The sequence below is a fragment of the Fodinicurvata fenggangensis DSM 21160 genome, assembly GCF_000686045.1.
Taxonomy (GTDB): Bacteria; Pseudomonadota; Alphaproteobacteria; order Kiloniellales; family DSM-21159; genus Fodinicurvata; species Fodinicurvata fenggangensis.
The window spans coordinates 1-230,686 of record NZ_JMLV01000003.1 but is presented as its reverse complement, the minus strand read 5'-3'; the positions used below and the strand labels follow the sequence as shown (position 1 = coordinate 230,686).

At 59.0% G+C, this 230,686-nt stretch carries 205 protein-coding genes, 2 tRNA genes and 5 pseudogenes (1 of these 212 cut by a window edge); 84 read left to right on the top strand and 128 right to left on the bottom strand.

All coding sequences use genetic code 11. The features are described from left to right. The 5 genes in view from BP38_RS0106850 to BP38_RS0106830 are tightly spaced (at most 14 nt apart) and all read right to left on the bottom strand, a layout consistent with a single transcriptional unit that may run on beyond the window. Nucleotides 1-603: the 5' portion of an SDR family oxidoreductase gene (locus BP38_RS0106850; RefSeq protein ID WP_026987119.1), read on the bottom strand. It extends 177 nt beyond the left edge of the window; only the first 603 of its 780 coding nucleotides appear in the window; its start codon is at nt 601-603; its stop codon lies beyond the left edge, outside the window. Beyond that, the gene (locus BP38_RS19465; RefSeq protein WP_081816512.1) at nt 600-1,337 is read right to left on the bottom strand and encodes a P-loop NTPase family protein; all 738 of its coding nucleotides are present in this window, start codon (nt 1,335-1,337) and stop codon (nt 600-602) included. The genes BP38_RS0106850 and BP38_RS19465 overlap by 4 nt, the downstream gene beginning before the upstream one ends. Beyond that, a complete protein-coding gene (locus tag BP38_RS19460) occupies nt 1,334-2,416 on the bottom strand; it encodes an AI-2E family transporter (RefSeq protein WP_051609072.1) in 1,083 nt (360 codons plus the stop codon). The genes BP38_RS19465 and BP38_RS19460 overlap by 4 nt, the downstream gene beginning before the upstream one ends. Beyond that, nucleotides 2,413-2,982 carry a CDP-alcohol phosphatidyltransferase family protein gene (locus BP38_RS0106835; protein ID WP_026987118.1) on the bottom strand — a complete coding sequence of 190 codons (570 nt, stop codon included), beginning with the start codon at nt 2,980-2,982 and terminating at the stop codon, nt 2,413-2,415. Before BP38_RS0106835 ends, BP38_RS19460 begins: the two co-directional genes overlap by 4 nt. A 14-nt stretch (nt 2,983-2,996) precedes the next feature. Then, nucleotides 2,997-4,172, bottom strand: coding sequence for a DUF2066 domain-containing protein (locus BP38_RS0106830; RefSeq protein WP_026987117.1), 1,176 nt, complete (start codon nt 4,170-4,172; stop codon nt 2,997-2,999). Nucleotides 4,173-4,279: 107 nt separating this feature from the next. Between BP38_RS0106830 and purM the strand changes: the two genes are divergently transcribed. The 3 genes from purM to BP38_RS22150 all read left to right on the top strand — a co-directional run bounded on the left by purM (nt 4,280) and on the right by BP38_RS22150 (nt 6,201). Continuing rightward, complete coding sequence (gene purM / locus BP38_RS0106825; RefSeq protein WP_026987116.1) at nt 4,280-5,317, top strand: phosphoribosylformylglycinamidine cyclo-ligase; 1,038 nt, start codon at nt 4,280-4,282, stop codon at nt 5,315-5,317. A gap of 4 nt (nt 5,318-5,321) precedes the next feature. Beyond that, complete coding sequence (gene purN / locus BP38_RS0106820) at nt 5,322-5,993, top strand: phosphoribosylglycinamide formyltransferase (protein ID WP_026987115.1); 672 nt, start codon at nt 5,322-5,324, stop codon at nt 5,991-5,993. 85 nt (nt 5,994-6,078) lie between these two features. Further along, nucleotides 6,079-6,201 carry an aa3-type cytochrome c oxidase subunit IV gene (locus BP38_RS22150; RefSeq protein ID WP_081816510.1) on the top strand — a complete coding sequence of 41 codons (123 nt, stop codon included), beginning with the start codon at nt 6,079-6,081 and terminating at the stop codon, nt 6,199-6,201. A gap of 53 nt (nt 6,202-6,254) precedes the next feature. Here BP38_RS22150 and ndk read toward each other — a convergent pair whose 3' ends face one another. Then, nucleotides 6,255-6,677: a nucleoside-diphosphate kinase gene (ndk, locus tag BP38_RS0106810; protein ID WP_026987114.1), complete on the bottom strand. Its 423-nt coding sequence runs from the start codon at nt 6,675-6,677 to the stop codon at nt 6,255-6,257. 132 nt (nt 6,678-6,809) lie between these two features. On the opposite strand from ndk, the gene BP38_RS0106805 reads away from it, so the two are divergent. Further along, on the top strand, nt 6,810-8,696 hold the full coding sequence (locus tag BP38_RS0106805; protein ID WP_026987113.1) for an ABC-F family ATP-binding cassette domain-containing protein: 1,887 nt from the start codon (nt 6,810-6,812) through the stop codon (nt 8,694-8,696). A 31-nt stretch (nt 8,697-8,727) separates the two neighbouring features. On the opposite strand, the gene BP38_RS0106800 is transcribed toward BP38_RS0106805, so the two are convergent. Together BP38_RS0106800 and BP38_RS0106795 are read right to left on the bottom strand one after the other, a co-directional pair. Next, a complete protein-coding gene (locus BP38_RS0106800; protein ID WP_026987112.1) occupies nt 8,728-9,183 on the bottom strand; it encodes a DNA polymerase III subunit chi in 456 nt (151 codons plus the stop codon). 12 nt (nt 9,184-9,195) lie between these two features. Continuing rightward, nucleotides 9,196-10,698 (bottom strand): leucyl aminopeptidase, encoded by a 1,503-nt coding sequence (locus tag BP38_RS0106795; RefSeq protein WP_026987111.1) that lies wholly within the window; start codon nt 10,696-10,698, stop codon nt 9,196-9,198. Nucleotides 10,699-11,010: 312 nt separating this feature from the next. On the opposite strand from BP38_RS0106795, the gene BP38_RS19455 reads away from it, so the two are divergent. From BP38_RS19455 to rsmA, 4 genes are all read left to right on the top strand, one after another. Beyond that, nucleotides 11,011-13,263 carry an LPS-assembly protein LptD gene (locus BP38_RS19455; protein WP_051609071.1) on the top strand — a complete coding sequence of 751 codons (2,253 nt, stop codon included), beginning with the start codon at nt 11,011-11,013 and terminating at the stop codon, nt 13,261-13,263. 145 nt (nt 13,264-13,408) lie between these two features. Next, a complete protein-coding gene (locus BP38_RS19450; protein ID WP_035724039.1) occupies nt 13,409-14,962 on the top strand; it encodes a peptidylprolyl isomerase in 1,554 nt (517 codons plus the stop codon). Nucleotides 14,963-15,012: 50 nt separating this feature from the next. Continuing rightward, nucleotides 15,013-16,044 carry a 4-hydroxythreonine-4-phosphate dehydrogenase PdxA gene (gene pdxA, locus BP38_RS0106780; RefSeq protein ID WP_026987110.1) on the top strand — a complete coding sequence of 344 codons (1,032 nt, stop codon included), beginning with the start codon at nt 15,013-15,015 and terminating at the stop codon, nt 16,042-16,044. After that, nucleotides 16,037-16,882: a 16S rRNA (adenine(1518)-N(6)/adenine(1519)-N(6))-dimethyltransferase RsmA gene (gene rsmA, locus BP38_RS0106775; protein ID WP_026987109.1), complete on the top strand. Its 846-nt coding sequence runs from the start codon at nt 16,037-16,039 to the stop codon at nt 16,880-16,882. The genes pdxA and rsmA overlap by 8 nt, the downstream gene beginning before the upstream one ends. A gap of 1 nt (nt 16,883) precedes the next feature. Here rsmA and gmk read toward each other — a convergent pair whose 3' ends face one another. Together gmk and BP38_RS0106765 are read right to left on the bottom strand one after the other, a co-directional pair. After that, nucleotides 16,884-17,522, bottom strand: coding sequence for a guanylate kinase (gene gmk / locus BP38_RS0106770; protein ID WP_026987108.1), 639 nt, complete (start codon nt 17,520-17,522; stop codon nt 16,884-16,886). 11 nt (nt 17,523-17,533) lie between these two features. Next, on the bottom strand, nt 17,534-18,433 hold the full coding sequence (locus tag BP38_RS0106765; RefSeq protein WP_035724032.1) for a YicC/YloC family endoribonuclease: 900 nt from the start codon (nt 18,431-18,433) through the stop codon (nt 17,534-17,536). 90 nt (nt 18,434-18,523) lie between these two features. Between BP38_RS0106765 and BP38_RS0106760 the strand changes: the two genes are divergently transcribed. Next, nucleotides 18,524-19,303: an SDR family NAD(P)-dependent oxidoreductase gene (locus BP38_RS0106760; RefSeq protein WP_051609070.1), complete on the top strand. Its 780-nt coding sequence runs from the start codon at nt 18,524-18,526 to the stop codon at nt 19,301-19,303. A gap of 6 nt (nt 19,304-19,309) precedes the next feature. Here BP38_RS0106760 and mltG read toward each other — a convergent pair whose 3' ends face one another. The 5 genes from mltG to fabD form a co-directional block, all read right to left on the bottom strand. After that, the gene (mltG, locus tag BP38_RS0106755) at nt 19,310-20,293 is read right to left on the bottom strand and encodes an endolytic transglycosylase MltG (protein ID WP_026987105.1); all 984 of its coding nucleotides are present in this window, start codon (nt 20,291-20,293) and stop codon (nt 19,310-19,312) included. Nucleotides 20,294-20,302: 9 nt separating this feature from the next. Beyond that, nucleotides 20,303-21,568, bottom strand: a complete 1,266-nt coding sequence (gene fabF / locus BP38_RS0106750; protein WP_026987104.1) for a beta-ketoacyl-ACP synthase II — start codon at nt 21,566-21,568, stop codon at nt 20,303-20,305. A gap of 67 nt (nt 21,569-21,635) precedes the next feature. Continuing rightward, nucleotides 21,636-21,869: an acyl carrier protein gene (locus BP38_RS0106745; RefSeq protein WP_022727476.1), complete on the bottom strand. Its 234-nt coding sequence runs from the start codon at nt 21,867-21,869 to the stop codon at nt 21,636-21,638. A 210-nt stretch (nt 21,870-22,079) separates the two neighbouring features. Continuing rightward, nucleotides 22,080-22,817: a 3-oxoacyl-[acyl-carrier-protein] reductase gene (fabG, locus tag BP38_RS0106740; RefSeq protein ID WP_026987103.1), complete on the bottom strand. Its 738-nt coding sequence runs from the start codon at nt 22,815-22,817 to the stop codon at nt 22,080-22,082. A 30-nt stretch (nt 22,818-22,847) separates the two neighbouring features. After that, complete coding sequence (gene fabD / locus BP38_RS0106735) at nt 22,848-23,804, bottom strand: ACP S-malonyltransferase (RefSeq protein ID WP_026987102.1); 957 nt, start codon at nt 23,802-23,804, stop codon at nt 22,848-22,850. A gap of 355 nt (nt 23,805-24,159) precedes the next feature. Between fabD and rpsF the strand changes: the two genes are divergently transcribed. The 13 genes from rpsF to BP38_RS0106670 all read left to right on the top strand — a co-directional run bounded on the left by rpsF (nt 24,160) and on the right by BP38_RS0106670 (nt 36,038). Then, nucleotides 24,160-24,570, top strand: a complete 411-nt coding sequence (rpsF, locus tag BP38_RS0106730; RefSeq protein WP_026987101.1) for a 30S ribosomal protein S6 — start codon at nt 24,160-24,162, stop codon at nt 24,568-24,570. A 1-nt stretch (nt 24,571) separates the two neighbouring features. Beyond that, nucleotides 24,572-24,829, top strand: a complete 258-nt coding sequence (gene rpsR / locus BP38_RS0106725; protein ID WP_022727480.1) for a 30S ribosomal protein S18 — start codon at nt 24,572-24,574, stop codon at nt 24,827-24,829. A 20-nt stretch (nt 24,830-24,849) separates the two neighbouring features. Beyond that, nucleotides 24,850-25,482, top strand: coding sequence for a 50S ribosomal protein L9 (gene rplI, locus BP38_RS0106720; protein ID WP_026987100.1), 633 nt, complete (start codon nt 24,850-24,852; stop codon nt 25,480-25,482). A gap of 230 nt (nt 25,483-25,712) precedes the next feature. Further along, nucleotides 25,713-26,942, top strand: a complete 1,230-nt coding sequence (locus BP38_RS0106715) for a class I SAM-dependent methyltransferase (protein ID WP_026987099.1) — start codon at nt 25,713-25,715, stop codon at nt 26,940-26,942. A gap of 109 nt (nt 26,943-27,051) precedes the next feature. Further along, a complete protein-coding gene (locus BP38_RS19445; RefSeq protein WP_035724030.1) occupies nt 27,052-28,575 on the top strand; it encodes a replicative DNA helicase in 1,524 nt (507 codons plus the stop codon). Next, nucleotides 28,565-29,671: an alanine racemase gene (gene alr, locus BP38_RS0106705; protein ID WP_026987098.1), complete on the top strand. Its 1,107-nt coding sequence runs from the start codon at nt 28,565-28,567 to the stop codon at nt 29,669-29,671. Before BP38_RS19445 ends, alr begins: the two co-directional genes overlap by 11 nt. Continuing rightward, nucleotides 29,671-30,444, top strand: a complete 774-nt coding sequence (locus tag BP38_RS0106700; RefSeq protein ID WP_026987097.1) for an MlaE family ABC transporter permease — start codon at nt 29,671-29,673, stop codon at nt 30,442-30,444. The genes alr and BP38_RS0106700 overlap by 1 nt, the downstream gene beginning before the upstream one ends. Next, nucleotides 30,441-31,205, top strand: a complete 765-nt coding sequence (locus tag BP38_RS0106695; RefSeq protein ID WP_026987096.1) for an ABC transporter ATP-binding protein — start codon at nt 30,441-30,443, stop codon at nt 31,203-31,205. Before BP38_RS0106700 ends, BP38_RS0106695 begins: the two co-directional genes overlap by 4 nt. A gap of 6 nt (nt 31,206-31,211) precedes the next feature. Next, a complete protein-coding gene (gene radA / locus BP38_RS0106690) occupies nt 31,212-32,606 on the top strand; it encodes a DNA repair protein RadA (protein WP_026987095.1) in 1,395 nt (464 codons plus the stop codon). A gap of 9 nt (nt 32,607-32,615) precedes the next feature. Continuing rightward, nucleotides 32,616-33,266, top strand: coding sequence for a CvpA family protein (locus BP38_RS0106685; protein ID WP_026987094.1), 651 nt, complete (start codon nt 32,616-32,618; stop codon nt 33,264-33,266). Between the two features lie 17 nt (nt 33,267-33,283). After that, the gene (gene purF, locus BP38_RS0106680) at nt 33,284-34,741 is read left to right on the top strand and encodes an amidophosphoribosyltransferase (RefSeq protein ID WP_026987093.1); all 1,458 of its coding nucleotides are present in this window, start codon (nt 33,284-33,286) and stop codon (nt 34,739-34,741) included. A 24-nt stretch (nt 34,742-34,765) separates the two neighbouring features. After that, nucleotides 34,766-35,323 (top strand): DUF2937 family protein, encoded by a 558-nt coding sequence (locus tag BP38_RS0106675; protein WP_026987092.1) that lies wholly within the window; start codon nt 34,766-34,768, stop codon nt 35,321-35,323. After that, nucleotides 35,280-36,038, top strand: coding sequence for an SDR family NAD(P)-dependent oxidoreductase (locus tag BP38_RS0106670; RefSeq protein WP_035724028.1), 759 nt, complete (start codon nt 35,280-35,282; stop codon nt 36,036-36,038). The genes BP38_RS0106675 and BP38_RS0106670 overlap by 44 nt, the downstream gene beginning before the upstream one ends. Before the next feature lie 12 nt (nt 36,039-36,050). On the opposite strand, the gene der is transcribed toward BP38_RS0106670, so the two are convergent. From der to BP38_RS0106655, 3 genes are read right to left on the bottom strand one after another with little or no spacing between them, the layout of a single operon-like run. Next, nucleotides 36,051-37,406 (bottom strand): ribosome biogenesis GTPase Der, encoded by a 1,356-nt coding sequence (der, locus tag BP38_RS0106665; protein WP_026987090.1) that lies wholly within the window; start codon nt 37,404-37,406, stop codon nt 36,051-36,053. Nucleotides 37,407-37,415: 9 nt separating this feature from the next. After that, a complete protein-coding gene (locus tag BP38_RS0106660) occupies nt 37,416-38,747 on the bottom strand; it encodes a PQQ-like beta-propeller repeat protein (RefSeq protein ID WP_026987089.1) in 1,332 nt (443 codons plus the stop codon). 9 nt (nt 38,748-38,756) lie between these two features. After that, nucleotides 38,757-39,401: a tetratricopeptide repeat protein gene (locus BP38_RS0106655; protein ID WP_026987088.1), complete on the bottom strand. Its 645-nt coding sequence runs from the start codon at nt 39,399-39,401 to the stop codon at nt 38,757-38,759. Between the two features lie 281 nt (nt 39,402-39,682). Here BP38_RS0106655 and BP38_RS19440 point away from each other — a divergent pair, with 281 nt between their 5' ends. After that, nucleotides 39,683-40,027: a DUF2794 domain-containing protein gene (locus BP38_RS19440; protein WP_035724025.1), complete on the top strand. Its 345-nt coding sequence runs from the start codon at nt 39,683-39,685 to the stop codon at nt 40,025-40,027. A 13-nt stretch (nt 40,028-40,040) separates the two neighbouring features. Here BP38_RS19440 and BP38_RS19435 read toward each other — a convergent pair whose 3' ends face one another. The 7 genes from BP38_RS19435 to BP38_RS0106615 form a co-directional block, all read right to left on the bottom strand. Then, the gene (locus BP38_RS19435; RefSeq protein ID WP_437123991.1) at nt 40,041-40,589 is read right to left on the bottom strand and encodes a TSUP family transporter; all 549 of its coding nucleotides are present in this window, start codon (nt 40,587-40,589) and stop codon (nt 40,041-40,043) included. A 226-nt stretch (nt 40,590-40,815) separates the two neighbouring features. Further along, the gene (locus tag BP38_RS0106640) at nt 40,816-41,277 is read right to left on the bottom strand and encodes a DUF6691 family protein (protein WP_026987087.1); all 462 of its coding nucleotides are present in this window, start codon (nt 41,275-41,277) and stop codon (nt 40,816-40,818) included. Further along, nucleotides 41,274-41,690 (bottom strand): YeeE/YedE family protein, encoded by a 417-nt coding sequence (locus BP38_RS0106635; protein WP_026987086.1) that lies wholly within the window; start codon nt 41,688-41,690, stop codon nt 41,274-41,276. Before BP38_RS0106635 ends, BP38_RS0106640 begins: the two co-directional genes overlap by 4 nt. A gap of 36 nt (nt 41,691-41,726) precedes the next feature. After that, nucleotides 41,727-42,065 (bottom strand): ArsR/SmtB family transcription factor, encoded by a 339-nt coding sequence (locus BP38_RS0106630; RefSeq protein ID WP_035724022.1) that lies wholly within the window; start codon nt 42,063-42,065, stop codon nt 41,727-41,729. Beyond that, complete coding sequence (locus BP38_RS19430; RefSeq protein WP_051609069.1) at nt 42,053-42,964, bottom strand: MBL fold metallo-hydrolase; 912 nt, start codon at nt 42,962-42,964, stop codon at nt 42,053-42,055. Before BP38_RS19430 ends, BP38_RS0106630 begins: the two co-directional genes overlap by 13 nt. 107 nt (nt 42,965-43,071) lie before the next feature. Next, the gene (locus BP38_RS0106620) at nt 43,072-43,452 is read right to left on the bottom strand and encodes a hypothetical protein (RefSeq protein ID WP_026987084.1); all 381 of its coding nucleotides are present in this window, start codon (nt 43,450-43,452) and stop codon (nt 43,072-43,074) included. A 41-nt stretch (nt 43,453-43,493) separates the two neighbouring features. Continuing rightward, nucleotides 43,494-45,188 carry a hypothetical protein gene (locus tag BP38_RS0106615; protein ID WP_026987083.1) on the bottom strand — a complete coding sequence of 565 codons (1,695 nt, stop codon included), beginning with the start codon at nt 45,186-45,188 and terminating at the stop codon, nt 43,494-43,496. A gap of 201 nt (nt 45,189-45,389) precedes the next feature. Between BP38_RS0106615 and BP38_RS0106610 the strand changes: the two genes are divergently transcribed. After that, complete coding sequence (locus tag BP38_RS0106610) at nt 45,390-46,028, top strand: LysE family translocator (RefSeq protein WP_026987082.1); 639 nt, start codon at nt 45,390-45,392, stop codon at nt 46,026-46,028. A gap of 4 nt (nt 46,029-46,032) precedes the next feature. On the opposite strand, the gene BP38_RS0106605 is transcribed toward BP38_RS0106610, so the two are convergent. Further along, on the bottom strand, nt 46,033-47,109 hold the full coding sequence (locus BP38_RS0106605; protein ID WP_211250248.1) for a threonine aldolase family protein: 1,077 nt from the start codon (nt 47,107-47,109) through the stop codon (nt 46,033-46,035). A gap of 108 nt (nt 47,110-47,217) precedes the next feature. Here BP38_RS0106605 and BP38_RS0106600 point away from each other — a divergent pair, with 108 nt between their 5' ends. Next, the gene (locus tag BP38_RS0106600) at nt 47,218-47,472 is read left to right on the top strand and encodes a hypothetical protein (RefSeq protein ID WP_155992253.1); all 255 of its coding nucleotides are present in this window, start codon (nt 47,218-47,220) and stop codon (nt 47,470-47,472) included. A 177-nt stretch (nt 47,473-47,649) separates the two neighbouring features. On the opposite strand, the gene BP38_RS0106595 is transcribed toward BP38_RS0106600, so the two are convergent. Together BP38_RS0106595 and BP38_RS0106590 are read right to left on the bottom strand one after the other, a co-directional pair. Then, nucleotides 47,650-48,249 (bottom strand): 2'-5' RNA ligase family protein, encoded by a 600-nt coding sequence (locus BP38_RS0106595; RefSeq protein WP_026987079.1) that lies wholly within the window; start codon nt 48,247-48,249, stop codon nt 47,650-47,652. Nucleotides 48,250-48,420: 171 nt separating this feature from the next. Continuing rightward, entirely contained in the window at nt 48,421-49,014 is a 594-nt protein-coding gene (locus tag BP38_RS0106590; RefSeq protein ID WP_026987078.1) for a TetR/AcrR family transcriptional regulator, read from the bottom strand. 72 nt (nt 49,015-49,086) lie between these two features. Here BP38_RS0106590 and bdcA point away from each other — a divergent pair, with 72 nt between their 5' ends. From bdcA to BP38_RS19425, 3 genes and pseudogenes are all read left to right on the top strand, one after another. Further along, on the top strand, nt 49,087-49,800 hold the full coding sequence (gene bdcA, locus BP38_RS0106585; protein WP_026987077.1) for an SDR family oxidoreductase: 714 nt from the start codon (nt 49,087-49,089) through the stop codon (nt 49,798-49,800). A 158-nt stretch (nt 49,801-49,958) separates the two neighbouring features. Beyond that, nucleotides 49,959-50,618, top strand: a complete 660-nt coding sequence (locus BP38_RS0106580; protein ID WP_211250247.1) for an NADPH-dependent F420 reductase — start codon at nt 49,959-49,961, stop codon at nt 50,616-50,618. Between the two features lie 42 nt (nt 50,619-50,660). Beyond that, nucleotides 50,661-51,059, top strand: a pseudogene (locus tag BP38_RS19425) (RidA family protein). A 138-nt stretch (nt 51,060-51,197) separates the two neighbouring features. On the opposite strand, the gene BP38_RS0106570 reads toward BP38_RS19425, so the two are convergent. Continuing rightward, a complete protein-coding gene (locus tag BP38_RS0106570) occupies nt 51,198-51,836 on the bottom strand; it encodes a TetR/AcrR family transcriptional regulator (RefSeq protein ID WP_026987075.1) in 639 nt (212 codons plus the stop codon). A gap of 73 nt (nt 51,837-51,909) precedes the next feature. Between BP38_RS0106570 and BP38_RS0106565 the strand changes: the two genes are divergently transcribed. Then, entirely contained in the window at nt 51,910-52,638 is a 729-nt protein-coding gene (locus BP38_RS0106565; RefSeq protein WP_026987074.1) for an SDR family oxidoreductase, read from the top strand. 73 nt (nt 52,639-52,711) lie between these two features. Here BP38_RS0106565 and BP38_RS0106560 read toward each other — a convergent pair whose 3' ends face one another. Continuing rightward, on the bottom strand, nt 52,712-53,773 hold the full coding sequence (locus tag BP38_RS0106560) for a class I SAM-dependent methyltransferase (protein ID WP_026987073.1): 1,062 nt from the start codon (nt 53,771-53,773) through the stop codon (nt 52,712-52,714). Between the two features lie 172 nt (nt 53,774-53,945). Between BP38_RS0106560 and BP38_RS0106555 the strand changes: the two genes are divergently transcribed. Continuing rightward, nucleotides 53,946-54,956: a GlxA family transcriptional regulator gene (locus BP38_RS0106555; protein WP_026987072.1), complete on the top strand. Its 1,011-nt coding sequence runs from the start codon at nt 53,946-53,948 to the stop codon at nt 54,954-54,956. A 68-nt stretch (nt 54,957-55,024) separates the two neighbouring features. Here BP38_RS0106555 and BP38_RS0106550 read toward each other — a convergent pair whose 3' ends face one another. Next, entirely contained in the window at nt 55,025-56,575 is a 1,551-nt protein-coding gene (locus BP38_RS0106550) for a winged helix-turn-helix domain-containing tetratricopeptide repeat protein (RefSeq protein ID WP_026987071.1), read from the bottom strand. 252 nt (nt 56,576-56,827) lie between these two features. Between BP38_RS0106550 and BP38_RS19420 the strand changes: the two genes are divergently transcribed. From BP38_RS19420 to BP38_RS0106530, 4 genes are all read left to right on the top strand, one after another. Next, nucleotides 56,828-57,085, top strand: a complete 258-nt coding sequence (locus BP38_RS19420) for a cupin domain-containing protein (protein ID WP_211250246.1) — start codon at nt 56,828-56,830, stop codon at nt 57,083-57,085. Between the two features lie 137 nt (nt 57,086-57,222). Further along, nucleotides 57,223-58,308 carry a PLP-dependent cysteine synthase family protein gene (locus BP38_RS0106540; protein WP_026987070.1) on the top strand — a complete coding sequence of 362 codons (1,086 nt, stop codon included), beginning with the start codon at nt 57,223-57,225 and terminating at the stop codon, nt 58,306-58,308. Nucleotides 58,309-58,591: 283 nt separating this feature from the next. Continuing rightward, complete coding sequence (locus BP38_RS19415; protein WP_051609065.1) at nt 58,592-60,109, top strand: pyridoxal phosphate-dependent decarboxylase family protein; 1,518 nt, start codon at nt 58,592-58,594, stop codon at nt 60,107-60,109. A gap of 62 nt (nt 60,110-60,171) precedes the next feature. Then, nucleotides 60,172-61,104: a carbon-nitrogen hydrolase family protein gene (locus tag BP38_RS0106530; RefSeq protein WP_026987069.1), complete on the top strand. Its 933-nt coding sequence runs from the start codon at nt 60,172-60,174 to the stop codon at nt 61,102-61,104. A 41-nt stretch (nt 61,105-61,145) separates the two neighbouring features. Here BP38_RS0106530 and guaA read toward each other — a convergent pair whose 3' ends face one another. The 6 genes from guaA to BP38_RS19410 all read right to left on the bottom strand — a co-directional run bounded on the left by guaA (nt 61,146) and on the right by BP38_RS19410 (nt 68,144). Beyond that, nucleotides 61,146-62,693 (bottom strand): glutamine-hydrolyzing GMP synthase, encoded by a 1,548-nt coding sequence (guaA, locus tag BP38_RS0106525; protein ID WP_026987068.1) that lies wholly within the window; start codon nt 62,691-62,693, stop codon nt 61,146-61,148. An 87-nt stretch (nt 62,694-62,780) separates the two neighbouring features. Then, on the bottom strand, nt 62,781-63,326 hold the full coding sequence (locus BP38_RS0106520) for a GNAT family N-acetyltransferase (RefSeq protein ID WP_026987067.1): 546 nt from the start codon (nt 63,324-63,326) through the stop codon (nt 62,781-62,783). Beyond that, nucleotides 63,319-64,638 carry an RsmB/NOP family class I SAM-dependent RNA methyltransferase gene (locus tag BP38_RS0106515; RefSeq protein ID WP_026987066.1) on the bottom strand — a complete coding sequence of 440 codons (1,320 nt, stop codon included), beginning with the start codon at nt 64,636-64,638 and terminating at the stop codon, nt 63,319-63,321. The genes BP38_RS0106520 and BP38_RS0106515 overlap by 8 nt, the downstream gene beginning before the upstream one ends. Nucleotides 64,639-64,677: 39 nt before the next feature. After that, nucleotides 64,678-66,135 (bottom strand): IMP dehydrogenase, encoded by a 1,458-nt coding sequence (gene guaB / locus BP38_RS0106510; RefSeq protein WP_026987065.1) that lies wholly within the window; start codon nt 66,133-66,135, stop codon nt 64,678-64,680. A 153-nt stretch (nt 66,136-66,288) separates the two neighbouring features. Next, nucleotides 66,289-67,017, bottom strand: coding sequence for an RlmE family RNA methyltransferase (locus BP38_RS0106505; protein WP_026987064.1), 729 nt, complete (start codon nt 67,015-67,017; stop codon nt 66,289-66,291). Beyond that, nucleotides 67,014-68,144, bottom strand: a complete 1,131-nt coding sequence (locus BP38_RS19410) for a Ppx/GppA phosphatase family protein (protein ID WP_245602355.1) — start codon at nt 68,142-68,144, stop codon at nt 67,014-67,016. The genes BP38_RS0106505 and BP38_RS19410 overlap by 4 nt, the downstream gene beginning before the upstream one ends. A gap of 352 nt (nt 68,145-68,496) precedes the next feature. Between BP38_RS19410 and BP38_RS0106495 the strand changes: the two genes are divergently transcribed. Further along, nucleotides 68,497-68,570, top strand: a tRNA-Gln gene (locus BP38_RS0106495). A gap of 133 nt (nt 68,571-68,703) precedes the next feature. Continuing rightward, the gene (locus BP38_RS0106490; protein WP_162175129.1) at nt 68,704-70,587 is read left to right on the top strand and encodes a site-specific integrase; all 1,884 of its coding nucleotides are present in this window, start codon (nt 68,704-68,706) and stop codon (nt 70,585-70,587) included. A gap of 247 nt (nt 70,588-70,834) precedes the next feature. Here the strand turns inward: BP38_RS0106490 and BP38_RS0106485 are convergent, their stop codons facing one another. Together BP38_RS0106485 and BP38_RS19405 are read right to left on the bottom strand one after the other, a co-directional pair. After that, complete coding sequence (locus BP38_RS0106485; protein ID WP_026987062.1) at nt 70,835-71,311, bottom strand: Ros/MucR family transcriptional regulator; 477 nt, start codon at nt 71,309-71,311, stop codon at nt 70,835-70,837. A gap of 946 nt (nt 71,312-72,257) precedes the next feature. After that, nucleotides 72,258-72,437: pseudogene (locus BP38_RS19405) on the bottom strand (IS110 family transposase); the annotation flags it as partial. 857 nt (nt 72,438-73,294) lie between these two features. Between BP38_RS19405 and BP38_RS22535 the strand changes: the two are divergent. The 6 genes from BP38_RS22535 to BP38_RS0106455 all read left to right on the top strand — a co-directional run bounded on the left by BP38_RS22535 (nt 73,295) and on the right by BP38_RS0106455 (nt 80,339). After that, on the top strand, nt 73,295-73,939 hold the full coding sequence (locus tag BP38_RS22535) for a hypothetical protein (protein WP_155992251.1): 645 nt from the start codon (nt 73,295-73,297) through the stop codon (nt 73,937-73,939). Between the two features lie 139 nt (nt 73,940-74,078). Further along, nucleotides 74,079-74,285, top strand: coding sequence for a helix-turn-helix domain-containing protein (locus tag BP38_RS0106475; RefSeq protein ID WP_026987060.1), 207 nt, complete (start codon nt 74,079-74,081; stop codon nt 74,283-74,285). A gap of 507 nt (nt 74,286-74,792) precedes the next feature. Next, a complete protein-coding gene (locus BP38_RS0106470) occupies nt 74,793-76,256 on the top strand; it encodes a tyrosine-type recombinase/integrase (RefSeq protein ID WP_162175128.1) in 1,464 nt (487 codons plus the stop codon). A 12-nt stretch (nt 76,257-76,268) separates the two neighbouring features. Next, nucleotides 76,269-77,726 (top strand): tyrosine-type recombinase/integrase, encoded by a 1,458-nt coding sequence (locus BP38_RS0106465; RefSeq protein WP_026987058.1) that lies wholly within the window; start codon nt 76,269-76,271, stop codon nt 77,724-77,726. A gap of 859 nt (nt 77,727-78,585) precedes the next feature. Beyond that, nucleotides 78,586-79,593, top strand: coding sequence for a hypothetical protein (locus BP38_RS22530; RefSeq protein ID WP_026987057.1), 1,008 nt, complete (start codon nt 78,586-78,588; stop codon nt 79,591-79,593). A gap of 2 nt (nt 79,594-79,595) precedes the next feature. Beyond that, entirely contained in the window at nt 79,596-80,339 is a 744-nt protein-coding gene (locus BP38_RS0106455; RefSeq protein WP_026987056.1) for a hypothetical protein, read from the top strand. A gap of 411 nt (nt 80,340-80,750) precedes the next feature. On the opposite strand, the gene BP38_RS19390 is transcribed toward BP38_RS0106455, so the two are convergent. Genes BP38_RS19390 through BP38_RS0106440 form a run of 3 tightly spaced genes read right to left on the bottom strand, consistent with a single transcriptional unit; the run spans nt 80,751 to nt 86,141 of the window. Next, complete coding sequence (locus tag BP38_RS19390; RefSeq protein WP_245602361.1) at nt 80,751-83,939, bottom strand: error-prone DNA polymerase; 3,189 nt, start codon at nt 83,937-83,939, stop codon at nt 80,751-80,753. A gap of 23 nt (nt 83,940-83,962) precedes the next feature. Further along, nucleotides 83,963-85,474, bottom strand: a complete 1,512-nt coding sequence (locus BP38_RS0106445; RefSeq protein ID WP_026987055.1) for a Y-family DNA polymerase — start codon at nt 85,472-85,474, stop codon at nt 83,963-83,965. Further along, the gene (locus BP38_RS0106440) at nt 85,395-86,141 is read right to left on the bottom strand and encodes an ImuA family protein (protein WP_026987054.1); all 747 of its coding nucleotides are present in this window, start codon (nt 86,139-86,141) and stop codon (nt 85,395-85,397) included. The genes BP38_RS0106445 and BP38_RS0106440 overlap by 80 nt, the downstream gene beginning before the upstream one ends. 158 nt (nt 86,142-86,299) lie before the next feature. On the opposite strand from BP38_RS0106440, the gene BP38_RS0106435 reads away from it, so the two are divergent. Together BP38_RS0106435 and BP38_RS23375 are read left to right on the top strand one after the other, a co-directional pair. After that, nucleotides 86,300-86,956 (top strand): SOS response-associated peptidase, encoded by a 657-nt coding sequence (locus BP38_RS0106435; RefSeq protein ID WP_026987053.1) that lies wholly within the window; start codon nt 86,300-86,302, stop codon nt 86,954-86,956. Nucleotides 86,957-87,143: 187 nt separating this feature from the next. Continuing rightward, nucleotides 87,144-87,371, top strand: a complete 228-nt coding sequence (locus BP38_RS23375) for an integrase core domain-containing protein (protein WP_155992249.1) — start codon at nt 87,144-87,146, stop codon at nt 87,369-87,371. A 215-nt stretch (nt 87,372-87,586) separates the two neighbouring features. Here the strand turns inward: BP38_RS23375 and BP38_RS0106425 are convergent, their stop codons facing one another. From BP38_RS0106425 to BP38_RS0106415, 3 genes are read right to left on the bottom strand one after another with little or no spacing between them, the layout of a single operon-like run. Further along, entirely contained in the window at nt 87,587-88,114 is a 528-nt protein-coding gene (locus BP38_RS0106425) for a hypothetical protein (protein ID WP_026987052.1), read from the bottom strand. Continuing rightward, nucleotides 88,111-89,784 (bottom strand): DEAD/DEAH box helicase family protein, encoded by a 1,674-nt coding sequence (locus BP38_RS0106420; RefSeq protein WP_026987051.1) that lies wholly within the window; start codon nt 89,782-89,784, stop codon nt 88,111-88,113. Before BP38_RS0106420 ends, BP38_RS0106425 begins: the two co-directional genes overlap by 4 nt. Then, the gene (locus tag BP38_RS0106415) at nt 89,784-92,153 is read right to left on the bottom strand and encodes an ATP-binding protein (RefSeq protein ID WP_026987050.1); all 2,370 of its coding nucleotides are present in this window, start codon (nt 92,151-92,153) and stop codon (nt 89,784-89,786) included. Before BP38_RS0106415 ends, BP38_RS0106420 begins: the two co-directional genes overlap by 1 nt. A 183-nt stretch (nt 92,154-92,336) precedes the next feature. Between BP38_RS0106415 and BP38_RS0106410 the strand changes: the two genes are divergently transcribed. Together BP38_RS0106410 and BP38_RS0106405 are read left to right on the top strand one after the other, a co-directional pair. Next, the gene (locus tag BP38_RS0106410; RefSeq protein WP_026987049.1) at nt 92,337-93,113 is read left to right on the top strand and encodes a hypothetical protein; all 777 of its coding nucleotides are present in this window, start codon (nt 92,337-92,339) and stop codon (nt 93,111-93,113) included. Next, complete coding sequence (locus tag BP38_RS0106405) at nt 93,091-93,741, top strand: MT-A70 family methyltransferase (protein WP_026987048.1); 651 nt, start codon at nt 93,091-93,093, stop codon at nt 93,739-93,741. Before BP38_RS0106410 ends, BP38_RS0106405 begins: the two co-directional genes overlap by 23 nt. Nucleotides 93,742-93,769: 28 nt before the next feature. Here the strand turns inward: BP38_RS0106405 and BP38_RS0106400 are convergent, their stop codons facing one another. The 6 genes from BP38_RS0106400 to BP38_RS0106375 form a co-directional block, all read right to left on the bottom strand. Further along, nucleotides 93,770-94,948, bottom strand: coding sequence for a DNA cytosine methyltransferase (locus BP38_RS0106400; protein WP_035724015.1), 1,179 nt, complete (start codon nt 94,946-94,948; stop codon nt 93,770-93,772). Next, entirely contained in the window at nt 94,945-95,367 is a 423-nt protein-coding gene (locus tag BP38_RS0106395; protein WP_035724013.1) for a very short patch repair endonuclease, read from the bottom strand. The genes BP38_RS0106400 and BP38_RS0106395 overlap by 4 nt, the downstream gene beginning before the upstream one ends. Nucleotides 95,368-95,680: 313 nt before the next feature. After that, on the bottom strand, nt 95,681-98,392 hold the full coding sequence (locus BP38_RS0106390; RefSeq protein ID WP_026987046.1) for an AAA family ATPase: 2,712 nt from the start codon (nt 98,390-98,392) through the stop codon (nt 95,681-95,683). A gap of 69 nt (nt 98,393-98,461) precedes the next feature. Further along, the gene (locus BP38_RS0106385) at nt 98,462-101,173 is read right to left on the bottom strand and encodes an AAA family ATPase (RefSeq protein WP_026987045.1); all 2,712 of its coding nucleotides are present in this window, start codon (nt 101,171-101,173) and stop codon (nt 98,462-98,464) included. After that, nucleotides 101,170-102,312 (bottom strand): metallophosphoesterase family protein, encoded by a 1,143-nt coding sequence (locus BP38_RS0106380; protein ID WP_051609062.1) that lies wholly within the window; start codon nt 102,310-102,312, stop codon nt 101,170-101,172. The genes BP38_RS0106385 and BP38_RS0106380 overlap by 4 nt, the downstream gene beginning before the upstream one ends. Before the next feature lie 164 nt (nt 102,313-102,476). After that, entirely contained in the window at nt 102,477-102,857 is a 381-nt protein-coding gene (locus BP38_RS0106375; RefSeq protein WP_026987043.1) for a hypothetical protein, read from the bottom strand. Between the two features lie 203 nt (nt 102,858-103,060). Here BP38_RS0106375 and BP38_RS19380 point away from each other — a divergent pair, with 203 nt between their 5' ends. The 11 genes and pseudogenes from BP38_RS19380 (at nt 103,061) to BP38_RS0106315 (ending at nt 113,831) form a co-directional block, all read left to right on the top strand. After that, nucleotides 103,061-104,269, top strand: a complete 1,209-nt coding sequence (locus BP38_RS19380; RefSeq protein ID WP_162175127.1) for a sensor histidine kinase — start codon at nt 103,061-103,063, stop codon at nt 104,267-104,269. Between the two features lie 12 nt (nt 104,270-104,281). Beyond that, nucleotides 104,282-105,031: a response regulator transcription factor gene (locus BP38_RS22145; protein WP_081816508.1), complete on the top strand. Its 750-nt coding sequence runs from the start codon at nt 104,282-104,284 to the stop codon at nt 105,029-105,031. Nucleotides 105,032-105,197: 166 nt separating this feature from the next. Continuing rightward, nucleotides 105,198-105,395 (top strand): tautomerase family protein, encoded by a 198-nt coding sequence (locus tag BP38_RS0106355; protein ID WP_022727552.1) that lies wholly within the window; start codon nt 105,198-105,200, stop codon nt 105,393-105,395. Between the two features lie 2 nt (nt 105,396-105,397). After that, on the top strand, nt 105,398-106,282 hold the full coding sequence (locus BP38_RS19375; protein WP_022727553.1) for an SMP-30/gluconolactonase/LRE family protein: 885 nt from the start codon (nt 105,398-105,400) through the stop codon (nt 106,280-106,282). A 27-nt stretch (nt 106,283-106,309) separates the two neighbouring features. Further along, complete coding sequence (locus BP38_RS0106345; protein WP_081816506.1) at nt 106,310-107,506, top strand: ABC transporter substrate-binding protein; 1,197 nt, start codon at nt 106,310-106,312, stop codon at nt 107,504-107,506. 79 nt (nt 107,507-107,585) lie between these two features. Further along, a complete protein-coding gene (locus tag BP38_RS0106340) occupies nt 107,586-108,464 on the top strand; it encodes a branched-chain amino acid ABC transporter permease (RefSeq protein ID WP_026987040.1) in 879 nt (292 codons plus the stop codon). A gap of 1 nt (nt 108,465) precedes the next feature. Then, nucleotides 108,466-109,380 (top strand): branched-chain amino acid ABC transporter permease, encoded by a 915-nt coding sequence (locus BP38_RS0106335; protein WP_035724011.1) that lies wholly within the window; start codon nt 108,466-108,468, stop codon nt 109,378-109,380. Beyond that, a complete protein-coding gene (locus BP38_RS0106330) occupies nt 109,380-110,117 on the top strand; it encodes an ABC transporter ATP-binding protein (protein WP_026987038.1) in 738 nt (245 codons plus the stop codon). The genes BP38_RS0106335 and BP38_RS0106330 overlap by 1 nt, the downstream gene beginning before the upstream one ends. Then, nucleotides 110,098-110,808, top strand: coding sequence for an ABC transporter ATP-binding protein (locus BP38_RS0106325; RefSeq protein WP_245602353.1), 711 nt, complete (start codon nt 110,098-110,100; stop codon nt 110,806-110,808). The genes BP38_RS0106330 and BP38_RS0106325 overlap by 20 nt, the downstream gene beginning before the upstream one ends. Before the next feature lie 226 nt (nt 110,809-111,034). Continuing rightward, a pseudogene (locus BP38_RS19370) lies at nt 111,035-112,398 on the top strand (IS5 family transposase). A 308-nt stretch (nt 112,399-112,706) separates the two neighbouring features. Then, nucleotides 112,707-113,831 carry a zinc-dependent alcohol dehydrogenase family protein gene (locus BP38_RS0106315; RefSeq protein WP_026987036.1) on the top strand — a complete coding sequence of 375 codons (1,125 nt, stop codon included), beginning with the start codon at nt 112,707-112,709 and terminating at the stop codon, nt 113,829-113,831. 42 nt (nt 113,832-113,873) lie between these two features. Here BP38_RS0106315 and BP38_RS22140 read toward each other — a convergent pair whose 3' ends face one another. From BP38_RS22140 to leuC, 9 genes are all read right to left on the bottom strand, one after another. Beyond that, entirely contained in the window at nt 113,874-114,950 is a 1,077-nt protein-coding gene (locus tag BP38_RS22140) for a TauD/TfdA family dioxygenase (protein ID WP_162175126.1), read from the bottom strand. Nucleotides 114,951-114,973: 23 nt separating this feature from the next. After that, the gene (locus BP38_RS22525) at nt 114,974-115,975 is read right to left on the bottom strand and encodes a DUF6282 family protein (protein ID WP_155992245.1); all 1,002 of its coding nucleotides are present in this window, start codon (nt 115,973-115,975) and stop codon (nt 114,974-114,976) included. 2 nt (nt 115,976-115,977) lie between these two features. Then, complete coding sequence (locus BP38_RS0106305; RefSeq protein WP_026987034.1) at nt 115,978-116,847, bottom strand: isocitrate lyase/PEP mutase family protein; 870 nt, start codon at nt 116,845-116,847, stop codon at nt 115,978-115,980. A 5-nt stretch (nt 116,848-116,852) separates the two neighbouring features. After that, on the bottom strand, nt 116,853-117,629 hold the full coding sequence (locus BP38_RS22135) for an ABC transporter permease (RefSeq protein WP_155992243.1): 777 nt from the start codon (nt 117,627-117,629) through the stop codon (nt 116,853-116,855). Nucleotides 117,630-117,634: 5 nt separating this feature from the next. Next, nucleotides 117,635-118,444: an ABC transporter ATP-binding protein gene (locus tag BP38_RS0106300; protein ID WP_026987033.1), complete on the bottom strand. Its 810-nt coding sequence runs from the start codon at nt 118,442-118,444 to the stop codon at nt 117,635-117,637. Then, nucleotides 118,432-119,187 carry an ABC transporter permease gene (locus BP38_RS0106295; RefSeq protein WP_026987032.1) on the bottom strand — a complete coding sequence of 252 codons (756 nt, stop codon included), beginning with the start codon at nt 119,185-119,187 and terminating at the stop codon, nt 118,432-118,434. The genes BP38_RS0106300 and BP38_RS0106295 overlap by 13 nt, the downstream gene beginning before the upstream one ends. Nucleotides 119,188-119,193: 6 nt before the next feature. Continuing rightward, on the bottom strand, nt 119,194-120,162 hold the full coding sequence (locus BP38_RS0106290) for an ABC transporter substrate-binding protein (protein ID WP_026987031.1): 969 nt from the start codon (nt 120,160-120,162) through the stop codon (nt 119,194-119,196). A 231-nt stretch (nt 120,163-120,393) separates the two neighbouring features. Continuing rightward, nucleotides 120,394-121,023: a 3-isopropylmalate dehydratase small subunit gene (gene leuD, locus BP38_RS0106285; RefSeq protein WP_026987030.1), complete on the bottom strand. Its 630-nt coding sequence runs from the start codon at nt 121,021-121,023 to the stop codon at nt 120,394-120,396. 22 nt (nt 121,024-121,045) lie between these two features. Then, nucleotides 121,046-122,428: a 3-isopropylmalate dehydratase large subunit gene (gene leuC, locus BP38_RS22130; protein ID WP_081816503.1), complete on the bottom strand. Its 1,383-nt coding sequence runs from the start codon at nt 122,426-122,428 to the stop codon at nt 121,046-121,048. A gap of 137 nt (nt 122,429-122,565) precedes the next feature. Here leuC and BP38_RS22125 point away from each other — a divergent pair, with 137 nt between their 5' ends. After that, the gene (locus BP38_RS22125; RefSeq protein WP_162175125.1) at nt 122,566-123,234 is read left to right on the top strand and encodes a GntR family transcriptional regulator; all 669 of its coding nucleotides are present in this window, start codon (nt 122,566-122,568) and stop codon (nt 123,232-123,234) included. A gap of 13 nt (nt 123,235-123,247) precedes the next feature. On the opposite strand, the gene BP38_RS0106275 is transcribed toward BP38_RS22125, so the two are convergent. The 11 genes and pseudogenes from BP38_RS0106275 to BP38_RS19355 all read right to left on the bottom strand — a co-directional run. Next, nucleotides 123,248-124,528, bottom strand: coding sequence for a hydantoinase/carbamoylase family amidase (locus tag BP38_RS0106275; RefSeq protein WP_035724009.1), 1,281 nt, complete (start codon nt 124,526-124,528; stop codon nt 123,248-123,250). Nucleotides 124,529-124,575: 47 nt separating this feature from the next. Next, nucleotides 124,576-125,337 carry an SDR family NAD(P)-dependent oxidoreductase gene (locus BP38_RS22120; RefSeq protein WP_081816501.1) on the bottom strand — a complete coding sequence of 254 codons (762 nt, stop codon included), beginning with the start codon at nt 125,335-125,337 and terminating at the stop codon, nt 124,576-124,578. Then, complete coding sequence (gene hisD, locus BP38_RS0106265; protein WP_026987028.1) at nt 125,334-126,662, bottom strand: histidinol dehydrogenase; 1,329 nt, start codon at nt 126,660-126,662, stop codon at nt 125,334-125,336. Before hisD ends, BP38_RS22120 begins: the two co-directional genes overlap by 4 nt. A gap of 67 nt (nt 126,663-126,729) precedes the next feature. Continuing rightward, nucleotides 126,730-128,007, bottom strand: coding sequence for a TRAP transporter large permease (locus tag BP38_RS22115; RefSeq protein ID WP_026987027.1), 1,278 nt, complete (start codon nt 128,005-128,007; stop codon nt 126,730-126,732). Between the two features lie 9 nt (nt 128,008-128,016). Continuing rightward, nucleotides 128,017-128,517 (bottom strand): TRAP transporter small permease, encoded by a 501-nt coding sequence (locus BP38_RS21660; protein ID WP_162175124.1) that lies wholly within the window; start codon nt 128,515-128,517, stop codon nt 128,017-128,019. A gap of 44 nt (nt 128,518-128,561) precedes the next feature. Further along, nucleotides 128,562-129,548, bottom strand: coding sequence for a TRAP transporter substrate-binding protein DctP (gene dctP / locus BP38_RS0106250; RefSeq protein WP_026987026.1), 987 nt, complete (start codon nt 129,546-129,548; stop codon nt 128,562-128,564). A gap of 83 nt (nt 129,549-129,631) precedes the next feature. Then, nucleotides 129,632-130,372 (bottom strand): class II aldolase/adducin family protein, encoded by a 741-nt coding sequence (locus tag BP38_RS22110; protein ID WP_081816499.1) that lies wholly within the window; start codon nt 130,370-130,372, stop codon nt 129,632-129,634. A gap of 92 nt (nt 130,373-130,464) precedes the next feature. Next, entirely contained in the window at nt 130,465-132,609 is a 2,145-nt protein-coding gene (locus BP38_RS22105) for a N,N-dimethylformamidase beta subunit family domain-containing protein (RefSeq protein ID WP_081816498.1), read from the bottom strand. Between the two features lie 66 nt (nt 132,610-132,675). Continuing rightward, the gene (locus tag BP38_RS22100; RefSeq protein WP_081816497.1) at nt 132,676-134,004 is read right to left on the bottom strand and encodes an aminotransferase class III-fold pyridoxal phosphate-dependent enzyme; all 1,329 of its coding nucleotides are present in this window, start codon (nt 134,002-134,004) and stop codon (nt 132,676-132,678) included. Between the two features lie 74 nt (nt 134,005-134,078). Continuing rightward, entirely contained in the window at nt 134,079-135,083 is a 1,005-nt protein-coding gene (locus BP38_RS19360; protein WP_081816496.1) for a LacI family DNA-binding transcriptional regulator, read from the bottom strand. A gap of 112 nt (nt 135,084-135,195) precedes the next feature. Further along, nucleotides 135,196-135,510, bottom strand: a pseudogene (locus BP38_RS19355) (integrase core domain-containing protein); the annotation flags it as partial. Between the two features lie 270 nt (nt 135,511-135,780). Here BP38_RS19355 and BP38_RS0106205 point away from each other — a divergent pair. Beyond that, nucleotides 135,781-136,611, top strand: coding sequence for a Fic family protein (locus tag BP38_RS0106205; RefSeq protein WP_026987022.1), 831 nt, complete (start codon nt 135,781-135,783; stop codon nt 136,609-136,611). Nucleotides 136,612-136,912: 301 nt separating this feature from the next. Here BP38_RS0106205 and BP38_RS22945 read toward each other — a convergent pair whose 3' ends face one another. Continuing rightward, a complete protein-coding gene (locus tag BP38_RS22945) occupies nt 136,913-138,541 on the bottom strand; it encodes a response regulator (RefSeq protein ID WP_211250244.1) in 1,629 nt (542 codons plus the stop codon). Nucleotides 138,542-138,577: 36 nt separating this feature from the next. Continuing rightward, nucleotides 138,578-141,298: a chemotaxis protein CheB gene (locus tag BP38_RS22940; RefSeq protein ID WP_211250243.1), complete on the bottom strand. Its 2,721-nt coding sequence runs from the start codon at nt 141,296-141,298 to the stop codon at nt 138,578-138,580. Between the two features lie 325 nt (nt 141,299-141,623). Between BP38_RS22940 and BP38_RS22520 the strand changes: the two genes are divergently transcribed. From BP38_RS22520 to BP38_RS23310, 3 genes and pseudogenes are all read left to right on the top strand, one after another. Further along, nucleotides 141,624-141,761, top strand: a complete 138-nt coding sequence (locus tag BP38_RS22520; RefSeq protein ID WP_155992241.1) for a hypothetical protein — start codon at nt 141,624-141,626, stop codon at nt 141,759-141,761. Nucleotides 141,762-141,978: 217 nt separating this feature from the next. After that, on the top strand, nt 141,979-142,398 hold the full coding sequence (locus tag BP38_RS0106190; protein WP_245602360.1) for a DUF2147 domain-containing protein: 420 nt from the start codon (nt 141,979-141,981) through the stop codon (nt 142,396-142,398). A 479-nt stretch (nt 142,399-142,877) separates the two neighbouring features. Beyond that, a pseudogene (locus BP38_RS23310) lies at nt 142,878-143,309 on the top strand (CE1 family esterase); the annotation flags it as partial. Here the strand turns inward: BP38_RS23310 and BP38_RS23305 are convergent. Then, nucleotides 143,252-143,665 carry an FAD-dependent oxidoreductase gene (locus BP38_RS23305; protein ID WP_051609052.1) on the bottom strand — a complete coding sequence of 138 codons (414 nt, stop codon included), beginning with the start codon at nt 143,663-143,665 and terminating at the stop codon, nt 143,252-143,254. The pseudogene BP38_RS23310 and the gene BP38_RS23305 sit on opposite strands and share 58 nt — an antisense overlap. A 517-nt stretch (nt 143,666-144,182) precedes the next feature. Between BP38_RS23305 and BP38_RS0106175 the strand changes: the two genes are divergently transcribed. Then, nucleotides 144,183-145,031, top strand: coding sequence for an aldo/keto reductase (locus BP38_RS0106175; RefSeq protein WP_026987018.1), 849 nt, complete (start codon nt 144,183-144,185; stop codon nt 145,029-145,031). A gap of 40 nt (nt 145,032-145,071) precedes the next feature. Here BP38_RS0106175 and BP38_RS0106170 read toward each other — a convergent pair whose 3' ends face one another. From BP38_RS0106170 to BP38_RS0106160, 3 genes are all read right to left on the bottom strand, one after another. Then, entirely contained in the window at nt 145,072-146,346 is a 1,275-nt protein-coding gene (locus BP38_RS0106170; protein ID WP_026987017.1) for a TRAP transporter large permease, read from the bottom strand. Next, nucleotides 146,343-146,891, bottom strand: coding sequence for a TRAP transporter small permease (locus tag BP38_RS19340; protein WP_081816493.1), 549 nt, complete (start codon nt 146,889-146,891; stop codon nt 146,343-146,345). The genes BP38_RS0106170 and BP38_RS19340 overlap by 4 nt, the downstream gene beginning before the upstream one ends. Nucleotides 146,892-146,957: 66 nt before the next feature. Further along, a complete protein-coding gene (locus BP38_RS0106160) occupies nt 146,958-147,959 on the bottom strand; it encodes a TRAP transporter substrate-binding protein (RefSeq protein ID WP_026987016.1) in 1,002 nt (333 codons plus the stop codon). A gap of 244 nt (nt 147,960-148,203) precedes the next feature. Between BP38_RS0106160 and BP38_RS0106155 the strand changes: the two genes are divergently transcribed. After that, a complete protein-coding gene (locus BP38_RS0106155; RefSeq protein WP_026987015.1) occupies nt 148,204-148,695 on the top strand; it encodes a methyltransferase family protein in 492 nt (163 codons plus the stop codon). A 14-nt stretch (nt 148,696-148,709) separates the two neighbouring features. On the opposite strand, the gene BP38_RS0106150 is transcribed toward BP38_RS0106155, so the two are convergent. Next, nucleotides 148,710-149,753, bottom strand: a complete 1,044-nt coding sequence (locus BP38_RS0106150) for a sodium:calcium antiporter (RefSeq protein ID WP_026987014.1) — start codon at nt 149,751-149,753, stop codon at nt 148,710-148,712. A gap of 79 nt (nt 149,754-149,832) precedes the next feature. Next, a complete protein-coding gene (locus tag BP38_RS19335) occupies nt 149,833-150,327 on the bottom strand; it encodes a MarR family winged helix-turn-helix transcriptional regulator (protein WP_035724007.1) in 495 nt (164 codons plus the stop codon). Nucleotides 150,328-150,593: 266 nt separating this feature from the next. Between BP38_RS19335 and ectA the strand changes: the two genes are divergently transcribed. The 4 genes from ectA (at nt 150,594) to BP38_RS0106125 (ending at nt 154,365) form a co-directional block, all read left to right on the top strand. Then, nucleotides 150,594-151,124: a diaminobutyrate acetyltransferase gene (ectA, locus tag BP38_RS0106140; RefSeq protein ID WP_245602351.1), complete on the top strand. Its 531-nt coding sequence runs from the start codon at nt 150,594-150,596 to the stop codon at nt 151,122-151,124. A 64-nt stretch (nt 151,125-151,188) separates the two neighbouring features. Further along, nucleotides 151,189-152,478 carry a diaminobutyrate--2-oxoglutarate transaminase gene (gene ectB, locus BP38_RS0106135; protein WP_026987012.1) on the top strand — a complete coding sequence of 430 codons (1,290 nt, stop codon included), beginning with the start codon at nt 151,189-151,191 and terminating at the stop codon, nt 152,476-152,478. A gap of 5 nt (nt 152,479-152,483) precedes the next feature. Next, nucleotides 152,484-152,870, top strand: a complete 387-nt coding sequence (locus tag BP38_RS0106130; protein ID WP_026987011.1) for an ectoine synthase — start codon at nt 152,484-152,486, stop codon at nt 152,868-152,870. A gap of 31 nt (nt 152,871-152,901) precedes the next feature. After that, nucleotides 152,902-154,365 carry an aspartate kinase gene (locus tag BP38_RS0106125; protein ID WP_051609050.1) on the top strand — a complete coding sequence of 488 codons (1,464 nt, stop codon included), beginning with the start codon at nt 152,902-152,904 and terminating at the stop codon, nt 154,363-154,365. A gap of 73 nt (nt 154,366-154,438) precedes the next feature. On the opposite strand, the gene BP38_RS0106120 is transcribed toward BP38_RS0106125, so the two are convergent. From BP38_RS0106120 to BP38_RS0106105, 4 genes are all read right to left on the bottom strand, one after another. Then, a complete protein-coding gene (locus BP38_RS0106120; protein ID WP_026987009.1) occupies nt 154,439-155,947 on the bottom strand; it encodes a M81 family metallopeptidase in 1,509 nt (502 codons plus the stop codon). 174 nt (nt 155,948-156,121) lie between these two features. After that, on the bottom strand, nt 156,122-157,720 hold the full coding sequence (locus BP38_RS19330) for a ShlB/FhaC/HecB family hemolysin secretion/activation protein (protein ID WP_035724005.1): 1,599 nt from the start codon (nt 157,718-157,720) through the stop codon (nt 156,122-156,124). Nucleotides 157,721-157,850: 130 nt separating this feature from the next. Then, nucleotides 157,851-159,380 carry a serine hydrolase gene (locus BP38_RS0106110; protein ID WP_211250242.1) on the bottom strand — a complete coding sequence of 510 codons (1,530 nt, stop codon included), beginning with the start codon at nt 159,378-159,380 and terminating at the stop codon, nt 157,851-157,853. 458 nt (nt 159,381-159,838) lie between these two features. Beyond that, the gene (locus BP38_RS0106105) at nt 159,839-162,253 is read right to left on the bottom strand and encodes a GcvT family protein (protein WP_026987007.1); all 2,415 of its coding nucleotides are present in this window, start codon (nt 162,251-162,253) and stop codon (nt 159,839-159,841) included. Between the two features lie 124 nt (nt 162,254-162,377). Here BP38_RS0106105 and BP38_RS0106100 point away from each other — a divergent pair, with 124 nt between their 5' ends. Beyond that, the gene (locus BP38_RS0106100; RefSeq protein WP_026987006.1) at nt 162,378-163,019 is read left to right on the top strand and encodes a TetR/AcrR family transcriptional regulator; all 642 of its coding nucleotides are present in this window, start codon (nt 162,378-162,380) and stop codon (nt 163,017-163,019) included. Here BP38_RS0106100 and BP38_RS0106095 read toward each other — a convergent pair. Genes BP38_RS0106095 through dctP (BP38_RS0106085) form a run of 3 tightly spaced genes read right to left on the bottom strand, consistent with a single transcriptional unit; the run spans nt 163,013 to nt 165,819 of the window. Then, nucleotides 163,013-164,299: a TRAP transporter large permease gene (locus BP38_RS0106095; RefSeq protein WP_026987005.1), complete on the bottom strand. Its 1,287-nt coding sequence runs from the start codon at nt 164,297-164,299 to the stop codon at nt 163,013-163,015. The genes BP38_RS0106100 and BP38_RS0106095 overlap by 7 nt on opposite strands. Next, on the bottom strand, nt 164,300-164,800 hold the full coding sequence (locus BP38_RS19325) for a TRAP transporter small permease (protein ID WP_211250241.1): 501 nt from the start codon (nt 164,798-164,800) through the stop codon (nt 164,300-164,302). It lies immediately after the preceding gene. A gap of 20 nt (nt 164,801-164,820) precedes the next feature. Next, the gene (gene dctP, locus BP38_RS0106085; RefSeq protein ID WP_051609048.1) at nt 164,821-165,819 is read right to left on the bottom strand and encodes a TRAP transporter substrate-binding protein DctP; all 999 of its coding nucleotides are present in this window, start codon (nt 165,817-165,819) and stop codon (nt 164,821-164,823) included. Nucleotides 165,820-165,945: 126 nt separating this feature from the next. Here dctP (BP38_RS0106085) and BP38_RS0106080 point away from each other — a divergent pair, with 126 nt between their 5' ends. Genes BP38_RS0106080 through BP38_RS0106065 form a run of 4 tightly spaced genes read left to right on the top strand, consistent with a single transcriptional unit; the run spans nt 165,946 to nt 170,847 of the window. After that, nucleotides 165,946-167,199: a sarcosine oxidase subunit beta family protein gene (locus tag BP38_RS0106080; RefSeq protein WP_026987003.1), complete on the top strand. Its 1,254-nt coding sequence runs from the start codon at nt 165,946-165,948 to the stop codon at nt 167,197-167,199. A gap of 6 nt (nt 167,200-167,205) precedes the next feature. Next, nucleotides 167,206-167,475 (top strand): sarcosine oxidase subunit delta, encoded by a 270-nt coding sequence (locus tag BP38_RS0106075; RefSeq protein WP_211250240.1) that lies wholly within the window; start codon nt 167,206-167,208, stop codon nt 167,473-167,475. Continuing rightward, entirely contained in the window at nt 167,472-170,330 is a 2,859-nt protein-coding gene (locus BP38_RS0106070) for a sarcosine oxidase subunit alpha family protein (protein WP_026987001.1), read from the top strand. The genes BP38_RS0106075 and BP38_RS0106070 overlap by 4 nt, the downstream gene beginning before the upstream one ends. Continuing rightward, entirely contained in the window at nt 170,323-170,847 is a 525-nt protein-coding gene (locus tag BP38_RS0106065) for a hypothetical protein (RefSeq protein ID WP_026987000.1), read from the top strand. The genes BP38_RS0106070 and BP38_RS0106065 overlap by 8 nt, the downstream gene beginning before the upstream one ends. A 42-nt stretch (nt 170,848-170,889) precedes the next feature. Here the strand turns inward: BP38_RS0106065 and BP38_RS0106060 are convergent, their stop codons facing one another. From BP38_RS0106060 to BP38_RS0106020, 9 genes are all read right to left on the bottom strand, one after another. Further along, nucleotides 170,890-171,990, bottom strand: coding sequence for an NADH:flavin oxidoreductase/NADH oxidase (locus BP38_RS0106060; protein ID WP_026986999.1), 1,101 nt, complete (start codon nt 171,988-171,990; stop codon nt 170,890-170,892). Between the two features lie 115 nt (nt 171,991-172,105). Then, on the bottom strand, nt 172,106-176,062 hold the full coding sequence (locus BP38_RS21655) for a PAS domain S-box protein (RefSeq protein ID WP_051609047.1): 3,957 nt from the start codon (nt 176,060-176,062) through the stop codon (nt 172,106-172,108). A gap of 113 nt (nt 176,063-176,175) precedes the next feature. After that, nucleotides 176,176-177,591, bottom strand: coding sequence for an amidase (locus tag BP38_RS0106050; RefSeq protein ID WP_035724002.1), 1,416 nt, complete (start codon nt 177,589-177,591; stop codon nt 176,176-176,178). Nucleotides 177,592-177,612: 21 nt separating this feature from the next. Further along, nucleotides 177,613-178,782, bottom strand: a complete 1,170-nt coding sequence (locus tag BP38_RS0106045; RefSeq protein WP_026986997.1) for a M20 aminoacylase family protein — start codon at nt 178,780-178,782, stop codon at nt 177,613-177,615. Nucleotides 178,783-178,822: 40 nt separating this feature from the next. Further along, entirely contained in the window at nt 178,823-180,487 is a 1,665-nt protein-coding gene (locus BP38_RS0106040) for an ABC transporter ATP-binding protein (RefSeq protein WP_026986996.1), read from the bottom strand. Between the two features lie 3 nt (nt 180,488-180,490). Continuing rightward, nucleotides 180,491-181,375, bottom strand: coding sequence for an ABC transporter permease (locus BP38_RS0106035; RefSeq protein WP_026986995.1), 885 nt, complete (start codon nt 181,373-181,375; stop codon nt 180,491-180,493). Further along, complete coding sequence (locus tag BP38_RS0106030) at nt 181,375-182,316, bottom strand: ABC transporter permease (protein ID WP_026986994.1); 942 nt, start codon at nt 182,314-182,316, stop codon at nt 181,375-181,377. Before BP38_RS0106030 ends, BP38_RS0106035 begins: the two co-directional genes overlap by 1 nt. Nucleotides 182,317-182,409: 93 nt before the next feature. Continuing rightward, entirely contained in the window at nt 182,410-184,026 is a 1,617-nt protein-coding gene (locus BP38_RS0106025; RefSeq protein ID WP_211250239.1) for an ABC transporter substrate-binding protein, read from the bottom strand. An 82-nt stretch (nt 184,027-184,108) separates the two neighbouring features. Beyond that, the gene (locus tag BP38_RS0106020) at nt 184,109-185,635 is read right to left on the bottom strand and encodes a M81 family metallopeptidase (RefSeq protein ID WP_026986992.1); all 1,527 of its coding nucleotides are present in this window, start codon (nt 185,633-185,635) and stop codon (nt 184,109-184,111) included. A gap of 154 nt (nt 185,636-185,789) precedes the next feature. On the opposite strand from BP38_RS0106020, the gene BP38_RS0106015 reads away from it, so the two are divergent. The 3 genes from BP38_RS0106015 (at nt 185,790) to BP38_RS19315 (ending at nt 189,938) form a co-directional block, all read left to right on the top strand. Then, nucleotides 185,790-186,599, top strand: coding sequence for an IclR family transcriptional regulator (locus BP38_RS0106015; RefSeq protein ID WP_026986991.1), 810 nt, complete (start codon nt 185,790-185,792; stop codon nt 186,597-186,599). A gap of 65 nt (nt 186,600-186,664) precedes the next feature. After that, nucleotides 186,665-188,233, top strand: coding sequence for a gamma-glutamyltransferase family protein (locus BP38_RS0106010; protein WP_035723999.1), 1,569 nt, complete (start codon nt 186,665-186,667; stop codon nt 188,231-188,233). 82 nt (nt 188,234-188,315) lie between these two features. Then, nucleotides 188,316-189,938 (top strand): adenosine deaminase family protein, encoded by a 1,623-nt coding sequence (locus tag BP38_RS19315; RefSeq protein ID WP_051609046.1) that lies wholly within the window; start codon nt 188,316-188,318, stop codon nt 189,936-189,938. A 15-nt stretch (nt 189,939-189,953) separates the two neighbouring features. Here BP38_RS19315 and ccoS read toward each other — a convergent pair whose 3' ends face one another. From ccoS to BP38_RS19300, 10 genes are all read right to left on the bottom strand, one after another. Next, on the bottom strand, nt 189,954-190,100 hold the full coding sequence (gene ccoS / locus BP38_RS22090) for a cbb3-type cytochrome oxidase assembly protein CcoS (RefSeq protein WP_322098942.1): 147 nt from the start codon (nt 190,098-190,100) through the stop codon (nt 189,954-189,956). 5 nt (nt 190,101-190,105) lie between these two features. Beyond that, nucleotides 190,106-192,430 (bottom strand): cation-translocating P-type ATPase, encoded by a 2,325-nt coding sequence (locus BP38_RS0105995; protein WP_026986989.1) that lies wholly within the window; start codon nt 192,428-192,430, stop codon nt 190,106-190,108. Continuing rightward, entirely contained in the window at nt 192,427-193,278 is an 852-nt protein-coding gene (locus BP38_RS19310; protein ID WP_081816490.1) for a DUF2189 domain-containing protein, read from the bottom strand. Before BP38_RS19310 ends, BP38_RS0105995 begins: the two co-directional genes overlap by 4 nt. Nucleotides 193,279-193,326: 48 nt before the next feature. Continuing rightward, nucleotides 193,327-193,545 (bottom strand): hypothetical protein, encoded by a 219-nt coding sequence (locus BP38_RS19305; RefSeq protein ID WP_035723996.1) that lies wholly within the window; start codon nt 193,543-193,545, stop codon nt 193,327-193,329. Next, complete coding sequence (gene ccoP / locus BP38_RS0105980) at nt 193,542-194,423, bottom strand: cytochrome-c oxidase, cbb3-type subunit III (RefSeq protein ID WP_026986988.1); 882 nt, start codon at nt 194,421-194,423, stop codon at nt 193,542-193,544. Before ccoP ends, BP38_RS19305 begins: the two co-directional genes overlap by 4 nt. Next, nucleotides 194,414-194,584, bottom strand: coding sequence for a cbb3-type cytochrome c oxidase subunit 3 (locus BP38_RS22085; protein ID WP_081816489.1), 171 nt, complete (start codon nt 194,582-194,584; stop codon nt 194,414-194,416). Before BP38_RS22085 ends, ccoP begins: the two co-directional genes overlap by 10 nt. Before the next feature lie 5 nt (nt 194,585-194,589). Next, nucleotides 194,590-195,336: a cytochrome-c oxidase, cbb3-type subunit II gene (gene ccoO / locus BP38_RS0105970; protein ID WP_026986987.1), complete on the bottom strand. Its 747-nt coding sequence runs from the start codon at nt 195,334-195,336 to the stop codon at nt 194,590-194,592. 1 nt (nt 195,337) lies between these two features. Beyond that, the gene (gene ccoN / locus BP38_RS0105965; protein WP_026986986.1) at nt 195,338-196,999 is read right to left on the bottom strand and encodes a cytochrome-c oxidase, cbb3-type subunit I; all 1,662 of its coding nucleotides are present in this window, start codon (nt 196,997-196,999) and stop codon (nt 195,338-195,340) included. Between the two features lie 252 nt (nt 197,000-197,251). Beyond that, a complete protein-coding gene (locus tag BP38_RS0105960; protein WP_026986985.1) occupies nt 197,252-197,947 on the bottom strand; it encodes an MOSC domain-containing protein in 696 nt (231 codons plus the stop codon). After that, nucleotides 197,944-198,444 carry a group III truncated hemoglobin gene (locus BP38_RS19300; protein WP_051609045.1) on the bottom strand — a complete coding sequence of 167 codons (501 nt, stop codon included), beginning with the start codon at nt 198,442-198,444 and terminating at the stop codon, nt 197,944-197,946. Before BP38_RS19300 ends, BP38_RS0105960 begins: the two co-directional genes overlap by 4 nt. A gap of 212 nt (nt 198,445-198,656) precedes the next feature. Between BP38_RS19300 and goxA the strand changes: the two genes are divergently transcribed. Beyond that, nucleotides 198,657-200,690 (top strand): CTQ-dependent glycine oxidase GoxA, encoded by a 2,034-nt coding sequence (goxA, locus tag BP38_RS0105950; RefSeq protein WP_026986984.1) that lies wholly within the window; start codon nt 198,657-198,659, stop codon nt 200,688-200,690. Further along, complete coding sequence (gene goxB, locus BP38_RS0105945) at nt 200,687-201,793, top strand: glycine oxidase maturase GoxB (RefSeq protein WP_026986983.1); 1,107 nt, start codon at nt 200,687-200,689, stop codon at nt 201,791-201,793. Before goxA ends, goxB begins: the two co-directional genes overlap by 4 nt. A 32-nt stretch (nt 201,794-201,825) precedes the next feature. Here goxB and BP38_RS19295 read toward each other — a convergent pair whose 3' ends face one another. From BP38_RS19295 to BP38_RS0105915, 6 genes are all read right to left on the bottom strand, one after another. Further along, the gene (locus BP38_RS19295; RefSeq protein ID WP_035723992.1) at nt 201,826-203,484 is read right to left on the bottom strand and encodes a GMC oxidoreductase; all 1,659 of its coding nucleotides are present in this window, start codon (nt 203,482-203,484) and stop codon (nt 201,826-201,828) included. 22 nt (nt 203,485-203,506) lie between these two features. Further along, nucleotides 203,507-203,788: a hypothetical protein gene (locus BP38_RS22510; protein ID WP_026986982.1), complete on the bottom strand. Its 282-nt coding sequence runs from the start codon at nt 203,786-203,788 to the stop codon at nt 203,507-203,509. 77 nt (nt 203,789-203,865) lie between these two features. Continuing rightward, nucleotides 203,866-205,068, bottom strand: coding sequence for a D-alanyl-D-alanine-carboxypeptidase/endopeptidase AmpH (ampH, locus tag BP38_RS0105930; RefSeq protein WP_211250237.1), 1,203 nt, complete (start codon nt 205,066-205,068; stop codon nt 203,866-203,868). Then, nucleotides 205,065-206,429: a sugar porter family MFS transporter gene (locus BP38_RS19290; protein ID WP_051609044.1), complete on the bottom strand. Its 1,365-nt coding sequence runs from the start codon at nt 206,427-206,429 to the stop codon at nt 205,065-205,067. Before BP38_RS19290 ends, ampH begins: the two co-directional genes overlap by 4 nt. Next, entirely contained in the window at nt 206,426-207,766 is a 1,341-nt protein-coding gene (locus BP38_RS0105920) for a sugar porter family MFS transporter (protein WP_026986980.1), read from the bottom strand. Before BP38_RS0105920 ends, BP38_RS19290 begins: the two co-directional genes overlap by 4 nt. Nucleotides 207,767-207,805: 39 nt before the next feature. Continuing rightward, nucleotides 207,806-209,131 (bottom strand): DegT/DnrJ/EryC1/StrS family aminotransferase, encoded by a 1,326-nt coding sequence (locus BP38_RS0105915; protein ID WP_081816521.1) that lies wholly within the window; start codon nt 209,129-209,131, stop codon nt 207,806-207,808. Between the two features lie 233 nt (nt 209,132-209,364). Here BP38_RS0105915 and BP38_RS0105910 point away from each other — a divergent pair, with 233 nt between their 5' ends. Further along, nucleotides 209,365-210,336 (top strand): hypothetical protein, encoded by a 972-nt coding sequence (locus BP38_RS0105910; RefSeq protein ID WP_026986978.1) that lies wholly within the window; start codon nt 209,365-209,367, stop codon nt 210,334-210,336. Between the two features lie 363 nt (nt 210,337-210,699). Here BP38_RS0105910 and BP38_RS21650 read toward each other — a convergent pair whose 3' ends face one another. The 3 genes from BP38_RS21650 to can all read right to left on the bottom strand — a co-directional run bounded on the left by BP38_RS21650 (nt 210,700) and on the right by can (nt 212,133). Continuing rightward, the gene (locus BP38_RS21650) at nt 210,700-211,152 is read right to left on the bottom strand and encodes a type II toxin-antitoxin system ParD family antitoxin (RefSeq protein WP_051609043.1); all 453 of its coding nucleotides are present in this window, start codon (nt 211,150-211,152) and stop codon (nt 210,700-210,702) included. A gap of 142 nt (nt 211,153-211,294) precedes the next feature. After that, nucleotides 211,295-211,370 (bottom strand) — tRNA-Lys (locus BP38_RS0105900). Nucleotides 211,371-211,476: 106 nt separating this feature from the next. Next, nucleotides 211,477-212,133: a carbonate dehydratase gene (gene can, locus BP38_RS0105895; protein WP_245602348.1), complete on the bottom strand. Its 657-nt coding sequence runs from the start codon at nt 212,131-212,133 to the stop codon at nt 211,477-211,479. Nucleotides 212,134-212,221: 88 nt separating this feature from the next. Between can and BP38_RS0105890 the strand changes: the two genes are divergently transcribed. The 3 genes from BP38_RS0105890 to BP38_RS0105880 all read left to right on the top strand — a co-directional run bounded on the left by BP38_RS0105890 (nt 212,222) and on the right by BP38_RS0105880 (nt 215,276). Further along, a complete protein-coding gene (locus BP38_RS0105890; protein ID WP_026986975.1) occupies nt 212,222-212,935 on the top strand; it encodes an extensin-like domain-containing protein in 714 nt (237 codons plus the stop codon). A gap of 75 nt (nt 212,936-213,010) precedes the next feature. Beyond that, nucleotides 213,011-214,321 carry an NTP/NDP exchange transporter gene (locus BP38_RS0105885; RefSeq protein WP_026986974.1) on the top strand — a complete coding sequence of 437 codons (1,311 nt, stop codon included), beginning with the start codon at nt 213,011-213,013 and terminating at the stop codon, nt 214,319-214,321. After that, nucleotides 214,272-215,276 carry an aldo/keto reductase gene (locus BP38_RS0105880; protein WP_211250236.1) on the top strand — a complete coding sequence of 335 codons (1,005 nt, stop codon included), beginning with the start codon at nt 214,272-214,274 and terminating at the stop codon, nt 215,274-215,276. Before BP38_RS0105885 ends, BP38_RS0105880 begins: the two co-directional genes overlap by 50 nt. Nucleotides 215,277-215,279: 3 nt before the next feature. On the opposite strand, the gene BP38_RS0105875 is transcribed toward BP38_RS0105880, so the two are convergent. Further along, entirely contained in the window at nt 215,280-217,724 is a 2,445-nt protein-coding gene (locus BP38_RS0105875) for a GcvT family protein (protein WP_026986972.1), read from the bottom strand. Nucleotides 217,725-217,766: 42 nt separating this feature from the next. Then, nucleotides 217,767-218,345, bottom strand: a complete 579-nt coding sequence (locus BP38_RS0105870) for a helix-turn-helix domain-containing protein (RefSeq protein WP_051609042.1) — start codon at nt 218,343-218,345, stop codon at nt 217,767-217,769. 221 nt (nt 218,346-218,566) lie between these two features. Between BP38_RS0105870 and BP38_RS0105865 the strand changes: the two genes are divergently transcribed. Then, nucleotides 218,567-219,028, top strand: a complete 462-nt coding sequence (locus BP38_RS0105865) for a thioesterase family protein (protein WP_162175123.1) — start codon at nt 218,567-218,569, stop codon at nt 219,026-219,028. 4 nt (nt 219,029-219,032) lie between these two features. Here BP38_RS0105865 and BP38_RS0105860 read toward each other — a convergent pair whose 3' ends face one another. The 11 genes from BP38_RS0105860 to BP38_RS0105810 form a co-directional block, all read right to left on the bottom strand. Next, nucleotides 219,033-219,641 (bottom strand): glutathione S-transferase family protein, encoded by a 609-nt coding sequence (locus BP38_RS0105860; RefSeq protein WP_026986969.1) that lies wholly within the window; start codon nt 219,639-219,641, stop codon nt 219,033-219,035. Nucleotides 219,642-219,698: 57 nt separating this feature from the next. Further along, entirely contained in the window at nt 219,699-219,941 is a 243-nt protein-coding gene (locus BP38_RS19285; protein ID WP_051609040.1) for a hypothetical protein, read from the bottom strand. A gap of 47 nt (nt 219,942-219,988) precedes the next feature. Further along, complete coding sequence (locus BP38_RS0105850; protein WP_026986968.1) at nt 219,989-220,333, bottom strand: RidA family protein; 345 nt, start codon at nt 220,331-220,333, stop codon at nt 219,989-219,991. Nucleotides 220,334-220,355: 22 nt separating this feature from the next. Continuing rightward, nucleotides 220,356-221,492, bottom strand: coding sequence for an NAD(P)/FAD-dependent oxidoreductase (locus tag BP38_RS0105845; protein WP_026986967.1), 1,137 nt, complete (start codon nt 221,490-221,492; stop codon nt 220,356-220,358). A 16-nt stretch (nt 221,493-221,508) separates the two neighbouring features. Then, nucleotides 221,509-222,540: a histone deacetylase family protein gene (locus tag BP38_RS0105840; RefSeq protein ID WP_026986966.1), complete on the bottom strand. Its 1,032-nt coding sequence runs from the start codon at nt 222,538-222,540 to the stop codon at nt 221,509-221,511. Between the two features lie 39 nt (nt 222,541-222,579). Then, nucleotides 222,580-223,509, bottom strand: coding sequence for a 3,5-dioxohexanoate:acetyl-CoA acetone transferase (gene kce, locus BP38_RS0105835; protein WP_026986965.1), 930 nt, complete (start codon nt 223,507-223,509; stop codon nt 222,580-222,582). An 18-nt stretch (nt 223,510-223,527) separates the two neighbouring features. Beyond that, the gene (locus BP38_RS0105830; protein ID WP_026986964.1) at nt 223,528-224,907 is read right to left on the bottom strand and encodes an aminotransferase family protein; all 1,380 of its coding nucleotides are present in this window, start codon (nt 224,905-224,907) and stop codon (nt 223,528-223,530) included. Nucleotides 224,908-224,949: 42 nt separating this feature from the next. Next, nucleotides 224,950-226,083 carry an ABC transporter ATP-binding protein gene (locus tag BP38_RS0105825; protein ID WP_026986963.1) on the bottom strand — a complete coding sequence of 378 codons (1,134 nt, stop codon included), beginning with the start codon at nt 226,081-226,083 and terminating at the stop codon, nt 224,950-224,952. A 71-nt stretch (nt 226,084-226,154) separates the two neighbouring features. Next, nucleotides 226,155-227,309, bottom strand: a complete 1,155-nt coding sequence (locus BP38_RS0105820) for an ABC transporter substrate-binding protein (protein WP_026986962.1) — start codon at nt 227,307-227,309, stop codon at nt 226,155-226,157. A 95-nt stretch (nt 227,310-227,404) separates the two neighbouring features. Further along, nucleotides 227,405-228,190 (bottom strand): ABC transporter permease, encoded by a 786-nt coding sequence (locus BP38_RS0105815; RefSeq protein ID WP_026986961.1) that lies wholly within the window; start codon nt 228,188-228,190, stop codon nt 227,405-227,407. Nucleotides 228,191-228,248: 58 nt separating this feature from the next. After that, complete coding sequence (locus BP38_RS0105810; RefSeq protein WP_035723989.1) at nt 228,249-229,124, bottom strand: ABC transporter permease; 876 nt, start codon at nt 229,122-229,124, stop codon at nt 228,249-228,251. 200 nt (nt 229,125-229,324) lie between these two features. Between BP38_RS0105810 and BP38_RS0105805 the strand changes: the two genes are divergently transcribed. Continuing rightward, nucleotides 229,325-230,350 carry a LysR family transcriptional regulator gene (locus BP38_RS0105805; RefSeq protein ID WP_081816488.1) on the top strand — a complete coding sequence of 342 codons (1,026 nt, stop codon included), beginning with the start codon at nt 229,325-229,327 and terminating at the stop codon, nt 230,348-230,350. 190 nt (nt 230,351-230,540) lie between these two features. Here BP38_RS0105805 and BP38_RS23300 read toward each other — a convergent pair whose 3' ends face one another. After that, nucleotides 230,541-230,684 carry a transposase gene (locus tag BP38_RS23300; protein WP_081816487.1) on the bottom strand — a complete coding sequence of 48 codons (144 nt, stop codon included), beginning with the start codon at nt 230,682-230,684 and terminating at the stop codon, nt 230,541-230,543. Nucleotides 230,685-230,686: the final 2 nt, after the last annotated feature.

Genomic DNA, 230,686 nt, shown 5'->3' with positions numbered 1-230,686 from the left:
TCGCTCGGCAGCGGCCTCGAAGTTCGAGCGCAGTCTGTCTGTCTCGAAAGGCCCGGGCAGAAGGTTGTTGATTGTGACATTGCGATGCGCGACCTGCCGCGCCAGCCCGGCGACAAAACCGGTCAGCCCCGCGCGCGCGCCATTGGACAGACCCAGGGCCTGGATGGGGGCTTTCACCGCGGCCGAGGTAATGTTGACAATTCGCCCGAAGCCATTGTCCATCATTGGATCAATGGTCGCCTTGATCATCTCGATGGGCGCCAGCATGTTGGCATCAAGCGCAGCAATCCAGTCATCCCGGGACCAGTCACGAAAATCTCCCGGAGGCGGCCCTCCCGCATTGTTCACCAGAATATCCGGCTTTGCGCAGGCATTGAGCGCCTTCCGCCTGCCTTCTTCGGTCGTGATGTCGCAAGCGACAGTCTGAACGTCCACGCCATGGTTAGTGCGTAACGCGGCTGCCGTCGCCTCAAGGGGCTCTGAAGTGCGTGCGACAATTGTCAGGGACACACCTTCCGCCGCCAGCGATTCAGCGCAGGCGCGTCCCAGCCCTCGACTGGCTGCGCAAACAAGTGCCCTGCGTCCTGAAATACCAAGATTCATCCTTCTGTCTCCTCAGTTCGCTCAAATTCCAGATGGGGTTCAGCCACGGATCGTTCCTGACGGTCCAGGTCATGCAATACCGCACGCGCCAAGGGAAGACGAACCTCGCGTCTTTCCTCAAGCGCACGCGTGTCCATTTCGGAAACGATTCGGCTGGCGGCTGCGTAGGAACGCTCCATACGCATAATCAGAAACTCGATAACCCCCTTACCAGGCAAGAGCTGGCGGTCGGAAAAGAGCTTGACCAGAAGCGCTTGCATCAGGGCATCGTCCGGCATGGCCAGTTCCACGGGAACGGCTGTTGCCAGACGAGAGCGCAGGTCGGGCATTTCCAGGGGCCATCGCATCGGCAGGCTGCGCCCCACCAGCAACAGGTGTCCAGCTTGCTGATTGAGGCGATTGTAGATGTGGAAGAGATTCTCCTCGCCCACTGGATCCCCCGCCAGCCTGTCGGCTTCATCAATCAGGCAATGCTGGGTATTGTTGTCCGGCAGAGACGGCAAGGTCTGCAGGAGTTCCGCGCCCTGCAATGCAACTGCGCAGCTACGTGCACGCCAGACCTGGGCCAGATGGCTCTTGCCGCTGCCAGCGGGCCCTGCCAGGGCCAAGCTTGGCGCCGGCCATTCCGGCCAGCGGTCAATCCATTCCACAGCCGCCCGGTTTCCCTTTGACACCAGGAAGTCTTCGCGCCCCAGTGCCGGGCGTGGCTCTATCTCCAGTGTCAATTGCCTCATGATCTGTCCTCGATGGACTCCGGATCGCTTTCCTGCGGCAGTTTTCGATAGAGCGAGCTGTCGAGATAGCGTTTAAGGCCATAGCGTATGAGTACGCCCAGAACCGCAGCCACCGGCAGTGCCAACATGACGCCGGTAAAACCGAACAGGGCACCACCCGCCAGGAAGGCGAAAATTGCCAGAACCGGGTGCAGGCCGACGCGGTCCCCCACCAGCATGGGCGTCAGGAAGTTCCCTTCCGCAACCTGGCCAATGCCGTAAACAGCCGCAACCATGAGCACCGGCAGCAAAGAATCGAACTGCAGGAGGGCCACCCCCACCGACAGCACAAAGCCGGTCAAGGCGCCGACGAAAGGAATGAATGACAGGAATCCCGATATTATCCCGACCACGAGGCCACTCTGCAGACCGATCAATGTCAGTGCGATCGAGTAGAATGTCGCAAGGATAACGCAGACCATCAGCACGCCGCGAACCCAGGCTGCCAGGATATCGTCCGCTTCCCCGGCAAGCTGGCGTATGGTCGGCGCTTGCCTGCGCGGCAACCAGCTGTCGATACGCTGGACGAGCTTGTCCCAGTCACGCAGCAGGAAGAACGAGACGATGGGTGTCAGGAACAGCAGGCTCAGCAGATTGATCAAGGCCATGCCACCAGACCAGATTCCGCTGAGTGTGGTCCACAGCATGTCGGTCAGTTGACCGGACGATTCACGCGCTCGCTGGATCATGTCTTCCCAGAAGGAGTCGTCCAGGCGTTCGCTTAGGACCTTGACCATTTCCTGAAGGCTGGAGAGATATTTAGGTACCTGTGCGATGAAATCCGACAGCTGAATGACAGCCGTTGGTACGATCAACCCCAGCAGCAGCAGCACGACCAGCGAAAAGCATATGGCAACGATGGTGGTCGCAAGCGTGCGCGAACAGCCCCGCTCTTCCAGGCGATCACAAAAGGGGTCCAGGAAATAGGCTATGGCCATTCCGGCCACGAACGGCAGCAGAATGGCACTGAGGTAATAGATCAGGACCAGGGTGAGGAGAAGGGCACCCCCCCAGAACAGCAAGGCCTTCTGATTCTTCACCGCAATCCCTCCTGTCCCATGACCTTGCGCCCCCAGATCACGATATAGGCAACGCCAGAAACGAAACTTGTAAGCCCAACTATGGCAACCAGAACGTCCTCAACGATATTGCCTACTTCCAGTGACAATCCCAGCTTGGCCATGACCAGCGCTACCAGAAGAATCTGGACCACAGTATTGAGCTTGCTGACAAACAAGGGGCGCATTTTCAGATCATTCGTCAGGTGATGATACAGAAAAGCGCCCCCCATGATTAGAATATCACGCGACACCACCAGGATGACGAGCCAGATTGCAACCTGCCCCAGGAAGCCAAGCGTGACAAAGATGGCAACCAGCAAGACCTTGTCGGCCAGGGGATCCAGATAGGCACCCAGTCGGGTTGTCAGCTGCCACCGCCTGGCTATGAAACCGTCCAGGGCGTCGGAGACCCCGGCGGCGACGAACAGCCAGAAAGCGGGAGTATAGGCCCCTTCAAGCATGAGCAGAACAATGACCGGTACAGCGAATAGCCGGACCAGCGAGATAAGGTTGGGCAGCCAGACAAGCCGTTTACGCCGGTCCAATGCGACACTCTGCCTTACTCTCCATCGAAGGAGGCGCTATCCCTGGAGGCACCTTCGTTGTTCACGATCCGCCATTGCGGCTGCTGCAGGCGACGCATCGCTTCCCGCCCCGATGGCGCGGTCTGTTCGTCTTCCAGCTGTTGGGCGTTCTTGGGCTCAAGCCTCAGGTTCTCGCGTCCCAGCGCCCGGGAAAGCTGTTCCGTCCCACCGAAAAAGACGACGCGAACGACCCCCCCATTGCGGGAAATGCGCTCCACATCATACTGCAGCACCGCAGAGGTCGACCCCAGGCTGCGCTGCATGCGCGCCCAATCATCAAGACTGTTCACGGAAACCTCAGCAAGCAGGGATTCCTGCTCATCGAACCTGAGAATGTTCTCTTCCTTCCAGATATCATTCATAGCGGACGAAATCTGTTCGGCTGCGCGACCAAGCGCTTGTTCCAGTCCCTCGCCTTCGCGCCGTGAAACGGAATCTACGGGAATGTCACGCGTCTCGCCTTGCTCGTACCACTGTGCATTCAACTGGATCAGCGAGCCGCTTTCCCGTGCCACGGCAACAAGCACGCTATCTGTGCCGTTGTTCTGGGCAATCCTGTCCAGGGCCTCGCGGTTTCCGGAACGTGCCTCCTGGGCGGAAATCGTGGACATGGCCGAGGCATCGCCAAGCGGCGTATTGAAGGGAACGAGTCCGCGACCGCTGTGGTTCGCCCAAGCCTGAAGCCAGGGATTGTCGTCACGCCAAAGCGTTACATCCTGCCCACGTTCAAAGACCGGAAGAACAATGATCGCTTCACTTCGCTGCTCCGCAAAAGGCACCTGCTTCTCGCGAAGCAACTGACGGACTGCCTGGGGACGAAAGCTGACGGTCAGGCTGGCAATATAACTGTTGCTGGTTGTCTTCTCGTCGGAGACCCTCAGGTCCTCGACAAGGCTCGAGACTTCCGACGCACCAAGCGAGGGCACCTGGTTACGCGCCGAACTGGGAACCAGGCGATCCCAGAGCCGCGAAAGCGCACGGCTTTCCCCCAACGCGATGGCCGCTTCACGGGCCTCCACGGCATTTGAAGCCTCGACGTCAACGTCTATGCCACTAATCCTGTAAAGATCGTTGGCTTTTGGCTGACCGGCAAGCGCAATCCCCATGACGAGGACGGCACTCAGAGCGACTGTTAGAGAGCGAAACGACATTGCATGGCCCTTTGGAATGCTTATGCTCGCCCCGTCCGTTGATGGCCGTCGGGACATGATGAAAGTCATACTTCAAGACGGCGTCCGATACAAATGCGGGGACAGGAATGACAGGGCGTAGTTACAAGGCCGCAGGCGTGGATATTGATGCGGGTAACAGGCTGGTGGATTCCATCAAGCCGCTTGCGGCCAGGACTTCCAGGCCCGGTGCACTTGGCGGCCTTGGCGGCTTTGGCGCGGTCTTTGACCTGAAGGCAGCTGGCTTCACAGACCCCTTGCTGGTTTCCACAACGGACGGTGTCGGTACAAAGCTGAAAGTGGCCATTGCCGCGGGCAAGCATGGCACCATCGGCATCGACCTGGTTGCCATGTGCGTCAACGACCTGGTCGTACAGGGTGCCGAACCGCTTTTCTTTCTGGACTATTACGCAACCGGTCATCTGGACCCTGAAACGGGCCGGCAGATTATTGCAGGAATTGCGGAGGGGTGCCATCAGGCCGGCTGCTCCCTGGTTGGTGGCGAGACGGCTGAAATGCCGGGCATGTATGCCGATGGCGATTATGATCTCGCCGGGTTTTGCGTGGGGGGCGTGGAGCGTTCCGCACTGATTACCGGCGACACCGTTCAGGAAGGTGACCTCCTGCTGGGTTTTTCGTCCAGCGGCTTGCACTCGAACGGTTTTTCGCTTGTCCGCAAGATCGTTTCAGACCTGGGGCTCGACTACGAGAGCGCAGCACCTTTTGACACAGACAGGACACTGGCCGACGCCCTGCTGTCCCCCACCCGGATCTATGTCCAGAGCTGCCTGGCCACCCTTGCAACCGGTGGCGTTAAGGCAATGGCCCACATTACGGGCGGGGGACTGGTCGACAACCTGCCGAGAGTCATGCCGGCCGGCCTAGCCGCCCGGATCGATACCGCATCCTGGAAACGCCCGCCTGAGTTCGACTGGCTTTCCCGAGAGGGCCAGGTCGAGGAAGCGGACCTCTATCGCACCTTCAACTGCGGCATTGGCATGGTTGTTTTGGCTGACCCTGGCTTGGCTGACGTTGTTGCCGAAGTCGCCCGCCAGAAAGGAGAAGAGGTCACCCTGCTGGGTTCCGTCACTGCGCGAGGTGATGGCCCGGCGGTGCGGCTGGACTGACACAATGACCTCAGCATCTCGAAAAAAGCTGCGGGCTGCCGTGATGGTTTCCGGACGCGGTAGCAATCTGCAGGCCTTACTGGACGCAGCAAGTGCACCGGACTACCCGGCCTCGATAGATCTGGTTGTCTCGAATGTCCCCAACGTCCAGGCATTGGAACGCGCCGAAAAGGCAGGCATCCGGACCGAAGTCGTTCCTCATCGCGATTTCGACAGCCGGGAAACCTTTGAACGGGAGATTTCCGCCGTTCTCGAAAGCGCATCACCAGATCTTATCTGCCAGGCAGGCTTCATGCGCATCCTGACTCCCTGGTTCATCGAACGCTGGGATGCACAGCTGATCAACATACACCCCTCCCTGCTGCCCGCATTTCCAGGCTTGAAGACGCATGAGCGAGCCCTGGAAGCAGGCGTCCGTCTTCATGGCTGCACCGTGCACCTTGTTCATACCGAGGTGGACAGCGGCCCCATCCTTGGTCAGGCCGCCGTTCCGGTCATGCCCGATGACGATGCAAACAGCCTGGCAGAGCGTGTGCTTCAGGCGGAACACCTGCTCTATCCGACCTGCCTGAAGCTGATTGGCGAGGGGAAGATCCAGATCGGATCAGACGACGCACGTCTGGCCGCCAATCTTTGCGACGGCACCCAGGTTCTGCTCAATCCGGACGCGGTTTAGCTTGTATGGTGCTGTGTTTTTTCCTAGATAGTCGCGCGGAAAGAAACAGTCATCAGCGCCGAACCACTCTGTCAGGGGGAAGAAGATGAACGAAGACCGCATGTTGCAGGACCACAAGTCGACTTATTCAGGTTTTCTCAAGTTTGCCTCTGTTGGCTCTGCCATCGTGGCCATCGTGCTGATCCTGATGGGATTATTCCTGGCCTAAGACAAGAAAGGCGGGACCCAGTCCCGCCTTTTTTTTGCAGCTGCCTGAGCAGCTCAGCCGACAATTTCCTCATCCTTGAAGAAGAAGGAAATCTCCTGCTTGGCCGTCTCCGGGGAATCGGAACCATGAACCGAATTTGCTTCGATGTTTTCGGCAAAGTCGGCACGAATGGTTCCTTCCGCCGCCTCGGCAGGGTTGGTCGCCCCCATGACTTCCCGGTTCTTGGCGATGGCATCATCGCCTTCCAGAACCTGGACAACGACAGGCCCTGAGGTCATGAAGGAAACAAGGTCATTGAAGAAAGGGCGTTCCTTGTGCACTGCATAGAAGCCCTCGGCCTGATCCTTGCTCAACTTGATGCGCTTTTGAGCCACCACGCGCAGACCTGCCGATTCCAGACGGTCGATGATCTTCCCGGTGATGTTGCGCTGGGTCGCATCCGGCTTGATGATTGAAAGAGTGCGTTCCTTGGCCATGATCGTGTAAATCTCCTGCTGGCGTGAATGTCGCGCGCCTTATACTGGCCCAAAGCGGTAACGACAACCACGCCGGCCTGACCTTTGTAAAAGACCGCCATACCTGACAGTAAGTTGCGAACAATCTGAAACATGCTCCATATCAACAATCTTGAGTACAACGTCGAAGGGCGCGCGCTCTTTGCGAAAGCCTCCGCCACGCTTTCCGAGAAGTGGCGCGTTGGAATCGTTGGGCGTAACGGAACCGGCAAAACCACCCTGTTCCGCCTGATCGACGGAAGTCTGTCTCCCGACCGGGGAGAGATCACACTGGCGGGGCGGCGCCGCATAGGACAGGTCGCACAGGAGGCACCAGGCGGCGAAACCAGCCTGATCGACACGGTCCTGAAAGCTGATCGGGAACGCACGGCCCTCCTGAAGGAAGCAGAAAGCGCGGCCGACCCCATGCGTATTGCAGAAATCCACGAGCGCCTGACCACAATACGCGCCGACAGTGCCCCGGCGCGCGCAAGTCGCATCCTGGCTGGCCTCGGGTTTGACGAGGCGGCCCAGAATCGCCCCTGCTCCAGTTATTCAGGCGGCTGGAGGATGCGTGTGGCCCTGGCTGCCCTGCTCTTTTCAGAACCAGATCTGCTGCTGCTCGACGAGCCGACCAACCATCTGGACCTGGAAGCAACACTGTGGCTCGAGAACTACCTGGCCAATTACCCGGGCACACTCCTGCTGATCAGTCACGACCGTCAGCTGCTCAACAACATTCCCGATCACGTCCTTCACCTGGAAGGCGGAAAGCTCACGCTCTATAACGGCAACTACGATACCTTCGCACGTACACGTCAGGAAAAGCTCGAACACGAAGCCGCCTATAACGCGAAGGTCGTAGCACAGCGCAAGCACATCCAGGCCTTCGTGGACCGCTTCCGGGCCAAGGCCAACAAGGCCAAGCAGGCTCAATCCCGGATCAAGATGCTGGAGCGGCTCCAGACCGTTACAACGGTTGTGGATGACCATAAGGTTTCCCTGAACTTTCCGAAACCTGAACCTCTGGCACCCCCCATCATCACACTCGAGAATGCCGAGGTTGGCTACCCTCCGGACCCCCCGGTACTGCGCAACCTGAACCTGCGCGTTGACCTGGATGACCGCATTGCCCTGCTTGGTGCGAATGGCAACGGCAAATCGACCCTGGCCAGACTGCTGGCCGGGCGGCTTTCTCCATTGGCTGGAAATAAGCACAACTCGGGCAAACTGCGTGTGGGTTATTTTGCCCAGGATCAAAGTGAGGAACTGGATTACAGCGCGACTCCCATCGAGAATCTTGCGCGCCTGATGCCGGAAGCCAAGCCCCAGGCCATCAGGAACCATCTGGGGCGCTTCGGGTTTTCCGGAAATCATGCGGAAACACCCGTGAATAAGTTGAGTGGGGGGGAGAAGGCCCGCCTGCTCTTTGCCCTGATCAGTCGTGAGAACCCACACCTGCTGATACTGGACGAGCCTACCAACCACCTGGACATCGATGCACGCGATGCCCTGATGGAAGCGCTCAATGACTTCGAAGGCGCGATAATCCTGGTCAGTCACGATGCCTATCTGGTCGAAACGGTCGCCGAACGGCTCTGGTTGGTTCAGAACGGGTCCGTTGAAAGCTATCAGGGCGACATGGAGGAATACCGGCAGCTTCTGCTGGACCAGCGCCGCGAGGAGCGTCGGCGCTCGCAAGAAGACAAGGCGCGCACACCCTCTGGTCAGTCGCGCAAGGAACAACGCCGTGAAGCTGCGCAGAACCGCGCGGCACTGGCAGAACTCCGAAAGTCTGCCAAGGCCATGGAGCGCAAACTGGCCAAGCTAGGGGAGCAGAAGCAGAAGGTGGAAGACGAAATGGCGGACTCAGCCCTTTACACGAACGATCCGCAACGCGCCGCCCTTTTGCAGAAGCAGCATGCGGAACTGGTGCAGGATATTTCCCAACTGGAAGAAGACTGGCTGAAGACGCAGGAAAGGCTGGAAACGGCAGGTTGAAACAGCGCGCTCCAGCCGTGCGCAGTCCAGATCAGCCCGTTTGTTTCTTTTGCCACTGCCCCTGCTCGTCCTGCTGCCAGTAGGTCAGTTCCAATGGCAAATCCTTGCAGCGTTTCCATTCTGCGCGCGCGGCCTGCAGCGCCTCTGCATCCCTGCCATCGAAAAGCAGGGCACAAAGCTCGAACGCTTCCATCTGTTCACTGACCGCGCCATCCGTCAGAAAGAGGTATTGGGCGCCATTCGGATTCTCATCGCGTTCACTAAGCCAGATCGGTTGTTGCTCGGCAAAGCCGTCCCGGCGCGTGCCATGGGGCAGGAACGAACGGTCATTGTAGCTCCACAGATGCGAACAGAGCGCTTCGACGCGCTCTTCTGAACGCGCCAGGACAACCGCCCGCTTGCCTCGTTCCAGCGTTTTTTCCAGAAGTTTGGGCAGGGCGGACTCGAGGGTCGTCGCTGTCAGGTGATAGAAACGAACCTCAGCCACCCTTCACGTCCATCAGTTTTCCAGGTTGTCCGCCACATAGCGATCCAGAAGACGCACGCCGTGAGCCGTCGCGCCCTTTGGTACAGTCGGCTTATCCTTCTCGGACCAGGTGACACCGGCAATATCCAGATGAGCCCAGGAGACACCGTCCTGAATGAAGCGCTTCAGGAACTGGGCCGCCGTAATGGAACCGCCCCATCTGTTGCCTGTGTTCTTCATGTCGGCGGCATCAGTGTTGAGTAGTTGATCGAACTCCTCACTCATCGGCATGTGCCAGACAGCTTCCGAGGTGGCCTCTCCGGCCTTCTCGAGGCTGGCCACCAAATCCTCGTTATTGGAAAAAAGTCCGGCCTGCGACTTGCCCAAAGCCACCAGGATCGCCCCGGTCAAGGTTGCCAGGTCGATGACCGTCTTGGGCTTGTAGCGCTCCTGTACGTACCAGAGCGCGTCTGCCAGAACCAAACGTCCCTCGGCATCCGTATTGATGATCTCGATGGTCTGTCCGGACATGGAGGTGACGATATCGCCCGGCCGCTGGGCCCGCCCGTCCGGCATGTTCTCGACAAGACCGCAAACACCGACCGCGTTCACCTTTGCCTTGCGGGAAGCGAGGACATGCATCAGGCCCAGGACCACCCCGGCCCCGCCCATATCCCATTTCATGTCCTCCATGCCAGCCGCCGGCTTGATGGAAATGCCACCGGTATCGAAACAGACCCCCTTGCCAACGAAGGCAACCGGGAAATCATCTTTCTTCGTTCCGGCGCCTTGCCAGGTCATGACCAGGAGCTGCGAATCTCTTTGCGAGCCCTCTCCGACCCCCAACAGAGCATGCATGCCCCGTTCACGCATCTCGTCCTCGCCCAGCACTTCGATCTTGACGCCCAGTTTTTCAAGCTGGCGGGCCCTTTCGACGAAGCTCTCCGGATAGATGATGTTGGCGGGCTCGGATATGACGTCTCGCGCCAGAAAAACACCCGGAACCCGTTTCTCCAGATCCTGGTAATTTTTTTCAGCTGCCTTGTGTTCCTTCAAACCCAGGGTCAGTGCTTCCAGGGTCGGCTTCTTGTCTTCCTTTTCCCGCGTGCGGTAGCGGTCGAAACGATAATTGCGCAGGCTTGCACCGTATCCCGCATGGGCTGCCTGCTGTTCCTGGGCAACCTTTCCCCCATTCTGAGATTCCAGCAACAGCACCGCCTTGGAGACCCCGGCCTGGTTCAAATGGGCCAGCAGGTTTCCGCCAAGTGCTTCCCAGTCCAGCACACCATTCTCAGATGGCTTGCCGATGCCGGCGAGAACGATTCGATCCAGCTCAAGCCCCTGAGGGGCCAGGACATCGAGAAACTCGCTTTTCTTGCCCTGAAAGCGTCTGCTTGCCCCCAAGGCACGGGTCAGGCTTCCATTGGACGTCCGATCCAGTTCTGCACCGATCTCGCCGAGCTGCCCGTCTTCCTGGACGGTCACGACAACTGTCCCCTTGCCCGGTACGTCGGGTGCTGAAAAACCGATCTTCATCTATTCTTCCTCGCTTTTCTTGGCGGATGGACATGAAGATAGGACGAGCGCCCGACAAGCTAAACCCCTAACTTTTCAGGCAGCCCAACCGGGTAGTGCCCCCGGACAAACCATGCCGGAATTCAGTGCCCCTGATGGACGCCTTATTCCATGCAATCGCGCATTTTCTCAATTCCAGTGGACAAGGTTGGTTGACGCTGGCGTCACTTTGCGCTTCAAGCGACAGTACAGGTCTGCTTGGATAGGGAACCAGGCGGGCCTAGGTGGCCATGTTGGTCTTGCCGTGAGCTCAGGGGGGACATCAGAGTCACAATGAACTCTGGAACGCTTAAGAACATTCTTTATTCCGGGGGCGCCATTCTGGCACTGCTGACGCCATTCCTGGTCGAATCGACCAGTCCGGTTGCCGCGCAAACCACACCGGCCGCAAGCAATTCCGAAGAACAGGATGAACGCGCCCTTCTGCGCGCCGACACAGTCAGCAACGACGAGGATACGGGCATCCTGACTGCCTCGGGAAATGTCGAGCTCTCCCAGGGTGACCGTGTACTGTTGGCCGATACCGTTACCTACAACACCAACACGGATGTCGCGTCGGCGACGGGTAATGTTGCCCTGGTCGAGCCTGGCGGTGAGGTCATCTTCGGCGAATATGTCGAGATCACCAGTGACATGAAGGAAGCATTCGTGCGGGACGTCCGCATCCTGCTGACGGACAACACCCGGATTGCCGCGGACAATGCGGTGCGCACCAACGACAACAGGACCGTCTTCCGTCAAGGTGTCTTCAGCCCGTGCCTGCCCTGCAAGGAAGACCCCGAAGCCGCCCCGCTGTGGCAAATCAAGGCCGATCGCGCGATTCACGACAAGGAAGACCAGGAGATGCGCTACCGCAACGCGCGCCTGGAATTCTTCGGCATGCCGGCTTTCTACACCCCCTATTTCTCGCATGCCGACTGGACCGTTGACCGCAAGAGCGGAATTCTGGCAGCGGAATATGGCAGTGATGAGTTTTTGGGGTATTATGGAAGGGTTCCCTACTATTGGGTAACCGGCCCGACCAGTGATGTCACCATCACGCCCATGTATACGGCAAACCAGGGGCTGCAACTCTCAACGGAGTTCAGGAAAATATTCGAGAATGGTATTCTCGAAACAACTGTCTCCGGCACACAAGCCGATCTGGTCGACTCCAGGGGTGAGCTGAAGGAAGACGAGTTCCGGGGCCATATCGATGCCATGGGACGTTTTGACCTGTCGGACACCTGGCGGGCCGGGTTCGATATTCGTCGCGCCACTGACGAAAGTTATCCCAAGGTCTACAATGTCAACCTGGATGACGAAGAACAACTCTATGAAAGTCATCTGTTCGCGGAAAGGTTGGAAGGTCGGGATTATTTCGCGGCCAATGCGCTTGCCTTCCAGTCACTGACCGATCTGGTGTCCACGTCACGGCAACCCATCGTGGCTCCGATGCTGGACTGGAATCATGTCAGTGAGCCTGTTTGGGGCAGTGGATTCTATGAACTGGATGCCAACTTTCTCTCGCTTGTGCGCGAAAGGGGGCGTGAAGTTCGGCGGCTATCTCTGGGTACCGCATGGAACCAGTCGTTCATGGGCGCAATCGGTGATGTCTACAACATCCGGGCAAGCCTGCGTACAGACGGTTACTGGACGAACGATCATTATCCCGGCTCCACTTCCTTTGACCCTCAACCCACTGAGGGCTCGGATTTTGCCGGCCGCGTCTTCCCTCAGTTGTCCATGGAATGGCGCTACCCCTGGGTTGCACAATCCGAGGCTTTCCAGCAGACCTTCGAACCTATCGTCCAGGCTGTAGCAGCCCCGAACTTCGGCAACTATGACGGAATTCCCAACGAAGACAGCCTGGATGTCGAATTCGACGACACCAATCTATTTGCCCTCAATCGCTTTGCCGGCCTGGACCGCGTGGACAAGGGAAGCCGTATCGATTACGGCATGAAATACAGTTTTTCCACATACTCCCAGTTCTACAGTGAAGCGTTCATCGGCCAGAGCTATCGCTTTCAGGAGAATGAGGACTTCTCCGAAGGCAGCGGCTTGCGATCCAACAGCTCCGACTATGTGGGGCGTGTCCGCATTCAGCCTTTCCGTGAACTTGACTTGCTCTATCGCTTCCGTCTGGACCAGGACACACTGGAGTTCAAGCAACAGGAAGCACGCTTCAGGGCCGGTATCCCGGAGTTCCGCGTTAGCGGCAGCTACATGAACTTCAAGGAAACATCGGAGAGCAGCCGTTATGGCCCACGTGAACAGGTCAGGTTGGCTTTAACCAGCCGCTTGTCCGACCATTGGCGCGTTCGCCTTTTTACACAGCATGACTTCGTGAATGACTATTTTCCGCGCACGGGAGCCAATCTCATCTACGAGGACGAATGCTTTACACTGTTTGCAGGGTTTGAACGCCGCCGCTTCCGGAATCGTGAAATTGAACCCGAAGACACATTTGGGATCCGCATCAGCCTCAAATACCTTGGCGCATTTGGCACTGATCACAGCAGTGGGGGAGACCGCCCTCAATGATCAGTAAAGTTCATGCTACAAGTCAGGGGACACGTCTGATTGTTCCTGCTGCGGATGCCATTTATACTTACGTACGAACCTGTTTGGACAGGATAGCTTAATTGCCGCAGACTGTGCCGCCTGTATGGCTGGAGATGGATAGCTTATGAGAAAGATTTTTGCCCTCGCGCTCAGTGCATTCTTGATGGTGGCTCATGGCACCACACAAGAGGCTGAAGCACAGAACACCCTGAGCGCAGCGGCTGTCGTGAATGATCAGGTCATTTCCCAGCTGGACCTTGATCAGCGCCTGAAGCTGTCCCTGCTTTCCAGCGGCCTTCCAAACAACGAGGAAACGCGGCAGAACCTGGCCCCGCAGGTCTTGCGCCAGTTGATCGACGAGCGCCTGCAGAGGCAGGAAGCAGAAAGATTGGCTCTGGAAGTCCCCGAAGCCGAAGTCGAAGCGGCCGTCGAGGAGATCGCGCAGCGCAATGGCAGCACGGTCGAGGAATTCGACCGCATGCTTGAGCAGAACGGCATTGCGCCATCCACCCTCCGTCAGCAAGTGCGCACCACAATTGCCTGGAATCGTGTCCTATCGGCCCGTGTTGTTCCTGAGGTACAAATCACCCAGGAGGAAATCGAGTTCGCTCTGGAGCAGTTCCAGCAAACCAGTAACCAGTCTCAGGTGCGTGTGGCCGAAATCTTCCTCCCGTTCGACAGCCCCTCCGAGCGGGGCGAGGTTCGAGAACTGGCCGAGCAGATATTCCGGGAAGTCAGGCGCGGAGCAGACTTCAGAAGCCTGGCCCGCCAGTTTTCACAATCCCCGACAGCCGCCCGCGGTGGCGATCTTGGCTGGGTCCTGCCCACCGAATTGGATCCGGATGTTGCCCGTGAAGTGGAGGACATGGGGCGCAATGATCTGGCGGGACCCATAGAGGCCGTCAATGGCTATTACATCATTGCTGTCATCGACAGGCGGCGGATCAATGCCCAGGGAGAAGTTGAACGTGTCGCGCCACGAGAGCCGGAACAACCGCGCCGCACAGAGCCTCAAGGGCCGACGGTCGAACAACTGCGCAATGCGCGACTGCGTTTGACCCAGATCATCGTGGAGGCCCCAGAAGGCGAAGAGGAACAGGCCGCCGAGAACCTGTCTGAGCGCGTCCAGGGCCTCCAGGGATGCGAACAGGCAAACCAGCTTGCCGAGGAAATCGGCATGCCCGGCTCCGGTGACATGGGACGGGTCGTAGCCTCTGAGATGCCCGAGCAACTCCAGAACCTTCTGCTCCGCCTGCCGGTCGGACAACCCAGCCCGCCGCTGGGGATGAGCGGTGCGGTCAGTGTGCTGTTTGTCTGTGAACGCGTTGATTCCAATGGAAACCCCGTAACTGCCATAAGCCCGCAGCAGCGACAGGCCCCTCCCGCACCCGACGTTGCTGCACAGTTCCAGAGCAACATCGATCCACGCCCAATGGCCGACGATGAAGCGGAAGCTCCTGAGGTCGAGGAAGAGCAGGAGAGCGCCGAAAACTCCGCCGCTGAAGACCTGATGTCCGAGGATATGGAGCCGATCACCGAACAGCCCGAAATGCAGGAGGAACGCAGCGAGTTGGAGCAGCAGGTGGCGGAAAGCCTGAGGCGCGAGCAGATCAATCGCAAGTCCGACCGTTACCTGCGCGACCTGCGGCGCTCAGCCAATATCGATATCAGGATGTGACTCCCCTTGAAACCGGACTGCCGGTGCACGGGAACAGCAAGGATAAATCGATGCAGACAGCGCCAGCCCCAATCGCACTGACCATGGGCGATCCGGCTGGCATTGGACCTGAAATCGCCTTGAAATGCTGGGCCCATCACCGGCAGTCACTCTGCCCGGGATTTGTCTTTTTCGGATCTGCCGAGCTTCTGGAACAAGAGGCGAACCGGCTGAATTGCAAAATCCCGATAGAACGAATCCAGGACCTTTCGAGGGCACGGAACATCTTTCCGGAGGCCCTGCCCGTCCTGGATATTCCGCTGCATTCGCCATCCCTTCCCGGTACCCCTGACAGCCGCAACGGCACCGCCGTTATAGCTGCCATAGAGCAGGCACATGCAGCGGTGACCGCCGGCCAGGCGTCAGCTCTGGTCACCAATCCGATCCACAAGGACAGTCTCTACGCCTGTGGCTTTGCCTACCCCGGACACACAGAGTACCTGGCGGCCCTTTCCTCAAGCGAGCATCCGCCGGTCATGATGCTGGCCTCCGAGCGGTTGCGTGTGGTGCCGGTGACCATCCATATTCCTTTGAGAGAGGTTCCCGGAAAGCTGTCCAGGGCAGCGATACTTCATGCAGCCGAAGTGACGCACCAAGCGCTTCTATCGGACTTTTCCATAAAATCGCCACGTCTGGCCGTTGCCGGGCTCAACCCACATGCGGGTGAAAGTGGCGCCATGGGAACCGAGGAAATCGAAACACTCCTGCCAGCCGTCAAGACCTTGCGGGAACGCGGCCTTTGCATTGAAGAGCCACAGTCGGCAGACAGCCTGTTCCATGAACAGGCACGCAGCACCTACGATGCCGTTATCTGCATGTATCATGACCAAGCCCTCATCCCCATCAAGACCCTGGACTTTGATAAAGCTGTAAACGTGACACTGGGACTGTCCATCGTGCGTACCTCACCCGACCATGGAACGGCCTTCAACATTGCTGGACAAGGCAAGGCCAACCCCTCGAGCCTGCTGGCCGCACTGGAGATGGCAACCAGCATGGCATACGCACGTTCCCAGTCATCTGTGCCACCCCATCATGACTGAACTGGAGGACCTGCCTCCTCTGCGCGAAGTGATCGCCCGCCATGGCCTGGCCGCGCGCAAGAGCCTGGGGCAGAATTTCCTGCTCGACCTCAATCTTACCGGGCGCATAGCTCGTGCGGCTGGCGACTTGAGTGCTGGAAGTGTGATCGAGATCGGACCTGGGCCTGGGGGATTGACCCGATCCTTGCTACAGGCGGGAGCCCGCCAGGTCCTTGCCGTGGAGAAGGATTCACGATGCCTGGAAGCACTGGAGGATACACGCAGTGCCAGCAAGGGACGGCTTGAACTTCTCAACGGCGACGCTTTGGAAGTCCCCATAGACACATTGGGACAGGTGCCGCGGAAGATTGTTGCCAACCTTCCCTATAACATTGCCACGCCGCTGTTGATCAGTTGGCTCCACGCCATTCACCGCAGTCCGGACTGTGTGGAATGCATGGTCCTGATGTTCCAGAAAGAAGTGGCGCAACGCATCACCGCATCACCGGGTAACAAGGCATACGGACGACTTGCCATCCTTACACAATGGCTCTGCGAAGCGGAGTTGCTGTTCGACATTGCCCCGGGAGCCTTCACCCCACCGCCAAAGGTGACTTCCTCGGTTGTTCGCCTGATTCCCCGCGCCAGGCCACGTGCCGACTGTCGACTTGAGGCGCTGGAGCAGGTGACCGCGGCAGCTTTTGGCCAGAGGCGCAAGATGCTGCGCCAATCCCTGAAAGGCCTGTTTCCCCAGGCTGCAGAGGTGCTGGGAGAGCTTGGCCTCCAGGAAACGGCGCGAGCAGAGGAACTGGAAATAGAGGATTTCTGCGCGCTGGCCCGGCGCCTTTCTAACAGCTGATTCAACCTGTCGTACGCAGACGGTGCACGAAATCCTCAAGCCCGAGCAGGCGGTCACGCCTCAGGCGTTCCGCCGTCAGGATGGAGCGCACCTGCTCCACCGAACGTTCCAGCTGCTCATTCACGATGATATAGTCATAGGCATCCCAATGACTCATCTCGTCTGCCGCTTTCTCCATCCGCGACTTCACGACGTCTGGGCTGTCCTGTGCACGCGTATGCAAACGTCGCTCGAGTTCGTCCTGTGAAGGTGGCAGGATGAAAATCCTGACGAGATCCTTGGACATTTTGCCGCTGAGTTGCTGGGTTCCCTGCCAATCGATGTCGAACAGGACATCGCGACCAGCAGAAAGGGCGTCTTCCACAGGCTTGCGAGGTGTTCCGTAATATCGATCGAAGACCTGCGCGTGCTCCAACAGCTCTCCGCTATCCGCCATGTTTCGAAAGGCCGATTCATCGACAAAGTGATAGTCCACACCATCACGCTCACCCGGTCGCTTCGGTCGGGTCGTTGCGGAAACCGACAGGATCAGGTTGCCGTCCTCCTTCAGGATCTCGCGTGAAATGGTCGTCTTCCCCGCACCTGAAGGGGAAGATAGCACCAGCATGAGGCCGCGCCGTCTGATTCCGCTCTCGTCCATCCTTGCCTCATTCACTCGATGTTCTGCACAAGCTCACGCAGTTGGTCGACTGTTGCCTTCAGGTCCAGCCCCAAGGTCGTCAGTTCGGGGTCGGGAGACTTAGAACACAGGGTGTTAGCTTCCCGATTGAATTCCTGACAGAGAAAATCCAGCCTTCGCCCCACAGCGCCGCCACTTTCCAAAAGCTCCCGACTTGCCGAAACATGCGCTTTCAGCCGATCAAGCTCTTCGCGCACATCCGCCTTGCTGACCAGCAAGGCTGCTTCCTGGCTTAAGCGATCCTCAGGCAGCTCTCCGCCCGAAGCGTCCAGCAGTTGATGCATGAGCTGGCTCAGTCGTGCGCGCATGGCCTCGGGACGCGTCACTTCCAGCTGTTCGGCCGCGCTGACCGACTGGGAAATCCGCTCAAGGTGTCCTTTCAGAAGTTCCCCCATCTGCTGGCCTTCAGCCAGGCGTGCCTGTTCCAGATTGTCCAGGGCCTGGTCGAAGTCATCCATCAGGGCTCTTTCCATAGCCTGACGAATCGCCTCGTCCTCATTCTCCTCCTGAACCTCAAGGACCCCGCGCAAGGCAAGAAGCCCATCCGCCCTGGGCGGCGCTACATCATAATCCTGGCAAAGACGATCACAGAGGCCGGCCAGCCGCTCCAACAAGGCCTCATCGACGCTAACCCGGGATTGAGGAGTCAGCTTCTTGAGAGACAGCGAAATATTCACATTTCCCCGCTGAAGCCGCGTCTTGAGCCGTTTCCTCAAGTCCGGCTCCAGGCTGTCGAAGCCTTGGGGGCCGCGAAAGCGAATCTCGAGACCGCGGCCGTTCACACTCTTGACCTCCCAAATCCAGGAGTAGAGGTCGTTTCCTCCCTGAACGCGGGCAAATCCGGTCATGGAGGCAATGGCTGAAGAGGTCATGAGGTGATACCAACCTGTGAGTTACTTTGGAAAAGGCGCCACTTAATAACCGTCTGAAGGGGTAACGGCAACCTGCAGAGGAGTCCCACCATGCTGTTCCGCGACAAGCACCCAGTTCCAGGCCATGTGATGATCACCGGAGCCTCCAGCGGCCTGGGGGCGGCCCTGGCCGAGTACTATGCCGAGCGCGGCAGCCACTTGAGCCTGTCCGGACGCAGCAAGGCGCGATTGGACGGGGTCGCGCAGTCTTGCCGGAACAAGGGAGCAGATGTTCGGGCGACTCCACTGGACATCTGCTCCAGGGAAGATTGCGAAGACTGGGTGCGACAAGCCGACGACTGGAAGCCGCTGGAGCTGATGATTGCCAACGCGGGCATCTCTGCCGGAACAGGCAATGGGGGAGAAACCGAAGAGCAGACCCACCAGATTCTCGAGACAAACTGCAGGGGTCTTGTGAACAGCGTAATGCCCGCCCTCGAGCGGATGAAGTCCAGAGGCAAAGGCCAGATCGCCCTGATGTCTTCACTGGCCGCTTTCAGGGGATTCCCGGGCGCGCCCGCCTATTGTGGGTCGAAGGCGATGGTGCGCATCTGGGGCGAAGCCCTGCGCGGCGAATTGGCACCGCAGGGACTCGCGGTCAATGTCATCTGTCCAGGATATGTGAGAACGCCAATGACGGACGTGAACGACTTCCCAATGCCATTCCTGATGTCGGCCGAGAAAGCTGCCGGTATCATAGCACGCGGCCTGGCTGGAAACCGCGCCCGCATTGCCTTCCCCTTCCCTACCTATTTTGCAGCCTGGATGCTGGGCGTGCTGCCGGTCGGCTTGACAGACAGTCTGCTTGCGCGCTTGCCGCGGAAGGCATGAAGCCGGCTACTCGTCCTCACCGTCGCGAATGCGACGCCAGTTTCGGACATTCCTGTTATGCTCATCCAGGGACTGGGCGAAGGCGTGTCCGCCCGTTCCATCGGCAACGAAATAGATATAGTCCGTTTCGGCTGGATCCAGGACGGCTTCCAGGGACTCCCGGCCGGGATTGGCAATCGGGCCGGGGGGCAGTCCATTGACGTAATAGGTGTTGTAGGGGTCTTCGACTTCCCAGTCCTTGCGCGTCAACTCCCGATCCAAGGGCCCTTTTCCATCGGTCAGGGAATAGATGACCGTCGGGTCCGACTGAAGCGGCATGTCCCGGCGCAAGCGATTGATGAAAACGCTGGCCACCATCGGGCGCTCGCTGGCCACTGCCGTTTCCTTTTCGACAATCGATGCCAGGGTGATAGCCTCCTCCGGCGTTTCCAGCGGCAATCCATCGATACGTTCGGGCCAGAGTTCCTGGACAAGCGCCTGCATGTCCTGCTGCATGCGTTCAATCAAGGCCTGACGGGTGTCACCCCACTGGTAGTGGTAGGTTTCAGGCAGGAGAGAACCCTCAGGCGGCAGTTCAGGAATATCGCCCTCAAGGACCTCGATCCCCTCAAGCAAGGCCACGACTTCATAAGACGTGCGTCCTTCGGGAATCGTGACCTGCCGCACGACAAAATCACCACTTTCCAGTTTATCCAGGACTTCTCTCAAAGATGTCCCTGGGGGAAATTCATACTCCCCTGCCTGAAGACGTCCTGCCTTGCCGGTAAGGCGGGCCGCCACCTGGAAGACCAGGGCATCATCAATGACCTGTTGCTCCTTGAGTTCGGCGGCAATGCTGCGCACGCCACTGCCGCGATCAATAAGCACAACGGTTTCTTCTTTGACCGGGCCTTCGCCTTCATAGGCCTGATAGGCAAGCAGTCCGGCAACGGCGAGCAGGAGCGCGCCGGTTACAATGAGGACCAGGAAAAAGCGAAGCGCACCTCGCATAATGAAGCGCTAGCTGGCCGAGGAAAGAATGAGGCTGGCGTTCGTTCCGCCAAACCCGAAGGAGTTCGAAAGCGCATAGCGCACTTTCCATTCCTTTGGTTCGTGCGGAACAAGGTCCACCCCCTCGGCCTCAGGTGCTGGATCATCCAGGTTGAGGGTTGGAGGCACCACGCCGTCTCGTAACGCGAGAATACAGAAGATAGCCTCGACAGCCCCCGCAGCCCCCAGCAGATGCCCGATCGCGGACTTGGTTGACGACATCTTCACGCGATTCACGGACTCACCGAACAGCTGCTTGACTGCCCCCAGTTCGATGATATCGCCCAATGGGGTCGAGGTGCCATGTGCATTGATATAGTCGATATCCTCCGCGGAAATGCCTGCACGTTTCAGGGCGGCACGCATGGCCCTGTAACCGCCATTTCCATCCTCGGGGGGCGCCGTGACATGGTAGGCATCACCCGAAAGTCCATAGCCAACGACTTCACCATAGATCTTGGCGCCGCGCTTCTTGGCGTGTTCGTACTCCTCGAGCACCAGAACCCCGGAGCCCTCGCCCATGACAAAACCATCCCGGCCCTTGTCCCAGGGACGTGACGCCTTGTTGGGTGTATCGTTATATCCGGTGCTCAACGCACGAGATGCGCAAAATCCAGCCAGTCCGATTCTCGAGATTGCCGCTTCCGCACCGCCGGCAATCATGACGTCCGCATCGTCCATCATGATCAGGCGCGCTGCGTCGCCAATGGCGTGAGCTCCGGTCGAGCAGGCCGTCACAACGGAGTGGTTGGGCCCCTTGAATCCGTATTTTATGGAAACCTGCCCGGAAACGAGATTGATCAGCACGGCTGGAATGAAGAAGGGTGACAGCTTGCGTGGCCCACGCTCCTTTACAGTCAACGCGCCTTCATAAATCGTTTCCAGACCGCCAATTCCGGACCCGATCATCACACCCGTACGTTCCAGGCTGTCCTCATCCTGAGGCGCCCAGCCGGCGTCCATGATGGCCTGATCTGCCGCTGCCATGCCATAGACGATGAAGCGGTCGTTCTTCCGCTGGTCCTTGGGCGCCATCCACTCGTCAGCATTGAATCCGCCCTCGGCAGCATTGCCGACTGGTGGACTGCCGGCGATTTTGGATGGAAGATCGGAAATGTCGAAGCCTTCAACCGGCCCTATTCCCGACTTGCCTTCAAGCAGTTGCTTCCAGACATATTCAACCCCGGTCCCAACCGGTGTGACCAGTCCGAGGCCCGTTATGACAACTCTTCTCATACTGAAAAGACACTCAGCACCCGAGAGGGATTGAAGCGTCCAGACCAGCCGGACGCTTCAATCATGCTCAGGTGTTCTCCTGGATGAAATTGATCGCGTCCTTGACGGTCACGATCTTCTCAGCGGCATCATCGGGGATTTCGCAGCCGAACTCCTCCTCAAACGCCATGACCAACTCAACCGTGTCGAGGCTGTCGGCACCGAGATCATCAATGAAGCTGGCATCCTCCGTGACCTTGGATTCCTCCACACCGAGGTGCTCAACAACGATTTTCTTCACGCGTTCCGCGACATCGCTCATGATTGTCTAATCCCCAAAAAGCTAAAGCTGAAGTGTCTTTCGTATTCTGTTCGGTCCCCTGCACGGCATTTTCGGCTCTTTTGCCTCTGATACCGCTGCTCTGCCGATACTGGCGGCGCCTATTAGCACAGGTATAAACTTCTTGCCAACGCTCCTGACCATTCGCAGCACGACTTTGTACCCTGCCCGGGCAACAGGGGTCCTAGGCGGCTATATCATGGCCATCCCGCCATTAACATGCAAGGTTTGGCCCGTCATGTAACCGGCCTCGTCACTGGCTAGGTAGACACAGGCCGCCGCGACATCCTGGGGAGACCCCAGTCTTCCCGCAGGAATGGAAGCCAGCATTCTCTCTTTCTGCTCGTCATTCAGGACATCGGTCATGGCGGTCTCTATGAACCCTGGCGCCACGCAATTGACCGTGATCCCGCGCGTGGCCACTTCTCCGGCCAGGGACTTGGAGAACCCGATCATGCCGGCCTTCGAGGCGGCGTAGTTGGTTTGTCCCGGATTGCCTGTCACCCCGACAATGGAAGTGATCCCGATAATCCGTCCCCAGCGATTCTTCATCAGCGGCTTCAGGGCGGCGCGGCTCAACCGGAAGGCCGCCGTCAGGTTGACAGCCATCACCTGGTCCCAATCCTCGTCCTTCATGCGCATGGCCAAATTGTCACGTGTCAGGCCCGCATTGTTCACAAGAATGTCAAAACCGCCGAGGGCTTCGCTTACCTGCCCCGGCAGAGCCGCCACAGCCTTTGCGTCATCCAGGGCACAGGGCAGGACCGCCGTCCCCTCGCCCATCTCGGCGGCAAGCGAATCAAGTGCTTCACGCCGGGTACCGGACAGGGCCACCTTGGCGCCTCGTTGATGAAGCGCACGTGCGATAGCTCCGCCAATTCCGCCGGAAGCGCCCGTGACCAATGCCACGCGTCCTGTCAGGTCAAACATGTTCCGCGCCTTTCTTGCTGTTGCATGGTGTTAGAGGCTTTTCAGGAAGGCCTCAATATCCTCTGGGGCTCCAACCGCCGTTCCCTTGAGCTCGCGGTCGATGCGCCTTGTAAGTCCAGTCAGGACCTTCCCTGCGCCCAGCTCTACAATGGACTCCACGCCCGCCTCTTTCATGGCCAACACACTTTCGCGCCAGCGGACCATTCCAGTGACCTGCTCGACCAGCAGGCGCCGCAAGGTCTCGGGCTCCTGCACAGGCTCTGCTGAAACATTGGCAATAAGCGGAACGGGGGGAACCGCAAAAACCACCTCGGCCAGCGCCTCCGCCATTACATCGGCTGCCGGCGCCATCAACGGGCAGTGGAAGGGTGCGGACACCGGCAAGAGCACACTGCGCTTCGCGCCGGCATCGGCCGCCAGTTTGACAGCGCGTTCCACGGCCTCCTTGTGGCCGCTGACCACAATCTGTCCTGGCGCATTGTCGTTTGCCGGGGTGCACACTTGGCGATTGCCGTCCTCGTCCTCTGCAGCCTTCTCTGCGATATCCTGCACGGTCGCCATCTCGAGTCCCAGCAAGGCCGCCATGGCACCGGTGCCAACGGGCACGGCTTCCTGCATGGCCTGCCCGCGCTTCTTGAGCAGGCGGGCCGTCTCCGCCAGACTGAGCGTGCGCACGGCAGCCAGGGCGGAATATTCCCCAAGCGAATGGCCCGCGACATAGTTGGCCTTGTCGAAAAGCGGGCCGCCAATTTCTTCCTCGATCACGCGCACCACCGCCAGGCTCGCCGCCATCAGTGCGGGCTGGGCGTTCTCGGTCAGGGTCAGCTCATCGGCTGGCCCCTCGAACATCAGGCGCGAGAGGTTCTGGGAAAGCGCGTCATCCACTTCCTCGAAAACCATGCGCGCCATGGGAAAGGCCTCGGCAAGCTCCCGCCCCATTCCGACACTCTGGCTGCCCTGACCGGGAAAAACAAAGGCGCGCTGCATGGGATACCCCGTTTCTGTCTGTTCAGAATTATTGCCCTCTTCCAGGACAATGTTAGCTACTGATAACGTCGCACATGTGACTGTCAAGCCAACCAGCGGACCGGCACGAGGCCAGCCTTTCCAGCCTCCCGGCCCGTAGCAGCATCGTGCCACGCTTCAATATGTTTCCAGTGCTTGCAGACAGCCGCAAGAAATGTATAGTGCGCGCCTTCAGACTCAGACGTGAAAATCTGAATCTCCTTGCCGGTTCCCTCTCTTTGTCGCAAACGCATAAATGACGGGATCGGCTAGGGCCGGAACGCCGCCGAAAGCAGTTCGGGGCACCGGGCCGTTAACAGCCGCAAGGAGCACCTCAATGCCGTATTATGAAAGCGTGTTCATTGCACGCCAGGATATCTCTGCGGCCCAGGTGGAATCGCTGACTGACGAATTCGCACAGCTGATCAAGGATCAGGGCGGCGAAATCGCCAAGCGTGAATACTGGGGCCTCAAGAACCTCTCCTTCAAGATCAAGAAGAACCGCAAGGGGCACTACGTCCTCTTCAGCCTTGATGCACCTTCGCCCGCCATCCATGAGTTCGAGCGCGTCATGCGCTATAATGAGGATGTGCTTCGCTACATGACCGTGAAGGTCAAGGAACTGGATCCCGAGCCGTCACCGATGATGCAGTCGCGCGATGAACGTGGCCGTGGCGGACGTCGCGATGAACGCGGCCGTGACGATCGCGGTCGTGGCGGTGGACGCCCACGCCGGGAGGAGAACTGATATGAGTGTACAAGTCGTAAGCCGTGGTGGCGCACCGCGCCGTCCCTTTTTCCGTCGCCGCAAGTCCTGCCCCTTCTCCGGCCCCAACGCGCCGAAGATCGACTACAAGGACGTGCGTTTGCTGCAGCGGTTCATATCAGAACGCGGCAAGATCGTCCCGAGCCGCATCACCGCCGTTTCCAGCAAGAAGCAGCGTGAGCTTGCACGCGCCATCAAGCGCGCGCGTTACCTCGGGCTTCTGCCCTACACCATCAGCTGATTGCTGAGCGGGAGAGAACAATGGAAGTTATTCTTCTGGAACGCATTGAAAATCTGGGTCAGATGGGCGACGTCGTGAAGGTTCGCCATGGTTTTGCCCGGAATTTCCTGCTTCCTCAGAGCAAGGCCCTGCGGGCCAACGAGAAAAACCTTGAGGTTTTCCGCCAGCGGCGTGCCCAGCTGGAAGCCGAGAACCTCAAGCGCCGTCAGGAGGCTGAAGATGTCTCCAAGAAGCTTGACGGCCTGCAGATCATCATCATCCGTCAGGCAGGCGATTCCGGTCAGCTCTACGGCTCTGTCTCTTCGAAGGACATTGCCGAAGCCATTACGGAAGCCGGTGCAACGGTCACACGCAATCAGGTCATCCAGGACCGTCCCATCAAGTCCCTTGGCCTGCACGACATACGGGTGCGCCTGCATCCGGAAGTGTCTGTCGTCGTGACCATCAATGTTGCCCGCTCTCAGAGTGAAGCCGAGTTGCAGCAGAAGGCCGGCAAGTTTGTCAGCTTCGAGGAGCAGCAGGCTCAGGAAGAAGCTGCGGAAGCGGAAGCACTCGAGCGTGCAGCCGAAGCCGAAGTGCTGGAAGCGGAAGCGGAAACCGAGGTTTCACAGGAACAGGACGACGAGGGCGAAGAGCAGAAAGAGCTCGGCTGAGCCCTTCTCCGTCTTAGAGCAGACGTTCCAAGCACGAAAATGGCGGCCGGAAACGGCCGCCATTTTCGTTTCTCGGGCCCACTGGATCCCCTCCTCTTGCGTTTCCCTTCCTAAAAGGCAAATAATTATAGCAGCGTGACGACGCGAGTCGTTGAAGGATAGGAATGCTGACGGACAAGCACGTGAGGGGCATCACCAGTCTGTCCGCATCGAGATCGTGGAGCCTGAAAATGCTATTCAAGAGCATGCTGGCAAAGATGGTGCATAAAGGTACCATCCGCCTTGTCGACGCAGAGGGGAAAACGGAAACCTACGGTTCGGGCGAGGAGCCCAGTTGCACCATCCGACTACACCGGAAGTCGTTGGAATGGTCGCTGGCATTGAACCCGGCCTTGTATGTACCGGAAGCTTACATGGACGGCACCTTGACGATGGATGAGGACATTCGTCATGTGTTCCATGTCGTTTTCTCAAACTACAAGACCCTGGAATCCCAAGCCCTGTTCCAGGCCACCAACCAGCTATTTCGTCAAACCAGACGCCTGAAACAGTTCAATCCAATTGGCAAGGCTCAGAAGAACGTCGCCCATCACTACGACCTGTCCGGCGAACTCTATGACCTGTTCCTGGACAGTGACCGGCAGTACTCCTGTGCCTATTTCACTGACCCGGGGAACTCACTCGAGAAAGCGCAAGAGGACAAGAAACGGCATATCGCGGCCAAGCTGCTGCTCGACCAGCCGGACTTGAAGGTTCTCGACATCGGTTCCGGCTGGGGGGGAATGGGCCTCTATCTGTCAAAGGTCGCGGATTGTGATGTGACCGGCGTGACCCTGAGTGTCGAGCAGCACAATCTCAGTGAAAAGCGTGCCGCCGACGCAGGTCTTAAAAGCCGATGCCGCTTCCAACTGGAAGATTACAGGAACGTGACGGGACCCTTTGATCGAATCGTCTCTGTCGGCATGTTCGAGCATGTAGGCAAGGGAAACTACCCGGAGTTCTTTGCAAAGGTCCGTGACCTTCTGGATGACAACGGTGTCTGCCTATTGCACACTATTGGCCGGCTGGACGAGCCAGCTCCCGTCAACCCTTTCATCCGCAAGTATATCTTCCCGGGGGCTGACCTGCCCTCGCTCTCGGAAGTCACCGGTGTCATAGAGCAAAGTGGCCTGATAACGACCGATATTGAGGTCCTGCGTCTGCATTACGCGGAAACGCTGCGGAATTGGTATGAGCGCTTCCAGGAAAACCGCAAGGAAGTCGCCCGTATTTACGACGAACGCTTCTGCCGCATGTGGGAGACGTATTTGGCCGGGAGCGAAATGGGCTTCCGCTACGAGGGGCTCTGTGTATTCCAGATCCAGCTTACCAAGAACCTTGAAGCCGTCCCCCTGACACGCGACTACATGTACGAGTGGGAAAACAAGGCACAGAACCTGGAAGTCAGGGCTGCCGAATAATGAGCTTCTCCCCGCGGGGATATCAGGACAGAGTTATCCCCGCTAATTTATATTATCCACAGGCCTGAAAGCCACGCCAAGGCTGGACGGACCTGTTACAGTCAGGATCATGGAAGCACAGAGCAGCCCACATCTCAGTGCCGTTTCCGGTACGGACTCCGCGTTTCCGGAACGGATGCCGCCCAGCAACTTAGAAGCGGAACAGGCCTTACTGGCAGCAATACTGGCCAACAATCATGCCTACGAGAAGGTTGCCGGTTTCCTGCAGCCGGACCACTTCACCGATCCAGCACATGCACGTCTTTTCGAAGCTTGCCGTACCCTGATCGAACGTGGCCAGTTGGCGACAGCCATCACGCTCAAGAATCACTTCGAGCAGGATGGCGCCCTGGCTGATGTCGGCGGTGCTAAATATCTGGCCGAACTGCAGGCCTCATACGTCAACATCGTCGATGTGAAGCATTACGGCCGCATCATCCACGACCTGTACCTGCGTCGCGAACTGATCGAACTGGGCGAGGATATCGTCAACAAAGCTTACGAGCATTCCCTGGATTCCGATGCCTTGCAACAGATCGAAGGTTCCGAAGAAAGGCTCTACAGGCTGGCTGAAACCGGGCTGTCCGAAGGTGGACTGCAGGGATTCGGAAATGCACTCAGCGAGGCCGTGGGCCTGATCGAGGCCGCCTACCGGCGAGACGGTGACCTGGCCGGTGTATCGACAGGCTTCACCGACCTGGACAAGCTTCTGGGCGGACTACACAAGTCGGACCTGCTGATCCTTGCGGGCCGTCCCTCCATGGGCAAGACCGCACTTGCCACCAACATCGCCTTCAACGTTGCCCGCTCCAAGCGGGTGGAGCGCGACGAGAACGGACAGGCCTATGAAGTTCCCGAAAGCGTGGCCTTTTTCTCGCTGGAAATGTCGGCAGATCAGTTGGCCTCCCGCATCCTGTCGGAACAGTCTGGCGTGCGCTCGGATTCCCTGCGCAAGGGCGAGATCAATCAGGAAGAATTCGAAAGCATCTTCGAAGCAAGCCGGAACCTGCAGAACCTGCGCCTGTTCATTGACGATACACCGGCCATCAATATCCCGGCTCTGCGGACTCGTGCCCGTCGCCTGAAGCGCCAGCATGGACTGAGCCTTATTGTCGTGGACTACCTGCAGCTCATGTCCGTTCCAGCAGGAACCCGTTCGGACAATCGCGTGCAAGAGATTTCAGACATCACACGTGGCCTCAAAGCCCTGGCCAAGGATCTGGATGTGCCGGTCATTGCACTGTCCCAGTTGAGCCGCGCTGTGGAGCAACGCGAGGACAAGCGACCGCAGCTCGCGGACTTGAGGGAATCCGGGTCGATCGAACAGGACGCCGACGTGGTCATGTTCGTCTACCGAGAGCAATATTATCTGGAGCGTGCCGAACCTGTGCATCGTGAGAACGAGGCCGAAGACAAGTACCAGGAACGCTATCAGCGCTGGCAACAGCGTTGTGAAGCCGCCTATGGCCTGGCCGAAGTCATCGTCGCAAAACAGCGTCATGGCCCCATCGGCATTCGGACCCTGGCCTTCGAAGGGGACACCACACGCTTCAGCGACTTCATACCCGACGATCATCTGCCCGATGCACGCTGATGTCCCGGCCCGCGCGGGCGCCCTGCTCACAATAGACCTGACGGCCCTGCAACAGAACTATCGCCGCCTGGCCGAACAGGCTGCACCAGCGCGTTGTGCAGCGGTCGTAAAGGCGGATGCGTACGGTCTGGGACTGGACCAGGTGGGTCCTGCACTGGCGGAAGCTGGCGCGAACACCTTCTTCGTGGCCCTGCCCGAGGAAGGGATGAGGCTGCGCAGTGTCTTGCCCGATGTGACCGTCTATGTGCTCAGCGGCTATTTCCCGGGTGCAGAGGCCGACTACGCCGAGTATCAGTTGCGCCCCGTGCTCAACAGCCTCGGCGATATTGAACGGTACAGGCAAGCCGTTGAAAATCATCCGGTGCCTGCGGGCCTGCATCTGGACACCGGCATGAGTCGGCTGGGGCTTTCACGCACGGAATGGCTCGCGCTCCAGGAGCGGCCCGAATTGATTCAAGGTCTGGACCTGCGTTTGCATATGAGCCATCTGGCCTGTGCGGAAGACCAGGATCACCCGATGAACAATGAGCAGTTGGAACGTTATCGCCAAATCCAGGCGTTTCTGCCGGAAATCCCTGCCAGCCTGGCCAATTCCTCGGGCCTCTTTCTGGGACCTGACTACAGTTTTCAGCTTGCAAGGCCAGGAGTAGCGCTCTACGGCGCCAACCCGACCCCGGGCCAGCCCACTCCCATGCAGCCGGTTGTTCGCCTTAGCGCTTGGATCCTTCAGGTGCGCGAGATTGATTCAGGCGAAAGCGTTGGCTATGGTGCCACCTACACGGCCGATACGCCCCGGCGTGTCGCCACAATTGCGGCAGGCTACGCCGATGGATTACACCGCGCGCTGTCCAATACGGGTCGGGCCTGGATGGAAGGATATGAATTGCCGTTTCTGGGCCGCGTCTCCATGGATCTCATCACATTGGACGCCAGCAATCTTCCGCCTGCACTTGCCCAGGCAGGCCGGAGCGTGGACCTGCTAGGCCCTGATCAGAATGTTGACAGCCTGGCCGAGCAGGCTGGAACCATTCCCTATGAAATCCTGACAAACCTCGGCCTCCGTTATCACAGACAGTACCTGGACCACACGACGTGATTCCCATCCTGACGCCGCTGGGTCGGACCTTCCTTTCCTTTCTTCAGATTACCGGCCGCCTGGTTATCTTTACAGGGCGCGCACTCTCCCATTGCGTTCGCCCGCCCTTCTATCCCCGGCTCATCGCACGGCAAATGATCGAGATCGGGTATTACTCGCTGCCTGTGGTTGGCTTGACCGCCATATTCACAGGCATGGTCCTCGCCCTGCAAAGCTACACCGGCTTTGCCCGTTTCTCGGCCGAAAGCGCCATACCCAACGTTGTTGTCGTCTCAATCACCCGTGAACTCGGTCCGGTTCTGGCCGGCCTGATGGTTGCTGGGCGTATCGGCGCGGCCATCGCTGCCGAAATCGGGACCATGCGGGTTACAGAACAGATCGATGCGCTCAAGACACTGGCCACCAATCCCTTCAAGTACCTGATTGCCCCCAGGTTGATTGCGGGTATGACGATGCTGCCGATACTGGTGCTTATTGCGGACATCATTGGCGTCTTTGGCGGTTACCTGGTCTCCATCTACAGCCTGGGCTTCAATCCCAGCAGCTATATCAACAACACCATGGACTTCCTGCATGCCCAGGACGTCATTTCGGGGCTGGTGAAGGCGGCCGTTTTCGGCATGCTTGTCACCTTGATGGGCTGCTATCACGGCTATCACTCTCGAGGTGGCGCGCAGGGCGTTGGCCGCGCAACCACGAACGCCGTTGTGTCTGCCTCAATCCTGATTCTCTGCGCGAATTACATTGTCACCGGGCTATTCTTCGATCGATGAGCAGCACAGCAATAGAAATCCGGGATCTCCATATCTCATTCGGCAGCAATCATGTGCTGCGAGGCGTGAATCTGGATGTCCCGAGCGGCAGTTCGCTTGTTGTGATTGGAGGCTCCGGCAGCGGCAAGTCCGTTCTCTTGAAATGCATTCTCGGCATTCTCCAGCCGGACTCCGGGACCATCCATATCAATGGTGAAGAGATTACGGGTCTTTATGGTCGACACCTGGACAATTTCCGTACTCGTTTTGGAATGCTCTTCCAGGGCTCGGCCCTGTTCGATTCCCTGCCGGTGTGGGAGAACGTTGCCTTCTATCCCCTGCACAACCAGGGAATGTCGCGCAAGAAGGCGCACGAACTCTCCTTGCGATATCTTGCCAACGTTGGCCTTGATGCGGACATAGCCGAATTCTATCCAGCGGAACTCTCCGGTGGCATGCGAAAACGCGTCGGGCTGGCCCGAGCCATCGCGACAGAGCCCGATATCATCTTCTTCGACGAACCGACAACGGGCCTGGACCCGATCATGGGCGACATGATCGACCAGTTGATCCGCAAATGCATCATCGAGTATGGCTTCACCGGCCTGACGATCACCCATGACATGGCGAGTGTGCGGCGCATCTCCGACGAGGTGGCCCTGCTGTACGAAGGACGCATCGTGTGGAAGGGTGCTACGGACAAGCTCGACCACCCCGACAACCCCTACGTGGAACAGTTCGTGACCGGACACACGGAAGGCCCCATCCAGGTTCAGTTCTGACAGATCATGGCAAAGCGCCAAACCCAGTATGTCTGCCAATCCTGTGGAAGCGTCCATCCCAAATGGAGCGGACGCTGTGACAGCTGCGGTGAGTGGAACACTCTGGCCGAGGAAGTGGTCCAGCAGGGAACCCCCGGTGGCTTGAAGGCCTCGGGAAATACAAAGGGGCGTGAAGTCGAGTTCGTCGCCTTGAAGGGTATGGGCGCAACACCGCCCCGTTTCGTCTCTGGCATTGGCGAGTTCGACCGTGTCTGTGGAGGCGGCCTTGTACCGGGATCCGCTGTCCTGGTCGGCGGCGATCCCGGAATCGGGAAATCGACCCTGTTGCTACAGGTCACGGCGGCCCTGACAGGCGAGAACGAATCTCAGGTCTGTGCCTATGTCTCGGGCGAGGAGGCGATAGACCAGATCAGGCTGCGTGCTTCCCGCTTGGGGCTGACAGACTCCCGGGTGCAGTTGGCGGCCGAGACCTCTGTGCGCGACCTGATAGCCACGCTTGACCGCCCCGACCCACCGCGCATCGTTGTCATCGACTCCATCCAGACCATGCATGTGGACAATATGGAATCCGCTCCTGGGACGGTCGGACAGGTGCGCGCGGCATCCCAGGAACTAATTCGCCTGGCCAAGAAACGCGGCTTCTGTCTGCTACTGGTCGGCCATGTAACCAAGGACGGCATGATCGCCGGACCCAAGGTCCTGGAACACATGGTCGATTGCGTCCTGACCTTCGAGGGCGAACGCGGTCACCAGTTCCGTGTGCTGCGCTCGGTGAAGAATCGCTATGGTGCCACCGACGAGATCGGTGTCTTCGAGATGGTGGACGAAGGCTTGAGTGAGGTTACCAACCCCTCGGAGCTGTTCCTGGCCGAACGCCGTGGAAATATTTCGGGAGCATCGGTCTTTGCCGGGCTCGAAGGAACACGGCCGGTGCTGGTCGAAATCCAGGCCCTGGTCAGCCCCTCGCCCCTGGGGACACCTCGAAGGACGGTCGTCGGATGGGACAGCGGACGCCTGGCGATGGTGCTGGCTGTCCTGGAAGCACGCTGCGGGCTTGTGATGGCGGGTAAGGATGTATATCTGAATGTTGCAGGTGGATTGCGGATCAACGAACCGGCAGCAGACCTTGCCGTGGCCGCTGCACTGGTGTCCGCAGCCAGCGATACCGCCGTGCCCGAAGAATTCGTGGTTTTCGGGGAAATTGGCTTGTCCGGAGAAATACGGGCGGTCAGCCAGACCGAAGTCAGATTGAAGGAAGCTGCAAAGCTGGGCTTCACACGCGCGCTGTTGCCGCCACGTCGAGGACGCAAGCTGACACCGCCATCCGGCATAGTGATACAGGAAGTTGCACACCTCCAGGACCTTGTCGCACATATTGCTGCCGGTTCGGGAAAAGACTAGAGAAGGCTCATGGACAACCTGCCGATCAATGCCGTCGACCTCGCAATTCTGATCGTGGTCCTGCTCTCTGGCCTGCTGGCCTTCAGCCGTGGCTTTGTCCATGAATTCCTGGGCCTTATCGCCTGGGTCGGCGCTGCCCTGGTCACCCTTCATTTCTTTCTGCCCGCACAGCAGATCGCACGTGATATCATAGCGATCGAAATATTGGCGGACATAGCTGCCGGGCTGGCGCTTTTCCTCGTGGCGCTGTTCTTCTTCTCGATCATTTCACGAACCATCGGGAAGCGCGTTCGGGAGAGCAGTATAGGCTTCCTGGATCGCTCGCTGGGGCTTTTGTTCGGCATTGCGCGCGGTGCGCTTATCGTTTGCCTTCTTTGGCTGGTCTTTGCCTGGCTGATGCCGCCGGCAGACCGGCCGCAATGGGTCCAGGAAGCACGGGCCGTCCCCATGCTGCAAAACGGTGCCGACCTGATCCGAGAGGTTGTCCCCAAGGAACTGATGTTACCCGGCGACGAAACAGAGCAGCAGCAGCAGACAGTCAATCCGGTCCCCCCGCTACAACCGGAAACCAGTGACAATGGCAGCGCCGAAGACGAATCGGGCGGGTATAGCGACGATACGCGGCGTGAATTGAATCGGCTGATGGAGCAGCAGCAATAAATATGGAAGACACCACGATGAGCAGGCACCCCTTTGACGATGACCGTCTGAACGAGGAGTGTGCGGTCTTCGGCATTCATGGTCCCTCCGACGATGCAGCAGCGCATACCGCCCTGGGACTGCATGCCATGCAGCATCGAGGCCAGGAGGCCTCAGGCATGGTTTCCTTCGACGGCAGCCAGTTCAACGCCCACAGGGACATCGGCCTGGTCGGAGACATCTTTGGCAGCGAGCATGTCATGTCCCGACTGAAGGGACATGCGGCCATCGGGCACAACCGCTATTCCACATCCGGTGGCACGATCATGCGCAATGTCCAGCCACTGTTCGCGGATCTGGAGTTCGGCGGCTTTGCCCTGGCACACAATGGCAACCTGACGAATGCCAACAGCCTGCGCCGCGAACTGGTGCGGCGTGGCTCGCTGTTCCAGTCAACGTCCGATACCGAAGTCATTATCCACCTGATCGCGACCGCCAAGGGCGAGAGTATCATCGAGCGGATGGCGGAGGCCTTGATAGAAGTCGAGGGCGCCTATTCGCTGGTGGCCTTGACGGCGGATGGCGTTATCGGCGTGCGCGATCCGCTGGGTGTGCGCCCTCTGGTGCTGGGCCGTATTGGAGACTCCTACCTGCTGGCCAGTGAAACCTGTGCCTTCGACATCATCGGCGCCGACTTCGTTCGTGAAATCGAACCGGGTGAAATGGTGATCCTGGACGGAGGCGAACCCCGCTCACTGCGCATCTTTCCCAAGCAGGCACAACGCTTCTGTGTCTTCGAATATATCTACTTTGCCCGCCCGGATTCGGTCTTGGAGGGCAAATCCGTCTATGACGCACGCAAGTACATCGGCCACGAACTGGCACGGGAAAGCCCCATTCCCGCCGATCTTGTAGTTCCGGTACCCGATTCCGGCGTTCCCGCGGCACTGGGCTTTTCCGAGGAGAGCGGCCTGCCCTTCGAGTTCGGCATCATCCGCAATCACTACGTGGGAAGGACCTTCATCGAGCCAGGGCAGGAGATCCGTAATCTGGGCGTACGCCTGAAGCACAATGCAAACAGGGCAAAGCTGAAGGGCAAGCGGGTCATCCTTGTAGACGATTCCATTGTCAGAGGCACCACGTCCCGCAAGATTGTGCAGATGGTTCGTGCAGCCGGTGCAACCGAGGTGCACATGCGTATTGCCTCCCCGCCCATCGCCCACTCCTGCTTCTATGGTGTCGACACCCCGGAGCGTGAGCAACTCATGGCACACAAGATGACCGTCGATGAGATGGCCGCCCACCTCGACGTCGACAGCTTGGCCTTCATCTCCATGGATGGTCTCTACCGGGCCATGGGAGAGGCGAAGCGAGACGGGCAGCTCCCCCAGTTCTGCGACGCCTGTTTCACTGGCGATTACCCCACCCCCTTGACGGATCGAGATTCGAGCGATGCGCCCCAACTGTCACTGCTTACGGAACTGCAGAAGGGCTGACAGCCGCGCAGGGAGTTGCCAGGGATGCTTGGGCGTCTGACCAACGCCCTGCTGGCAACCTCGGGAGCCGCTGCAGCAGGGCAGGCTCCTGCCTTTCAGGCCCAGTACCGGCAACAGCTTGCCGGCCGCTTGGATCAGGCCCGACAGGATCTCGCACAGCTGCTCAAGGAAGCCGACGCAAAGGGATTGACGCCGGAACAGTTCCTGCAGCGCGCTGAGAAGGAGGCTGGCGCCTACACCAGAAGTCTGGTTGCAGATGCGCACAGCACCCTGGATACCTATCGGAACCTCCAGGAAGCCTATAACGCTCTGTCCCAAAGCACCCTCGTCAGCCGACCCTTCATCCTGATCCAGCATTTGGATCCACAGATTACCGGTTCCGTGGTTTCCCATTTCCAGCCTGCCCTGCCATTGAACATGGAAGGCCTTGCCTACGCCGGAATCGGACTCCTGATCGGCGTTGCTTTCGCTGCCCTGCTGGAATATGCCGGGCGACGCATCCTGCACAGCCTGAGACGAATGAAAGGAAAGCCTCATCATGGCGGACAACACGGAAGCACCCTCCGCCAACAAGGCCGATGACAGAGGCCGCATGTCCGCACGTGTAGCACTGGTGACCGGAGCCACACGCGGCATCGGGCGCGCCGTTGCAAAGCTTCTGGCTGCCGAGGGTGCTCAGACCATACTGGTGGCACGCACCGTCGGTGCTCTTGAAGAGGTTGACGACGAGATTTGCAAGGCAGGTGGATTGAAACCCACCCTGGTTCCACTGGACCTGAGCGAACTGGATCGAATAGACGGAATCGGCGCGGCGCTTTACGAACGGTACGGAAAGCTGGACGCTCTGGTTGGCAATGCCGGAACTCTCGGCGTGCTGTCGCCGATTGCTCACATCTCTCCGAAAACCTGGGAAGATGCCTTCACGGTCAACGTTCATGCCAACTATCGCTTGTTGCGCAGCCTGGACCCCCTGTTGCGGCTGTCAGATGCGGGCCGTGCACTGTTCGTTACATCGGGCCAGGCCGAAAAGGCCAATGCCTACTGGTCCGTCTACGCAGCAACCAAGGCGGCGTTGAATGCGCTCGTGAAAAGTTATGCCGAAGAGGTGGCGAAATTCGGGATCAAGGCCAACCTGGTCTCTCCCGGCCCGATACGAACGGCCATGCGTGCCCAGGCCTTTCCAGGCGAAGACCCCGAGAAGCTGCGCACGCCTGAACAGATTGCACCTGCTTTCCTGCCCGCCCTCTTGCCCGATTATGAAACAACCGGCGGCATCATCGACATTCCCCGTGACTGAACTGGACTCGTTTCAGGAGGCGTAGGGGTTCTTCGATTTCTTGAGGTGGATGCGGATGGGGGTGCCGGGCATGTCGAAATCCTCGCGCAGGGCATTCTCCAGGTATCGAAGATAGGAGTCCGGCAAATCCGAGGGATTTGAACAGGAGATCGCAAAGGTAGGAGGTCGGGTCCGCGCCTGCGTGATGTACTTCATGCGAATCCTGCGGCCACCCGGCGCCGGCGGCGGATGCGCTGCCGTGACATTCTCCAGCCAGCGATTGAGAAGCCCGGTGGAAAGACGCTTGTTCCAGATTTCATAGGCCGCCATGACGGCATCGAGCAGACGTGGCAGGCCGCGCCCTTCCCGTGCCGAGATTGTCACCAACGGAATGCCCCGGGTCTGGGGAAAGGAGCGTTCCAGGCGGTCACGTATGGCCCGCATGGTGCCCTGACGATCCGCACAGGCATCCCACTTGTTGACTGCGATGACCAGCGCACGCCCCTCATCCACCACCTGGCGTGCGATCGTCAGGTCCTGCTTCTCCAGGCCGAGCCCCGCATCCAGAACGAGGATCACCACCTGCGCATAATCGATGGAGCGTTTGGTCTCCGCAACAGACAGCCGTTCAACCTTGTCATCCACGCGCGCGCGTCGACGCAATCCGGCTGTATCGACAAGTCGTATCGGACGGCCCTTGAAATCCCAGTCCACCGAAATGGAATCGCGCGTGATCCCGGCCTCGGGGCCGGTCAAAAGGCGCTCCTCACCCAACAACTTGTTGACCAACGTCGATTTTCCGACATTGGGGCGTCCAACCACAGCCAGTTGCAAAGGCCCGCGATCTTCCCCCAGGTCCTCGACCTCGTTCGCGTCTTCGTCGGATACCTCTTCCGATTTGAACAACGACGACAGGAAGTCATAGAGTTCATCCAGCCCCAGGCCATGCTCGGCCGACAAGGCGATGGGCTCACCCAGCCCCAGGCTGTATGCCTCCAGGCGCCCTGCTTCGCCGGCCGCGCCTTCGGACTTGTTGGCTGCCAACAGGACCGGCGTTTCCTCGCGTCGCAACCAGTTTGCAAAGTGTTGGTCCAGCGGCGTCACACCCGAACGGGCATCGATCAGCATCAAGACGGCATCCGCGTCCCGTACAGCCTGTTCGGTTTGCCGCCGCATACGGGCTTCGAGGCTGTCATCGTCCACATCCTCCAGCCCGGCCGTATCGATGACCTTGAAGGCAAGGTCGAACAGATGGCCTTCCCCTTCTCGCCGGTCGCGGGTCACACCAGGACGGTCGTCAACCAGCGCGACCCTGCGACCTACCAGTCTGTTGAACAGGGTCGACTTGCCGACATTGGGCCGGCCGATAATCGCAAGGGTAAAAGCCATCTGACTGCTTCAGCGCAAGGCCAGGAGTTGCCCGTCATCGGTCACGACATACAGCGTCTCACGGGCAATCACCGGGCTAATAGCGGCCCCTGCAGGCAGGTTTATCTGGCTTCTCAGTTCCCCGCTGCGCGCATCGTAAAGGCGCAGATCTCCATTGCTGCCAGCGATCACCAGATTGCCACCGCCCATGACCGGACCGTACCAGATGATGGGATCTTCCCGGTCCTCCGGGTCCTCGAAACGCGGCAGTTGTGCCACCCAGCGAATGGTGCCCTCTTCGCGCAACAAGGCCACCAATTCATTGTTGTTGGACAAGACATAGACCATGTTGCCGGATGACCAGGGCATCTCGATGCCACCGACCGACGCTTCCCAGACACGCAGGCCGCGACGCTGGTCGATCGCCACCATGCGCCCTGCATTGCTGATCGCGGTCAGCAACCCGCGATCCAGCACGGGCATGCCGCGGATGTGCGCCAGGCCACGGCTGCGGTCCATCCGGCGGAAACCGGCCAGGCTGTCATCCCACAGGGCGCGGCCATTCCGGGACATGACCGAGACGATTTCACCGGATGAAAAGGCCGCCACGACAGAATCGTCATTTGCTACAGGAGCCGCAGCCCCGATGAAGGCTGTCTCCTCCTCGATGCCGGGAAAGTCCCAGACACGTTCACCACTGTCGGCATCAAAGGCGTAGAGACGATTGTCCAGGGAGATCACGTAAACCTGGTTGTTGGCGACTGTGGGGGCCGCGCGCACAGGCAGGAGTGTCGTATTCTCCCACTTGACCTGACCGCTGGCGGGATCAAGCGCGAAAACTTCGCCGAAGCCCGTAGTAACGAACAGTGTCCCGTCCTTGTAGGCCAAGCCGCCACCGAACCGTCCATCGCTGTCGCGATCTCCGGACAGGTCGACACGCCATTTCTGACCCCCGTTTCCGGAGCTCAGCGCCGAGACACGGCTGCGAGAATCCATGGCATAGATCGTATCCCCGACGACAATCGGCTGTGCCAACAGGCGATTGCCCTCGCTGTTACCGCTTCCGATGCTGCTGCTCCAGGCCCTGTTCAGGGATGAGCTCAAGGTCAGGTTCTGCAAGTCGTTGCGGGCATTTCCCCCACTTTGCGCCCAATCATTGTTACGCACGGCTGTCGGGATCGTAATCCTGCTGTCCCGTGCCTCGGCGTCGGCCTCGAGTGTACGATCGCTATCCAGGACGGAAATGCGCTTGCCGGGGAGCGGGGGCGCTTCGGGTTCGCCGAACCAGCCGTCGACAGTTCCACAGCCGCCAAGCAAAAGCGCGCCCGAAAGGGCAAGGGTCGTCAGCAGTTTGTTGGACATCACTTGGAGTTACTCCGCAATCGTGGCTAGCATTTGAGTGGCGCGCTGGCGAAGCGGTCCCGGTGCCCCGGAATCGTCAACGATGGCTTGTAGCTGTTCGCGTGCCTGTTCTTCCTCGCCCTGCTCAATGGCAGCCAGGGCCGAGACTTCCAGCGCCAGGGGGCGATAGGCCCCATTGCCTTGTACCTGCTCGGTCAGCATGTCTTCCACGCTCTGATAGTCGCCCAGATCCAGCCGGTACTGTGCTGCCTGGACCAAGGCGGCATCGCGCCAAAGCTGCGGGGCCGAGCTTCCGGCAACGCCTTCCAGGGTTGCAGCGGCCTGTTCGGGATTTCCATTCTCCGCCTGCAGTCCTGCCTGCTGAAAGGCGGCCAGAATACTGTAGCCGCCCTCTCCTCCGGCCGCGATCTCTTCGAAAGCCTCGATTGCGGCCGTTGGATTCTCTTCAGACTCGACCTGCTGGCTGGCCATGAAATAGCGCTGGGAAGATTCGGTTCTTTGCTGTTGCTGCCAGTACTTCCAGCCTTCTGTCCCAGCCACGGCCAGAACGACAACGGCGACGGCAAGGCCTATATAGATGCCGTACTTTTTGAAGAACGTCATCCATTGGTCGCGACGGACCTCTTCATCAACTTCGCGGAAAATATCGCTCACGACAGCCCCTCGGCTTCAATAGTCATTATAACAGAAGCACGGTTCATTCCTCCGTGCACCCCTGCCCTGCACTCGTTCTAACATCTGCCGGTCCAAAGCCTGCCGGCAACCGGGCTGCAACATAGCTTGCCTGCCCCGGCTTGATAAGGAAAATTGCGCATGAAATATAAGTCCGTACAAGCCCGTTGGCCAAAAGGTCCCTAGGTTTCCCCTGTGGACGCCCGGAGGTAAATACGAGAGACTTGATCCGCTGATCATTTGCAAGAGAAGGCAGGCAGTTCATGGCAAAGGTGGTGCGGCTCGAAGATATTCGGATCGACCGCAAGCAACGCGCCACACCGCTCTATTTCAACAGGACCGAGCTTGATGCCCTGTTGTCCCTCTACAGTCATCAAGTGGCCGATGGCGTATGGCGGGATTACGCCATAGACCATCGCCCGGGAATTGCGCTTTTCTCGATCTTCCGGCACAGCTTCGATCGTCCGCTCTACACGATTGCCAAGCGCATGCAGACCACGGGAAACCAGCCTGAATACATGTTGTTCGATAGCCAGAAGATGCTGGCCCGCAAGGGACGACTCCAGGACCTGCTCACCTATTTCCGGAAGAAGCTGGAAGCCGTCTGAGACCAGAGTGACATCAGGACAGCAGCGCTCCTCCGTTGCGATAGAGCATATAGCAGGCGACGACAATGATGATCCCGGCGAACAGCCTGTTCAGGACATTCTTGTACCCCGACAGGCGATTGGCCAGCAGGGTCCCCAGCAGCCCGCCAAGAATGCCCCCGGCCAGAAATTCAGCAGCCACACGCCAGTCAATCAGACCCGACAGGGAATAGTTGATCGCGGTTGCCAGACCAAAGGCTCCAACTGCCAACAGAGATGACCCTATCGCTTCTATGATCGGCATGCGTGTTGCCAGGATCAAGGCAGGCACGATCAGGAACCCGCCCCCAATGCCGAAGAAACCGGACGCGAGCCCTGCAAGAAGCGCCAGGAAAGCCGCAAGGACACAGTTCCTCAGCGTAACGACAGGCCCCTTCACGATCGAAGGCTTTCCAGGCTTCAGCATCAGGACGGCAACCAACAGCATCAGTCCCGCAAACAGGGCAATCAGGCTTTCTCCATCCGTTGCCTTGCCCAGGCTGTTGCCTCCAATGGCACCCAGGGTGCCGATCGTCCCAAACACCAGGGCACAGGGCTAACTGACATTCCCGCTGCGCAGGTGAAAACCGAAGTTGATGAAGGCATTGACCGAAACCGCCAGGGCGCTGGTGCCAATCGCCACGTGAGGCGGGCTTACCCCACGAAATAGAGCAGCAGGGGCGTGGCAAGGATGGAACCGCCCCCGCCAATTAATCCAAGCGTCAACCCGACCAGCAGGCCGGAGCCAACGGACGGCAATGCTTCCAGGATCATCGTGCGCCCGCGCGTCCACCAGGCGCCCGCGCTTGCCGAGGCTGGAAGAAACGATCATGGACGAACATGCCGAGCAGCATGGCGACAACGAAGAAAAGTATGTCCGTATAGCCAGCGCCCAGATTGGCTATGGCCGGGCCGGGGCAGAGACCGCCAATTCCCCAACCGATCCCGAAGATGGCGGAGCCAAGGAGCAAGCGCCTGTCGACCCGTCCCCGGCCGGGAAGATGATAACTGTCATCCAGTAAGGGTTCAGGCAACCAGCGCGACAGCAGGACTCCTAAGGCAGACACCGAAACGGCACCCCCCAGTACAAATGCCAGGCTGGGGTCCCAGTCTCCCGAAATATCCAGGAACCCGCGCACTCGCACGGGATCCATCATTCCGGACAGGGCCAGACCGAAACCGAACAGCGTTCCCGCCCCAAGAGCAGCCAGAATGCGATAGATATTCATCATAGCAGGCCTCCAAGGCGCAGGAACAGGACAGTCAGAACGGCTGTCGTCATGAAGGTTGCAACAGCGGCAATGGAACGACGGGACAGACGCGCCAAGCCAACAACACCATGACCGCTGGTACAGCCCGAGCCCATGCGTGTTCCAAAACCAACCAGCAAGCCGGCTACCAGAAGCATCGGTAGAGGGTTTTCAAGACGCACCTCTGGCCAGCCGCCAAAGATGGCCAGATAGCCCAGGGGACCGATGACCAGTCCCGCCACGAAAGCGATGTTCAGGGCCAGACCCGGTTGTGGGGATACCAGGCGCCCCACGATCCCGCTGATGCCGGCAATACGGCCGTTCAGGATCAATAACAATGCAGCCGACAGGCCGATCAGCAGACCGCCAGCCAGGGAAACGAGATAGGGATGCATGCGTTTTCCTTTCCGTTAAGCATCGGTTGTCCTGCTTCAGGAAACCTCTGCTGTCTGATCACTGCAGAAGATCCGGTAGAGCGCTTCGATCACCTGCGCGGTTTTGTCGTCTTTCAGGCGATAATAGATATGCCGGGATTCCCGCCGTGTCTGGACAAGGCCTGCCTCGCGAAGCGCAGTCAATTGCTGGGACAGCGTTGGCTGATGAATACCAAGTTCGTTTTCCAGCTCTGCGACGGAGCGTTCCCCTTCCAGCAGTGTACAGACAATCATCAAGCGGTTCGGATTGGCCAGGCTTTTCAGCAATTGGCTGACCTCCTGAGCACGCGCTTCCAGCTCCTGCCTGTCGAAGGTCTCGCGCATCAGCTTTCCCATGGCATATCCGTGAACTGGTCCAGTGGTACTTTCAGATAACGCACTGCGTTGTCTTCAGGGTCCGGCAGGCGTCCGCCCCTGATGTTCACCTGCAGCGATTGCAGGATCAGCTTGGGCATGGTCAGCGTGCGATCCCGTTCCTCGCGGAGCTGGACGTAATCCTCGGCCGTCTTTCCGGCCACATGCTTGTTCTCGCGCTTCTGCTCCGCGACGGTGCTTTCCCATCGCGGTTCCCGGCCATTCGGCTGATAGTCATGGCCCGTGAACAATCGGGTGTCATCGGGCAGGGCCAGTATCTTCTGGATGGACTCCCATAGCACCCAAGCATCGCCGCCAGGGAAATCGGCGCGTGCGGACCCACCATCGGGCATGAAAAGCGTATCATGCACAAAGGCCGTATCTCCGATCACATAGGTGATGGAGGCCGGCGTATGGCCAGGGCACAACATGACTCGTGCTTCCAGGTTGCCGATGGAAAAACTTTCCCCGTCCGCGAACAGCCTGTCCCATTGAGAGCCATCGGCAGGGACATCCTGAAGATTGTAGATCTTCTTCCAGAGCTTCTGGACTTCGACCACCTTCTCACCGATGGCGATCGGCACACCCGTCTTCTGCTTCAGGTACCCGGCCGCCGAAAAGTGATCGGCATGAGGATGGGTATCCAGGATCCATTCCAGATCCAAGCCATTGTCCTGCACATAGCCGAGGATGGCGTCTGCGTTTTCCGTTGAGGTGCTGCCAGCCTTTTCCTCAAAATCCAGGACAGGATCGATAACCGCAGCCTTCATGGTTTCGGGATCGTGGACGACATACTGGACACTCGATGTCCGCGTGTCGAAGAAGGCCTTGACCACGGGGCGTACATGTCCGGCCGCTATCTGGCTTTCATTCACAGTCATATCTCTCTCCTCATGATAATATATATTTATGTATATTATATATTATCAAATTCAAGAGCGCAAAAGCGCTACTTCATAGGTAAAGGGAGAAAGCCAGACCTGTGCTATCAGTCGTTCTGCGTTTCGAAGCTGAAGCGTTCCTGCACCTGTTCATGTGCCAGGCCACTATGCAGGGTAAGAATAATGATCCGGACCTCCAGGGCCTCGGGATTATCCGGTGCCGCCTGGCAAACCCGGTCCAGTTCGGCCAGGGCCTGAGCGCCATGATACTCGGCATACTCCGAGGACCCCAGCAGACAATAGGCAAGGATGTGGGCTGCGCGGGCACAATTCTCTTCGCCTGTGCCGCCCTCCTCCTTGAGAAGCCTCAGGATCGTCAGCTTGACGGCATCCGGTATAGCCGCGGCCACCAACCCGGCATTGTTCAGGGCATCGTCCAGCCGACGATATTCCCTGGAGCGTCCGAAAAACGTGAAAAGACCGAACATGGGGCGGCAATAAAGCAAAGCTGAGCTCGCAGCAAGGCGGATCACTCGATACGCTGGTATTCCCAAGTGACCGCCGGCGCGCCGGGAAGAATCTCCTCCATGGAGAGACTGTTGCCCTCACAGGTGTAGCGGCGTGTGCGCAGCAGGGCAGCCCCGCCCTTGTCCCGGCTTTCCCGGATGCGCGAGACGTCGCCATCCGGTTCGATGATATCCAGGTTCAGTTCCACCGCGGACTCCGCTTCGCAGAGCCGGAGCTCCTCTCCCTCGACGGACCAGCGGCCCGTCGCCCTCATCGCCAGCGAAGCCAGGCCCTGCCACAGCTCACCCTCCTCGCTAAGAACGGAACTCATGCCTTCGCTGGGCGTAGGGCTCTGCTCGTAACGGCCATCGGCCTGCAGGATCAGGTAGCGTTGAAGATCCGGGTACTGCAGGTCCTCGAAGACACCCGTGTCGCGCAACTTGCGTTCGATCACCTTGCCATAGCCGCCCGAAACCAGCTCCCAGCCGCCGATCAGGCAGCGGTCGGCCGTTTCATCCCGTGCCGCCAGAATGCATCCGCGGCAAGGGTCCTTGCGCCCGTCCAGCACAAGCCGGAATCCCTCCGCCTCCGCGATGCCGTATCCGGCCAGGCGGAACCTTTTCCTGCTGCCCTCCTCCACCGTGATCTCCTCGGGCAGCTCACCCCAGTCTCGCGACGAAGTCTCCCTGACCTTCCAGGTTCCCTTTTCCGTTGCGCGCCGCAGTGTCCAGTGCCCGCAGTCGAACTCCAGCTGCGCGCGCGCCAATACAAGGCGATCGAAGGTGATGCTGTGCTCACGGCTGCGATTCCAGACATGGATATCACCGGGAAAGGGTGTGGAGGCCACACCCCCACCTCCAGGCTGGCGCAAGTCCTGATCCAGATAGGCCTGGGCAAAATGCTGCCAGTCATCCGGCGCCAGGAAATGCGCGAGCGCATCCTGCTGGGCGGACTGCCCCTCCTCGGCGGGCATGGCTGCCATCAGGTCGGCCACGGCCCCCGCACCGAAGGTCTCGGACAGCCAGAAGAAGAAAACCACGCTGTCGGTTCCCAGCGCCGTCAGCGGCACATGATCCGAGAGGGCGTCAAAGCCCGCAATGAACCCTTGGCTATGGGAGGTTCCCGGAACCACAAGATTGGCGAACCATTCGGCTGTGCCCTCGACCCACCAGTCGCTGGCCAAAAGGTTCGCCTTCACCGGCATCTCCGCCTTCTGCACACAATGAAAGAATTCGTGGGCCATCGTGAAGGTCATCCCGCGCGCTCCGGTCACGCCCGGATAGACCGCAACCAGGCAGCCGTCGGAAACCTCGATGGTCACACCATGTGAATCGTGGGCGTAACCCTCTCCATCCTCCGCTTCCATGGGCAGCAGATGGGAAAGCCAGATGGTCAGGTCGTCGGGCGCCAGCCGGCCGAGTTCAAACAAAGCCGCCGCTGAGTGCTCCACACCGCGACGGACATCTCTTCGCATAACCCTCAGGTCAGCTGCCGGATAATCGTAGCCGGAAACCAGGCGCACCGCTCGCGGTCCGCGCGGTGTCTCGATGGTAAAGCGTTCGACCTCGTCACAGGGCTGGCTCGCCCCGGCCACGCGCGGATCGACCTCGGCCAGGTAGTCTCCCGCTGCACAGTCGTCGAAGGCCCCGGCCGCCATCGGCCAGAAAAACACCAGCAGCAGAAAGACCAGCCCTGACCCGGGCTTCGGGTGCCGCATATCCTCTTCACCCTGTCATTGGATGCGCTCTTGGCATCCGGGCTTCCGGACAAACTTCAGGGTATCCTAGCAGGAATCCCCCCGGTCTCTACACTTTCCTTCTCGTGTCCGGAAAAGCCGCGACTCTTCTCACGGGAAATCCTCTTGTCAGGAGCGCTTTCGTATGGATTTCTGAAGCGAACCTATGAGGGAACTGACGCAATGACCCTGGAACACTGGCTGGCGTTCGTGGCCGCCTCGACCATCCTGCTCATGATCCCGGGACCGACGATCCTGCTCGTTATCTCCCATGCCCTCAGCCGGGGGCGCCATGCCGCCGGCGCCAGCGTGGCCGGCGTCGTTTTGGGCGACTTCACGGCCATGACCGCCTCCCTTCTGGGGCTGGGTGCACTCCTGGCCGCGTCGGCCAGCGCCTTCATGGTCCTGAAGTGGATCGGCGCGGCCTATCTCGTCTATCTGGGCATCCGGCTCTGGCGCTCTCCGGTCGCGCAGGAGCAGACTGAGACGCCGGACAATCCTTCCCCCAAGCGCGGCAGTTTCCCCGTGTTCCTCCACACCTATACGGTGACCGCGCTCAATCCCAAGAGCATCGTCTTCTTCATCGCCTTCCTGCCCCAGTTTCTCGTCTCCGGACAGCCGCTGCTGGCGCAGATGGCGATCCTCGAGGCGACCTTCCTCGTCCTGGCGGCCATAAACGCGGCGGCTTTCGCCCTGCTGGCCGCCGCCGCCCGAGAGAAAATCAAGCGCCCACGCACCCAGCGCCTGTTCAATCGCACCGGCGGTTCTCTGCTGATCGGGGCCGGTCTGCTGGCCGCCGGATGGAAGCGGGTGACGGAATAAGGCCTCAAACGAGTGCCTTGAGACTCTCCTTGATGGTCGAGAGGGCCTCGTCCACCTGCCGCGCCTGGATATCGAGATAAAAGACCACGCGCACACCGTCGCGCCCGGACGGCAGCATGTGCACGCCGCGGCGATAGGCCTCCTCGACGAAGTCTCCGGCATCGATGCCGGTCAGCTGGAAGCGGACGATGTTCGTCTCGACCGAGGCCGGATCGATCTCGATCTGCGGCAGCTGGGCCAATCCCTCGGCGAAACGCCTGGCGTTATCGTGGGTTTCCTGCAGGCGCGGACGGTGGTGTTCCAGCGCATGCAGGGCACCGGCCGCAATGATACCGGCCTGGCGGAAGCCGCCGCCGAACTGCTGCTTGAACCGGCGCGCCCGGACCATCAGCTCCTTCGAGCCCACAAGGCAGGACCCGACGGGGGCCCCCAGTCCCTTGGAAAAACAGACACTGATCGTATCAAAAGAGGCCGCATACTCGGCCTCCGTAATGCCTGTCGCCGTTGTCGCATGCCAGAGACGCGCGCCATCTAAGTGCAGCGCCGTTTCATGAAACCTGGTCACTTGCGCCACAGCCTGAATGTCCTCGAGTGGCCAAACGGCCCCACCGCCCACATTGTGCGTGTTTTCCAGACACACCATGCGTACCGGACCGCTCATGGGGGACGGCGCAAAACGATGGCCCGGGGTCAAGCAGGCCTCCACATCTCCGGACGCAAAGATTCCGCGCGAGCCCGGCAGAAACTTCGGCAGGATTCCGGACAGAACGGATGATGCCGCACCCTCAGTTTCGTGAATATGTGCCTGTTCATGCAGCAGGATGACATCTCCGGGCTCCGTCTGGCACCGCAAGGCAACCTGGTTGGTCATGGTGCCGGTGGGCACGTAGACCGCATCCTCCTTGCCCAACAGCTCGGCGGTCCGAACCTCCAGCGCCTTGACCGTCGGATCGTCACCATAGACGTCGTCCCCCACCTCGGCCTCGGCCATGGCCGTTCGCATTTCAGCCGTAGGACGGCTGCAGGTGTCGCTTCTCAGGTCGATCATTCGCTCCATCACTTGTGCTTGCAGTGCTTTCATAGGGCAGTCTTCTGCCGGTCACTCGACTGTCCCCTGAAGTGCTAGCACCAGAATGATCGAATTTCCAAGCTCAGAGAGCATATTCTGATTCTGTCCGAGCAAGCCCCAATGATCTCAAGGCACGGGCTCTTACGAGGCAATATCCACCTCGACGAAGGCACCTTTTCGATCGATCTTCTGGAGGAAGCCTTGGGATATTTCGGCCTCGGACTGAGCCCGGCCTCCAAGATCATACAAAAGCTTGTAACAGTAACGGCAACCTGGCGGGATGTCGCCAAGGAAGTCGGTGCCCGCACCGAAGAAATCACACGAATGGCCGGCGCCTTTGGACATCATGACTTGAAACGGGCGCGGACGCTGTGATCAGGTCTCTCGTCAATGATTTTGGGTCTCCCAGCACCGCACTGGATCGTGGGTTGGGCTAAGCTGATGGCCGCGATTTAGGAAAAGCGTAGCAGATTGCTGTGACAATCATGAGCAGGCCGCATCACGATCATGCGGCTACTTGCTGATTTCAGATGAAAATTTGAGCATTAAGTCTCAGCCCTTCAGTGACCAACGACCAAGTACATTATATCGCCCGAGCCCCAGCTCGCTGTGTATGAGGACGAATTCGTGCACCATGAAGCGGATCGGCTCGATGGATTGCACGGGAATCGCCTTTGGCCCGTAGGACAGGGTCATGTGGGGCGTAAATTGAGTCGCTGCTCTCAGCCCATTCTCCACCATGGCGGCACCGAGGTCGCCGTGGAGATCGAACATCGCATCTCCCTCGCCGAGCAACACCAGTGGCCGTCTGTGCGGCCTGCCACCCTCAAAACTCGTGATGAAACGGAAAGCCACCTCAAAGGGACGCATCGAAACGGCTTCCGCAGCTTTCTTCGCCGCATAGGCAAACTTGGTGCGCAGGCATCTGTCATCTCGAACGTGATGGAGCGAGATGTGCAATCGCTCCGGCCTGATCTGTGTCCCCGTCAGATGATTCTGGCAAGCGAACCACTGGCCGAACCGTTCAATATGGACGGATGTCTCAGCATTCGGGAAAAGCATGAAGACGAGCCGCTCAGGCCGCTTGGGTCTGACAGGCAGCTCCTGAAAAAATTCGAACGTTCCTTGCGTGGGGGTATTTGCATGCTCCATGGCGTCTCTCGTTCTGAGCGAGAGAGAATAGAACAAAAAGAGAACATTCTGCAAGACTGCTGAACACGCGATCGGCAATACCCGGAAACACGACAGCTGATCAGACTTCCACCCTCCTGAGCCACTTACTCCCTGCGGGACCTCGTACGTAGAGCTGGCTCTTACGGCGCTTCAATCAAGAAGGACCTCAGCAATTGCCAAGCTGGCAAGGCCAGCGGTGGCCAAGAGACGATCCAGGCCGTGGCCGTTGCGCGCCTTGGACGACAGGCCAATCATGGTGGTGCTGACGAAGTCTGTTAGACGGTCCGCCTCCGCCGGATAGCGTGCCGCAATATAGCGGTGGATCGTGTCTTCGGCAGCAGCGTGGAAGGCACAGGCAGCCTCGCGCGCCTCCCCGTCGTTGCAGCGGGTGCTCTCCAGCACGAGACAGCCGGAAGCCACGGGATCGGCCGCGTAGCGGCGCGCCGCGTCCTCCAGCACGGCCGCAAGCGATTCGGCCACGGGACGGTCAGTGTGCAAGAGCTGGGAAAGCGGGATGGCGCTGGTCTCGGCGTAGCGGTCGAGAACACGCCTGTAGAGGCCGCCCTTGTTCCCGAAGGCAGCGTAGAAGCTCGGTGGGTTGATGCCCAGAGCATCGGTGACGTCGGCAACGCTGACCGCATCATAACCCCGCGCGTGGAAAAGGCGCTGTGCCGCGGCGACTGCCTGCTCGGGATCGAACCGGCGCGGGCGACCACGGGGGCGGAGATTATTTGTATCGGACATTACAAAATACCTTGACGGAAGCTTCTGGGTATTTATGTAATGCCTCCTACATTAATTCACAAGGAGGGCCCGATGGCCACGTTTGAAGGAAAGTCCGTTCTCGTTCTCGGTGGAAGCCGGGGGATTGGTGCAGCGATCGTGCGGCGTGTGGCGGCCGAGGGTGCAAAGGTAACCTTTACCTATGCCGGGTCCCATGAGGCGGCGGAGCAGTTGGCGGCCGAGACGGACAGCACCGCAGTTCTGACAGACAGTGCGGACCGCGATGCGGTGATCGCGCGGGTGCGCGAGAGCGGGCCGCTCGACCTCCTCGTGGTGAATGCCGGAATCGGCTTGTTCGGTGATGCGCTGGAGTTGGACCCTGACGAAGTGGACCGGCTCGTCCGGATCAACGTCCACGCCCCCTATCATGCAGCGGTGGAAGCCGCTCGGCGGATGCCGGAGGGCGGGCGGATCATCGTAATCGGCTCGGTGAACGCAGACCGCATGCCTTTCGCGGGCGGCGCCGCCTACGCACTGAGCAAGTCTGCCCTCCAGGGAATGGCGCGCGGGTTGGCACGCGATTTCGGGCCGCGCAGGATCACCATCAACGTGGTCCAGCCCGGGTCGATCGACACCGACGCGAACCCGGCCGATGGCCCGAACAAGGATCTGATGCACAGTTTCATGGGCATCAAGCGCCACGGGCGGCCGGAAGAGGTCGCCGGCATGGTGGCCTGGCTGGCGGGTCCCGAAGCGAGCTTCGTGACCGGGGCGATGCACACGATCGACGGCGCGTTTGGCGCCTGATCAGGCAGGAAGCGGGGCTGACCGGAGCGTCGGCGGCCCCGCGCCAGTTCGTTATCCATAGCCCAGTCCCCAATCCATGTATCGCATCTGGCATCGAAGAGGTTCTCGAACATGCTGATCAACAAAGTGCCCGGGCCCTGGCACATGGCCGCTCGATCATGCCGATGAGCACCATCGGTATCATTGGTGCCGGAGAGGTCGGGAGCCAGATCGGGCGTGCGGCCGTTGCTTCCGGCTACGAAGTCGTCATCGCCAATTCACGTGGGCCGGAGACCTTAAAAGGTTTGATCGTCGAGCTGGGTCCGTCCGCCCGCGCCGCCACCGCAGCCGAGACTGCCGAGGCTGGGGACTTCGTCGTCGTGGCCGTCCCCCTCAAGCTGGGCAACGACATGCCTGTGAAGCAACTCGCAGGCAAGATCGTGCTCGACACGAACAATTACATGCCCTGGCGTGACGGCCACTTCCCCGTCATCGACACCGGTGAGAAGACGGTTCACGAACTGCGCCAGGAACAGCTTCCCACTTCCAAGGTGGCGAAAGCCTTCACGCACATCCAAGCGCCGCGCCTGTTCATCTCGGCCAGACCGGCCGGCACTGCCGACCGTCATGCGCTATCAGTCTCGAGCAACTATCCCAAAGCTGTGGAACGCGTGACACAGCTGTACGACCAATTCGGCTTCGACACTGTCGACAATAGCCCGCTTAGCGAGTCCTGGCGCAGCGGTCCCGGCCAACCGGCATGGATGGCGCACGCGCACCAGACCAAAACAGAGCTCATTGCCAACCTCGCTAAGGCGGAACTTCCCAACCCTGTGTAAGTCTGCTTCAAGTGGGATATCTTTTGGGAAAGGAACCACAACATGACTCAGCGCGATGCCATCTTCCCCGCAAACCGCCACGCTCTCTATGAGGAGCATGGCTATTCCGCCGCGATCCGCTCCGGGAATCTGTTGTTCGTTTCCGGACAGGTCGGCAGCCGTCCCGACGGCACCCCCGAGCCCGACTTTGCCGCCTAGGTCCGGCTTGCCTTCGCCAATCTGAAGGCAGTCCTGGAAGCAGGAGGCTGCACTTTTGACGATATTGCTGATTTAACAAGCTTCCATACCGACCCCGAGAACCAGTTCCCCGCGATCATGGAGATAAAGAGCGAAGTGTTCTCTGAGCCGCCTTATCCGAATTGGACAGCTGTCGGCGTCAACTGGCTTGCCGGCTTCGACTTCGAGATCAAGGTGATTGCCCGTATCCCCGGCGACAGCTGATCATCCTCGACCTCGGCGTCTGTCCAGGCGCCTTCGCGATATCACCCACACAAGGACCTATCGGATGCGCGCAGCGCCGTTAGAGAGCGTTATCTGTCGTGATCTGGAAGGAAGCCGCCTGTCCGCTTCGCGAACCGCTTAAGGGTTCGGGACCTTGGCCGCCGCCATGTAGGAAACGCACATCTTCACCAGTTGCCTGCGAATGTCGGACTCCACCGCGGGCGGCAGATTTCGCTCGAACACGTTGCGCACAGTTCCGAAAATCACGGCGAGCAAGGTTGTGTTGAGAAGGACTTGGTCGCCGTCGATAGCGTCTGTCGCGCTTGTGAACATCGCACTCGTCGCAGCGTCCACTCGCTGGCTGAAGGCTTCGATCAGCGCCTCGTTGTCCAGCTCGACCGCAGACTGATAAAGGGCGCGAGTGACATCTCTCCGCTCGGTTTTCGCTTCCCAATACGCGTTTACGAGTGCTTCAACCATCTCCGAGATGGGGGCACCATGATGTTCGGCGCAAGCTTTCTCCACCCTCTCGGCCACGATATCGAGGTAACGCTCGTTCAGAGCATAAAGCAGCGCCTGCTTGTGAGGGAAGTATTGGTACATCGTACCAACAGAAACCCCGGCCCGCTCCGAAACGCGTGTAGTGGTCAGCCGATGCAGTCCTTCGGCAAGCAAAACCTGAATAGTCGCTTCGAATATGGCCTCCAGAGTCACGGTGGCGCGCGCCTGACGCGGCGTTTTTCGGGGGCTTAAGTGGCGGGGCGGTGTTGCAGCCATAAGCGAATCCTCAAAGCGAAGAATTCTTCATATATTACCAGCAGCCTCATAGCAAACTTTGAAAGGATGTGTCATGGCAGATACCCGCATCGCCCTCGTTACCGGAGCCAACAAGGGTATTGGACGCGAAATTGCCCGGCAACTCGCAGAATCCGGGGTCACCGTCATTGTCAGTGCGCGCGACCCGGAACGCGGCAAGGAAGCTGCAGGCGAGCTAACATTGCGCGGACTGTCCAGCGAAAGCATCGAGATCGATCTGAACGATGAAGCGACCATTGCCGCTGCCGCAGAACAGATCGCCGCCAAGCATGGGCGGTTGGACATTCTGGTCAATAATGCTGGCATCGTCGATGCTGCCGACGGTCCCCCAACCGCGGCTTCAACTGCCGCTGTGCGCCGGATCATGGAAACGAACTTCATTGGTACGTTGGCGGTGACGCAGGCCATGCTGCCCCTGCTGCGCAAGTCACAGGCTGGCCGCATCGTCAATCTTGCCACCACGCTCGGGTCGCTCGCGATTAATGGTGACCCATCCTCGCCTTACTATTCAGCACGCTTGATCGGCTACAATGCCTCCAAGACGGCGCTCAACATGTTGACTGTGCAACTGGCCGCTGAGTTGCATGGCACACCCATTGTGGTGAACTCGGTGTGCCCGGGATACGTCAAAACCGATCTGACCGGACATGCAGGCTTCATGACGCCCGAGGAAGGTGCGCGATTGCCAGCCAAGTATGCGTTGCTGGGCGAAGACGCGGTTTCTGGGCGCTTTGTGGAGCCAGATGGTGACACGCCCTGGTGAGGCTGAGAAACGAGCGCTCCCGCCTTTCGGGCCTTTTAGAAGCTTGCAAAAGCACAGTAATACACACGTAAATCTAGAGCTTTACCTCGAAAACGAGATTGAAAGGATTCTCGGCCACGCGGCGGAACGAATTGAATCCGGCTTCCTCGAATATCCGTGCCAGGCGAGTCTCGCCGGCCTGGTTGCCAAGCGCCATACCGACTTCCTCGGACAGTGAATGCGGGCAGCAGATCGTTGTCGAACCGCTATAGAAGAGCCGGCCGATGGTATTGAGATTGTCCTCCAGGCGATCATTGGCGAAGGGCTCCACGAGCATGACCGTTCCATCCTCTGCCAGCGTCTCTGCGGCATGGCGAGCCCCACCAACCGGATCACCCATGTCGTGCAGGCAGTCGAAAAAGCACACAAGGTCATAGTCTTTTCCAGGGAAGGTCTTCGCACTGGAAATTTCGTAGTGGACCCGGTCTTCCACTCCTGCCTTACCGGCGTTGTCCCGGGCGGCTGTAACCGAGTCGGCATGGGCGTCGAAACCGACAAAACGGGAGTTGGGAAAGGCCTCGGCCATGATGATGGTGGAATGACCATGGCCACACCCGACATCGGCCACGCGCGCACCTGCAGACAGCTTTTCGACGACGCCACCAAGGGCCGGCAGCCAGTTCGAGACGAGATTGGCCTGATAGGGCGCCTTGAAGAAGGCGGCGTTGCCGCAGAACAGCCGATGGTGATGCTCACCCCAGGCCACCCCCTCGCCTGTTCGAAAGGCTCGCAGCAACTTGTCCTCGTCGAACCAGATCGAGGCAGGAACCTCCCAGGCATGCGGGATGAAGACCGGGCTATCCTCATCGGCCAGCACCATCGCCTGTTCCGGTGTCAGTTCATAGGTATCCTTTGCTGCATCATACTCCACATAGCCCCCGGCCGCCTGACTATTGAGCCATTCGCGCACATAGCGCTCGGCACAACCGGCGCGTTCTGCCAACTGGCCGGCAGTTATCGGACCGGCATCATGCATCCCCTTATAGAGACCGCACTTGTGGCCGAGACTGACCATCACGCCGCCAAAGCCTGCTGCGAGATCACCGATAGCCTGCTGGATAAAGACATTGAGTTTATTCTCGTCGATCGCTCCCATCGTTCTCTCCCTCTTCTTTCGCGTGGTATTCGCTTCTCGATGGTCGTAACCAAACGCCGAGATGCCTGGAGGCCCGCAAGCCCAGGCTGACTGAATCCTCTTTGTTGAGGCATTGCATCGGAAGTGCGAAACTCGCCGCTATCGGTCCATTTCCGTCGCGAGAGTCAATAAAATGGCCGAGTATCCGACGTTTCACGTTTGCCTGGTCGCGGTCCCTGGCACGCTCTGCATGCCGATTGCCGGACTTTACGAGGTGCTGACGGCGTTTCCAGTGGTGGCGGAGTTTTATGACGGCGTCCCGGCAACGCCGCCCTTCCAGGTCGAGATTGTCGGCGCCGAACGGGCAAACATGGCGGCCGCCAGCGGCCTGCCCATTGCCATCCAGCGCCCCTTCCGCGAGGTCGCGCAAACCGACATCGTCATCGTCCCCACCATGGCAGTCCAGGAGGGATGGCAAACAGGCCAGCATCCCGAACTCGTGGCCTGGCTGGAAGCAATGCATGAGCGCGGTGCACTTCTCTGCTCGGCTTGCACCGGGCTTCTGCTACTTGCGGAGACGGGGCTGCTCGAAGGGCGTCATGCAACGACGCACTGGGCCCTCGCACCATCCTTCCAGCAACGCTTCCCAAGGATCGAACTGTGCCTGAACGAAGTGCTTATCACGGCGGGTGATCGGGAAGAGTTCGTCATGTCGGGCGGCGCTGCGTCCTGGCAGGATCTCGTTCTCTACCTGATCGGACGCTTTGTCAGTCCGGCCGCTTCGCAAGCGATCGCCAAGTTCGAGTTGCTGGAACGTCATGCGGAAGGCCAGGCCCCCTACCTGCCGTTCCTCCCACGCACACAACACAGCGACTCACTGGTGCTCGGCCTGCAGCAATGGCTCGAGCAAAACTTCGCAGTTGGCAGTCCGGTTGCCGAAATGACAGGCAGGTCAGGTCTTTCAGCCCGTGCTTTCGAACGCCGCTTCAAGCGGGCAACCGGTTTCTCGCCGATCAGTTATGTACAGCACGTCCGTATCGAGGAAGCGAAACGACGGCTCGAAAACAGTGAGGTCCCCATCGACCAGATTAGCTGGGAAGTTGGCTATGAGGATGCGGCTGCGTTTCGGCGTCTCTTCAAGCGCATTGCCCGCGTCACGCCGGGTGTCTATCGCCGCAAGTTCATGATCACGGATTATGCATGAGCCCAAACGACATGAAGTAGCGGACGGTTCGTGTCCGACTATGCCACTCCTGATGGCTTATATCGCGATCAGAAGCCGTGCCGACGCAGTTCCATCGCGATACGCGCGCGGGACGCGGTGTCGCGTGTCGGAAAGGCGGCAAAATAGTCCGCCACCGTGGCGTCGGGTTTGCGCCGGTGCACCTGGCGCCGCCATCGAGCCGCCTGGTCGTGTCGGCCAGCCAGACCATTGGCAGCAAGCGCGATCATTGCGATCAGATAATGTGCTCCGGGTGTGGTGGCTGCGCGATCGGCCCAGCTGGCGGCGGCCTCATGATCCTCCTGCTGGATCAGCATCTGCGCACGAACGCCGTGAATGCCATAGAGCAGCGGGTCGAGTGGGCTTAGATGCAGCGAGGTGTCCAGCGCGGTGAACGAAGCAGCCGCCTTTCCGTTCAGCATATCGGTGAAGGCCGCAGCGTAGAAGCCTTGTGCATAGTTAGGGTTCAGCGCCGTCGCCCGTGCCAACCAGTCAGCAGCGACTTCGGGCTCATCCGTCAACCAGAATGTGCGACCCATTGTGAAGTTCGCAAAGGGGTCGAGAGCATCCAGTTCCAGACTGCGCTCGGCATGGCGCCGTGCTTCGCGAGTGGCCAATGCTGGATCAGGCGTCAGACGCAAGAACGCGTCGAGAAAGCTGGTAAAAGACAGTCCCGCATGAGCACGCGCGAAGTGCGGATCCAACTTGACCGCCCGTTCGAAACAGACCTGCGCCAATGCCGTGTCGTCAGTCGTGAAACGGTACAGATGACCGAGGCCGATGTGATAATTCGCCCAAGCATCCAGCCCCGTCGGGTCGCTCAGCCGCGCGATGCGCGCTTCGTTGAAGGGTATGTGGGCCTCAAGCGCCGATACGAGGTGCGCCACAATCCGCGCCCTCAGGTCACCGATGTCTTCAACAGGAGCCACGAGCCGATCGGCCCAGAGCATCTCGCGGGAGCTGGTGTCGGTCAGTTCGAGCGTCACAGCAATGATACGATTGTGGCTCTCGATAATTCCAGAAAGGACGTAGCGCGCGGTAAGTGCTGCAGACACCAAATCCAGATCGGCTGCAACTTGCCGGAAGCGGAAGGATGACCCTCGCGCGATCACCGCAAGCCATCGCAGTCGCGATAAAGCCTCGATGATCTCGTGCGGAATCGCATCACCCAGAATGGCGAGCTCCGGCAACATGCCGAGCTGTTGCAAGGGGAGTACGGCGATAGAGGGGCGCCCGCCGGGGCGGTCAAGCGGTTGGTGAACGATACCCTCAACAGACGCGTGCTCGAGTGGCAGTGTGGATACCTCGGGGATGAAGCGGAATCCCCGGCCATGAACCGTGCGGATTACTGCCTGTCGCACACCATTGTCGCCGACCGCCTGACGGGCTGAGCGGATACGGCTGGAAATGCTGGCATCCGAGACCGCCTGACCTTGCCAGACCGCAGCGACGATCTCGTCCTTCGAGACCATGTGATCGCGATTTCGGACCAGATGGATCAGCAGGGTAAGCACTTGGGGTTCCAGCCGCACCGGTCTTTCGCAGTGGCTGAGTTGAAAGCGCTCCGGGTCGAGACGAAAATCACCGAATGCCCAAGTCATGTGAGAGCATATGGTATAATCGCCGACTTCTACAGGAATTCTTCAGAACTCCGTCAAGCTTGCCCGACGCGGATGCCTTAAGATCAACAACTACAATGGCGCGGGCCTTCCGAAGGCCCAAAAAGGGAACGGAGAGAGCAATGCAAGAAAATTCAATAGAAATAAGACGGTTTGAGAAACCAGATCAACTCCTGGACATGAAAGATCGAGGGGGCATCTCCCATCGTCAACATGGTCGATGGCAGCACAGGAATGCGTGCAATCTTTGAACCCGGCTGGACCTGGGAGGCTGACGAGAAACCGCTGCTCGGCTCGCCCGACTCCTGCCCCATGCGGCACACCGGCTACTGCATGTCGGGCAAGCTTGTGGTTCGCATGATCGACACGGGCATCGAGACACATCTGAGCACGGGCGACTTCTTCGAAATTCCGCCCGGGCACGATGCCTATGTCGAAGGCGCCGAGCGGGTCGAACTGATCTTGTTTGCGCCACCCGAACACCAGCACTGACCATTTCCCGCTCATGCTGGTTCGCTCGGAAGACCGGATATTTGCACCCGGCCGAACACGGACACAGTGGTCCCGAAGCAAATTTCATGTGTCGACCAGGATTGTCCCGGTTGATGAAGAAAGGACGGAGAAAATCGATGGACGCAATGACGATGCGCACAACACAGGGGCGCGGCAGGCTTTTCGCCAGCGTCCTCGAAACCGTGGGGGACACCCCTGCGATCCGGATCAATTCGCTCGCGCCGGACGGTGTGGAGGTCTACGTGAAGGCCGAGGCCTTCAACCCGGCCGGATCGGTAAAGGACCGGCTGGCACTCAGCATCATTGAGGAGGCCGAACGCGACGGAAGACTGAGCCCGGGACAGACCGTGGTCGAGGCGACGTCGGGCAACACCGGAATCGGACTGGCCATGGTTTGTGCAGCCAAGGGCTATCCGCTGGTGGTTACAATGGCCGACAGCTTTTCGGTCGAGCGTCGCAAACTGATGAGGATGATGGGTGCAAAGGTCGTGCTTACGCCGCGCGCGGAAAAGGGCTTCGGCATGTACCGCAAGGCAGTGGAACTGGCCGAAGCGAATGGCTGGTTCCTTGCCCGCCAGTTTGAAACCGAGGCGAACGCCCGTATCCACGAGAACACGACTGCCCGCGAGATTCTCACCGACTTCGACGGCAAGCAGCTGGATTACTGGATCACAGGCTACGGCACCGGCGGCACGGTGACGGGGGTGGGGCGTGCTCTGCGCCGCGAACGGCCGGAAACAAAGATCGTGCTGTCGGAACCCGCCAATGCGCAGCTTCTGGGCAGCGGTCACGCGCAGGCGCGCAACCCGGATCATTCGCCCGCCGAAAGCCACCCTGCTTTCCAACCACATCCAATCCAGGGCTGGACCCCCGACTTCATTCCCCACATCCTGCAGGAAGCGCTGGATGACGGGCTTTATGACGAACTGATCCCTGTTGCCGGCCCCGACGGCATTGCCTGGGCTCAGAAACTCGCGCAGCGGGAAGGCATTCTGACGGGTATCTCTGGAGGCTCGACCTTTGCCGTCGCCATGCAGGTCGCCGAACGGGTCGAGCCTGGGGCCGTCATCCTCTGCATGCTGCCGGACACAGGCGAACGCTACATGTCAACGCCGCTGTTCGAAACGATCCCTGAGGACATGACCGAGGAAGAAACGGCACTGTCGCGTTCGACGCCCGGTTATCAGATGGCCGCAGAATAGCCGCCGCAACCCACGGAAAAAATGATACGACTCTGCACGATCCGTCTCTGCAGTGCCCTGGGCCAATCAAGTCGGGTAGGGAAAACCGCAGCGGTCCCGCGGCTCGAATCAGCAACCAAAAAAGTCCGACAAGCTGCAGCCGGAGCCGCTACCAAGTCATCAGTCGGCCTGACGGGCATTTTCGGTTACCTGCAGTATCCATGAACGCGCAGGGCAACTGCGAGTCTGAAGCGCCCTGACGTTCATCCGCGCGAGCGAACATCACATCTTGGGAAAGCCAACCATGACTGCAGTCGCAAATGAAGCGAAGACCGCCCGGGAGGAAAACCTCGACCCTGAGGATTGGGAAACGCTTCGCATTCTTGCCCGACGCATTGTCGACGACGCGGTCGATTATACCCGCGACGTTCGCGAACGCCCTCTTTGGCAGGTCATGACACCCGAGGTACGCACGCAATTCCGCCGCCCAGTACCGCAGGAGGGCCGGCCGCTAGCTGAAGTCTACGACGATCTCGTCACGAACATGTTGCCGTACCCGATGGGAAACATCCATCCACGCTTCTGGATGTGGTACATGGGAGCGAGCAATTTCACGGGCGCTCTGGGAGACTTCCTTGCAGCCGTTCTTGGCTCGAATCTCGCCGGCGGCGACCATGCTGCAGCTGAGATCGACAAGCAGGTCGTTTCCTGGATGAAGGAAATGATAGGCTATCCCGCAACGGCCAGCGGTACGCTGGTCTCAGGCGGATCAATGGCCAATCTGATCGGCCTGACCGTCGCACGCAACCAGATGTCTGGCATCGACATGCGTGAACTGGGCATAGGCGCCCTGAAGGCACCCCTGAGGTTCTACGGCTCGGATCAGATCCATTCATGTCACCAGATCGCATTGGAAGCGATGGGGCTGGGCAACCAGGCCCTTTGCCGTGTGCCATCCGACACGGCTTGCCGGATGGATGTTGCAGCCCTGCGCAGGGCAGTGGACCGTGACAGAGCGGCAGGGCACCAGCCCGCCTGTGTGATTGCAACTGCCGGCACGGTCAATACGGGCGCCATCGACGATCTGCAGGCGATCGCTGATTTCTGCGTCGATGAAGGGCTGTGGCTGCATGTAGATGGGTGCATCGGTGCACTCCTCGCAATAGCACCCGAAGGACAGGCGCTGATACAAGGGATGAAGCGCGCCGATTCCATTGCACTGGACCCGCACAAATGGCTGCACGCCCCCTTCGAGGTTGGCTGCGCTCTTGTCCGCGATGCGGATGCACATTTTGGCAGCTTCACGCTGACGCCAGAGTATCTTGAAAACGCACCGCGCGGCATCGCGTCGGGAACCTGGCTGCACGACTTCGGACTTCAAACTTCACGCGGATTCCGTGCCCTCAAGGTCTGGATGGCGCTGGAGGAGCAGGGCGTGGCCAAATTTGGCCGCCTCATCGATCAGGACCTTGCTCATGCCCGCTACCTATCGGAACGAATAGAAGCCACCCCTGATCTGAGCATGTGTTTTCCGACCGCAATCAACATCGTCTGCTTCCGCTATGATCCGGAAGGACTGCCCGAGCCGTCGCTCAAGAGGCTGAATACCGAAATCATGGTGCGAATGCAGGAAGCCGGCATCGCCGCAGTCTCCGACACCACAGTCCAAGGTCGCCATTGCCTGCGCGCCGCAATCACCAACCATCGCACGACACGCGCCGATCTGGATATCCTGATCGACGAGGTTTTACGCCGGGGAGAAACGCTGATGGGGGAGGCCGGTTTTTTGACAGCCACGGAGCTTCACATGCAGCGTGCCTAGAGGACAAGTGCGGCTCAAGCTTGCAAATCTGCGCTTTGAGCTGCCCCACAAAAGGAAAGAAGATGAAGGTCTCGATCGTACAAAAACCACCGATCTATCTCGATCTCGAAAAATCCATGGTTTGCGCGGTAGAAATTGTTCAGGAATCCGCAGCCATGGGCTGCGACATGGTGGTTTTTCCAGAAGTCTGGCTGCCTGGCTACCCCACTTTCGTCTGGCGGCTACCGCCAGGGGCCGGTATGGGCAAGACGGATGCGCTTTATGCCCTTTCACAGGCCAACTCGGTGGATCTGGGCAAGAATGGATTGAGGCCGCTACAGGAAGCGGCACAAGACTGTGCTGTCGTAGTGGTGATCGGCTATCAGGAGATTGACGGTTCTGTCAGTGGCAGCACACTTTTCAACAGCTGCGCGATCATCGATGCGGATGGCAGGCTGGTCAACAATCACCGCAAGCTCATGCCGACAAACCCGGAACGGATGGTTTGGGGTTTCGGTGACGGCGCCGGCTTGAACGTGGTTGATACCGCCATCGGCCGTGTCGGTGCATTGATCTGCTGGGAAAACTACATGCCGCTCGCACGCTATGCGCTCTATGCCCAGAACATCGATATCTATGTTGCTCCAACATGGGACAGCGGCGACACATGGTTCGCAACAATGCAGCACATCTCACGTGAGGGCGGTTGCTGGGTGATTGGTTGTGCGACGGCACTGGAAGCATCCGACATTCCCGAAAACATTCCTTTTCGCGACGAGCTTTTCCCGAACAAGGACGAATGGATTAACGCGGGCGACGCCGTCGTCTACAAGCCCTTCGGTGGAATCATGGCCGGCCCGATGCATCAGGAAAAGGGCCTCCTGACCGCCGAGATCGATGTCGCTGCGGCACGGGCGTCTCGACGAAAATTCGACGCCAGTGGGCATTATGCGCGACCCGACGTTTTTTCTCTCACCGTGAACAGAAAGAAACAACGCCCGGTACTTTTCGAATAAACCTCCACCGAAACTTTGAAAGCACCAGCTATTCTACTTCTCTACTCCCACTCGATCGTACCGGGCGGTTTGCTGGTCACGTCATAGACCACGCGGTTGATGCCGCGCACCTCGTTGATGATACGCGTGGCCGCACCGGACAGGAAACCGTGATCGAAGGGATAGCTTTCGGCCGTCATGCCGTCTGTGGAGGTCACGGCCCGCAGGGCGCAGACATAGTCATAGGACCGGGCATCGCCCATTACGCCCACGGTGCGGACCGGCAGCAGGACAGCGAAGGCCTGCCAGATCGCATCATAGAGGCCGGCCTTGGCGATCTCGTCCAGATAGATGGCGTCGGCCTTGCGCAGAATGTCCGCCTTCTCGCGCGATACCGGTCCGGGAATGCGGATGGCCAGGCCGGGTCCCGGGAAGGGATGGCGGCCGACCAGGCTTTCCGGCAGGCCGAGTTCACGGCCCAGCACGCGGACCTCGTCCTTGAACAGCTCGCGCAGGGGCTCGACCAGCTGCATCTGCATGCGCTCGGGCAAGCCGCCCACGTTGTGGTGGCTCTTGATGGTCACCGACGGCCCGCCGGTGAAGGAGACGGACTCGATTACGTCGGGATAGAGCGTGCCCTGGGCCAGGAAGTCCGCGCCGCCCACCTTGGCCGCCTCCTCGTCAAAGACGTCGATGAAGGTGTTGCCTATGATCTTGCGTTTCTGCTCCGGGTCCTCGACCCCTTCCAGCTTGCCAAGGAACAGTTCGCTAGCATCGCGAGCCACAAGCGGGATGTTGTAGTGGTGGCGGAAGACCTCGACCACCTGCTCCGCCTCGCCCTGGCGCAGCAGGCCGTGGTCGACGAAGATGCAGGTCAGCTGCTCGCCAATGGCCTCGTGGATCAGCACGGCCGCTACGGAGGAATCGACGCCGCCGGACAGTCCGCAGATCACGCGGCCGTCGCCCACCTGGTGCCGAATGGCCGCCACCGCCTGTTCGCGGAAAGCGGCCATGGTCCAGTCGCCGCGGCAACCGGCAATCCTGTGCGTGAAGTTGGCCAGTAGCCGGCCGCCGTCCGGTGTGTGCACCACCTCGGGATGGAATTGCACACCGTAATAGCGGCGCTGCTCGTCGGCCACAGCGGCACAGGGAGCGCCCTCTGAAGTCCCGATCACTTCGAAGCCCGATGGCAAGGCAGCCACCCGGTCGCCGTGGCTCATCCAGACCTGATGGCGCTCGCCCACCTCCCAGAGATCTTCGAAGAGTGGGCTGGCCTTGCGGATCTCCAGGAAGGCCTTGCCGAACTCCTGATGGTCCGAGCCCTCGACCTGCCCGTCCAACTGGGCGGCCATGGACTGCTGGCCATAGCAGATGCCCAGCAGCGGAACCCCCATCTCGAAGATCAGTTCCGGCACACGTGGGCTGCCCTCGGTGGTGGTGGAGGCTGGTCCACCCGAGAGAATCACGCCCTTGGGCGCGAAGCTGCGGATGCGCTCTTCCTCGGCATTGAAGGGCATGATCTCGCAATAGACGCCGCTTTCGCGAACACGGCGGGCGATCAACTGGGTCACCTGGGATCCGAAGTCGAGAATCAGGATGCGGTCGGTCATGGCTGTGTCTTTAAATCCTTCTCGCCTGGAACGCCGCCGCAACGGCATGAAGATCTTGCGTCCTTTTAGCCTTTTGCCGCCGGCAGGTCAGCCCTTTACGCTCTTCAGCCAGCCGATCAGGTCCGGCCAGGCATAGGCGGTTTCCTCCAGCCGGGTCCCGGCAAAGCTTTCAAGCCGCTGTCCGATGGACTGGCCCCCCATGGCCTCGTAGAAATAGCGGCTGTTGTTGCCGGACAGCACCCAGAGACAGGCGTTGAAATGGCCGGCCGCAGCCATTTCCTCGAACGCTGCTGTCATCAGGGCACGCCCCGCGCCCCGGTTCTGCCAATCGGGGTGCACGTAAAGCGCATAGATTTCAGAGCGAAAGGGCAGTTGCCCGGCACGGGTTCGCCCCCAGGCGGCAAACCCGACGAGGGTGCGCTCTTCGCTTTCGGCCACCAGGACCTGCATCTCCTTGCGCCGGGCCGCCAGTTCCCGCCAATAATGGGTGCGTTCCTCGACGGAGAGGGCAATCAGGTGTTCGTCCGGCACAAGTCCCGCATAGGCTGCGCGCCAGGTCTCGACATGTATTTCCGCCAAAGACCGCCCATCCATGGCCGTGGCGTCACGCACGCGAAAAACCATGTCAGTCATCCGACACCTCCTGCCGCTCCAGGACGGCCGCGAAGAAGCCATCGGTGCCATGCGCGGCCGGGAACAGGCGCAAGTGATCCTCGACGCCCTCGGGAAGCTCTGTGCCGAGCAGGTCGGGCCATAGCTCCTTGACCGGCCTCAGCACAAAATCACCATGGTCCTTGAGGAAGCTGTCCACACGCTCTTCGTTCTCCTCACGCAGCAGGGAACAGGTGGCGTAGATCAGTCGGCCCCCCGGCTTCACAAGGCGCGCAGCGCTGTCCAGGATTCGCCCCTGTAACTCCAGCAAGGCGTTGAGGTCCTCCGGCGACAGGCGCCACTTGCCCTCGGGATTGCGCCGCCAGGTGCCGCTGCCCGAACAGGGGGCATCGACCAGGACCCGGTCAAAGGACTTTTTCTGCCGCTTCAGCCAGGGATCGCGTTCGCTGGACAGCGCCCGGCGGGTGACGTTGTGGACACCGGCGCGGCGCAGCCGCACCGAAGAACGCGCAAGGCGCTTTTCCAGGACATCGCAAGCCAGCAACTGGCCCTTGTTCTCCATGGCTGCGGCCAAAGCCAGGGTCTTGCCACCGGCCCCGGCACAGAAGTCACAGATACGCTGTCCGGGGCGGGCGTCGGCCAGGAGGGCCACCAGCTGGGAGCCCTCGTCCTGCACTTCCAGCAGGCCGTCGCGAAAGGCCTTCGTTGCCGCCACAGGCCGCCGTCCGTCAATCCGCAACCCTAGGGGCGACCAGGGACAGACTTCTGTCTCGATGCCCTCGTCGTGCAGGGCCTGTTTCACCCTATCCACATCCGCCTTCAAGCTGTTGACCCGCAGGTCCACCGCTGCCGCCTGGCGCAGGGCTGCCAGTTCGACCTCGAGCCTGTCTCCCAGCGCCCGCTGCAGCGGGTCCATCAGCCATTCCGGCATTTCAAGGGCCACAGAAGGCGGCTGGTCGGGATGATCCAGGGTGTGCGTGGCAAGCGCCTGCAACAGGGCCCGTTCCTCCGCGTCGGACGCATGAGGGGCGTACTTGCCGCTGCCCAGGCATGCCAGAAGGCTGTCCAGGCTTTCGCCATTGGCCAGCAGATGCCAGGCCAGGATCTGGCGCCGCGGCGTCGCCGTCCCGCCCCAGCGCGCAATCCACCAGTTGATGCGAGCGTGGCCGCGCAGCGCCCCATAGCACTGCAGGGTGATGTTGCGCCTGTCCTTGGCGCCGATGTAGCGGCGCTGTCGAAAGTAGTCGGCAGCCACCCGGTCCGAGGGTCGCTGTGTTCCTGACATGCTTTCGTATAGCTCGATCGCCGCCTGCATGCGGGCCGCAGGCGTCATGTCACTCTCCTGAAATGACTCCTGGCAAGAGCAGTCACCCTAGTTGCGATAATTCGGCGCTTCACGAGTCACCACCACATCGTGAACGTGGCTTTCCTTCAGACCGGCATTGGTCAGGCGCAGGAAGCGGCAGTTCGTCTGCATATCCTTGATGGTGGCATTGCCGGTATAGCCCATGGCGGCGCGCAGACCGCCGACCAGCTGGTGAATGACGGTCCCGGCGGTCCCCTTGTAGGGCACCTGCCCCTCCACGCCTTCCGGCACCAGCTTCAGGTTGTCGGCAACCTCCTGCTGGAAATAGCGATCGGCGGAACCGCGCGCCATGGCGCCCAGAGAGCCCATGCCGCGATAGGTCTTGTAGGTCCGTCCCTGGTACAGGAAAACTTCACCCGGGCTCTCGTCCGTACCGGCCAGCAATGAGCCGATCATGGCGCAGTCGGCGCCCGCAGCAATGGCCTTGGCCAGGTCGCCGGAGAACTTGACCCCACCGTCTGCAATCACCGGCACGTTCTGGCTGTGGCAAACCTCCACGGTATCGAACAGCGCCGTCAGCTGCGGCACCCCGACACCGGCCACCACGCGTGTCGTGCAGATCGAGCCCGGTCCAATACCGACCTTGATGGCATCGGCACCAGCATCCACGAGGGCCCGGGCGCCATCTCCAGTGGCCACGTTGCCGGCGATCACCTGCACTTCGTTGGACAGCTTCTTCACCCGGTCCACGGCGTCCAGCACACCGCGTGAATGACCATGCGCGGTATCGACCACCAGCACGTCCACATCGGCATCCACCAAGGCCTCGCCCCGGCGCAGACCGTCCTCGCCCACGCCGATGGCCGCGGCGGTCCGCAGGCGCCCCTGGGGGTCCTTGCAGGCATTGGGGTGGGCCTGGGCCTTCTCGATGTCCTTCACGGTGATCAGGCCGGTACAGCGGAAGCTGTCATCGACCACCAAAAGCTTCTCGATGCGGTACTGGTGCAGCAGACGGCGGGCTTCATCCCGGCTGACCCCATCCTTGACGGTGACCAGGTTTTCCTGGGTCATCAATTCAGAGACCGGCTGCTGCCGGTTCTCGGCAAAGCGCACGTCGCGGTTGGTGACAATGCCCACCAGGCGGCCCGTTTTGCGCTCGACCACAGGAATGCCCGAGATCCCGTTGGTGTCCATCAAGGCCAGCGCATTGGCCAGGGGCTCGTCGGGATGGATCGTCACGGGATTGACGACCATGCCGCTTTCGAACTTCTTGACCTTGCGGACCTCGTCGGCCTGCTCCTCGATGGTCATGTTCTTGTGGATCACGCCCAGACCGCCGACCTGCGCCATGGCAATCGCCATACGGCTTTCCGTCACGGTGTCCATGGCCGAGGACAGCAGCGGAATGCCCAGTTCGATGGTGGAGGTCAGGGAGGTGCGCGTGTCTGCTGTGCCGGGAAGAACAGATGACTCCGCCGGCTCCAGAAGCACGTCGTCAAAGGTGAATGCGTCGCGAATCTGCATGCCAACCGCCTTGATTTTGGATTGGCGGCGCATCTTACACGAGGTCCCTGCCCTCACAAGAGCAAAGCCTGGCTTGGCAAGGGATTCTACGCGACTGTCACAGTGCCGGTTCCGGCTGTCCCTTTCTGGTTGCTCCAGGCCGGACAACGAGGGTCAGTTGGGCCCACTGCTGCGTCCGCTGCCGCGAAATCCCTGGGCCACGACATAGAGTTCGGATGAATCGCTGCGGCTTGCCGGCGGCTTGATGTGCCGGACCCGCTCGAAATTCAGTTTCAGGCGATCCAGCAATTCCTTCTCGGTGCCGCCCTGGAGCACCTTGGCCACAAAGCTGCCGCGCGGGCTCAGCACCTCCTCGGCGAATTCCAGGGCGGCCTCAGCCAGCCCCATGATCCGCAGGTGATCCGTCTGGGAATGTCCGGTGTTGGCGGGCGCCATGTCGGAGAGCACGACGTCGGCTCCACCACCCAGCAGGTCGCGCAGCTTCTGCGGGGCTTCGTCGGCCATGAAATCCATTTCCAGAAGCTCGGCGCCCGGAATCGGATCCATTTCCAGCAGGTCGATGCCGATGACGCGGCCGCCGTTGCCCACACGTTCCACAGCCACCTGGGCCCAGCCGCCGGGGGCCGCGCCCAGGTCGACCACCACCTGGCCCTTGCGGAAAAGGCGCACCTTTTCGTCGATCTGCAGTATCTTGAAGGCCGCACGCGAACGATACCCGCGCGCCCGGGCTTCGGCCACATAGGGGTCGTTCAACTGCCGCTGCAACCAGCGTGTCGAAGAGGCCCGCCGCCCCTTGGCCGTACGCACCGGCGTATGCAGCCGGCGCGATGCGGCACCGCCGCCGCGCTGCCCCTTGCCCTGTCCTCGCTTGCTGTTGCTCATTCGGCAGCCTTCGCGGCTGACAGGAGATCCTGGGACACGGCCACACCCTGTCCCTGAGCAATCAGGCCCGCCAGGATTCCTTCGCGCACCCCGCGGTCGGCCACGCGCAGGCGCTCGACAGGCCAGGTGCGCAGGAAGGCATCCAGGATGGCGCAGCCCGCAATCACGAGATCGGCGCGCTGCACGCCGATGCAGGGGTGCGCCACCCGGGCCTGGTAAGGCATGCGGCAAATAGCGCGAATCACGGCACGGGCCGTATCGGCACTCATGTAGAGGCCGTCCACCTTGTGCCGCTGATAGCGATGGAGGTCGAGATAGACGCCTGCCATGGTCGTGACAGTCCCTGAGGTTCCGAGAAACTGGAGATTGCCCTGGTCTGCAAGGGACTGCAGGCCGGCGATGGCTTCAAATCCGTGCAGGGCTTCCAGAGCTTCCGCCACCATAGCTTCGTAGACCGGGCTTTCAATGTCCTTGCCGCCATATTTTTCGGCCAGGGTGACCACGCCCATGGGCAGAGAATGCCAGGCGCGCAGGTTGCCCGTCGCCAGGGCACCGTTCTTGACCAGCGTATTCCCGCAGCAGGTCAGCCAACTCAGTTCCGTCGAACCGCCGCCGATGTCGAAAACCAGCGCATCCGGGCAGTCCGACGCCAACAGGGGGGCGCAGCCCTGCAGGGCCAGGCAGGCCTCCTCCTCCGAGGTGATGATCTCCAAGTCCAGGCCGGTTTCCTGCTGCACGCGCTTGAGGAAAGCATCGCAATTCCCGGCACGGCGACAGGCCTCGGTCGCGACCGCTCGAAGGTGACGTACACCCCGGTATTTCAACTTCTCGGCACAGACCTGCAGGGCCGAGATGGTGCGCGCCATGGCCGCCTCGCTCAGGCGCCCGTTGCGCCCCAGCCCCTCGCCCAAGCGCACGATGCGTGAGAAGGTATCCACCACGCGATAGCCATCCTCGCAGGCGCGCACGATCAGGAGGCGACAGTTGTTGGTCCCCAGGTCCAGGGCGGCATAGAGCGGCGCCGTCGATGCGGTGCGCCCGTCGCGCGGGGCCATGGAAGCAGAGCTGTGCTGCTGACCGGAGCTGTCAGTGGCAGCATGCTTGCTGGCTTCCTTCTGCACTGGCACCCGGATCCCTCCGACTCGATGATTGACCTTGCCCGCAGCCCTTGTCGACGCCCGACCGGTTGCCGATGGATCCCCGAACCGACCAGCGGCAGGTCCCACAGGGCAATCAATGACTTTAAGACCTTTACCCGGATGATGGCCAGAGCACAGCGCGGTTTTTTTGCCTTGAAGCCGCTGTCGCAAGCTTCAGGGCACCAACAAATACCCGTGGTCCGCCTGATGGAAACAGGCGCGCACGGCCAATTCCCCAGACAAATTTTCGCCACCCCGGGGCTTGCATTCCCCCACCCGCTTCGACTACATAGGGCCTCGACGCTGACGGGGCCACGCCCCGTTACGCCAAGCCCTCTGCTGGGGGATAGTTTAATGGTAGAACGGCGGACTCTGACTCCGCTAGTCCAGGTTCGAGTCCTGGTCCCCCAGCCAACGTTTTCAGTTTTTCCCTTGAAAACAAATAGATAGCAGGCCGCTCAGGAACCTGCGGTTCCGGGTGTGACACAGAGCTATGACACCGAGCTGTGACACACAGACCCGGCACCGCCCAGTCCAGGAGGCGGTCATGTCCACGCTCGCCATGCATCTGCAGCGCCGCGGCGCACGTTATTACTTTCGCAAGCGCCTGCCATGGTTGTATGCTAGAATCCTTCATCGCAGCCATGTCGTCAGATCCCTGAGGACCAGTTGCCCGCGCCAGGCCCGACGGCAGGCAAGCCGTCTCTCGGCGCGTCTCGAGGACGCTTTCGAATCAACGGAGATCATGAGCGAAGAAGAAAACCGGGAGCCGAGCCGCGCCGAACTCGACCAGATTCTCATGGATATCTTTACCGAGATCCTGGAAGTCGGCGAACTCAATCGCGCATCCCGCAGCACAGGATATCGCGCCGAGCCCATCGAGGAAGAGCACACGATTCCGCATCAGTTGCTCGGCATGACCAATACCGAATGGCACAAAGCCCGCGCGGAACTGAAGCTTGAGCTCAACGATCTGGAGAGCGCTGAAGAAACCGTAGAGTCAAAGCTCCAGCAATACCGCCTGCGGCTTCCCGAGGACCAAGTCGAGCGCAAGCTCTTCCTGCGTCAGGTGCTTGCTACGGAAACAGCTGCGCACAAGGTCGAGATAGATCGCGAGCAAGGCCTCTATTATCGCCCTGAACACCCCTTCATCGCAACAGCCGTTCCAGCTGGTAAGCATGCATCACCGGTTTCCGTATCGGCCTCACGGGAAACGCTATCTCAAGCTTATGAGACCTTTGTTCAGGCAAAGGAAAAACTGCGCGATTACACCGACAAGACCGCCAATCAAGCGCGCTATGCCATCTCTTTATGGCTTGATCTGATGGGAGACAGGCCGTTCGCGGAAGTGCAACGTGCTGATGCCGCTACATTTCAAACGGAGTTGGCCGGCATTCCTTCCCTCTCCGGTCGGTCCATCTATAAAAACAAGACACCATCGGAAGCAGCGCGGATACGTCAAGCACTTGCCGATAAGCTTGAAGAGGATATCGATACCATCACTATTGAAGGCAAATCTCTATTCCGCGAGAAGGCTGAAGAGTACGCTGAACCGCTGAGCCCAAAGACAATCAATCGTCACCTTGGCTTCTTGTCGGAATTTTATAGTTGGAAGATTGATCGTGGTGCTTACAGTTTTCAGAATCCCTTTCAAGGTATCCGCTACTCAAAATCTCAGGTTCGCAAGCACACGAACGCGCGTCAAACGTGGCAGCTTGAGGAACTCCAGACGCTATTTCAATTTCCGATTTGGACAGGATATAAGAACCATCGCAATCGCATAACGCCTGGGAATATCCTGCCTCAGGACATCCGCTTTTGGGCACCGCTGATCTCGTTGCATTCAGGAATGCGTGAGCATGAAATCTGCGGACTTGAATGTGATCACGTCATATTCAGTGCGGAAGCCAATAACTGGCTGTTCTACGTCTATAAGGGCAAGACGGAGAATGCCCAACGCTACGTTCCAATCCACCCTAACCTTCTAGAACTCGGCCTACTTGATTTCATCGAGTGGTCTAAGCAGCAAGGGCAACGTCGTCTGTTCTACAAAGATGCCCCGTATTTCACCGCCACGCACGAAGCAGAGCGCGTAAGTGATTGGTTTACAAATTATCGCAAAAGCCTTGGCATTTATACCAAGCGAGTAGACTTCCACTCATTAAGACACAATTTTAAGACGACGTTCCAGCAGCAGTTCCGCGGTGACAACAGTATCGTCGATTCAGTGATGGGACACTCTGGGGGAAATGATGTCCATACAGCTTACTTCCATGGCTATCGCGCCAAAGACGTCTCGGATGCTGTTAAGTCACTGGATTTCGAACTCGACTTCACACCGATAAAAGAAAGTCAAGCCACTCGTATCCCGATGCTTGAAGCTCCCCAAAAACCCCCCCCAAATAAAAAGAAAGGCAAAGACAGCTCTTGACTTAGTACGGCTTCGACCACATCGATCGTGCCCGCGATGCGCCGCCGGGAATCACTGTTATCTGGTTCCCCGTGAACACCGATTCCAACTGAGGTGATCTGGCAATTTCGAGGGATTATATAATACCAATGGCTCTGATTTATGGCTCCCCGGCGTATGACATCTTAACTCCCGCGATAGCAGGTCCGTTCAACCCCCATTCTCAAACGGTCTCTAAGAACCATAAGCAGGGATAGCGAACATCTGCTCACTTCTTCTCAGCAGCCTTGCGTCCCTTCTTAGCGGTTTTCTTTTTCGTTTCCTGTGCCACTTCCTCTTTTCCTCTACGAATCCTGCCCAGGCCGATGTTCTTAGCAAGCTCAGAACGCTTGGCCGCATAGCTGGGAGCGACCATCGGATAATCCGGAGAGAGATTCCATTTTTGCCGGTATTCTTCGGGTGTCATCCCGTACGCGGTTTTCAGGTGACGCTTCAGCATCTTGAGCTTCTTACCGTCCTCGAGGCAGACAATATAATCGCCCTGAACAGACTTCTTGATGGGAACAGCCGGTTTTTGCTCTGGTTCTTCAGGAATAGGCTGCCCGGATTGCACCAGTGCTTCGTGAACGGACCGTATAAACTCTGGAAGATTACCAGGAGCGACCGAATTTCGGCTCACATGGGAAGAAACGATCTGCGATGTAAGAGTCAGCAGTTCAAGGTTTGTCGGTTCGTTATCAGACATCAGTATTTCCTAACATAACCAGCATAAATTTTCCCCAAATCACCAGCCGGGTACTTATGAAATCGGGGAATCGCATGACATAGGGGCGCTATGTATGTCTTTGAATAGCGCAGAATAATACTCATGAAAAGCACTGAACTGATCCCTACATTTCCTGCACGCGTATCAAGTGCGCCCCTATACTCAGTGATTATTGCTCTCCCCTGGAATTAAAAAAGAGCGGCTTAAAACTTTTGTCCATTCCGGTTCAACATACCATACTATAAATTGATTCTATTATTGGGCGTAAAATTGGCCAGAACTTAATCTAGCGCCAATGACCGTGAAGGGAGGGACAGTAAGTTGACCCGTGATGTCGAGGATAACCCCTTACACTGTTAATCCATTCTGTAAGAAGATGAGTGCTCATCGCACTCTTCAACCGAACGGTTGGCCAAACAGGGAGATCGGAAGAACCCCGAGCAATACAAGATTCAGCAATGACTGGACGCCCCCACGGTGCGAAGAACACCAGCAGGAACGTAGTAAACATCTCGAGTTCGGAGACGCTGGATCCAATCCCCCACATCGATCGCACAAAACCCAACTCGAAAGGCCATGTGTGGACGACCTCCGGAAAGCAAGGGCGATTTTGACGGTGAGACGTTCGGTCGAGTGCAGTCACGTGTGCGGCCTATAAATGCAGCACTTCTGGCTGGCTGACCCTGATGAAGTCCGCGGAGCGGCTCCCTGATCACGTGAACGTGCTCGAAGCGCTCTGACCCCTTAGGTTTGTCCCATCCCCGGCTGCGGCCGGTCCGTCATCACGTCTCATCACTCCTGCTCCTGGCCGAGATCATCTGGCCAAGCTTTGCGGCGGGATGGCCATGTAGTCTTCGCGTCTCGACATCAACGCCCAGGCGGTCCGCGCCATCTTGCAGCATAAGCACTGCCTGCTGAACCTCGGTCTTACAGCAACGAAACGCATCGTAGGCCGGGTCACCGCCTCGGCATCGGCCGCGTCAGTCTTGCCGCGCTTCACATACGGCTTCGCATAGGCGGGTGGCATCAGCCGCACCTGGTGGCCCATCGCTCTCAGCGACCGTGCCCAATTGTGAGCCGAGGCGCAGGCCTCCATGCCAATCAGGAGGAGGTCGTCCACAGCATCACGTCAAGGCGAACAGCGCGCTCGCGGAAACTCCGAGGAATGGTTCGTCGGGTGTCGTCCCATAATAGCTCCTACTTTTAATAAGTCGGAGCTTCCGGAGAACCCGGTACGGTTCATTCAGAATCATAGGACCAGCTGTTGGTGAGCTCTGGCTGCGCGTCGCCTTTAATGCACGCGCAGCCAGAGCTCACCAACAGCTTAAAAAAGCGTGTGCAATCTCAACCAAAACCAGGAGTGCGCACACGATGACGTTTACATCATTACCACCGCTATTTAGCTGCTCATCAGCACCGAAATCTCTTACATACTCGACACCGCTGAGTATCAAATCAAAGGGTTCAACTTTACTGAGACCATGGCTCTCAGCCCTCGAGAACTCAAACCATGTGCAGCAAGTTCATCTTGTGGCCCAGCGACCCGCAACAGCCAGAACGCGAGAGAAAACGCGTCTCAACCTACGGGAGTTTCAATACTCAATAGAACGCGCCCTTGAAGTCATTGCGAGACCGATCCCGAATGATCAACGCCGTCTCTTCGAAACTTCACTCTTTCTAAGTCTTCACGACGAACAACTCACTATACGATGCCGCGTGCGCCCAAAGACCGCCACGACAGCCCGTATCAAGCTTTTGCATGCCCTCGATTTTTCGGAGAGCCGACGTATAGCCACTAGCTCGCTAATGGCTTTCTGGTCTTCTCAGAAAGCCTGGCTCTGCGAAAGCGGCATTCAGAAGCTTGAACTGCGCTGCGATGTCGAGACGACTAAGTCCACCTCCCAAACCCACGAAGCTGCCTGAACAGCTCCCCACTTCCCGAGACGGTATGGAAATCAAATTATGAACGAGCCAAATCCGATTCTAAGTTTCAATCACTACCTACCTGAAGGTCACTATCGTTACCACCCAACTGAAGGGGCAAGATTCAAAGTCAACAATGACCGCAATACAAAGCCTGAGAACATCTATGAAGATGTTTCCGCGCTTGGTGAACAGCTACAGCATCACTTTGCAACAGCCAGCATTTTAATGAGCGGACGCATAACATCCGACTCACCTGAACAACTTCTTTGTCACAATGCTTTTGACGATACACTTGAACTGGTCCTCGGAACCGCGACTAATGGCATTACGCCAGCTCACAGAAGAGAAGCGTTCATTAAGGTGCGCGTTGAACGAGGCTCATATTCAAGCACACATCCAACATACTCGGTATCTGCATCTCTCTCTGGTCTAGCTGAAGATGACAGAGCACTAGATATCATTTCACGAAAAGGGCAAGAGCGGCTCGTTGCACGATGCTTACAAACTTACGTGACACGCAATATTCACTGGTTTGATGCTTCTGGCTTAGATTTGCTGATTCTCTGCTATAGCCTGAAGTTTCCTGCTATGCGGTATCCAGATTTGGAACGGACATTTTTAGAGTTCAGGAAAACAGAGCATGGACGCAATGTCATAAAAGACCTGATACATACAATGTAAATTATTGAACAATATAGGAACAATATCTCCGGGGGTCATATGTATGACCCCCGGTTTTTTTACAAAACGCCCCTGTATAGATCTCACAAGAAAAAATTTATAATCAATAACGGACACATAATAATAAAAAGGAAAAAGAATGTCCGAAAAACTTTCCTCTGCGTCGATATATCTAACCATCCGTGAAACGGCCGACCTTTTGCAAGTCAGCGAGCGAACAATTCATCGCTGGACAAAAGCTGGCTTGAGGGTCGTCAAGATCGGTCAAATTACCCGGATCTACTATCAGGACCTGGAAAATTTCCTGAACAGCCAGAAAGAAAATTCCCAACAAAATCAAGGGTAAAATCGGATGCGGGAAAAAAATCCGACATCATCCGCACGGGGTGACACCGCCGCCTCTTCCCGCGTTTCCGGCGTTGTCACCCGCTGTCCGCCCGTGACCATCCATGCCGCTCCCACAGCCTCCCGCAGTTCCTGAAAATGGAGTTTTCCAATGCCCTTTGATGCCCCGAGCTTCAATGAGACATCACCCACCTTCGCCCATGTCCTCCTTGTCCTGGAGACGGCGAGCCTGGACGGAATCGCCGATATACCGGAAACCACGCGCCGGCGCCTGATCCGGGATGTACACCAATTCTGTCGCTGGGCCGGACGAAACCCGGACAACCTGTCCACGCACCCGAGAACCATCCAGTCCCTGACCCGGGATTGGACTGGCGCCACGTTCGGGGTCTCAGACAAGAGATATGCCAACGTGCTTTCGTCACTTCGCAGGGCTCTGGCTCTGGCCAGGGATATATTTTTCGATCGCAAACCGGCGCAGCAGCTGGAGGGACCCTGGGCTGATCTGATGTCCGGTCTACAGAGCAGTTGGGCAAAGCCGGTGCTCTCCCCCTTCGTACGCTGGTGCGCCGCTCAGGGCATCACGCCAGATGCTATGACTACCCAAATCGCCGAGAACTATCTGTCCTATCGAGAGAACCGCGATGTCAGGCACAATCGCCAGAAGCTCACCAAGCAGTTACGCAATGCCTGGGCACGTGCCCAACGCGACGTCACCGATTGGCCGCGTGTGCCGCTGGAGATCGGGGAATCAACACAGGGTTACATGCTGCCCTGGGAAGTTTTTCCGAAGTCCCTCAGAGACGAAGTCGAGAACTATCGGAAATCCCGGGGTGTCCAGACCGGTGTTGGTTCCAGCCAAGATGTCTCACTTCGGGATGTGCTGATGAAAGCAAACCCAGAGCTTGCAGAGAGCAATACGGTACTCTCCATCGAGGATCCCTTAGGGCAGCGCACTCTGGACGAACAGACCCATACACTTCGCTTAGCGGCGAGCACCGCTGTGCGCGCGGACGGCTGTTCACCAGACGATTTGATCTGTATCGCAGACATCACAACACCAGCCAGCGCCGCCGCAACGGCCGAAGAAGCTCTCACTCGAAATGGCAAAAACAGCTCTTACGCTGGCAATCTTATCAAGAATCTCCGTTCCGTTCGCGCGCGCTGGACCGGACTCTCGGAAGAGGAAAAGCACCTGTTCAAGAGTCTACGGAAAAAGGCCGAAGAAGGAGTTGATCTGCGTGCCATGCGTCCCCAGAACCGGGAGAAGTTGGCGCAATTCGATGATCCAGCACGTCTGCGGCGACTCATTACCTGGCCGCGCCGGCGCATGATGGTACTCGAGCAGGAGCGCAAACACTCAGGGCGGGTGACACAGAACATGGCCCTCGATGCGCAGGCCTGTGTAATGGGGCTTCTCCTCATGAGCCTGCCCGTACGCCGGGGCACACTGACCATAACTCGAATTGAGGAAAACTTCCGCTGGCCCACGCTCAGAAAAGGCGGAACGGCAACGCTTTCGTATAGCTCCCAGGAAACAAAGACAGAGCGTCCCGCAGCCGTGGTACTCTCGGAATGGAAGGTGGACCTCCTTCGAACCTATCTGAGGGATTACCGACCACGGCTGTTGTCCCAAAATGATCGAAGCAATCCCTTCCTCTTTCCAGGGCAGAAGCCTGGACAACCGAAGAGCTATTCCAGGATAGCCAAGACCATGACACAAGCCGTCCGGAAACAAGTGGGTGTGCACGTAAACATGCACTTCTTCCGGCACCTGATGGCGTCTCTACTTTTGCGGCAGTCTCGCAACCTGGACATGGCCCGCGCGCTGCTGGGGCACTCTGACGGCAGCGCCGTCACTAAACTCTATGCAGAAATGCAGCAGCGGTGGTCCGCCGAGGACTTGGACCGCATCACGACGCGCATGTCCAAAGAACACGGCCGCTTGCAGCGATCAGGAAATGCAAAATAGGGAGAGCAAACAATGCCCGAACAGGTAATAAAAACCCCACGCAAAAGACCAACCAGCAGACTGGCCAGTCTTCCCATCAGCTCCTGGCCCGATACCCTACAGCAAAGGTTCCAGTCATCTGCCCAGATCATGGGTTGGGGCGATTCTTATAAAACTCGGGTCGCAGGTGCCTTGGGGAAGCTCTTTCAGCTTATGTGCTCTCAAAATGGTAAAGATACATGGTTTTCTGGACCACCGACCTGGCAATCTTGGAAGGCCTATATCGCAACCCTTGAGAAGCATTATTCAGCCACGACCGCACTCACCTATCGAGAGCTCGCAGCGCACGGCCTGTGCGCCTTATATCAGGATGAAATCCTCCAGGACATCATCGATGACAACCGCATGGAACGGCAGCGCCTAACCAGGAAACCGTACAAACCAAAATCATACTCATCTGCAGAGAACCGCAAGTCACTTAAAATCGGGGACTGGCCGGAGAGTTGGCAGAAGAACTGGCATAAAGCCTTCGAAACCAAAACCTGCTCATCTCTGCGCGGATTGCTCGAGCAGGATGAAACTGCTGTTCAGGGAAATGGAAAGCCGCCTCGGGAATGGTCCATTGCATACAGGAACCGCGTCGCGCGTGGTCTCGGGCTTCTTGCGGGCTGGATGAAGTCCAGGCATGTGACTGAGGTGACTCAGGCCGGCATTCAGGACTGTATCGCGGAGTTCGCACATCAAGCTCCGAAATCTGTCCTGACCTATCTTCAAGAAATTCACCGAGGGCTGCTCATACTCGAGCTTCATCCTGATCCCGAGTGGCTGGCGGATGAAATTATGTGGCTGAAACGCCGTGCCCATCCGAGAAGTCGTCAGGAAAAGCTGCTCCCGCTGGGTCAGCTACGTGCCGGCGCCATGGCCCACCTTGAAAAAATGGAGCGTCTGCCGGTCAGCCGGCAGACCGCTTCCAGATACCGTGACGCTCTGATCCTAGCACTTCTAACCTACCGACCCGATCGAGTTGCGGATTTCCATACACTGGCACTCGGTGAGACCGTGCAAGTGAATGAGGAAAGTGCACAGCTTTATGTCATGCAAGCCAAAACTCATCAGGGAAAGAGCTCTGACTGGCCTACCGAACTCCAGGTGCCGCTGCAGAGATACCTGGATGTGTACAGGCCGATTCTATCGTGGGGGCACACTGAAGATGCCCTGTGGCTTTCGGGCAAAACCGGCAGTCCCTTATCGCAGTCGCGGCTCGCATCTGTCGTGACACAACTCACCAATGCGATCTTTGGGAAAAGCCTCTCGCCACATTTCATCCGCAATGTCTATGCAACTAGCTTCGCTGAAGAGAACCCGGACCGCCTACCTGACGTATCAATGATGCTTGGGCATCGTGATGAACGTTCAATTGACGCCTACACAACACATGCATGCTCGGTGGGAGCTGGTCGAGCTCTGGAAATTGCTCTTGAAAGTCTGTGAAGTATTTATAAGGCCCGCAGAATGTGCAGGTTACTTGGCCGGCTTGAAACTTTTTCTCAACTACCCCAGGATTTCCGCCAGCACCAGCATCGGCAATGTGAGGATTAGCCTCAGCTAGGCGTGCACCAGATCACGCTTCTCGCCAGGTAGAATGGGTGGCTTCGCCATTCAACGAGCGCTGTACCTCATCCGCCTTCTGTCGCTCTACTCTTTTATGCGCGCCTTGATCGCCGACTGATACACGCCATCCTCAATGGAGTGCGATGCCAACTTTGGTGTACTCATGCTTGCCGAATGCCTTGCGATCAACCTTGGCGTGAACGCGCCTGCTCGAGGTTAAGGCGGTTCATCAACTGAGCATGGGTCTACACCCTCTCAGCGATGGCCTTGGCCGAAACCAACCGATCATGGCGGTCAGACGATATGAATGCCTCGATTCTGACGCGCAGGATGGTCTGTTTGTTGTCGGAAGTACCAACCCGATATTGGTTGAGGCAGCTAAACCAGTCGCCCACGAGGAGGCCTACAGCCGTGCGGTCGAGCTTTGAGACGCCTGCAGTCGTACTTTGTGCACACCCCGACTCCGGTCACAGTTGCTGCAACGAGTGCAGCGATCGCCAATTGAGGGACTTTGGGCGCGCCAGAAACCTCCGCGCCATCGTAAAGCTGCGTGGGAGTCGTGGCTGCCGCCGTTACTCACAGTAACATCCTCAGTGTGATGTAGAACTAAATCGAGTTAGCCCATTTGCTCAGTTTCCCATCAGTTTGGGTTGTGATAGCGCTACTAATAGTGGTTAAAACATATTCTGCAGTCTGACACCCAGTATTTTTGTGGCGATTTCAACGGGGAAGAATAACAATGCTTCGTTATACTGTTATTTTCTTGGTCCTCTCTTCCCCTGCTCTGGCCGAGGTTTGCGACCGCTCTTTGTACCCTCTAGAAGAGTCAATAGAGAGTGAGCCAATCCAAGAACCCAGGATCAATTTTACATACGAATCCGGTGTTTTTTCCCATGCCGACGGTGCTCGCGTAACCGCGTATTGTATCCGCAACGATGCATACAGGTCCATTCGTGTAAAATGGCATGGTCCCTATCCCCCTGTATTGTTTGAAGACTATGCGACGGGCGGCGGAAGGTCTGCGGACCATCACAAGAAACGCTACACGAGAACCGAACGCGGTGATCAAAGGATCGAATATGGACCAACAAAAAATTATGGAAGAGAGACACAAGGTAGGACGATTAAGTTTGAGGCCCTCTTGGAGACGCCGCAGCCAATCCCAGAGCAGGCAACTTCCCGTGATATCTTGAACCAGTCCATGCCGGAGGTGCTGGCCGACGCCAACTTGCTAGACACCTATCTCGACGCCTATCGCAGTTCGCCGGAAGGCGGCAACGAGCTAGTAATCTGGACCTACTCAAGAAACTGGGTTCCGGCGGACAGCCAGGCCCTTGCGCAGCTTGCTGCGGGGGAAGAGATAGAAGGTTACGAAGGGCCTTACATCCCGGTGTCCTATGGGCTTAGGTCGGCAATCGATATCGACAACCAAATGGCGACGTCTTCAATTCGATTTTGGTTTGGCCATTTTACCACCAACGACGAGGCGGTCGAACTCGCACGGGAGTTTGAGATTGGCGCCCGCCTCTCTGTTGTGACCGCTGCTGGGCCTTTTCCAGGTCTGGCCGATCTCGAATTCGAAGAGCTCTATCCCTTGTCCGAAGAGGATCAAGGCTTTCTGAGCCAGGACATACTTAATGCCGAGGTCGGCGGCGGTGCGGCCGTCCAGATCGCACCCTGGACCGTCGGGTTGGCCTTTGACGGCACTCCGATTTCGGCAATGCAGGCTGAGTTGTTCGCGAATTGACCATGCGGATCGTCTATGACCGCAACGAACTTCGCCTGCAGGTTGATGCCGGGGACCCGCTGCACCCCGAGGCACTGGACACTTGGCGCGAAGCCAGCGCGCTAAACCAAACATGCATCGACGCGCTGCCGACCGACGAGGCCGAGGCCATGTGCCTGTTGTTGGCAGAAACCGCTACGCATGCCTTGATCGCCGGCCGCGACGACCAAGTTCTTGCCGATTTCCGAAAAGTGGAGCGAAGAATTCGCGACGCGGACGAAAACCTACGCAGCAGAATCATCAACGACGTTCTTGCAATATTTTTAATATGCCTCGCATGCGGATCGGTTGCTGGTATTACTTGGGAATTGGTTAAGCCGTACTATCCATGGAATTTATTGCCAAGTGGGTTAAACCTTGCTGCCAACGATATTCTTTTTGTCCTAGGTTGGACGGGCTTCACCTTGGTCGGCTTCAGCATCGGCTGGTTATTCCTAATGGCTGGCATGGTGCGCTTTCAGGACAGAGTGGATGTTTTGAAACGGGCATCCTCCCTCCGGCAACGCACAGCACATGTAACATTTAATGCTTCGGTTTGCCTGATCATCGTGATCATCCTGGTCTTTTTTGATGGCTTCGATCTAATCGGCGAGAAATGGTCAATCCTGCTGGAATCGGCACCTTGGGCGATTCTGCTCGGTCTTGCTGCAGGCGTCGCTGAGCCGGCACTGTTTGAGCGGTTACGCGGCTTTCTCAAGCTCTCCTGAGGATGCGCAGAACTCTAGTCGCCCTCGGCTCAGCATAGGACGACCGATTGGAACAATGTACTCATCTTGCGCTCATCCGTGCACTTGGGTTTCCCTTCAACTGCCGCCTTGCACCGAAGCAGATATTCATTGTTGCGCATCAGGAAGAAGATTCTGCCCTCCGCACGTGACTTCAACGGGGATGTACATACCAACCGTACGGTTCGGCTTCCTGACCCAAGCGTAGCCGCGTCGGAAAATCCGAGAAAATAAACCGCACTCCTTTGTGAATTCTCATCAGAAACGACAGTCGCGTATCCCGATTGCGACCAATGCACCCGATATTCCCGGCTTTCCAACGTGCATAGGTCCGCTCAAATACTCCCAGAGTCCCGCTTGGTGCTCACTTCGTATCCAGGGAATATGGTCACCTCAGTGAAAGTTCCGGGACCTCACTCTCAAACGGACCCGCCCCTTCCGGGGATACTGCGCTACGTGCGATTCATCCACGGTTCCGCCAGCCCTGTCGCTATCCTGCTCGTGCCTGCAACGGGGCAGTTGCTCCAGCAGGTCGGAGTGATTCTCTACACTGCGCGCGATCAGATGCACCACCTCACCTTCTCTCTGGATCGCTCCGCGCACGCACAGCAGGCTCGCCGAGAGAATGCAGGCCCGTTCGCGCTTCAGCAGGTCGGGCCAGACGACGCAGTTCACGGTGCCTGTTTCATCCTCCAGCGTCACGAAGACCACCCCCCTGGCCGAGCCCGGGCGCTGGCGCACAAGGACCAGGCCGGCCGTCTCGGCCCGTGCGCCGTCGCGCAGGGCCAGCACCTCCGAACAGCAGCTGACCTGCCTCTTCCGCAGGTCATCACGCAGGAAGGCCAGCGGATGCGCCCGGAGACTCAGCCCCAGCTGAAGGTAATCCTGGACCACCGCGTCGCCGGCGGTCATGGGCCTGAGGGCGACGGCCGGCTCCTCCGCGTCTGCTGATCGCGAGTCCCCGCGTTCATCCGCCGCAGCAAAGAGCGGCAGGGGCGTATCACCCAGGGCCCTGATGGCCCAGAGCGCCTCGCGGCGCTCCAGCCCGAATGCAGGCAAGAAGGCATCGGCCCGGGCCAACGTCTCGAGGCTGGTCATCGGCAAGCGCGTGCGCCGGCGCAGGTCCTCGACAGAGACGAAGGGCCGCTCGCCACGCGCCGCCACCAGCTCCGCCGCCCCGGCATTCCCGAGGCCTTTCACCAGCCTGAAGCCCAGGCGCACGGCGAAACGACTTTGTCCCGGGACCGGCTCCAGGGTGCAGTCCCAGCGCGAGGCGTTGATACAGACCGGACGCACCTCGACGCCGTGTTCGCAGGCATCGCGCACGATCTGCGCCGGGGCGTAGAATCCCATGGGCTGGGCATTGAGCAGTGCGGCACAGAAGACGTCCGGGTGCCAGCACTTGAGCCAGGAACTGGCATAGGCGATGAGCGCGAAGGACGCCGCATGGCTCTCCGGGAAACCATAGCTGCCGAAGCCCTCCAATTGCTTGAAGGTCCGCTCGGCGTAGTCCCGGCCGTAGCCATTGGCCACCATGCCCTCAATCAGCTTCTCCTCCAGGTGGACGACCCCGCCGGTGTGCTTGAAGGTGGCCATGCCCTTGCGCAGCTGGTCGGCCTCGGCCGGCGTGAAGCCCGCGCATTCGATGGCCACCCGCATGGCCTGCTCCTGGAACAGGGGCACGCCCAGGGTCTTACCCAGCACGCGTTTCAGAGCCGGTGTGGGATAGCTGACGGGCTCCAGCCCCTCACGTAGCTGCAGATAAGGGTGCACCATGTCGCCCTGGATCGGCCCCGGGCGCACGATGGCGACTTCGATGACCAGGTCATAGAAAGTGCGCGGCTTGAGCCGCGGCAACATGTTCATCTGCGCGCGGCTCTCGATCTGGAAGACCCCGACGGTATCGGCCCGGCGGATCATGGCGTAGGTGGCCGGATCCTCCTGCGGGATGCTCGCCAGACTTAGATCGACCCCCTTGTGATCGGCCAGCAGGTCGAAGGCGCGCTTCATGCAGGAGAGCATGCCCAGCGCCAGGCAATCCACCTTCATGAAGCCCAGTACGGCGATATCCTCCTTGTCCCACTCGATCACCTGGCGCAGCTCCATGGCCGCCGGCTCGACGGGCACCAGCTCGTCCAGGCGCTCCCGGGTCAGCACGAAGCCCCCCGGATGCTGGCTCAGATGCCGCGGGGTTCCCATCAGTTGGCCGGCCAGCTCGAGGGTGAGGCGCACCCGGCGATCCATGCCGCCGGTTCCCTCCGGGGCCGCCGGCTCGGAAAGGCTACCGTCATCCTGGATCTGCTCAGCCAGCCTCTCGATGAGATCGACCGGCAGGCCAAGCGCCTTGCCCACATCTCTCAATGCACCTTTGGCGCGATAGCGGATGACCGTGGCACAGAGCGCGGCGCGTTCGCGTCCGTAGGTCTCGTAGACCCACTGGATCACCTCCTCGCGGCGCTGGTGCTCGAAATCCACGTCGATGTCCGGCGGCTCGCGCCGAGCCTCGGAGACGAAACGCTCGAACAGTAGGTCGTGCTTCTCGGGATCGATCGCCGTGATACCGAGCAGGTAACAGACGACCGAGTTCGCCGCGGAGCCCCGCCCCTGGCAGAGGATGCCCCGGGATCGCGCAAAGCGCACGATGGCGTTCACCGTCAGGAAATAGGGCGCGTAGTCGAGCCTACCGATGAGCGCCAGTTCGTGCTCCAGACTCGCCTGCACTTTCTCCGGCACGCCATCGGGGTAGCGATCGGCGGCGGCCTCCCGGCTCAGGCGCTCCAAGGCCTGCTGGGGGGTCTCGTCCCTGTATTCGCGCTCGTCTGGATACTGATAGGCCAGTTCATCCAGGCTGAAGCGGCAGCGGTCAGCGATCTCCAGCCCGCGTGCCAGTGCCTCCGGATAGCGGGCGTAGAGCCGGTGCATCTCGGCCGGGGCCTTCAGGTGACGGTCGGCGCAGCGCTCCCGGCGGTAACCCAGATCGTCGATGGTGCAGCCGTGACGCACGCAGGTCATCACGTCCTGCAGTGGGCGCCGGTCGGGGGTGTGGTAGAGCACGTCCCCGGTCACCACCGTGGCCACGCCCGCCCGGGCGGCCAGGTTGGAGAGCTCGTGCAGCCGCAGTTGGTCGTCCGGACGCCGGCGCAGGGTGAGTGCCAGATAGGCCCGGTCGGCGAAGACCGCGCGTAGCCGGGCCAATTGTGCGGCGCAGTCTGCGTCGGGCTCATCGGGCAGGAGGATACCGATCAGGCCCGCGCAGTCGGCTGCCAGGTCGGCCCATGCCAGGTGACATTCGCCCTTGCCGGCGCGCTGCTTGCCCAGTGTCAGCAGCCGACAGAGCCGCCCGTAGCCCACACGGTCCATGGGGTAGACCAGGATCGAGGGCCCGTCGGTCAGGTCCAGGCGGCAGCCGGCCACCAGCCGCACACCGGTGTCCCGCGCCGCCACATGGGCCCGCACGAGGCCGGCCAGGCTGTTGCGGTCGACCAGGCCCAGGGCCTCGATGCCAAGCTCCGCGGCACGGCTGAAGAGCTCTTCGCAGGACGAAGCCCCGTGCAGGAAGCTGAAGTGGCTGGTTACCTGCAGCTAGGCGTAACGCGGGGTGTCGGTCATCCGAAGAACCCTTGCAGGAACCAGCGATGCGTGCCGCTCGCCCCGTCGACACTGTCGCTTGAGCGGAAGATCCAGTACCTGCCACCCGAGTCATCCTCGACCCGGAAGTAGTCCCGCACGGCCCGGGTCTCCGCATCGCGCTTCCACCACTCGCCGTGGATGCGCTCCGGCCCGTCGGCAGCCACCACGCGGTGACGGCTTCCGCGCCAGACGAAAGCCGCCGGCGGATAGTCGGGCAGCAGGGCCAGGGCATCGATGGGCTCGGGGCGCCGGAGCAGCCGCACGGGGCGCGGCCAGCGGGCCGGCCAGTCCGTCCCGTCGGGTGCGGCCAGGGGATCCACCCGGCGGACCGAGCGCTCCGGCACGTCGCTTTCCACCGGCGCCTGGCGATAGAGACGGGTCGCACCGATGCGGTTGGTCAGGCGGTCGACCAGATCAACGGGATCGGCCGCCTGCGCCGCGCCCAGCTCGTTCAGCCTCTGGGCTGGTTGCAATGCCTCGGCCCGGGCGGCGCGCAGGACCAGGGTTTCGATGCCGAAGCCCGGGTCGATCGTCTCGATGCGATCACACAGCAGATCCGCCAGGCGATCGGGGGCACGGGACGGGCGGGCGAGGCGCACCATGACGGCCTGATCCTGGCGGTCGACGCGCCGGCAGATCAGGTCCAGCCGGCGCACCCCCTGCCCTTGCCTTTCCAGCTTGCGGCAGAGGTCCCGTGCCAGGTCGCCCAGGAAACGCGCGATGGTCTCGGCCGCGGCGATTGGCTCGGCGAAGACCTGCTCGACCTCGAGGACCCCGGCCGGGCGCAGGGGGGTGAGGGGCTCGTAGCGATCTCCCAGGGCCTCATCCAGGCGCTGCAGCAGCTGCGGGCCGAACCGCCGAGCCAGCGGCGCGCGCGGCTGGTCCAACAGGTCGCCGATCCGCTCGAAACCGAGTGTCTCCAGCCGGTCGACCTGGTCCGGGTCAAGACGCAGGGCCGCCAGCGGCAAGGGCGCGAGCGCCCCGCGGTGGTCGCCGGGCGCCACCCGGGTGCAGGGATCACCGCCATACCGTGCCAGCGCATGCGCGGCCCCCGGCGTGTCGGCCAGCGCCATGCGGGCGGCAACACTGGCCCCCGCCAGGCGATCGCGCAGGGCCTGCAGCATGGCGAGCTCGCCGCCGTGGAGATGGTCCGCGCCCGTGGTGTCGACCAGCAGGCCGTCCGGCGGATCCGGCGCGACAAGGGGGGCATAATGGCGATAGACCCAGTCGGCCAGGCGCCGCAAGCCTCGGGCATCTTCTTCCGGGGTGCCGGGCCGTGTCTCCAGCTCGGGCACCAGGCTGCGCGCCAGGCTGAGCGCCTGGCCGGCCCGCAGGCCGCGGCGCCGGGCCGGCACATCCGCGTCCAGCAGCGCCCGGCCCGTTGTATCCAGCAGCGCCAACGGCCGGTCAGGAGGCAAGCTCCCGTCGGCCTTCCGCGCCCGATCCGTCGGCCAGGCCGGCAGGTAGATCGAGACGACCCGTCGCATCGCATGCCTCCAGTGTCAGTTCCGTACCCGTGCCGCCGCGCACCCGCAGCAGCTCGACCCGCCAGCGCGCCCGCCCCACGCCGGGCACCGGCAGGGGTACCGAGGGACAGGCGGCGATGCGCCAGCGGGTGGTCGCCGCCGACGGCGGCCCCTGCCCTGCCGCCCCCGACGGCCGTGGGGTGCGGTGCAGGGCCAGCGCCAGGGTGTCCCGACCCTCGGCGGCCAGCTGCAGCCGGCGCGAGGCCTTCATGGAGAGCTTTGGCACCTCTCCCACCACGGCGCCCAGGCCGCCGTGCCGCAGGCCCTCCTCCAGGCAGTTCAGTAGGGCGGCCTCGTCGGGTGCCTCCACATGAATGACGCGCTCCGGCGCCAGGCCGGCCTGGGCCAGGGCGGGGGCGAAAAGATCAGGCTGGCGCAGGCACCAGAGCACCGGTCCCCGGGTGCGCGCGGCAATGCCGGCGGTGAAGAGCGTGGCCGCAGCCTCGTCGGGCGGGCCCCTTTCGCCGCCCAGCACCTCGTGCAGGGCGCCCAGCGCCAGCCCGCCCCCGGGCAACTGCGCGTCCAGCGCCGGCACCTCGAAAGGCAGGACGGCGCCGCTGCAGCGCTGTCCCGGCTCCAGGTGCCGGATCTCCGCGCGCAGGCGCGCTATGGTGGATGTCCCGGACACGGCCCTCGCTCGCTCCCATGATCGTAGATGAATGTTCTTTATTTGTTCTTATTTGCCTGGGAAGAGTCAAGACGGGAGTCGAAGGACACTCGATCCGGCAACGGGGATGGGGCTAGACTGGACGCAATCGGGTCCATCGTCGCGAGGGAAACGCCACCATGTGCGGCCGCTTTACACAGCATTTCACATGGAAGGAGCTTGTCGAGCTCTACAACCTCACGCGTCTCGACAACGCCCCCAACCTGCAGCCGCGCTCGGACATCCGGCCGACCACCGACATCGTGATCGTCCGCGAGAAGGACGAAGATCGGGAGGCCGCAACGGTGCGCTGGTGGCTAGTTCCGCCCTGGGCGAAGGAGCTTTCCCAGAAGTACGCCATGTTCAACGCGCGCGCGGAGACGTTGACCCAGCGCAAGGCCTTTGCCGGGCCTTTCAAGAAACGGCGCTGCTTAATCCCAGCGAGCGGCTTCTACGAGTGGAAGGACGAGGGTGGCCCGCGCAAGACACGCTACTACATCACCTCGAAATCAGGGCAGCCACTGACCTTTGCCGGCCTGTGGGAGCACAACCCGCATCTGGAGCTGGACAGCTGCACCATCATTGTTACCGAGCCCAATGCGCTGATGGCCGAAATCCATGATCGGATGCCGGTGATCTTGCCTCCGGAAGCACATGATGTCTGGCTGACTGAACCGCGGGAGGACCTGCTCCAGCCCGCACCCGATGGGGACCTCATCGCTTATCCTGTTGCCCCCGATATCCAGGACGATGATACCGTATCGCGCCTGCAACCGCCAAAAGGGCAGGCATCATAACGTACTGATGGCCCTTGCCCCTCCTGCGCACAAGCGCAAACATCAACCAACGATTCCAGTAACACCTGGATGATTTTTAAGGAGTCACGTCACCGGCAACATACAGACAACGATTGCCGGACCGAATGGCATGCCTTTAATTTCTGTCGTTCAGGTGAAAAGGGGATATATGGAACAGGAAAGCCACTTGCTGACACTTCCGACGCAGACTCATTCACGTTATACTACATTGCTCACCAACAATGGGGTGCAGTTAACCCTACGCGCCCAGGACATCCATGACAGCGGCCATATCTTCGGAGGGGTCTGTGCCGAGAATGGCATTGAGCACCGCCTGACCCGGATAGGTCATCCCTGGACGAACGGACAGGTAGAGCGCATGAACCGCACTATCAAGGAAGTCACCGCCAGCTGAGTGACCATTTCGAGGACTCCTTGAAAGCCTACAACTTTGCACGAAGGCTGAAGACACTGGGCGGTCTCAGGCCGTCCGAATTCATCTGCAAACCTACGACGTCACAGCCACAAAGATTCAAACTGAACCCGATGCACCACGGGCCGGGACTGAACATCTAAACAAAATGTCATCCGGGAAAACCAGTACACTTCATATCTTCAGCCTCCAAGGCATCACTCAACCCATCGCAGCTGTTGGATCTCCAGGCGAGCGGCAATATCTTCCACCATCATGCGCGTTCTAAGATTTGGAAATTGATCAGCGGCATGGAAAAGGACCGCGCCATGGGGAGAGGCTTCTGAGATCCAATAAGCGCGTTCATAGACCGCTAGAAGTGTAGGTTTCCAGTAGGAAGCAAGGCTCCAACACACTACCCTTCCGTCGGTGAGACGGCAACCATTGGGCTTGATAAAGCTCTCGAAGCATACCGCGTCTTCGGGGATGCCAAGTATCCGGAAGGCGGCGCGTGGATCGGCCATCCGCTCGCGCGTATAGCTCTTCAGAAGAGTGTCTTTAATGTATACTCGGACTTTGCGCGGATCCATGAAGGCACCGAGCCGTCCGCCGATGTTCGGATCCTCGGTCCATTGGCTGTATTGTCGAGACTTTTCGGCATCGGATAAGCGGGTCCACTCAAGCTGATCAGCGTCTGCCCAGAGACGTTGCCGAACTTCCTCCCTTATGTCGTTGAAAATGGTCATTCGACACTTCCGGGCTGTGGCGCTTCTGGGTAATCCAGGCGTGGCAGCTCAAGGGTTGGGTCGCCCTCCCGCAGCATCAGGTCGGCCTGGTCCTTCATCCATTCGAGCATGAAGCTTCCAGCCGACTGGTCGCTAAAATTAATGACGTGGTCGCCGAGGGGCAGTTCCTCGGTTGGTCCTTCGGCCGCCTTTTCGAGCTCGATAACCTCGGCAATGCGCCGAATATCCGTCACGAAGTCCAATACTATGACTTTGTCCTTGTTCGGGCTTGTGCGTAGTCCACGGCCGATTTGCTGAACGAAAATCCGCCTCGAGTGGGTGGACCTCATGAAGACGATAAGGTCCACGTCGGGAACATCCACTCCTTCATTGAAGAGATCCACACTCGTGATGATGTCAATCTGCCCCTTTCTGAAGGACGCCATTAACTTGTCCCGCTCACGGGGCTTAAGCTGAGCGGAAATGGGCTGGGCACTAAGACCAAAGGCGCGGATCGTCGCAGCGAAGGATTCGGCGTGCTCAACCGTCGAGCAGAACACAATGCCACTACGCCGACCTTCATTACGGAAGGTCTCGTATATGTGCTTGGCCGCCTCCTCATCGCGTGTCGGTATGATTAGCTTCTTGTTTAGGTGCGAGATGGAATAATTGTAATAGGAACGCTTTTGGACGAGTTCCCATCGGATGTTGTCAGCCATCAGCCGATAATCCGTCTCGCAGAGGAAGTGATTCTTAAGACCGTCCGCGATGCCGTACTGAACAAGTGGATGTCCGAGAACCGTGTCCAACTCGTAGCCGTCTCCTCTCCACGGCGTTGCTGTTACCCCTCCGAGCATCGGGGGATCCAACTCGTCGATCGCTTTCAAAAACGTTGGCGACCCGATGTGATGCGCCTCGTCGACGAGAACGAGGCCAAATGAAGGAAGGCTCTCGATTTGTCCAGCCACTGACTGCACCGTGGCGAATGTAATACCATCCCAAAAGGCCGGTCGCTCCTCACTCGTGAGGGCGTGCGTCGGCACCCATTTTGGAAGCTGAGCCCAGAAGCCCTGCTGAAGCTGCCGGATCAGCTCGCGCTTATCTGCGAGGACTAAGACGCGATTGCCTGGAATGGCGGAATCGCGGAACAGATCCGCCACCACTTCCGCCATCACGATCGTCTTACCCAAACCTGTTGCGAGGATTATCTGACCGCGCCCGGTATCGGTCAGACCTTCGCGGAATTTCTCGGAGGCATCTTGTTGATAGGGATACAGCTCTTTTCTGGCCTTTGGATATTCCCCGACCTTAGCCAGTAGCCCTTTCAGCTGAGACGGGTCGAGGGTTTCAACTTTAACACCAACCTTGTGATAGCGCTTAATCTCCTCGCGAAACGACGCACCTGGTGGCCGCGACATAGCCACAACCATCCGGTCTGCCTCGTAGTATCGCCCAGCTTCGACGACCTCTGAAACTGCCGCCTTTGGTGGAGAGGAAGTGGTGGTATGCTTGCACTGCACCACCCAGATCTGGCCGTTCTTAACTCCAAGGATGTCAGCACCGCGGTCGTTCGCTCCACCCACGACTCGTACGTCGTGAAACCCGGCGCAAATCAGGAGCCTCGCGACATCGCGTTCAAAGGCTTGCCAGGGCCCATAAAGAAGCCTCCGATCATCCAGGAACGGAACCATCACTGTACCTCGGCGTCAGGCCACAGAAGCCTGAGGGACATCAGGCTTCGCACCAGTTCCTCCCGGCGGATATCGCTAAAATCGTTACCCTCTTGTCTCGCGAGCCAGATGACGTCCCGCAGCAGGGCCTTGTATCGCTCACGCGTGGCTTCCCGAGCCGAATTCGTGATGCTGGCGTCCCCGTAGTCCAAGGTCTCGTATGCGTCGTCCCAAACCTTCCCGTCGAAACAATATTCTGGGTAACTGTCAATTATGCTCTCGAGGGTCTCGTAGGGAGCGTATTCCAGGAACGAGCCATCATTCGTCACCTGGTCGGGCTGAACCTTCCGAGCTGCTAGGTTTCGCATAAGTTTCTGCTTCTCGTCGCTCGATATCTCGTTGAACAGCCGACTGCGCTCATCCTCCGGACAATTTTGGGCGAAGCCCCGAGCAAACAAGGAGAGCATTTCAGCGGATTGAAGTTGCATTTCCTTCGGGTTCAGATTGCTGTCACCACCATAGGTTTCTCGAAGTTCGGTGAGCGTTGCGGGCAGCGTGTAGCGGTTATTCGTAAAGTCTACCGTCTGTATCGCCAGCTGCAGTAAGAGCGCGTCGAGCGGCGTGAGCGTAAGCGATCTAAAGGCTTTGTGCTCCTGGTAATAAAGAAAGTGGTAGGTTCGAGTCGCCGGATCACCCATAACGAGCGTCCAAGGCGCCTCCCAGGGCAACTCTGGATCCAGCGAGTCGACAGTGAAGGCTTTTACGGTCCACTGCACCCCCGACGAAGCATGAATGTATTTGCGCGAAAGGCTTGGAACCTCGGTGCGAGGCTTGGCTTGGGGTACCTCTTCTTCGCCTGACTGCTCGGGCGCCGGTTGCTCGTCCTCACCAGAATCGTCGAGGATTCCCTCGGGAAAGTCGGGGTCGTCCGTCTCTCCATTATCTCCTCGCTGCTCTCCCTTACCCTTTTGCCGGGCATCATACAGCTGCCGCCGGTCTTCCTCCTCGATAAGCTCCCACCACTTGGCGTCGTCCTGGTAATCAGGGTGGCCATCGTGGAAATAGCGTGCCATCTCCTTGGCCCGCTCATTGTCTTTGACCACCATGATGCGCTGCCAAGCGCCCGCGACCTTGGACTGTGGGCTGGTTCTCCGGAAAGCTTTGAAAAGCTTGAAGAGAGGCGAGTCATTCGGCCCATATCCGAGGCTCTTGGCCTTTTCGGGGCGAAGCGGTCCATCTCCCCGTATTAGCCGCACCATCTCGTTCCATGACTGGTCGGCGCGGTCGAACCGATCCTTAGCGTAACTGACGCGGCAGTGGTCGATGTGGATCTCCCCGACTAAACGTCCACGTCCACGTTGGTCGTCAATGGGATACTCCGATTCCTCGCCTTCTTCGCCTTGCCAAACGAAAAGATCCTTGTTGTTGATCTCGATCTTCCGACCATTGCGGATAAGGTCAAAACCGAATTCCGTCTTGTCTAAGTAACGCTGGATTCCGATCCATCCGTGGACCCGCCGTCTACGATGGGTCAGCTTTTCGTGGGATGAACAAATGGGGCAGACCTTCTCTTCGGACTCGTCCAGCGAGACCCAATTCATGCAATTGATGCAGTAGGGGCGGTCAGTCAGAGTATGATCAAAATGAATGACGGCTGGAACTTCACCCACATCGGGAAGTGTCACCGATCGATTCTCATCCCACACACAATGGCTGTACGGGTGGATGATCTTGTTGCTCACAAAGAGCTTGAAGGTGATTGGTACGCCGTTCCGGCGAAGCATCGACGAATAGACTTGCGACAAACGCTTTCGCAGCTGTGAGTGATTTGTGGATTTTGCCAGCCACGTTCGTTGCTCGGGTTTGAGATGCTTCACCATGACAACAGTGCCGTGTTGCTTGGGCTCTTGTTTGGGATGCCGCAGATGAGCCGTTCGGAAATGCCGTTGCTTGCGGAGTTTTTGAAAGTCGATTTCCAGGCCATGCCATTCCGACTCGCCGTTGGTCGTGGTCCATACCTGCGTGACTGTGCCGAGCCTGGCAGTAGCGATATTGAAGCCCATGCCGAACAATCCGAGATTGTCGATCGGGTTATTTCCGGACCAGCCCGCACTCACCGCACGCTGCAATGTTTCTGGGGTCATGCCTGGGCCGTTGTCGCGAATCTGGATCACGGCGTCCGACTTATCCGCCTTGGGCAAGTCTACGTAAACTTCCGGCGTCTCGACAGTTTCACCCTCTCGCGCGGAATTCAAAAATCCGTCTATCGAATTGTCGACAAGCTCCGCGATACATCTCCAGTGATCGAGGTTAATCTCCCCCAGCATGGGAAGGATTCTTGGATCGGGCTGAAGATCAAACTCATCGGCTACTTTGACATCATCTACCATGGTTGAGATTCTTCCTTTAACGCTTCGCGCTTCAACCCACACGTGACCTTGAACGACACCCGTTTGTTTGATCGCCTAAGTTCCGTATTATAGAGACCTTGACGCGTCCGTCCATGCGTCACTGCACGCTAGGCGCGCAACTTGTTCTTGACAGCATGAGTGTTGGCCGTGTCTGTGAGTATAATGAGCATTCAGGGCACTCGTATCGAGCGGCGCATTCTAGAAGGCGAGGTACACAGCGTGTCGAGTTGGGCCGACATCGCAAACAGTTGTTCAGACTCTCCTGCGGGGGACGCTTTAGACGCCTATTTTGAACGGGTGCGCCCAATCGTCGACGATACCATCGACAAGCTTTCGCAATCCACTTTCCGTCAAGACCCGATAGCCGGCCGTAAGTATTCGCGGGCTACCAGTATTATTAGCTCCGCATACAAGCGACATGGGCAACTTCTAGGCACTGCGATCATTGAGCGGCTGCACGATTCCGAACGCTTGAGTGTCTGGGAGGAAGAGGCGTTCAAGCTCTCTCACGAGTCACTGAAACAACTTCAAGTTCACGACCGTATCGAGAAGTGCCTCAAGATCTCGCTTCCGTATGGAGACGAGGAACGCGCGATTCCTCTCGACTGTGTGGTCTTCGACCGGGATTCCAAGACACTGCGATCCTACAATATCAAACGTGGAAACGGCTCGTACGACGCGGGAAAGAAGCGGATCATCACTGGCGAACTTTTGCGAACCAACATGCTTCTCAAAAGCTATGGCGAGACGCTTGGATTGGACCCGGACTTTGCGGAAGCGAAGATCGTCTTCTACTACGGCGTTCGGTCGATCCCCAAACCACTCTCCCTCGTTGGTGAAGACCTCAATGATCACTTCGAGTTTTCCGTGGTCGACGCGGTAGAAAGAGTAAACTTGTATTTCCAGGAGCGGCTCTATGACATCATCGAACACGGCTAGGTATCGTGTCATCCACGCGGACCCGCCCTGGTATTTCAAGAATTTCAGTGAGAAAGGAGAGGGCCGGAACGCGGTCTCACATTACGATTGCATGGAAATCGATGACATATGCAAGATGCGGGTGTCGGAATTCGCGGACGACGATTGCATTTTGTTCATCTGGGTGACGGATCCCTTTCTCCCCCGAGCACTGGACGTGATCAAAAGCTGGGGCTTCACGTTCAAAACCGTTGGATTCTATTGGGCCAAACTGAACCAATCGGCCGATCGAAATTGCGTAAGCGAGAAAGACTTCTTCTGCGGCCTTGGCTACTGGACCCGGGCGAATGTTGAGCAGTGCCTACTGGCCACTCGTGGAAAGCCGCCTCGAAAAGCGAGGGATGTGCGTCGATTGATCGTCGATCATCGGCGCGAACATAGTCGAAAACCAGAGGAAGCGTATCAACGTATCGAGCGGCTGACGGATGGGCCTTACCTCGAACTATTCGGGCGCCAGAGCCGGCCAGGCTGGGATGTTCTTGGAGATCAAGCGGCGCTCTTTGACAATGGGCCTCGAGACACGCGACGTCGATCAAGCAACCTAGCCCAATACGAGATGCAGAACCTGCTGCCGCTAGGCGACGAGTAAACCAGTGAGGGCGCGCAGGTCGACGTCCTTAGTGATCGTTATTGGCTGCGCAGGAAGCTATGTGGTCGCCAATGTCACGCCCCAGGAACTCGGCAAGAGTGACAGGCACGGCATTCCCAAGTTGGCGCATGGTCTCCGACCAGGAGCCATGAAACCGGAAGTCGTCCGGAAAGGTCTGTAGCCGGGCGCTCTCACGCACAGTGAAGTAGCGCACGCTTCCATCGTGGCGCAGCAGCATATTCTCACCGCCCGGAACGCCGTGGACGCCAGCCTTCAGGGTCTTAGCGGGTAGGTCGTAGGGGCTTCCAGTGTGTCCGACGTACGTGCGGGCACCCGGCTGGAATTTGTGGTTATGGAAAGCCTCTGCGGCCTCTGGATCGGTCTCGGCATCGGGTAGACCAACTAGGGCATCGCGAACCGTTCGCCAAGGCTTGTGCGCCGGCACTTCATCAAGTTTCTCCGCACGCCTTTTGGCTCGCTCGGAGATCCATCTCTCGCGCTTAGGAACCTCGTGATGTTCCCAATAGTTGCCTTCCTTTACCTGGTCCCAAAGCAAGGCGTTGTACGAGTGAGTGGACTCGGGAAACGCCCATTCCACGTCCAGATCGGCCCGGAAACCAACAAAGAAGACACGTTCGCGCCTCTGGGGAACGCCGTAGTTGGCCGCGTTGAGAACGCGCGTCACGACACGATAGTGAAGCTCATTCGGCCGCCCATGCGTGTGGTAGCGCTCCAAGCGTGTCAGATGGTCCGACCACTCCTCGTCCGGCTGTGGGGTGATCTCGGGATACATCATCTGCAGGCGGATGTATTCGAAGTAGCTCGTGAAGGTGGATCGCGTGAGTCCCTTCACGTTCTCGAAGAGAAAGGCCTTCGGCTGGAGTTCGCGTACCGCCCGCACCGCCTCCGGAAACATGTCCCGTGCGTCTGCCTCGGCCTTGTGGCGCCCACCGATCGAGAATGGCTGACAAGGCGGCCCGCCGGTAACCATCTCGATCTTCCCGGCTAGAGGCGAGTAGTCGAATTCCCGCACATCGCCCTCGGTCAGGGGCCAGTCCGCCACCAGGTCGACACCGCGCTCGCGGTTGTCGCGGATCGTGTCGCAGGAATACTTGTCGCACTCGATGACCGCGATTGGTTTAAAGCCCGCGCGCGAGACCCCCATGCCGAGACCACCGGCGCCGACGAAGAGCTCCACCGTGTTCATGGTACCCCGTCGAGAAATTTTCTTACTCGTTTCTTCAGCGCTGCAGTGTCTCGTGTCTGGCATTCCCAGATGACGAGAACACGCCAACCTGTGGCCTCAAGCTTGGCGATATTTGCCTCGTCCCTTTCAAGGTTGCCCTTGAGCTTCGTTTCCCAGAACTCCTGTCGGGATTTCGGTAGCCTGGCGAGTTTACATTCGGGGTCTGGGTGCCTGTGCCAGAAGCACCCGTGCACGAAGATCACCTTGCGGCGGCTGGGAAAAACCAGATCGGGTTTGCCCGGCAAATTCTTGTCGTGAAGCCGATACCGATATCCCATGCTATGCGTGGGCCGTCGCACGGCCCACTCGGGATTCGTATCACGGCCGCGCACGCGCCGCATGCGCTCGCTACGCTGCTGAGGTGTCAGGGTATCAGTCATCTAGCTTTTGTGGTTTGTCGTACTTCTCGCCACCACTTCTAGCCTCTAAGAACCGGATTGTGAACAAGTAATGCAACAGCCCGCAAGAGCGGAGATGACCTTTGTCCCGCCTGCGCATAAGTACAATCATCAATCAATGGTTACACTCGCTAATGGATGAAGCTTTTGGGCCAAGTCACTTGTGATAGAATGCCTTTAAGGCGTTCAGCTCATACCATTTCATGAAAATTGAAACTATACGGAGGCTGAAGCTCGCTGCCGCAGCTCGCGCGAGGGAGTCCGCCGGACGCCAGGACTGCTCAGTCGAGAGGCATCAAAGCAGGATTGGCTCGACACCGGCCTCGTAGTCCCTCAACACCTGTTCAAGCCTTTTCTTGCGCTCACGTGCGTACTGGATAAAGTCACGCAATTCGGTGATATCCCGCTCAATATCAGCGACGGAAGGCAGCTCGCGCGGCAGATCTTCAGCAAGATCATGCCCGGAAAAATGCGAAGTCCGCTTCATTCCTTCGAAAATCACCGGATAATCCTTCTCGGCATCGAAGCATGCGCCCCGCAGACTCTGGGTCAAAATCTCGGGCCGGAACCGCTGGACAACCTTGTTAAAAAGGACTTCCTCAACGGTACGTTCCCACGTCGTCCGCATCTTGGTGTAGAGGTCGGTTACGGCGACACGGAAAGTTTCCTCCGTTTGATCATAACCAGCCGCGTCGAGACTCTGTCTGGCTCGGTCGATCTCGCCCAGTCGCTCCGTCACCGGTTTGATATGCCATGGTTTCCGGTCATTATCGATAATCCCGAACCGGTCGTTGCCAAGGCTGGTCATCCATTCTTCATGACAGGCAACGCCAATACGCCGTGCTTCGGTGCTCACTATGTGGTGAAAGAGAATGTTGTGCGTGAAGATAACAACTTGGCGTCCGCCAGCCGCTTCCACCGCCAGCCGACGCGCCACGGCCTCCATCCGGGAATAATCGAGGGACGAGACAGGATCATCCACGATAATTCCATGGTCCCTGCCTATTTCCTTTAGCTCCGCCAGAAAACATGCCAACGCGAGACCGCGCTGCTCACCTTCGCTCAGGATTTCGCTGTTGGCGCGAATGCGCTGTTGCGCTGTCAACGCCACTTCGACGACGCTGGCGCCTAGATCGCCGCGATCACTGAGATCAAGCGGAAGATGGGTCAGCTGCAAGGCTCGTAGCTCGTCTTCAAGCGCTTCCCTGAGAGAGGGCGTAAGAATTTCCCGGCGACGCCTGGTAATTTGACCTGTGATGGCGTTCAGGCGGCATTGAGCGCGACATGCTGTAACACGGCAGAGTTCCTCAAGCTTACTGCGTCGATCAAAAACAAGGCCAATCTCCTCGCTCAGCTTTTTGCGATCATTCAGATCATTGAGACGTCTGGCACGTTCTTGGATAGCTTCGTCACCACGGGCCAGACGTTCAAATTCCTCGATCTCACCATTCAATGCGGTAATCTCGTCTTTGATTATCTGAGTGGGAGCCTCAGGCAGCCCATCGAGCGTCGCCCACTGATCGAAAGCTTCCTCGGTGAGAATGGCTTTTATTGCATTAAGTCTGGCACCGGCTTGCTCGAAGAAAGCCGTGATCGCGCCGGCGTGACCCTTTCTTTGCTCAGATAGGGCACTGTAGCCGGCAAGCAGTGCCGTAACGTCTGTCTTGGGCCTGTTTTGAAAAGACTGAAGACCGGAAACGGCATTCTCGAACGCGCCTCTGGCAGCCGCCGCGTCTTCGGCAGCTCTTTGATCGAGATAGCTATCGAAAGACTTCAATCGACTGGCGGCATCCGCATCCAGTTCCTGCTGGCATAGGACGCATCGTTCGGCTGCAGCGATCTGTGGCGGTTCACGATCGGGGAATGTTTCGGCCGCAAACTCGCGGGCGTATTTCAGCATTTGACGCCAGATATCGGAGCCGACATCCGGAATCGGTTCATCGCTGAACAGGTCGCGGGCGGAGGCCTCCGCGGCCCGGTTCTTTTCCGCTGCGTCCCGTTGTTTCCGGGAAAGATCCTGTATCGCCGTATCACCGACCTTGTCGGTTATGTCGGAAATCTCGCGTAAAAGGGTCTGAAGAGCCTGCTGCGCCTCTCTGCGTTGACGAGCCATGGTCGCCGGATCGTTCCGCGACTCAGCGGTAAGCCTGTCAAGCTCGGCCTGGAACTCTTCGGACCATTCGGCGCAAGTACGTAATTGCTCCGTTGTGGGCAACTCCGCCAGCGAGCTATCGGGAACCAGCTTAGCGATAAGCTGCTGGGCAGTGGTGCCCTGCGTGTAGCCGGTTGGGAGGGGCGCCTGAACGGCACGCTTTAGGTCATCTTCACGCTGTTTGAAGCCGGCATCCAGGTTCCGGACCACGAAGCCGAGCTTATTGAGCAGATCCAGTTCATACGGAAGAAACTCGATCGTCCGTTCCTTGTCTACATAGAGCCTGGCCGATGCAGTATCGAATACCGAAATGCGCGCCAGTTCCGCGGGCGGGTCCTCATTGCTTGCCCAGGTTAGTTCCGTTTTCGAATCCTGGTTTTCGCCAACACGATACGCCACAGCAACTTCGGCTGGCGGTGCCGGTTCTTCGTCAAAGACATTTCCTCGCAATTGGGTGGGGCTCACTGAATCGCTAAGCGAACGGCACAGCTGCTTCGTAATACGGCAATAGCCGCTCTTGCCCGAGGCATTGGGGCCATAAATTAACGTGATCCCGTTAACGGCGAAACGTATCGGGGGCTGATTCGGTTCAAGCCGGTCGACATTCCTTACCGGACCGAGGGATGCGAGGACAGTCTTTGGTGCGTTGCTGGCCGCTTCGGAAAGATGGTCGCTCGCAAGTGGGACGGTGGCCGGTGGCTCATCCGTAATGAGCCCTTCAGAAAATTCGATGTGTTGCCGCAAGGAGGCCTCATCATCCTCGGACAACTTTCCCTGCTGGGCGAGACGCCGCAAAGCATCCTGTTGCCACGCAGGTCGGCCACCGGACCAGGCAAGGAGCTCTTCAAACGGCATCGGCGGCCTCCTTCAACACGATTTTCTTTCGGGCGTTAGTAGACGTCCTTATGAATTCCGGTCGCGTAATCATGCAGACACCAACTCCTCAGAACTCGCCGCCTCCAATGACAGGCTTTGACCGCCAAGCTCCTCGAACAGCTTTTCACGGCAGGTCAGGATAAGGATCTGTGTGTTCCTTGCCGCATGGTTGAGGATGTCGAACATCCGGCCAATCCTGCTGTCATCCGAAAAGACAAGTGCGTCATCCAGGATGACGGTTGCCGGATGGCCCTGCTCGCTCAGCATCTCGGCAAAGGCGAGGCGGACCAGAATGGCAATCTGCTCCTGGGTGCCCATGCTGAGCACATGGAAAGGCTCTTCATATCCATCTGCTCGGACCACTTCGGTGATCTGCAGGTTTTCGTCGATGCGGATATCAGCGCCGGGAAACAGGAGTTGCAGATAAGGTCGTACACGGTTCAAGACCGGAGAGAGGTATCGCTCCTTGGCCTCCTGCTCTGCATCGCGCAGAGTCTTGAGCAGCAGGCTCAGCACGTCCACTTCACGCTTCATGCGACTTACATCCGCTTCACATAGCTCGTGCTCCCGCGCCTTCTTCTCGATCTCCTCATCCAGGCCGACACCCTCGGCCGCTTCGACCCGTGATTTGAGCCCGCTGATCTGGACCTTTACGGCCTCCCGCTTCTCACGCCGTTCCTGCAGCGCTTTTTCCAATCGCTCGACCCGAGCCTCCAACTGAGGCAAGGTTTCCTCCGTGCGCTGTCCCTTTAGCTCCTCAAGGACTTCTTCCTGCCTTGCAATCTCGTTCCGGGCGGTCTGAACGTCTGCCTGAAGCGCCTCAACCGAGCGCGCGTCCTCGGCTTCCTTGAGCTGCTTGTGCAGGTTCTCAAGTCGCTCCCTGGACTCGTTGCACCGACTCTTCGCTGCTCCCAGTTCGGACTGTGACCAGTTCAAGGCCTCTTCAGGGCCGGCGAGTCCAGCGCGCACTGTTTCCAGTTCCTCCCTGGCGCTTACGGCCTGTTCCTCTGCCTGCCTGAGTGCTTCTTCCGCCTCCTTGCGATCGGGAAGCTCCTCGAGCTCCAGATCCTCCAATTGACGTTGGAGACGTTGTTTCAATCCCTCGATATGATCCACGAGCGCCTGCGCACCAGCATCCCTTTCGTCATCTGCCGGTGCATTGAGCTCGGCTTCCTGTCTGGCCAACTCCGCATTCTGTATCAGGTTCCGGCGCCTGTGGTACTGATCCTCTGCATCCTTGAGTGATCTCGCACCTGCCTCCTCCAGAAACTTCTGGAGCGCTTTTCGGGCGTCTCGTTGATCCTGCAGCAGTTTGTCCCGATCCTTGATCGCCGGCTCGATGCTCACGCGCCCATAGTCGGGTATGGAAAGGCTGGCAGGCTCGATAACTTCAATCGTTGTCTGCTCCGGCGCACGTTCGGCACCCTCAATTTCAATCCGGCTCAAGTGCTCGGAGGACATATCAAAGCTGATGCGTGTTGCGGCAGCACTAAGACGACCTTCCATCGTGTCCAAGTCTTTGGCTGCCTTGCGGATCGCTGAGATCACTTCATCCGTAACCAGGATGGCCGCTGCTGCCTGCAGTGCCTCTCGCTGGCGAGCCTCGGCCTCCTGGGCTTTCTCCAGACGCTTATCGAGATCGGCGATCTGTTCCTTGTACCCCACTGCGGTCAGCAGGCGTCTGTTTCTCGTTACCTCTTCATCTGCCTTCGCAACAGCCTGCTCAGCACTGCGAATGGCGGCTCGAAGGCCCTCCAGCTTCTTGCGCGCCTGCTCTTCCTGAGCTTGTGCGTCCTCAAGGCTCTTCTGGCTTTGCTGAAGCGCTTTCTGTTCCAGGTCTATCTTCTCTTTCAACTGGCCGCGCTCTGACAGGATTCGCTGTGCCTGCTCCAGCTTGCCCTTTCTGAGTTCGAATTCGCTTTCAGCCGCCTCGATACGCGCTTCCAATTCTGCCAGCTGGGTCTGGCGCTTGCGGGCCGCCTCAAGCTCTTCCTTGTCGGCTTTGTCCTGTTCGCCGGATGAAAGCCGCGTCAGTTTCTCCTGCGCCTCTTCCAGCTCCTCCAGGGCACGAGATAAATCCGTTCGCCGGCGGCGCAGTTCTTCGAGCTCGTTCTCGAGCGCGGACTGCCGCTCTATCTGGGCCTTGTAGTCTCCCTTCGGCCTATTCGTGCTCGGCGTAACCAATTCGGAGAGCTGCTGTTCAATCCGCTGGGGCAGTTTCTGGCCTCGACTGCCCCCCAGAACCCTGCCGACCTCGGCTTCGAGGGCATTGTGCAGATTCGAGCGCGCCGCATCGGGTATCTCCAGTGCGCCGAAGGACTGTCCCTGCTGCACCCAGAGGACGTTCCACATCCCCAGGGTTTCGGGTTTTGCGCCTTGTTTACCAGGCTCGGTGAAGTTCAGAAGTTCGCGCAGGGCTTCCTCGGCCGCGTCCCCTTCAAGGCGCCTGCCATCCGGGCAATCCAGCTGCGCATAGGCCTTCTTCAGGAACCTTTTCCGGATGCGATAGACGCCGGCGTCCAGTTCGAAGGCCAGTTCGACCACGGGCGCTGCCTGATTGCGAACGTTCTGCAAGGCGCGGATAGGCTGTGCACTCGAATTGTGCCGTTCAAAGAGGGCGGCGCGGAGCGCGTCCAGCAGTGTCGATTTCCCCATCTCATTCGGGCCTACAACGACATTGAGCCCATCCTGTAGCCCATCAAGTCGAACGGGCTCGGCAAACTTCTTGAACTGGTGGACGGCCAGGGAGCGCAGTTTCACTGGGTGCCTCCCTGCATCTTCATGTGCTCGATATACAGCCGCTGGAGCGCTTCTGCCGCAATACTGCGCGTCTCCTCATCACTCTCCTCGGACAGACGCTTCAGCTCATCCGCTGCCGAGCGCACAAAGCCACTTCGGTCTATGCGATCCATATCTTCTTCGGAGGCGTGCGGAAAAAGGCCATCCGTGTTCACCCGCAGGTAACAGAAGGCGGCGGAAACGCCTTCGACAACCTGGTCTTCGAAGTATTGAAGATCATCGAGCGCCAAGGTGCCTTCGACATCCAGGCGGACCAATACGCGCTCAGGCTCGTCCGCCAATCCCCTCAGCTTCTCTGCCAAGACATCGACAGCATCGCGATCCGTGATCCTTTCGGAAAGGGAAATCCAGTTGTAGTGCCCCGTCGACAGTGGCGTCACGGAAGGCACGGCATCCCGGCCCTCGATCTCGACGAGCAGGGCCTCCCCTGTCCCGCTGGAATTGAAGGCATCTGTTTCGGGTGTGCCGCTATACCAGCAGCGGTCATTGAGCTTCATCTGACCATGCCAATCGCCCAGGGCCAGATAGGACAAGCCGGCCCGCTCAGGCCGATCGGGAGCTATATAGTTGGTGACGTTCCGGTCGTCGCGTCCAAATCCACGCACGCTTCCATGCGCCATCCCGATGCGGATCACCCCCTCGTCCACCTCGACGTCATCCATGTAAGCCGTCAGATCATTCAGTTGTCTTCGATGATGCAAGGGGGCGGGCAACAATACGACCCGGCCGTCCTCCAGGCTGTCGGGCTCAGGTTTCACGTGGACCCGCACATTCTCCGGCAAACCCTTGTGGAGAAGCTGGTCCCACAATCCGTTTGGCTGGTAATAGTCATGGTTGCCCGGCATCAGATGCCACTGCACCTGAGGAAACTTCCGCATGCGCTCTAACGGCTGGTTCAGAGATCGCGGGGACAATGCCAGCTTGTCGTAAACGTCACCGGCCACCAGGACATGCTGGACGTCATGCTGCTGGGCCAGCTCTCCCAATCTGGTGATCGCTTTGAGCCGCGCCTCCTGCAGCAGCCCCATGGTGGACTGATCGACAAAGCGAAAGACCTTTCCGATCTGCCAATCGGACGTGTGTATGAAGCGGATGGTCATGCTCCCCCGATGCACCTAAACTGATGAGCGCCCCTGATTCCGTACCGCCCTGCCCCTCAGAACAATACACCAACTGCGCGCATACGAAATAATTTTCGCTTAATTATCCTGGCGCGGCTCAGGCTATTGCCGCTCTGGAGTTGCCTTCGAGGCAACCGGTGGGCTCACTTGATAAGGCTGTCCAGCCGCGTCATGGCTTCGGAGCGCTCCTGGAGGTCTGCACCCTGTACGGGATGCCTACAACCAATCACCGGAATTCCGTCGAAGGTCCCTTCGTTCAACCGTCCTTTGGACTTCGAACCTCCTGTCAGTACCATGTAGATAGGCGCTCCATAGGGCAGGTTCAGTTGCCGGCCCATGCGCGCGGCCAGCCAACCGCCCATGGAGGTTCCTACCAACAGGGTAATGCCATGCCGCACCACCGCGGCCCGGACTTGTTCCGCCAATTCGTGGCTGAAGCGGCTGTAATCCAGCTCAATGCCATGGACGGTGCCCGGTTTCTCAAGGCAGCGCACCCTGTAGAAGGAGAAGTTCTCCTCGAACACACTTCGCCTCGCCTCTAACTTCAGGCGGGTGTCCCGCCTGGCTCGTGCCGAGCGTCGCTCCGGATCAATGCACCTGGCCGCATGCGCATGGTTGGGCGACGGGGCGGGCCATACGATTCTGGACACTACCTTGACACTCTTCCTTACGCCCGATCATGATTAGCTCGTTCTCCCGAAAAATGCCCGGGGAAGAGGGGGCTGCCATGCACCTAGATCTGCCACTGGAGCGGTTGATCCAACTACCACAAGTCGTTGCAGGTGAATGCAGTTACGGAGGAGTGCTCAGCGCGCTTGCTGGCGAGCTCAGATCCATATCGCCCTTCGACCATCTCGACATGGTGATACTGGTGGATGATGGCCGGGATCACCTCTGTTTCGAAACGCCGGTCAGTACCGTTTGGAGCAGCTTTGCCAAGGAGCCCAAGCCGACGGGTGTCAGTCCGGCACGTTCGGTATTGAAGGGACATGTACCGCATATTCTCACCGGTGACGCCTTCAAAGATAAACGCTTCCACTTCAGCGGTGCGATCAATCAACCCATCTATGACGCCACTCTTCGCAGCCGTATAATCGTTCCATTGCGGGTACGGGGGGCAATCTTCGGTTCGATTAGCATCAGCCGCCATTCCGTGATGTCCTACACAGTACGCGATTTGATAATCGGACAACACTGTGCCGATCTGATAGCACCCTATCTTTTTGCATTGAAGACTGAACATGGGCGAGCGCTGCAGTATGCAAACGAAGCGGACGCGCTGAGGGGAAGTCTGCTGAAACTTGCTGGACACCTAGAGGGTGAAAGAAAACGCCTTGGCATGGACCTCCACGATCAGACAATCGCGGACCTTTCGCGCATCGCCCATAAGCTTTCAACGGGAATAGACGCCAAGGTTGATCTAAAGCCGGTGCTTGCCGAACTTCATGCGGACGTTATTTCCTGCCTAAACGAACTTCGGCGAATCGTGGACGATGCGAGACCAGCGATGCTCGAGTTGTTTGGTTTCGCCGAAGCAGTTGAGCAGTGCATGATTCGCGCGCGAAGCGGCATGGCAAGACCCATACGGCTGCGCTTTGAAGAAGACACCAAGGCTGCCTTCGATCAGATGAACGATGGAGAGCGGACGTTGATTTACCGCATCGTTCAAGAGGGAATTAACAATGCACTCCAGCACAGCCGCGGCCAGACCTTGATTGTGCGCATGTGGCTGGAGAACGATAGTGGTTGTATCGATATTGAGGATGACGGTATTGGCGGCCTCGACTGGCATTCGCCGCGAGGGGTGAGCCACATGCGGATAAGAGCTGCAATTGTGGGAGCAAGGATCACAGTGACATCAAATAAGAATGGCGGAGGAACGCGACTGCGCCTGGTCGTTCCGCTACCGGATTCCTCAATTGAGATAATTGCGTAGCTTGGTTCTGCCGTGACCACAGCCCTACTCCTGATCGCGGACGACGACCCCGTATATCGCTCATTTATACGTGATGCGGTAAGTGAATGCGGTCTCGGCCTGGTTAATATCCTGGAAGCCACCGATGGCGAGGCTGCGGTAACGCTGGCATTGGAGCATCGACCGGGCTGCATAGTTCTTGACCTGCAGATGCCGCATCTATCAGGTGTGGAAGCGGCGCGCAGGATCTGGGCTGAGCAACCTGCCACCCGTGTTCTGTTCTGGTCCAATTTTGCCGACGAGGCTTATGTGCGCAGTCTTGCGCGCATTGTGCCATCTGAAGCGAGTTACGGCTATCTGCTGAAATCCACATCACGTGAGCGACTGCGAGTGGCGATCGAAGGAGTGTTCCTTGATGGGCAGTGCATCGTCGATCGCATGATCCGGGACGTACAGGCTCGCACAGAGCATTGGCTGGATGCCCTCACCGATGACGAATATGACACGCTCATTGATATTGCTCTGGGCTTGACCGACCAGGCGATTGCCCACCGCCAAGGGCTATCGACACGAGGTGTCCAAAGCCGTCTCCAGAGACTTTACGCAAAGCTTGGCGTCAGCACTGGCGAGCCCGGCTGGATGGGTGAGAGCGCAGGATTCAATCCGCGCACACGCGCCATTTGTGTTGCAATGCTGCGGGGATTGGTAAACCCGGACCTCTTGCGGCGAGCCAACCAGAAACTGAGCGAACCGGGAGAGACATCCGTCACACCAGGGGCTTGAGCCACTCTGAATCTTGTAGCTCAGACTGAATCCGTGAATCCCTCAAAGTGCGGATTCCCGCACTTCCGAACCGTATCAGCACGCTTCCGCGCGAACCCTCCCTCTCTTTATCATGGCGCCCAGTACCATTCGCGGTGCTTTCGTCCTAACTGCGGGAGGATTTCCAATGCCGTTCGTCAATGTTGATTGGGTAAAAGGGCAAAGTGCGGAAAAGCGAAACGAAGTCGCCAACCGTATTACAGAAGCCGTTAGCGAAGTCACGGATATTCCCCGGGACGCCATTTGGGTGGTCTTCCATGAAGTAGAGGCCGATGCTTGGTTTGTCGGCGAGAAATCCGTCGCGAAGATCTGGTCCGGAGGCTAGGCATGACCGTCGAAGTTCGCGACCCCCGCATGCGGAACATCGTCGCTCCTGGTGCCAATTTAGAAGTAATTGGATCGGGCTTTCTTTTTACGGAAGGACCGTTGTGGCATCCCGTCGAGCACTTCTTGTTGTTCTCGGATATACCGGGGAATGTGATCCGACGCTGGGACCAGAAGGATGGCGTGCAGCCATTCCGGCAGCCGAGCGCAATGGCCAACGGCCTGACTTATGATCGACAGGGACGCCTTGTTGCCTGTCACCATCAGACCTCCAGCGTCACTCGGACTGAGCTGGACGGCACGATCGTCACCCTGGCAACCCACTACGATGGCAAAGAATTGAACAGCCCCAATGATATCGTGGTGAAGAGTGACGGCAGCATATACTTCACCGACCCCACCTACGGTCGGAAGGAATTTTTCGGCGTTGCCCGGGAGACCGAACTCCGGCATCGGGGCGTCTACCGGCTGTCGCCCGATGGCGTACTTACATTGTTGGTGGACGATTTTGCTCAGCCGAATGGTCTGTGCTTCTCGACCGATGAAGACCTTCTCTTCGTGAACGATACGGAACAAGGCCATGTGCGTGTCTTTGACGTGCACGATGATGGGTCGCTGGGGCTGGGCAGAGTATTCGCCGAGCCAGTTGGTACAGGCCAGGGGGCGCCGGATGGCATGAAGCTGGACCGCGATGGCAACCTTTACACAACCGGACCGGGAGGCGTGCACGTGTTTGATGCCGAGGGTGCAATTCTCGGCGTTATCCAGGTTCCGGAGGTGTGCGCCAACTTCACCTGGGGAGGTCAGGACCTGGACATCATGTTCCTGGCGGCCTCGACATCCCTTTATACCATAAAAGTAGAGATACCGGGAAAACCGGCGTTCTAACCATAAACTTATCAGGGAGGATGAGCCATGAGCATGAAATCTAAACTGTCCTTACTTGGCATGACGGCCATCGCGCTCGTCATGGCAACCGGTGCACATGCACAGGAAGGAGAGCCAATTCGGATCGGTGCCGCTTACCCCTTGACCGGGCCAGCTGCAACGAATGGCCTTCTGGCCGCCCTTGGCCACGAAATGATTATCGACAAGATAAACGCGGAAGGTGGCATTCTCGGCCGGCCAGTGGAATCCTTTACGCGCGATTCCAAGGGAACTCCGGCTGACGCAACCAGTGCAGCGCGTGATCTCATCACCCTCGACAATGCCGACTTCATTGTGGGTGGCTTCACTTCGGGCGAGGGACTGGCGATTTCGGAAGTCGCGCTACAAGAGGAAGTCATATATATAGCCGCTAGTCCAAAGACAATCCAAATGTCTGAGGATAACTTCCACAAATACATGTTCCGGACAGCAGCCAACACCAACACGGAAGGCGGATCCGCGGCGATCATTATGAATGATCTGGGCGTGAAGCGGATCTGCACGATGCTTCTTGATTATTCCTACGGTCACGACCTACTGAAGGGCTTCAAGGCGCACCTTGAAGAGCTTGATCCAGAAGCGGAGATTGTCACAGAAGTATGGCCGGCGCTTAACGTTTCGGATTACACGCCGTACATCACCGAAGTGATGAATTCAGATTGTACAGGCGTGTTCTCCGGCATCTGGGGTGGGCTTTTCGTTCCCTTCGCCAAGCAAGCAGCCTCCTTTGGTTTTTTCGACCAGAAGGAACATTTTGTTGCCGCGGGTGAACCCGGCTCTCAGGAAATTATTGAAGAGCTGGGTGACGATATGCCAACCGGCATCTGGGCCAACTCATACGAGGTTTGGTACTATCCGGACACCGAGGCTCACAACAAGTATTTGGAAGAGCTTCGGCAGCGGCTGGATAACCCCTATCCCCCCTCTTGGCCGATCACCGGCTATATGGCTGTGCAGGCGCTGGCTGCAGGCATCGAGGCAGCGGGCAACACCGATACGGACGCCGTGATTGATGCACTTGAGGGCCTGACATACGAGTCTGCAATCGGTCCGCAAACCATCAGGGAAAGCGACCACCAAGCCAATCGTGGCCAATACTGGGGACAGATTGCTGAAAGCGACGAATACAACTTCAAGATCCTCGACCCGGTTCGCTATATCGAAGCCGACGACATCATGGATTAAGCTCCAGTAGAGCGTTCACCCCGCAGCAGCCAATGGCTGCTGCGGGTCTCTATTCATCTCACCTTTTGGTCCCTGCACCATGATGTATGCCACGATCCAGTTTCTGAACGGCCTTTCCTATGGGCTCAGCCTCTTCCTGGTGGCCGCCGGGCTTAGCATCATATTCGGCGTACTGAGGGTGCTAAATTTCGCCCATGGTACTTTCTACATGCTGGGCGGCTATATCGCCTATGAAGCGGTGTCGCATATTGGCTTGTCGGATGGCGGCTTTTGGATAGCGGTCGCCCTCAGCGGCCTGGTCCTAGCTGTTCTCGCGGCCATTATAGAACGCTTGATGTTGCGAAAACTTTACGGACGAGACGAGGTATACCAACTCCTATTCACCTTTGCACTGGTTTTACTATTCAGCGATGTTATTCGCGGCCTTTGGGGTACGCAAGTTCTCTCCATTTCATTCCCACCGGAGCTCAGCGGAGCGCAGGACCTGGGCCTCGCGTACTATCCGCGCTACAGACTGTTCCTGTGCCTCGTCGGAATCGTGGTGGCGATCGGGGTCTGGTTTGTGTTCCAGCGAACCCGCTGGGGTCGTATCATCCGAGCTGCGACGCAGGACAGGGAGATATTGGGGGCGCTCGGCATCAATGTGCCGCTGGTCTATCTTGTCGTTTTTTCCGCAGGCGCCGCACTCGCCGGAATAGGTGGCGCGCTCGCAGCGCCTGCTCTCGCGCTCAAGCCGGGAATGGATACCGAGATTATAGTGGAGTGCTTTATCGTAGTGATTATTGGAGGTCTTGGAAGCCTTTGGGGCGCATTTATAGGAGCCATACTTATAGGACAGCTTCGTTCAATCGGCTTATATTTCGTGCCCGAGTGGGAAATAGTCCTGGTTTATCTTCTCATGATCGCGGTTCTGGCGTTCAGGCCTTGGGGCCTGCTTGGCAAGCGTGAAGGTGAATAAGATGCCGCACTCTCGTCTCTTGCTCGGCGCCGGGATTGTCGGGCTTCTCGCACTTCTGCCCCTGAGTGGCAGCACATACCTGATGTACCTCTCCACCCAAGTGCTTATCTTCGTTTTGTTCGCAACCAGTTTGAACATTCTGATCGGCTACGCGGGCTTGGTCTCTTTCGGCCATGCCGCCTTTTTCGCGATTGGCGGCTACGGCTGCGCAATCCTGTTGCGCACCTACGAGATCCCGTTGCTTCTAGCCATGCCCGCGGCCCTGGTGATGACCGCAATTTTGTCCGCCCTGATCGGCTCGCTGTGTGTTCGCCTCACGTCCTACTACTTTTCAATGCTTACCCTGGCTTTTGGACAGCTCATTTGGGCGGTTGTTTTCAAGTGGCGAAGCATGACGGGGGGCGACGATGGGCTATTGCGGGTCGACTCCCCCTCCTGGATCGATACACCTGCATCCTTCTTCATCTTTACGCTTCTGGTGGTCACCCTTGCTATGCTGGCGCTTTGGATTGTGGCACATTCACCCTTGGGGCGTACGCTTATGGCCATCAGGGAGAATCAGGTCCGGGCCGGCTTTCTCGGCGTTCACACTCGGCGCGTTCAATTGGTCGCTTTCACCATCGCGGGGACGTTTGCCGGTCTCGCGGGGGCGCTCTTCGCTCTCTTCAATCGGTCGATCTTTCCCGATTCAGCCTGGTGGCTGCAATCGGCTGAGGTGCTGATCATGGTCGTGCTTGGCGGCATGAACAGTTTCTTTGGCCCGATGGTTGGCGCCTTGACACTGATTGTTCTCAGCCGCTTCACACTCGAGGTCACCGACTATTGGCCGGGGCTTTTGGCGATCATTCTTCTCGCTACCTTGTTCTTCTTCCCCAATGGGATTGCCGGCCTACTGAAGGCCAAAGGAAAGCGTTGATGCTAGAAATTAAGGGGCTGACCAAGACCTTTTCCGGATTCACGGCGGTAGACAATGCATCCCTGATAGTCAAGAAGGGCGATATTCACGGCGTTATCGGCCCAAACGGCGCAGGAAAATCCACCCTGTTCAACCTGATTACGGGTCATCTCATTGCCGATACAGGGGAAGTTAGGCTTCACGACAAAAGGCTCACAGGTTTGGCGCCTCATGCTGTGGTCAGACGAGGCTTGGGGCGTTCCTTTCAACGCATCAGTGTCTTTCCACGCATGACAGTCTGGGAAAACGTGCAGATCGCTTTGGTTGCGAAGGATCAGCAGGAATTCTGCTTCTGGAAGCCCCTGGTCAGTCAGAATGAGCAAATTGCCCGGCTTCTTGAAACCGTCAGACTGGAGGATGAAGCACAGGTTGTGGCTGGAGAGCTTTCCTATGGAAGACAGAAGCAGTTGGAGCTTGCGCTGGCTCTTGCCGGAGAGCCTCACGTCCTGCTGCTGGACGAGCCGACAGCAGGAATGTCCCCACGCGAGACTGAGGACAGCATCCTTCTCATAACCAGAATCGTGAAGGACCGCGGTGTGACTCTGCTTTTTACCGAGCACGATATGAACATGGTGTTCGGTATCGCTAACCGCATCACAGTGCTACATCACGGCGCGGTCATCGCTTCGGATTCCCCCGATGCTGTTCGAGAGAACAGCTCAGTCCAGGAGGTCTATCTTGGCAGACCTACCCATTGATCTCAGTGTCGAGTCGATCTCCACTTTCTATGGTCTCAGCCAAATCCTGTTCGATGTATCTTTCACCCTCGGGCGTGGAGAGGTGCTTGCGCTTGTGGGACGTAATGGCGTTGGTAAATCTACTACGATGCGCTCCATCGCCGGCCTTACTCCCCCAAAGAAAGGACGAATCAAATGGCGAGGCCAGGACATCACGGGCCTCGCAAGTCACCGGGTTTGTCGCTCCGGGATTGGCTTTGTACCGGAAGACCGTCGGGTGTTTCCTGAGCTCACCGTCTGGGAGAATCTTGACGTCGTCTGGCGGCCTGAGAACTCCGAGTGGACCGAAGAACGTATCTTCGACATATTCCCGGACCTTGCAGAACTGCGCCATCGAAACGGCGGGCATCTCTCCGGCGGCCAGCAGCAGATGTTGACGATCGCTCGTACCCTGATGACAAGCCCAAAACTGCTGCTGCTCGATGAGCCTTCGGAGGGTTTGGCGCCGCTGGCTATTGAGCGCATGGTTAACCGCATCGCCGTGCTCAAAGCTGAAGGACTTTCGATTGTTCTCGCGGAGCAAAACACCGAAATGGTGCTCGCGCTCTGTGAACGGATGCACGTGATGGAGAAAGGCGTGATTCGCGCAACCCTGACACCAGAGGAGGTGCAGGCCGACGAGTCGCGCCTTACGCATTTCTTGATGCTGTAGCATTGAGCCCTCTTGCTACCCCACCCCCTACCGGAATATATCTACCTTCGTCTCTAAACAGTTCCCTGTGAACAACGCTCTCCGGCCAGGTGATCTGCGGGCTCTGGGGCTTTTCCAAGTAATCGAATTTGCAGGATAGCGCGGTTTTGAGGCGCGCAACCTTGCGATTTTGATTCCGTTTTCAGGACGGTCGTGATTCCCTTCTGGTGAGGCCAACGGGAGGGTTTTGGTACGCCTTGAACAGCAGGAGAAAGACGGCCCGGATGACCTGTTCCGGGCGCGGCTGGATCAGATCATCAACCTGCACCATGAGCTGGTGCAGCTTGCCGATCGTATCGACTGGGACTGGATCGATGGCGAGTTGGCGGATCTCTATCATACAGACGGCCGTCCGGCGGTGCCGACGCGCTACATGATCGGGCTGTTGCTGCTCAAACAGATCTACGCCCTGTCCGACGAGGCGGTCTGCGAGCGCTGGGTCAACCGATCCCTATTTCCAGTATTTCACCGGTGAGCGCTTCTTCCAGCACGCGCTGCGGCACAAGCGCTTAGGCCTGAGCCACTGGCGCAAGCGCCTGGGCGAGCGCCTGGAACTGCTGCTGGCCGAGAGCCTGCGGGTGGCCCACGACAGCGGCGCGCTCAAGAAGAATGATCTGACGCGCATTTCAGGGGACACCACCGTGCAGCCGGCCAACATCACCCACCCCAGTGACGCCAAGCTGCTGCATACCGCTATCCGGCAGCTGGTTCGTCAGGCCAGGGCCGAGGGCGTGGAGCTGCGGCAGTCCTATCTCAGGGTGGCCAAGCGGGCCGCCCTGATGGCCGGGCGCTATGCCCACGCCAAGCACGTTCAAGCGCTGCAATCGCGAACTGCGCTTCCTGCGCAGCCGCCTGGGCCGCCTGATCCGCGACATCCAGCGCAAGCTGGAGAACCGCCCGGAACTAAAGGCGGCTTTTGCACCATCACTCTCCAAGGCCATCCGCATCCGTCACCAGAAACAGCAGCAGCGCGGGCCCAAGCTCTATTCCTGGCACGCGCCCGAGGTGGTCTGCATCGGCAAGGGCAAAGCCCACAAACCCTACGAGTTCGGCTGCAAGGTCTCCATCGCCACCACCAACCACCGGGCCAAGGGCGGCCAGTTCGTGCTGTATGCCACAGCCTTTCCCGGTCTGGCTTATGACGGCCATACCCTGCGGCGTGTGGTGGAGGAGACCGAGGCCCTGACAGGACGGCCGGTGGAGCGGGCCTATGTGGACAAGGGCTATCGCGGCCATGAGGTGGCCAATCCCCGGCGGGTGTTCCGCTCCGGCCAGAAGCGCGGTGTACACGGTCAGATCAAGCGCGAACTGCGACGGCGCTCGGCCATCGAGGCCGTCATCGGCCACATGGAGGTCGATGGTCACTTGGGCCGCAACTATCTGAAGGGACCACTCGGAACCCGGGTCAACGCCCTGCTCAGCGCCGTCGGCTACAACTTCCGCCTCATCCTCAGATGGCTGAGGGTCTTTTTGCGCCAGATCTACAGGGCGATCATCAATGCCTTGCTGGCCGCAACCGAGCCTCTATCGCCTATGCGGACAGCTTTTTAACGGTCGACTACTTGGAGAAGCCCTCAAACGCGCAGGTCGGCTGGCCGGCGAACGTTGTTCACGGGGAACTATCGATATTATCGAAGATTTCAGCAATAAGGCTGCTGCTTAACGTTACTCAATGCAGGCATGACCAGGGAGCTTGCAACCCTTTTTAGTTCAATTTCCACGGCACTAGGACGCCCTTCGAGCTATTAAGGAAAAAATCTGGTTTAGCCCAGTTGTAAAGAAAAAGATGGCCTTATATTCCATAATAACCTATTGTAAACACTAAAGAACTTGGCAATTTTTTGTTGCAGGAAACAGCCATGAAGACACGCGCCGCGGTTTTGAATGAATCGCCTGTCGAACGCCCCTATGCCGAAACACGGCCCCTGAGGATCGAGGAGGTGGAGCTTGATGAACCGGGACACGAGGAGGTGCGTGTTCGTATTCGTGCTGCAGGCCTCTGCCATTCAGACCTCTCGGTGATCAATGGTGACCGGCCGCGCCCGGTGCCCATGGCGCTGGGTCATGAAGCTGCCGGCGAGGTCGAGGCGGTGGGCCCTGGTGTTAAGGACCTGGAGCCGGGCGATCATGTGGTGATGATCTTCATGCCATCCTGCGGCCACTGCATGCCCTGTGCCGAGGGCCGGCCCGCGCTGTGCGAACCCGGGGCGGCAGCCAACGGTGCCGGCACCCTGTTGGGTGGAGCCATGCGGATCCAGCGTGAGGGCCACCCCGTCTATCACCATGTGGGTGTCTCAGCTTTCGCGGAGCGAGCCGTGATCTCGCGCCACTCCATGGTGAAGATCGACCGCGAGCTGCCGTTCGACCATGCCGCGCTGTTTGGCTGTGCCGTGCTGACAGGCGTCGGAGCCGTGGTGAACACCGCGGCCGTCAAGGCGGGCCAGACCGTGGCTGTCATCGGCCTGGGCGGCGTCGGCCTGGCGGCCATTCTGGGGGCTCAGGCAGCCGGTGCTTCGCGCATCGTTGCCGTGGACCTGTTGCAGGAAAAGCGCGACTTCGCCCGCCAGCTCGGCGCAACGCACGCCATCGACCCGCGCGATGAAGAAGCCGTGGCGCAGGTGAAGGCGTGGACCAACGGCGGCGTCGATGCCGCCGTGGAATTGGCTGGTTCGGTTCCAGCCCTGGACTTCGCTTATCGCATCACGCGGCGCGGCGGCACCACGGTGACCGGCGGACTGGCGAACCCGGAGAAGAAGCTGGAGATCCAGCAGGTCTCGCTGGTGGCCGAGGAGCGCACGCTCAAGGGCAGCTACATCGGCAGCTGCATCCCCTCACGCGACATTCCGCGCTACATCGAACTTTTCCGGACCGGGCGCCTGCCGGTGGATCGCCTGATGACCGGCCACGGGACGCTGGAGGACATCAACGAAGCCTTCGACCGCCTGGCCGACGGCACCGCCGTACGCCACGTCATCACGCCCTGAGACGCCTTGTGTCCCCCCCTCCTCAGAAGGAGCGAGTAAAAATCAGGAATAACAAAGCATGCCCATTTCTTCAGCTCGGCGCTGATCAAAAGCCCTCTCTGTGGGACCATAGTTCTCGCCGAACACCCCGCCTCGTACAGCACCTGCTCGAACATCACGATAGAAACATGCCCATTCAACCGGAAGCTCTGGAGAATCTGGCGTAGATAGCCATAAACGGTAAAGTAAACGCTTACGTTCTGGCTCAACATGGTCAGTAAATTCGCCACGCGAGTGGAGAGATTTAAAATTATTTAATAACTGAAGGTCGCCTGGCTCGAGCCACATAGAATATACGTTGTCATCCGAAGAAATTATTTTATCGAAGCAATCCAGTGCTTCTTTTTGCCCTTCAGAAAGTCGTGGTACACCTAAAAATTCTTGGGCCGTAGTGATGTTTTTTCGAACATATCGTACAAATAATTCCGATTTATGAGTAGAAAAAACAGAACAGGGGTAAGTGGGACTTTCGTCGTAAGCTAATTCCCATTGTCGGCTATACCAAAATGGTTCGAAGAGCTCTTTTGCTAAATTAGGCGCATCTTCACAGAGTAATCGATAGCAACGGTAAGAACTAACTACCTTACTCTCACCCCCTTCTTTTGCTGTACGCAAACAACTCAATGCAACTACATCGGAAAAATCCGTATGAAAGTCAAGTTTTGACCGGGTATTGTAGCCACGCCCTTTTCCGGTTTTATACTCAAACCCTGCATCCCGTACAGGAGTTAAATAATTACTGGCTTTATTCTGTGGCCGGGCTACACCGAGGTGCAAACCAATTCCCCACGTAAGAAGTGAGAAATCATCTTCTTCCAAGTCTGTTGGCAAGCCTTTCACCAAGGCTATGCCCCGCCCATTATTAACCTCACGCATAGCACTGGAAAATTTTGAAAGAGCCTTATCTATAGGAAAATCTGTGAAACAGAGCTCCAAATAGTCCTTTCCAGTACGTTTTCCGCTAGATAAAGCAGCTAATAATTCATCACGATCCGTACGATCAAGTTCAATTATCCAACTATCATCACTAGCTAGTTCATCTGGAGACCAGTCTTCAGCCCCCCTAACATCACGAATCATAGAATCCTCCATATTATGGATTATTAATCGTTATCCGAAGATTGGAGTATTTCCGATCGTGTCTTTTCTATTTCGTTAAGTTTATTATCATCCCATCCCAGCATTTTAGCCGGATTATTTCTCACCATTAAACGTATGTCCTCTTCCGACATACCAAGGTCTAGAAAGGTCCCGATCAGCATTCTAAGCGTCTCCGAAGCTGGAGGAGCCCATTCAAAGAAGTAATCAGTTGTAAGAATTGCGCGCTCGGGGCGAATTTCTTCGATAATCTCTAAGGCTTCGCTTGGCTTCAAACGCTGAAAAGCTGGGAGCGTTCCTAACGCGCAAAATTCACAGTAACCATCAAGCTGAACCATGTCGCGAATTTCTTCCCTAGTCGCACCCACAGAGTGGCTATCGGGATGAGAGAAAACTATAGAATCAACGCCATAATCCTTGGAATCTTGCGCCAATGCTATTGCTTCTTGTGGAGAAACATGGCCAGAGCAAACAGTCATGTTATACTCACTGGCTATAGAGACACATTCTCGCACCTCCGCCTTTACTTTTCCTTTTTCATTAGTTAAGCGCAGGCCTTTTTCAGGATTAAGATCACTAGCTTTCTTAATGTATTTTCGAAGGTACTTGCTCATGCCACCTCGCTCCATATCATGAGCTGCGCTCCAGGTGGGCATGAACATTACCTTAGCGCCTTGCCGGGCAGCCGATTCAACTGCAATTGGATTAAATCCTCCAACTGAGTGATTGAGCACAATTGAAGGAATCACTTCTATGCCAGGCACTTGATTTTTTAAGTGATATGCTCGTCCGACTGTTGGCCACATGTGCGACTTAAGCACAATGCCAGCCATTCCCGCTCCTCGGGCGACAGCTAGTTCATCATTATCTTCCATCCGTGTAAGCATCTCGAAGCTAACTTCTGGATAACCATGGTGATGGAAATCGATCGCACCTTCTAACAAACGGTCAGTTGTCGTAGGCCCCCCGGGAGGATACGGCAGTCCATGTCCATGCATGCAAACCATGTTCAAATCTCCTTTGTAACCATCTCATCAAACTCAAGTAGGTCGTTTATTCCCATGGTTCTGTTTGTTTCGTCGAGCGTAGCCATTTGATTCACGTACGCGCGCGAATCACCATTCTCCCGAAGACCTTCAAGAAAATCCTTAGAGCACTTAAGGTTCAATCGCGCCAGGCTGCTAGGAAACAAAACAACACTAAAGCCCATCCCTGAAAGTTCTTCAGCAGAAAAGAGGGGGGTCTTGCCGCTTTCCGACATGTTTGCAATAAGTGGACCGGGAAGGTTTGCTCCAATTTTCTCTAGTTCTTCGGCTGATTCAGGGCCATCTACAAATAAAACATCAGCACCTTCCGCCTTAAAGAGATGACAGCGCTCTAATGCCTCCTCCAGACCATGAGGGCCGCGCGCATCACTACGCGCAACAATCACTGTATCGGTATTCTGTCTCGCGGCCACCGCTGCGCGAACCTTCGTCACGGCAGTATCACGATCCTCAACCAACTTCCCATCCATGTGACCGCAACGCTTTGGCCATAATTGGTCTTCGATTTGGATTGCTGCGACGCCAAGCGCTTCTAGTCGGCGTATTGTCTGACGTACATTAGCGGTACCGCCATATCCAGTATCACAATCAACAATCAAAGGTATATTGCTGACAGCTCTACTAGACTTCACCATGTCTTCTATTTCAGCATAAGCAATTAACCCCACATCAGGGACACCAAACCGCTGCGCTGCTGTGGCATAGCCGCTTACATACGCAGCCTCGAATCCTTTCTGTTCTATCAGCCGCACATCTAGCGGGCTTCCTGCACCCGGAACCACCAGCACATTTGGTTGCTGCAATCTTTGACGAAGCGTCGATGCTGGGCTCATTAGCTTTAAGTCTCCTTAGGGTACCAATTTGTGAAACACCGCTCCATTAGGCGGATAAACATATCAAGAAGTCCTGTTAATATAAGCACAAGAAATATTCCAAAGTATACTTCAGCTGTATTAAACATAGTTCTATTTTGAGTAATTAAAAAACCTATTCCACCAGTTGCCGCCATCATTTCAGCAACAACCACCCCAATAGCCGTCATTGCTCCACCTATTCTTAATCCCGAAAGAATAGATGGCACGGAAGCTGGAAGCATAATTTGAAATAGAATCTGCGAAGTACGTGCGCCCATACTTCTAGCTGCAAGAATATATTGCCTATCCACAGTCTGAACTCCTGCAGCTACTGAAAGTGCCATTGGGAAAAACCCATAAAGAGCACCAAATATGACTTTTGATTCTGGACCGATACCCACCCATGCAGTTAATAATGGGTACACTATCACCAATGGAACCGCGTATATCGAAGAAACAATGGGGAGCAATGTTTCGCGTAGAAAATACACACTTCCCAGTAGTAATCCGGCCAGGGCACCAATTCCGTACGCAAAGATTAAAGCCGATGCGAGCTGCCCAAAAGTAATCCCCAAAGCCCTAGCAAAAGTCCCGAAATCTTGGAAACCAGCGATCATGGCTTCTGAAGCAGGAGCAAGCATCACGGATGGCACAAGACCCAAGCGAGGCACCAACTCCCAGACAACTACTATAACTGCCAAAAACAGCCACCGAAGTGTTGCAGGGCTAATAAAAGGGGCCTCGCAGGAATCTCTACCCATCCTGTTCACTCCGAACCACGAATCAGGCGCCAAATTCGGTCCCGAAGTCGACCGAAGTCCGCTGTCGCCATCGTTTCATACGTCCGCGGCCTTGGAAGGTCGATTTCGATACGCTCCAGAATACGACCTGGTTGCGCACTCATGACGATTACATCATCACAGAGGTAGACAGCTTCAGTAAGGCTGTGTGTAACGAACACAACAGTCTTCCTGTGACCCTCCCAAATTCGCAGCAACTCATCACCGAGTGTCATACGGGTTTGCTCATCGAGAGCAGCAAAGGGCTCGTCCATAAGAAGGATTCTGGGATCCTGGCAGAAACCACGAGCTATTGAGACTCTTTGTTTCATACCACCAGAAAGTTCAAAGGGATGACGATCCTCAAAACCGGACAACCCGACCAACTTGAGCATATCGGTCGCTAACTGTTTCCTCTCAGCTTTATCCACTCCACGTAATGCTAAGGGAAACTCAACGTTTTCAGACGCCGTCTTCCAGGGCAGTAAGCTAGATTCCTGGAAAATAACGCCTACGTCTTGCGGTCTAGGGCCAGTCAGGGGCTCACCCTCGACTATAATATCCCCAAACGTCGCCTTTTGCAGACCTGCCATCATTAAAAGCAGGGACGACTTCCCACATCCACTTGGACCAACCAAGCCAACAAAGCGACCAGTCTCGACGCCGAACGACACCTCATCAACCGCCTTTAGCACGCCATTCGGCGTTTCAAAATGCAATGAGACTTGCTCAACAGACAGGTCAAACTTTTCCGAGGATATCGGCGCATGAGCCATGGAATCTGTCACTTCCGCCATTTATCAACTCGCCTTTCGTACCAACGTAAGACTTCATTTACTGCAATACTTAAAAATGCTGTCAGAAATATCCCGGCAAAGAGCTGCGGCATTTGAAAACTCATGCCCCAAGTTGCAATCATGTGACCGATTCCAGCTCTGGCAACATACATTTCGGCAAAAACAACACCTGTAATGTTGAAGATCATACCCAATCGCATGCCCTCAATTACAACTGGCATCATGGCGGGTAGAAAAATTTGCGAATACAGTTGCCAGCGATTAGCTCCGTACGAACGCGCAACCTTAATCAGCGTTGGTGACACTGAACCAACAGCCGCAATTGCGCTGATGACCAAGACAAATATTGCCTGGAAAATTCCGAACGCTACTTTTTGGGTAAAACCAATGCCAAACGTCAATATGAAGACAGGCAGAAAAACCGACTTTGGGACACCCGCTAGAAAATAAAAGAAAGGTCGAAATGCACGTCCGATATATTCGTGCTCCCCAAGCAGCAACCCAATAGCCACGCCAACCGGGGCGACGATCAAGAAGGCAAGACCAACCTGTGCACTTGTAATCCACAAATTGTACAGAACATCTTGATCCCCCAGTAGAGCAACAATATGAATTGCAATTTCACTGGGGGGCGGAAGTGTCCGGGTGTCAGCCAAACCAGAAAACACCGCCGCCTCCCAGAGTCCAAGCAGGATTAGGACAATTCCTGCTTGGACTAATACACGATAGCTGCTCGAAAGCATGACGATTTACTGATCCAGATGCTCTACAGGAATAAAACTATCGTCATACATCTCCTCGGGTGCAGGGAGATCATCAAGCCCAGCAAGTTCCCCAAGTTGCAAGGAAGCCGCTACCCAGTCATGTTCAAAGTAGCCGTCATCTGAAAGCCCGAGAATAGTATTTTCGTATTCGGCCTCGGCGACTGACTGATCCATCCCAGTTTGCTCCTGAATAAAGCCAATCGTCCACTCGGGGTTTTCTTGCATATAGGCAATGGCGCTATACAAACCTTGCAATGCCTTACCTAGCGCCTCTGGGTCACGATCAATTATTTCCTGAGAGGCCGCCCAAACATCAGGAAGATTTGGCTCCATCGCCTCCCCAAAATGGACCAAGCTCTCACCGTCCTCATCTTGCAATACTTTATAACTAAGCGGTGGATAAGCTACGATCGCATCAACATTCCCAGAAATGAGATTTGGTATCAAACCAGACCCACCAACTGGAATTCGATTGATTTCAGCACCGCCTTCGTTGGCTGCCCACAATGCAAAAAAATCAGTCGTAGAACCGTTCGAGGTGATGCCTACCTGCTTACCGTCCAGATCAGAGAGCTCATCTATGTCTGAGTCCAGAGGAACAATTACATGCCAACCTCGGGGCGTTAAAGTTCCTGCCCCAACGATCTTAGCATTTACTCCCTCTCTTTTGGCCAAAGCTAAACCAGGAGGAAAATAGTTAATCAGATCTGCTTCACCGGCAGCTAACCCCTCCATTGACGCTGATCCACCACTGTAGTTGGTGAACTCAACTTCAACGCCCGCTTCTTCAAAGAGACCAAGCTCCTGAGCCACCAAAACCGGTATAACTGGTCCATAGTTTGCAACACCGCCAATACGAACCTCTGACTGAGCCAAAGCAGTAGAGGCGGCACCCCCTACAGCAAGTCCCAGGCCCAGGACAGTCGTCAACGCTGCCTTTTGAATTTTTCTCATGAGTTCCTCCCATTATGAGCCATCTCACCAAGCCGTGAGAAACAGACATATATTCCGACCATTCTTGTTTATCATTCGCCGAAACATCGCATGGCACGCATTGTATCCATTATCGTATGCAATGTCATCAATTTTTCGCAAGGATTAGGGTATAAAAGGTTAATTAGTCTATTCGTTGTATACATTTTAGCACGAGTTACCATCATGCATACATAGGACGAGATGCTTTAGTTATTCCTCTGTGCCTTTTGGCAAGTTTTGCAGCCAAGGTGCGTGATTCGCGTGCTTAGCTTCGAATGCCCGTATCTCATTCTCAAGCTGCATAGTCAGAGCAGTTTCGGAAAGCCCCTCTATAAGGGCATATTTCCAAAAGGAATCTATATTAAATTCAATTTTTGATCTTTCGAATTCAATAATTTGCGTCGGCAGATCAACATTAATAATTAAATCTTTTTGAGATTTTGCTTCGCTGAATAATTTTTCAGTAAATTTTTCTGATACTTTAATTGCGAGCAATCCATTTTTTAGTGCATTACCAAAAAATATATCACCAAAACTCGGAGCAATTACCACTTGAAATCCGGCATCCATTAATGCCCAAACAGCATGCTCGCGCGATGAACCACATCCAAAGTTTTCGCCAGTTACGAGGATCGTAGCATTAGAATAAACTTCTTCACCTTGACTGTCATCAATACCAACCTGAATTGACTCTTTGAAACTCATATCGGCGAAAAGTACATCACCGAAACCTTGCTCTCGAGGCCTGTGAAGATACCTCGCTGGAATGATTTGGTCAGTGTCCACGTTTGCCAAGGGCATTGCTGCTACAAGCCCACGGTGTTTGTGAAAGCGCTGCATGCTAGTTCACCTCGAACTGTGATCAGAGATACCGCACGTCTGTTAAATGACCCGTTACAGCGGCGGCAGCAGCCATCGCGGGATTCATAAGGTGAGTTCGGGCACCAGGCCCTTGACGTCCTTCAAAATTTCGATTGGAAGTCGACGCACAGCGCTCCCCTTCCGGAACAGCATCACCATTCATGGCTACACACATCGAACAGCCAGGGTCACTCCAAAGGAACCCAGCCTCTTTGAAGATCTTGTGCAATCCTTCTGCCTCCGCAGCAGCCTTTACGCTGGCGGACCCAGGCACAACAAAGGAAGGAACTCTAACCTTACGCCCTTGTGCCACAGCTGCAGCTTCCCTCAGATCTTCCAGTCTGCTGTTGGTACAGGAACCGATGAAAACTCGATCTATGGTAATTTCCTCGAGCGGCGTGCCAGGTGATAGACCCATATACTCAAGCGCTCGGCGTCCTGCATGACACCTCTGAGAATCCCCCAGTGTATCAGGATCAGGGACTTGTGCTGTAATTGGCAATGCATCCTGAGGCGAGGTTCCCCAAGTGACCATTGGTTCTATATCTGGACTGTCCAAGATAATCTCGGAATCAAACTGTGCGTCTGGATCACTTGGCAGCTTGCGCCATTGATCAATCGCAGCAGCCCAGTCTTTACCAGTTGGGGCGAATGGCCTTCCATAGAGCCATTCGAAAACCTTATTGTCAGGAGCCACCATACCTGCTCGGGCTCCTGCTTCTATTGACATATTACAGAGTGTCATACGCCCCTCCACCGAAAGATTGCGTATGGCACCACCTGAATATTCAATCACATGACCAGTTCCGCCTCCCGCACCAATTGTCGTAATTATACGAAGGATAAGGTCTTTGGCAGTCACACCAAACGGAAGCTCCCCTTCCACTGTGATTCGCATCTGCTTTGGGCGGTTTTGCCAGAGCGATTGAGTCGCGAGGACATGCATGACTTCACTCTGCCCTACACCAAATGCAAGTGCACCTAATGCTCCATGAGTGGCCGTGTGGCTATCTGCACAAATCAAAACTGACCCTGGAAGCGTAAAGCCAAGTTCAGGCCCCACAACGTGGACAATACCCTGCCTGGGGTGCCCAGAGCCATAAGAGGTAATTCCATTCCGCTGGGCATTTTTCTTTAAATCTTCCACCATTTTGATTTGATCGGAATTCTGTCTCGTATGACTACCAGTAGCTACATAGTGGTCAGCAGTCCCTAGAGTCAGATCAGGACGCCGCAAATCAAATCCTTCTGCATCAAGCATCGCAAATGCCTGAGAGGTTGCATCATGCACGATATGCCTATCGACATAGAGTAAACATCTCCCATCATCGCGAGCAGTGACTAAGTGGGAATCCCAGATTTTATCGAACATCGTAGCTGGCATTTATGAGCCTCTCGCCTACTGGTATACACTCAACTCAATTGTTGGCGTAGACCTCGTCGTTGGATACTATATTGTATCCAACGACGAGGTCAAAGCCTCTCTCTCAAGCAAGCCGATGCCAGTCGGAGGAATTAGACGTGCAAGAAAACTTTGCATCAAGAAATAGGCAACGAAGCAAACAAACAGCTGCTGACCGGGCCTACACCGAAATTCGTGAGGCTATAATTGATGGATCATTGCCAGTGAATAGCCGCCTTACGGAAGAAGCCCTCGCTGAACAAATCAGCGTAAGTCGAACACCTATACGCGCTGCATTGCAGCGGCTTCATGCCGACGGCTTTGTAGATTTCTCTCCCCACTTGGGGGCGGTCGTAAAGGGGTGGTCTGCTACTGATGTAAAGGAGATATTCGAAGTACGAGCAATGCTTGAGGGGATGGGGTGCTACCTGGCCGCCACCCGCGCAACTCCAGACGACATAGAATTTTTAACAGGACTTTGTAACGAGATGGAAGCCGTAGCTGGATCCGGGCAACCACTACCTAAAATTTCTGAATTGAATCGGCAGTTCCATCTTGAATTATTAAGAATTAGTGGAAACAAGAGACTGGAACATATTTCGAGGAACTTACTAGATCTCGGGTTTTTGGTGCGCTCTTTTAGTCACTTTACTTCTCAAGATATTTCTCGAAGCCTGTCCCACCACAGAGAAATACTTTCCGCTTTACAGGCCAGAAATGGTCGCTGGGCAGAAGCTATAATGCGATCACACATTTTAATTGCTAGTGAGATATTTACAGGAACCTGAAATTTATTGGAACCTACACAGTTACCTCATCTAGCAACCAAGGAATAATAGTACGAACCCCTTGAAAAAAATCCTCTATTGACATCTTTTCTCTTGGATTATGACTTCCATTCTCATTCCTCACAAAGACCATTCCCGTTGGGATACCTGCCGCGGAGAACGCTCCAGCGTCGTGGCTGGCAGGACTTTTCATCATAACAGCTGGAACATTCATTTTTGATGCACTTTCATACAAGGCCTTTTCTAATTCTTGATCTGTAAAGCCTATTGCAGCTGCGCGTTTTTCCCCGAGTTTAAATTTAACGTTTCGATTAGCTTCAATATTTTGGACGGTGGATGCCACAAAGCGCTCCATATGCTCGATTAGCGCGGGCTCATATCCACGAACATCCATGCTAAAGCAGAATTCCCCAGGAATGGTTGTCATTCCATGTGCAGCACTATCAGTGTGAAAGCGTCCAAATGTTATCGCCATTTGCGTGCCATTCGCTTCTTGACGCGCCCATTCTTGGTCTAATGCCATAGCGAATTCGGCACCTGCCATGGCCGCATCATGACGATATACTCTTGGCGTCCCTACGTGACCATATTCTCCCTGAATTCGAGCATCCGGGTACATGAAGAGCCCAGGAACACCAGTACATATGCCAACAGGAATATCTCGTTCAATCAGACTTGGAGCTTGCTCTATATGCAGCTCCACAAAGAACTTCACATTACTTGAAGAAAGGTAAGCTTTGCCTTGAGCAAGTGCATCCGGATCACCTCCGCAGTCAGCTATGTGTTCACGTGCAGTACGTCCGGTATCTATTCGTTTCGCATCCAGCGCCCCTTCTGGCAACGCGCCCAATGCCCCCCTACTCCCAAGGTAGGAGACCTGAAACCAAACACTTTCTTCAGCGCGAATTCCCATTGCAACTACATCACATACTGGTGTGATATTAAGTTTTTTAAGGATCATGATGAGTGCCAAACCAGCCACCACGCCCGCTGCACCGTCAAAATTTCCCCCATCTTGGACACTATCCAAGTGGGAGCCGAAAATTATACGGGGGGCGGAGCGGTTCTGTCCCGGCAAAGTCATGTAAGTATTTGAAGAGGCGTCTTTCGTGACTTCGAGACCCAGCTCATCAGCATATTCTGATAAATATCGATGAGCGAAATTTTCACCATCCCCATAAGAAGGTCGCGTTACGCCAAGATTATCACGGCTTCCGTCTTCAATATCTTTGAATATGCGAGAAATATCTTCAAATATTTCCTCAATAGATTGTTCGATTTTTTCTCTGGTCATATTTAAAATGCGCTCCACTAGTTTCAAAGGTAATCTTTTTAATTATATTATTCTGCAGTCCATCCACCATCTATCATTTGTGAGCTCCCAGTAACTAAAGCTGACGCATCAGAAGCTAAAAATGTTACGGCGCCCATAACATCTTCGACCACCCCCACACGACCAATCTTGATTTTACTTTCCAGCCAACGTCTTTTCTCAGGATCTGAAAATGTAGATTCCGTTAAAGGTGTGCGAATGAAAGTCGGGCATAAAGTATTGATACGAATTCCAATTTTTCCCCACTCGATAGCCATGGCCTTAACCATCCCTTCAAGGCCATGCTTGCTCGCACAGTAAACAGCTCGATCAATGCCGCCTACATGACCCATCTGGCTAGACACATGAATGATAGACCCGCCCATTGATTCTGCTTTAAGAGCTTCAGCTGCACGGATGGAAAGAAAGTATGCAGCTCGTAGATTTAAGTTCATCACTGCATCAAAGTCGTCAGCGATAGTTTCAAGCGCCGGTCCATGACGAGCGAGCCCAGCCGCGTTTACAACAACATCGAAGGCACCCTCACTGAAAAGCGTTTCCTGAGCATCAAGATCACTGATGTCACAGGATTGGGCCTCAACTGTCCAGCCTTCTGAACGCATTGTGGCAACCGCTTCTTCTAATGGGGTGATACGCCGTGCTACGCAGGTTACCTTGGCATTTGCTTCTGCCAAAGCAACAGCACAGCCTAGACCAATTCCCGAGGATGCCCCGGTAACCAGGGCCCTACGACCATTGAGATCGAAGGAGGGGGTTCTTGGAAGTCTCATTCGATATCCTCAATGGCGGGCGCCCCTGTTCCGTAAGGAACATTAGCCCCACCGTAGCGACGGACTCGTAAGTTGCACTGTTCAGCATGAGCCACAAAACCCTCAAGCATACTCAACCGCGAACCATAAGCTCCAATTCGTGCTGCAGCCTCATCGGTCACAATTTTTTGGTAGCTATGGGTTTTTAAAAATTTACCTACCCATAATCCACCTGTATAGCGTCCTGCCTTCTTTGTCGGCAAAGTATGGTTGGTTCCAATAACCTTGTCTCCATTGGCCACATTAGTACGCGGTCCAAGAAACAGTGCTCCATAGGAAGTCATATTCTCTAGAAACCAATCATCACGATCGGTCATAACCTGAACGTGTTCTGAAACTATTTCCTCGGAAACTTTAAGCATTTCCTCATAACTATCGCAGAGAATTACTTCACCATAGTCAGCCCAACTCTTTCTGGCGGTATCCGCAGTTGGGAGAATGCTGAGGATCCGCTCCACTTCAACCAATGTTTCTTCGGCGAGTTTACGTGAGTTTGTTACAAGTACAGCCGGTGAATTATAGCCATGCTCAGCTTGCCCAAGGAGGTCAGTTGCACACATCTCGGCATCCACCGTCTCGTCCGCAATGACCATCGTTTCCGTGGGCCCGGCAAAAAGATCGATCCCTACGCGTCCAAACAATTGTCGTTTGGCTTCAGCAACAAAGGCGTTACCAGGCCCTACAAGCATGTGTACTGGCGCCAGACTTTCTGTGCCTAACGCCATAGCCCCTACCGCTTGTATACCACCTAGTACGTTGATCTCGTGCGCCCCACCCAGATGCATAGCGGCAATCACGCCTGGATTTGGTTCACCATTAAACGGGGGTGTGCAAGCAACAATACGAGGTACTTTGGCAACGCTTGCAGTTGCGACCGACATATGCGCCGATGCCACCATAGGAAACTTACCGCCCGGCACATAACACCCCACGGATTGAACTGGGATTGTTTTATGTCCCAATATCACACCGGGTTCGGTTTCAATCTCAATGTCTTTTATGGAATCACGCTGTGCTTGCGCAAATGTCGTAACTTGTTCCTGCGCATAGCGAATATCCTTTAGTTCACGCTCGCTGAGCTTGCCTATTAGATGCTCAATATCACTTTCCGATAGCCGAAAAGTGCTAGGTGTATAATTGTCAAACTTTTCGGATAACTCCCGGACCGCTTGGTCACCTCGAGCCTCTATATCTGAAAGAGTCGTCTTGACAATCTCGCGCACCTTGACGTCCTCTTCCGTGCGCTCTGTTTCTGGCTTTCCTTGTTTAAGATATTGAATGGACATCCTTTATTCCTTCGGATTGGGACAGCGCAAAATTGCAAATTGCGATAAGCGTGTATGTAAGCAGTTGTTAGAACCCAAGCATGCTCGGGAGAACTGTTGTGACACTAGGCACGTAGGTAACCACAAGCAGCACGATCACCAAGATTCCCAGCATCGGTAGTGTTGCTCTAAGCAGACGCCCAAATGGCACATCACCGACAATCGACAACATATGCAGCACCAAACTAACTGGTGGTGTTAATAAGCCGAGAGTCAGATTAAGAACGACGATTATCCCCAGATGGACTGGATCTATTCCATATGTCTGCGCAATCGGATAAAAAATTGGAACAGTAACCAATAGTGCGGAGGCAGGCTCAAGCACCATCCCAACCAAAAGAAGGAATATATTGAGTAAAATTAAGAATAGTATTGGATCTTGGGTCACAGATACTAATATATCTGCTATCTGCTGCGGAATTTGTTCGCGAGCCATGACGTAAGCGAAGAGTCCACCAACGCTCGCTATTAACATGACACGACCTGTTGTTGCCGCAGTCCCAGCACACGCTTGATAGAGGCCTTTAAGAGATATCCAGCGTGCTGAAAAACTCATGACTACGAGATAAACACCGGTCACTGCTGCCGCTTCCGTTGGCGTGAAAACCCCACTGAGGATTCCTCCCAAAAGAAGAACTGGCGCGACCAAGATTGGAAGTGCCTTCAAAACTGTAACCACTGCCTGCCAAAATGGTTCAGTTTCAGAGGTAAGTTCAGGACGCTTCCGCGCATAGAAAAAGACATAAAGCGTCAGGGATACAAAGATGATAAAGGCAGGAATGACCCCTGCAAAGAAAATCGCGGCTACAGAATTCCCGGTTAAAACTGCATATAGCACCGCAGCAATAGATGGCGGCATGACTGGTCCAATGGTTGAAGACGCAGCTGTGACGCCGGCCGCAAATGCTGGGTCATATCCGTTACGACGCATAGAGGGTATGAGAACACTGCCTAAAGCCGCTGCATCAGCGAGGGACGATCCGCTCATCCATGAGAACACAAGACTGGCGTTTATATTGGCATAGGCCAAACTACCGCGAAGCTTACCGGTAAACACCAATAATGCTGCAATTAAACGATCTGCCAAACCGGCCGCATTAGCAACGAACCCTACAAATATGAATAGCGGTACTGCCAGCAGCGGAAAAGAATCAAGGAGCGCAGCCACGCGTTGAATAGCAACGCCAAAACTAATATTAGGCGCTATCGCTATATAAGTAAGCGATGGAATCAACATCGAAAATGCGACTGGAACACGGCAAATAAGAAGCGCCCCCATGCCGCCAAGCATCAACATCAGAAGCATTTCGCGCCCCTATTCGACCGCAGAATCAAGTGGCGTCTGCTCCACAGACACTCGTCCACTTGCCACCAAGAAAAGGTTGATAAGGCTATGAATGATCATCATTAAAAAGGCGCACCATACAACGCCGTATAAGTAGATCATCGGCATCCTTAATGCTGAGGACTTTGGCCGTGCTGTGTTCATTAGCCACTCCCAGCTGCCCACAACAAGGACCAGGCAAGCTACAGTAACACAGAGAGTTGCAAAGCATTCCAGGAGCTTCGTCCAACGGCGTCCAAGAAGATAATCAAGAATATCTATCTTCACATGCGAACGACGTGCCGTTACAAACACTCCAGCAACAAAGGCCATCCATACGTAGCTGTATCGCGCCAGTTCTCCAATCCAAAAAACAGGAATGTCAAACACGTAACGCAAGAGCACCTGAGCAAATACTATTGTCAGGATAAACCCAAAAAGGGCTACCGCAATGAATTCCTCAGCACGGTCAAGCCAAACGAGGGCGCGCATAACGCCCTCGTTCGGCTCATTCGCCCGGTCATCAGACCGATCAATCATTTCAACTCTTCAAGCAAATTGACGTAGGTTTCGCTGAACGGAAATCCTTCTGAGAAGAAGGCTTGACTTGCTTCCCGGATGGCTTCGACATCGATGTCTTCCACAACTTCAGTGGAATCATCCTTTTTCCATCCCTCAAGAGCTGCTGCATCAGCCTCTGCAACACACTCTCTTACATTCTTTGATGCCTGAGTTGCAGCATTATCAAGAGCCTCTTGTTGCTTCTCAGTCAAACCCTGCCAGAATCCTTCGTTCACGATGAAAGGCTGCGCAGTAATCAGATGCCCTGTAAGATTGACGTAGTCAGATGGCTCGTCAAACGATTCAGCTTCAATGACGGATAAGGGGGCCTCCGCAGCTTCGACAATTCCCTGCTGCAAGGCTAGATATAACTCTGCATATGCAACAGGTGTCGGTTCAGCACCTAATGACTTTGCACCTTCGATAGATATGAAAGTTTCAGGCACGCGCATACGCAGGCCTTCCAAATCTTCAGGCCCATTAATCTTTACATTTCCAAACACATGGCGTTCCCCGTAGAGCCAAGGCTTTCCGATCACGCGGATATTAGCAACCTCAAGCAGTTCATCGAGTAACTCCTGGGCCGTATCCGTCTCATAGACGTTCATAGCCTGATCAACATTTTCGTATAGATAATAGGTTTCAAAGACAGCTAAATCCTCAACCCAAGCCGCGAGGATCGAAGATGTAATCGGGGCCAGCTCAAGTTCCCCTGTTGAAACTTGTTCAGCCAATTGGTTTTCGGATCCAAGTTGTGCTGAATGAATAACAGAAACGTCAATACCAGCCTCTTGAAGACTGGTGCTTTCAGCCATCGACATGGCACCACATTTCACAATTGGAACGCCTGGAGCAAAAATACTGCCTAGACGTACATCATACTCCTGAGCATGAGCGATACTGCCCACAAAAAAAGTGGCCGCTGCGCTCAAGCCTATAGTTTGAATAGTTTTCAAGTTCATATCGAACCTCCTTCTGTTGCTATTATGCCATTTATCTTGCCCCCGGTGACACATGGCAAACACCCCGGGTTGTACGCTAGTAATTAAGCCGCGTAGTCTGGTTCGTCTCGATCAAGTATTCTCCGCCATGCATCAAGGTGTAAGCGCGCATCAAAATAATCACTCCAAGTACCTTTATGGTTCATGCGATGCTCACGTTTCATTTCTCGAAGTGGGCGCCCCGTAGCCATGGCCGTCATCTGATACTTGCAAGTCCGTTCAGCCATATAAAGTTCATCGAAGGCATCATGGATAGTCGGCCCCACGACAGTTACGCCATGATTGGCCATTAGCAGTATTGTGCGATCGCCTAATGCACGCGCTAGGCGGTCACCTTCTGCATCATCAAGGACAATTCCATTAAAATCATCGTCATATGCAATGCGACCAGCTAAAGCCATATCGTTTTGGTGGCAAAACTCCATGCGCCCACCTTCTAATAAGGAAAGGGCTGTTAGGTACTGAGGGTGGGTATGCAGAATACATTGAGCTTGAGGATGCATTCGGTGAATTCGGGCATGAATGTGGAAAGCCACCTTGCGAAGCTCACCATCTCCAGAAAGAACGTCCCCTGTGAGATTGCACAACAGTAACCGACTAGCCGAGATCTCTGAATAGTGAAGACCTCTGGGATTAATAAGGAATCGAGGCTCTTCTCCTTCCCCATGGGGAAGCATCATACTGTTATGGCCGGCAATCTGCTCGTTCATATCAAGGCGCGCCATCACCCGGAATACAGCCGCGAGATCGCGCCGTAGTTCAATTTCCGTCTCCTCCCTATCCATTTATTTCCCCAAGCCTCACCACCAGAAACACAATGAATACGTAACCATATGACCGCACACTCTTCTGTCTTGTCAAGTATGGCCGTTACCTGTCAGCTGTTCTCATCAGAAAAGCCGCGAATGACGTTCTCTAAAAGCCGGGATATGCCATTGGCAAAATCATTGCAGGGAAGACTGCCACAAAACGATATCGATCCAGTGGAAAAGACCTGAGCACCGCTTTGAAGCTTCATATAGATGAGTTCGCTGCGAATAAGGTCGGAAGGTGACTCACCAGGAATTGTTCTGATGTGATTGAGAATTTCTTCAGGAACGACCGAGAAACTCTCAGGATGGTCCGTACTGCGAGCAAGAATCACGGTTTCTTCAGGAGTTCCAAGTTCTACGTCAGCACGATCAAGCTCGAACCCGGCAGCACCCCCACCGCTAAAACCATAATCCCCAATTCGTTCCTCCTCGACTCCTTCAAAAATCCAAGAAACTTCAGGATCATATGATGCTTCGGTACGAAGGTAATATGTACCCTCAAAGAGTCCTTGGGCCGAAAAACCAACACCAACCAGTTCTTGTGGCGGACGCCCATTGCGGCGCCAAAGCCCGCCATAACAACCATCAAATGATTGATAACATTCGCCTGGCTCGGCTGCCCAAGCTCGAATCCCCCCCTCGGCACGACGAACCTCAATAGCACCCGGCAACCTATCTGATTTTGCTATGCGCCAATAGAATCCGTTTCCCCCGAGATAAACAAGGTTCCCCCCCGAATCACGATAGTCACGCAAGGCATCCAGAGAACGTGTTGTGTGATACTCAGGGTGCGTTCCGGTAACCACAACATTGTAGCTCTGAATCAATTCAACGCCTTCGTTGTGCAAGTCTTCGTCTGTAACAACATCGAAATCCAGCCCTTTCCGACGAAACCATTCCACAAGATGTGAATCAGCTGGAAAGTGGCGCAGACCAGACCCCTCATGAATGGCAAAGGTCAAAAAGCCCGGCCGCATTGTCAGCAATGGTCGCAGTCTTGAGGAAAAGGCGATTCCGGAACCATCGGGGTGAAAATTGTAAGTGGAATAGCCGAACTGGGAATAGGTATCTGGCCCTTTGGGGGTTCGCCAGGTGCGTATCTTCTCTTCCATCACCTCATCGAAATTATCACGGGCGTGGTTTGCGTATGCTTGATACGTGAAGGTGTTGGCCAAATAGCAAATTCGCGCAGTAGCTCCACCATGTGGTGGTTTGACGAAAAAGGGAACGATATCCTGCGCATCACCGCGACTCATACGGAGCCCATAGACCCCGCTCTCGAGATCATCTGGAAGATAAACCTCAAGGTCTGTCTCCCAGCCACAGTCATAGATATCGTCTTCATGAAAGTGTACAGCTGCATAGTGCCGCGGAGCATGGTGAAAGTTATGCTCAGAACCATCCCAAAGCGAACCACGCACACCACGAGTTGGAAGGTTTACAAAATGTCCATGAAGGCCAGCTGGCCCGGTATCGATGATAGAGATACCCTCGATAGCAACTGAGAAATCCCAAAAGGCCAGAACCTCGCCATCAAGCGTGCGAACCGTCACATCCTCAATGCGTCCATTGAAATGCCCACGAACAGAATTTGAGGTTTTCTCAGCTGCTATATGGAGGTTTGCGCCCATATTAGCACTCAAAGACACAGCACCGCGGGCCTGATACTTCTGACCACTTTCGTGACAAGTTACGGAAAGACCGGCTTCCTGTAAGTCAGCCTCGAAAACCAATTCCACATGATACCATTTTTTCCGCTTGAGGCTTATAGGCAGAGAAAGCTCGGAAGATCCATTTATTCCTCTAAGACTTACCGAATTCTCAGTTAAAGAAAGTGCCCAGCCTGTGCCCTCCCCACAAGACAGCAGGACTGAATCTTCCTGTCGTATTAGCCACGGCTGAACGGCGAACGACAGGATGAATTTTGGACGAGAAATAATACTCGCTAGTGGCACAACACCATATGAGCCGAGTTCGGTTGACTGGTAACGCCCATTAAATCCCATTGATGGAAGTGATCTAACAGCTTCAATGTGCATGCCTGGGCCGTCTGGATTGGCATCCGCGGACCAGATACGCACGATATCAACATCAACCCACCCGTCCCTGAGGGCACTTGCCTTCAAAGACAAGTTTTCACCTGGACGAACAGATAAACGATCCGTATATCCAACAATTTCTGGGTAATCTGTCTGAGAGTACAATGTCATGGCAGAAATTTCTCTATATTTTTTCTAATTATTATGAATGTTCATTCATATTACCGACAGTAATAGTTACCTCTCTAGGATCTGAGAATCAATTTTCTGAATAGCACCGGTCAATCTTCTCAACAACTCTTCCACTTCTTCAGAAGTGATAGTTAGAGGTGGTGCAATTATAGTTGCATTGTTTAGTGGTGGGATACCAGCAGGGTAAACGATAAGGCCAGCATTAAAACATTCTTTTACAAAGGCCGCTGAAATGTTCCCATCGGAATCAGGTGCTTCGCGGTCTGCTCGGTCTTTTACAAATTCAAATCCCCAGAGCAAACCTCTACCGCGGACATCAACCATCGTGGGGAATCGCTGCGACAAGGCCTGCAGACCAGCTGCAAGCTCTTCGCCCCGCGATATCACATTTGCCAGAACTTCGTTCTCCTCAAGATAATCCAGAACAGCCAAACAGACAGCCGAGCTGAGCGGATTGCCTGAGAAAGTATGGCCGAAGGGCGCCTGGCCACTGCCCTCCCTCATAGAAGTGACAAGTGGTTCTCGTAGAAGTACGGCCGCCAGCGGCGTATACCCAGCGCTCGTGCCTTTCCCTGTCAAGATTATATCTGGAACGACTCCTTCTCTTCCCGAAACGAACCAATCACCTGTGCGCCCCAGTCCTGTAATGACTTCGTCCATGATCATGAGGACATTATAACGATCACAGATTTCTCGGAGTTGGCGCAGATAGCCTTCTGGGGGCATCAATACCCCGCCAGCGGCACCGACTATTGGTTCAGCAATCACTGCCGCCACCGTATCAGGTCCGGCATCCTGAATTGCCTTCTCCCAAGCGCTCGCACATTCCAGATTACAGCTCGATGGCTCCAACCCCCAAGGACAGCGATAGCAATAGGCAGGCGGCACAACAGGAAAGGGATGCAGCAGCGGTCCATAATCCTCGCGTCGCGCGTCATGGCCGGACATAGAAAGCGCGCCCATGGTCATTCCATGATAACTGCGCTTGCGACCAAGAACCTTAGTTTTACCTGGCTGACCCCTTTCTCGCCACACATGCAGAGCTACTCTCATCGCATGCTCAGAGGCCTCTGACCCACTGTTCACGAAAAAAGCGTAGTTGACATCCCCCGGAGCAATGGCCGTTAAGCGATTAGCAAGGGCTTCGGCTGGCTCGTTTGTGAACTGCGTTCGGAATGTAAATGCAATCGTATCGGACTGGCTTTGCATCACCTTTCCGATATCAGCGACACCATGCCCAATATTTGCGGTCATGGCCCCGCTTGAGCCATCTATGTATTCACGCCCCTCGTCATCGTAGAGCCATACTCCACGGCCAGAAGCTATCGTTGGATAGTTACCTGTAACCGATTGCTTTATCAAAGATGAGGTCATGACACGCCCGTTTAATGAAGTGTGGTTACGTATTCATACAAACTCGGATTTGAATGTCAACACTCACCACATGATCAACGGACGGTCGAGCGCTGGATAAGCTTCCCCTTCAGTGCATAGCGACGGCGCTCATAAGAGTCTGGCGCTTCAATGATCGACAGGGAAAGGTCAATCATCTCGTCAATTGGCTGCTGTAGTGTAGTTAAAGAGTAGGCCGCCCAACTCGCTTGAGGAACATCATCAAAACCGATCACCGAAACCCCTTCGGGAACAAGGCCTCCAAGGCTATGGCGCAACCGGTCAATAGCCCCGCTTGCTATCGCATCATCTCCGCAAAAAATCCCATCTATACCGGGATTTGTGGAAAAGAGCTGACCAGTGCCTTCCCACCCCCAATCATAATCGAAGCTTGCTTCCTTTACTAAAACTGGCGTCACGCCAACTTTCTCTGCTGCCGCCACAAAGCCCTGCCTTCGCTCGAAGTTTGGAGAAGAATCCTTGTTGCCCCCAAGGTATGCGAGGTTTCGGCAACCTGCTTTTATTAAGGCTCCAGCAGCTTGAGCACCTCCGTCGTAGCCGTCACAAGACACGGAAAATGCTTTGTCCGTCGTTGAGTATCTGTGAAAATAAACCACCGGCACGCCAGCTTGGTCACATAATTCGCTTACATTCGTAGACAACGAAGCTGTGGTGATGATGATACCCGAAACACGGTAGGTTAGAACCTCTGGAATAATGTCTTCAATCTTTTGCCCCTGCGCAGCGTTGAAGAGGAGCACGTTCTTGCCAGACCCTTGCAGGGCATCAGTTAATGCGTCGAGAATGAAGGGAAAAAGCGGGTTTACAACATTAGCCGTGACTACGGCGACAATGTTGGATCTACCGGTTATTAGGCTTCGCGCAAACGGATCAGGCCGATAATCGAGCGTTTTAGCAGCCGCTTCAATTCGTGTGCGAACCTCTTCTGCCACATAGCCTTTGCCAAGCATGACCCGAGAAACTGCCGCCTGGGAAGCCCTTGCCAACTTAGCGACATCGCGTTGCGTGGGAGCTTTGGAGCGTGAGCCATTTGACCTCATCAGTTTATCTCCATGAATGGCCGGTCAAAGAAAAGTTTCATGGCAGTGTTGGCCATTCCTAGGTGTTAAGTCCCGGTATGTGGTGGGAAGGCTTCAGTTTGTATCGTTGTGACTATAACGTCTAGGCATAGCAGATGAATTCATCGTGTGTGAGACCGCCCAATGTCTTCAGGCTTCGGGGAAAGTTGTAGGCTTTCACGAAGTCGTCGAGATGGGCATCCAGCTGACTATGACTGTCATAGTGGAAGCGCTTGACGGTGGCGTCCTTGATAGTGCGGTTCATGCGTTCCACCTGTCCGTTTGTCCAGGGATGACCGATCCGGGTCAGGCGGTGCTCGATGCCGTTCTCCGCACAGACCCGCCCGAAGATATGACCACTGTCATGGATATCCTCGGCACGCAGGGTGAATTGGATACCGTTATCGGAGGTTCGACTCCCCTCGGCTCCACCAATTTCCACTCGGCAAAGCAAAGGCTGCGATAGACAGGGGCGAAGTCTAAGTCTAACGGCCCCGGCCTGAATTCTCTCAACCATTTTGAAAGTATTATTGGGCAGGATCCTTTGAAGCTGACACCTGACAAAGAGGGAAGTCAGAAGCTTCATCCAGGGCAAACCCGTTAATACAGACAACCGCTTGATTGGGCTTGCTCTTGGCTTTTTGAAACCCTGGGCAAGCCCATACCCTTGAGAGAGAACATGAGCCTTTCGCCCGTAGCTACAGACGCAACGCGCCTCCAACTCTTTGATACCGTTCGGGAAAGATTGCAGCGCATACCCGAAGTCCTAACGTCACCCAATAATCTACCTGCTGAAGCCACTGAAACTTTCTCTTTCTTTGAAGCTCTTTTCATAAATGCAATCGAAGGCATTGATGTCTCGGTCGATAACGCGAAAAAGCTTCTGTTCTCTGCCAAGCAGACCACCCAAATGGACTACAGCCAGTTGGCACTGCGCGGCACTTTTGATTTTGCCCGAGAACAGCACAAGGATCCCGCCTGGCCGTTAGAGCTGGGTGAGTTCCGTGACCTTTTCCGTGAGTGTCACGCCGCAGTTGAGCACGGCAATCCGGAGGAAACACCCGGGGAGTTCAGAACAGTCACGACCCGCTTCGGGTCTACGGTCTTCACACGCCCGGATGAGATCGCAGGCACACTGGATCAGGGCTATATAGCTCAAGCTCAATTCGACGTCGGAATCAAGAAAGCGGCTTTCATGGTAATGCTGCTGACAGAGGTTCAACCGTTTCTGCATGGCAGTGGAAAGGTCGGCCTTCTCATGATGAATCGCGCATTGCTCAGTTGCGGTGAGCACCCGATCTTGATTCCACCTGCCCTTACCTACTTCTACATCGTGGCTCTAAAGCAGATATCACAACAACAGACAATCATCCCGCTACTTCGGGTGCTCAATCACGCCCAGACCTATACAGCCAAACTGAACTTAACGAGCTTTGCAGCGACACTCGCCAGCCTGCAACAAACCCATGCGTTTAACCGCAATTACAGCGCGCAGCTCGTCATGCCGTAGCCTGACTCTTTTGCACGCACACATGCTGAGATCACTAGACACAGCCCCCAGACTGTGACACAAAGATAAGTGCAATTGGTCTGCTATCTAGGCGAACTGCGACCCACACAAATTCGGTGGGGGTCCTGGTCCCCCAGCCAATTCTCCTGAATCAGTAATTAATTCTTGTGTCTTAGAAGACCTCGATCGGCTGGACAGTAGGCCTGCAGCGCCGGGATGCCGCCACCGGGGGGATAGTTTGTTTGTTCCGGGTTGCTGAAATGCAGATATCCTCGCCCTCCAACGACAGAGACGCGCCTTGCTATGAGCCCGGGTCCAATCCGGCGACGACCGCAAGACGCGCCAGCGCAGGTAGCGATTGGCAGCCGGTCTTTTTCATGATTGAGGCGCGATGACTTTCGACGGTTCGCCGGCTGATTTCCAGATCAGCGGCAATATTCTTGTTCGGGTGACCATCAAGGATCATCATCAAAATCTGCTGCTGGCGCGGCGTGAGCCCATCGATCCGCGCTTTGGCTTCGTCTTGCCGAACTGCGCGCCCGGTTTCGTCGCCTGACAGTTCGATCGCCTCCCGAATGTGTTTCAGTAGGTCATTGTGGCTGACCGGTTTCTCAATGAAATCCGTCGCACCGCGTTTCATCGCATCCACGGCCATTGCCACGTCACCGAACCCGGTGAGAACGACAACCGGTAGTAAATACCCCGCTTCGCGAAGCTGGCTGAGCAGTTCCAGCCCGCTCATGCCGGGCAGCTTGGCATCAAGTAAAAGGCAGGACTCGCTATCCGCCGGCCATGTTTCAAGGAACGCTTCACCGGATTCGAATTCCTGGACGACGAAGCCTGCTGACACCAGCATGTCGCGCAGGGTTTCACGCAGTTCGTTGCTGTCGTCGACGACGTAGATTGTTGGCTGAGCCGAACGGTTATCCGGGAAGTCCGCCGCTGGCATATCCTGTCCGGACAGAACGGCCCGCGGTGCCGCAAGCAGCCGCTGGACCGCGGCCGACAGTGCGCCAGCATTGACCGGCTTGTTGAGCCAATCGCAATCGTAGTCCTGGATCCGGGAAATGGAGGCGACCGATTTGTCACCGGTCAGAAACGCAACGGAAATTGGATCGCGCAAATGCTTCTGCAGCGCCGTCGCGACCTCGAGGCCGTTCATGCCATTCGGCAGATTGAAGTCGGCAATGAGCAGATCGGGCTGGAATGCCTTGTCGGTTACCGCTTGCAGGGCCGCCGGCCCATCTTCCGCCGAAACCACAGTATGGCCTTGCCCGGTGAGCAGAAGATCAAGAAGCTCTCGCACGTCCGGATCATCCTCGACGACAAGGATGGAGCCTTGACGATGACTATCCTGACTGGCTATCGGATCGTTATCGGTGGACTCGGGTGCCCGTGGTAACTCCCGACCGCCCTGCGGCCGCGCAACCTCGATTGTGAAAGCCGAGCCCTTGCCCACATGCGAGCGAACGTTGAGCCTGTGGTCCAGCAGATCCGCAAGGCGCTTCACGATGGACAGACCGAGCCCCAGCCCCCGACTGCGTTCGCGTGCTTCATTGCCAACCTGATGATACTCATCGAAGATCGCCTGCAGTTCAGAATCGGGAATGCCGGCCCCGGTATCCCAGATCTCGATTGTGACGCTATCTGCCCGTTGCCGGCAACCGAGCAGGACCTTACCCTTTTGAGTGTATTTCAGCGCGTTCGACAATAGGTTGCGGAGCATCTGACTGAGCAAGTTCGGGTCGCTGTGGACCGTCAGGCCACAAGTCACCACCCGCAGATCGAGACCCTGGGCCTCGGCCTGATAGGCAAACTCCTCGCGCATGCGTGCGAGCAGTGTATCGAGCGGTATATCAGCCATTTCGGGGATGATGGTACCGGTATCGATCTGATTGATGTCGAGCAGCGTGTTCAGCATGCTCGACATGGAGACCTGCGTACGGTCGAGCAGACGGATCAGCTTTTACGCCCTCTCGTTATCGACTATGCTTGCCAGTGTCCCCTGGATCAGGGCGATCGTCTGCAGCGGTTGCCGCAGATCGTGACTCGCGGCGGCGAGGAACCGGGACTTCGCGATGTTCGCTTCTTCCGCCTGGTTTCTTGCGCTCTGCAGCTCCAGTTCCGAACGCTTGCGCTCGCTAATTTCAGTGTAGGTTATAACCACGCCACTGTTCTGGCCTTCCATTGCGCGATAGGGCAGAATCCGACGAACGAACCAACTTCCGGTCTCGGTCGATATTTCACACTCTTTCGGCGTTCCGGTTCGCATAACGGTCCTGGCGTCGCTCAGAATGACAGGATCGTCGCTCACCGTCCTGAAGTCGGCCAGCGGCCGGCCGATATCAGACGAGATGACGTTGAAAATCGATTGGGCTGCCGGCGTAAAGAAGCGAATATTGAGGTTGGCATCGAGGAAGAGCGTCGCGACATCGGTGCTGTGCAGGATATTCTCAAGATCGCTTGCGGTGGTGCGCTGCAGTTCGAGCGTTTCCTGAAGCTGGCTGTTGAGCGCTACAAGTTCCTCGTTGAGTGATTGCAATTCTTCCTTCGATGCGAGCAGTTCTTCATTGGTGGTCTGAAACTCCTCCTTGACCGACAATGCTTCTTCATTGATCGCGTTCTGCTCTTCTTTGGATACATCGAGATCGCGCAGTGCCACCTCGAGCTCTTCCTGGGTCGCTTTCAACTCCTGATTGAGTTCGGCAACCAGGCTTTCTTCACCCGGCTGGGCGGTGGTGGCCTGCTGTGTGCGCTCCGGCTCGTCGATAAAACAGATCAGTGACAGTGTGTTCCCGTCGCACTCGACCGGCCGCACGGCAATACTATATGTGTGTGCACTCTTGCCCTCACCCAGTTGGCCGCCGCTGACGACAGCGCGCTCTTTCGTCTCAGTGGCACGCTGCACCGCCAGCCTGAGCCGTGCCTGAAGGCCGGTCTGGCGCAGCATGGCGATCATGTTATTGGTGACACCTCCAGAGGGAACCCGCAGGTAGCGATCGGTCCGGCCGACCGTGTAGAGAAGTTCGAACTCTTGGTTGATGAGCACGGCCGGAGGGGCATAGGCGTCCATCAACAGGTCGCGGCACAGCTCGGCGAACTGTCTGTCACGAGGCGGCTCGTCAGGTTTTCGCGCGATAGAGCGCTTGGTAAGTCCGTCAATGTTCATTGCCGATGCCAGCTCTCCCGGTCTGGCACGACCGACATGCCGGTAGAGTCGTGATTGCGTGGATACGGCGTCGAAGCGGTTATCGTCGGCCGCAACCATCTCGGAGCCGCCCAGCAGCAGAAACCCGTTGGGGCGCAGGGAAAAATGGAACAGCGTAAGGAGCTTCGCCTGCGTCTCAGGCTTCATGTAAATCAACACATTGCGGCACGAAATCAGATCGAGCCGCGAAAAAGGTGGATCGTTCATTACGTCGTGAACCGTGAAAACCACAAGTTCGCGGAGTTCGGGCAGAACTCTGTAACCCTGTTCCTCCTTTACGAAGAATCGGGCGAGACGTTCGGGTGATACTTCGGCGGCGATGGTTTCCGGATAGACCCCCTCGCGGGCGGTGGCGATGGCGTCGGGATCGATGTCGGAAGCGAAAATCTGCAGCTTCATCCGGCTACCGGCCGCTTCCAACGCCTCGCGGAACACCATGGCAAGGGAATAGGCTTCCTCACCGGTACTGCATCCCGTCGACCAGATACGCAGCGCGTCTTTAGAGGCGTCGTCTTTCACCAACTCCGGTATTATCTTGGTTGCCAGCAGATCGAATACAGTGGGGTCGCGGAAGAAGCCGGTCACGTGGATATAGAGATCCTTGGCGAGGAGATCGAGCTCGCCGGGGTCGTCGCGCAGGATCTGGACATAGCCTGCCAGGTCGACGTTCTCGGGCGTTGCCATGGCGCGCCGACGGTCGATCCGGCGCTCCAGCGTGCCCTGCTTGTAGGGGGTGAAATCGTGGCCGGTCCTGCTGCTCAGCAAATCGATGATCTCAAAGAACGATTCTTGTACAGAGGGATCGTCCGACCGGCGTATGTGATGGTTTCGCACCGCCGCCAGCCGACGGTCAAAATTGACGATCGCATCGGGCATATCGTCGAGAGGCAAAACCATATCCACCGCGCCCGTCCGGACCGCGCTGCGCGGCATGCCATCGAACGCGGCTTCTGCGGGGTCCTGGGCAACGACGAGACCGGCCGCTTCCCGCACTGCTTTCGCTCCCAGGCTTCCATCCGACCCGGTTCCAGATAGGACAACGCATATTGCGTGATCGCCAAGGTCGGCGGCCAGCGAACGCAGGAGGTAATCGAATGGCAGGCGCGAGCCGTGTGGATCGTCGGGCTGCGAAAGATGCAGCGTGCGGTCCTGCACCGCCAGGTAGTGGCCGGGCGGAATGACATAAACGCAGTTGCGCGCGATCGGCATATTGTCGACCGCTTGGCGTACGGTCATCTTCGTGTGCGGCGCCAGCAATTCGACCATCATGCTGTCGTGCGTCGGGTCAAGATGCTGGACCAGAACGAAGGCCATACCGCTGTCGGCAGGAAGCGCATCGAGAAACTTCTGGAAAGCTTCCAGGCCGCCCGCCGAGGCTCCGGCCCCGACCACCGAGATATCATTCTCCTCCTGCTGCCTTTCGCCCGGCAGCAACCCCATTGCCGTTTCGTCAGCGGTCCGCGTTTTATTTTCAGACATCAAAATTCTGACCGTCAACATGTGTAAAGAAACAATCAATGCCACGGAAATCGGAAAAACTAAATCCCATTGAAATTTTCCATTCTGTAAAATTTACAACTATGCCGAATATCGAAGACTTACATATGCAAACCGAAACGGCGATTCAAATGTTCAGGCACTCCTACTTAAGCTGAGTGACGTTCAGTAGTTTCCGGCCCTATCGCGCATGGCCTGGACCGATCAGAGTCGAAGCTGAAACGGCATGTTCCGCCGGACCCGTCGCTTGCAACGAAGAAGAGACCAGTGCTGCGGCGACGCAATGTACCCAATTCTGAGGTTCGCCATGATCAAACGCATTTTTACCTCGTTGTTCGTACTGTCTTTCGTTCTGTCCTTGGGAGCCTGCGGCGACACTTGGCGTGGCGCCAAAAAGGATACCAAAGACAATCTGAAAGCCACCGAAGAGGCGATCGACGATTAGGTTCCGCAGTTCAGGCTGTATGCGGTGATCCTTGTTTGGGGATCACCGACCAGTCCGACGAAGCCAGAGTGATCAGATGTTGTTTGGCCTTGCTCACAACTTGCAGGCCGCCTGCTGTGGACCTGTCGCGTATCATACGGGCCATTGATGAATGGATTTTTGCACGGAACCAAGACAGAGATGGCCGAGAATAAGGATCGTTTCCCTTTTGATCGTTGTGCTGCTCGGGGTGACCCTTGGGCAGGTTTCGCTCTACGCGCAGAACCTGACACCGGAAGGTCTCTGGCTCCACAGCAATGAACGAATTCAGGTCCGAATTGGGCCATGTGAAGAGTATTTGTGTGGAAAGATCATCTGGCTAAAAAACCCTGACGGTGAAAAGAGCAGTCCGATTGCCGATTCCGAGAACCCCGATCTGGACCAGCGCGGCCGGCCGGTCATCGGAATGACGGTACTGTGGGGGCTAGCCCGCAACGGCGCTGACCTTTGGACCGAAGGCACAATCTACAATCCCGATGATGGCAAGACATATAGTGCCCGCCTCACGATGGCGGGTGCGGACACGCTGAGTGTTAAGGTCTATAAGTTCCTGCCGCTTTTCGGGGAAACACAGGTCTGGACCCGTGTCGAAGACTGATTGAATTTTGCTCTCCGCTGGATTTCAGAGGATTATGTCCTTTGATTGCTTGGACATATTGGCAGGATGTGAGTGCGGTGGCTGAGTATCAGATACCATTGGAATGATCTTTGGACTGCAGGCGCGATCAGCGCAGGCCAAAAAAGCTGAGAATTGCAATGACGATGACCACTGCCCCGACAATGTAGATGATCTGATGCATGATAGTTTCCTTGGTGATGGGGCGAACCCGTCCGCGCGCCCTCGCAGGACGCAGCGGTTCGTGATTTAGTATTGCTTTTATAATCTTTGGTGAGGAGGGTCGGAAATTACGTATGCGGTGATGGCGTGACATGCGAACGGCCCGGCGGCTTGGCCTGTTTTTCGGTCGATGCTCTTCTGCGCGGCATGGATGCGCGGCATGTATGGGAGATGAAACGACCCTGTTGCGGTCTGAGTGATCGCGATTGCGCAGCCTGACCGACCACGGCAATGCCGCCATGACAGTGACAGCGCTAAAGGCGCGCGGCACGCTGGGGGCAGCGCGCAGCCAATCGCGTGTTTACGGGGCAATGCCCTGGTCAGACAGGTTCGAGGCCTCGCCTCGCATTCCAAAGGGCGCGCAGTATTTGGCCCGCGCATATTGTAGCAGGGCAGGATCGCGCAGCTACAAGATCTACCTGCCCGCGAGCCAGCCAACGCGGCCCAAAGGTTTGATTCTTATGTTGCATGGCTGCCAGCAAACCCCGGATTATTTTGCCCTCGGCACCCACATGAACGCACTGTCCGAGAAGAATGGCCTCGCCCTTGCCTATCCGGCGCAGACCGGAGCCGACAATGCGGCGTCCTGCTGGAACTGGTTCAGGCCGGGCGATCAGATGCCCGGAGCAGGCGAGCCCGCAATCTTGGCATCGCTAAGGCGAAAGCTCATGAAGGAATTCGGCCTAGGCCGCGATGCCGTAGAGCGTCCGCGTGCATCTGGTCGCCGGACAGATACAGCGCAGGCTTGCGCGTCATTCGGCAGTCGAGCCCCAGATCCACCACCAGAGCCAGCAGTTCGTTCACCGCGCGGACCGATCGGCTGCCAGGCCGCATCACCCTCGGCCCGCCCCCGTTCGGCCTGCAGATCAATCAGCAGCACATCTATCTCATGCTGGATCATCGCGGTCGACGCGGGCGTTGACCCGCGCACCGGCGCACGTCGATCGAGGATTAGCACCCGCTTGCCAGCCCGCGTCAGGGTTTCGGCCAGAAGAGCGCCGCTGATGCCTGCACCGACGACGATCACATCGAACCGTCCCTTGCCCGGATACGCCTGCACCCTGACCGAAGTGCCCCGCGTCTTCAGCCATTAGGGCTGCCCTCTGCACAGGTCATCCTTGCGGGTCTTCTCGGGCTTTTTGTGGTCATCACGTCATCTTGTCATGGAAAGAATAAAGCAGCTTATTACAATTACTCTTTAGTGTGAGACTGTTTTTCAGAGGATCTAGGGACGAAATGCCGTTTGCCGGTGAGATCAAGGTGGACGAAAGTTATTTCGGAGCCAAAATCAAGGGCGTGGGCAACCGGGAGTTGCCGGCAAAGTATCTTGACACGAAGCCCATTGACTCGTTCGTAATGGCCACAGCGACGCCACTTACTGCCCTTGGAGGAATGGGACGCGCGTTGAATGGCGGAACCGGATGCTCGTGTCGCTCCTTGCCCACCGAAGGAGAGGCTTGAAAGACATGGGGTGACGGAATGAATGCCCAAATATACCCTCCTGCCGATCATATTCATGACGCAATGACTGAAGGAGGCTTCCCGTGCCCAAGTCCGCCCTCCCGACCCGTACCCTCCCCTCCGGCGAAACGGTACCGGCTCTGGGCCAGGGTACCTGGTACATGGGCGACGGCTTGCGCGCGCGCGAGGAGGAGATCGCCGCTCTGCGTTGCGGTCTGGACCTGGGCCTCACCCTGATTGACACGGCCGAGATGTACGGAAATGGCGCCGCTGAGCAGCTCGTTGGCGAGGCGATTGCCGGGCGGCGGGACGAAGCCTTCCTGGTCAGCAAGGTGCTGCCGAGCAATGCCAGCAAGCAGGGCACCGTCAAGGCCTGCGAACGCAGCCTGGAGCGACTGGGTACGGACTGCCTCGACCTCTACCTGCTGCACTGGCGCGGCGGAACGCCCCTGCGGGAAACCATCGAGGCCTTCGAGGAACTGGTCGAGGCCGGAAAGATCCGTCACTGGGGTGTCAGCAATTGCGACGTCTCGGATATGGAGGAGTTGGTGTCCGTGCGGGGCGGCACGGCGGTTCAGACCAACCAGGTCCTCTATAACCTGACGCGCCGCGGCATCGAGTGGGATATGCAACCCTGGTGCCGAGAACGGCAGATTCCGATCATGGCCTATTCACCCATCGAACAGGGACGCATGCTGGACCAGCCAGTGCTTCAACGCGTGGCAGCGCGGCACAATGCCAGTACGCCCCAGGTGGGGCTGGCCTGGCTGCTGCGCCAGGAGGGTGTAATCGCCATTCCCAAGGCCGGCTCACCGGAGCATGTCGAGGAAAACCGGGCTGCGCTTGATCTTCAGTTGAGCCAGGACGACCTGGCCGAACTGGACCAAGCCTTCCCGCCGCCAAGTCGAAAGCAACCTCTGGACATCCTCTGAACCGTCTAAGCGGCTTGAACCGCCTGATCGATCAAGACCCTCAGTACAACAACTCCACCAGTCCCATGGAAATCCAGGGGACGTAAGTGATCGCCATCAGGCAGGCGAGCACCACCAGGACGAAGCGCATCAGCCAGGGGATCAGCTTGTCGATGGACAGGTTGGCCACGGCACAGGCAGCGAAGAGGTTGACGCCCAGCGGCGGCGTGAACATGCCCAACGCCAGGTTGACGACGACAATCAGGCCGAAGTGCACCGGATCGATACCGTACTGCACGGCAATCGGCGTGAAGATCGGCGCCAATACCAGAATGGCCGCCGAAGTCTCCACGAACATACCGATGATCAACAGCATCACGTTGACGGCCAAGAGGAAACTGACCGGACTGTCGAAGACCTGAGTCACCCAGCCGGCGACCTGGGATGGCAGGCCCGAGCGGCTGATCAGGAAGCTGAAAAGCGCCGCCGCTGCGATGATCAGCATGACGGTGGCCGTGGAAATGACGCTCTTGCGCAGCACCGGCCAGAGGTCGCGCCAGCCCAGCTCGCGATAGATCAGTCCGCCGACAACAAGCGCGTAGACCACAGCAACGGCCGAGGCCTCGGTCGGCGTAAAGACACCGCCGTAGATGCCGCCGATCACCACCACCGGCATCAGTAGCGCAACCCAGGCACGACGGAAGGCGCGCGGGAAGGAAGAGCGATCCTCACGATCCCGCAGGCCATATCCGCGGATCCGACAGAAGATGTAGAGAAAGGTCAGCAGGGCCCCACCGATCAGCAGCCCCGGGCCAATGCCGGCGATGAACAGCCGCCCGATCGAGGTGTCGGTACTGACTCCGTAGAGAATGAGTGGAATCGAGGGCGGGATCAGGACCCCCAGTTCCGAGGACGAGGCCTGGATCGAAGCCGCCAGCGGTTTGGGATAGTCGTGGCGCACCATGGCCGGGATCAGGATCGAGCCGATGGCGAAAGTGGTCGCTACACTGGAGCCCGAAACCGCGGCAAACATCATGCAGGTCAGGACACAGGTCATGGCCAGTCCACCCTGCAGCCCGCCAACCACCGACTTGGCCACGTCCACCAGGCGCTCGGAGACCCCACCGGTGGCCATCAGGTTGCCTGCCAGGATGAAGAAGGGGATGGCCATGAGGGGAAAGCTGTCGACCCCGACCAGCATGCGCTGCGGCACCATCAAAAGTGGCAGGCGCGAGAAGAACTCGATGCCGATGACCGAAGCCAGGACAATGGATACCGCCACGGGCACGCCCAGGGCGAACAACAGGATCAGGGAAATGGCAATCGCCAGGTTCATGAGCGCTTTCCTTCCCCTTCGTCCTTGGCCTCCGAACCATCTTCGGTTTCGTCCCGCATGCGGCCCAGTGACTCGTGCCCTGTCAACTGGCTCAACAGACGCGCCACGACAGCCACGATGGAGAAGGCGGCCCCCACGGGAATCGCGGCATAGATCCAGGCGATCGAGATATAGAGACCTGACAGGGTCTGGCTGCTGACCCGCAGAGTCATGGCGATGCCGTAATAGAGCAGAATCCAGAGCACCAGAAGGCAGGCCAGCGCCACCAGCACCTCGACCAGTAACAAGCACCGCCGCGGCACAAGCTGGTAAATGACTTCGACCGCCATCATGTAGCCCCAACGGAAACAGGCTGCCATGGCCAGGAAGACACACCAAATCATGGCCGAGCGCGTCAGAACCTCGGACCAGGTCGAGGGGGCATTGAAGACGAAGCGGGTCAGAACCTGGTAAAATCCGGTAGTGGCCGCAACAACCAGCATGGCCGCCGCGATCACCAGCGCCAGGCGTGTGGTGGAGTCCGCAACACGCAGGAAGCGTTCCATACAGTCAGGTATCCCGGATAAGCCCATCCCGGATCCATATCCGGGATGGGCTGTGTGAGACAGGCCTTAGCAGTCGCTGTTGCGAATCCGGTCCAGCATCTCGCTGCCGTGCTCGTCGGTGTAGGTGGAATAGGAAGGCTCGACCGCCTCCTGGAACACGCTGGTGTCGACATCCTCGACCACCGTCATGCCCTTTTCCTTCAACTCCTCGACGCCTTCGGTCTCAAGCCGGGAAACCATGTCACGGGTAGCTTCGGCCCCGGCCTGGGCAGCCTCGATGAACCAGCCACGCTCCTCTTCGCTCAGGCCATCCCAGAGCACCGGAGAGGCCAGCATGATCGCCGGGGAATAGACATGACCGGTCAGCGACAGGTGATCCTGAACCTCCCACATGTTGCTGGTCAGGATCACGGAAATGGGATTCTCCTGTCCGTCAACCGTACCCTGCTGCAGTGCGGTGAATAGCTCGGGGAAAGCCATGGGCGTCGGCTGCACGTCGAGCTCCTCGAAGGCTGCCATGTGCATTTCGTTCTCCATGGTACGAACTTTCAATCCGGCGGCATCTTCCGGGGTATGGATCTCGCGCTCGTTGTTGGTCATGTGACGGAAGCCGTTCTCGGTCCAGGCCAGGCCCACCAGGTCGTTTTCCCCCACCTTGTCCAGCAGGTCCTGACCGATATCGCCATCCAGGACACAGCGGGCGTGGTCGTAGTCACGGAACAGAAAGGGCAGGTCCAGGACATAGGTCTCGGGAACGAAATTCCCCAGCGGGCCGGTGGAGGTAATCACTGCGTCCAGTGTGCCGATCTGCAGGCCTTCGATCATGTCGCGCTCGCCACCCAGCGCACCGGAAGGCTGTTCGTCCACGGTGAAGGCGCCGTCGCTCAACTCGGTCAGCTTCTCGGCGAAGGCGTCGACACCGACGGAGTAGTGCGAATCGTCGGAAATGGAATGGCCGACGGTGATGGTCTGCTGTGCCTGAGCGCTGACGGCAAATCCAGCCAGGGCAACCAGCGAAACACCGGTCAGGCCGAGACGGCGTGTGGTACGGGCAAATGCTGTTCTCATGATCTATCCTCCCGTTTTATATAACTTCTTCAAGGTCAGCCGCGGGCCCAGCGCCTTACAGGAACGTGCCCTGGCCGCGTGTAAGGACGCACTATAACAACCCTTTATGGACTCTTCATCATGGAAGACAGGCAGTGCTTCAGACGGGCCGGCACCCATGGCATGAAAGCCTTATAGAAGACCTTGCGACCGTTGGCAGTCCCGCCCACTTGGGATAGACCCCCTACCGGAAAGGAGGCCCGCCATGCCCAGGCCGCAAGAGTCTGCCCGATCCCGTGATACGGCCGGGGTGATCGCCCCTCCTCCCTTGATCTTCGCCCTGGCACTGGGCTTCGGGATCGTGCTGGACGTTTTGGTTTTGCCGCTTGCAACCGGCCTTCCACCCCTGCCCCGATATTTGGCAGGAGCCCTGCTTGCTGTCCTGGCCTGTGCCGTCATCGCCATGGGCATGTTGCGATTCCGCCGAGCCGGCACGCCAGTGGAACCCTGGCACAGTTCGACCGCGATCGTTACGGACGGCATCTATGGCCACACCCGCAACCCCATGTACCTGGGCATGACCGGTCTCTACCTGGCCGTAGCCCTTGTACTTGATAGCTTCTGGATCCTGATCTTCCTGATACCGCTTCTTATCGCCCTGCACTATGGCGTTATCCGCCGCGAGGAATCCTACCTGGAAGACAAGTTCGGGGAAGACTACCGCAACTACAGGAAGCGCGTGCGCCGCTGGCTGTGACAGCCTGACTGAACTCACGCCCCGCCCGTGGCAGGCGGCAAGCCCGGCACCAGATCCATGAGCGCGAAACTCTCGGCGGTGATCCAGGAAATGAAGGCAAGGTATAGGCTCAGCAACAAGACCGATTCCCGGCGAGAAAGTGCCATGTCGGTCCGAAGCGCCACGAAAAGCGCTATGGTGGCGGCCGTCAGGATGGCCATCATGGGGGCTGCCACGGAAAAATTGATTACGGCCGCGCCGGCCACCAGCACGCCGGCCGGAATACAGACAAGCAGGTCGAAGACATTGCTGCCCAGGACATTGGCGATACTGGTGACGCCTTGCCCCTTGCGCGCCGCCCTTACCGAGACGAAAGCATCGGGCACCGACGTTCCGGCTGCGACCACGGTGATGCCCCAGAGAAAGCTTGGCGTATCAAAGATTTCACCAAAGCTGATGGCGGCGCGCACAAGTCCTTCCACCCCCACCAGGATCACCAGCAGGGAAAGTGCCAGGCGCAGCCATTCCCGCAGGGGCCGGATGTTCTCGCTCGTCGCCCGAGTACGATTGTCCCGGGTGTCCTGGTACTGAACGAAGATGTAAAGCAGGTAGAGAAGTATGGGGATCAGCGCCAGGCTACGGGTCACCTCGCCATGAATGGCATTGCTGGCGACTTCGACCGGGTTGTAGATGACCGCGAAGGAAAAGGTCAGCATCAGGACCGCCACCGCAATCATGTAGAATTGGGATTCCTTGTAGACGAGATCCCGATTCGCGTGCAGTTCACCCGAACCGTACAGACTGGACAGCGCGGGGATAACCAGGATGTTGAAAAGCGCCGACCCTACGATGGCGGCCACCCCCAGTTCGAAGGCGCCGTGCAGTGCGGCCGAGATGACCGTTGTCGAAAGTTCGGGAAAGCTGGAGCCGACAGCCACCACAACGGCGCCACGGACAATCTCGGGAAGTCTGTAATAGGCGGCAAGCCGTTCACTCGCGACTTCAAGTAGACCGCTGCCTTTCCAGATCACAACTGTCGCGGCAAGTGCGACGAGGATCCAGAAGGAAACGGCCATCATCAGGTATTGTCCCTTGCGGCTTTGTCTGCAGGACCTGAGTGCCTGGCCCCCACTTCAGCTATTGTCATGAGGTGGATGTCTATCGAACGCGGGGCTTGGCCTCACGCGATCCGAACTCACCCACATCAAGCACAGGTGATGCGTCGATCTCCTCGGCATCCAGCATAGAGGCCACACGCTCGAGGGAGGCCACGATCATGGCCTGCTCCCAGTCCTCGAGGGCGGCAAACTGCTTCACGTAGCGTTGCTGCAAGGGATCGGGCGCCTTCTTCACGGCCGCCTGCCCCGCCTCTGTAATGAAGATGTTGGTTTGCCGCCGATCGGCTTCCGAACGCCGGCGCTCGACCATGCCCTTGGCCACCAGGCGATCGATCAGGGAGGTCATCGTGGCCTGGGCCACCCCCATACGGCGGGAAATCTCCTTCGAGGTAGCATGCCCGTTCTCCTCGACAATCTGCAGCACGCGAATCTGCACGGCTGTCAGGCCCGCCGCTCGGGCAAGCTCCCGACCGTAAAGCTCGGTCGCCCGAAAAATTCGACGAATTGCAATAAGGCTCTGATCCGTTCTGTCCATGATTTGACCTCTTTCTGATCGCCCCCTCCCCTTGAGAGCAGGGCCCCTGCAACCTGCGTATCACGGCGATTCGCATCCGATATAGTTTGTATCACTTAAGGACATGCTTTTTCGAGTGGATATATAGTAAGCCTTTCTAATGGAACAGGGAACTTGAACTCACTGGAGATGCCGAATTTTTTCTAGGAAACTCAAGCCTCTTGATTTTTGAATCGCGATAATATATTTAGTATGGCTAACAAATTAAGAGCATGAGGACAGAAACCTTGCAAGACAGACCCAAGATCGTCCCGCGCAAGACCATCAAATTGCGCAAACCCGAGGACGCTGACGGTTCCACCGTCTGGTCGCTTATCAGGGAGTGTAAACCGCTCGACGAGAACTCGATGTACTGCAACCTGATCCAATGCGATCACTTCCGCGACACCTGTGTTCTGGCCGAACTCGATGGCGAGGCCGTGGGGTGGGTGTCCGGCTATCTTCTGCCCGACGATCCTCAGACACTTTTTGTCTGGCAGGTCGCAGTGTCCGAAAAGGCCCGCGGACAGGGTCTTGGTCAGCGCATGCTGGCGGAACTTCTGGACCGTGATATCTGCGCGGACGTGCAACGCATTCAGACCACGATCACCCGGGACAATGATGCCTCCTGGGGACTGTTCACCCGCTTCGCCGGCAAGTCCGACGCCGAGGTGGACAGCGAAGCTCACTTCAAGAGCGAAGAGCATTTCGACGGGAAGCACGACACCGAGTACATGGTGACGATCTCCCTGCGCGAGGCACTGCGCAGCGCTGCCTGAGCGTATAGCGGTATCTCACGAACGAACCGCAGATACTTTAACTGACTCCACCAAGGAAATTCCCATGTCGACTGTAACAACAGCCGAAACCAACATCTTTGCCCGCCGCGAATCCGAAGTGCGCAGCTACTGCCGTTCCTTTGACACGGTCTTCGTGCGCGCCAGCGGCAGCACCCTGATCGACCGCGAGGGTCGCGAGTACATCGACTTCCTTGGCGGCTGTTCATCCCTCAACTACGGTCACAACGATCCCGACATGAAGCAGGCGCTGATGGAGCATATTGCCGGTGACGGCATTGCCCACGGTTTGGACATGTACACCGACAGCAAGCAGGCCTTCCTGGAAACCTTCGAAAGCCTGATCCTGGAGCCGCGTGGCTTGCCCCACCGCCTGATGATGACCGGCCCGACCGGCACCAATGCGATTGAAGCGGCCATGAAACTGGCCCGCAAGGTCACGGGACGTCGCAACATCATCGCGTTCACCAACGGCTTTCACGGCATGTCCCTGGGCGCATTGGCGGCCACGGGCAATCTCGGCAAGCGCGAGGGCGGCGGGGGCGTCTCCCTGAACGACGTCACCCGCATGCCCTATGAAGGCGCCTTCGGTGAGGACGTGGACACCCTGTCCCAGATCGAGATGCTGCTCGACAATACTTCCAGCGGCATTGACGCACCGGCAGCCTTCATCGTCGAGTTAATCCAGGGCGAAGGTGGCCTGAATGCCGCCTCGACCGAATGGGTCCAGGGCATTGCCCGCCTTGCGAAGAAGTACGGTGCCCTCCTGATTGTCGACGACATCCAGGCTGGCATCGGCCGCTCGGGCAGTTTCTTCAGCTTTGACGAGATGGGCGTGGAACCCGATCTGATCCCCCTGGCCAAGTCGTTTTCGGGCTTTGGCCTGCCGTTCGCGGGTCTGCTGGTCCGTCCGGAACATGACATCTGGAAACCGGCGGAGCACAACGGGACGTTCCGTGGCAACACCCATGCCTTCGTGACAGCGCGCGTCGCACTGGAAAAATTCTGGTCCGATGACCGCTTCGTGAAGGAAATCGCCGAAAAGGCCGAAGTGCTTACCGAACGCCTCCAGCGGATTGCCGATGGCATCCCTGGCGCACGCCTCAAGGGCCGTGGCATGATGCAGGGCGTGGATGTCGGTTCCGGCGAACTGGCAGAAAGCATCTGTGCCAAATCCTTCCGCCATGGCCTGATCATCGAAACCTCGGGTTCCGATGACGAGGTTGTGAAGGTCCTGGCCCCACTGACCACGCCCATGGAGCAGTTCAAGGCGGGTCTCGACATACTGGAACAGGCCGCCCTGAGTTGTACCGGCCTGAAACACGCAGCGGAGTAAGAAGAATGATCGTTCGCGACTTCAATGAATTGAAGAACGGCCCGCGTGCCGTATCAGATGCCAACTGGACTTCGGTCCGCATGCTTCTGGCCGACGACAACATGGGCTTTTCCTTCCACATCACGATCCTGGAAGCCGGGTCCGAGCACACCTTTCACTACAAGCATCACTTCGAAAGTGTTTATTGCATGCAGGGAAAGGGCTCGATCACCGACCTGGCCACCGGCGAGACCCACGAGATCAAGCCGGGCGTGATGTATGCCCTCGACCAGCATGACAAGCATACGCTGAAGGCCGAGGAAGAACTGGTCATGGCCTGTTGCTTCAACCCTCCCGTTACCGGCAAGGAAGTGCATCAGGCCGACGGGTCCTATGCACCGGCCGACAGCTGACACAGCAATTGCCCCAAGGGGCAGGAAAGCAATGACTGACAGATCCATTGAAGCCGGCCATCCGGCCGGACAGCATACCGTCGAGAAGATCGGCGGCACCTCCATGTCGCATGTCAACGAGTTGGCTGACAGCCTGATTGTCGGCAATCGCACGGGCAGCGAGCTCTACAACAGGATCTTCGTGGTCTCCGCCTTTGGCGGAATCACGGACCTGCTGTTGGAGCACAAGAAATCCGGGGAACCGGGTGTCTATGCCCTCTTCTCCAGTTCGGACAGCGACCATGGCTGGTCCGATGCCCTTAGCACCGTGGCAACGGCCATGTGCGAAGCGCATGAGAAGGTGTTGGAGCATCCCGCTGACCGCAGCTTTGCCGACGATTTCGTGCGCGAACGCATCGAAGGTGCACGCAGTTGCCTGATCGACCTGCAGCGTCTGTGCTCCTATGGGCACTTCCGCCTGTCCCAGCACATGCTGGTCATCCGCGAACTGCTCTCTGGCCTGGGCGAAGCCCATTCGGCCTTTGTCACCTCAATGCTGCTGCGTCGCATGGATGTGAACGCACGCTTCGTGGACCTGAGCGGCTGGCGCGACGACGCGGAGCACAGCCTACGCGAACGTATCGAATCGGCCTTTGCCGACATCGATCTCGAAAACGAGCTGCCCATCGTCACGGGCTACGCCCAGTGTTCCGAGGGCCTGATGAAGGAATTTGACCGCGGCTATTCCGAAGTGACTTTCTCGCAGATCGCCGCCCTGACATCTGCACGCGAAGCCATCATTCACAAGGAATTCCATTTGTCTTCGGCCGACCCCAAGATCGTCGGCGCGGACGCGGTATGCAAGCTGGGCCACACCAACTACGACGTGGCCGACCAGCTTTCGAACATGGGCATGGAGGCGATCCATCCGAAGGCCGCCAAGACCCTGCGGCAGGCCAGTGTGCCCCTGCGGGTGACCAATGCCTTCGAGCCCGAGGACCCGGGCACTTTGATCGACGAAAGCACGACGGAGGCGGGCTCGGCCGAGATCGTGACCGGCCTGAACGTCTACTCCATCGAGCTGTTCGAACAGGATATGGTGGGCGTGAAGGGCTACGATGCAGCCTTCTTGGAGGCGCTGACCCGTCACAAGGTGCGCATCACCTCAAAGACCTCGAACGCCAACACCATCACGCACTACGTGGACGCTTCGTTGAAGTCCATCAAGCGCGTCGAGCACGACTTGAAGGAACGTTACCCTTCGGCGGAGATCACGGTGCGGTCCCTGTCCATCGCCTCGGTCATCGGGCGCAATCTCAATGGTCTGCGCGTGCTTTCACGTGGCCTGGATGCCCTGGAGACCGCAGGGGTCGATGTGGTTGCCGCCCATCAGAACACGCGCAGTGTGGATGTCCAGTTCCTGGTCCAGCGCCAAGACCTGAGCAAGGCGATCAAGAGTCTCCACGAGACTTTTTTTACCGGTAGGGTCGAGCCCCTCTGTCAGCAGGCAGCCTGACTCGTCCCTTCGCTACAGTGACTTGCCATAAGCGCCGGCCCGTGTGGGCCGGCGCTTTTTCATGCAAAGCATTCTAGGAAGCGTGACGATCGCTGATGTCATCCAGTGGATAGATCGGCCGGCGCACTTTCGAGAAATTCAGCTGGCTGTAGTCCGAGGTGCACACACCTATTCCGGCACACTCGATGATGTCCCGGGCAATGTGTTTCAGGCCGGCACGCCAGTGGATGCGGCTCTTCAGCATCACATAGCGCTTCTGCATGGGATCTATTCCCAGGCTCAACAGGACGTTGATATCGTGCGGTTCTACGTGGCGTGAAATGACCACGATATCCACCTTGCCGGTATCCAGGACCACGGCCGTTCCCATGTCCATGGCCACACCGGCATACATGGGACCCTTGTTGCGATAGCGTCCTTCCGAAATGGTCTTCACGCGGCCGGTGACTTCCAGCGGCTTGTTCTCCGCCGGAATGGCCGGCATGTCCATCTTGCCGCCGATCTTGAGCGTTACCGTTTCACCAATCCCCGCAGCGACCGCCTGTTGCACGGCTTCGGGGTCGTAAATCCCGAAGATGGCGACATCCTCCAACTCCTGCTTCAGGATCTCGGCCAGGACGGCCGTCGTGTCCATGGTCCCGCCCGAAGCGGCATTATCAAAGTGATCCAGCAGGATGACCGGACCCTTCTGGGGATCGCGCGGAATGGCCTTGGCGCGTGAAACGGAGTCCGCAAGCGGCTCGAGGTGATAGACGAAGGCCTCACGCTCTTTCCAGGCCATATCCAGCAGCTCGTCACGCAGCTGTTCGGCCAGATCCGGATCGTTGTCGGTCACCACCACGGCCGACAGGCCCGCTTCGCGAATATCGGCGTGCGGAAAGCCGACGAACAGGCTGGCCGATAGAACCTCGGGGCGCTTTTCCATCTCGATGCAGCGCGCCTGGATTTCCTTGTTGGGATGATCGTCCGTTCCCTGGCGCATGACGTGAGGCAGCATGGGATTGTTGGCCCAGGCCTGGGTCGGCTTGACCTCGCCCTTGATCTGGCCGATCAGAGCACGCCCTGCCCGGCGCCCTGTCTCATACATGTCGATGTGCGGATAGGTCTGGTATCCGGCCACCACGTTGGAGTTACTGACAATTTCGTCATAGAGGTTGGCGTGCATGTCCAGGCCTACGGCAATGGGCGTATCGGGCGCCAGTTCGCGCACCCGGCGCACCAGCGTACCCTCGCCGTCCTCCTGGCTCTCGGTCACCATGGCACCATGCAGGTCCAGCAGGATGCCGTCCCAGCCACCCTTCTCCACCGCTTCGCAGATGGCATCGCTCATTATGCGATAGGCCTCGTCATCCACGGGCCCGCTGGGCCAGGCCTCAGCGGCGATCGCCACCTCGATCTCGGCCCCCGCTTCCGCGGCTTCGTCCATGTAGCCGCAGAGCACGGTTCCGGTATTGCTATAGGCCGCGATGGCATCGGCACCGCGCAAGGGGGCGTTTCCTCGCCGTGCAAAGCGTTCGATCTTCGTGGGCACCGGGGAAAAGGTGTTGGTTTCGTGCTTCATCATGGCAAGAAGCAAGCGCATGGCATTTCCTCTTCAGTCTTCTATCGCCGCGGTTTTCGGGCAGATTGTTGGCCGGACGGCCGGGTGGAGCTCCCTTTCAGGAGTTCTTGCTTGCGGGCAAGCCTGCTCAGGCTGACGGGAAAGGTCAACGCAGGAATCCATTAACTCCGCTCCCCACACGCCCGGATCACGGGCTCAGAAAGCGTATTGCAGCTGAAAAAAGACTTGAGTCCCTCGCTCCTCGATCTCCTGGCTCGACCAGGCCGGCTGGGTCAGCGTGACGCTTGCCAGATCACGGAATGCAATGCCAAGGCCAACGGAACCCAGATGTGCAGAGCGGAAATCTGCACCAAGCGGATCGTTGTGGAGGTAGCCCTGGTCCACGAAGGCAAAGCTGGAAAGGCCCTTCACCTCGTCCAGAAGGCCGTCCAGGCTGTAGCGTAGGGTCAATGCACCTGCCAGGCCGCTGTCCCCCACCACGGGACTACGGGAATAGGCACGAGCAAAGCTGTTATCCCCCAGGCTCAGGCGCACAGCCTGCGGCAGGCGCGTGAAGGCCAGTTGCCCCGTGGCAGAGGCCTCGACGCTCCAGTCCTCGTCCAATCCCTGTTGCCAATGCGCTTCTGCGGATAGGAGGGTGAAATCCGGGCGACCACCAAAACGAGCGACATCGAAGGCATCTACCTCGCTGGCCCCCAGGCTCTCCAGTCCCTGTGAAAGGCCCAGGCGCCCCAGGAAGGCCGAGGTTTCAAAGGTTTGGTCATAGCTGGCGCTCAAAGTGGCCCAGCGTTGCCGATCGGTGATGATGCGCGTGGATCCCGCCCAGATGCGATCATCCTGTGTCGAAAGGCTCAAGCGTCCCAGCAGGTTGTAGTCTATGCGGCGCAAGAAGGGGTACTCCAGCCAGAATGAGCCGAGTGTCGTTGTGGCCTCGATATCCTGTTCGGCCGCCTCGCCCCCTGGTACGGACTCCAGGTAACCCAGCGAATAGCCGAAATGCAGCCCTTCCGTTCCGACAGGCCCGGATTGCTCCCATTGCGCCAGCATGAACTCTTTTGGATCGAAGGGATTGGTGATCAGGGTCAGTGCGTTCTTCTCGAAAAGGCCGAAAAAATCGCCCACCTCTCCATAGGCAATCGCCTGATAGGGACCGATATCCGGAGAGACCGCATTATTGAACACCACACGGCCACCGGGACCATCCCGATCAAGCTGCAGGGTCAAGCGGCCAGCCTGCACATTGTCAGGGATTTTCTCCAGCAAGGCATCGATGGAAAAACCTTCCAAATCCTCGATCAGCAGAAGGTCGCGCTCGAGCCGCGAAACCCGCAAGGGCACCTGCCCGGCGATCCGGTCCAGATAGGGTTGCAGGCGCTGCGTGATATCGGGGATGTCGCTGTTGATGCGGATCTCCTCGATGTAGGCGTCGAAGATCCGGATCTGCAGCACGCCTGTCTCGCCATCCCAATCGGACACCAGGGCGCGGGCGAAGTAGTCCTGTTCCTGATAATACCGCTCAATGGCCACAACCAGATCCTCGATCTGGCTGCGCCCGACCGGCTGCCCCTTCAGAGACATCCAGAGTAGCCGTAAATCTTCATAGGGCAGGACGTCCGTGCCACTGAAGGTGACGCGATTGAGCCTATAGGCCTGCTCGGGCAGGTCGACCAGGGCCCGCCGTTCCACCGGCACCGCAAGATCCAGGGTCGGTTGCGCTTCAAGGGGCTGGCGGAAGCGCTCGATCACTTGGTTCTGGTCAACGGTCAGGCTTTGAATGCTGCGAGATTGCGCCAACGCCCTTCCAGCAACAAGAAACAAGCCCAGAACTGCAAGACTGAAGACGCACAACTGTGGCACTGTGAAGGACACACGAGACATCATCACTGCTCTTTTCCAGTTGTTGCTCAGGGAAAGGAGATCGGCCCTAGCGTGTGAAGCGGCCCAGCCCGTTTCCGTTCAGGAACTCAATGGTTATGGCTTCGGACTTGCCGTTGGCCATAGCGTCAAAGGCGACGCGCGAGACAGAGCCCTCTGGGGCGTTCTCACCCCGTGGGCGATAGATGAAGCTGTCCCCATCCCAGGGCTCCAGCAGGCTTTCCTGCGAGTCCGGACCCAGCACCAGAAACAGCCCACCTGCTCTTTCCACGACCTGCGCTTCACCGAAGTAGCTGTTGGCATAACGGCCCGTATAGCTACTGGAGGCTTTGGGCGGCTGCGCGCCTGCCGGGCGTGTCTTGCCAACCAGTTCCCCTACTGGCGCCACGATTGGGGCCATCAGGGGCTGATAGGCCAAAAACCAGTCGCGCGTGATCGTCCCGTACTGAACCAGATCCATGAAGGAGGTGGAAATGGCTTCCCCGGCCCCGCTGGGCGAGGCATTGGTCAGCACCGTGATCCCCAGTCCCAGGGACGGCAGCATCAGGTAGTTGCTGCCCACGCCCAGGGCAAAGGCGCCGGAATGGCTGAGCGACAGCCGCCCCGAGGGTTCGGTCCCGACACCGAAGCCGTAGCCGTAGGTCGAACTCCGTGCATCCATTGCAAAGGATGGCGCGGTGATAACCTGAGCCGACGCAGCGGGCAGCAAGGCATCGGTAGCAATGAAGGGCTGTCCCTCGAAGTCACCCCCTTGCAGGATGAGCGCCATCCACCTAGCCATATCATGCACACTAGAGCTGACCCCGCCCGCCGGGGACTGGGCGTCCGGCTGCCTCTGATAGCGTGGCTGATAGCCGCCCTCGACAGGCACATGGCCGTCTGCCCGATTGTCGCGCGCGCGATAATCCGCATAGCGCGAACTGGTCCGGTCCATGCCCAGCGGGCGATAGAGCTCTGCCGCGCAGAGATCGGCCCAATCCTGACCGGCTGCTTTGGCCACCGCCTCGGCAGCCGCCGTCAGCCCGAAGTTGGTATAGGCATAGTGCGCCCGAAAGGCATGGAGCGGCAGCAAACGCAGCCGCTCCAGGATCGTGCGCCGGTCATAGCCCAGATCCTCCAGGTCGTCTCCGCCATGATCCGGCAGGCCGGAACGATGCGAATAGAGATCGCCAAGGCTCACATGCTCCGTGACCCAAGGATCTGCCAGCTCGAACCAGGGCAGCAGCGTCTTGATTGGCGTGTCCCACGCCACCAGGCCGGCCTCGACCTGGCTGGCAACCACGGTTGCCCCCAGCGATTTGGAACAGGAGGCAATCTGGAAGACGGTATCTGCATTGACTTGTTCAGCGGCCCCAATGCGGCGCAGACCATAGCCTTCCGCGAAAACCGTCTCTCCCTCTCGCCCGACGGACACCGCCAGGCCCGGTATTCCCGAGCGTTCCTTGATATCGCGGCAGATATCATCCAGCCGGGCCAAGGCTTCATCAATCAGCGACGACGAACTCAGGACACCGGCCGTCTGTGGCGGTGACTGCGTTGCCTCTTGCAGAACCTCGGGCCCTTCATATTGCTCAGCCATTGCCGGACGTGCGGCGCAAGCCGAGACAGCCGTGGCGGCTCCCAGGCCCTGCAACAAACCTCGTCGTGAAATGGATGAATAACCTTTACCGGCACCGGTAGCGCCTGGACACTTCTGCATGACTCCCCCCTCACTCCACCCTGCTGCGCAGTCTGTCTGGGCAGGGCAAATTCAAGGGGCACCGGCGCCTTACAGTCTCACGCGTCATTGGCACGACAGCGTCCCCCGCCACCGCACCTGATAAAGTTCAGTTATACCTCCTTTGCATCGGGCAGCAATTGAATAATGCTGACGTAATTCCCGTAACGCTTTCAGGCATCGATTGTTCTACTGGACCAGTAAGAGAATGCACCCGAGAAACAGGGAAATCGGCAAAGCCTATTGGGGACTTAAACTATGTGGCCGGAGATCCGCAGATTTTGCAGACCTCCGGCCCCAGAATACGCTTACCTTCCATCTCAGCTGCGCATCCTGTTTCCTTCCGGATCATGAGGCGAAGGCGCAATGACATGCGCCGGCCTCTCTTCCCCGACGATATGGGTGGACATCTCGCTACCGGCCTCCGCGGCATCCCGGTCCACCAGCGCCATGGCCAGGCTCTTGCCGACCGTGTGTCCGTAGCCCCCGGACGTGATGAACCCGACACGCCTGTCACCCTGCCAGACCGGCTCGAAGCCCGAGGCATCGGCATCCTTTGCCTCGATCTCCAGTGTCACGAGGATCTCTTTCGGACCACCGCCCTCCTTCTCCTTCAGGGCAGCCTCTCGTCCGATGAAGTCGCCCTTGTCGAAGGATATCCAGCGATCCAGCCCGGTCATGCCGGCCGTATAGCCCTGGGTGAATTCGCACGCCCAGATCCCGAAACTCTTCTCCAGACGCAGGGCATTCAGGGCCTGGAACCCGAACTCTGAAAGTCCAATGTCCTTCCCCGCTGCCCTCAAGGTTTCGCGCAAGGTCACATGCTCGGTGGCATCGCAGTGCAATTCAAATCCAAGCTCGCCCGTAACCGACAGGCGCGCGGCAAGAACGCGATTGAGCCCTATGTCCATGGGCCGGCAGGACATGAAGGGGAAGCCGGCATTGCTGACATCCTCGTGAGTCACGCGTTCCAGAAGCGTGCGCGCATTGGGCCCCGTTATGGAGAAACCGACGACGGCATCCGAGATGTCCTGCACCATTACGCCGTCTTCAAGATGATCCTCGAACCACCGCATGTGCCATTCGCGCAGGTAATAGGACCCCAGGATCCACCAGTGCCCATCACCTCGATTGAACAGCGTGAGGTCCCCTTTCAGCCGGCCGTCATGTCCCAGCATCGGCGCCAGACGTGTCCGCCCCGGAGCAGGCAGCCGGCTGGCGAAGATTCGGTCCAACCAGGCCTCCGCCCGGGGGCCGGTCACCTCGTAACGCGCAAAAGCGGAGATATCGATCAGGCCGACGCCCTCGCGCACGGCGCGGCACTCCTTGCCGACGATGTCGAAGGCGTTGGAACGCCGCAGGGTCGGTGTCTCCTCGAAATCCTGCGGCGCGAAATAGATCGGAACCTCCAGGCCCCAGGTGCAGCCCCAGCGCGCGCCGTTCGCCGTCATGGCGTCGTAGGCCGGTGACTTGCGCAGCGGCCGCCCAGCCGGAAGCTGCTCATTGGGATAGGTCATCACGAATCGGCGGGAATAGAACTGTCCTGTGGTCTGGCGGATATACTCCTTGTTCGAGGCAAACTCGCCGTAGCGCGCAATGTCCATGCCGAAGATGTCGCTTTTCGGCTCGCCCTGGATCATCCACTCGGCCAGCGATTTGCCGACACCGCCGCCCTGCAGGAAGCCAGCCATGACACCGCAGGCCAGCCAGTAGTTGGGCAAGCCGCGCACAGGGCCAACCAGGGGATTGCCATCGGGCGAGAAGGTAAAGGCGCCGTTCACCCAGCGCTTGATGCCCACCTCTTCCAGGCAGGGATAGCGCTGGAAACCCATGGAGAGCTCTTCGGAGATGCGGTCGATGTCTTCCTGGATCAACTCGATGCCGTAATTCCAGGGCGCTCCATCCATATTCCAGTGCTTGTAGTTCAGCTCGTAGATGCCCAGAAGCATGCCCTTCTGCTCCTGGCGCATGTAGGTAAAGCCCTCCAGGTCGACGATCAGGGGCAGTTCCCGATCCAGCTCTTCGACCTCGGGAATGTTGTCCGTGACGAGATAGTGATGCTCCAGAGGTGTCACCGGCAGTTCGAGGCCGACCATGCGACCGACCTGCTTGGCCCAGAGCCCGCCGGCATTGACCACGTGCTCGGCCTGGATGGTTCCCTTCTCGGTCACCACGTCCCAGCTGAGATCTGCGCGCTGATTCAACTCAAGGACCCGATTGTGCTCGATCACCTCGGCCCCGCGCTGGCGCGCGGCCTTGGCATAGGCATGCACCACCCCTGACGGATCGATATATCCCTCACGTTCGGCCAACAGACCGCCCAGGATGCCTTCGGTGGAAATCACCGGGCAGGCCTTCTTGATCTCCTCTGGCCCCACCAGGTGGACATCCTCGATTCCCATGGTCTGGAATGTGCGATAGGCGGACTGCAGCCATTCCCAGCGCGCCGGTGCACTGGCCACGGAAATTCCGCCGGTCATATGCATGCCGATATCAAGACCGGATTCCTCGCCCACCTCGCTCAAGAGGTCGATGGTATAGGACTGAAGAGCTGCAATATTGGGATCGGCATTCAGGGCATGAAAACCGCCGGCGGCGTGCCAGCTGGACCCAGCCGTCAACACCTCGCGCTCGATCAGCGCGACGTCTGTCCAGCCGAATTTCGAAAGGTGATAAAGTACGGATGCGCCAACGACACCACCGCCTATGACAACAACCCGATATTGCGTTTTCATCCCTGTCCCCCTCCAATAGAACGAAGCCTTCTCGATAGCCTAAGGAGTAGCCATGCCAGCGTCTAGACATAAGTGTACAGAAGATACCCCAGGTGCATGAGACTCTTCTGAAAGGTCGCTCGTCATGATGATGGATACCAAGGCGGAGTCGCTCAGGACGTCCAAACGGGACTGGCTGAAGGCGGCGGTCGAAATCCTGGTTTCCGAGGGAATCGATCGCGTCAAGGTTCAGGTAATCGCGCGCAACTTGGGGGTTTCCCGGTCCAGCTTCTACTGGTTCTTCAAGAGCCGGCAGGACCTTCTGGACCAGCTCCTGACGTACTGGCGGGACCTGAACACCCGTTCTCTGCTCGAGCGTGCCGAAAGACCCGCCGAAAGCGCCTGCCGCAGCGTTCTCAACATCTTCGAATGCTGGGTGAATGAGGAACTGTTCGATCCGCGCCTGGATATAGCCGTGCGGGACTGGGCGCGCCGGTCGAGCGAGGTTCGCAAAGTCGTCGATGACGGGGATGACCGGCGCATGAACGCCTTGACCCGCATGTTCCGGCGGCATGGCTACCCGGAAGAAGAGGCCTTCATCCGCGCCCGTGTCCTTTATTTCATGCAGATCGGCTACTATTCACTCGAGATAGACGAACCGATGGAGACCCGCCTGTCCTACCTGGCCAGCTACCTGTACTGCTTCACCGGGCTTGAACCCACACAGCAGGAAATCAGTGATTTCCACACCTTCCTGAAGAACGGCGCCGTCACACCGGCTCAGTAGAACCCGAAAAGTTTGGGGAAAAATAGGGACAGGGTTGGCCAGAAGGTTGTCACCAGCATGACCGGCAGGGCCACGCTACCCAACAGCATCAGGACCGGCCCTATGGCCCTGTGTATCTGTACCTTGCTGATCCGGCAGGACATATAGAGAATCGGCGCCACCGGAGGCGTGTTGGCTCCGATGACCACGGAGGTCCCGACGATGGCCGCATAGTGCAGAGGCTCGACCCCGACTGATGTCACCACCGGCATGAACAGCGGTGCAATCACCACCGTCACCGAGACATCGTCCATCAAGGCCCCGGCAACCACCAGCACGGCATTCACCAGAATGAGGGTCCAGAAGGGATTCACTGCGAAGCTTGCAATTGCCTCGGTCAGGTCCTGGGGAACCCGCTCGAAAGCCAGGATGCGGCTGATCATGAAGGAAAACAGCAGAATCAGGATAATCGTGCCAGTCGTCTCCGTCGCTGAAATCACGCTGCGGCCCAGGCTCTTCCAGGTCAGGTCCCGATAGATGAAGGCGCCAACGATCAGCGCGGCAACGGCGGCAACAGCCGCGGCTTCTGTTGGTGTGAAAACACCGCCATAGATGCCGCCCAGAATGATGACGGGCAGCATCAAGGCCGGCAGCGCGCTCAGGACCGCTTTCCCGCGTTGTCCCTGCTGAACGTCTTCCGTGTTCACCTCGGTGAACAGCCGACCGGCGGCAAAGCGGTTGAACAGGGTCAGCCCGGCAATGAGCAGCAAGGCGGGCCCGATGGTGGCGGCAAAACAGGCCGCAACGGACTGCCGTGTCACGACAGCGAAGAGGATCATCGTGATAGACGGCGGGATAAGAATCCCCAGCAACGACGACACACCGAGAAGGGAAGCCGTGTATCCACGTGGATAACCGCGTTTTTCCAGCGGGTCGACCATGATCGTGCCGATCGAGGCAACAGCAGCCGTCGCCGTTCCGGCGATGGCCCCGAAAATGCCCGAACTCAGGACCAGGGATGTCCCGAAACCGCCGCGGCGCCTGCCAACGATGACCTCGATGAAATTGACGATGCGCCTCGCCAATCCGCCGGATTGCATCAGGTAGCCTGTCAGTACGAACAGCGGCAGGGCCAGGAGGACAATGGAATTGAGCGAACGGAACCCCTGGAGCAAGAGCGTGCTCAGGTTCGCATCATAGATATACACGAGATAGGCCAGGGTGCCGGCAAAGGACCAGGCAACGGGAACGCCCATGCCCATCAGAACGACGAGCAGGCCAATGGCCAAAAGCCCTTCCATTCAACTCTCCTGGTCTTGCGCTTGCCTCAGGTCACGAAGGCCATGCAGAAGGTCCCGCACGGCATAGGCAAAACAGCCTATGGCCGCAATCATGATCGAGAGCTGCGGGATCCAGAGTGGAAGCCGGAGTGCGGGAGTCGTCTGCGGCCGTTGCAACCCCCAGGCAAACATTTCGTACCCCCAATAGACGAACAGGGCACAGATCACCGTCGTGATCGCAGCGATCAGGATCTTGTGCAAAGCCTTGCTTCTCGGTCTGGTCAGACGTGAGGGGAGATAATCCACAGTCAGGTGCTCCATGCGCCGTGACGCGATCAATGCACCCGTCATGTAGAGAAACATGGCCGCGAGCAGACTGAGATCATGGGCTGCCGAGAAGTTCCAGCCCAGGACATAACGGGTCAGAACCAGAAGAAACAGCAAGCCCGTCACCAGGAAGCTGCACAGGATCGCCACGGCATTCAATGCCGTGGCGATCCCTCTGTCCAGACGTTCAAGCACTGGAACCAACAACCCCGAAATCAGAGTTCAGAAGCATTCTCACGAACGGTGTCCATGATCTCACTGCCGACCTCTTCCTCCATCTGCGGCCAGACTTCGGCTCGGACGGCTTCTGCCAGTGCCTTGATCTCCTCGTCACTGGGTTCGATGTAGGTCATGCCGGCTTCCTCGGCCTTCTCCACATAGGACTGGTCGATCTCCTGAGCGGCCTCGAAGTGGTCTTCCATGACCGTGACGGCGGCCTCCTGGACGACCTGCTGGTGCTCTTCGCTCAGGTCGTCCCAGCTTTGCAGGTTCATCGAAATCACGCCTGTGATGAAGGCATGCTTGGTGCGTACGTAGTAATCGAGCGTATCGCGGAAATACTCGTAATCCCAATAGATGACATTGGCAGCATCCCCATCGACCACGCCGGTCTCAATGGCCGTGAAGACCTCGCTCCAGTCGATGGTCGCCGTATCATAGCCCATGGCCTGCACTGTCTCTGCATGAGGAAATGCAGGGGGAACCCTAACCTTGAGATCGCCCGCCTTTTCGATCGTGGTGGCATATTCGCCCTTGGTGGCCACACCATTGAACCCTTCCGGCCAGGCACCAAAGAACTTCAGACCGTTATCCTGGTAGATGCCGTCCATCATCTCGTTGATCCAGCCACCGGGCTCGTAGGCTTCCTTTGCCTCTTCCCAGGAAAAGACCATGTAGGGTGCATAGACGATGGCGATGCGCTGGTCATAGGACGTCATGGGCCAGTTGATCATCATGTCGACGTCGCCGGCCACGAAAAGGTCGAAAACCTCCTGCTGTCCGCCGAGCTCGTTCTGATAGAAGATATCGACTTCAAGTTCGCCGTTCGTACCCTCTTCAATAAGGCTGCCCCACTGTTCCATGGACTTTGCAGTGGGTGATCCTTCGGCTCCGGAATCCGTTGCCAGTCGGAGTGTTTCCGCACCAGCGGCACTCATGCTGAATGCCAGGGCGGTTCCGGCCGCCAGTGCGAAAGTGGAAATGGTCTTGATCATGATTTACGTCTCCCCTTTGTTAGCCTCACAGCCTGCAACCAAGCAGGAAATTTGGTCTGGACATTAGTGTCCAGGGTATTGTCTATGTCAATGCCTAGCAAATGAAACGGCAGCAGGGAAAGATTCTTGCCCAGTACATACTCTGCATTCCAGTTGTTCAAGGAAGGGCTGAAGGGGCATACAGGCTGGGCACCAGCCTGGCAGGATGCGGACCCCAAGCCTTCCTACGATGCCCTTGTCATAGGCGGTGGCGGTCATGGACTTGCCACGGCCTACTACCTTGCCCGGAACCACGGGCTCAAGCGAGTCGGCCTGGTTGAAAAGGGATGGATCGGTGGCGGCAACACCGGCCGCAACACGACGGTGATCCGCTCCAATTACTTCTATCCGGAAAGCGTCGCCCTCTATGACTTCGCGCTGAAGCTCTATGAAGGTCTGTCGCGCGAACTGAATTACAACATCATGTTCTCGCAGCGCGGTATTGCTGTGGTGGCCCATTCCGAACTGGAAATGGAAATGGCCGCACGGATCACCAATGCCATGCAGATCAACGGCACAGACGCGGAACTGTTGAATCGCAAGCAGGTTCTGGAACGCGCCCCCCTGCTCAACCAGAACGACGACGCCCGCTTCCCCATCTTTGGCGGCATATGGCAAGGCCGGGCCGGAGTGGCCCGCCATGACGCCGTTGCCTGGGGCTATGCTCGGGCGGCCGACAAGCTGGGCGTCGACATCATCCAGAACTGCGAGGTGACGGGGTTCCTGGTCGAAAACGGCCGCTGCAGCGGCGTGGAAACGACGCGCGGCGAAATCCGCGCGGGCACCACCGGCATGGCCGTGGCCGGCAATTCCAGCGTGTTGTCCGCAATGGCAGGCTTTGAACTGCCTGTCCGCTCCTTCGCCCTGCAGGCAATGGTCACCGAACCGGTCAAGCCCTGCCTCGACACGGTGCTGCTCTACATGGGCACCGGCACTTACCTCAGCCAGTCGGACAAGGGCGAACTGGTGATTGGCGGCGGTCTCGACCGCATCCCGTCCTATGGCCAGCGCGGCAACCCGCCGCTTCAGGAGGAGATTCTTTCGGGTCTGCTCGAGATGTTCCCGGCCTTCGGCCAACTAAAGCTTCTGCGGCAGTGGGCCGGTATCGTGGACGTGGTGCCGGACTCCTCCCCGGTGATCGGCCCCACCCCCCTGCCCGGCCTTTACATAAACGGCGGCTGGGGAACCGGCGGATTTAAGGCGATTCCGGCTGGCGGCTGGCTACTGGCCCACCTCATGGCCAACGAGGAACACCACGAAATCAGCCGTCCCTTCGACCTGGATCGCTTCGCGCGCGGGCGGCTGATCGACGAGGCGGCCGGCGCCGCCATCGCGCACTAGGAGGCAATGATGCAGCGTTTTTCCTGCCCCTTCTGCGGGCCACGCGACGAAACGGAATTCTTCTACGGCGGTGAGGCCGGCAACGAGCGTCCGGAACCGGCGGAGAACATATCCCCCGTTCGCTGGGCCCAGTACCTGCACATGGAGAAGAATGAGAAAGGACGCGCCCGGGAAATCTGGGTGCACCTGACCTGCGGCGAGTTTTTCGTCATGGAGCGCGATACGGTGACACACGAGATCTTCAAGACCGAAGCCTTCCACGGGGAGCGGACATGACGGCCAGGCGCCTGGACAGCACCTCGGAACAGTCCTCAGCCGAGTCTCTTTCCTTTACCTTCGACGGACGGACCCTCAAGGGCCGCGCCGGTGACACGGTGGCCTCTGCCCTGCTGGCCAATGGTGTCCGAATCCTGGGACGCAGCTTCAAGTACCACAGACCCCGTGGCCTCTGGGGCGCCGGCGCCGAGGAACCCAATGCCATCGTCGATATAACCTACGCTGGCCAGCGGACCCCGAACAGCCGCGCCACCGCGATCGCCTTGCAGGACGGCATGGAAGTGCGTTCCGTCAACACCTCGCCCGATGCCGAAAAGGACCGCTACGGGCTGTTGGATCGCTTTTCGCAATTCCTGCCGGCCGGTTTCTACTACAAGACTTTTCTCTGGCCGGACTGGCACCTCTTCGAACCGCGCATCCGTGCCATGGCGGGCCTGGGACACCTGGACCCCGCAACACAACCGGAGGCCGACTGCCCCCAACGCTCGGCTCACTGCGACCTGCTCGTTATCGGAGCCGGGCCGGCGGGCCTTGCCGCCGCGCGCGCTGCCGCGCAGGAGGGACGTGATGTCCTGCTGGCGGATGAACAGGATCAACCGGGCGGCAGTCTGCTGCACAGAGGCGGGGTAATTGAAGGGCAACCCGCCGGGCAGTGGATATCGGAAAGCCTGGAGCTGCTCGATGGGCACGGAGCAACCCGTCTTGCTTCCACCACTGCTTATGGCATCTATGATCACAATCTGGTCTGCCTTTGGGAAAGACGCCGCGGACAGCCCGACAGGCTCTGGCGAGTCCGGCCACAGCAGATTGTCATCGCGACCGGCGCAATCGAACGCCCATTGGTCTTCAACAACAACGACCGCCCCGGAGTCATGTCTGCGGATTCAGCTCTGCTCTATCTCAGGCGTCATGACATCCTGGTCGGACAGAAGATCGTGATCGCGACGAACAACGACACCGCCTATCCCGTTGCCTCCGCGCTCGCGGAAGCTGGCGCGGAGGTGGTCCTGGCCGACCTGAGGCCGGAAGCACAGGCAGCACTGCCCGATAACGTCGAAGTTCGCATGGAAACTTCCGTTCAGGCTGTGGAGGGCAAGGCAAGCGTCGAGGGCGTCCTTCTGAATGGCCAACGTCACGAAGCCGACTGCCTGTTGGTAGCCGGCGGTTTCACACCAAGCGTTCACCTTCACTGCCAGGCCAAGGGGCGCCTGCACTACCGTGAGGATATCCTGGCCTTCGTACCTGACGAACCGGTGGCCGGCACCAGCGTCACCGGCGCGGCGAACGGGGCTTTCGATCTGGCCAGCGTGCTTGAACAGGGCCACGCAGTCGGTTCGACAAAAGGGAACGCGCCACAGGCGAGCGAATGCCTTTCTTCCTATGGCATTCAGCCTGCCTGGCCGAATCCCAAGGCCCAGGGCCGCCAATGGATCGATTTCCAGAACGATGTGACTGTCAAGGACGTGGCCCTGGCAGCCCGCGAGAACTATCGCTCGGTCGAGCATCTGAAACGCTACACGACGCTCGGCATGGCCACCGACCAGGGCAAGACCTCGAACATGAACGGGCTGGCTGCCATGGCAGCCATATCGGGCCGGACGATTCCCGAAGTGGGGACCACGACCTATCGTCCACCCTATGTACCGGTTCCCCTGCCCGTTATCGCCGGCCGCAGGCGCGGTGAACTCTTCTCTCCCATGCGGCGCCTGGTCCTGGAAAACGAACACAGGGCTGCCGATGCCGCCTTCCGGGAATACGGTCCCTGGCTTCGACCGGCATTCTACGGCAAGGGCAAACCGGAAGACGAAATCCAGCGCGAAGCCCGCCAGGCCCGACAGACTGTGGGGCTGTTCGATGGCTCTCCGCTTGGCAAGGTGGAGGTCATGGGTCCCGATGCCGCGGCCCTGATGGACTTCAACTCCTACAATACGCTGTCCACCCTGAAGCCCGGTCGCGTACGATACGGCTTCATGCTGAACGAGGATGGCGTGGTTTATGACGACGGGGTGGTGCTGCGCTTGGCCGAGGACCACTTCATCGTATCCTGCTCCTCGGGGCACGTCCCTGGTGTCGTCATGCGGCTGGAGGAATGGCGCCAGGACCGCTTCGATCCGGCGCGTGTTGTCATCCACAACTCCACGCCTCAATGGGCCACCTTGACCACCACCGGACCGCGGGCCCGGGACCTGATTGCGGCACTGGGGCTTGACCTGGACCTCTCGGACGAGGCCCGGCCCCACATGTCCTTCGCCAATGCGAGATACCAGGGAACCCCCATACGTGTTGCGCGGGTCAGCTTTACCGGAGACCGTTCCTACGAAATCTCCATCCCGGCGTCGCGCGCAAAGGAGCTCTGGGCCCACATGCGCAAGGAAGGGGACAAGCTGGAGGCCACGCTTCTTGGCACCGAGGGCCTGATGATCCTGCGTGCCGAAAAGGGCTTTATCGTCGCCGGCAAGGATACGGACGGTTACACCCTGCCGATGGACTTGGGCATGAGCGGCCCCAGGAAGAAGCGAACTGGCGAATATGTTGGCAAGCGCTCGCTTTTCACTGAAGAGGCTGAACGGAGCGACCGTCCCGCCCTTGTCGGACTCACTGTCGATGACGATACCCCGCTGGCGACAGGTGCGCACGCCGTGGAGGACGGACCGAAGGGGCTGCGTTCCCTGGGCTTCGTGACATCCAGCTACTGGAGCCCGACGCTGGAACGCCCCATTGCCCTGGCGCTAGTGGACTCCGGCCGTCAGCGTATCGGCGAAACGATCGAGATCTATCACCTGGGCACGCGCCAGCGTGCCAAGGTGACATCCCCCTGTGCCTTCGATCCGGAAGGAGAACGTCTCTATGCGTGATTTTGCGGCCAAGTGGACAGCCTTTCCCGATTGGCAATCCGCCCGGATTACGCGTGAGTCTCGGCAAGCCCGCATCGTGGCTGGTCTTTCCCAGGTCCTGGTCAGTGGCCAGTTGGAGAAGGCCTGGAAGGCCTTGCCGGACAGTGGTGAGGAAGTTGGGCTATGGCAGGTGACGCCGCCCAACAGAAGCTATCGCGTTCGTATGGCCCGGGACCGCGCTCTGCTGGTTTCACCTGGTCCAATTGATTTCATTGCGGGCTGGCATCCGGAAGGCTGGGCGGCCACACCAGCAGATGACGCCTACTTGGTCATCGACATCCAGGGAGCGGCCGTTGAAGACATGATGATGGAGGCAACCTCCGCGAACCTTGGGGAAGGAAGCCCCTCCGCCTCAGTGCGATTTGCCGGCCTCAATGGGGTCCTGCTCTTCCGCTGTGCCGAAAACTGCGCGCGTTTGCACGTCGAGGCCTCCTACGGCCCCTACATCTGGCAGTGGCTGGAAACACGAAAGGCCTGATCCCAGCAGAAAAAGGAAAATCGCCGCTGGGATCATCCATGCTCAACCGAACAGACCGCTGTGCTGGCGCGGTTGCGAGCGCAGGTACTGGTTGGGTGCCTTGACGGTCGCACCGAAATGCGCGGCGGCGTGCCAGGGCCAACGCGGGTTGTAGAGCAGGCCACGCGCCAAGGCGACCACATCGGCATCCCCCGTGCCGACAATGGCTTCAGCCTGCTCGAACTCGGTTATCAGACCGACCGCCATGACCGGCATGGAGGTCGCTTCCTTGATACGGCGGGCCATGGGCACCTGGTAACTGGGGCCGGCATTGACCTGTTGTCTGGGCGACAAACCGCCGCTGGACACATCGATGGCCGCACAACCATAAGCCTGCAGGGCCTGGGCATAGGCGACAGTCTGTTCGATGTCCCAGCCACCTTTGACCCAATCCGTACCGGAAACCCGCACTGTGACCGGCCTGTCCGCGGGAAAGGCCTCGCGCACGGCCTTGAAGACCTCCAGCGGGAAGCGCATCCGATTCTCCAGGCTGCCGCCGTATTCATCGTTGCGCTGGTTCGACAGGGGCGAGAGGAACTGGTGCAGCAGGTAGCCATGGGCCGAGTGAACCTGGACACACTCCATGCCCAGGCGTGCCGCGCGTTTTGCGGCTTCGGCAAAGGATTGCCGCAGGCGTGCCAGATCCTCCCGGTCCAATGCAGCCGGCGGGTTTTCCCCCTCATGAAAAGGTATGCTCGACGGCGCCACCGTCTGCCATCCGCCTTCTTGTTCGGGGGGAATCTGATCACGGCCCTTCCAGGGAACCTCTTCGGAGGCCTTCCGCCCCGCATGAGCCAGCTGCAGAGCCAGGGGAACATCCGACCAGCGCCGAATGCTCTCCACAACCTGCCCCATGGCCGTCTCGTTTTCATCCGACCATATGCCCACATCGCCGTAGGTGATCCGACCCTCGGGTTCAACGGCCGAAGCCTCGATCGTCAGCAATCCGGCCCCTGACAACGCCAGGTGTCCAAGATGCAGGGTATGCCAATCGGTCATGCAGCCAGCCTCGGCCGAATACTGGCACATGGGCGCCACAACGATGCGATTGGACAGCTCCAGGCTGTCCAAGGAAAAGGGCGTGAAGAGTTGCGCCTTGCTCATGAACTGTCTTGCCTCTCTTGTGATTTGTTTTTCCGATGGCGCTTGCCTACAGCAATAGGGCCGGGATCAAAAGGACCGGCCCCGGAACCGCTGTTTCCAAGCAGGATTAGGAAATTCAGGGCTCTGTACCCAGGACTTCGCGCAGCTTCAATGCCAGTTCCTGGCGACGATAGGGTTTGGACAAGAGATGCACGTTGGGCTCGAGGCGGCCATCCTGCATGACGGCATTCTCTGTATAGCCAGAGGTATAGAGCACCTTCAGGTCGGGACGAAGCGCGTTGGCCTCTCGCGCCAAGTCAGGGCCATTCATGGCACCGGGCATGATGACGTCCGTAAACAGCAGATCGATATCCTCATGCTGCTTCAGGATATCCAGCGCACTGGCCGCATCGCCGCTATCGGTCACGCGGTAGTTCAATTCGCCCAAAAGGCCAACAAGATGCTTTCGCACAAGCTCGTCATCCTCGACCACTAGGATGTGCTCTTGCCCACCTCGCCTTTCCTTATATATCTGATCGGGACTTTCGCCCGGCGCTGCGCCCTCTGCCTGGGGAAAATACAAGCGTACGGTGGTCCCTTGCCCGACTTCAGAATAGATACGCACATGTCCACCGGATTGTTTCATGAACCCGTAGACCATACTGAGCCCCAGACCGCTACCCTTGCCCACTTCCTTGGTCGTGTAAAATGGCTCGAAGGCGCGTTCCAGCGTGGGCTCCGACATGCCTTCACCGGTGTCCGAAACGGACAATAGGACATAAGCTCCCGGAGCGACATCTGGTTGGGTGTTCGTGTAGCTTTCGTCCAGCTCAGTTACCTGGACTTCTATGATCAAGTGCCCGCCTTCGGGCATGGCATCACGCGCATTGACGGCCAGATTCAGAAGCGCGGCTTCCAGCTGTCCCGGGTCCACTTCGACAGACGGCAGGTTGGCTCCCGGGCGAATGGTGATCTCGATAGCCTCGGACAGGGTCCGCTTCAGCAGCCCCTCCATTCCCTCCAGGGTATCGTTCAGGTCCACCCACCTGGGCTGCAAGGTCTGCTGGCGGGCAAAGGCCAGCAGACGATTGGTCAGTTCAGCGCCTCGCTCGGCGGCATTGGCCGTCATATCAGCCAAAGCCTTCAGGGAGTCTTCGCCGGCCAGGCTCTCACTCAGGATCTCGGCATTACCAAGAATGACGGTCAACAGGTTGTTGAAGTCATGGGCGATCCCTCCGGTCAACTGCCCGACCGTCTCCAGCTTCTGGGAATGCCGCATGCGCTCATCCATGAGCCGCCGCTCGGTCACATCCTCCATGCTTCCCAACATGCGGATGGCCTTTCCGGTCTCATCGCGAATGACAAATCCTCGGTCCACCACGACATGGTCCTGCCCTTGAGCATCCAGGAAACGATACTCCTCGACCCAGTTCGATCCCGAGCCCTCAATCACGCGCTCAAGGGACGCCACGGCGCGTTCTCGATCTTCGGGGTGGATTCGTTGCATCCAGGAGTCTGGGCCCGATGCCATCGCATTCCGGTCATAGCCGAATTGATGGCTTATGCTCTCGTTCCACCAGATATCATCCGTTCGCAGGTCCCAGTCCCAGATCACGTCATTGGTGGCCTTTGCAAGCAGGCGGAAACGCTCCTCATTGATACGAATGGTTTCATCCGCCTGTTTGCGGGCGGTGATATCGCGTTCGACGGAAACCCAGTGCGTGTACCAGCCCTTTTCGTTGGCCAGAGGCACGATATCCAACTCCAGCCAGATTTCCTCACCTGACTTGGTATAGTTCAGGACCTCTGCCCGAACAGGCTGCCATTTCTTCAACGCCTGGTGAATACGATCCAGTTCCTCTCTCTGAGTGCCCGGTCCCTGCAGAATCCGCGGCGTCTTTCCTATCACCTCCTCGCGGCTGTAGCCGGTCCGCCGCGTGAAGGCATCGTTCACGTAAACGATCCTCGGGCCATCCGGACCATCGATTGGCTCCGCGTCCGTGATCAGCAGGATGTCGCTTTGACGCGAAACCGCTGTTTCCAGCAGGCGCAAATGTGCCCGCTGTGCCCGTTCACCCGTGACGTCCCGGAAATAGACGGCAAGTCCCTCCGATGAGGGGTAGGCATTGACCTCGAACCACTTTTCGAGCGGCGGGTAGTATTCCAGGAAGCGCACGGTTTCCTGGTCACGGAAAGCCCGGCTGTATTCCCGGTCAAAGGCCGTACCTACCGCTGCGGGAAACTCCGTCCAGACATTCTGTCCCAGCAGCTCCGTGCGGGAGCGCTCCAACATGAGCTCGGCCTGGCCGTTCAGGTAGGTAAAGCGCCAATCCCGGTCCAGGGTAAAGAACGCGTCGCTCATGCTTTCCAGCATATCTCCCAGGCGACGGGAAAGACCTTCTGAGCGACCCCGCTCTTTTACCTGTTCAGAAATGTCCTGGATGGCTCCTTGCAGCGCCGTGACATTGCCTTGGCTGTCCCTTTCCGGCTCACCGATTACACGCAGCCAGACTCTGCGATCCTTCTGGGTCACAATCTGCAGTGTTTCATCAAAGGCGCGTCCGGACTGGGCACACTCCTGGAACAGCCGCTGCATACGTTCGCGATCTTCGGGAACATAGAAGGACAGGGCCGTTTCATAGGAGGGCTGGAAGTTAGGCGAAACCTCGTGAATCTCCGCCGTGACCGGTGTCCAGGTGATTCGAGGCGGGTTGTACTCCGCCCGCCAACCTCCCAGCCGTGCCGTTCGGCCAGCCAGGTCGACCAGACGGCGCACCTGTTCCAATTCCGCTTCAGCCTCTACCCGCCGGGTTATATCGAGAAACAATCCATTCAGGACCGGGGACTGTTGGCCTTGGATTGCTTCGCTGACGTACAGAGCGTGTACGAACGTATCGTCGCTTGGCTTGATGAATCGCAGATGAGCTTCAAGGTGTTCCTTCTTCCCGGAAACCAGGTTTTGCAACTCCTGTTGCAGCTGGGCGCGATCCTCCGGATGAACGAGAGCCAACAGACCCTCCACCCCAGGCGCAAGCGCTTCTGGCTTGAGCCCCAGAATGTTATAGAAATTCTCGGAGACAGATAGCTGGTCATGGTCCAGGTCCAGCTTGACTGTTGCCATGCCGAGGAGCCTCTGAGCATTGCGTAGTTCCAGGACCTCGTCCTGCAGGGCAACATTGGCGCTCTTCAACTCGCGAGAGCGTACGAGGATCTCCAGTTCCGGCAGAGGGGCGTCACCCGCACTTCCTGAGTCCGAGGCAACCTGTCCCTGCGCTTGGACCGCTTCGGTGACGTCTTCCACGCGATGGACGATATAGGCTATCTTTCCATCAGCACTCAGAACGGGGGCATTGACAGGCGTCCAGTAGCGATCCTCGAAGCCACCGCCCAGGCTTTCCGGACGGGGAATGGGGTAATGCTGAACCCCCAAGATATCGGAGCGGCCTTGCGCCTTCACCCGCTCGAGCGAAGCCTCGAGACGCTGCGTGCTACCCGCATCAGGATGCTCCGGATCATCCGGGAAAGCCTCGAAAAGCTTCTTGCCGACAAGGTCGGACCTCTGGGTCATCGTGGAACGCAGATAGGCATCACTGACCGCCACGATCTCGAAATCTTCTGGCGCCAACACCAGGAAATTTCCCGGCACGGCTTCGAACAGAGCCTGGAAGCGGTCGGCCACATCCTCTGCCTTGCGCCGAAGCTCCTCCTCCCTTTCCAGAAGTTCGCTGCGCTCGCGCTCCAATTCGATGACCCGCGTGACATCGCGCGCAGCGGCCAGAACGGCCGGGCGCCCCTTGAACTCCATGGGACGCCAATGGAAATCCACGAAGACCAGGTCGCCCCGGGCTGTATAGATACGCCAGACACCGGCCTCGTGGGCCCCATCGCCAAGTTGGGCCACAGCTGCTTGCAGGGCGGGAATATCCTCGGCGGGCCGGATGTCGGCAATGGTCATGGACAGGAAGCGCGTATGGCTGTAGCCGAACTTCTCGATGGCAGCCTGGTTCACATCCAGGAATTGCAGGGTCTCACGATCATATATCCAGATCGGGTCGGGATGCTGGTCAAAGAAGAACTTGTTCCCGGCCTCCATATACCATCCCGCTTGCCTGTAATCGCTCTAAGGACAGGCTGGAGTTTCTCCGCCTACCCCGCATCTTCCCGAGACTAGCGCAGCACGCGGTGCCCGCCAACGACCTTCGCCGCTCAGAGCGCAATATCCACGGCACCATGGGCGCGCGCATAGCCCTGTCCCAGTTGCAGCAATGCGGCATCCGCACCTTTGGGCCCAAGCAGCTGAAAGCCCATCGGCAGGCCCTGCGCGCCAAAGCCGGCAGGAAGGCTGAGAGCCGGGATCCCGGCCAGAGAAGCCGGCACCACGACTTCCATCCAATGGTGATAGCTTTCCATCGGATGCCCCGCTACCTCGCGAGGCCAATCCCACTCGGCGGGAAAAGGAAAGCACTGTGCAGCCGGCAAGGCCAGGGCCTCGTATTGCTGGAACAGATAGGCAAGCGTCCGGTACCAGTCTGAACGGACTTCGCTGGCCTTCTGTATCTCCTGACCACTCAAGGCCAGACCGCGCTCGATTTCCCAGATGGCCTCGGGTTTCAGGTGCTTCCTGCTTTCCGGATTTTCGTAAACCGCCCCCAGCTTCGCGGCCACAGCCCAGCTGCGCAGGGTTGTCCAGCTTTGCCAGAGCGCAAAAGGATCGAAATCTGGCTGGACTGCCTCGACTTCCACCCCCAGTTCGGAAAACTTCACAAGAGCCTCTGAACAAAGCGAAAGCACCCCGTCTTCCATGGGGTAATGTCCACCCCAGTCACCGATCCAGCCAATGCGCCGGCCCCTCAGATCGGCAGGCAGGCGATCCGAAAAGGCTGACTGTGTTGGCAGGCTGTGCGGCAAGCGTGTATCCGGACCGGCCATCACATCCAGCAACAGGGCCAGATCTCGAATGGAACGCGCCATGGGACCGTTGGTGGAAAGCTGGTGCAGGAACATATCCCCTGCCGGGTTATCGGGGACGAGCCCATAGCTGGGCCGAAACCCGTAGACATTGTTCCAGGCCGCCGGATTTCGCAGGGAGCCCATCATGTCGGAACCATCGGCCAGGGCCAGCATGCCAGTTGCCAGAGCCACCGCAGCACCGCCACTTGACCCACCCGCTGAAAAGTCCGGGTTCCAGGCGTTAGCGGTTCGGCCATGAACAGGATTGTAGCTGTTGGATCCCAGTCCGAATTCCGGTGTATTGGTCTTGCCGATGACTATGGCCCCGGCCGCCTTCAGGCGCGCAACAAAAAGGTCATCCTGATCGGGAATGAAGTTAGCCATAAGGGGCGAGCCCCAGGTGGTCCGCAGACCCTTTGTCTGAGCCAGATCCTTGATCGCAATCGGCAGGCCATGGAGCGGGCCGCCGCCCCCTTCAGAATCCCTGCTGCGAGCCTCGGCCAGCAAATCCGAAGCCGGCCTGAGCGAGACCACGGCGTTCACGCGAGGATTGACGGTCTCGATCCTGGCAAGCGTGGCTTCCATCAATTCTTCCGCCGTCAATTCACCGGCGGCAAGACCTGACAGAAGGGTCGAGGCGGACAGCCTGTGCAACTCACCGAAAGCCGTCATGGCAAATCCTTTTCGCGCAGCCTACTGGGATGCGGGAAGGCGGCGCTCGACGATACGGGAAAAGATCGAGGCCCCAATGGGCAATATCCCATCATCCAGAACATATTCCGGATTGTGCAAGGGCACGGATCCGGCATGCCCAACGCGGCAATAGGCGCCCGGCACTACGCGCAGCATGTCGGCGAAATCCTCACTGCCCGTGGCGTACTTTTCAGTCTCGATGGCGTTGTCGGCACCGACGACATCTGCGGCAGCTTTCAGGTATTCCTGTCCCAGTTCCGGATCGTTCATCAGCACATGGAAGATGTTCCGCAGGTCAGGCTTGATGGTGACGCCGTAGGCCTTCTCCAGTCCGGCGCAGAGTTCCTTGATGCGCTCATGTGTCAGGTCACGCAGCTCTTCGGAAAAATAGCGGATGGTGCCCGATATGCTGGCCGTGCCCGGCACGACGTTGTATGCCGAACCCGCATGAATTTGCGTGACCGACAGGACCAGCGGCTCGGCGGGCGGGCGGTTGCGACTGACCACCGACTGCAGCTGCTGGACCAGTGCGGTGGCCACGATAATGGGATCGCGCGACTGATGCGGCATGGCGGCATGGCTTCCCACCCCTTCGATGGTGATATCGAAGAAGGTTGCACCTGACATGGCGGGTCCTGGTTTTACTGTAACCTGGCCCTCCGGCGCGTTGGGATCGTTGTGCATGCCGTAGATTTCGTCACAGGGGAAGCGTTCGAACAAGCCTTCCTCAAGCATGCGGCGCGCCCCGCCAAGCCCTTCCTCTGCCGGCTGGAAGATCAGGTGCACCTTGCCGGAGAAATCGCGCGTTTCCGCAAGATAACGCGCCGCCCCCAACAGCATGGTCGTATGGCTGTCATGGCCACAGGCGTGCATCTTGCCCTGGTTCTGCGAAGCATAAGGCAAATCGGTGGCCTCGTGAATCGGCAAGGCATCCATGTCGGCGCGTAATCCGATTGTGCGATTGCCCGGGCTTTTGCCCTGCAGGACACCGACGATGCCCGTACCGCCAATACCGCTATGAACTTCATCCACACCCCAGACCTTGAGCTTTTCCTCGACCAGTTTGGCAGTCCGGGTTTCCTCGAACCCCAACTCCGGATGGGCGTGAATATCGTGACGGATTTCGCTCAGCTCTTCAGCAAACTCCTGAATGCGCGGCAATACGGACATGATGCTCTCCCTTTTTCCAGATCGCGGATGGATTCCGCGATCAGGCTGTTTTCTTCAATTCACAGAAATTGGCAAAATCCCACTCACGCCCAGGTGCGGCTTCGGTCAGGGCCCGCGTGTATTCATGCTGGGGATTGGCCAGCACTTCGCTTGCGCTGTTGTATTCGACGATCAGACCATTCTGCATGACGACAATGTCGTCACAGATCTGGGCCGCCACACGCAGGTCGTGCGTAATGAACAGGATCGCGACACCCAGCTTGTCCTGAATGTCACCCAGCAGGTCGAGCACCTGCGCCTGAATGGACACGTCCAGGGCCGAAACCGCTTCATCGGCCACCAGGACATCCGGCTTCATGGCCACGGCCCGCGCGATGGCGATTCGCTGCCGCTGACCGCCCGAAAACTGGTGCGGATAGCGATCCAGGACATCGCGTGGAAGACCGACCAATTCCATCAAGTCCCCAGCCTGCTTCATGGCCTCCGCGCGCGAAATCCCGTAATTCAGCGGACCCTCGATGAGACTCTCACCAACTTTCCAACGCGGGTTCAGGGACCGGAAGGGATCCTGGAAAACGATCTGGATAAAGCGACGATAGGGACGCAACTGGCGCCGGCTCAGGCGTGCGATCTCGTTGCCATCCACACGCACCTCTCCCTCAGTGGGATCGATCAGACGCATCACACAGCGTGCCACGGTGGACTTACCCGAACCGCTTTCGCCAACAATCCCCAGCGTCCGTCCGCGAGCGATGGAGAAACTGACATCCTGAGCGGCCAGCGTGCCCTCCTTCTTCACGAAAATTCCGCCGCCCCCATAGATCTTCTTCATGCCCTGAACCTGTAGGACCTGGTCATCCGACTTGGGCGGACGCACCTTGCGCGGAATCAGGCTGGGCACGGCCTTGAGCAGTTTTTGTGTGTAATCTTCCCGTGGTTCACGCAGCAACTTCTCCACGGGAGCCTGCTCGACAATCTGACCTTCCTTCATGACGTGCACGGTGTCCGCAATCTCGGAAACCACGCCCATGTCGTGCGTAATGAAGAGAACGGCGGTGCCCTGTTTTTCCTGCAGTTCTGCAATCAGCCTTAGGATCTGTGCCTGCGTCGTGACATCCAATGCCGTTGTCGGCTCGTCGGCAATCAGCAGCTTGGGCTGCAACACCAATGCCATGGCGATCATGATGCGCTGGCGTTGTCCACCCGAAAGCTGGTGCGGATAGGACCCATAGATGCGCTTAACATCCGGCAGGTGCACCTGTTCCATGATGTCGAGCACCCGGGCCTTGCGCTCGGAAGCCGACATATCGGCATGGATCTGCAGGACCTCGTCAATCTGGTCCCCGACGCGCATGACCGGATTCAGGGCTGTCATCGGCTCCTGGAAGATCATCGCCATGCGACGGGCGCGCATATGCCTCAGCTCGTTGTGGGACAGGCCGAGCAGTTCGCGGTCCTCAAGCGTGATCTTTCCACCAGTGACCTCAAGCGCCCCCTTTGGCAACAGCCCCATGACAGCCAGCGAGGTGACCGACTTGCCCGATCCGCTTTCGCCGACCAGGCAGGCGGTCTCGCCGGCACGAATATTGAGGCTTATGCGATCCAGGATCGGGGCCACAGTCTCCTGATTCGGCAGGTTGACCGAGAGATCCTTGATATCCAGGACGGTTTCGGCCCCTTCGAAGTTGCGTGACTTGAACTTCATGTATCAGGCTTCCCGTTTCTTCAGGCGCGGATCCAGCAGATCGCGCGCTGTGTCACCAATGAGATTGATCGAGAGGATGCAGAGCGAGAGCATCAGTCCCGGCCAGAAGATCAGCCCGGGATTGATCTGGAAGTAATCACGTCCCTCGGCCATGATATTGCCCCAGGTTGGCGTCTCGGTACTGACACCGGCACCCAGGAAAGACAGGATGGCCTCGATCAGGATCGCAGAAGCACAGATATAGGTCCCCTGAACAATCAGAGGCGCCATGGTGTTGGGCATCAGGTGTTTTGTCAGAATCTTGGGCATGCTGGACCCCAAGGCCGTTGCCGCCTCCACGTATGGTTCCTCACGCGCACTCAAGACGACGGAACGCACCAGGCGCACCACGCGTGGAATTTCCGGGATGGTAATCGCAATGATCACCGACCCAACGCTGGCACCGCTCAGGGAAACCAGGGCAATCGCCAGAAGGATGGCCGGAATGGACATCAGGCTGTCCATGATTCGCATGATGATGGCGTCAGCCATGCGGAAGAAGCCGGCGACCAGTCCGATCAGAAGGCCAAAAAAGACACTGATGACCGCGGCCCCTATACCGATCAGCAGGGATATGCGTCCGCCTGTGACAACGCGGCTGAACATGTCACGGCCAAAGGGATCGGTGCCCAGGATGTACTCACCCCCGGGGGGCTGAAGACGCTTAGTGGACTCCATGTGCATGGGATCGAAGGGCACGTAATAGGGTGCGAATATCGCCGAAAGGACGATAACCGTCAGCACGATGGCAGCGATTATGGGCCCCGGGCCGACTCGCCACTTGCGCGGGAGCGACAAGGCACCGAGAAACCATTGCGAGGCGGAAACGGGTTGTGCAGTTTTTGCCATCAGTAGCGAATCCTCGGGTCAAGCAGGGTATAGGACAGGTCGATCAACAGGTTGATCAGCACATAGATGCCTGCCGTCAAAAGGATGATGGCCTGTATCACGGGGTAGTCCCGCGCCAGGATTGCATCGACCGTCAGACGCCCAATCCCTGGAATGTTGAACACGCTTTCGGTTACGACCACGCCGCCGATCAGGAGCGCGAAGCCGATGCCGATGATGGTCATGATCGGGACGGCCGCATTCCGCAGGGCATGACGGAAAAGCACGGAATTCTCCTTCACACCCTTGGCACGCGCCGTCCGTATGTAGTCTTCGCCCAGAACCTCGAGCATGCTGGCGCGCGTCATGCGCGCTATCAGGGCCACATAGATTGTGGCCAGGGTCAGCGAGGGCAAAATGGCCCTTAATAGAAATCCGAAGAAATCTTCCGTCGGTGCGCGATAGCCCTGAACCGGGAACCACCCCAGCCCCAGCGCAAAAATGGCCATGAAAATATAACCGATCACGAAAACCGGGATCGAGAAGCCCAGGACCGAGAAGCTCATGACCAGATAATCAACCCAGGTGCGATGCCTCCAGGCCGCCGCCACGCCCATCGGCACAGCCAACAGGACCGAGATGATGATCGTCATTAGGGCAAGGTTGATGGTCGGATTGATCCGGTTTGCAATCATGTCGACCACACCCGTCTTCGAGATCAGGGATGTACCGAGATCCCCCTGAAGCAACTGCCCCATCCAGGTAATGAACTGGATGTGAAGCGGATCGTTCAGGCCAAGTTCCGTTCGAATCTTCTCGATCTGCGCCGCGGTCGCGGAATCGCCGGCCAGGATGGCCGCAGGATCGCCCGGAGAAAGACGGAGCATCAGGAAAACGAAGATTGCAACAATCAGCATGACGGGAATGACCGCCAGGATGCGCCGAATAATGTAGCCAAGCATCTTGGGCTCTTTCTCTGTGATGTGCCTGGTTCAAACGAAATCGGACGGGTGATGCAGTCATTGGCACCACCCGTCCGAAACGAAGCTAGGCAGTTACTCCTTGTCGATGTTCCAGAAGACCGGAACCGGCGAAGGAATCATGTCCACAACATTGTTGCGGCGAGCCTGCGGCATAAAGTACTGCCCCAGCGGGATATAGTTCACCGTTTCCAGGGCATAAGCCTGGATTTCGCTCGCGATTTCCTTGCGCTCGTCCTCGGTCTTGGCATCGACATACTGAGAGCGCAGATCCTCCATGTGCTCATCGTCCGGCCAGCCGAACCAGGCGGAATCACCGCGGGAGTTCAGCATGGGGTTGATCAGCGGATCGGCGACCTCTGGCAGCTGCCAGTTGGTGAAGAAGATGTTCCAGCCACCTTCATCCGGCGGATCCATGCTGGCACGGCGGCTGACAACGCTCTGCCAGTCCATCGGCTGCATGTCGACCTCGAAGCCAGCCTCGCGGAAGGCCTGAGCCGCAACCACCGGCTGGTCATCCAGGCTGGCAACGTCCGTCGGCTGCATCAGCACGATCGGCGTGCCGTCATAACCGGCTTCGTCCAGAAGGGCCTGGGCCGCTTCGGGATCTCCGCCTTCCAACAGGCTCTCGGCCCCGGTTTCGTCCTCAAGCGGCGTTCCACAACCGAAGACGGACCCACAGAGCTCATAGTAATCCGGATTGCCGATCATGGTGCCCAGGACATCCTCCTGGCTGAGCGCCAGCAGGGCCGCCTGACGGATTTTCTGGTTGTCGAACGGCGGATGCTTGAAGTTCATGCGTCCGATGGTCTGGTAACCAAGCGGATCGCGGCGTTCGACGGTCACATTCTCGTTCGCATCAAGGATCGGCAGAAGGTCGACTTCGACCTGCTCGATATAGTCGATCTCGCCTTCGGCAAGCGCGTTCACCGATGTCATCATGTCGGACATGCTGACCCACTCGACCCGATCGACGTTGACCTCCTTGCCGCCGGCCATCCAGTTCGCTTCTTCATCGCGCGGGACATAATCCTCGAACTTGTCGTAAACAACCTTCTGTCCGGGATCGAACTCGTCCTCGTTGAAGACGAAAGGACCGGAACCGACATACTCGTCAATGGAGGTATCTGACGGCGTTTCGGCAACACGCTTCGGCATGATGAAGGCTGGACGTGCCGACTGCTTGGAGAGAACCTGAAGCATCGGCGGGAAGGGCTCGCTGAGCGTCCAGGTCACCGTCTTCTCGTCCGTGGCTTCCAGGCTGTCGGTCACGTCGAAGATCTGCTGGCCACCGGAATCGACCTCGCCCCAACGCTCGAGCGATGCAACAACGTCCTCGGCTGTCACAGGCTCACCGTCGTGGAACTTCAGCCCATCGCGCAGGGTAAAGGTGTAAACCAAGTTGTCATCCGAGACTTCCCAGTCGGCCATCTGCGGATGCGGCTGGAAGTCCTCGTCCTGAGCCAGCAGGACGTCATAGATCATGTAACCGTGGTTGCGGGTGATGTGGGCTGTGGTGATGATCGGGTCCAGCACACGCAGGCCGGAGTGCATGACACCTGTAATGGTCTCTTGCTCGTCCTGGGCGACGGAGCTCGCCGGTGTCAGCATGGTCATGGCCATCAGCGCCGCGGCTGCAAAGCCGCCGCGCCGGGCCATGCGCCCGGTCCTGGCTTTGAAATGTTCTGTCATAATGTACCTCTCTGCTGGTTTTCAGGTAAAATATACTCTTGTTGGAGACATATCGTCTCGACGGTACAGGGCCGGCCGGGTGTTAACCCACGCCTTCAGCACCCTGCATTCTGTATTCCGGGCCCATGGGCGAAAGCCGAAGCCCCGGCGTCAATCGCCGCCACGGCAGCGAGGCCGGATCGATGGCCATGGGCCCCGGCGCGACGCAAACCAGAATTTGCCCTGCGACCGGCGCGAAATCGGCCCGGAAGTGTGTTGAACTCTTGACCACGAGGATATCCGTTTCCTCGGGTTCGATTCCAGCGAAGCGGAACATCTCCCGATCCGCCATCTGTGCCTTGTGGGTGGAGACCACGACGCGGACCCCACCGATCCGGAGACAGGCCGAAGGCCCCAAATCCATATGTGCGCCGCCATAGAAGGGCCCCGGCGCTGTGAAACGGCCGTCGGAAAGCTTTTCCACGACAAAGCGCGCCGTATAGGGGCTGTCGCCCGGGACGTTCGACTTTCCGCCCAGCGCCAGTTCGACCTCACACCCCTCGCCGGCTGAATGGGCCTGGGCCGCCGACTCCGGGTCGACGATCAGGCCGACGGCCGCATCCGGCACGGCAGCCTCGACCAGGGCCCGCAGCATGCCCGTCGTGTTGGAATCGCCGCCGGCACCCGGATTGTCCTGGGTATCGGCCAGAACGATCGGGCGCGGAACGCCCTGTGCCAGCAATTCACGGGCTTTTGCCACACCGTCGGCCGCTTCATAGGCTGTGCCCGCATATTCCGGCTCGGCCTGCCTGTAGGCCTCGGCAATACGATCAGCTGCCGCATCCGCTGCCTGCTGGCTATCGGCAAAGGCCAGCGCCGTGGGGCCGCACTCCGGAAAGTCGGCGGCGGGGAACCCCATGAACAGCGAAGTGCTTGAGACATCTCCCTGCTCGAGCTCACCCACCAGGCCATAGAGGCGCTTGCCGGGCTGAAGGTCCGTGCATTGCCAGGGAATCGGCACCAGATAGGGCAGCCGCCGCATGGCCTTTGCCGGACGGCGGCCTTCGGACATGATCTTCGTCAATTGCTGGGCGGCGCGCTCACCGGTCCGGGCCATGTCGATATGGGGATAGGTGCGAAAGCCGACCAGGACATCGGCTGCAGCCATCATCTTTTCCGTGATGTTGCCGTGCAGGTCCAGGCTGGCCGCAATGGGAACAGCGTCCCCGACAGCAGCGCGAACACGCTGGAGCAGTTCGCCCTCACCATCGTCCAGATGCTCGCAGACCATGGCCCCATGCAGGTCCAGGTAGACCCCATCAAGCTCGCCGGCCGAGGTGATACCCTCAACGATTTCGGAAACAATGGTTTCAAAGGCATCCCGGGTTACCTGGGCAGAAGGGATGGCACCGGCCCAGAGAGTCGGTATCATCTCCCAGCCAGCTTCGCGGCCATGTGCCATGGCCCCGGACACCCCCAGGTTTATGCCTTTCGCTACATCGAACAGACGCGTGCCACGCGTCATCGGGATATAGCCGCCCCCCTGCTCGAAAGCTGCATAATCCGCTTTTGTGGGAGCAAAGGTATTCGTTTCGTGTAATAGCCCGCCTATGGCAACACGGCTTCCCATGGCCTTCCCATCTCCCTGTCTTCCACCATTTGATTCAGGGAATCGATCCGAAAATCAAATAAAAATTATTTTTCTGTATCGCTGAACGATACGCTTGCATTGCCTGTCACGTTAAATTCATCATTCACTTGTTGTCAACAGCGCGAGCGGACAAATGGTGCGAAGTCTCTTGAGGCCGGGTTCAGATACAACGGGCAGCCAGAAGGAACATCTGGAAGATCCCCTGTTCACACGCTCCATAGGCCGCGCTCTCGACGTGCTCTCAGCCTTTCACAAGAGCGAACAGCCATTAAGCTTATCAGAAATCGCCCAATCCGCTCAAATCGACCGCTCCGCAGCGCAACGCATCGTACACACTCTGCGAAGACTCGGCTACATCCGCCGTGATGAACATGGCCGGGGCTTCCTGCCGGACATACGCATCCTGGACCACACACTGGATTACCTGCGTTTGAATCCGCTTGTCCGTCGCGCCACGCCGGTGCTGCTTGAACTGCGCCGGAATGTCCGTGAGCGCGTCGACCTCAGTCTTTTCGACGACCTGCGTGTTGTCTATGCCGCCCGCATGCAGAGCAAGCGCGAGACCTTTCATGCAACCCTGGTGGGACACAGCGTGCCCACCTACTGTTCCTCCGGAGGGCGCGCGATACTCTCGCAACTCGAAAGCAGCGAGGTGGACGATATCATCGATCGCTCGGACAGGACTCCCCTCACTCCCAGAACCCTGACAGAACCGGCCACCATCCGGGACAAGGTGGCCGAGGCGCGGGACAAGGGCTATGCGTTGACCCTGGAGGAGATACTGATCGGCGAGATTGCCATCGGAGTCGCCCTGCCCGGCCCTGATGGCAAACCAGCGGGCGCGATTCATCTGGCCGGCTCCCTGAGTGACTGGAAGCCGGAGGATTTCGTCACCCGCTTCGCCCCGCTCATTTCGGAAGCCGCAATGGATATCACCCGCTGAAGCGGGACTCCAACGGAGCAGAAGACCTTCAGGACAACAGAAGAAGAGGAAACAGAACCTTGAGCATGAACCTTTCCACCACACAGCAGGTCCGCAAGAGCGTCATTAAAACCAAGGGTGGCGTTGTCTCGGCACAGCACAGCCAGGCAGCGCGCGTTGGTGCAGAGGTTCTGGCCGAAGGCGGTGATGCCGTGGACGCGGCGGTTGCCACGTCCTTTGCTTTGGGCGTCCTGGAGCCCTGGATGAGCGGTCCGGCTGGTGGCGGCGCCATGATGCTCTGGCGAGCAGATGAAGGGCGCGCACACTCCCTCAACTATGGCATGCGTTCCCCCGGCGCTCTCGACCCGGCTGACTACCCTCTTTCCGGCACCGGGAAGGCCAGTGATCTCTTTCCCTGGGAAGCGGTCATGGAAGACCGGAACATACAGGGGGCGACAGCCGTCGCCGTTCCGGGCCTGATCGATGGTGTCGGCAAGGCGCACGAGCGCTTCGGTCGCATGCCCTGGCGGGACCTCATTGCACCCTCCGTGGAGTTGGCGCGCAAGGGCCTGCAGGTGGACTGGTATGCAGCCCTGATCATCGCTTCAGCCACGCGCAGCCTGGCGCAGGATCCCGATGCAGCGGCCCTGTTCCTGGAGGATGGTCAATGGCCCACGATCGCCGGATGGACCAGCCTGGAAGACAAGCGCATTCCAAATCCGAAGATGGCGGACACCCTGTCCCGGCTGGCTGAGAAAGGTGCCCGTGAATTCTACGAGGGCGACATTGCCGAAGCGATGGTCGCGGACATCCAAGCCAAGGGCGGCTGCCTGTCGATGGAAGACCTGCGCACCTATCAGGCCGCCTTCGAGTCCCCGCTGAGCTTCGCGTACAGGGACTCCCACTTTCATGTCACCCCTTACATGACAGCCGGACCCACGTTTCGTGACGCATTCGAAGTGCTTTCCCAGCGGCATGCCGCCGGCGGCGCACCCACGGCGGACAGCTTTGCGGCCTATGCCGAAGCCCTCAAACAGGCGTACGAGAAACGCTTCAACACCATGGGCGACCATGAGGAACCCAAGGATGCGCCGGGCTGCACCACCCATTTCTCCGTCGTTGACCGGCACGGCAACATGGTGGCCCAGACCCAGACGCTCCTTTCCATCTTCGGGTCGCGTACAGTGTCGGGCTCGACCGGCTTGCTGATGAACAATGGCATCATGTGGTTCGATCCCGAACAGGGCCGTCCGAACTCCCTGGGGCCGGACAAGCGCTGCCTCATGAACATCTGCCCGGTGATCGGCGAGCAGGGAAACCGGCGTTTTGCCATTGGCGCCTCGGGAGGACGCAAGATCGTATCGGCCGTCGCCCAGCTTTCCTCCCTGATGGTGGACCATGGGCTGTCGCTGGAAGACAGCTTCCACCATCCGCGGATCGATGTTTCCGGACAGGACCTGGTGGTGGCGGACGAAAGCCTCGAGCCGTCCTGGATCGATGCCCTGCGCCAGAAGCACAAGATTATCACAGCACCGCGCACGGCCTTCCCCTTTGCCTATGCCTGTCCTGTTGCCGTCCTGCGCGAAGGCGATCAGAACATGGGCTGCACCGAAATCATGTCCGCCTGGGGCGACAGCATTGCGGAAGCACAGTGACGGCCCCACTGGACCGCGCTGTAGGCTTTGGGCAATCTGCGCCTGCACACCCGAGTAATTAAGGAAGCGGAACCAACCCTCCATGACGAAGCGATTGTTTTCGAAAGAACTGCTGTCCCGACAGTTGACCCTGCTGATGGCCGGCGCAGCCCTGTCCCTGACGGCTGCCTGTGCCAGCCTGTCCGAAAGTGAGCCGACGCATGAAACGGAAGATGCGGCTCTGACCGCCCGCGTCTTCGAACAACTGCGCGAACATCCCGTGGATCTGCGCATGTTCCTGCAGGCCATGCCCAAGGGCGGGGACCTGCACAATCACCTGAGCGGCGCTGTCTATGCAGAGAGCTATGTTGACTGGGCCCTGAAAGACGGCCTCTGCATCATTGTGGAGCGCGCTCAGCTAGCCGAACCGCCCTGCTCTGCCGAACAGCCACGGCTGCAGACCGCCCTGGCCGAAGGCGAAATCACACGCGATCAGCTCATCAATGCCTGGTCTCTGCGCAACTTCGTGGCGGCACCGGCGGGCAGCGACTCTCCGCTGGCCGAGGTATCCGGTCATGACCAGTTCTTCGCGACCTTCTTCCGCTTCGATGCGGCCACCGACACACGCAAGGCGGACATGCTTGCGGAAGTGGCGACCCGCAATGCCCGGCAGAACATCGGCTACATGGAACTGATGCAATCCTTCCGGGCCGGCGAGGCACGCACTCTTGCACAGGATCTGGACCTGAAGGACGCAAGCCGTGAGAGCAAGCGCCGATTGCGAGAAGCCGGCATCCAGCAGCTGGCCGAGAAATCCATTGCCGATCTGGATGCCATGGAGCGTGAGGCCGGTGCCAGCTTGGGCTGCCAGTTGGGCGATGAGGGCGACTGCCCTGTCACCCTGCGCTATGTGGCCCAGGTCCTGCGCACGGTGCCACCCGCCGAGGTTCTCGCCCAGAGCATGGTGGCCTTCGAGATGGCCCGGCAGGATCCGCGTGTGGTCGCGGTCAATCTCGTCGCGCCGGAAGACAACGATCTGGTCCTGAAAACCTATGACCAGCAGATGCGGATCATCGGGCGCCTGGCCGAAGACTATCCGGATGTCGGTGTCACGCTCCATGCCGGAGAACTGACTCTGGGCCTCGTGCCCCCAAAGGACCTTAGCGACCACATCCGACAAGCCATCAAGACGGCCAGGGCAACGCGGATCGGCCACGGCATCGATATCGCCTATGAAAACAATCCGGAACGACTGCTGCGCCAAATGGCAAATGAAGAGATCACCGTCGAGGTCAACCTGACCAGCAACGACGAGATCCTGGGCGTCGAGGGACGCGATCATCCCTTCCAAACCTATCGCCGTTACGGCGTTCCGGTGGTTCTCTCCACGGACGATGAAGGAGTCTCGCGCAACGACCTGACGCATGAATACCTGCGCGCGGTCGAGACCTATGACCTGGACTATTCCGACCTGAAGCAGTTTGCACGCCAAGCCCTGGAATCCGCATTCCTGCCGGGCGAAAGCCTGTGGCAGGATTTCGAAACGCAGGCGCGGGTGTCCGCCTGCACCAGCATGAGCGAGAGCTGTCGTGCATTCCTGGACGCCAACGAACGCGCCAATCGACAGTGGGAACTCGAGCAGTCCTTCCAAAAGTTCGAGGCTGAACGGGCTGAACTGCTGCGCGAGGGTATAATGCCGCCGCTCTCGGCCTATGAGGAAGACTGACGGGGACGTCCTGGCTCAGCCGCGCGGCGGTTCGTCCTCGTCATAGAGGATGCGCTCGGCCGCGCCATTCAGGTCGTCGTACTGGCCACTCTTGAGCGACCAGAAAAAGGCCGCCAGGGCAATCCCGCCCAAGAGCAGGGATATGGGTATCAGGTAGAACATGACATTCATTCTGCCGCCTCCAACTGCCCAGGAGAGTGGTACCTGTGGAGGGTCCCTTCAAGAGCAGCCTGGTCCAATCCTCTCGTCGCCGCGCCCAGCCTGAGGGCATTGGCCACCACCAGAAGCGACGAAGACGACATGGCGACCGCGGCGAATAGCGGTGTCACATACCCCAGCATGGCGAACGGAAGTGCCAGGGCATTGTAGCCAATCGCCAGAACAAAGTTCTGGCGCACCAGGCGCCGCGCACGACGGGCCAGATCGGTGGCAGCCGGGACCGCCAGCAGGCTGTTTCCCAGGAAGACCAGATCGGCTGCATTGCGCCCCACATCAGCGGCACTGCCCGGCGCCATGGACACCTCGGCTGCAGCAAGCGCAGGGGCATCGTTCAAGCCATCCCCGACCATCAACACCCGCTGCCCCTGTCGCGCCAGCTCTGCCAGGCGCTCTGCCTTGTCGGCTGGCAGCGCCGCACTGCGCCATTCGTCAATCCCCAGCTCCGCCGCGATCCGGCTGGCTGTTTCTGGCCTGTCACCGGACAGGATCTCCACCGCCAGTCCCTGCTTCTTGAGCGCCTGGACAGCCTGCCTGGCACCGGGGCGCAGGGAATCCGAAAAGGAAAAGACCTCCAGCAGGCGGCTGTTGCAGGACAGGACCGTCCCCGCCTTGGCCTCAGGGTCGAGGCCACCTGCAGGTTCCCCGGCATCTTCCAGGGCCCAGTCCGCACGACCCAGACGGTACCGCTTCGTGCCGCTCACGGCTTCCACACCATGACCGGGCACTTCACGCACATGATCGAAAGATCTGTTCTGTCCCCTTTTCTGCCCCGCTACACTTGCCGCCAGTGCCTGCGAACAGGGGTGAGCGGACAGCGATCCCATGGCAGCCGCCAAAGACAGCTTGTCAGGGTCCAGCTTGTCTGGATCCAACAAGCTCAGATCCCCGCGTGTCAGGGTCCCCGTCTTGTCGAACACCACACGATCGATCTCCGCCAGGCGTTCCAGGGCGGCCCCGTCCTTCATCATGACCCGGTCCTCGAACAACCGCCGGGCAGCCATGACCTGGACCATGGGAACCGCCAGCCCTAGCGCACATGGACAGGTTATGATCAGAACGGCCACGGCAATGGTTACGGCCTGATGCAGGTCGCCCGCCGCAAGCATCCAGCCCAGAAACCCCAGGGCCGCAGCAAGATGCACCACGGGCGCATAGAGCCGCGAAGCCCGGTCGGCCAGGCGGCGGTAGCGGGAGCGCCCGGCCTCCGCCGCCTCCATCAGGGCCACCATCTTGGACAGGAAGGAGTCGTCGGCCCCGGCCGTGACCTTCACGCGCAGGGGTCCGGTCAGGTTCAGGGTGCCGGCCTGGAGCACGGCGCCGGGCTGGACAGCGCAGGGCGCGCTTTCGCCCGTGACCAGCGAGACATCCAGGTCCGAACTGCCCGTCAGGACCTGCCCATCCAGCGGGATGCGCTGGCCGGCCTGAATCTGCAGCACGTCGCCTGGATGAATCTCTTCGAGCGCCCTGTAGACAAGCTGCCCGTCGGCCGTCTCAACCTGAGCCCCCCGGGCAGCCAGCCGCGCCAGGCCCTGCACCGTCGAACGCGCACGCGCACGCATGACATGATCCAGGGTCCGCCCCACCAACAGGAAGAACAACAGCATTGTGGCAGCATCGAAATAGGCGTGCTGGGCATGCTGCAGGGTGTCATAGAGACTCATTCCAAAGGCCAGCAGGATCCCCAGCGTGATGGGAACATCCATGTTGGTCTGGCCATGGCGCAGGGCGCGCCAGGCAGAGACATAGAAGATGCGTCCGGAATAAAGCAGCACCGGCAGGGCGATGGCGGCGGAAATCCAGTGAAAGATGTCACGCGTTGTGCCCTCGGCCCCCGACCAGACAGCCACCGACAGGAACATGATGTTGCCGGCGCCGAAACCGGCCACGGCCAGGGCCCGGATCAAGGGTCCGAGGCTCGGATCCTTGCCGCCCTCGGCGGAAGCTTGATGAAGATGTGCGGGATAGCCCAGGGCCTCCAGTCTCTCGAGGAAGGGCGGCGGTCCATCGCCACCGTCATTCCAGCGAACCGTGACCCGGCGCACCGTCAGGTTCACGCGCACATAGGTGATGCCGGGCAGGTCACCCAAGGTTTTCTCGATGGCACGAATACAGCCGCCGCAATGAATGTCCGGGACAGACAGTTCGACTTCGCGCGCGGCTTCCCCCACTTGGCGGCTGGCCAGGCGCAACTCCTCATTCTGTTGCAACCGTTTGTTCGCGGCCGTCCCGTCCCCTTCTTGCTTGCCCCCCTCCTGCGAGGTGCAACAGCTCATGAGACGGCTCCGTCGTACCCCTCTTCCAGCTTGCCGCCCCGTTCTTCACCTGTGCGGTGTTCGGGCTGCCGCACCGCAAGATAGGCATGCCAGGTGGCGTGTCCCAACACCGGGAAAGCCACGACAAGGCCCAGGAAGGCCGTCAGGACAGAGACACTGAACAGAACAACGACGATCGCGCCCCAGACCAGCATGACCGGCAGGTTGTTCCAGACCAGGGCCATGCTGGTTCCCATTGCCGTCAGGGCATCCGTCCGCTCATTCAGCAGCATGGGCACGGCAAAGACACTGATTGCAAAGGCAAAGGCTGCAAACAGGCCACCAATCAGGCCCCCTACGAACAGCAGCCACCAGCCGGTCGGGGTGGTGAACAGCATACCCGCGACATCGTCCAGCCCCGGGAAAGGTGTCAGCCCGAAGAACAGGGCATAGATCAGGACGGCTGCCCGCATCCAGAGCAGCATCAAGAGGCAGAGCAGGACACCGGTGAAAAGCATCTGCCCGCCGGATTCCCCACGCACCAGGATCATCTCACCCAGAGTGACGGGCCTGCCTTCCTGAATCAGGCGGCTCTTCTCATACAGTCCGATGGCCAGGAAAGGTCCGACCACCATGAAGCCGGCAATCGCCGGGAAGAGGATGTAGTCCAGCGACAGGGCAAAGAGACCGCCCACAAGCAGGAAGGAAAGGACAAAGGCCAGAATGCCATAGGCCAGGCTCTGCGAAGACTGCTGCCTGAAATCCGCCCAGCCGGCCTTCAGCCAGTCCAGGGCGGCGCCGGCCGGCAGGTGCTTTGCATAACCGTGGTCGATTGGCAGAGGGGGAACAGGATCGGGAAGCTTGGCCATGGTGTCACTCGCTCTGCTTGCTGTTCACTCGTATCATATCACAGGCGCTCAACAGGCGGACTTTGCCGCGCGGTAGCTGCCATTACCATCATCGGCCGCACGTTCATGCGGAACGCACTCCGGCTGGGAGGTGAAGGCCACGTGCAGCAGGTGCGCATTGGCGCCAAGGAAGATGCCCAATCCCGCCAGCACGGAAAGCAGGACGACAATCCGCGTTCGACGCCGCTTCCCTTGATCCGCTGGTGCCTGTTGCCCTGTCACAGTCATTCTTCCCGATTGCTCATATCCACCACATAGAGCGCCAGCACCTTCCGCTCAAGCGGGCTCAAGCGTCCCTCCCAGTGCGGCATCACGCCCTGGCGGCCATAGAAGATCGTGTCATAGAGGGACTGCCTGTCGCCCCCGTAGATCCAGAAATCATCCGTCAGGTTCGGCGCCCCGACTTCCGTCATTCCGCTGCCGTCTTCTGCGTGGCAGCTGACACAGTTGGCGGCAAAGATTTCCTCGCCGTTGGCAAGCGCTTCTTCCGGGCGATCCGCGACCGCATCCGGGTTGAACAGGGACTGCACATAGGTCACCACGTCCCGGATTTCATCGCGGCCCAGCATGCGATTCTCGCCAAAGGCCATCATCTGGCCGATGCGTGTTTCCGGGTGCTCCGCGTTGATGCCAACCCGAAGGGTCTCCTGCACCTCTTCCGGCGCGCCGCCCCACAGCCAGGCCTGGTCGCTCAGGTTGGGATACCCAGGACCTCCGTTCCCCTCCGTTCCGTGGCAGACGGCACAATTGTCACCGAAAAGCGTGGCTCCGGTCTTGCGGACCGTTTCCATCAGCTGCGGATCCTCCTGGATCGTGGCGAGACTCGCTTCACGGATCTGATCGGCCCAGGCGGACTGCTGCTGCGCACCTTCTTCCAGCTGTGCTTCAAGGCTATCGCGCTGATCGATCCCAAGCAGTCCGTGGGTATAGGTCACCCCCAACGGCCAGGCCGGCATCAGGATCCAGTAAACCACGGAGAAGATGACCGTGGCGGCGAGAAACAGCCATATGATCTTGGGGACAGGGCGGTTCAGCTCCTTGATGCCGTTCCAGTCATGCCCCGTGGTCATGTGCCCGCTGTGCGGGTCGCGCTCTCCTACCGACATGGCCCGTCCTCGTCATTGAGAATACTTTTCTTGGCCCGATCGAATCGGTCCCGGTTCGACGGCCAGCAGGCATAGACCAGCACCACTGCGAAAAAGACCATCAGGTAGAAAAGTCCGAAGGACTTGGCAAAAGCCACCAGGGTTCCGTGATCGATTTCCATTCGCCTCACTCCCCTTCCAGTTCGGAGTCATCAAGCGCCGGCTGGTCCTCGGCGGCGTCGGTCAGGCGACCCAGGATCTGCAGATAGGCAACCAGGGCGTCCATTTCCGTTACCCGCTCCGGATCGCCATCGAAACTGCGGATATTCGTCTCCTCACCATAGCGCTCGGCCACGCCCCCGGCCCGGCTGCTGTCCGGATTGGCCTGGCCATAGGCATCCTCGGGTGCATTCTCGATCATCGCGTCGCTATAGGGCACTCCGACCTTCCGCATGGCCGCCAGGTGCTTGTCCAGGTCTTCCCGGTCCAGCTCGTTGCGGCTGAGCCAGGAATAAGACGGCATGACCGACTGCGGAACGACGGCCCGTGGGTCTTCCAGGTGTGCCACATGCCAGGCATCGGAATACTTGCCGCCGACGCGGGCAAGATCCGGTCCCGTCCGTTTCGAACCCCAGAGCATCGGGTGGTCGTACTGCGACTCCACCGCCAGGGAATAGGGCCCATAGCGCTCGACCTCATCCCGCAGGGTACGGACCATCTGCGAGTGACAGGCATAACAGCCCTCGCTGATGTAGATGTTGCGTCCGGCCAACTCCAGCGGCGTATAGACCCGCATGTCCGGATCCTCCTCCACCGTCTCGTCGATGGTGAACAGAGGCGCGATCTCCACCAGACCACCAATGCTCGCGACAATGATGATGGCAACGGCCAGCCCGATGGAACGACGTTCAAGGTTGTAGTGCAGACCGAACATCTTACTCCCCCGCAGAGACTGGTGATGGTGCCGCGCCGGATGTGACCGGCTCGTCCTGCTTGGCTGCACTGGCCTCCAAGCTCGGCGCTCGGCGTATCGTCATCAAGATGTTGTAGAAGCCGACGACGATACCGGCCAGGAACAGCAGGCCACCGGCTGTGCGGGCGATGTAATAGGGATGCATGGCCTCTACGGATTCGACGAAAGAATAGGCCAGGGTTCCGCTTTCATTGTAGGTCCGCCACATCAGGCCCTGGATGATGCCGGAGTTCCACATGGCAAAGACGTAGACCAGGGTGCCGGCAAGTGCGAGCCAGAAATGCACCTCCACAAGGGCCGGGGAGTACATCCGCTGGCGCTTCCAGAGGATTGGCGCCAGGGTATAGATGGCCCCGAAGGTGATCAGCGCCACCCAGCCCAAAGCACCCGCATGCACGTGGCCGACGGTCCAGTCGGTATAGTGTGACAGCGAGTTCACCGGCCGGATGGCCAGGAAGGAGCCTTCGAAGGTGGAGATGCCGTAGAAGACGGCCGCCACCATCATGAAACGCAAGGTCGCATCGTCACGCACCTTGTGCCAGGCGCCGTTCAGCGTCAGCAGGGCGTTGGCCGCCGAAGCCCACGAGGGCACCAGCAGCATGACCGAGAAGGTCATGCCCAGGGTTTGCACCCAGTGCGGCAAGGCCGTGTAATGCAGGTGGTGAGAACCGGCCCACATGTAGAGGAAGGTGATCCCCCAGAAGCTGACGATGGACAGGCGGTACGAGAAGATCGGCCGCTCGGCCCGCTTGGGCAGGTAATAGTACATCATGCCCAGGAAACCGGCCGTCAGGAAGAAGGCCACGGCATTGTGGCCGTACCACCACTGGGTCATGGCATCCTGGACGCCCGAAAAGGCTGAGTAGCTCTTGGCCGCCGTCAGCGAGATGGGAATCGCCAAGTTGTTGACGATATGCAGCATCGCCACCACCAGGATGAAGGCCAGGTAGTACCAGTTGGCCACATAGATGTGCGGCTCCTGCCGGCGGGCCAGGGTGCGCATGTAAAGCACCAGGTAGGTCACCCAGACGACAACCAGCCATATATCGGCATACCATTCCGGCTCGGCATACTCCTTGGACTGGGTCACACCGATGAAATAGCCGCTCACCGCCAGCAGGCAGAAGAGATTGTAGCCCAGAAGCACGAACCAGGGGCTGAACTGGTCTGGCATGCGCGCGCGCGACGTGCGCTGCATCACATGGAAGGACGTGGCGATCAGGGCGTTGCCGCCGAAGCCGAAGATCACACCGGTGGTATGAACGGGTCGAAGACGCCCGAAGCTGGCCCAGGCGGCATCGAAGGTCATCTCGGGCCAGGCCAGCAATGCAGCCACCCAGACCCCCATGAACATGCCGATGACCCCCCAGATCAGGGACAGGATCACGCCCACCTTGATGGGGTCGTCATAGTAGCGCTTCAGTCGTTCCGGGCTCGGCTCCGGAGCGAAGTATCCGGACAGAATCAGGAAGGTCACGCCCAGCGCAAAAAGCAGGACGATGAAGCCGTGGAACCCCAGTGGGTTGCCGAATCCACCCCCGGCCATGGCCAGCCCCAGGAAGGCCACAGCGATGGAGATGACAAGCGCGAGCTGCCGCTCGCCTTTGGTGAGCTGGGAAATCATGGTGCCGCCACCGCCACTGTCTGCTGTGTGAAGTCGTAAAAGGAAAAACTGAAAATCAAGACCGCCCCCTGAAACGGATCTGCAGCAACCTCGGCAATCGACGTTACCTGCAATCCTGTATCGTGCTCAGCAACTACCTCATTACCCTTACTATATTTGCTACTATATTTGCATTCCTTTCAGCTACAATCGAGACAGGCGCTATGAGACCTTTTGCCTCAGAGCACAGCTAGCGTGTGTGGATTTTGCCCCTCACTCCTGGCGGGGAGTCTCCAGGCGCATGGTCCAGTCCTCCACCTCCGCCTTTTCCAGGCGACGGCGCACCAGGTTGCGCCAGGACTCCGCCAGTTCCGGCAGGTCTGCCAACTCGCTCAAGGCTTCGCGATTGAGCGTATCGCGATAGAGAACATGCAGGACACGCTGAAGGTTCCAGTTTTCGGCCGGCCGCTCCAGCAGGTCCAGACTGTCGCCCGGCGCCACCTGTCCGGCCTCCATGACGCGGTAATACCAGCCCGTGCGCGCCGACTCCTGCACCCGCCGGGCCATGGCCTTTTCGTCGAAACGGGCGTTCAGGCGCCAGCAGGGCTGCCGCCCCTGCGAGACCTGCACGACGGCCGTGCCCAGGCGAAAGACATCCCCGATGCACACCCTCGATTCATCCAGCCCTCGGGTCGAGAGGTTCTCGCCAAAGCGTCCGGCTCTGTCCAGAAGCGGCCCCAGTTCGGGATAGTGCTCCTGCCACCAGTCATAATGCTCCCGGGGATAGTGATGAATGGCCTTTTCCGGGCCGCCATGGTTCTTCCGATCGCCCTGGTGATCCCCTGACAGGCCCTCCGGCCCGATCTCTACGCTTGCCGTGACCGGCTGCTTGTCGATACCACTGGGTACCCCCTGCCGGCCCAGGGGCTTCAAGCTGCCCAGCAAAACCGCCTCCACACGCAGCTTCATTCCCCGGCCTCGACGCGTTCCCTGCGTGAAGACTCCGGCAGGTGGACTGCGCTGTCGGGACGCTGAAGCCGTTCCCCCTGCATCAGGACATGACCATGAAAACCGGCAATACCCAGTTCCAGGCTCTCAGCAATCCGTTCGGCCCGCTCCACGAAATGCTGCGCCGCAGCGGGTGGACAGACCTCATCCGCCGTTTCGCGGAACAGGGCCAGCCAGTGATCGAAGTGCCGGTGATCCACCGGCAGGTTCATGTGTTTCTCCATGGGGCGACCACGATAGCGGCCGGTCAGTAGCGCGACCGATGACCAGAAAGCGCACATGCGCTGCAAGTGCAGATCCCAATCCTCGACCTTCGCCTCGAAGACGGGGCCCAGAGTGGAGTCCTGACGCACCTTGCCGTAGAAGGCGTGAACCAAGCGCTCGATCATGACCTCATCGATGCCGGTTTCCTCGATGATCCGATTGGTTATGGCCTCGCGGCGCTCGGTTGCTGTCATCTCGACTCCGAAAACAAGTATTTATATTACTTGTTTATCAATTCTCTTCCTGCAAGGCCAGTGGTAAAGCCGGTTGCGACGAATGTTCCCATCCTTGCCTTCCGCCCAGTAAACATACAGGCCCGGACAGAGCAGACAAAGCACTGGACTTTCATTCCGGGAGAAAACTACCTTTTCAGCATAACATTGCGAAAAAGAATCGGCTTGCCTGAATGAACCACTCCGACAAGAGATCAAAGCTCCGCAGACGCGATTTCCTGGCAGCCGGCACAGCCTTCATGGCGGGTCTGCCGTTTTTTCCCCGAGCCAGCGTCGCTGCCCTTCCTTCGATCGAGGCGGCGCCTGAAGGCGCACGGATCGCGCGCCTGGGGATATATCCCGCAATCGGAATCTCCCGGGTCGGTGGCAGCCGGGAATGGTACCCGGCACCCGAAGTTCCGGGCCTGCCCCCGCAACCCGAAGGCGGGTTCAAGGACGGCACGCGCCTGATCAAGAAGCAAGTCCAGCGCTTCCGTATCTATGCCTTCGATGACCAGGACCGCGTCATAGGCGAGGTGACCGAGGGCAAGGCCTCGATCCGCTGGAACGCCCATGTCGCCAACACCAAGGCGGCCTGGTACGGCTTCAGCAATCCTCTGGACAACGCCGAGCTGGCGCCCGGCCTGCCCGGCCAGAGGCGCAATTCCCACTTCGTGAGCCCCGAGGAACGGGAACGCATGCTGGTGATCGATGGCGGTTCGACGGCCATCACCGGCAGGGAGACCAATGCACAGGGCGAAGACGCGAACTACGCCATGGTGGGCCGCTTCTTCGACCAGAAGGACGTGGGCCTCGGCCATCTCAGGACCGATGCCGAGGGCAGGCTCCTGGTCTTCCCGCCGGATGGCATTTCCGACAGTCCCGTGGACAGCCCCATTACCAGCTTCGCCGACAACGACGGCTGGCATGACGACTGGTGCGACGGACCCGTGCACGCCGAGGTCACCCTGGCCGATGGCCGCACGCTGGCAGCCGATCCTGCATGGATTGCCTCTGTCGGGCCCAACTTCGCCCCGGAAATACCGCCGATCACGACGCTCCATGACGTGATCAGCGACCTGAACGTAGCGGAAGGCTGGCAGGATCCCCCGGCCCTTCCGCTGTCCTTCCGCAAGCACATTTATCCAATCTTCCGTCGCCTGGCGCTGATGGAGTGGGTTTCGCAAGCCGCCTTCCTGAGACAGGGCTGGCTGGATATCGGCGACTTCTCCGACCCCGCCTATCTCGAGAGACTAGCCGACCCAGGTCCCGACAATGAGTCCTTCCGGCGTGAGGTCTTCGCGAAGTTCCGGGATCCGGACAATGACAGCGAGACCGCCTACAAGGACGAGCGCCTGAAGCTGCCCTTCATGCTGGGCGACGGTATCAACTACAATGGCAGCCCGCTACAGTGGTTCCGCTTTCCCAGGCTGCAGTATTCCTGCCTGGAACACTGGGCTGCAGGGGACTTCGTGAACGACCTGGAGGATGCCGAATCCGACGCAATCGACAGCCTGGACCGGGTGCCCCTGGCCCAGCAGCCGGCGACGCTCACCGAGGCCGCACTCGAGAACTGCTCGGGTGGCGCTTTCCACCCCGGCGTGGAGTTGACCTATTACCTGCGCCTGGCGCCGCTCTATGCCCGTGCACACGATCCGAATGCCGAGCCCTTCCGGATCGCACTCGGCCAGCGCGACAGCCTGCTCCACGATATCGGCCGGCTGCTGACCACCGAAGCCGCGATGAACGGAAGCAACGGCGCCCCGGCGCCCATCGGACCGCAGATGCCCGGCGACCTGACCCGCTGGATGGGCCTGCCCTGGCAATGCGATGCCTTCAGTTGCCAGGACGTCCTGATGCAGGACGACTTTCCCACCGCTGTCTGGTGGCCGGCCCTCCTGCCGGTCGACGTCCTGCCGGAAGATCACTACGAAGCCCTGATGCGCGAAGACCTGCCCCCGGATCAGCGCCGGCGTTTCTATGAGAACCGGGTCTCCTGGGCCCGCGGTGTCGCTGGAATCGGCTACCACACCAACGCCAGCTATTGGGACGGTATCACCAACATGATCGCTCTCTGGCAGCGTATGGGCTTTGTCGTGAAGCGGCCGGGACCCACGGATCCAGCACGCCCTGACGCCATCCCGCAGGACCTTTTCGTCGAGGTTGGGCGCGACAATATGGAAATTCGCTTCGACTGGACAGAAGACAGCGGCCCCCTTCCCCGGTGACTGCAGACAGGACCGCGGTCATCGGAAGCGGCCCGGCCGGCGCCGCCGCCTGCATTGCCCTGGGTCAACTGGGACGTCCGGTCCTGTGGATTGCACCGCCGGACAGCATGAACGCGCGGATCGGCGAGTCTCTCTCTCCGTCCGCACGACCGCTGCTCGAGGCACTCGGGCTTGAGCATGTGATCACGGGACCGGAGCATCGCCCCGCCAACGCCCTCTTCTCCTGCTGGGGCAGCGATCACCTGACCGAGCGCAGTGACGCCCTGCGCCTGCAGGGGCCGGGGCTGGTCCTCGATAGGCCTGCCTTCGAGGAACAGCTGCGCAGCGCGGCCATGGCGACGGACCTGGACAGGCAGGAAACCACTCTGGAGGACCTGGTGGCGGCCAAGGGCCAGTGGAGCCTGCAACTGGGAAATGGCAACATGGTTTCGGCAGGCTTTGTCATTGACTGCAGCGGCCGCAAGGCGGTTGCCGGACGCCTCTTGGCCTGCCAACAGCAGGACGACCAACTGGTGGCCGCCCTTGCCTTCCTGGACCAGCAGGATCCGGACGTCGCGCCCACGGCCGCCACGATGATCGAGGCCGTCGCGGACAGCTGGTGGTACGCCAGTCTCCTCCCGCAACGAGAGTCGCAGCCGCCGCGCATGGTGATCGCCCGCTTCAGCGACCCGGACCTGCAGCCACGCGGCCTGACACGAGACAGGGCGGCCTGGCAACGCCTGGTCGGGGAGACGCTCTACATCCAGCGTTGGATCGACAGCGCCGGCTTTGCGATTGGAAAACCGCCAAACCTGGCCTCCGCCGCAACCGCGTGGCTGGAGCCGGCGGCGGGGGTTCTTGAAGGGGCCGGCTGGGCCGCCGCCGGCGATGCAGCTGTCGCCTTCGACCCACTCTCTTCCCACGGCCTGACCACGGCGCTCTGGTCGGGCCGGCAAGCAGCAATCGCAGCATCCTCTGCCATCAATGGCGACAGGGAATCACTGGCGGTCTACAGCCAGAAGATCGCCCGCGGGGTGGAACAGTTCCGCCAGGAAAGACGACAGGTCTACGCGCGCGAAGGCCGTTTCCGCGACCAGCCCTTCTGGCAGCGCAGATGCGGATAGTGGCCACTCAGTTCCTATAGGACCGATCTTCCCTACTGCGCCCTGAAGTCGGCCATCTCTCTCACGGCTTGTGCAGGGCGGGCCGGCGCTTCGGCCGCCAGATGATGCGCCAGCCTGTTCGCCAGCGTCATGATGGTCAGCGTCAGATGCTTGTCCGGCAAGGTCGGCAGAGTGCTCCCGTCGCAGATATAGAGGTTGGGATGATCGTGGGCCCGTAGATTGCGATCGACCACACCATCCTGCGGCAGAGCGGACATCCGGCAGGTACCCGCATAATGAATGCCGGTGCCGGGCCTGTCGGGCGCACCATAAAGCAGTGTGCCGGAGGCGCGTCGCAGCGCCTTGCGAATGAAGCGCTCGATCCGTTCCAGTCGCTCCAGTGTGCGGGCGGAATAACGATAGGTGATATCCACCTGCGGGACGCCGAAGCGGTCCCGGTCGGCCGAGGGAGTCAGCCGGTTCTCCGGATCGGGATCGCCGGGCGCAAACAGCGCCAGGGTGACGTAGCTGTTGAACAGCTTGCGCGCCAGCCAGGGGCGCAGTGCTGCTGGGACTGCCTGCAACCCTTCCAGATAATAGGGCGTGTCGATCACCGTATGAATCATGTGTCCACAGAAGCTGAACTCACTGCCGTCAGTGAGGGTATCCTTCGAGAGGATGAGCAGGCGATCTGCAAAGCCGATATCACTGGAGGCCGGCTTGCCCCAAAGCTTCAGGAGCGAGGTCGACAAGGCGACTTTGGCGTTGTCCTGCAGATAGCGCCCCACCGCCCCCGATGAATTGGCCAGCCCGTTCGGCGCCGCATCGTCGCGTGAATTGAAGAGCAGTCGGGGCGTTTCGATCGCGCCCGCCGCCAGGATGAAACGGCGTCCGCGAATGCGGACCTCCTCGCCGCTTGTCGTATCGCGGCAGATCAAGGCTTCGATCTCCGCGTCCCCCGGACGCCGCTCCAGCCGGATCGCCTTCATTCCGGTTACGAGCCTGTAGTTCGGAAGCTGTTCGATCTCCGGCAGCAGCCGGGTCGGGAATCTGTAGACGGCGTCCACCATGCACCCCGAGGTGCAGATCCCGATCTGGGCGCAGGCATTGGCACGATCGCTACGGGTCTCGATTGCCTTGCGATTGGCGATCACGTAGGTGTCCGGGCGCTTCATGCCCTCAATCGCGTCACTGATGATGCGGTCGGCTTCCCGTAGCGGCTTTGCGGGTATAAAGCAGCCGTCGGGCAGGCTTGGGATATTGTCCTGCGCCCCACAGACGGTAATCAACTTTTCGGTGGCCGCGTAGTGCTCGGCAAGATCGGCATAGCCGACGGGCCAGCCGGAAAAATCCTGCGGGGCGAAGCGCACTGAAACAGCGTTCCAGAGGTTCTGGAGCCCTCCCAGTTCCATCACCTGATAACTCAGGAACGCGCGTTCGGCGCTGCGCGAACTGGAGCGGGTCTCGGTGTCGGCAAAGAGCTCATGATTGAAGATCGCGTCGCGCGGGTTTCCCGGGAACGCAGAGTCGGGCCTTATGCCCCAGTCCTTGCGGGCGCCGGGCGGGTTCCGGTTGGTGAAGTAGTCCGAGGGAAGCCGCTTGCCCTGCTCCACCGAAAGCACGTCGAGCCCGGCTTTAGCCAGCTGGTGTGCGACGATTCCGCCGCCCGCGCCGGTGCCGACGACGACGTAATCATGGACGCGATCATCCATTGTGATGTTTGTTCTTCCTTGATCAGCCACGACGGGCACGCTCCACGAAACTGTCGGATGCGAAATACACCCATTCAAAGAGATGATTGATGGTGGCGACCGAGGCGGCCAGCCGCCGTCGATGAATCCGGCCACTGGATGCATAGTCCGGATCCGCAAGAACCCGGTCGAGCGCCTTGCAGACACTTACGTTCTTGAGCGCAACGCGTGCGATGTCCTCTTCCTGCCCACGAAGCTTCCGTCGGTAGGGAGACTGTTCCAGCAGGCGTTGCAGCAGTTCCCGACGCTGCGTGTCTTCATACATCCGTCGTTCCCTCCTCACTTCGGCCCTCAGGTCCCCAAGCCATGTCGGCATTCCGTGCAGGTCGCAGAACGCCGTCTTCAGCGAACCGCAAGATCGGCAATCAGATTGTTGACGGCCTCTGCCATCGCTTCCGATGCGGATACCTTGAATTGATTGATGGCGACGAAGGCGCCGATTCCATGTGCCGGCGCGAATGCCGTATAGGCGAACATGCCCTGGCGTCCGCCCGCTTTCTGCAGAATGGTCGGCCGACCGTCGCGGCCATGCATGACGACCCAGCCCAGGGCCATGGCGTCCATGCGACCCGATTCGTCCATGCCATAGACCGAATCGAGGGCGTCACGGTGGACGTAGGCGGCGTGATCGATCTGCCGCATCGCCGCATCCTCGTCCGAGAAACGGTCGAGGTGCCAGGACAGCCAACGCAGCATATCGTTGGCGGAGGAATAGAGCCCACCCGTTCCCTGGATGCCCTCGTGCGTCGGTGCGTCTTCCATGGGCACGCCGGAGAAGTCATGGCCCTGCATGACAGCACGTCCTTCAGCGGGCGTGAAGCCTGTGGCTTCCAGACCCATCTGCGCCAGCACCCTGTCCGTCAAGACCTGCTCGTAGGGCTGATCCGCTGCAGCTGCGAGGGACGCCGCGAGCAGACCGAAACCGAAGTTGGAATAGAACGCGCCGGTGCCAGGGGGAAACAGCAGCGGATCCTGCTCGAGATCTCGCGCCATCGCCTCCAGCGTGAAGTTCACGAAAGGATCGTCTGCCGGTCCGGGCGGGACCGTGATTTCGCGCGGCAGGCCGCTGGTGTGGGTGGCCAGATGCCACAGGCGGATGGGATGGCCCTCGCGTGACGGCACGCTCACGTCCCAGTCCAGGACATCCTCGAGACGATCGGTCAGTGCAACCGTGCCATCCGCTGCCAGGCCGGCCAGGGTCGCGGCCGTGAAGGTCTTGGTGATCGACCCGATCCGCATCACGGTGTCACCATCCGGGGGCGCGCCGGTACCGGGGCGGTGCTCACCGTACCCCGCGACGACGCGCTCGCCATCACGCACGACCCCGAAAATCAGGGCGGGGACCTGGAATTCGTAGAACATGATCGAGCCGGTGAAGTTGACCGCTTCCTCCAGCAGGCTCGAGCGTTCGGCAGGGCCCTCTTCGGCAGCCACCACGGTATCTGCAGACGTGAACAACGCGCCCAGGGCCAAGGGCAGGCTGAAGCACAGGGAAAGGCATCTTGATAGAATCGCGTGACGCATCATAAGTTCGACGTCCTTCATGATTTCGTGGTTCCGGCGGCAACCGGCGCGACTGCCGGGCTGCCGTTCTTCCCAAGACCGACCCAGCGCAACCGGGTGCCGCCCACGACCTTCGCCTCGATAGCCTCAAGGCTGACCCCCCGGGTCTCCGGCACGAACCGCAGGGCGATCAGCAGGGCGATCATGCACACGAGGGCGAAGACCAGAAGCACGCCGGACAGACCGATCATCTCGATGCCACTGAGGAAATTGGCCGCGACGAGCGCGTTGAAGAGCCAGCTCGTCGCAGAGGCGACGGCAATGCCCTTCTCGCGCACGGCGGAGGGAAAGAGTTCGGACATCAGCACATAGGGCAGCGGTCCAAGGCTGATCGCGAAAGCGGCAATGAAGACCGCGAGGCCGATCAGCCCGATCAACGGAGCGGACAGTGTGTCGGCGAGGATCGCCAGAGCGAGACCGAGGACCATCACGGTGCAGCCGACATTCAGGAGCAAGCGTCGACCCAGCCTGTCGACATAGATCAGGGCCATGATCGTGGCCAGGACATTCACGATGCCGAGCCCCAGTGTCGCCATCAGGGCTGCCGTCCCGGCGGTGAGGCCGAGTTGCGTGAAAATGCGGGGCGCGTAGTAGAGCACGCCATCGATACCGCTGAGGTTTTGCAGAATGAACAGGCTACTGCACAGGACGAGGACCGCGAGCGTGCTTCCGGCCAAGAGCTTGTTTGGCGACGCTGCCGCGGCCTCCGGGGCCGGATGCGGGGTGTCGATGCCCAGGAATGCGGCATTCGCAGCCGCCTCTGCATGGCGTCCGCGGATCATCAGCCAGTAGGGGCTTTCCGGCACCATCAGCAGCGTTACGAGGCAGAGTGCCGTGACCAGGAGTCCGCTGCCGATCACTGTCTGCCAATCCCCGTCGCCCAGGACGAGCGGCGCCGCATAGGCACTCAACATGCCAAGTGTAATCGCAAGCTGAAAAACGGAGACCACCGCCCCGCGCAGTCTTACGGGCGATGCCTCGCCGGCATACATCGGTGCCACCATCGAACTCAGCCCGACGGCAAGGCCGATGAGCACACGGGCGACCAGGAGCATTGAGAGATCGCCATTCAGGATCACGATCGCATATCCGCAGCCGGCGAGCCCCGTTGCAATTCCCAGGGTCCGGCGGCGGCCGATCCGTGCTGAAACAGGACCTGCAACAACCGCACCGACGAAGCAGCTCGCAACGAGAAGCGCCACCGTCAGCTCTGCCTGTCCTGTGGTCAGGTGAAAGCTTTCGGCGATCCCGCCCAGCACGCCGGCGATGACAGCGGTGGAAAATCCGAACAGAAGCCCGAACGCCCCGGTCACTGCGCCCACGCCGTAGACCGCTGGCCTCATGCCACCGCCCCAGCTGGAGCAAAACCGTCCTCGATCTCCTCGAGCGAACGTCCCTTCGTTTCAAGCGCAAGACGGATGCTGAAGACGAGGCCGACGGCGCAGGAAATCGCGAACAGGCCAAAGGTTGCCGACATTCCGGCAACGCTGACGATGACCGGGAACAGGAACACGACCAGGAAGTTCGACGACCAGTTCGCCACCGACGCCACCGCCATCCCCCGACTGCGCAGGCGCACCGGAAACAGCTCCGACATATAGAGCCATGGGAGCGGCCCGAGGCTGACGGCGAAGAAGGATATGTAGAGCAGCAGGCCCACAAATGCTGCGATCGCCGCGCCCGCGCCATCGGAGCTTACGGCAACGGCGATGAGGGCGAGGCTCAGGGCCGCTCCGAGGAAGCCGAAGATCAGCAGCGGACGACGCCCGAGACGATCCACCAGAAGCATCGCCACCACGGTCATGGCGACGTTCATGGCGCCGATGCCCACCGTGGCGAGAAGCTGTGCCTGGGCGCCATCGAAGCCGGCCGATGCCATGATGCTCGGGGCATAATAGATGACCGCGTTGATGCCACTCAGTTGCTGCAACACGAAAAGCGTGACCGCAAAGAACAGGGCGGGGCGCACAGCCGGGCTGAACAGGGCCGCCAGGCCCGGCTCGGCCCCCTGCTGCCGGCCGGCGGCGTGAATTTCCTGTACCGTGCTCTGCAGTTCGGCGTTGGTGCGGTCAGGCTCCAGTTGCTGCAGCACGGCGACAGCGTCCTTCTTTCGCCCCATCAGGACCAGCCAGCGCGGGCTCTCTGGTGCACGCAAGACGCCCAGAAAGGCGATCATCGCCGGAATCGCGCCGAGCCCCAGCATCAGGCGCCAGTCGCCCAACGGTTCCAGCAGCAGGTCCGAAAGATAGGCAACCAGGATGCCGATGGTGATCATCAACTGGAACGCAGAAACCACCGCGCCGCGCACCCGAGGTGGAGCCAATTCGGCCAGGTATTGAGGCGCCGCCAGTGCCGAAGCGCCAATCGCAATGCCGAGAAGCAGGCGCGCTATGGTGAGCAATCCCATCGAGGGCGCAATCGCGCTTGCCAGTGCTCCGACACCGAACAGGGCAGCGCAGAGCACCAGGACCAGGCGGCGGCCGAAACGATCCGACCACATTGCTGCAAGGATCGCTCCGGCGACCGCACCCAGCGGCACGGCTGCCGCCATGAAGCCCTTGTCGCCCGGCGAGACCGTGAAGCTTCCCTCGATCAGATGCATCGCCCCGGCGATGACGCCTTCGTCAAATCCAAAGAGAAGACCGAACAGGGCAGCCAGTGTCACCAGGCGTAGGAGCATCGCTTTACCTTCCGGAGTTTCGTTCGAGGATCGGCCGCATCAACCCTTGCCGAGAACGGCAGCGGACACCTTGCGGAAGGCGCGGACGATGTCATCGACATCCGCATCCGTCAGGCACGAGGCAATCGACAGAAGTGCTGAGCGGTCGAACAGGGCGTCGGTCCGTGGCAGTGCGCCGCGGCGATAATCGTACTCGGCTGCAAAGGCGTTTTCCGAATGGCTCCAGGGAAAACCGCTTCGGTCGTTCGAACGCTTTTCCGTCAAGCTGGGAATATTGAAGTACCAGTGCAGCCCCCATTCCCGCATGGCCAGGCAGGCAAGGCTGCCGGGCCCCCCTGTGATGCCTTCCGCGCGCAGCGCTTGCACCATCCGCTCGCAGGTCTCTGCATTCCGATAGAGAGTGATCAGGAATGGGCCTGTATCCCCCGCAGGATCCGGTACCGTCCGGAAATCCAATCCCTTGATGCCCTGCAAGGACTCGCGGATGCGCCATTTTGCGCTGCGCATGGCGCCCGTGATCTGCGGCAACTTGCGAAACTGCCCCAGTGCCAGCGCGCCCGTAAGGTCCGACATGCGTGCGCCCTGTCCCCAGAGCTGGCAGTTTTCGTCGCCGGTATCGAGCCGGCCGTTGCTGCGTGGATAGCCAAGGTCATGCAAGGCGACGATCCGGCGGTGAAGCGCATCGTCGTTCGTCACGAGCAACCCGCCCTCGCCGGAGGTCATGTTCTTGTTGAGCTGGAAGCTGAAGGTGGCAATGTCACCGAAACTGCCGACGCTCTGCCCCTTGAAGTATCCACCAGCGGCCTGGGCGCAATCCTCGATCAATCCCAGACCATTCCTGCGCGAGATGGCGGCTATCTCGTCAATTCGCCCTGGAGCGCCACTCATATGCACAGAGATAACGGCGCGGCTGTGCGGGCCGATCTTCGCTTTCAGGTCGTCCGGATCCAGGCAGAAGGTCTCGTCGATCTCGACCAGCCTCGGGATTGCTCCGCAGCGCACGACGGCAGCGACACAACTGACCCAGAAATAGCCTGGCAGAAGCACCTCGTCGCCTGCCCCCACCTCCAGGGCCGAGAGGGCAATGGAAAGTGCTGCCGTCCCCGACGAGACGCCGACGGCATGGCGGTGGCCATAGGCCGCGCACCATTCCCGTTCGAATCGATCGACCATGCCTTGCAGGTCCGGGCCATAGTAGCGGAACGGGCTGCGCGCTGCGACGACCTGGTCCACCAGATCGCGCTCCTCCTGCCCCATCCAGTGAGTCCCGGGCAGCTCCCAGGGCAGCGGGCGCATGCGAACAGGCGTACCGCCATCAATGGCCAGCCTGCCTTCACATGGAGAACCGGATAATTCCTGCTGCATCACTTGCTCTCCATTTGGCATGACAGTGCCAGCGCCTTCCTTGGCATCTTCATTTCAGAAATGGGAAAACAAATCAATTAATTATCAGTCTTTTTCCAATTTTGACTTGGACACTTTTGAGGAGAAAAACGCCTCTTGTCCACAAAAGCGTTCTGTACTCATTTGCAAATTTTTGCAGAAACTTGCAGATTCACTTTCGTCGAGTCTCGAAGCATGATTCGAAAGGTGGGGGGATGGCGCACGCCATTGACGTTTCGGAAAAACTCAATCTGACGGCCATCGCGCTGGGCTGTCTGACCCGCAAGGAACTTTGCGCCGCCTTCTTCCAGATCAACCCCAACACCGTATTGTCGCTGCAGAACTGCTATAACTGGCTCGGTGGGCGCTCAACGCCGCGTAGCTTCAGCTTTTACGAGGATTGGGCGCTGGTGCTGGATCTGGATGAAGGCCCGCACTTCATCATGACGAGCACGCTGGCCGCCTTTGCCGAACGCGTTGCAGCCAAGATGAACTTGCCGGATGCCATGCTCGCCTCCTTTGGCGACACGCGGCACAGGTCCAGTGAAGTGGAATCGCGCCAGGAACTTGTCAAAGGACAGAACGCTTCCTGGCTCACGAAGGCCCTCCTGCAGGGGTCCTACCTGGCACTCTCTTTAGCCTGGGCGCCGACAGCCCGGGGGCGTCTGCTCCAAGGCGCACTTCATCTCGCAACGAGTGATGAGGGAAAGCTGCAGGCCGACTATCTCGAGACCATCCTTGGGCGCAAGGTGCTCTTCGAGGGGCACGGCCAGGAGCAGGGGCACACCGCACAGTTGACACTGACGTGCCAGGCCAATGCGACGACGTTCTTCATGGCGCTTCACCTGCCGATCCTGCCGGGCAACCTCGGTGCCGGGATCTTCGCCGGGAATACCGTTTACGATTCCGCTTCGACCCCTGCGGCCTGTCCCATACTCTTCATTCGGAATCACGCGCTTTCACGCGAGGAGGTCGAAGCCGGCATGGACTACCTCGACGCTTCTGCGGAGGCCCTTGCCAGGCTGCTGGAAGGCCTGGGATATGGCCGCGATCCCACGCTCGCTGCGGAGAACGCCCTGCTGGACCTGCTGACGCAGCCACCCGATATTCCGCTCATCACGCTTCAGCGTGAGGCCCTTACCCATGCTGCAACGCTCGTCGACAAACGCCATCTGGACGCTCAATGAGATGAACGCTCCAGAGATTGTTGCACCTTCTGTGGAGGTGATAGGGAACCAGGGTGTCGCTATCCGGCTTCCACGACACGGTAATACCAGTACCTGCGCACCGACCTCCTGAACCCACCAGGCAATGGCCTTCTCAAAAATCACCAGGACTACGGGCCCGAAAACCAACTCCTAGCGCGTGAAAATCACCTGCGCGCCGTGTAGCGAACTCAGGAATAGGGCTGAAGCTGCACTCCCGGGAAGGACTCGGCGCGTGACACGTGAGGCAGGCTCCTCGACTCCACAACAGATCTGGCTGCGTTTCGAGCCTGTAGGTATCTTTATGAAAACTTCTTTAAATTGAATAATATAGATGTCACTCAATCATGAGAAGACCGCTTCTGAACTCTCGAGAACCCGGTTCTTCAACTGCGGCTCAAGGCCTCCCCGGGTCGCCAAGTCAATGTCACGCCCCAGCTTCTCCTCCAGGAAAAGCTTGGTATTCACGAGATCAATCAGACTGAAGTGCGTTTGTGGAGCAATATCGATCACTATATTGATGTGGCTTGCGGAGTGTGACTCCCCGTTGATCAGGGGGCTCAAGAGAGCCAACCCGATAACCCCTCTCTGACGCAACTCTGTTTCGAGAGTCAGCAGCACGTTTCTCACATCCGCTTTGCCGGGGGCCGGTGAAAATTCCGGGAAATGGTCTGGTTCAGCTGCAGCGAGCAGGCGAAGGGCTTCCCGTATCACTTCGCTCGAATTGCTGTAGAGGCCGGAGGAGACCTTCTGACGAACAAAGGATTCAAGTCTTGGAGTCAGGGAAACGTTCATCATCCACTCCTGGGTTGCTCAGGATATGGAGATACTATCAGAGAATAGCAATTCATATTTTAGATAAAAACTATTTATTATCCTTGGAACCCTTGCACAAAGTGTAAGGGTTCCAATGCAATTCTCTGAATGAACTATGGAAAAGTGGTGGGCGCACAAGGACTCGAACCTTGGACCCGCTGATTAAGAGTCAGCTGCTCTGCCAACTGAGCTATGCGCCCACGGGTCTGTTTTCCGACAGGGGCGCCTGATAGCAAGTTCTCAGACGCTTGTCGAGACCCACATGGGTCCCTGTTGCGATTTTCCCAATCCCCGATCAATCTGCCTCTAGGCCGGATCCAGGCGATCGGCCTCCGGCAGGCGTTCCTGGCCGTCGAAGCTGACACCCAGGTCGGTGACCAGGCCGTTCTTCAGGCCATAGATCCAGCTGTGCACCTTCACCGACTGGCGGCGATGCCAGGCGTTCTGGATGATCGGCGTGCGCGCCACGTTGAGGGCCTGGGACATGACGTTGAGCTCGCACAGGCGGTCCACCCGGGCGTCCTCGTTGTTGAGGTTCTGCAGTTCCTCCTGGTGCCGGGCATGCAGACTGCGCAACGGCCAGAGCCAGTTGTCGATCAGGCCGAACTGCTTCTTCTCCATGGCCGCGCGCACGCCGCCGCAGCCATAGTGGCCGCAGACGATCACGTGGCGCACCTTCAACACCTCGACGGCGAACTGCAGGACCGACAGGCAATTGAGGTCGCTGGAGACCACCAGATTGGCCACGTTGCGATGGACGAACAACTCGCCCGGATCGAGGTTGACGATCTCGTTGGCCGGCACCCGACTGTCGGCACAGCCGATCCAGAGATACTCCGGCGCCTGCTGCCGCGAGAGGCGCGGGAAGTAGTCCGGATCCTGGCGCGAGCGTTCCTCGGCCCAGCGCCGGTTGTTCTCGATCAACTGTGAAATCATGACACCCTGCCCTGCTTGTGACACCATTCCGGAGCATCTTCCGGACAGACGATAATGCCTATATCACGGCTTTTTCGCACGTTCCACCGGCCTTTGCAGAAAAACCGCACACTTCATGCGCTTATTCCGGATCCTGCTGCTGCTCCTTCCGCTCCTGCTTGGCTTTTATGGCCTCTGGCAGGGCATCATTGAAGTCCCCGACCGCTGGAATCCCTGGGCGCCGCTCTCTGTCCAGGACGCGCCCAACCTGATTACCAACTGGAAGCTCAGTCGCCTGCGCGACAACGACGCGCTCTGCCGGCAAGCCCTTGAGACCTCGCAGCTGACCTATACCCCCCTCCCCGACCGGGAACCACAGCCGGGCTGCTCCCTGACCGACAGCCTGCGCGTCTCCGCGGCCGGTGAGGTCAGCTTCAACCGCTCCTTCACGGCAACCTGCCCGCTGGCCGTCGCCCTGTCCCTCTACGAACGGCACCGCCTGCAACCTGCCGCCCAAGAGATCCTCGGAGCGCAGGTAACAGGCATAACTCACCTGGGCAGTTATGCCTGCCGCAACGTCAACAATCGCGAAAACGGCCGGCGCAGCGAGCACGCCAGCGCCAATGCGCTGGATATCGCGGCCTTCACCCTGGCCGATGGCCGGCGCATCGATGTGGAGGAAGACTGGCCGCACGAAAGCGACGCGAAGGACAGCGCCTCCGCCCGCTTCCTCGCCCGCGCCCATGACGAGGCCTGCGATTTCTTTCGCGTCACACTGGGCCCTGACCACAACCAGGCCCATGCCAATCACTTCCACCTGGACATGGGGCGCTACTCTGCCTGCCAATGAGTCGCACGGCTTGGCGCAGGATATCATGCGCTCTAGTTTGGTGATGTTGCCCAGCTGTTGCGCGAAAGGAAGGCCATGCCTGTCCTACAGGGTATCAAGGCACGCATCGATCAGGCCCTGAATCTGCAGGACCGCGAGTTTCCGGCGCTCGTCCTGGCTTTCATCTATTTCTTCTGCCTGCTGGGCGGCTATTACATCCTGCGCCCGGTGCGGGACCAGATGGGCATCGCCGGCGGGGTCGAGAACCTGCAGTGGCTCTTCACCGGCACCTTCGTCGCCATGCTCTGCGCCGTCCCGGCCTTCGGCTGGCTGGTGGCGCGCTTTCCCCGGCGGCAGTTCATGCCCGCGGTCTACCGCTTTTTCATGGTCAACCTGGCACTCTTCTGGCTGCTCTTCCAGTGGCCCGAGGCCGAGGTGCACACGGCCCGCGCCTTCTTCATCTGGGTCAGCGTCTACAACCTGTTCGTCATATCGGTCTTCTGGTCCTACATGGCCGATATCTTCACCAAACAGCAGGGTACCCGCCTGTTCGGCGCCATCGCCGCCGGCGGCACCCTGGGGGCACTGACGGGACCTGCATTGACGGCCCTACTGGCCGATAGCATCGGGACGGTGAACCTGCTGTTGATCACCGCCGTACTGCTGGAAGTGGCGGTTTTCTGCATCCGGCGGCTGGCGCGCTTCGATTTCCGCAGCGCCGCAGAGCATGGAGATGGCGAGAGAGAAAGCCGGCCCATCGGGGGCAATATCCTGGCCGGGGCCACGGCCTTCTTCCGCTCGCCGCACCTGCTGGGCATTGGCGCCTTCATCCTGCTCTACACCTTCACCTCGACCTTCCTCTATTTCCAGCAGGCGGAGATCATCGAGAACGCCTTCGACGACCCGGACCGGCAAACACAGGTCTTTGCCATCATCGACCTGAGCGTCAACCTGCTGACCCTGGGTCTGCAGCTCTTCGTGACGGGACGGCTGCTGCAGTGGGCCGGAACCCGTTTCGGACTGACCCTGCTGCCCGTGCTCTCGGCCATCGGTTTCCTGGGCCTGGCGATGAGCCCGGGCCTGATCGTCCTGGTCGGCTTCCAGAGCCTGCGCCGGGCCAGCAACTACGCCATCACGCGCCCCTCGCGCGAGGTGCTGTTCACGGCCGTGCCGACGGAACAGCGGTACAAGGCCAAGAACTTCATTGATACCGTGGTCTATCGGGGCGGCGACGCCTTCACCGGATGGCTGTATTCGGGATTGGGGGCCTTGGGCCTCGGCCTGGCCGGCACGGCCCTGCTGGCTGTGCCCGTCGCCCTCATCTGGCTTTTCATTGGACTCTGGATAGGACAACGCCATGACAGACAGACCGAAGGACAAAGCCGAACTGCAGAAACGCCTTCCTAACTCCTGCAGGCGCACCAAGGCCCTCTCGCGCAAGGATTTCCTGAAGCTCTCGGGCGCTGGCCTGGCCGTCACGGCCCTGGGTACCGGCGCGATGAACCTGTCGCCCGCGGCCGCCTCGGACTCCGCAGGAACCATGCGCACCCGGGAGATCCCTTCCAGCGGGGAAAAGCTGCCCGTGGTCGGACTGGGCACATGGCAGCAGTTCGACGTCGCCGAGGACGCCCCTGAGATGGACAGGCTGACCAAAGTGGTCCGGCGCCTGTTCGACAACGGCGGCAGCGTGATCGATTCCTCGCCGATGTACGGTGCGGCCGAGGCTCGTGTCGGCGAGATCCTCACCGAGCTGAATGCCCATGACGACAGCTTCCTGGCCACCAAGGTCTGGACCCGGGGACGCCAGGACGGCATCGAGCAAATGAAACGCTCGGAAATCCTGCTGGAGACCTCCTCCATCGATCTCATGCAGGTCCACAACCTGGTCGACCTGGACACGCACATGGACACCCTGCGCAACTGGAAGGCCGGCGGCCGCATCCGCTACCTGGGAGTCACCCACTACACCACCGACGCCCTGGACCAGCTGGCGGACATCATCGAGCGCAACCAGCCCGATTTCGTGCAGCTGGCCTATTCGATCGGAGTCCACGAGGCCGAAGAGCGCGTGCTGCCGCGCGCCCGGGACCACGGCGTGGCGATCCTGGTCAACCGGCCCTACGAAGGCGGCGGCACCTTCCGCCGTGTGGGCGAGCGCGAATTGCCCGACTGGGCGCAGGACTTCTGTGACAGCTGGGGGCAGTTCTTCCTGAAGTACATCCTGGCCCAGCCGGCGGTCACCTGCGTCATCCCCGGCACCAGCGATCCGGAGCACATGGACGACAACGCCGCCGCCGGCTTCGGCCGCCTGCCCGACAAGAAAGAATTGAGCCGAATGAGGCGCTTCTGGAAAGAACTCTAGGAACTACATTCGGATGCGTTCGCGCCCTGGGTCGAAGAAGGGCTTGAGCGAGGCCTGGGCGCGGCAGCGCTGCCAACCGATCTCCAGCTCGAAATTGGCCTCCTCCAGGTCCGCCGCCTTGGGCGCACGCCCGTCGGGCAGGGTGACATAGCCCATGCCCAGCGCCGTCCCGATCTCGTGCCCGTAGGCGCCCGAGGTCAGGTGCCCGACCCGCTCGCCGTCCAGCCAGACCGGTTCGTCGTGATAGAGCAGCGGTTCGGGGTCCTCCAGGCGGAACTGGACCAGGCGGCGGCCGGCACCGGCCTGCTTCTGCTTCATCAGCACCTCCCGGCCATTGAAGTCGGCCTTGGTCCAGTCGACGGCAAACGACAGTCCGGCCTCCAGAGGCGTGTCCTCGTCCGTCAGATCGTCGCCCCAGTGGCGATAGCCGCATTCCATGCGCAGGGAATTCAGCGCGTGCAGCCCGGCCAGCGCAGGAGCTTGCGACGTTCCCATGATCGTCTCGAAGACATGGCCTGCAAACTCGGTGGGGATATAGAGTTCCCAGCCCAGTTCGCCCACATAGGTGATGCGCGAAGCCTGGACCAGCGCCGATCCCAGTTCGATCTGCCGGGAAGTGCCGAAGGGAAAGGCCGCATGGGACAGGTCAGCCGTGGTCAGCGGCTGCAGCAGGTCGCGCGCATTGGGGCCCATCAGGCCGATAACCGCCATGCCGGAGGTCACATCGGTCAGGGTGACACGCTCGCCCTCTCGCAGGTTGCGCTCAAGCCAGACGAAGTCCCGGCGCTGGCTGCCGGCGGCCGTGACCACCAGATAGCGGTCCTCGGCCAGACGCGTGACCGTCAGGTCAGCCTCGATGCCGCCGTGGTCGTTCAGCCACTGGGTATAGACCACCCGCCCGGTCTCCACATCCATCTGGGCCGCCGAGACACGGTTCAGGAATTGAGCCGCATCAGGACCTTGCACCAGGAACTTCGCAAAGGTGGACAGGTCGAACAGGCCGCAGTCGCTGCGCACGGCGCGATGCTCGGTGGCGGAATGATCGAACCAGTTCTGGCGCCCCCAGCTGTAGTCATAGACCGGTTCGACGCCCTCGGGTGCAAACCAGTTGGGACGTTCCCAGCCAGCCAGTTCGCCGAAGCAGGCGCCACGCTGCCGCAAGGCCTCATGCAGCGGGGTGCGGCGGACCTGGCGTGCCGTCTCGTACTGCCGGAAGGGAAAGTGGTCGTCGTAGAGCAGGCCCAGGGTCTCGCTGACCCGGGCTTCCAGATAGGTGCGATTGGCCTGGAAAGGCTGCAAGCGCCGGATATCCACGTCGCTGAGATCAAAGGGCGGCTCGCCGGCCTCGATCCATTCAGCCAGCGCCTTGCCGACACCGCCCGCCGACTGGATGCCGATGGAGTTGAAGCCACAGGCCAGGTAGAAGTTCCCCAGTTCCGGCGCCTCGCCCAGGATATAGCGGTCGTCAGGCGTGAAGGATTCCGGCCCGTTGAAGAAGGTGTGAATGCCCACTTCCTGCAAGGCCGGCACCCGCTCCATTGCCTGGGCCAGGATCGGCTCGAAGTGCTCGAAGTCTTCCGGCAGGGAATCGAAGCAGAAATCCTCCGGAATGCCCTCCAGACCCCAGGGCTTCGCGTTCGGCTCGAAACAGCCCAGCAGCAGCCGGCCCGCATCCTCCTTGTAATAGGTGCATTCGTCCGGCACCCGCAGGACCGGCAGCTTCCCCTCCATTCCGGACATCTTCTCGGTCACGATGTAGAAGTGCTCACAGGCCTGCAGGGGCACCGAAACACCGGCCATGCGGCCCACCTCGCGGCCCCACATGCCGGCGCAGTTGACCACCACCTCGGCCTGGATATGTCCCTGGTCCGTGGTGACGCCGGTCACCCGGCCATCGGCCTGGTCTATACCGGTAACCTTCACGTTTTCCAGGACCTTCGCGCCGCTGTTGCGTGCCCCCTTGGCCAGGGCCAGTGCAATGTTCGCCGGATCGGCCTGGCCATCGCCCGGAATCAGCACACCCCCCTTCACATCCTCCTTCAGCTCCAGCAGCGGATAGAGTTCCTTGCATTGCGCGGGCGACAGCATTTCGGCCTCCACACCCCACATGCGTCCCATGGCAGCCCCGCGGGCAAACTCCTCCATGCGCTCCTCGCTCAACGCCACGCCCAGCGAGCCGTGGCGCACGAAACCGGTGGCAACCTCGGTCTCTGCCTCCAGGTTGGCGTAGAGCTCGCAGGAGTAATGCGCCAAGCGGATCAGGTTCGGCGTCGCCCGCAGTTGCCCGATCAGGCCGGCGGCATGCCAGGTGGTGCCCGAAGTAAGCTGCTTGCGCTCCAGGAGGACCACGTCCTTCCAGCCCTGCCTGGCCAGGTGATAGGCCACCGAACAGCCGATGACACCGCCGCCGATGATCACCGCGCGTGCCTGCTTGGGAAGATCTGCCATGGGAGTAAGATCCTTGAATCACATGAGGTTGGATTGCAAACTTCAGTAGATGGGCGGGGAGATAACCCAGACGATGACAGCCGGCTCGCGAGCCATATTGCGCCATCGGAAAGGCTCCATGCGGATCTGGAAGGAATCCCCCGAGGCCAGCTTGAAGTGATTGTCGCCGATCCAAATTTCGATCTGGCCCGAGACCACATAGCCCACCTCCTCGGTCTTCCGAAGGGTTGCTTGCTCCAGCTCCGCGCCGGGATTCATTGTGCTGAGGATCACCTCGAAGCTGCCCGAGAGATCGGGCGAGAGCAGCTGCTCGACCAGGCCCTTTTCTTCCACACCCAGGGTGCGGCGATAACTGCGCCGCACGACGTATCCGCGCTCTTCATCCGGAATGTCCTCATGCTGGAAAAACCAGCTGAGCGGCACGTCGAGCACCTGCGCCAGGTCTCTCAGGTCCTGCAGTGTCATCCGGGACAGGCCGCGCTCCACCTGGCTGAGGAAGCCGACGGACCGGCCCATCCGCTTGCCCATGTCCGGCAGCGTGAGACCACGGGTCTTCCGCAGGGCGCGAATTTCCGCACCTACGGCCTCCTGGACAGGATCTCGCTTTTCCGACTTGCTCATCGTTACCAGTCATGAATAGTTCGCTAAAATATTTTCTGATAATGAAATTATTATATTATTTTTCATGATGGAAGAGAAAGATTGCCTTGGCGCTTCGTCGCCTCTAGCAAGTGGAAACAATCTTGAGTTCCGTCTCGACCTGATTTCGCTAAACTACCGTGATCACGAAAACTTTGTACAACTACAGAAATGAGATGGAAGAAGACCGGGGGCAGGCAGATATGATCGACACGGCACCGCTTTGCATCGTTAACCCAGAACTCGAAGAAAGCTGGATCGATTGGAACGGGCATCTCAGTGACGGCTACTATGCCGTTGTCATGATTGAATCCACAGACAAGGCGCTTGCCTGCTTCGGCGTTACGCCGGACTATCCCGCCCGCACCGGGCGCAGTGTCTACACCGGCGAGATCAAGCTGCGCTACCTAGCCGAGGTCAAGCTGCAGGATGCGCTCAGGACCGAAACCTATGTCGGTCACTACGACGAAAAGCGGGTAACCCTGCACCACCAGCTGTATCGCGAGGACCACAACGTCCTGGCCGCCGAAATGGAAGTGCTCTGCCTGTCGGTGGACCTCTCAGGCCCCAAGGTCTGTCCCTTCGAACAGATGGTCATGCAGGAGATCCACGAAAGGGCGAAACGCCACAGCTACCTCGCGTCCACCGTCCAATCCAAGGGGTGACGGATTACCCCTGCTCCGCCAGCGCCGCCTCGTTGATCTCCTCGGCCCGTTGATAGGCGGGGCGCTCCGTGCAGCGCGCCACATAGGCCTCGAACACCGGCCGCGGCTCCAGGAGGCCTAGCATCATGCCGTACTTCAGACCGCCGGCGGTCATCAGGTCGGCCATGGTGAAGCGCTCCGTGGCGATCCACTCCCGGCTCTCAAGCTCCGCCTCCAGGGTATCAAAGACCTGATCGAAGCTGCCCCAGCCGGCGCGGCGCGCATCGACCTCCAGGCCCGACAGCTTCTCGAAATAGGCCGCCTCGATGCAGCTGGCCGCAAAGAACAGCCAGCGGTAATAGGCGCCACGACGGGGGACGTCCGGGGCGGGCGCCAGCCCGCTGTCCGGCACCTTGTCGGCAAGATAGGCGCAGATGGCGGATGCTTCGGTGACCACCACGCCCTTATCCCGCAGCGCCGGCACCTTGCCCATGGGATTGATGGCCAGATAGTCAGCCCCATCCTGCTGACCCGACCAGATGTCGATCAGCACCTTCTCATGCGGCAGCCCGGTCTCCTCCAGGGCCCAGAGCGCATAGAAGGACCGCGTCCGCGGAGCCCAGAACAGTTCCATGGCAAAAATCCTCCCCGTCTCTTGAGTGTATCCCGAAAAGACCGCAGCCTCCGCGCGTCAGGCGAGCAGCCGCGTCCCCTCCGGAAGCACGTCCAGAAGACGTCTGGCAGACTGCTGCTTCACTTGGGTGACGGAGTCCTCCTCCGCGTCCAGGGATACCGCGAGCATGCCTGTGTCGCCCGTGCCGATGACGGCATCCGCAAAACCGGCCCCTATGACGGCGTCGGACAGGGCATAGGGATCGTGGGCCGCGCCGTCCGGCAGGGCGAACACGAGATCGAAGTCAATACGCTGGCCCATCGGTCATCCCCTTTCCTGCAATCTGCGGTACACTGGATCGATGCACCTTATACCGCAGCCGTGATGATGATTTCCACCTGCAGTTCGGGACTGGCCAGCTTGGCTTCACCGCAGGCGCGGGCCGGGGCGTGGCCTTCGGGCACCCAGGCGTCCCAGACGGCATTCATCTCGGCGAAGTGCTTCATGTCGTCCAGCCAGATGACGGCCTGCAGGATCTTCGTGGTATCGCTGCCCACCTCGGCCAGCAGGCCCTCGATCTTCTGAAGGATATCCTGGGTCTGCTTGGTGACCGATGCACCGGCCTCGCCCACCTGGCCGGCCAGATAGACCGTGCCGTTGTGGATCACGGCCTGGCTCATGCGCTGTCCTACGCCCTTGCGTTCGATCGTCATGGTTCTGCTCCTTCTTTCAAAGTCAGTGTGCGTTCAGTTCGTTGATCATGGTTCGCCCGGGAGAAACCTCTTCGGCCGTCAGGCCCAGTTCGGCCAGTACCGGCGGTACGGCCTCGCCGCGCGCCAGGGCCGCCCCCAGCCAGGCCATGGCGGGTGCGGTCTGTATGCCATAACCGCCCTGGCCCGCGAACCAGAAGAAACCCTCGACCTCTCCGTCATAGCCCACAACCGTGCGCCGGTCAGGCGCGAAGGTGCGCAGGCCGGCCCAGCTGCGCTCCAGGCGCGTGACCTCCATCGTTGTTGCCTGCTCGAAGCGATAGAGCCCCTCGGCCAGGGTCATGTCGTCCACGAAGGCATCGCCGGCCGGCACCGGCGTCTCGTCGGCCGGCGAGACCATCAGCTTGCCGGCGTCGGGCTTGAAGTAGAAGCCCTCACCCAGGTCGCCCACCAGCGGCCAGCTGTCCACGTCCTGCCCCTCGGGTGGCGGCAGGATGGCGCCTGTGCGCCGCATGGGCACCAGGCCCAGCGTCCGTGCGCCGGCCAGCTCCGCCACAGGGTCGGCCCAGGCACCGGCCGCGTTGATCACCATAGGCGCCTCGAAGTTGCCGTTGCGTGTGGAGACGCGCCAGACCCCGCCCGCGCGCAGCAGGTTCTGGCACTCCGCACGCGTCGTCACCTGGCCGCCGCGCTGGCGGAACAGGCGCAGGTAGGCCTGGTGCAGGCGAGCCACGTCGATGTCCATGGCGCCGGCTTCCTGGGCCGCTCCGGCGATCCAGTCGGGCTTCAGGATCGGAGCCAGCTTGACGGCCTGTTCCACACTCAAACGCTCGACGCAGTCCTCGGTGGCGGCCAACTCCTCCAGCTTCGGCAGCTCGGCCTCGGCGGCCAGATAGAGCAGGCCGCGCGGCGAGAGGAAGCTCTCCTCGGAAAACCAGCCCGGCGGGTCCAGCAGGAAGGGTTTGCCCGCCCGGTTCAGCTTGCGGATCGTCGGATTGCCATAGGACTCGATGAAGATCGCCGCAGAACGCCCCGTGCTGTGAAAGCCGGGCTGGTCCTCGGCCTCCAGCAGGCGCACCTGCCGATCGGCCGCCAGTTCCGCCGCGATCGACGCACCGGCCATGCCGCCGCCGATCACCACCACATCCGCGGTTTCCGTCATAGTGTTGAAATCCTTGTCAAACCTTGTGCGCGTTGGTGAAACCGTCCAGGAAACTGCTGAGATTGAGCCCCAGCTCGTCGCTGAGATAGCCCCCCTCCTGCACGACCACGCTGGGCAGGTCCAGCTTCGCCAGCCGTTCCCCGATGCGTGCGAAACCGGGCGTGGAGATACGGAGCCCCGCAAGGGGATCGCCCTCATAGGCGTCCAGGCCCAGCGCCACCACAATGGCCCCTGGCGCGAAGGCCCGCACCCGCTGCAGGGCCCGGTCCAGGACCGGCAGGTAGTCATCATCCGCCATGCCCCGGGGAAGTGGCAGGTTGAAGTTATAGCCCAGCCCGGGACCCTCTCCGCGCTCGTCGGCATGGCCCCAGAAGAAGGGATAGAAGCGCACGGGATCGGCGTGAATGGAAACCGTCAGTACATCGTCACGCTTGTAGAACATGCCCTGGGTGCCGTTGCCGTGGTGCACGTCCACATCGACGATGGCCACACGCGCGTGGCTCCGGCGCAGTTCCGAGGCTGCCACGCCCGAGTTGTTGAGGAAGCAGAAGCCGCCGGCCATGTCGGCATAGGCATGGTGGCCCGGCGGGCGGCTCAGCGCATAGGCCGCCGGCGCACCCTCCTGCACCAGCCGCGCGGCATGGGTGGCTGAGTGTGCGCTCCACAGCGCCGCCTGCCAGGTCTCGCCCGAGATGGGACAGGCGGTGTCCGCCATATGATAGCCCGCCTGCCCCACCACCGAATGCGGATAGCGGCCGTCCCTGTAGTTGGGATGGATGTTGGGCACCACCTCCTCGGACGCGCCCTCGATGCGCTGCCAGCGCTCATAGACATGCTCCAGGAAATCCAGGTATTCCGGCGTGTGCACGGCAGACACGGCGGATAGGCCATAGTCCGGCGGCGTCACCTGTTCCAATCCGCTGTCCAGGGCCGCCGCCAGCAGGCGCTCGGCCCGCTCGGGCACCTCGGGATTGGGCTGCTGCGCGCCGCTGACCAGGAAGTTCCGGGGATAGTGGCGCTTCTGGGCTTCGTTGAAGACGACTTTCATGGTCGGCCCTTACTCCTTGCGAGATTCGGGAGAGAAAAATCAGAAGGCGACCTGGTCGCCGCCCTTCAGGTCCAGGCGTGCGCGCGCCTCGGCGGGGGTCGCCACCTCCAGCGACAGCTCCTCGACGATGCGGCGAATCTTGCGCACCTGCTGGGCATTGTCGACGGCCAGTTCGCGCGGCGCAATGGTCAGGTTGTCCTCCAGGCCCACGCGCACATTGCCGCCCAGCGCCAGGGCCGTAGAAGCCAGCGGCATCTGGTGCCGCCCGGCACCCAGCACCGAGAACTCGTAGTCGGCCCCGAACAGCTTGTCGGCAATGCGCTTCATGTGCGTCAGGTTCTCCGGATCCGGCCCGATGCCGCCCAGGATGCCCAGCACGAACTGGATGAAGAAGGGCGGCTTCACCAGACCGCGGTCCACGAAATGCTTCAGGTTGTAGAGATGCCCCACGTCATAGCACTCGAACTCGAAGCGCACGCCGCGCTCCTCGCCCAGGCGGAACAGCGCGGTCTCGATATCCTGGAAGGTGTTCTTGAAGATGAAGTCGCGCGTGGACTCCAGGAAGGGTTTCTCCCAGTCGTACTGGAAGTCCTGCATGCGCTCCAGGATCGGGAACAGCCCGAAATTCATGGAGCCCATGTTGAGCGAGCACATCTCGGGCGCCGCCGATAGCGCCGCGGCCATGCGCTCCTCCACACTCATGTTCTGTCCGCCGCCGGTGGTGATGTTCACCACGGCATCGCTGGTCTGCTTGATGCGCGGCAGGAAACGGTGGAAGACCTCCGGGTCCGGGCTGGGCCGCCCGTCGGCGGGGTCGCGGGCGTGCAGGTGCAGGATGGCCGCCCCGGCCTCGGCCGCGGCAATGGCCTGCTCGGCGATCTGTTCCGGTGTGACCGGCAGGTTCGGGCTCATGGACGGCGTGTGGACCGAGCCCGTCACCGCACAGGTGATGATGACCTTGCGTGGCATGTCTCTTCAGCGTCCCAGTCAGCTTGAAAGCGGCAGGCCGGCCTCGCGGGCAAAGGCCTCCAGGCTGTCGCTCAACAGGCCGATCAGCTCATCGATCTGCCCCTCCTCGATGATCAGCGGCGGACAGACCATGAAGTGATCGCCCTTGTGGCCGCCGCGCGTGCGCCGGGAATAGGTGATCAGCCCCTTCTCGAAGGCAATGTCCACCAGGCGCGCATGGGCGTTCAGCTCCTTCGGCAGGGGCTCCATGGTCTCGCGGTCGCTGACCAGCTCGAAGGCTTGCAGCAGGCCCAGCCCGCGCACGTCGCCGATGAAGGGGAAACGCGCCATCAGGTCGTTCAGCCCGGCCCGCAGGCTCTCGCCCTGGCGCGCCGCGTTGGCCGGCAGGTCCAGGCGCTCCAGCTCGCCCAGAACCGCCAGGCCGGCCGCACAGGCCAGCGGATTGCCGGCATAGGTATAGCCGTGGATGAAGCCGCCGGCGTCCAGCACCGCCTCGACAATCCGGCCGTCCGCCGCCATGGCGCCCAGCGGGGCATAGCCGGCGGCAAAACCCTTGGACAGCGCCATGATGTCGGGGCGCGCCGACGGCCAGTGATCGGCGCCCAGGAAACGTCCCGTGCGTCCGGCCCCGGTCATCACCTCGTCATAGATCAACAGGATGCCGAACTCGTCGCAGATCTCGCGGATGCGCGGCAGGTAGCTGTCAGGCGGCACCAGCGCCCCGCTGGACGCGCCGCCCACAGGCTCGACGATGAAGGCCAGCACGCTTTCCGGGCCCTGGCGCAGGATCTCCTCGCGCAGCAGTTCGGCATAGCGCAGGCCGCGCTCCTCGTCGCTGTAATTGTCCCGGTCCAGATAGCAGGTGGGCGCCGGGATCTTGGGCATCTCGCGCATCATCGGCGCGAAGGGCTGGCTCATCGGCGCCGTTCCGGTCAGCGCCAGCGCCCCCAGGGTCGACCCGTGATAGGAGGGAAAGCGCGAAATCACCTTCCAGCGCTGCTCCTTGCCCATGGCCAGGGCGTACTGGCGCGCCAGCTTGATGCAGGACTCCACCGCCTCGGAACCGCCCGAGACGAAGAAGATGCGATCCAGGCCCTGCGGCATGCGCGCCGCCGTCTGCCGCGCCAGTTCCTCGGCGGCCTCGGTCTCGAAGTGCAGGCGATAGCCGAAGGTCGCCTTGTCCATCTGGGCACGCATGGCCTCGAGCACACGGGGGTTGCCGTGACCGATGTTGACCACCATCGCCCCGCTGGAGCCGTCCAGGTAGCGCTTGCCGTCCGTATCCCACATATAGATGCCCTCGGCACGATCCAGCAGGGGCCGGCGCTGGCGGGTCTGGTAGAACAGGTGGGACTTGGGGCGCTCGGTGACAGCTGTCAGGGACTCATCTGTGGTCATGGGGTGCTTGCGGCCTTGTTTTTTTTAGAAGTGGGTCTTTTTTCAGGAGCGGGGCAGGACGACACAGTCGCGCGCCCTCAGGGTGATGGTGACCTGGGCATCGGTCTCCAGGGGCGCACGGTCGATGGTGTTGATGGCCTGCAGGCCGTGATCCTGCCCGCATTCCAGGAAATAGCGTGCCACCTGGCCCTGGTAGTCCACCGTGGTGACCCGGCCCGAAAGGCGGGTGATGTCGGCCTCTCCGGCCAGTTTCGACGCAGAACTGTCCTCTGCACCGTCCTGCGGGGTCAGGATCAGCTTCTCCGCGCGCACCGACAGCTTGACCCGGTCGCCTTCGGAAAGGCTGCCGCCGGCCACCTGTGAGGCATCGGCCTGGAACCGGCCCAGGCCCTCCACCTCCACCTCGGCGCGGCTGCCGTCCAGTGTGGCCAGGCGGCCCTGCAGGATGTTGGAGTTGCCAAGGAAACTGGCGACGAACTCGGAAACGGGCCGGTTATAGACCTCTTCCGGGCTGCCCACCTGCTCGACCCGGCCGTCGCTCATCACCACGATATGGTCGGACATGGCCAGGGCCTCGGACTGGTCATGTGTCACGAAGATGGTGGTGATGCCCAGCTGGTCCTGGATGCGCTTCAGCTCGACGCGCATGTCCTCGCGCAGGTTGGCGTCCAGCGCCGACAGCGGCTCGTCCAGCAACAGAACGTCCGGCTGGATGACGATGGCGCGCGCCAGGGCGATGCGCTGCTGCTGCCCGCCCGACAGCTGCGCCGGCATGCGTTCGCCCATCTCGCCCAGCTTCACCAGCTCCAGCGCCTCGGCCACGCGCTTGCTGACCTCCTCGCGCGACGTCTTGCGATAGCGCAGGCCGAAGGCCACGTTGTCCCAGACGCTCTTGTGCGGGAACAGCGCATAGTTCTGGAACACCAGGCCCAGGTTGCGCTTGTGGATGGGAATCTCGTTGATGCGCCGGTCCTTGATGCGGATCTCGCCCTCGGTGATCGAGGCCAGGCCGGCAATCATGCGCAGGGTCGTCGTCTTGCCGCAGCCGCTGGGGCCCAGCAGGGTGACGAAGCTGCCCTCGGGAATCTTCAGGTCCGTGGACTGCACCGCCGTCAGCGTTCCATAACGCTTGACCACGCCACTCAGTTCCACGGCTGTCGCTGCTTCTTCACTCACGCGTCTCGATCCTCGCGGTTGGGGGAAGAGAACGGGGCCGGCCCTGCACCGGCCGGCCCCGCAGCCTGCACTCAGTAGCCGCGCTGGACCCGGCTGAAGGTCTGCGACCAGTCGTCCTCGTTGCCGTTCCAATAGGTCGGGTCGAAGAAGTTCAGGTTCTCCAGCGTCCCACTGGGGTCGAAGGCCGGCAGGGTCGGCACCACCTCGCCCAGCTCCACCTTCTGCGGGTCGAGGGCCGGCGGATAGAACTGCCCCTCGGCCACGGCGATGGCGACCTCGGGCTCCAGCATGAAGTTCAGCAACTCCTCGCAGGCCTCCATGGGGCTGCCCTTCAGCACGAAGATGCATTCCTGCCAGCCCAGGCCGCCCGGGGGATCGTAATAGCCGATGTCGTGGCCCTGGTCCTGCAGCGCGCGAATGCGCCCCGACCAGCCCTCGGTGACATAAATCTCCTCCTCGGCCAGCAGGCTCATCAGCTCGGCGCCGGACTCCCAGTACTTCAGCAACAGGTCCCGGTTCTCGCGCACCTTCTCCCAGACGGCCTCCATGTCCTGGATGTCGTTGGGGTCCTGGTCGCTCTGCAGGGCGGCGTACCAGATGCGGGTCTTCCACTCGCTCCAGCCGCCGATGCGGTCCTTGTACTCCGGATCGACCAGGATGCTGGCGCCCTTTTCCTGGATCTCGTCATCGCTGATGTGCTTGCGGTTATAGGCGATGCCCGTGGTGCCGTAGTCATAGGGCACGGCCGACAGATTGCCGTCGGTGATCGCCCGGAAGACATCCACCAGGCGCGGGATCACGTTGTCCAGATTGGGGATGTTGTCTTCGTTCAGGGTCGAGGAGAGGCCCTGGTTGTGATAGCGCGCATAGTCGAAGACGCCCGATAGGTGCGCCAGGTTGTACTCGCCCGGCTGGCCGGACTGCACGCGGGCCAGGTACTCGTCGGCGCCGCCGAAGGTGCCGTCCACCACCTCGATGCCCGTGGCCTCGGTATAGGGCGCGAAGGCGTATTCGCGGAAGGCCTCCGAGACCACGCCGCCCCAGCCGTCGAAGCGCACCTCGTCGGGCTTGGCGGCCAGCGCGTGGCCCCGCAGCGCCTTGAAGGGTCCGCCGGTCAGGCCGGCGGTGATGCCGGCCGCCCCCAGCAGGCCCAGGAAGGTGCGGCGTTCCAGGTCGCCGTTGCGATAGCGTTCCAGCAGTCGTTCATAGCGTTTCGTGGTATCCATTTTCTGCCTCCTTGCCAGTTTTGGCGCGTTGCCAATTTTACCTCAATTGTCCGTCAGGCTATATCGGGTTTCCCCCGAATCAGGCCGCACCCCGCCTAACGTCCGGGATTGCGGCTCAGCTTGCGCACCAGCGCGATGCCGCTGACCGGCAGCACGACGGTGATCAGGATCATGACAGTCCCCAGGGCGTTGATCTCGGGACTGATGGAATTGCGCAGCATCGCGAAGATCTGGGTGGGCACCGTTTCCACCCCGCCGGGTTTCCAGAACAGCGTGCCGGTGATGTCGTCGAACGAAATGGTGAAGGCGAACAGCATGCCGGCGAAGACCGCCGGCGCGATCAGCGGCAGGGTGACCGCAAAGAAGGTCTGCAGCGCATTGGCCCCCAGGCTCAGCGCCGCCTCCTCGTACTCGCGCCGCACGGCATAGAGCCGCGCCTGCACCACCAGCACCACGAAGGGCAGCGTGAAGATCACATGGCCCAGCAGCAGCAGCAGGAAGGACTTGTGGATACCCAGGAACTGCAGGAACAGCAGCAGCGCCACCGCCAGCACCACCTCGGGCACCAGGATCGGCGCGATCAGCACCGTGGCCATGAAGTTCTTGGAGGGGAAGTTGTAGCGCACCATGGCCAGGCTGGCGAGCACGCCCAGCGTGGTGGAGATCACCGCCGTCAGGCTGCCCAGGATCAGCGAGGTCCGGAAGGCGCGCATGACGGCGTCGTTGTGCCACAGTTCCACGAACCAGCGGAAGCTGAAGCCCTCCATGGGGAAGCTGCCGAACTGGTTGGCGTTGAAGGACAGCAGCATCACCACCGCCACCGGCGCGAACATGAAGACATAGACCAGGATGGTGTATGTGCGGATCAGGAACCAGCTCATGAGGTGCACTCCGTCATGATCCTCGCCTTCATCATCCCGGCCTTCATCATCCCGGCCCTCACCCGAACGTCTTTGCGATCTGGCTCATGCCGATGAAACGGTTGTATACCGTCACCAGCAGGCCCAGCAGCACCAGCAGCACCAGCGACAGCGCCGAGCCCAGCGGCCAGTTCAGCTGCGTGATGATCGCCTCGAACACCAGGTTGGCGAACATGGCGTCCGTCGGGCCGCCCAGGACCAGCGGCGTGATGTAGGTGCCGGCCGACAGCACGAAGCACAGCAGGCTGCCCGCCGCCAGGCCGGGCAGCGACAGCGGCAGGGTCACTTCGCGAAAGGCCTGCCAGCCCGTGCAGCCCAGCGAGCGCGCGGCGTCCACCAGGCTGCGGTCGATGCCGTCCAGGCTGACGTAGATGTTCAGCACCATGAAGGGCAGCAGATAGTGCACCAGGCCGATGATCACCGTGGGCTCGTTGTAGAGCATGCGGATGGGCTCGTCGACAATGCCCAGCCACAGCAGCACCGCGTTGATCGCCCCGCTGCCGCCCAGGATGTTGATCCAGGACATGGTGCGGATGATGTAGCTGATCCAGAAGGGCAGCATCAGCAACAGCAGCAGGAAGGCCTTGTGCCGGAAGGTGGTCATGGCAATGAAATAGGCCGGGACGTACCCCAGCAGGATACAGACCACCGTGGTCAGGAAGGCGATCTTCAGCGTGGTGAACAGGATGTCGCGATAGAAGACATCGGTCAGCACCTCCGCCCAGTTGTCCAGGTGGAAGCCGGTCTGCGGCACGCCCGAGGCGGTCTTCAGCCAGAAGGAATAGACCACGATGAAGCAGATGGGGATGGCCAGCAGGAGCGTGATCGCCGTCAGCGCCGGCGACAGCAGCAGCCAGGGTTTCGCCCCGCTCTCGTTCATGTCGGCTGTTGCCATGCCCCGTTTGCGGCCCGCCTGAGGCGGGCCCCTCTCCCCATGATCCAGTCTGGCCTGCCAGGCCCAATGTTCTTGCAGGCCCAGTGTTCTTGCCTTCCCCGGGATCTTGCGCCCCTCTTCCAGCCATTGTCAAAGCTGCCTTGCCATTTCGCAAATAGATAATCAGAATTATCGACATAGTTTCAGTGAATGGACATGAAATGGAGCAGACACCCCCTGGTACGGAGCACGCCCCAAACAAGGCCCTGGATGAGGCGCCGGAGGGCGCCCCGGATGGAGAGCGCCTGGCCCGCAACCTTGACTGGAACCTGTTGCGCACCTTCATCGCCATCGTGCAGGAGGGCGGGATCACCCCGGCGGCCAACCGCCTGCTGCTCAAGCAGCCCAGCGTCAGCAACGCGCTGAAACGCCTGGAAGGCCACCTGGGCCGGCGCCTGGTGGACCGTGGGCCGGGCCGCTTCCGCATCACGCCGGCGGGCGAGCTCCTGTACCGCGAGGCGCTGGAGATCCACGGTACGGTCTCCCGCCTGGCCGTGGGCCTGCGCGAGCTGCACGACGAGATCCAGGGCCGGGTCACTATCGCGCTGGCCAGCCACGTGGTCTTCCCGGCCTTTGACGAGACCCTGACGGCCTTCAGCGAGCGGCACCCCAAGGCCAGCTATTCCATCGACGTCTCCACCAGCGCCGATGTGATCCGCTGGGTGCTGGAAAAGCGCGCCAGCTTCGGCCTCTGCCTGGTGCACCGCCAGCACCCGAAGCTGGCCTATGAATGGATGTTCCGTGAGCACTTCGGCTTCTTCTGCGGACCACGCCACCGCTTCTTCGGGCGCAGCGACCTGCAGCTCTCGGACCTGGAGGGCGAGCCCTCGGTCTCCTTCCGCACCGACGCGCTGCAGGACGCACTGAGGCCCGTGGCCATCCTGCGCGCCCAGGTCCGCATGGACGACACCATCCGTGGCATGTCCTCGAACCTGGAGGAGGTGCGCCGCATGATCACCGCGGGCATCGGCATCGGCCCCCTGCCCATCCACGTCATGGCCCGCGACGTCCAGGCCGGCCTGCTCTGGCAACTGCCGCCCTATGACACCCCACCCGCCATCGACATCTACCTGGTCTGGAACCCGCTCACCCGCCTGAACCGCGCCGAAGCGGCGTTCCTGGAGATGTTGCGCGAACGGGTGGCGGCGTTGCCGGCTGAGCAGCGGCGCTTTCCGGCGGAAGGGTGAGATAGAAATCATTTATTCCTAATCCCCTACACCCTCACGCTGGAGACCTTTGCGCGGTAGGTGCTTGGCACTGAGCTGAGGCATGAACGCTGCTCAATACCTTCGATCAGGCAGATTCATGGAGAGCTTTTGGGTGATTTGCCCTTGTTTGGGGTTTTTACGGGCAGGTTCGGACAAATTCCGGACAGACTCAGCCTGCAAGCAACCTGTCCAGGCGTCTGAGGTTGTAGGCAAAGCAGGCCAGCGTAAGGCAGGCCGTGTTGCGCGCCAGCGAGAAGTGCGGCAGGCGGTTCAGGCGATAGGAGCGTTTGAGCGTCCCAAAGACCTTCTCCACCG

Coding starts and splice junctions, on each gene's coding strand:
- BP38_RS19465 (WP_081816512.1), bottom strand. CDS start 1,337: ATGAGGCAATTGACACTGGAGATAGAGCCACGCCCGGCACTGGGGCGC.
- BP38_RS0106830 (WP_026987117.1), bottom strand. CDS start 4,172: ATGTCGTTTCGCTCTCTAACAGTCGCTCTGAGTGCCGTCCTCGTCATG.
- purM (WP_026987116.1), top strand. CDS start 4,280: ATGACAGGGCGTAGTTACAAGGCCGCAGGCGTGGATATTGATGCGGGT.
- purN (WP_026987115.1), top strand. CDS start 5,322: ATGACCTCAGCATCTCGAAAAAAGCTGCGGGCTGCCGTGATGGTTTCC.
- BP38_RS22150 (WP_081816510.1), top strand. CDS start 6,079: ATGAACGAAGACCGCATGTTGCAGGACCACAAGTCGACTTATTCAGGT.
- ndk (WP_026987114.1), bottom strand. CDS start 6,677: ATGGCCAAGGAACGCACTCTTTCAATCATCAAGCCGGATGCGACCCAG.
- BP38_RS0106805 (WP_026987113.1), top strand. CDS start 6,810: ATGCTCCATATCAACAATCTTGAGTACAACGTCGAAGGGCGCGCGCTC.
- BP38_RS0106795 (WP_026987111.1), bottom strand. CDS start 10,698: ATGAAGATCGGTTTTTCAGCACCCGACGTACCGGGCAAGGGGACAGTT.
- BP38_RS19455 (WP_051609071.1), top strand. CDS start 11,011: ATGAACTCTGGAACGCTTAAGAACATTCTTTATTCCGGGGGCGCCATT.
- BP38_RS19450 (WP_035724039.1), top strand. CDS start 13,409: ATGAGAAAGATTTTTGCCCTCGCGCTCAGTGCATTCTTGATGGTGGCT.
- pdxA (WP_026987110.1), top strand. CDS start 15,013: ATGCAGACAGCGCCAGCCCCAATCGCACTGACCATGGGCGATCCGGCT.
- rsmA (WP_026987109.1), top strand. CDS start 16,037: ATGACTGAACTGGAGGACCTGCCTCCTCTGCGCGAAGTGATCGCCCGC.
- gmk (WP_026987108.1), bottom strand. CDS start 17,522: ATGGACGAGAGCGGAATCAGACGGCGCGGCCTCATGCTGGTGCTATCT.
- BP38_RS0106765 (WP_035724032.1), bottom strand. CDS start 18,433: ATGACCTCTTCAGCCATTGCCTCCATGACCGGATTTGCCCGCGTTCAG.
- BP38_RS0106760 (WP_051609070.1), top strand. CDS start 18,524: ATGCTGTTCCGCGACAAGCACCCAGTTCCAGGCCATGTGATGATCACC.
- mltG (WP_026987105.1), bottom strand. CDS start 20,293: ATGCGAGGTGCGCTTCGCTTTTTCCTGGTCCTCATTGTAACCGGCGCG.
- fabF (WP_026987104.1), bottom strand. CDS start 21,568: ATGAGAAGAGTTGTCATAACGGGCCTCGGACTGGTCACACCGGTTGGG.
- BP38_RS0106745 (WP_022727476.1), bottom strand. CDS start 21,869: ATGAGCGATGTCGCGGAACGCGTGAAGAAAATCGTTGTTGAGCACCTC.
- fabG (WP_026987103.1), bottom strand. CDS start 22,817: ATGTTTGACCTGACAGGACGCGTGGCATTGGTCACGGGCGCTTCCGGC.
- fabD (WP_026987102.1), bottom strand. CDS start 23,804: ATGCAGCGCGCCTTTGTTTTTCCCGGTCAGGGCAGCCAGAGTGTCGGA.
- rpsF (WP_026987101.1), top strand. CDS start 24,160: ATGCCGTATTATGAAAGCGTGTTCATTGCACGCCAGGATATCTCTGCG.
- rpsR (WP_022727480.1), top strand. CDS start 24,572: ATGAGTGTACAAGTCGTAAGCCGTGGTGGCGCACCGCGCCGTCCCTTT.
- rplI (WP_026987100.1), top strand. CDS start 24,850: ATGGAAGTTATTCTTCTGGAACGCATTGAAAATCTGGGTCAGATGGGC.
- BP38_RS0106715 (WP_026987099.1), top strand. CDS start 25,713: ATGCTATTCAAGAGCATGCTGGCAAAGATGGTGCATAAAGGTACCATC.
- BP38_RS19445 (WP_035724030.1), top strand. CDS start 27,052: ATGGAAGCACAGAGCAGCCCACATCTCAGTGCCGTTTCCGGTACGGAC.
- alr (WP_026987098.1), top strand. CDS start 28,565: ATGCACGCTGATGTCCCGGCCCGCGCGGGCGCCCTGCTCACAATAGAC.
- BP38_RS0106695 (WP_026987096.1), top strand. CDS start 30,441: ATGAGCAGCACAGCAATAGAAATCCGGGATCTCCATATCTCATTCGGC.
- radA (WP_026987095.1), top strand. CDS start 31,212: ATGGCAAAGCGCCAAACCCAGTATGTCTGCCAATCCTGTGGAAGCGTC.
- BP38_RS0106685 (WP_026987094.1), top strand. CDS start 32,616: ATGGACAACCTGCCGATCAATGCCGTCGACCTCGCAATTCTGATCGTG.
- purF (WP_026987093.1), top strand. CDS start 33,284: ATGAGCAGGCACCCCTTTGACGATGACCGTCTGAACGAGGAGTGTGCG.
- BP38_RS0106675 (WP_026987092.1), top strand. CDS start 34,766: ATGCTTGGGCGTCTGACCAACGCCCTGCTGGCAACCTCGGGAGCCGCT.
- BP38_RS0106670 (WP_035724028.1), top strand. CDS start 35,280: ATGGCGGACAACACGGAAGCACCCTCCGCCAACAAGGCCGATGACAGA.
- der (WP_026987090.1), bottom strand. CDS start 37,406: ATGGCTTTTACCCTTGCGATTATCGGCCGGCCCAATGTCGGCAAGTCG.
- BP38_RS0106660 (WP_026987089.1), bottom strand. CDS start 38,747: ATGTCCAACAAACTGCTGACGACCCTTGCCCTTTCGGGCGCGCTTTTG.
- BP38_RS19440 (WP_035724025.1), top strand. CDS start 39,683: ATGGCAAAGGTGGTGCGGCTCGAAGATATTCGGATCGACCGCAAGCAA.
- BP38_RS0106640 (WP_026987087.1), bottom strand. CDS start 41,277: ATGATGAATATCTATCGCATTCTGGCTGCTCTTGGGGCGGGAACGCTG.
- BP38_RS0106635 (WP_026987086.1), bottom strand. CDS start 41,690: ATGCATCCCTATCTCGTTTCCCTGGCTGGCGGTCTGCTGATCGGCCTG.
- BP38_RS0106630 (WP_035724022.1), bottom strand. CDS start 42,065: ATGGGAAAGCTGATGCGCGAGACCTTCGACAGGCAGGAGCTGGAAGCG.
- BP38_RS19430 (WP_051609069.1), bottom strand. CDS start 42,964: ATGACTGTGAATGAAAGCCAGATAGCGGCCGGACATGTACGCCCCGTG.
- BP38_RS0106620 (WP_026987084.1), bottom strand. CDS start 43,452: ATGTTCGGTCTTTTCACGTTTTTCGGACGCTCCAGGGAATATCGTCGG.
- BP38_RS0106615 (WP_026987083.1), bottom strand. CDS start 45,188: ATGCGGCACCCGAAGCCCGGGTCAGGGCTGGTCTTTCTGCTGCTGGTG.
- BP38_RS0106610 (WP_026987082.1), top strand. CDS start 45,390: ATGACCCTGGAACACTGGCTGGCGTTCGTGGCCGCCTCGACCATCCTG.
- BP38_RS0106605 (WP_211250248.1), bottom strand. CDS start 47,109: ATGAAAGCACTGCAAGCACAAGTGATGGAGCGAATGATCGACCTGAGA.
- BP38_RS0106600 (WP_155992253.1), top strand. CDS start 47,218: ATGATCTCAAGGCACGGGCTCTTACGAGGCAATATCCACCTCGACGAA.
- BP38_RS0106595 (WP_026987079.1), bottom strand. CDS start 48,249: ATGGAGCATGCAAATACCCCCACGCAAGGAACGTTCGAATTTTTTCAG.
- BP38_RS0106590 (WP_026987078.1), bottom strand. CDS start 49,014: ATGTCCGATACAAATAATCTCCGCCCCCGTGGTCGCCCGCGCCGGTTC.
- bdcA (WP_026987077.1), top strand. CDS start 49,087: ATGGCCACGTTTGAAGGAAAGTCCGTTCTCGTTCTCGGTGGAAGCCGG.
- BP38_RS0106580 (WP_211250247.1), top strand. CDS start 49,959: ATGCCGATGAGCACCATCGGTATCATTGGTGCCGGAGAGGTCGGGAGC.
- BP38_RS0106570 (WP_026987075.1), bottom strand. CDS start 51,836: ATGGCTGCAACACCGCCCCGCCACTTAAGCCCCCGAAAAACGCCGCGT.
- BP38_RS0106565 (WP_026987074.1), top strand. CDS start 51,910: ATGGCAGATACCCGCATCGCCCTCGTTACCGGAGCCAACAAGGGTATT.
- BP38_RS0106560 (WP_026987073.1), bottom strand. CDS start 53,773: ATGGGAGCGATCGACGAGAATAAACTCAATGTCTTTATCCAGCAGGCT.
- BP38_RS0106555 (WP_026987072.1), top strand. CDS start 53,946: ATGGCCGAGTATCCGACGTTTCACGTTTGCCTGGTCGCGGTCCCTGGC.
- BP38_RS0106550 (WP_026987071.1), bottom strand. CDS start 56,575: ATGACTTGGGCATTCGGTGATTTTCGTCTCGACCCGGAGCGCTTTCAA.
- BP38_RS19420 (WP_211250246.1), top strand. CDS start 56,828: ATGCGTGCAATCTTTGAACCCGGCTGGACCTGGGAGGCTGACGAGAAA.
- BP38_RS0106540 (WP_026987070.1), top strand. CDS start 57,223: ATGGACGCAATGACGATGCGCACAACACAGGGGCGCGGCAGGCTTTTC.
- BP38_RS19415 (WP_051609065.1), top strand. CDS start 58,592: ATGACTGCAGTCGCAAATGAAGCGAAGACCGCCCGGGAGGAAAACCTC.
- BP38_RS0106530 (WP_026987069.1), top strand. CDS start 60,172: ATGAAGGTCTCGATCGTACAAAAACCACCGATCTATCTCGATCTCGAA.
- guaA (WP_026987068.1), bottom strand. CDS start 62,693: ATGACCGACCGCATCCTGATTCTCGACTTCGGATCCCAGGTGACCCAG.
- BP38_RS0106520 (WP_026987067.1), bottom strand. CDS start 63,326: ATGACTGACATGGTTTTTCGCGTGCGTGACGCCACGGCCATGGATGGG.
- BP38_RS0106515 (WP_026987066.1), bottom strand. CDS start 64,638: ATGACGCCTGCGGCCCGCATGCAGGCGGCGATCGAGCTATACGAAAGC.
- guaB (WP_026987065.1), bottom strand. CDS start 66,135: ATGCAGATTCGCGACGCATTCACCTTTGACGACGTGCTTCTGGAGCCG.
- BP38_RS0106505 (WP_026987064.1), bottom strand. CDS start 67,017: ATGAGCAACAGCAAGCGAGGACAGGGCAAGGGGCAGCGCGGCGGCGGT.
- BP38_RS0106490 (WP_162175129.1), top strand. CDS start 68,704: ATGTCCACGCTCGCCATGCATCTGCAGCGCCGCGGCGCACGTTATTAC.
- BP38_RS0106485 (WP_026987062.1), bottom strand. CDS start 71,311: ATGTCTGATAACGAACCGACAAACCTTGAACTGCTGACTCTTACATCG.
- BP38_RS22535 (WP_155992251.1), top strand. CDS start 73,295: ATGAACGAGCCAAATCCGATTCTAAGTTTCAATCACTACCTACCTGAA.
- BP38_RS0106475 (WP_026987060.1), top strand. CDS start 74,079: ATGTCCGAAAAACTTTCCTCTGCGTCGATATATCTAACCATCCGTGAA.
- BP38_RS0106470 (WP_162175128.1), top strand. CDS start 74,793: ATGTCCGGTCTACAGAGCAGTTGGGCAAAGCCGGTGCTCTCCCCCTTC.
- BP38_RS0106465 (WP_026987058.1), top strand. CDS start 76,269: ATGCCCGAACAGGTAATAAAAACCCCACGCAAAAGACCAACCAGCAGA.
- BP38_RS22530 (WP_026987057.1), top strand. CDS start 78,586: ATGCTTCGTTATACTGTTATTTTCTTGGTCCTCTCTTCCCCTGCTCTG.
- BP38_RS0106455 (WP_026987056.1), top strand. CDS start 79,596: ATGCGGATCGTCTATGACCGCAACGAACTTCGCCTGCAGGTTGATGCC.
- BP38_RS0106445 (WP_026987055.1), bottom strand. CDS start 85,474: ATGCGACGGGTCGTCTCGATCTACCTGCCGGCCTGGCCGACGGATCGG.
- BP38_RS0106435 (WP_026987053.1), top strand. CDS start 86,300: ATGTGCGGCCGCTTTACACAGCATTTCACATGGAAGGAGCTTGTCGAG.
- BP38_RS0106425 (WP_026987052.1), bottom strand. CDS start 88,114: ATGACCATTTTCAACGACATAAGGGAGGAAGTTCGGCAACGTCTCTGG.
- BP38_RS0106420 (WP_026987051.1), bottom strand. CDS start 89,784: ATGGTTCCGTTCCTGGATGATCGGAGGCTTCTTTATGGGCCCTGGCAA.
- BP38_RS0106415 (WP_026987050.1), bottom strand. CDS start 92,153: ATGGTAGATGATGTCAAAGTAGCCGATGAGTTTGATCTTCAGCCCGAT.
- BP38_RS0106410 (WP_026987049.1), top strand. CDS start 92,337: ATGAGCATTCAGGGCACTCGTATCGAGCGGCGCATTCTAGAAGGCGAG.
- BP38_RS0106405 (WP_026987048.1), top strand. CDS start 93,091: ATGACATCATCGAACACGGCTAGGTATCGTGTCATCCACGCGGACCCG.
- BP38_RS0106400 (WP_035724015.1), bottom strand. CDS start 94,948: ATGAACACGGTGGAGCTCTTCGTCGGCGCCGGTGGTCTCGGCATGGGG.
- BP38_RS0106395 (WP_035724013.1), bottom strand. CDS start 95,367: ATGACTGATACCCTGACACCTCAGCAGCGTAGCGAGCGCATGCGGCGC.
- BP38_RS0106390 (WP_026987046.1), bottom strand. CDS start 98,392: ATGCCGTTTGAAGAGCTCCTTGCCTGGTCCGGTGGCCGACCTGCGTGG.
- BP38_RS0106380 (WP_051609062.1), bottom strand. CDS start 102,312: ATGACCATCCGCTTCATACACACGTCCGATTGGCAGATCGGAAAGGTC.
- BP38_RS19380 (WP_162175127.1), top strand. CDS start 103,061: ATGCACCTAGATCTGCCACTGGAGCGGTTGATCCAACTACCACAAGTC.
- BP38_RS0106355 (WP_022727552.1), top strand. CDS start 105,198: ATGCCGTTCGTCAATGTTGATTGGGTAAAAGGGCAAAGTGCGGAAAAG.
- BP38_RS19375 (WP_022727553.1), top strand. CDS start 105,398: ATGACCGTCGAAGTTCGCGACCCCCGCATGCGGAACATCGTCGCTCCT.
- BP38_RS0106345 (WP_081816506.1), top strand. CDS start 106,310: ATGAGCATGAAATCTAAACTGTCCTTACTTGGCATGACGGCCATCGCG.
- BP38_RS0106340 (WP_026987040.1), top strand. CDS start 107,586: ATGATGTATGCCACGATCCAGTTTCTGAACGGCCTTTCCTATGGGCTC.
- BP38_RS0106335 (WP_035724011.1), top strand. CDS start 108,466: ATGCCGCACTCTCGTCTCTTGCTCGGCGCCGGGATTGTCGGGCTTCTC.
- BP38_RS0106330 (WP_026987038.1), top strand. CDS start 109,380: ATGCTAGAAATTAAGGGGCTGACCAAGACCTTTTCCGGATTCACGGCG.
- BP38_RS0106315 (WP_026987036.1), top strand. CDS start 112,707: ATGAAGACACGCGCCGCGGTTTTGAATGAATCGCCTGTCGAACGCCCC.
- BP38_RS22140 (WP_162175126.1), bottom strand. CDS start 114,950: ATGATTCGTGATGTTAGGGGGGCTGAAGACTGGTCTCCAGATGAACTA.
- BP38_RS22525 (WP_155992245.1), bottom strand. CDS start 115,975: ATGGTTTGCATGCATGGACATGGACTGCCGTATCCTCCCGGGGGGCCT.
- BP38_RS0106305 (WP_026987034.1), bottom strand. CDS start 116,847: ATGAGCCCAGCATCGACGCTTCGTCAAAGATTGCAGCAACCAAATGTG.
- BP38_RS22135 (WP_155992243.1), bottom strand. CDS start 117,629: ATGGGTAGAGATTCCTGCGAGGCCCCTTTTATTAGCCCTGCAACACTT.
- BP38_RS0106300 (WP_026987033.1), bottom strand. CDS start 118,444: ATGGCGGAAGTGACAGATTCCATGGCTCATGCGCCGATATCCTCGGAA.
- BP38_RS0106295 (WP_026987032.1), bottom strand. CDS start 119,187: ATGCTTTCGAGCAGCTATCGTGTATTAGTCCAAGCAGGAATTGTCCTA.
- BP38_RS0106290 (WP_026987031.1), bottom strand. CDS start 120,162: ATGAGAAAAATTCAAAAGGCAGCGTTGACGACTGTCCTGGGCCTGGGA.
- leuD (WP_026987030.1), bottom strand. CDS start 121,023: ATGCAGCGCTTTCACAAACACCGTGGGCTTGTAGCAGCAATGCCCTTG.
- leuC (WP_081816503.1), bottom strand. CDS start 122,428: ATGCCAGCTACGATGTTCGATAAAATCTGGGATTCCCACTTAGTCACT.
- BP38_RS0106275 (WP_035724009.1), bottom strand. CDS start 124,528: ATGACCAGAGAAAAAATCGAACAATCTATTGAGGAAATATTTGAAGAT.
- BP38_RS22120 (WP_081816501.1), bottom strand. CDS start 125,337: ATGAGACTTCCAAGAACCCCCTCCTTCGATCTCAATGGTCGTAGGGCC.
- hisD (WP_026987028.1), bottom strand. CDS start 126,662: ATGTCCATTCAATATCTTAAACAAGGAAAGCCAGAAACAGAGCGCACG.
- BP38_RS22115 (WP_026987027.1), bottom strand. CDS start 128,007: ATGCTTCTGATGTTGATGCTTGGCGGCATGGGGGCGCTTCTTATTTGC.
- BP38_RS21660 (WP_162175124.1), bottom strand. CDS start 128,517: ATGCGCGCCCTCGTTTGGCTTGACCGTGCTGAGGAATTCATTGCGGTA.
- dctP (WP_026987026.1), bottom strand. CDS start 129,548: ATGAACTTGAAAACTATTCAAACTATAGGCTTGAGCGCAGCGGCCACT.
- BP38_RS22110 (WP_081816499.1), bottom strand. CDS start 130,372: ATGGATAGGGAGGAGACGGAAATTGAACTACGGCGCGATCTCGCGGCT.
- BP38_RS22105 (WP_081816498.1), bottom strand. CDS start 132,609: ATGACATTGTACTCTCAGACAGATTACCCAGAAATTGTTGGATATACG.
- BP38_RS22100 (WP_081816497.1), bottom strand. CDS start 134,004: ATGACCTCATCTTTGATAAAGCAATCGGTTACAGGTAACTATCCAACG.
- BP38_RS19360 (WP_081816496.1), bottom strand. CDS start 135,083: ATGAGGTCAAATGGCTCACGCTCCAAAGCTCCCACGCAACGCGATGTC.
- BP38_RS0106205 (WP_026987022.1), top strand. CDS start 135,781: ATGAGCCTTTCGCCCGTAGCTACAGACGCAACGCGCCTCCAACTCTTT.
- BP38_RS22945 (WP_211250244.1), bottom strand. CDS start 138,541: ATGTCGAGCATGCTGAACACGCTGCTCGACATCAATCAGATCGATACC.
- BP38_RS22940 (WP_211250243.1), bottom strand. CDS start 141,298: ATGTCTGAAAATAAAACGCGGACCGCTGACGAAACGGCAATGGGGTTG.
- BP38_RS22520 (WP_155992241.1), top strand. CDS start 141,624: ATGATCAAACGCATTTTTACCTCGTTGTTCGTACTGTCTTTCGTTCTG.
- BP38_RS0106170 (WP_026987017.1), bottom strand. CDS start 146,346: ATGAACCTGGCGATTGCCATTTCCCTGATCCTGTTGTTCGCCCTGGGC.
- BP38_RS19340 (WP_081816493.1), bottom strand. CDS start 146,891: ATGGAACGCTTCCTGCGTGTTGCGGACTCCACCACACGCCTGGCGCTG.
- BP38_RS0106160 (WP_026987016.1), bottom strand. CDS start 147,959: ATGAGAACAGCATTTGCCCGTACCACACGCCGTCTCGGCCTGACCGGT.
- BP38_RS0106155 (WP_026987015.1), top strand. CDS start 148,204: ATGCCCAGGCCGCAAGAGTCTGCCCGATCCCGTGATACGGCCGGGGTG.
- BP38_RS0106150 (WP_026987014.1), bottom strand. CDS start 149,753: ATGATGGCCGTTTCCTTCTGGATCCTCGTCGCACTTGCCGCGACAGTT.
- BP38_RS19335 (WP_035724007.1), bottom strand. CDS start 150,327: ATGGACAGAACGGATCAGAGCCTTATTGCAATTCGTCGAATTTTTCGG.
- ectB (WP_026987012.1), top strand. CDS start 151,189: ATGTCGACTGTAACAACAGCCGAAACCAACATCTTTGCCCGCCGCGAA.
- BP38_RS0106130 (WP_026987011.1), top strand. CDS start 152,484: ATGATCGTTCGCGACTTCAATGAATTGAAGAACGGCCCGCGTGCCGTA.
- BP38_RS0106125 (WP_051609050.1), top strand. CDS start 152,902: ATGACTGACAGATCCATTGAAGCCGGCCATCCGGCCGGACAGCATACC.
- BP38_RS0106120 (WP_026987009.1), bottom strand. CDS start 155,947: ATGCGCTTGCTTCTTGCCATGATGAAGCACGAAACCAACACCTTTTCC.
- BP38_RS0106110 (WP_211250242.1), bottom strand. CDS start 159,380: ATGGCTGAGCAATATGAAGGGCCCGAGGTTCTGCAAGAGGCAACGCAG.
- BP38_RS0106105 (WP_026987007.1), bottom strand. CDS start 162,253: ATGAAAACGCAATATCGGGTTGTTGTCATAGGCGGTGGTGTCGTTGGC.
- BP38_RS0106100 (WP_026987006.1), top strand. CDS start 162,378: ATGATGATGGATACCAAGGCGGAGTCGCTCAGGACGTCCAAACGGGAC.
- BP38_RS0106095 (WP_026987005.1), bottom strand. CDS start 164,299: ATGGAAGGGCTTTTGGCCATTGGCCTGCTCGTCGTTCTGATGGGCATG.
- dctP (WP_051609048.1), bottom strand. CDS start 165,819: ATGATCAAGACCATTTCCACTTTCGCACTGGCGGCCGGAACCGCCCTG.
- BP38_RS0106075 (WP_211250240.1), top strand. CDS start 167,206: ATGATGCAGCGTTTTTCCTGCCCCTTCTGCGGGCCACGCGACGAAACG.
- BP38_RS0106070 (WP_026987001.1), top strand. CDS start 167,472: ATGACGGCCAGGCGCCTGGACAGCACCTCGGAACAGTCCTCAGCCGAG.
- BP38_RS0106065 (WP_026987000.1), top strand. CDS start 170,323: ATGCGTGATTTTGCGGCCAAGTGGACAGCCTTTCCCGATTGGCAATCC.
- BP38_RS0106060 (WP_026986999.1), bottom strand. CDS start 171,990: ATGAGCAAGGCGCAACTCTTCACGCCCTTTTCCTTGGACAGCCTGGAG.
- BP38_RS21655 (WP_051609047.1), bottom strand. CDS start 176,062: ATGGAGGCCGGGAACAAGTTCTTCTTTGACCAGCATCCCGACCCGATC.
- BP38_RS0106050 (WP_035724002.1), bottom strand. CDS start 177,591: ATGACGGCTTTCGGTGAGTTGCACAGGCTGTCCGCCTCGACCCTTCTG.
- BP38_RS0106045 (WP_026986997.1), bottom strand. CDS start 178,782: ATGTCCGTATTGCCGCGCATTCAGGAGTTTGCTGAAGAGCTGAGCGAA.
- BP38_RS0106040 (WP_026986996.1), bottom strand. CDS start 180,487: ATGAAGTTCAAGTCACGCAACTTCGAAGGGGCCGAAACCGTCCTGGAT.
- BP38_RS0106035 (WP_026986995.1), bottom strand. CDS start 181,375: ATGGCAAAAACTGCACAACCCGTTTCCGCCTCGCAATGGTTTCTCGGT.
- BP38_RS0106030 (WP_026986994.1), bottom strand. CDS start 182,316: ATGCTTGGCTACATTATTCGGCGCATCCTGGCGGTCATTCCCGTCATG.
- BP38_RS0106025 (WP_211250239.1), bottom strand. CDS start 184,026: ATGACAGAACATTTCAAAGCCAGGACCGGGCGCATGGCCCGGCGCGGC.
- BP38_RS0106020 (WP_026986992.1), bottom strand. CDS start 185,635: ATGGGAAGCCGTGTTGCCATAGGCGGGCTATTACACGAAACGAATACC.
- BP38_RS0106015 (WP_026986991.1), top strand. CDS start 185,790: ATGGTGCGAAGTCTCTTGAGGCCGGGTTCAGATACAACGGGCAGCCAG.
- BP38_RS0106010 (WP_035723999.1), top strand. CDS start 186,665: ATGAACCTTTCCACCACACAGCAGGTCCGCAAGAGCGTCATTAAAACC.
- BP38_RS19315 (WP_051609046.1), top strand. CDS start 188,316: ATGACGAAGCGATTGTTTTCGAAAGAACTGCTGTCCCGACAGTTGACC.
- ccoS (WP_322098942.1), bottom strand. CDS start 190,100: ATGTTCTACCTGATACCCATATCCCTGCTCTTGGGCGGGATTGCCCTG.
- BP38_RS0105995 (WP_026986989.1), bottom strand. CDS start 192,430: ATGAGCTGTTGCACCTCGCAGGAGGGGGGCAAGCAAGAAGGGGACGGG.
- BP38_RS19310 (WP_081816490.1), bottom strand. CDS start 193,278: ATGGCCAAGCTTCCCGATCCTGTTCCCCCTCTGCCAATCGACCACGGT.
- BP38_RS19305 (WP_035723996.1), bottom strand. CDS start 193,545: ATGACTGTGACAGGGCAACAGGCACCAGCGGATCAAGGGAAGCGGCGT.
- ccoP (WP_026986988.1), bottom strand. CDS start 194,423: ATGTCGGTAGGAGAGCGCGACCCGCACAGCGGGCACATGACCACGGGG.
- BP38_RS22085 (WP_081816489.1), bottom strand. CDS start 194,584: ATGGAAATCGATCACGGAACCCTGGTGGCTTTTGCCAAGTCCTTCGGA.
- ccoO (WP_026986987.1), bottom strand. CDS start 195,336: ATGTTCGGTCTGCACTACAACCTTGAACGTCGTTCCATCGGGCTGGCC.
- ccoN (WP_026986986.1), bottom strand. CDS start 196,999: ATGATTTCCCAGCTCACCAAAGGCGAGCGGCAGCTCGCGCTTGTCATC.
- BP38_RS0105960 (WP_026986985.1), bottom strand. CDS start 197,947: ATGAAGCTGCGTGTGGAGGCGGTTTTGCTGGGCAGCTTGAAGCCCCTG.
- BP38_RS19300 (WP_051609045.1), bottom strand. CDS start 198,444: ATGACAGCAACCGAGCGCCGCGAGGCCATAACCAATCGGATCATCGAG.
- goxA (WP_026986984.1), top strand. CDS start 198,657: ATGAACCACTCCGACAAGAGATCAAAGCTCCGCAGACGCGATTTCCTG.
- BP38_RS19295 (WP_035723992.1), bottom strand. CDS start 203,484: ATGGATGATCGCGTCCATGATTACGTCGTCGTCGGCACCGGCGCGGGC.
- BP38_RS22510 (WP_026986982.1), bottom strand. CDS start 203,788: ATGTATGAAGACACGCAGCGTCGGGAACTGCTGCAACGCCTGCTGGAA.
- ampH (WP_211250237.1), bottom strand. CDS start 205,068: ATGAAGGACGTCGAACTTATGATGCGTCACGCGATTCTATCAAGATGC.
- BP38_RS19290 (WP_051609044.1), bottom strand. CDS start 206,429: ATGAGGCCAGCGGTCTACGGCGTGGGCGCAGTGACCGGGGCGTTCGGG.
- BP38_RS0105920 (WP_026986980.1), bottom strand. CDS start 207,766: ATGCTCCTACGCCTGGTGACACTGGCTGCCCTGTTCGGTCTTCTCTTT.
- BP38_RS0105915 (WP_081816521.1), bottom strand. CDS start 209,131: ATGCAGCAGGAATTATCCGGTTCTCCATGTGAAGGCAGGCTGGCCATT.
- BP38_RS0105910 (WP_026986978.1), top strand. CDS start 209,365: ATGGCGCACGCCATTGACGTTTCGGAAAAACTCAATCTGACGGCCATC.
- BP38_RS21650 (WP_051609043.1), bottom strand. CDS start 211,152: ATGATGAACGTTTCCCTGACTCCAAGACTTGAATCCTTTGTTCGTCAG.
- can (WP_245602348.1), bottom strand. CDS start 212,133: ATGGTGTCACAAGCAGGGCAGGGTGTCATGATTTCACAGTTGATCGAG.
- BP38_RS0105890 (WP_026986975.1), top strand. CDS start 212,222: ATGCGCTTATTCCGGATCCTGCTGCTGCTCCTTCCGCTCCTGCTTGGC.
- BP38_RS0105885 (WP_026986974.1), top strand. CDS start 213,011: ATGCCTGTCCTACAGGGTATCAAGGCACGCATCGATCAGGCCCTGAAT.
- BP38_RS0105880 (WP_211250236.1), top strand. CDS start 214,272: ATGACAGACAGACCGAAGGACAAAGCCGAACTGCAGAAACGCCTTCCT.
- BP38_RS0105875 (WP_026986972.1), bottom strand. CDS start 217,724: ATGGCAGATCTTCCCAAGCAGGCACGCGCGGTGATCATCGGCGGCGGT.
- BP38_RS0105870 (WP_051609042.1), bottom strand. CDS start 218,345: ATGAGCAAGTCGGAAAAGCGAGATCCTGTCCAGGAGGCCGTAGGTGCG.
- BP38_RS0105865 (WP_162175123.1), top strand. CDS start 218,567: ATGATCGACACGGCACCGCTTTGCATCGTTAACCCAGAACTCGAAGAA.
- BP38_RS0105860 (WP_026986969.1), bottom strand. CDS start 219,641: ATGGAACTGTTCTGGGCTCCGCGGACGCGGTCCTTCTATGCGCTCTGG.
- BP38_RS19285 (WP_051609040.1), bottom strand. CDS start 219,941: ATGGGCCAGCGTATTGACTTCGATCTCGTGTTCGCCCTGCCGGACGGC.
- BP38_RS0105850 (WP_026986968.1), bottom strand. CDS start 220,333: ATGACGATCGAACGCAAGGGCGTAGGACAGCGCATGAGCCAGGCCGTG.
- BP38_RS0105845 (WP_026986967.1), bottom strand. CDS start 221,492: ATGACGGAAACCGCGGATGTGGTGGTGATCGGCGGCGGCATGGCCGGT.
- BP38_RS0105840 (WP_026986966.1), bottom strand. CDS start 222,540: ATGAAAGTCGTCTTCAACGAAGCCCAGAAGCGCCACTATCCCCGGAAC.
- kce (WP_026986965.1), bottom strand. CDS start 223,509: ATGCCACGCAAGGTCATCATCACCTGTGCGGTGACGGGCTCGGTCCAC.
- BP38_RS0105830 (WP_026986964.1), bottom strand. CDS start 224,907: ATGACCACAGATGAGTCCCTGACAGCTGTCACCGAGCGCCCCAAGTCC.
- BP38_RS0105820 (WP_026986962.1), bottom strand. CDS start 227,309: ATGGATACCACGAAACGCTATGAACGACTGCTGGAACGCTATCGCAAC.
- BP38_RS0105815 (WP_026986961.1), bottom strand. CDS start 228,190: ATGAGCTGGTTCCTGATCCGCACATACACCATCCTGGTCTATGTCTTC.
- BP38_RS0105810 (WP_035723989.1), bottom strand. CDS start 229,124: ATGGCAACAGCCGACATGAACGAGAGCGGGGCGAAACCCTGGCTGCTG.
- BP38_RS0105805 (WP_081816488.1), top strand. CDS start 229,325: ATGGAGCAGACACCCCCTGGTACGGAGCACGCCCCAAACAAGGCCCTG.